Origin of the sequence: Bacillus sp. R45, assembly GCF_021729365.1 — a bacterium.
GTDB lineage: Bacteria > Bacillota > Bacilli > Bacillales > Bacillaceae > Bacillus > Bacillus velezensis.
In genome coordinates, this window is sequence record NZ_CP091421.1 from 3124667 (window position 1) to 3352406 (window position 227740).

General features: G+C 47.8%; 237 protein-coding genes, 1 tRNA gene, 1 other RNA gene, 2 pseudogenes, 2 riboswitches and 1 other annotated feature (2 of these 244 cut by a window edge). Of the genes and pseudogenes, 68 read left to right on the forward strand and 173 right to left on the reverse strand.

From position 1 onward, the window contains the following. The 15 genes from sufC to L3V45_RS15485 all read right to left on the reverse strand — a co-directional run. Positions 1-465 carry the 5' portion of a Fe-S cluster assembly ATPase SufC gene (sufC, locus tag L3V45_RS15415; protein WP_003151872.1) on the reverse strand. It extends 321 nt beyond the left edge of the window, so the window shows 465 of its 786 coding nt (coding positions 1-465); it begins with the start codon at positions 463-465; its stop codon lies off the left edge, out of view. A 176-nt stretch (positions 466-641) separates the two neighbouring features. Continuing rightward, on the reverse strand, positions 642-794 hold the full coding sequence (locus L3V45_RS15420; protein ID WP_003151857.1) for a YuzK family famiily protein: 153 nt from the start codon (positions 792-794) through the stop codon (positions 642-644). A 192-nt stretch (positions 795-986) separates the two neighbouring features. Next, positions 987-1364 carry a carboxymuconolactone decarboxylase family protein gene (locus tag L3V45_RS15425; RefSeq protein ID WP_031306536.1) on the reverse strand — a complete coding sequence of 126 codons (378 nt, stop codon included), beginning with the start codon at positions 1362-1364 and terminating at the stop codon, positions 987-989. A gap of 92 nt (positions 1365-1456) precedes the next feature. Beyond that, positions 1457-2272: a methionine ABC transporter substrate-binding lipoprotein MetQ gene (gene metQ, locus L3V45_RS15430; protein WP_003151853.1), complete on the reverse strand. Its 816-nt coding sequence runs from the start codon at positions 2270-2272 to the stop codon at positions 1457-1459. A gap of 13 nt (positions 2273-2285) precedes the next feature. Then, positions 2286-2954 (reverse strand): methionine ABC transporter permease, encoded by a 669-nt coding sequence (locus L3V45_RS15435; protein ID WP_003151851.1) that lies wholly within the window; start codon positions 2952-2954, stop codon positions 2286-2288. Beyond that, positions 2947-3972 carry a methionine ABC transporter ATP-binding protein MetN gene (metN, locus tag L3V45_RS15440; protein ID WP_003151850.1) on the reverse strand — a complete coding sequence of 342 codons (1026 nt, stop codon included), beginning with the start codon at positions 3970-3972 and terminating at the stop codon, positions 2947-2949. The genes L3V45_RS15435 and metN overlap by 8 nt, the downstream gene beginning before the upstream one ends. Positions 3973-4077: 105 nt before the next feature. Next, positions 4078-4184, reverse strand: a riboswitch (SAM riboswitch). A 110-nt stretch (positions 4185-4294) separates the two neighbouring features. Beyond that, complete coding sequence (locus L3V45_RS15445) at positions 4295-4645, reverse strand: SCP2 sterol-binding domain-containing protein (RefSeq protein ID WP_003151848.1); 351 nt, start codon at positions 4643-4645, stop codon at positions 4295-4297. A 96-nt stretch (positions 4646-4741) separates the two neighbouring features. Next, the gene (locus L3V45_RS15450; RefSeq protein WP_003151847.1) at positions 4742-5062 is read right to left on the reverse strand and encodes a thioredoxin family protein; all 321 of its coding nucleotides are present in this window, start codon (positions 5060-5062) and stop codon (positions 4742-4744) included. A gap of 2 nt (positions 5063-5064) precedes the next feature. Continuing rightward, positions 5065-5430 carry a toprim domain-containing protein gene (locus L3V45_RS15455; protein WP_088037299.1) on the reverse strand — a complete coding sequence of 122 codons (366 nt, stop codon included), beginning with the start codon at positions 5428-5430 and terminating at the stop codon, positions 5065-5067. Between the two features lie 69 nt (positions 5431-5499). Further along, a complete protein-coding gene (locus L3V45_RS15460; protein ID WP_003151845.1) occupies positions 5500-5736 on the reverse strand; it encodes a YusG family protein in 237 nt (78 codons plus the stop codon). A 54-nt stretch (positions 5737-5790) separates the two neighbouring features. Further along, on the reverse strand, positions 5791-6174 hold the full coding sequence (gene gcvH, locus L3V45_RS15465) for a glycine cleavage system protein GcvH (protein ID WP_003151844.1): 384 nt from the start codon (positions 6172-6174) through the stop codon (positions 5791-5793). A gap of 59 nt (positions 6175-6233) precedes the next feature. After that, complete coding sequence (locus L3V45_RS15470) at positions 6234-6590, reverse strand: arsenate reductase family protein (RefSeq protein WP_003151843.1); 357 nt, start codon at positions 6588-6590, stop codon at positions 6234-6236. 113 nt (positions 6591-6703) lie between these two features. After that, a complete protein-coding gene (locus L3V45_RS15475) occupies positions 6704-8488 on the reverse strand; it encodes an acyl-CoA dehydrogenase family protein (RefSeq protein WP_014305769.1) in 1785 nt (594 codons plus the stop codon). 18 nt (positions 8489-8506) lie between these two features. Then, complete coding sequence (locus L3V45_RS15480; protein ID WP_003151841.1) at positions 8507-9682, reverse strand: acetyl-CoA C-acetyltransferase; 1176 nt, start codon at positions 9680-9682, stop codon at positions 8507-8509. A 10-nt stretch (positions 9683-9692) separates the two neighbouring features. Then, on the reverse strand, positions 9693-12062 hold the full coding sequence (locus L3V45_RS15485; RefSeq protein ID WP_015387743.1) for a 3-hydroxyacyl-CoA dehydrogenase/enoyl-CoA hydratase family protein: 2370 nt from the start codon (positions 12060-12062) through the stop codon (positions 9693-9695). 190 nt (positions 12063-12252) lie between these two features. Between L3V45_RS15485 and L3V45_RS15490 the strand changes: the two genes are divergently transcribed. Beyond that, the gene (locus tag L3V45_RS15490; protein ID WP_003151836.1) at positions 12253-12393 is read left to right on the forward strand and encodes a YuzL family protein; all 141 of its coding nucleotides are present in this window, start codon (positions 12253-12255) and stop codon (positions 12391-12393) included. 29 nt (positions 12394-12422) lie between these two features. Here the strand turns inward: L3V45_RS15490 and L3V45_RS15495 are convergent, their stop codons facing one another. Continuing rightward, positions 12423-13331, reverse strand: a complete 909-nt coding sequence (locus L3V45_RS15495) for a proline dehydrogenase family protein (protein ID WP_236837061.1) — start codon at positions 13329-13331, stop codon at positions 12423-12425. 89 nt (positions 13332-13420) lie between these two features. On the opposite strand from L3V45_RS15495, the gene L3V45_RS15500 reads away from it, so the two are divergent. From L3V45_RS15500 to L3V45_RS15515, 4 genes are all read left to right on the forward strand, one after another. Next, positions 13421-13678 carry a hypothetical protein gene (locus L3V45_RS15500; RefSeq protein ID WP_003151832.1) on the forward strand — a complete coding sequence of 86 codons (258 nt, stop codon included), beginning with the start codon at positions 13421-13423 and terminating at the stop codon, positions 13676-13678. 11 nt (positions 13679-13689) lie between these two features. Beyond that, entirely contained in the window at positions 13690-14022 is a 333-nt protein-coding gene (locus tag L3V45_RS15505) for a spore coat protein (RefSeq protein WP_003151830.1), read from the forward strand. Positions 14023-14160: 138 nt separating this feature from the next. Beyond that, positions 14161-14622, forward strand: a complete 462-nt coding sequence (locus tag L3V45_RS15510) for a MarR family winged helix-turn-helix transcriptional regulator (protein ID WP_003151828.1) — start codon at positions 14161-14163, stop codon at positions 14620-14622. A 19-nt stretch (positions 14623-14641) separates the two neighbouring features. Further along, positions 14642-16237 (forward strand): MDR family MFS transporter, encoded by a 1596-nt coding sequence (locus L3V45_RS15515; RefSeq protein ID WP_003151827.1) that lies wholly within the window; start codon positions 14642-14644, stop codon positions 16235-16237. Positions 16238-16344: 107 nt separating this feature from the next. On the opposite strand, the gene L3V45_RS15520 is transcribed toward L3V45_RS15515, so the two are convergent. Beyond that, positions 16345-17232, reverse strand: a complete 888-nt coding sequence (locus L3V45_RS15520) for a LysR family transcriptional regulator (protein WP_236837063.1) — start codon at positions 17230-17232, stop codon at positions 16345-16347. Between the two features lie 121 nt (positions 17233-17353). On the opposite strand from L3V45_RS15520, the gene L3V45_RS15525 reads away from it, so the two are divergent. Together L3V45_RS15525 and L3V45_RS15530 are read left to right on the forward strand one after the other, a co-directional pair. Continuing rightward, positions 17354-18100 (forward strand): acetoacetate decarboxylase, encoded by a 747-nt coding sequence (locus tag L3V45_RS15525; RefSeq protein WP_057080199.1) that lies wholly within the window; start codon positions 17354-17356, stop codon positions 18098-18100. A gap of 13 nt (positions 18101-18113) precedes the next feature. Then, positions 18114-19154 carry a ketopantoate reductase family protein gene (locus tag L3V45_RS15530; RefSeq protein WP_043867407.1) on the forward strand — a complete coding sequence of 347 codons (1041 nt, stop codon included), beginning with the start codon at positions 18114-18116 and terminating at the stop codon, positions 19152-19154. 173 nt (positions 19155-19327) lie between these two features. On the opposite strand, the pseudogene L3V45_RS15535 reads toward L3V45_RS15530, so the two are convergent. The 4 genes and pseudogenes from L3V45_RS15535 to L3V45_RS15550 all read right to left on the reverse strand — a co-directional run bounded on the left by L3V45_RS15535 (position 19328) and on the right by L3V45_RS15550 (position 22916). Continuing rightward, positions 19328-19595 (reverse strand): annotated as a pseudogene (locus L3V45_RS15535) (YusU family protein). Between the two features lie 2 nt (positions 19596-19597). After that, positions 19598-20422, reverse strand: a complete 825-nt coding sequence (locus L3V45_RS15540; RefSeq protein ID WP_003151820.1) for an ABC transporter ATP-binding protein — start codon at positions 20420-20422, stop codon at positions 19598-19600. A gap of 155 nt (positions 20423-20577) precedes the next feature. Further along, the gene (locus tag L3V45_RS15545) at positions 20578-21015 is read right to left on the reverse strand and encodes a YusW family protein (protein WP_003151818.1); all 438 of its coding nucleotides are present in this window, start codon (positions 21013-21015) and stop codon (positions 20578-20580) included. Positions 21016-21134: 119 nt separating this feature from the next. Next, complete coding sequence (locus L3V45_RS15550; protein WP_057080201.1) at positions 21135-22916, reverse strand: M3 family oligoendopeptidase; 1782 nt, start codon at positions 22914-22916, stop codon at positions 21135-21137. Between the two features lie 132 nt (positions 22917-23048). Here L3V45_RS15550 and L3V45_RS15555 point away from each other — a divergent pair, with 132 nt between their 5' ends. Beyond that, entirely contained in the window at positions 23049-23891 is an 843-nt protein-coding gene (locus L3V45_RS15555; protein WP_015387738.1) for an oxidoreductase, read from the forward strand. Between the two features lie 88 nt (positions 23892-23979). Then, entirely contained in the window at positions 23980-24444 is a 465-nt protein-coding gene (locus L3V45_RS15560; RefSeq protein WP_014305778.1) for a Dps family protein, read from the forward strand. A 44-nt stretch (positions 24445-24488) separates the two neighbouring features. Here L3V45_RS15560 and L3V45_RS15565 read toward each other — a convergent pair whose 3' ends face one another. Further along, complete coding sequence (locus L3V45_RS15565; protein ID WP_236837070.1) at positions 24489-25850, reverse strand: S1C family serine protease; 1362 nt, start codon at positions 25848-25850, stop codon at positions 24489-24491. Positions 25851-26126: 276 nt separating this feature from the next. Between L3V45_RS15565 and L3V45_RS15570 the strand changes: the two genes are divergently transcribed. Together L3V45_RS15570 and L3V45_RS15575 are read left to right on the forward strand one after the other, a co-directional pair. Beyond that, a complete protein-coding gene (locus L3V45_RS15570; protein WP_007410069.1) occupies positions 26127-26804 on the forward strand; it encodes a two-component system response regulator CssR in 678 nt (225 codons plus the stop codon). Continuing rightward, on the forward strand, positions 26801-28156 hold the full coding sequence (locus tag L3V45_RS15575; protein ID WP_014305781.1) for a two-component system sensor histidine kinase CssS: 1356 nt from the start codon (positions 26801-26803) through the stop codon (positions 28154-28156). Before L3V45_RS15570 ends, L3V45_RS15575 begins: the two co-directional genes overlap by 4 nt. A gap of 27 nt (positions 28157-28183) precedes the next feature. On the opposite strand, the gene spxO is transcribed toward L3V45_RS15575, so the two are convergent. Next, positions 28184-28348: an anti-adapter protein SpxO gene (spxO, locus tag L3V45_RS15580; RefSeq protein WP_003151811.1), complete on the reverse strand. Its 165-nt coding sequence runs from the start codon at positions 28346-28348 to the stop codon at positions 28184-28186. A gap of 178 nt (positions 28349-28526) precedes the next feature. Between spxO and L3V45_RS15585 the strand changes: the two genes are divergently transcribed. Beyond that, entirely contained in the window at positions 28527-29402 is an 876-nt protein-coding gene (locus L3V45_RS15585) for a TetR/AcrR family transcriptional regulator (protein WP_014305782.1), read from the forward strand. Between the two features lie 36 nt (positions 29403-29438). On the opposite strand, the gene fumC is transcribed toward L3V45_RS15585, so the two are convergent. Both fumC and L3V45_RS15595 read right to left on the reverse strand, forming a co-directional pair. Continuing rightward, positions 29439-30827 (reverse strand): class II fumarate hydratase, encoded by a 1389-nt coding sequence (gene fumC, locus L3V45_RS15590; RefSeq protein WP_003151808.1) that lies wholly within the window; start codon positions 30825-30827, stop codon positions 29439-29441. 67 nt (positions 30828-30894) lie between these two features. Then, entirely contained in the window at positions 30895-31080 is a 186-nt protein-coding gene (locus L3V45_RS15595) for a YvzF family protein (protein WP_003151806.1), read from the reverse strand. Positions 31081-31196: 116 nt separating this feature from the next. Here L3V45_RS15595 and L3V45_RS15600 point away from each other — a divergent pair, with 116 nt between their 5' ends. From L3V45_RS15600 to L3V45_RS15610, 3 genes are read left to right on the forward strand one after another with little or no spacing between them, the layout of a single operon-like run. Then, the gene (locus L3V45_RS15600) at positions 31197-32639 is read left to right on the forward strand and encodes a spore germination receptor protein GerAA (protein WP_003151804.1); all 1443 of its coding nucleotides are present in this window, start codon (positions 31197-31199) and stop codon (positions 32637-32639) included. Then, positions 32614-33714 (forward strand): spore germination protein, encoded by a 1101-nt coding sequence (locus L3V45_RS15605; protein WP_003151802.1) that lies wholly within the window; start codon positions 32614-32616, stop codon positions 33712-33714. Before L3V45_RS15600 ends, L3V45_RS15605 begins: the two co-directional genes overlap by 26 nt. Next, on the forward strand, positions 33711-34823 hold the full coding sequence (locus L3V45_RS15610) for a Ger(x)C family spore germination protein (protein ID WP_003151800.1): 1113 nt from the start codon (positions 33711-33713) through the stop codon (positions 34821-34823). The genes L3V45_RS15605 and L3V45_RS15610 overlap by 4 nt, the downstream gene beginning before the upstream one ends. A 42-nt stretch (positions 34824-34865) precedes the next feature. On the opposite strand, the gene L3V45_RS15615 is transcribed toward L3V45_RS15610, so the two are convergent. The 11 genes from L3V45_RS15615 to L3V45_RS15665 all read right to left on the reverse strand — a co-directional run bounded on the left by L3V45_RS15615 (position 34866) and on the right by L3V45_RS15665 (position 44701). Continuing rightward, positions 34866-35498 carry a two-component system response regulator LiaR gene (locus L3V45_RS15615; RefSeq protein WP_003151798.1) on the reverse strand — a complete coding sequence of 211 codons (633 nt, stop codon included), beginning with the start codon at positions 35496-35498 and terminating at the stop codon, positions 34866-34868. After that, positions 35476-36558 (reverse strand): two-component system sensor histidine kinase LiaS, encoded by a 1083-nt coding sequence (liaS, locus tag L3V45_RS15620; RefSeq protein ID WP_003151796.1) that lies wholly within the window; start codon positions 36556-36558, stop codon positions 35476-35478. Before liaS ends, L3V45_RS15615 begins: the two co-directional genes overlap by 23 nt. Then, positions 36555-37286, reverse strand: coding sequence for a cell wall-active antibiotics response protein LiaF (gene liaF / locus L3V45_RS15625; RefSeq protein WP_003151794.1), 732 nt, complete (start codon positions 37284-37286; stop codon positions 36555-36557). Before liaF ends, liaS begins: the two co-directional genes overlap by 4 nt. 26 nt (positions 37287-37312) lie before the next feature. After that, positions 37313-38182, reverse strand: a complete 870-nt coding sequence (liaG, locus tag L3V45_RS15630; protein ID WP_236837071.1) for a LiaG family protein — start codon at positions 38180-38182, stop codon at positions 37313-37315. Positions 38183-38287: 105 nt separating this feature from the next. Further along, entirely contained in the window at positions 38288-38965 is a 678-nt protein-coding gene (gene liaH, locus L3V45_RS15635; RefSeq protein WP_003151791.1) for a stress responsive protein LiaH, read from the reverse strand. 13 nt (positions 38966-38978) lie between these two features. Next, positions 38979-39359 (reverse strand): protein liaI, encoded by a 381-nt coding sequence (locus L3V45_RS15640; protein WP_015387734.1) that lies wholly within the window; start codon positions 39357-39359, stop codon positions 38979-38981. A gap of 166 nt (positions 39360-39525) precedes the next feature. Beyond that, positions 39526-40794 (reverse strand): MFS transporter, encoded by a 1269-nt coding sequence (locus L3V45_RS15645; RefSeq protein ID WP_236837072.1) that lies wholly within the window; start codon positions 40792-40794, stop codon positions 39526-39528. A gap of 164 nt (positions 40795-40958) precedes the next feature. Then, complete coding sequence (locus L3V45_RS15650) at positions 40959-41528, reverse strand: cob(I)yrinic acid a,c-diamide adenosyltransferase (RefSeq protein WP_025853870.1); 570 nt, start codon at positions 41526-41528, stop codon at positions 40959-40961. Further along, positions 41525-42751, reverse strand: coding sequence for an ABC transporter ATP-binding protein (locus L3V45_RS15655; RefSeq protein ID WP_236837073.1), 1227 nt, complete (start codon positions 42749-42751; stop codon positions 41525-41527). Before L3V45_RS15655 ends, L3V45_RS15650 begins: the two co-directional genes overlap by 4 nt. Next, positions 42748-43794 (reverse strand): FecCD family ABC transporter permease, encoded by a 1047-nt coding sequence (locus L3V45_RS15660; RefSeq protein WP_003151785.1) that lies wholly within the window; start codon positions 43792-43794, stop codon positions 42748-42750. The genes L3V45_RS15655 and L3V45_RS15660 overlap by 4 nt, the downstream gene beginning before the upstream one ends. After that, positions 43757-44701, reverse strand: coding sequence for an ABC transporter substrate-binding protein (locus L3V45_RS15665; protein ID WP_044052914.1), 945 nt, complete (start codon positions 44699-44701; stop codon positions 43757-43759). The genes L3V45_RS15660 and L3V45_RS15665 overlap by 38 nt, the downstream gene beginning before the upstream one ends. Before the next feature lie 187 nt (positions 44702-44888). Between L3V45_RS15665 and L3V45_RS15670 the strand changes: the two genes are divergently transcribed. Beyond that, positions 44889-45680, forward strand: coding sequence for an SDR family NAD(P)-dependent oxidoreductase (locus tag L3V45_RS15670; RefSeq protein WP_003151783.1), 792 nt, complete (start codon positions 44889-44891; stop codon positions 45678-45680). A 51-nt stretch (positions 45681-45731) separates the two neighbouring features. Here the strand turns inward: L3V45_RS15670 and L3V45_RS15675 are convergent, their stop codons facing one another. The 5 genes from L3V45_RS15675 to L3V45_RS15695 form a co-directional block, all read right to left on the reverse strand. Then, positions 45732-46610, reverse strand: coding sequence for an SMP-30/gluconolactonase/LRE family protein (locus tag L3V45_RS15675; RefSeq protein WP_014305793.1), 879 nt, complete (start codon positions 46608-46610; stop codon positions 45732-45734). 63 nt (positions 46611-46673) lie between these two features. Beyond that, entirely contained in the window at positions 46674-48416 is a 1743-nt protein-coding gene (locus tag L3V45_RS15680; RefSeq protein ID WP_003151781.1) for a HAMP domain-containing sensor histidine kinase, read from the reverse strand. Next, complete coding sequence (locus L3V45_RS15685) at positions 48413-49132, reverse strand: response regulator transcription factor (RefSeq protein WP_024085784.1); 720 nt, start codon at positions 49130-49132, stop codon at positions 48413-48415. The genes L3V45_RS15680 and L3V45_RS15685 overlap by 4 nt, the downstream gene beginning before the upstream one ends. A gap of 172 nt (positions 49133-49304) precedes the next feature. Next, positions 49305-49541 carry a sigma-O factor regulator RsoA gene (gene rsoA, locus L3V45_RS15690; RefSeq protein ID WP_003151778.1) on the reverse strand — a complete coding sequence of 79 codons (237 nt, stop codon included), beginning with the start codon at positions 49539-49541 and terminating at the stop codon, positions 49305-49307. Then, positions 49538-50074 (reverse strand): sigma-70 family RNA polymerase sigma factor, encoded by a 537-nt coding sequence (locus L3V45_RS15695; protein WP_088005512.1) that lies wholly within the window; start codon positions 50072-50074, stop codon positions 49538-49540. The genes rsoA and L3V45_RS15695 overlap by 4 nt, the downstream gene beginning before the upstream one ends. Before the next feature lie 242 nt (positions 50075-50316). On the opposite strand from L3V45_RS15695, the gene L3V45_RS15700 reads away from it, so the two are divergent. From L3V45_RS15700 to L3V45_RS15710, 3 genes are all read left to right on the forward strand, one after another. Further along, positions 50317-50472 (forward strand): YvrJ family protein, encoded by a 156-nt coding sequence (locus L3V45_RS15700; protein WP_003151774.1) that lies wholly within the window; start codon positions 50317-50319, stop codon positions 50470-50472. 117 nt (positions 50473-50589) lie between these two features. Further along, the gene (locus tag L3V45_RS15705; RefSeq protein WP_003151773.1) at positions 50590-51750 is read left to right on the forward strand and encodes an oxalate decarboxylase family bicupin; all 1161 of its coding nucleotides are present in this window, start codon (positions 50590-50592) and stop codon (positions 51748-51750) included. 67 nt (positions 51751-51817) lie between these two features. Beyond that, complete coding sequence (locus L3V45_RS15710) at positions 51818-52240, forward strand: YrvL family regulatory protein (protein ID WP_014305794.1); 423 nt, start codon at positions 51818-51820, stop codon at positions 52238-52240. Positions 52241-52274: 34 nt separating this feature from the next. On the opposite strand, the gene L3V45_RS15715 is transcribed toward L3V45_RS15710, so the two are convergent. From L3V45_RS15715 to L3V45_RS15725, 3 genes are read right to left on the reverse strand one after another with little or no spacing between them, the layout of a single operon-like run. Next, the gene (locus tag L3V45_RS15715) at positions 52275-53081 is read right to left on the reverse strand and encodes an ABC transporter ATP-binding protein (RefSeq protein WP_003151771.1); all 807 of its coding nucleotides are present in this window, start codon (positions 53079-53081) and stop codon (positions 52275-52277) included. 18 nt (positions 53082-53099) lie between these two features. After that, the gene (locus L3V45_RS15720) at positions 53100-54110 is read right to left on the reverse strand and encodes a FecCD family ABC transporter permease (protein WP_003151770.1); all 1011 of its coding nucleotides are present in this window, start codon (positions 54108-54110) and stop codon (positions 53100-53102) included. After that, positions 54110-55147, reverse strand: coding sequence for a FecCD family ABC transporter permease (locus L3V45_RS15725; protein WP_236837446.1), 1038 nt, complete (start codon positions 55145-55147; stop codon positions 54110-54112). Before L3V45_RS15725 ends, L3V45_RS15720 begins: the two co-directional genes overlap by 1 nt. Before the next feature lie 247 nt (positions 55148-55394). Between L3V45_RS15725 and L3V45_RS15730 the strand changes: the two genes are divergently transcribed. Both L3V45_RS15730 and L3V45_RS15735 read left to right on the forward strand, forming a co-directional pair. Continuing rightward, entirely contained in the window at positions 55395-56333 is a 939-nt protein-coding gene (locus L3V45_RS15730) for an iron-hydroxamate ABC transporter substrate-binding protein (protein ID WP_088037293.1), read from the forward strand. A gap of 146 nt (positions 56334-56479) precedes the next feature. Beyond that, positions 56480-57394 carry a class I SAM-dependent methyltransferase gene (locus L3V45_RS15735; protein ID WP_044052909.1) on the forward strand — a complete coding sequence of 305 codons (915 nt, stop codon included), beginning with the start codon at positions 56480-56482 and terminating at the stop codon, positions 57392-57394. Between the two features lie 52 nt (positions 57395-57446). Here L3V45_RS15735 and L3V45_RS15740 read toward each other — a convergent pair whose 3' ends face one another. Further along, positions 57447-58859, reverse strand: coding sequence for an amino acid permease (locus L3V45_RS15740; protein ID WP_014305798.1), 1413 nt, complete (start codon positions 58857-58859; stop codon positions 57447-57449). Positions 58860-58969: 110 nt separating this feature from the next. Next, a riboswitch (Lysine riboswitch) is annotated at positions 58970-59151 on the reverse strand. A 122-nt stretch (positions 59152-59273) separates the two neighbouring features. Beyond that, entirely contained in the window at positions 59274-59414 is a 141-nt protein-coding gene (gene sspJ, locus L3V45_RS15745; RefSeq protein WP_003151760.1) for a small acid-soluble spore protein SspJ, read from the reverse strand. A gap of 183 nt (positions 59415-59597) precedes the next feature. Between sspJ and L3V45_RS15750 the strand changes: the two genes are divergently transcribed. Both L3V45_RS15750 and L3V45_RS15755 read left to right on the forward strand, forming a co-directional pair. Further along, the gene (locus L3V45_RS15750; RefSeq protein WP_014305800.1) at positions 59598-60080 is read left to right on the forward strand and encodes a metal-dependent hydrolase; all 483 of its coding nucleotides are present in this window, start codon (positions 59598-59600) and stop codon (positions 60078-60080) included. 42 nt (positions 60081-60122) lie between these two features. Further along, entirely contained in the window at positions 60123-61979 is a 1857-nt protein-coding gene (locus L3V45_RS15755) for an LTA synthase family protein (protein ID WP_236837074.1), read from the forward strand. 29 nt (positions 61980-62008) lie between these two features. Here the strand turns inward: L3V45_RS15755 and L3V45_RS15760 are convergent, their stop codons facing one another. Next, entirely contained in the window at positions 62009-62935 is a 927-nt protein-coding gene (locus L3V45_RS15760) for a substrate-binding domain-containing protein (protein ID WP_015387723.1), read from the reverse strand. Positions 62936-63052: 117 nt separating this feature from the next. Between L3V45_RS15760 and modA the strand changes: the two genes are divergently transcribed. The 7 genes from modA to L3V45_RS15795 all read left to right on the forward strand — a co-directional run bounded on the left by modA (position 63053) and on the right by L3V45_RS15795 (position 69684). Next, positions 63053-63850, forward strand: a complete 798-nt coding sequence (gene modA / locus L3V45_RS15765) for a molybdate ABC transporter substrate-binding protein (RefSeq protein ID WP_234949466.1) — start codon at positions 63053-63055, stop codon at positions 63848-63850. Then, positions 63831-64514 (forward strand): molybdate ABC transporter permease subunit, encoded by a 684-nt coding sequence (gene modB, locus L3V45_RS15770; protein ID WP_014305804.1) that lies wholly within the window; start codon positions 63831-63833, stop codon positions 64512-64514. Before modA ends, modB begins: the two co-directional genes overlap by 20 nt. 93 nt (positions 64515-64607) lie before the next feature. Further along, positions 64608-65255, forward strand: coding sequence for a response regulator transcription factor (locus L3V45_RS15775; protein WP_003151754.1), 648 nt, complete (start codon positions 64608-64610; stop codon positions 65253-65255). 5 nt (positions 65256-65260) lie between these two features. Continuing rightward, the gene (locus tag L3V45_RS15780; RefSeq protein ID WP_024085790.1) at positions 65261-66364 is read left to right on the forward strand and encodes a sensor histidine kinase; all 1104 of its coding nucleotides are present in this window, start codon (positions 65261-65263) and stop codon (positions 66362-66364) included. A gap of 119 nt (positions 66365-66483) precedes the next feature. Continuing rightward, positions 66484-67419, forward strand: a complete 936-nt coding sequence (locus L3V45_RS15785) for an ABC transporter ATP-binding protein (RefSeq protein ID WP_236837075.1) — start codon at positions 66484-66486, stop codon at positions 67417-67419. A 23-nt stretch (positions 67420-67442) separates the two neighbouring features. After that, entirely contained in the window at positions 67443-68537 is a 1095-nt protein-coding gene (locus L3V45_RS15790) for an ABC transporter permease (RefSeq protein WP_236837077.1), read from the forward strand. A gap of 1 nt (position 68538) precedes the next feature. Continuing rightward, positions 68539-69684 carry an ABC transporter permease gene (locus L3V45_RS15795; protein WP_236837079.1) on the forward strand — a complete coding sequence of 382 codons (1146 nt, stop codon included), beginning with the start codon at positions 68539-68541 and terminating at the stop codon, positions 69682-69684. A gap of 32 nt (positions 69685-69716) precedes the next feature. Here the strand turns inward: L3V45_RS15795 and L3V45_RS15800 are convergent, their stop codons facing one another. Further along, positions 69717-70547: an aldo/keto reductase gene (locus L3V45_RS15800; RefSeq protein WP_003151745.1), complete on the reverse strand. Its 831-nt coding sequence runs from the start codon at positions 70545-70547 to the stop codon at positions 69717-69719. Positions 70548-70768: 221 nt separating this feature from the next. Between L3V45_RS15800 and L3V45_RS15805 the strand changes: the two genes are divergently transcribed. Further along, positions 70769-71254, forward strand: a complete 486-nt coding sequence (locus L3V45_RS15805; RefSeq protein WP_105937315.1) for a stress protein — start codon at positions 70769-70771, stop codon at positions 71252-71254. A gap of 36 nt (positions 71255-71290) precedes the next feature. Here the strand turns inward: L3V45_RS15805 and L3V45_RS15810 are convergent, their stop codons facing one another. The 5 genes from L3V45_RS15810 to L3V45_RS15830 all read right to left on the reverse strand — a co-directional run bounded on the left by L3V45_RS15810 (position 71291) and on the right by L3V45_RS15830 (position 80476). Continuing rightward, positions 71291-73306 carry a Na+/H+ antiporter gene (locus tag L3V45_RS15810; RefSeq protein ID WP_003151737.1) on the reverse strand — a complete coding sequence of 672 codons (2016 nt, stop codon included), beginning with the start codon at positions 73304-73306 and terminating at the stop codon, positions 71291-71293. Between the two features lie 347 nt (positions 73307-73653). Beyond that, entirely contained in the window at positions 73654-75369 is a 1716-nt protein-coding gene (gene cysI, locus L3V45_RS15815; protein ID WP_003151735.1) for an assimilatory sulfite reductase (NADPH) hemoprotein subunit, read from the reverse strand. Positions 75370-75396: 27 nt separating this feature from the next. Beyond that, positions 75397-77205: an assimilatory sulfite reductase (NADPH) flavoprotein subunit gene (locus L3V45_RS15820; RefSeq protein ID WP_213390929.1), complete on the reverse strand. Its 1809-nt coding sequence runs from the start codon at positions 77203-77205 to the stop codon at positions 75397-75399. Positions 77206-77379: 174 nt separating this feature from the next. Next, on the reverse strand, positions 77380-79695 hold the full coding sequence (helD, locus tag L3V45_RS15825) for an RNA polymerase recycling motor HelD (RefSeq protein WP_003151733.1): 2316 nt from the start codon (positions 79693-79695) through the stop codon (positions 77380-77382). Between the two features lie 172 nt (positions 79696-79867). Next, positions 79868-80476 (reverse strand): trimeric intracellular cation channel family protein, encoded by a 609-nt coding sequence (locus tag L3V45_RS15830; protein WP_003151732.1) that lies wholly within the window; start codon positions 80474-80476, stop codon positions 79868-79870. Between the two features lie 222 nt (positions 80477-80698). Here L3V45_RS15830 and L3V45_RS15835 point away from each other — a divergent pair, with 222 nt between their 5' ends. Beyond that, positions 80699-81499 carry a zinc-dependent metalloprotease gene (locus L3V45_RS15835; protein ID WP_014305811.1) on the forward strand — a complete coding sequence of 267 codons (801 nt, stop codon included), beginning with the start codon at positions 80699-80701 and terminating at the stop codon, positions 81497-81499. A gap of 33 nt (positions 81500-81532) precedes the next feature. On the opposite strand, the gene L3V45_RS15840 is transcribed toward L3V45_RS15835, so the two are convergent. The 6 genes from L3V45_RS15840 to csoR all read right to left on the reverse strand — a co-directional run bounded on the left by L3V45_RS15840 (position 81533) and on the right by csoR (position 88092). Then, positions 81533-81952, reverse strand: coding sequence for a disulfide oxidoreductase (locus tag L3V45_RS15840; RefSeq protein ID WP_014305812.1), 420 nt, complete (start codon positions 81950-81952; stop codon positions 81533-81535). Beyond that, positions 81942-82613 carry a disulfide bond formation protein BdbD gene (locus L3V45_RS15845; RefSeq protein WP_043867421.1) on the reverse strand — a complete coding sequence of 224 codons (672 nt, stop codon included), beginning with the start codon at positions 82611-82613 and terminating at the stop codon, positions 81942-81944. The genes L3V45_RS15840 and L3V45_RS15845 overlap by 11 nt, the downstream gene beginning before the upstream one ends. Before the next feature lie 117 nt (positions 82614-82730). Then, positions 82731-84842 (reverse strand): heavy metal translocating P-type ATPase, encoded by a 2112-nt coding sequence (locus L3V45_RS15850; RefSeq protein WP_236837081.1) that lies wholly within the window; start codon positions 84840-84842, stop codon positions 82731-82733. Between the two features lie 149 nt (positions 84843-84991). After that, complete coding sequence (locus tag L3V45_RS15855; protein WP_236837083.1) at positions 84992-87421, reverse strand: heavy metal translocating P-type ATPase; 2430 nt, start codon at positions 87419-87421, stop codon at positions 84992-84994. A gap of 83 nt (positions 87422-87504) precedes the next feature. Then, the gene (gene copZ / locus L3V45_RS15860) at positions 87505-87711 is read right to left on the reverse strand and encodes a copper chaperone CopZ (RefSeq protein WP_015240581.1); all 207 of its coding nucleotides are present in this window, start codon (positions 87709-87711) and stop codon (positions 87505-87507) included. 75 nt (positions 87712-87786) lie between these two features. Beyond that, a complete protein-coding gene (gene csoR, locus L3V45_RS15865; RefSeq protein ID WP_003151723.1) occupies positions 87787-88092 on the reverse strand; it encodes a copper-sensing transcriptional repressor CsoR in 306 nt (101 codons plus the stop codon). A 138-nt stretch (positions 88093-88230) separates the two neighbouring features. Here csoR and L3V45_RS15870 point away from each other — a divergent pair, with 138 nt between their 5' ends. Then, positions 88231-89271, forward strand: a complete 1041-nt coding sequence (locus L3V45_RS15870; protein ID WP_014305817.1) for an oxidoreductase — start codon at positions 88231-88233, stop codon at positions 89269-89271. A 44-nt stretch (positions 89272-89315) separates the two neighbouring features. On the opposite strand, the gene azoRB is transcribed toward L3V45_RS15870, so the two are convergent. Then, positions 89316-89951 carry an FMN-dependent NADH-azoreductase AzoRB gene (gene azoRB / locus L3V45_RS15875; RefSeq protein ID WP_003151719.1) on the reverse strand — a complete coding sequence of 212 codons (636 nt, stop codon included), beginning with the start codon at positions 89949-89951 and terminating at the stop codon, positions 89316-89318. Positions 89952-90295: 344 nt separating this feature from the next. Continuing rightward, the gene (locus L3V45_RS15880) at positions 90296-91147 is read right to left on the reverse strand and encodes a helix-turn-helix transcriptional regulator (protein ID WP_014305818.1); all 852 of its coding nucleotides are present in this window, start codon (positions 91145-91147) and stop codon (positions 90296-90298) included. Between the two features lie 102 nt (positions 91148-91249). Here L3V45_RS15880 and L3V45_RS15885 point away from each other — a divergent pair, with 102 nt between their 5' ends. Genes L3V45_RS15885 through L3V45_RS15895 form a run of 3 tightly spaced genes read left to right on the forward strand, consistent with a single transcriptional unit; the run spans position 91250 to position 93672 of the window. After that, positions 91250-92467 carry an MFS transporter gene (locus tag L3V45_RS15885; protein ID WP_014305819.1) on the forward strand — a complete coding sequence of 406 codons (1218 nt, stop codon included), beginning with the start codon at positions 91250-91252 and terminating at the stop codon, positions 92465-92467. Next, complete coding sequence (locus tag L3V45_RS15890; protein WP_014305820.1) at positions 92467-92883, forward strand: carboxymuconolactone decarboxylase family protein; 417 nt, start codon at positions 92467-92469, stop codon at positions 92881-92883. The genes L3V45_RS15885 and L3V45_RS15890 overlap by 1 nt, the downstream gene beginning before the upstream one ends. Before the next feature lie 3 nt (positions 92884-92886). Then, on the forward strand, positions 92887-93672 hold the full coding sequence (locus L3V45_RS15895) for an amidohydrolase family protein (RefSeq protein WP_024085794.1): 786 nt from the start codon (positions 92887-92889) through the stop codon (positions 93670-93672). A 169-nt stretch (positions 93673-93841) separates the two neighbouring features. On the opposite strand, the gene L3V45_RS15900 is transcribed toward L3V45_RS15895, so the two are convergent. Genes L3V45_RS15900 through L3V45_RS15940 form a run of 9 tightly spaced genes read right to left on the reverse strand, consistent with a single transcriptional unit; the run spans position 93842 to position 100900 of the window. Continuing rightward, complete coding sequence (locus L3V45_RS15900) at positions 93842-95170, reverse strand: LLM class flavin-dependent oxidoreductase (protein ID WP_236837084.1); 1329 nt, start codon at positions 95168-95170, stop codon at positions 93842-93844. Further along, positions 95167-95454 (reverse strand): glutaredoxin family protein, encoded by a 288-nt coding sequence (locus L3V45_RS15905; protein WP_024085796.1) that lies wholly within the window; start codon positions 95452-95454, stop codon positions 95167-95169. Before L3V45_RS15905 ends, L3V45_RS15900 begins: the two co-directional genes overlap by 4 nt. Before the next feature lie 11 nt (positions 95455-95465). Next, positions 95466-96473, reverse strand: a complete 1008-nt coding sequence (locus L3V45_RS15910) for an LLM class flavin-dependent oxidoreductase (protein WP_007613783.1) — start codon at positions 96471-96473, stop codon at positions 95466-95468. After that, positions 96470-97249 carry an amino acid ABC transporter ATP-binding protein gene (locus L3V45_RS15915; RefSeq protein WP_003151711.1) on the reverse strand — a complete coding sequence of 260 codons (780 nt, stop codon included), beginning with the start codon at positions 97247-97249 and terminating at the stop codon, positions 96470-96472. Before L3V45_RS15915 ends, L3V45_RS15910 begins: the two co-directional genes overlap by 4 nt. Continuing rightward, positions 97246-97953: an amino acid ABC transporter permease gene (locus L3V45_RS15920; RefSeq protein ID WP_015387708.1), complete on the reverse strand. Its 708-nt coding sequence runs from the start codon at positions 97951-97953 to the stop codon at positions 97246-97248. Before L3V45_RS15920 ends, L3V45_RS15915 begins: the two co-directional genes overlap by 4 nt. 15 nt (positions 97954-97968) lie before the next feature. Next, positions 97969-98691, reverse strand: a complete 723-nt coding sequence (locus tag L3V45_RS15925) for an amino acid ABC transporter permease (RefSeq protein ID WP_032858843.1) — start codon at positions 98689-98691, stop codon at positions 97969-97971. A 22-nt stretch (positions 98692-98713) separates the two neighbouring features. Continuing rightward, complete coding sequence (locus L3V45_RS15930) at positions 98714-99526, reverse strand: amino acid ABC transporter substrate-binding protein (RefSeq protein ID WP_024085800.1); 813 nt, start codon at positions 99524-99526, stop codon at positions 98714-98716. A gap of 25 nt (positions 99527-99551) precedes the next feature. Next, entirely contained in the window at positions 99552-100364 is an 813-nt protein-coding gene (locus tag L3V45_RS15935) for an amino acid ABC transporter substrate-binding protein (protein WP_015387706.1), read from the reverse strand. Continuing rightward, positions 100361-100900 (reverse strand): GNAT family N-acetyltransferase, encoded by a 540-nt coding sequence (locus tag L3V45_RS15940; RefSeq protein WP_003151702.1) that lies wholly within the window; start codon positions 100898-100900, stop codon positions 100361-100363. The genes L3V45_RS15935 and L3V45_RS15940 overlap by 4 nt, the downstream gene beginning before the upstream one ends. Positions 100901-101051: 151 nt before the next feature. Here L3V45_RS15940 and L3V45_RS15945 point away from each other — a divergent pair, with 151 nt between their 5' ends. Next, a complete protein-coding gene (locus L3V45_RS15945; protein ID WP_024085802.1) occupies positions 101052-101942 on the forward strand; it encodes a LysR family transcriptional regulator in 891 nt (296 codons plus the stop codon). A gap of 42 nt (positions 101943-101984) precedes the next feature. Here the strand turns inward: L3V45_RS15945 and L3V45_RS15950 are convergent, their stop codons facing one another. From L3V45_RS15950 to L3V45_RS15985, 8 genes are all read right to left on the reverse strand, one after another. After that, entirely contained in the window at positions 101985-102779 is a 795-nt protein-coding gene (locus tag L3V45_RS15950; protein WP_060657540.1) for an SDR family NAD(P)-dependent oxidoreductase, read from the reverse strand. A 114-nt stretch (positions 102780-102893) separates the two neighbouring features. Then, entirely contained in the window at positions 102894-103199 is a 306-nt protein-coding gene (locus L3V45_RS15955) for a barstar family protein (protein ID WP_024085804.1), read from the reverse strand. A gap of 74 nt (positions 103200-103273) precedes the next feature. Beyond that, positions 103274-103636, reverse strand: a transfer-messenger RNA (tmRNA) gene (gene ssrA / locus L3V45_RS15960). A 168-nt stretch (positions 103637-103804) separates the two neighbouring features. Further along, positions 103805-104275: an SsrA-binding protein gene (smpB, locus tag L3V45_RS15965; protein WP_003151688.1), complete on the reverse strand. Its 471-nt coding sequence runs from the start codon at positions 104273-104275 to the stop codon at positions 103805-103807. 139 nt (positions 104276-104414) lie between these two features. Next, positions 104415-106748 carry a ribonuclease R gene (rnr, locus tag L3V45_RS15970; RefSeq protein ID WP_003151684.1) on the reverse strand — a complete coding sequence of 778 codons (2334 nt, stop codon included), beginning with the start codon at positions 106746-106748 and terminating at the stop codon, positions 104415-104417. Positions 106749-106766: 18 nt separating this feature from the next. Further along, the gene (locus tag L3V45_RS15975) at positions 106767-107507 is read right to left on the reverse strand and encodes an alpha/beta hydrolase (RefSeq protein WP_014305833.1); all 741 of its coding nucleotides are present in this window, start codon (positions 107505-107507) and stop codon (positions 106767-106769) included. Positions 107508-107625: 118 nt separating this feature from the next. Next, a complete protein-coding gene (gene secG, locus L3V45_RS15980; RefSeq protein WP_003151681.1) occupies positions 107626-107856 on the reverse strand; it encodes a preprotein translocase subunit SecG in 231 nt (76 codons plus the stop codon). 123 nt (positions 107857-107979) lie between these two features. Then, on the reverse strand, positions 107980-108165 hold the full coding sequence (locus L3V45_RS15985) for a helix-turn-helix domain-containing protein (protein ID WP_087920807.1): 186 nt from the start codon (positions 108163-108165) through the stop codon (positions 107980-107982). Between the two features lie 195 nt (positions 108166-108360). Between L3V45_RS15985 and L3V45_RS15990 the strand changes: the two genes are divergently transcribed. The 3 genes from L3V45_RS15990 (at position 108361) to L3V45_RS16000 (ending at position 109626) form a co-directional block, all read left to right on the forward strand. Further along, on the forward strand, positions 108361-108771 hold the full coding sequence (locus tag L3V45_RS15990; protein ID WP_014418895.1) for a transcriptional repressor RghR: 411 nt from the start codon (positions 108361-108363) through the stop codon (positions 108769-108771). 24 nt (positions 108772-108795) lie between these two features. Continuing rightward, entirely contained in the window at positions 108796-109227 is a 432-nt protein-coding gene (locus L3V45_RS15995) for a helix-turn-helix domain-containing protein (RefSeq protein ID WP_003151674.1), read from the forward strand. 81 nt (positions 109228-109308) lie between these two features. After that, complete coding sequence (locus L3V45_RS16000) at positions 109309-109626, forward strand: catDE operon transcriptional regulator CatR (protein WP_003151672.1); 318 nt, start codon at positions 109309-109311, stop codon at positions 109624-109626. Positions 109627-109710: 84 nt separating this feature from the next. Here the strand turns inward: L3V45_RS16000 and L3V45_RS16005 are convergent, their stop codons facing one another. From L3V45_RS16005 to L3V45_RS16045, 9 genes are all read right to left on the reverse strand, one after another. Further along, positions 109711-111114 (reverse strand): sensor histidine kinase, encoded by a 1404-nt coding sequence (locus tag L3V45_RS16005; protein WP_236837086.1) that lies wholly within the window; start codon positions 111112-111114, stop codon positions 109711-109713. Beyond that, the gene (locus L3V45_RS16010) at positions 111105-111767 is read right to left on the reverse strand and encodes a response regulator transcription factor (protein WP_209387589.1); all 663 of its coding nucleotides are present in this window, start codon (positions 111765-111767) and stop codon (positions 111105-111107) included. The genes L3V45_RS16005 and L3V45_RS16010 overlap by 10 nt, the downstream gene beginning before the upstream one ends. 21 nt (positions 111768-111788) lie before the next feature. Then, positions 111789-112559: a lantibiotic immunity ABC transporter MutG family permease subunit gene (locus tag L3V45_RS16015; protein ID WP_236837087.1), complete on the reverse strand. Its 771-nt coding sequence runs from the start codon at positions 112557-112559 to the stop codon at positions 111789-111791. Continuing rightward, on the reverse strand, positions 112556-113290 hold the full coding sequence (locus L3V45_RS16020; RefSeq protein WP_069448989.1) for a lantibiotic immunity ABC transporter MutE/EpiE family permease subunit: 735 nt from the start codon (positions 113288-113290) through the stop codon (positions 112556-112558). Before L3V45_RS16020 ends, L3V45_RS16015 begins: the two co-directional genes overlap by 4 nt. Beyond that, a complete protein-coding gene (locus L3V45_RS16025) occupies positions 113287-114000 on the reverse strand; it encodes a lantibiotic protection ABC transporter ATP-binding protein (RefSeq protein WP_003151665.1) in 714 nt (237 codons plus the stop codon). The genes L3V45_RS16020 and L3V45_RS16025 overlap by 4 nt, the downstream gene beginning before the upstream one ends. Positions 114001-114110: 110 nt before the next feature. Next, complete coding sequence (locus L3V45_RS16030) at positions 114111-114788, reverse strand: ABC transporter permease (protein WP_007613829.1); 678 nt, start codon at positions 114786-114788, stop codon at positions 114111-114113. 18 nt (positions 114789-114806) lie between these two features. Then, positions 114807-115724, reverse strand: coding sequence for an osmoprotectant ABC transporter substrate-binding protein (locus L3V45_RS16035; RefSeq protein WP_015387699.1), 918 nt, complete (start codon positions 115722-115724; stop codon positions 114807-114809). A 14-nt stretch (positions 115725-115738) separates the two neighbouring features. Next, the gene (locus L3V45_RS16040; protein WP_003151662.1) at positions 115739-116392 is read right to left on the reverse strand and encodes an ABC transporter permease; all 654 of its coding nucleotides are present in this window, start codon (positions 116390-116392) and stop codon (positions 115739-115741) included. A gap of 16 nt (positions 116393-116408) precedes the next feature. Beyond that, on the reverse strand, positions 116409-117554 hold the full coding sequence (locus L3V45_RS16045) for a betaine/proline/choline family ABC transporter ATP-binding protein (protein WP_003151661.1): 1146 nt from the start codon (positions 117552-117554) through the stop codon (positions 116409-116411). Between the two features lie 285 nt (positions 117555-117839). On the opposite strand from L3V45_RS16045, the gene L3V45_RS16050 reads away from it, so the two are divergent. After that, the gene (locus L3V45_RS16050; protein ID WP_003151660.1) at positions 117840-118373 is read left to right on the forward strand and encodes a GbsR/MarR family transcriptional regulator; all 534 of its coding nucleotides are present in this window, start codon (positions 117840-117842) and stop codon (positions 118371-118373) included. Between the two features lie 33 nt (positions 118374-118406). Here L3V45_RS16050 and opuCD read toward each other — a convergent pair whose 3' ends face one another. The 4 genes from opuCD to opuCA are packed head-to-tail and all read right to left on the reverse strand — an operon-like array spanning position 118407 to position 121843. After that, the gene (opuCD, locus tag L3V45_RS16055; protein WP_003151658.1) at positions 118407-119081 is read right to left on the reverse strand and encodes a glycine betaine/carnitine/choline/choline sulfate ABC transporter permease OpuCD; all 675 of its coding nucleotides are present in this window, start codon (positions 119079-119081) and stop codon (positions 118407-118409) included. A gap of 17 nt (positions 119082-119098) precedes the next feature. Continuing rightward, on the reverse strand, positions 119099-119992 hold the full coding sequence (opuCC, locus tag L3V45_RS16060; protein ID WP_088005516.1) for an osmoprotectant ABC transporter substrate-binding lipoprotein OpuCC: 894 nt from the start codon (positions 119990-119992) through the stop codon (positions 119099-119101). 37 nt (positions 119993-120029) lie between these two features. Then, the gene (locus tag L3V45_RS16065) at positions 120030-120683 is read right to left on the reverse strand and encodes an ABC transporter permease (RefSeq protein WP_003151654.1); all 654 of its coding nucleotides are present in this window, start codon (positions 120681-120683) and stop codon (positions 120030-120032) included. 20 nt (positions 120684-120703) lie between these two features. Next, on the reverse strand, positions 120704-121843 hold the full coding sequence (gene opuCA, locus L3V45_RS16070) for an osmoprotectant ABC transporter ATP-binding protein OpuCA (RefSeq protein WP_003151651.1): 1140 nt from the start codon (positions 121841-121843) through the stop codon (positions 120704-120706). Between the two features lie 260 nt (positions 121844-122103). Between opuCA and L3V45_RS16075 the strand changes: the two genes are divergently transcribed. After that, a complete protein-coding gene (locus L3V45_RS16075; RefSeq protein WP_003151649.1) occupies positions 122104-122661 on the forward strand; it encodes a GbsR/MarR family transcriptional regulator in 558 nt (185 codons plus the stop codon). Between the two features lie 20 nt (positions 122662-122681). Here L3V45_RS16075 and L3V45_RS16080 read toward each other — a convergent pair whose 3' ends face one another. After that, the gene (locus tag L3V45_RS16080; protein ID WP_003151647.1) at positions 122682-123314 is read right to left on the reverse strand and encodes an NAAT family transporter; all 633 of its coding nucleotides are present in this window, start codon (positions 123312-123314) and stop codon (positions 122682-122684) included. Between the two features lie 440 nt (positions 123315-123754). Between L3V45_RS16080 and L3V45_RS16085 the strand changes: the two genes are divergently transcribed. Further along, complete coding sequence (locus L3V45_RS16085) at positions 123755-124465, forward strand: hypothetical protein (protein WP_015387695.1); 711 nt, start codon at positions 123755-123757, stop codon at positions 124463-124465. Between the two features lie 40 nt (positions 124466-124505). Here L3V45_RS16085 and L3V45_RS16090 read toward each other — a convergent pair whose 3' ends face one another. Continuing rightward, positions 124506-126296: a zinc ribbon domain-containing protein gene (locus tag L3V45_RS16090; protein ID WP_236837089.1), complete on the reverse strand. Its 1791-nt coding sequence runs from the start codon at positions 126294-126296 to the stop codon at positions 124506-124508. 131 nt (positions 126297-126427) lie between these two features. On the opposite strand from L3V45_RS16090, the gene L3V45_RS16095 reads away from it, so the two are divergent. Next, positions 126428-126889 (forward strand): GNAT family N-acetyltransferase, encoded by a 462-nt coding sequence (locus L3V45_RS16095; RefSeq protein WP_003151638.1) that lies wholly within the window; start codon positions 126428-126430, stop codon positions 126887-126889. 43 nt (positions 126890-126932) lie between these two features. On the opposite strand, the gene L3V45_RS16100 is transcribed toward L3V45_RS16095, so the two are convergent. From L3V45_RS16100 to L3V45_RS16180, 17 genes are all read right to left on the reverse strand, one after another. Further along, positions 126933-128168 (reverse strand): MFS transporter, encoded by a 1236-nt coding sequence (locus L3V45_RS16100; protein ID WP_003151636.1) that lies wholly within the window; start codon positions 128166-128168, stop codon positions 126933-126935. After that, the gene (locus L3V45_RS16105) at positions 128143-129063 is read right to left on the reverse strand and encodes a TIM barrel protein (RefSeq protein ID WP_015387694.1); all 921 of its coding nucleotides are present in this window, start codon (positions 129061-129063) and stop codon (positions 128143-128145) included. Before L3V45_RS16105 ends, L3V45_RS16100 begins: the two co-directional genes overlap by 26 nt. 7 nt (positions 129064-129070) lie before the next feature. Continuing rightward, positions 129071-129748, reverse strand: coding sequence for a PIG-L deacetylase family protein (locus L3V45_RS16110; protein WP_003151634.1), 678 nt, complete (start codon positions 129746-129748; stop codon positions 129071-129073). Next, positions 129711-130469, reverse strand: coding sequence for a WbqC family protein (locus tag L3V45_RS16115; protein WP_003151633.1), 759 nt, complete (start codon positions 130467-130469; stop codon positions 129711-129713). The genes L3V45_RS16110 and L3V45_RS16115 overlap by 38 nt, the downstream gene beginning before the upstream one ends. After that, on the reverse strand, positions 130442-131323 hold the full coding sequence (locus tag L3V45_RS16120; RefSeq protein WP_015387692.1) for a GNAT family N-acetyltransferase: 882 nt from the start codon (positions 131321-131323) through the stop codon (positions 130442-130444). The genes L3V45_RS16115 and L3V45_RS16120 overlap by 28 nt, the downstream gene beginning before the upstream one ends. Positions 131324-131334: 11 nt before the next feature. Then, the gene (locus L3V45_RS16125) at positions 131335-132591 is read right to left on the reverse strand and encodes an aminotransferase class V-fold PLP-dependent enzyme (protein ID WP_003151631.1); all 1257 of its coding nucleotides are present in this window, start codon (positions 132589-132591) and stop codon (positions 131335-131337) included. Then, positions 132557-133486, reverse strand: coding sequence for an NAD-dependent epimerase/dehydratase family protein (locus L3V45_RS16130; protein ID WP_003151630.1), 930 nt, complete (start codon positions 133484-133486; stop codon positions 132557-132559). Before L3V45_RS16130 ends, L3V45_RS16125 begins: the two co-directional genes overlap by 35 nt. After that, positions 133483-134613 (reverse strand): DegT/DnrJ/EryC1/StrS family aminotransferase, encoded by a 1131-nt coding sequence (locus L3V45_RS16135; RefSeq protein WP_003151629.1) that lies wholly within the window; start codon positions 134611-134613, stop codon positions 133483-133485. The genes L3V45_RS16130 and L3V45_RS16135 overlap by 4 nt, the downstream gene beginning before the upstream one ends. 48 nt (positions 134614-134661) lie before the next feature. Further along, on the reverse strand, positions 134662-135996 hold the full coding sequence (locus L3V45_RS16140) for a nucleotide sugar dehydrogenase (protein ID WP_236837092.1): 1335 nt from the start codon (positions 135994-135996) through the stop codon (positions 134662-134664). A 265-nt stretch (positions 135997-136261) separates the two neighbouring features. Next, positions 136262-137542 carry a M28 family peptidase gene (locus tag L3V45_RS16145; protein ID WP_043867438.1) on the reverse strand — a complete coding sequence of 427 codons (1281 nt, stop codon included), beginning with the start codon at positions 137540-137542 and terminating at the stop codon, positions 136262-136264. Positions 137543-137710: 168 nt separating this feature from the next. Next, positions 137711-139003 carry a phosphopyruvate hydratase gene (gene eno / locus L3V45_RS16150; RefSeq protein WP_003151625.1) on the reverse strand — a complete coding sequence of 431 codons (1293 nt, stop codon included), beginning with the start codon at positions 139001-139003 and terminating at the stop codon, positions 137711-137713. A gap of 27 nt (positions 139004-139030) precedes the next feature. Then, positions 139031-140566 carry a 2,3-bisphosphoglycerate-independent phosphoglycerate mutase gene (gene gpmI / locus L3V45_RS16155; protein ID WP_003151620.1) on the reverse strand — a complete coding sequence of 512 codons (1536 nt, stop codon included), beginning with the start codon at positions 140564-140566 and terminating at the stop codon, positions 139031-139033. After that, positions 140559-141320, reverse strand: a complete 762-nt coding sequence (gene tpiA, locus L3V45_RS16160; RefSeq protein WP_003151618.1) for a triose-phosphate isomerase — start codon at positions 141318-141320, stop codon at positions 140559-140561. Before tpiA ends, gpmI begins: the two co-directional genes overlap by 8 nt. Before the next feature lie 25 nt (positions 141321-141345). Continuing rightward, positions 141346-142530 carry a phosphoglycerate kinase gene (locus L3V45_RS16165; RefSeq protein ID WP_236837098.1) on the reverse strand — a complete coding sequence of 395 codons (1185 nt, stop codon included), beginning with the start codon at positions 142528-142530 and terminating at the stop codon, positions 141346-141348. A gap of 321 nt (positions 142531-142851) precedes the next feature. Beyond that, the gene (gene gap, locus L3V45_RS16170) at positions 142852-143859 is read right to left on the reverse strand and encodes a type I glyceraldehyde-3-phosphate dehydrogenase (RefSeq protein WP_003151611.1); all 1008 of its coding nucleotides are present in this window, start codon (positions 143857-143859) and stop codon (positions 142852-142854) included. A 33-nt stretch (positions 143860-143892) separates the two neighbouring features. Then, the gene (gene cggR / locus L3V45_RS16175; RefSeq protein ID WP_003151607.1) at positions 143893-144927 is read right to left on the reverse strand and encodes a gapA transcriptional regulator CggR; all 1035 of its coding nucleotides are present in this window, start codon (positions 144925-144927) and stop codon (positions 143893-143895) included. A 264-nt stretch (positions 144928-145191) separates the two neighbouring features. Further along, on the reverse strand, positions 145192-146586 hold the full coding sequence (locus tag L3V45_RS16180) for an arabinose-proton symporter AraE (protein WP_003151605.1): 1395 nt from the start codon (positions 146584-146586) through the stop codon (positions 145192-145194). Positions 146587-146841: 255 nt separating this feature from the next. Here L3V45_RS16180 and L3V45_RS16185 point away from each other — a divergent pair, with 255 nt between their 5' ends. Next, positions 146842-147930 carry an arabinose utilization transcriptional regulator AraR gene (locus L3V45_RS16185; protein WP_003151603.1) on the forward strand — a complete coding sequence of 363 codons (1089 nt, stop codon included), beginning with the start codon at positions 146842-146844 and terminating at the stop codon, positions 147928-147930. A 34-nt stretch (positions 147931-147964) separates the two neighbouring features. On the opposite strand, the gene L3V45_RS16190 is transcribed toward L3V45_RS16185, so the two are convergent. Then, positions 147965-148972: an LLM class flavin-dependent oxidoreductase gene (locus L3V45_RS16190; protein WP_079004899.1), complete on the reverse strand. Its 1008-nt coding sequence runs from the start codon at positions 148970-148972 to the stop codon at positions 147965-147967. Positions 148973-149247: 275 nt separating this feature from the next. Between L3V45_RS16190 and L3V45_RS16195 the strand changes: the two genes are divergently transcribed. Then, complete coding sequence (locus tag L3V45_RS16195) at positions 149248-149655, forward strand: hypothetical protein (RefSeq protein WP_003151600.1); 408 nt, start codon at positions 149248-149250, stop codon at positions 149653-149655. A gap of 31 nt (positions 149656-149686) precedes the next feature. Here L3V45_RS16195 and L3V45_RS16200 read toward each other — a convergent pair whose 3' ends face one another. Then, positions 149687-150565: a LysR family transcriptional regulator gene (locus L3V45_RS16200; protein WP_003151597.1), complete on the reverse strand. Its 879-nt coding sequence runs from the start codon at positions 150563-150565 to the stop codon at positions 149687-149689. A gap of 97 nt (positions 150566-150662) precedes the next feature. On the opposite strand from L3V45_RS16200, the gene L3V45_RS16205 reads away from it, so the two are divergent. Beyond that, on the forward strand, positions 150663-151580 hold the full coding sequence (locus L3V45_RS16205; protein ID WP_003151595.1) for a DMT family transporter: 918 nt from the start codon (positions 150663-150665) through the stop codon (positions 151578-151580). A 34-nt stretch (positions 151581-151614) separates the two neighbouring features. Here the strand turns inward: L3V45_RS16205 and L3V45_RS16210 are convergent, their stop codons facing one another. Further along, complete coding sequence (locus tag L3V45_RS16210) at positions 151615-152955, reverse strand: amino acid permease (protein ID WP_022553812.1); 1341 nt, start codon at positions 152953-152955, stop codon at positions 151615-151617. A 61-nt stretch (positions 152956-153016) separates the two neighbouring features. Further along, positions 153017-153256, reverse strand: a binding site (T-box leader). Positions 153257-153376: 120 nt separating this feature from the next. Next, positions 153377-153505 (reverse strand): hypothetical protein, encoded by a 129-nt coding sequence (locus L3V45_RS19540; protein ID WP_254900093.1) that lies wholly within the window; start codon positions 153503-153505, stop codon positions 153377-153379. A 151-nt stretch (positions 153506-153656) separates the two neighbouring features. Here L3V45_RS19540 and L3V45_RS16215 point away from each other — a divergent pair, with 151 nt between their 5' ends. The 3 genes from L3V45_RS16215 to L3V45_RS16225 all read left to right on the forward strand — a co-directional run bounded on the left by L3V45_RS16215 (position 153657) and on the right by L3V45_RS16225 (position 157596). Beyond that, positions 153657-154514, forward strand: a complete 858-nt coding sequence (locus L3V45_RS16215; RefSeq protein ID WP_003151588.1) for a MurR/RpiR family transcriptional regulator — start codon at positions 153657-153659, stop codon at positions 154512-154514. A 182-nt stretch (positions 154515-154696) separates the two neighbouring features. Further along, positions 154697-156241, forward strand: coding sequence for a gluconokinase (gene gntK, locus L3V45_RS16220; protein ID WP_007407372.1), 1545 nt, complete (start codon positions 154697-154699; stop codon positions 156239-156241). A gap of 26 nt (positions 156242-156267) precedes the next feature. Next, positions 156268-157596 carry a GntP family permease gene (locus tag L3V45_RS16225; RefSeq protein ID WP_003151583.1) on the forward strand — a complete coding sequence of 443 codons (1329 nt, stop codon included), beginning with the start codon at positions 156268-156270 and terminating at the stop codon, positions 157594-157596. A gap of 34 nt (positions 157597-157630) precedes the next feature. Here the strand turns inward: L3V45_RS16225 and L3V45_RS16230 are convergent, their stop codons facing one another. The 5 genes from L3V45_RS16230 to L3V45_RS16250 all read right to left on the reverse strand — a co-directional run bounded on the left by L3V45_RS16230 (position 157631) and on the right by L3V45_RS16250 (position 162647). After that, positions 157631-158353, reverse strand: coding sequence for a LutC/YkgG family protein (locus L3V45_RS16230; RefSeq protein ID WP_115996715.1), 723 nt, complete (start codon positions 158351-158353; stop codon positions 157631-157633). Next, the gene (locus tag L3V45_RS16235; RefSeq protein ID WP_015387682.1) at positions 158353-159783 is read right to left on the reverse strand and encodes a LutB/LldF family L-lactate oxidation iron-sulfur protein; all 1431 of its coding nucleotides are present in this window, start codon (positions 159781-159783) and stop codon (positions 158353-158355) included. Before L3V45_RS16235 ends, L3V45_RS16230 begins: the two co-directional genes overlap by 1 nt. Positions 159784-159810: 27 nt before the next feature. Then, a complete protein-coding gene (locus L3V45_RS16240; protein WP_007613889.1) occupies positions 159811-160527 on the reverse strand; it encodes a (Fe-S)-binding protein in 717 nt (238 codons plus the stop codon). 179 nt (positions 160528-160706) lie between these two features. After that, the gene (locus tag L3V45_RS16245; RefSeq protein WP_046341431.1) at positions 160707-161897 is read right to left on the reverse strand and encodes an aminotransferase-like domain-containing protein; all 1191 of its coding nucleotides are present in this window, start codon (positions 161895-161897) and stop codon (positions 160707-160709) included. 30 nt (positions 161898-161927) lie between these two features. Then, entirely contained in the window at positions 161928-162647 is a 720-nt protein-coding gene (locus L3V45_RS16250) for an L-lactate utilization/bacilysin biosynthesis transcriptional regulator LutR (RefSeq protein ID WP_003151573.1), read from the reverse strand. Positions 162648-162852: 205 nt separating this feature from the next. Here L3V45_RS16250 and lutP point away from each other — a divergent pair, with 205 nt between their 5' ends. Then, positions 162853-164529 (forward strand): L-lactate permease LutP, encoded by a 1677-nt coding sequence (gene lutP / locus L3V45_RS16255; protein WP_003151572.1) that lies wholly within the window; start codon positions 162853-162855, stop codon positions 164527-164529. Positions 164530-164566: 37 nt separating this feature from the next. On the opposite strand, the gene rpoN is transcribed toward lutP, so the two are convergent. Further along, entirely contained in the window at positions 164567-165877 is a 1311-nt protein-coding gene (gene rpoN, locus L3V45_RS16260; protein ID WP_003151571.1) for an RNA polymerase factor sigma-54, read from the reverse strand. Between the two features lie 77 nt (positions 165878-165954). Here rpoN and yvfG point away from each other — a divergent pair, with 77 nt between their 5' ends. Further along, positions 165955-166173: a protein YvfG gene (gene yvfG / locus L3V45_RS16265; RefSeq protein WP_003151570.1), complete on the forward strand. Its 219-nt coding sequence runs from the start codon at positions 165955-165957 to the stop codon at positions 166171-166173. A gap of 13 nt (positions 166174-166186) precedes the next feature. Here yvfG and L3V45_RS16270 read toward each other — a convergent pair whose 3' ends face one another. From L3V45_RS16270 to L3V45_RS16340, 15 genes are all read right to left on the reverse strand, one after another. Then, positions 166187-167152: a polysaccharide pyruvyl transferase family protein gene (locus L3V45_RS16270; RefSeq protein ID WP_003151569.1), complete on the reverse strand. Its 966-nt coding sequence runs from the start codon at positions 167150-167152 to the stop codon at positions 166187-166189. Beyond that, entirely contained in the window at positions 167131-168303 is a 1173-nt protein-coding gene (locus tag L3V45_RS16275) for a DegT/DnrJ/EryC1/StrS family aminotransferase (protein WP_014305867.1), read from the reverse strand. The genes L3V45_RS16270 and L3V45_RS16275 overlap by 22 nt, the downstream gene beginning before the upstream one ends. 4 nt (positions 168304-168307) lie before the next feature. Further along, entirely contained in the window at positions 168308-168955 is a 648-nt protein-coding gene (locus tag L3V45_RS16280; protein ID WP_003151567.1) for an acetyltransferase, read from the reverse strand. Beyond that, complete coding sequence (locus L3V45_RS16285) at positions 168952-169560, reverse strand: sugar transferase (RefSeq protein WP_046560073.1); 609 nt, start codon at positions 169558-169560, stop codon at positions 168952-168954. Before L3V45_RS16285 ends, L3V45_RS16280 begins: the two co-directional genes overlap by 4 nt. Beyond that, a complete protein-coding gene (locus tag L3V45_RS16290) occupies positions 169557-171074 on the reverse strand; it encodes an MATE family efflux transporter (RefSeq protein ID WP_041481923.1) in 1518 nt (505 codons plus the stop codon). Before L3V45_RS16290 ends, L3V45_RS16285 begins: the two co-directional genes overlap by 4 nt. Then, positions 171071-172105: a glycosyltransferase gene (locus L3V45_RS16295; RefSeq protein ID WP_015387676.1), complete on the reverse strand. Its 1035-nt coding sequence runs from the start codon at positions 172103-172105 to the stop codon at positions 171071-171073. Before L3V45_RS16295 ends, L3V45_RS16290 begins: the two co-directional genes overlap by 4 nt. Continuing rightward, positions 172102-173178, reverse strand: coding sequence for a polysaccharide pyruvyl transferase family protein (locus L3V45_RS16300; RefSeq protein WP_070082416.1), 1077 nt, complete (start codon positions 173176-173178; stop codon positions 172102-172104). Before L3V45_RS16300 ends, L3V45_RS16295 begins: the two co-directional genes overlap by 4 nt. 4 nt (positions 173179-173182) lie before the next feature. Further along, entirely contained in the window at positions 173183-174220 is a 1038-nt protein-coding gene (locus tag L3V45_RS16305; RefSeq protein ID WP_048367079.1) for a glycosyltransferase family 2 protein, read from the reverse strand. Positions 174221-174238: 18 nt separating this feature from the next. Continuing rightward, positions 174239-175342, reverse strand: coding sequence for a biofilm exopolysaccharide biosynthesis protein EpsG (locus L3V45_RS16310; protein ID WP_014305874.1), 1104 nt, complete (start codon positions 175340-175342; stop codon positions 174239-174241). A 3-nt stretch (positions 175343-175345) separates the two neighbouring features. Further along, the gene (locus tag L3V45_RS16315) at positions 175346-176482 is read right to left on the reverse strand and encodes a glycosyltransferase family 1 protein (RefSeq protein WP_107994226.1); all 1137 of its coding nucleotides are present in this window, start codon (positions 176480-176482) and stop codon (positions 175346-175348) included. After that, positions 176475-177317 (reverse strand): glycosyltransferase EpsE, encoded by an 843-nt coding sequence (locus L3V45_RS16320; protein ID WP_024085831.1) that lies wholly within the window; start codon positions 177315-177317, stop codon positions 176475-176477. Before L3V45_RS16320 ends, L3V45_RS16315 begins: the two co-directional genes overlap by 8 nt. Beyond that, positions 177314-178453 (reverse strand): glycosyltransferase family 4 protein, encoded by a 1140-nt coding sequence (locus L3V45_RS16325; protein ID WP_095315471.1) that lies wholly within the window; start codon positions 178451-178453, stop codon positions 177314-177316. Before L3V45_RS16325 ends, L3V45_RS16320 begins: the two co-directional genes overlap by 4 nt. A 15-nt stretch (positions 178454-178468) precedes the next feature. Further along, positions 178469-180286: a polysaccharide biosynthesis protein gene (locus L3V45_RS16330; RefSeq protein ID WP_169539199.1), complete on the reverse strand. Its 1818-nt coding sequence runs from the start codon at positions 180284-180286 to the stop codon at positions 178469-178471. Between the two features lie 220 nt (positions 180287-180506). Beyond that, entirely contained in the window at positions 180507-181187 is a 681-nt protein-coding gene (locus L3V45_RS16335; RefSeq protein ID WP_003151543.1) for a protein tyrosine kinase EpsB, read from the reverse strand. Between the two features lie 5 nt (positions 181188-181192). Next, the gene (locus tag L3V45_RS16340) at positions 181193-181900 is read right to left on the reverse strand and encodes a YveK family protein (RefSeq protein WP_014305878.1); all 708 of its coding nucleotides are present in this window, start codon (positions 181898-181900) and stop codon (positions 181193-181195) included. A gap of 244 nt (positions 181901-182144) precedes the next feature. Between L3V45_RS16340 and slrR the strand changes: the two genes are divergently transcribed. The 3 genes from slrR (at position 182145) to L3V45_RS16355 (ending at position 184478) form a co-directional block, all read left to right on the forward strand. Beyond that, positions 182145-182600 (forward strand): HTH-type transcriptional regulator SlrR, encoded by a 456-nt coding sequence (gene slrR, locus L3V45_RS16345; protein WP_003151541.1) that lies wholly within the window; start codon positions 182145-182147, stop codon positions 182598-182600. Between the two features lie 80 nt (positions 182601-182680). Next, positions 182681-184129, forward strand: coding sequence for a carboxylesterase/lipase family protein (locus tag L3V45_RS16350; RefSeq protein WP_015387670.1), 1449 nt, complete (start codon positions 182681-182683; stop codon positions 184127-184129). A gap of 148 nt (positions 184130-184277) precedes the next feature. Then, on the forward strand, positions 184278-184478 hold the full coding sequence (locus tag L3V45_RS16355) for a hypothetical protein (RefSeq protein WP_003151539.1): 201 nt from the start codon (positions 184278-184280) through the stop codon (positions 184476-184478). Between the two features lie 31 nt (positions 184479-184509). Here L3V45_RS16355 and L3V45_RS16360 read toward each other — a convergent pair whose 3' ends face one another. Continuing rightward, positions 184510-185040, reverse strand: a complete 531-nt coding sequence (locus L3V45_RS16360; protein WP_003151538.1) for a dihydrofolate reductase family protein — start codon at positions 185038-185040, stop codon at positions 184510-184512. A gap of 79 nt (positions 185041-185119) precedes the next feature. Continuing rightward, positions 185120-185749, reverse strand: coding sequence for a YczE/YyaS/YitT family protein (locus L3V45_RS16365; RefSeq protein WP_015387669.1), 630 nt, complete (start codon positions 185747-185749; stop codon positions 185120-185122). 132 nt (positions 185750-185881) lie between these two features. Between L3V45_RS16365 and L3V45_RS16370 the strand changes: the two genes are divergently transcribed. Continuing rightward, on the forward strand, positions 185882-186400 hold the full coding sequence (locus L3V45_RS16370) for a spermidine/spermine N(1)-acetyltransferase (RefSeq protein ID WP_015387668.1): 519 nt from the start codon (positions 185882-185884) through the stop codon (positions 186398-186400). A gap of 41 nt (positions 186401-186441) precedes the next feature. Here L3V45_RS16370 and L3V45_RS16375 read toward each other — a convergent pair whose 3' ends face one another. The 4 genes from L3V45_RS16375 to L3V45_RS16390 form a co-directional block, all read right to left on the reverse strand. Continuing rightward, on the reverse strand, positions 186442-186930 hold the full coding sequence (locus tag L3V45_RS16375) for a phenolic acid decarboxylase (protein WP_014305882.1): 489 nt from the start codon (positions 186928-186930) through the stop codon (positions 186442-186444). A 21-nt stretch (positions 186931-186951) separates the two neighbouring features. After that, on the reverse strand, positions 186952-187110 hold the full coding sequence (locus L3V45_RS16380; protein WP_003151533.1) for a DUF3237 family protein: 159 nt from the start codon (positions 187108-187110) through the stop codon (positions 186952-186954). Positions 187111-187358: 248 nt separating this feature from the next. Beyond that, the gene (locus L3V45_RS16385) at positions 187359-187643 is read right to left on the reverse strand and encodes a DUF1433 domain-containing protein (RefSeq protein WP_003151531.1); all 285 of its coding nucleotides are present in this window, start codon (positions 187641-187643) and stop codon (positions 187359-187361) included. A 206-nt stretch (positions 187644-187849) separates the two neighbouring features. Then, on the reverse strand, positions 187850-188092 hold the full coding sequence (locus L3V45_RS16390) for a DUF1433 domain-containing protein (protein ID WP_223203804.1): 243 nt from the start codon (positions 188090-188092) through the stop codon (positions 187850-187852). A 247-nt stretch (positions 188093-188339) separates the two neighbouring features. On the opposite strand from L3V45_RS16390, the gene L3V45_RS16395 reads away from it, so the two are divergent. After that, the gene (locus L3V45_RS16395; protein ID WP_015387666.1) at positions 188340-188465 is read left to right on the forward strand and encodes a hypothetical protein; all 126 of its coding nucleotides are present in this window, start codon (positions 188340-188342) and stop codon (positions 188463-188465) included. A gap of 95 nt (positions 188466-188560) precedes the next feature. Here L3V45_RS16395 and L3V45_RS16400 read toward each other — a convergent pair whose 3' ends face one another. Continuing rightward, positions 188561-188905 carry a DUF1433 domain-containing protein gene (locus L3V45_RS16400; RefSeq protein WP_236837100.1) on the reverse strand — a complete coding sequence of 115 codons (345 nt, stop codon included), beginning with the start codon at positions 188903-188905 and terminating at the stop codon, positions 188561-188563. Positions 188906-188971: 66 nt separating this feature from the next. Here L3V45_RS16400 and L3V45_RS16405 point away from each other — a divergent pair. Then, positions 188972-189082 (forward strand): annotated as a pseudogene (locus tag L3V45_RS16405) (sporulation transcription factor Spo0A); the annotation flags it as partial. A gap of 187 nt (positions 189083-189269) precedes the next feature. Here the strand turns inward: L3V45_RS16405 and L3V45_RS16410 are convergent. Further along, positions 189270-189584 (reverse strand): DUF1433 domain-containing protein, encoded by a 315-nt coding sequence (locus tag L3V45_RS16410; RefSeq protein ID WP_014305887.1) that lies wholly within the window; start codon positions 189582-189584, stop codon positions 189270-189272. Positions 189585-189635: 51 nt separating this feature from the next. On the opposite strand from L3V45_RS16410, the gene L3V45_RS16415 reads away from it, so the two are divergent. Beyond that, complete coding sequence (locus tag L3V45_RS16415; RefSeq protein WP_236837102.1) at positions 189636-191063, forward strand: lipase family protein; 1428 nt, start codon at positions 189636-189638, stop codon at positions 191061-191063. A 19-nt stretch (positions 191064-191082) separates the two neighbouring features. Beyond that, positions 191083-191394: a hypothetical protein gene (locus L3V45_RS16420; protein ID WP_236837106.1), complete on the forward strand. Its 312-nt coding sequence runs from the start codon at positions 191083-191085 to the stop codon at positions 191392-191394. Positions 191395-191453: 59 nt separating this feature from the next. Here L3V45_RS16420 and L3V45_RS16425 read toward each other — a convergent pair. The 3 genes from L3V45_RS16425 to L3V45_RS16435 all read right to left on the reverse strand — a co-directional run bounded on the left by L3V45_RS16425 (position 191454) and on the right by L3V45_RS16435 (position 194460). Continuing rightward, positions 191454-191529 (reverse strand) — tRNA-Arg (locus L3V45_RS16425). Between the two features lie 214 nt (positions 191530-191743). Then, positions 191744-193213, reverse strand: coding sequence for a glycoside hydrolase family 32 protein (locus L3V45_RS16430; protein ID WP_171463609.1), 1470 nt, complete (start codon positions 193211-193213; stop codon positions 191744-191746). A 14-nt stretch (positions 193214-193227) separates the two neighbouring features. Beyond that, positions 193228-194460: an MFS transporter gene (locus tag L3V45_RS16435; RefSeq protein WP_003151517.1), complete on the reverse strand. Its 1233-nt coding sequence runs from the start codon at positions 194458-194460 to the stop codon at positions 193228-193230. A gap of 389 nt (positions 194461-194849) precedes the next feature. Between L3V45_RS16435 and L3V45_RS16440 the strand changes: the two genes are divergently transcribed. Beyond that, on the forward strand, positions 194850-195824 hold the full coding sequence (locus tag L3V45_RS16440; protein ID WP_236837107.1) for a LacI family DNA-binding transcriptional regulator: 975 nt from the start codon (positions 194850-194852) through the stop codon (positions 195822-195824). Between the two features lie 247 nt (positions 195825-196071). Continuing rightward, the gene (clpP, locus tag L3V45_RS16445) at positions 196072-196668 is read left to right on the forward strand and encodes an ATP-dependent Clp endopeptidase proteolytic subunit ClpP (RefSeq protein ID WP_003151513.1); all 597 of its coding nucleotides are present in this window, start codon (positions 196072-196074) and stop codon (positions 196666-196668) included. Positions 196669-196711: 43 nt separating this feature from the next. On the opposite strand, the gene L3V45_RS16450 is transcribed toward clpP, so the two are convergent. Further along, on the reverse strand, positions 196712-197572 hold the full coding sequence (locus L3V45_RS16450; RefSeq protein WP_024085839.1) for a LysR family transcriptional regulator: 861 nt from the start codon (positions 197570-197572) through the stop codon (positions 196712-196714). A gap of 173 nt (positions 197573-197745) precedes the next feature. Between L3V45_RS16450 and L3V45_RS16455 the strand changes: the two genes are divergently transcribed. Together L3V45_RS16455 and L3V45_RS16460 are read left to right on the forward strand one after the other, a co-directional pair. Next, positions 197746-198876, forward strand: a complete 1131-nt coding sequence (locus L3V45_RS16455) for a 2-methylaconitate cis-trans isomerase PrpF family protein (protein WP_014305893.1) — start codon at positions 197746-197748, stop codon at positions 198874-198876. Positions 198877-198918: 42 nt separating this feature from the next. Then, entirely contained in the window at positions 198919-200295 is a 1377-nt protein-coding gene (locus tag L3V45_RS16460; RefSeq protein WP_014305894.1) for an MFS transporter, read from the forward strand. Positions 200296-200503: 208 nt separating this feature from the next. On the opposite strand, the gene L3V45_RS16465 is transcribed toward L3V45_RS16460, so the two are convergent. Further along, a complete protein-coding gene (locus tag L3V45_RS16465; protein ID WP_058906379.1) occupies positions 200504-201079 on the reverse strand; it encodes an LOG family protein in 576 nt (191 codons plus the stop codon). Positions 201080-201194: 115 nt separating this feature from the next. Between L3V45_RS16465 and L3V45_RS16470 the strand changes: the two genes are divergently transcribed. Continuing rightward, on the forward strand, positions 201195-201515 hold the full coding sequence (locus L3V45_RS16470; RefSeq protein ID WP_003151506.1) for a MazG nucleotide pyrophosphohydrolase domain-containing protein: 321 nt from the start codon (positions 201195-201197) through the stop codon (positions 201513-201515). Between the two features lie 44 nt (positions 201516-201559). On the opposite strand, the gene L3V45_RS16475 is transcribed toward L3V45_RS16470, so the two are convergent. Continuing rightward, complete coding sequence (locus L3V45_RS16475) at positions 201560-203149, reverse strand: SulP family inorganic anion transporter (protein ID WP_015387657.1); 1590 nt, start codon at positions 203147-203149, stop codon at positions 201560-201562. Between the two features lie 2 nt (positions 203150-203151). Further along, positions 203152-203733: a beta-class carbonic anhydrase gene (locus tag L3V45_RS16480; protein WP_003151503.1), complete on the reverse strand. Its 582-nt coding sequence runs from the start codon at positions 203731-203733 to the stop codon at positions 203152-203154. Between the two features lie 400 nt (positions 203734-204133). On the opposite strand from L3V45_RS16480, the gene L3V45_RS16485 reads away from it, so the two are divergent. Both L3V45_RS16485 and L3V45_RS16490 read left to right on the forward strand, forming a co-directional pair. After that, a complete protein-coding gene (locus tag L3V45_RS16485) occupies positions 204134-205099 on the forward strand; it encodes a 2-hydroxyacid dehydrogenase (protein ID WP_272904715.1) in 966 nt (321 codons plus the stop codon). A 204-nt stretch (positions 205100-205303) separates the two neighbouring features. Then, on the forward strand, positions 205304-205693 hold the full coding sequence (locus L3V45_RS16490; RefSeq protein ID WP_223203805.1) for a ribonuclease: 390 nt from the start codon (positions 205304-205306) through the stop codon (positions 205691-205693). A gap of 59 nt (positions 205694-205752) precedes the next feature. Here the strand turns inward: L3V45_RS16490 and L3V45_RS16495 are convergent, their stop codons facing one another. The 21 genes from L3V45_RS16495 to L3V45_RS16595 form a co-directional block, all read right to left on the reverse strand. Then, positions 205753-206499 (reverse strand): arylamine N-acetyltransferase family protein, encoded by a 747-nt coding sequence (locus L3V45_RS16495; RefSeq protein WP_014305898.1) that lies wholly within the window; start codon positions 206497-206499, stop codon positions 205753-205755. Between the two features lie 24 nt (positions 206500-206523). Next, positions 206524-206781 (reverse strand): HPr family phosphocarrier protein, encoded by a 258-nt coding sequence (locus L3V45_RS16500; RefSeq protein ID WP_003151495.1) that lies wholly within the window; start codon positions 206779-206781, stop codon positions 206524-206526. A gap of 23 nt (positions 206782-206804) precedes the next feature. After that, entirely contained in the window at positions 206805-207755 is a 951-nt protein-coding gene (whiA, locus tag L3V45_RS16505) for a DNA-binding protein WhiA (RefSeq protein ID WP_003151494.1), read from the reverse strand. Between the two features lie 26 nt (positions 207756-207781). After that, positions 207782-208735, reverse strand: coding sequence for a gluconeogenesis factor YvcK family protein (locus L3V45_RS16510; protein WP_032858271.1), 954 nt, complete (start codon positions 208733-208735; stop codon positions 207782-207784). Beyond that, entirely contained in the window at positions 208732-209619 is an 888-nt protein-coding gene (gene rapZ / locus L3V45_RS16515) for an RNase adapter RapZ (RefSeq protein ID WP_012118535.1), read from the reverse strand. The genes L3V45_RS16510 and rapZ overlap by 4 nt, the downstream gene beginning before the upstream one ends. A gap of 25 nt (positions 209620-209644) precedes the next feature. Further along, on the reverse strand, positions 209645-210112 hold the full coding sequence (locus L3V45_RS16520) for an 8-oxo-dGTP diphosphatase (protein WP_003151491.1): 468 nt from the start codon (positions 210110-210112) through the stop codon (positions 209645-209647). Between the two features lie 273 nt (positions 210113-210385). Continuing rightward, complete coding sequence (trxB, locus tag L3V45_RS16525; RefSeq protein ID WP_007407423.1) at positions 210386-211336, reverse strand: thioredoxin-disulfide reductase; 951 nt, start codon at positions 211334-211336, stop codon at positions 210386-210388. Between the two features lie 206 nt (positions 211337-211542). Next, complete coding sequence (locus L3V45_RS16530) at positions 211543-212955, reverse strand: peptidoglycan DL-endopeptidase CwlO (protein WP_003151485.1); 1413 nt, start codon at positions 212953-212955, stop codon at positions 211543-211545. A gap of 397 nt (positions 212956-213352) precedes the next feature. Further along, complete coding sequence (locus tag L3V45_RS16535) at positions 213353-214807, reverse strand: tetratricopeptide repeat protein (protein WP_007407425.1); 1455 nt, start codon at positions 214805-214807, stop codon at positions 213353-213355. Between the two features lie 115 nt (positions 214808-214922). Continuing rightward, positions 214923-215984 (reverse strand): sensor histidine kinase, encoded by a 1062-nt coding sequence (locus tag L3V45_RS16540; protein ID WP_234949474.1) that lies wholly within the window; start codon positions 215982-215984, stop codon positions 214923-214925. Next, complete coding sequence (locus L3V45_RS16545; RefSeq protein WP_234949475.1) at positions 215981-216658, reverse strand: response regulator transcription factor; 678 nt, start codon at positions 216656-216658, stop codon at positions 215981-215983. The genes L3V45_RS16540 and L3V45_RS16545 overlap by 4 nt, the downstream gene beginning before the upstream one ends. Positions 216659-216694: 36 nt before the next feature. Then, positions 216695-217300, reverse strand: a complete 606-nt coding sequence (locus L3V45_RS16550) for a hypothetical protein (RefSeq protein ID WP_234949476.1) — start codon at positions 217298-217300, stop codon at positions 216695-216697. 88 nt (positions 217301-217388) lie between these two features. Beyond that, the gene (locus L3V45_RS16555) at positions 217389-219158 is read right to left on the reverse strand and encodes an ABC transporter ATP-binding protein (protein ID WP_024085844.1); all 1770 of its coding nucleotides are present in this window, start codon (positions 219156-219158) and stop codon (positions 217389-217391) included. 212 nt (positions 219159-219370) lie between these two features. Continuing rightward, positions 219371-219991, reverse strand: coding sequence for a bifunctional phosphoribosyl-AMP cyclohydrolase/phosphoribosyl-ATP diphosphatase HisIE (gene hisIE / locus L3V45_RS16560; protein ID WP_014305903.1), 621 nt, complete (start codon positions 219989-219991; stop codon positions 219371-219373). After that, positions 219988-220746, reverse strand: coding sequence for an imidazole glycerol phosphate synthase subunit HisF (gene hisF / locus L3V45_RS16565; protein ID WP_003151470.1), 759 nt, complete (start codon positions 220744-220746; stop codon positions 219988-219990). Before hisF ends, hisIE begins: the two co-directional genes overlap by 4 nt. Further along, a complete protein-coding gene (gene hisA, locus L3V45_RS16570) occupies positions 220743-221480 on the reverse strand; it encodes a 1-(5-phosphoribosyl)-5-[(5-phosphoribosylamino)methylideneamino]imidazole-4-carboxamide isomerase (RefSeq protein ID WP_003151468.1) in 738 nt (245 codons plus the stop codon). The genes hisF and hisA overlap by 4 nt, the downstream gene beginning before the upstream one ends. Beyond that, on the reverse strand, positions 221477-222115 hold the full coding sequence (gene hisH, locus L3V45_RS16575) for an imidazole glycerol phosphate synthase subunit HisH (RefSeq protein WP_029973526.1): 639 nt from the start codon (positions 222113-222115) through the stop codon (positions 221477-221479). The genes hisA and hisH overlap by 4 nt, the downstream gene beginning before the upstream one ends. Next, positions 222116-222700 (reverse strand): imidazoleglycerol-phosphate dehydratase HisB, encoded by a 585-nt coding sequence (hisB, locus tag L3V45_RS16580; protein WP_003151464.1) that lies wholly within the window; start codon positions 222698-222700, stop codon positions 222116-222118. It abuts the gene before it with no gap. Further along, positions 222666-223979 carry a histidinol dehydrogenase gene (gene hisD / locus L3V45_RS16585; protein WP_014305906.1) on the reverse strand — a complete coding sequence of 438 codons (1314 nt, stop codon included), beginning with the start codon at positions 223977-223979 and terminating at the stop codon, positions 222666-222668. The genes hisB and hisD overlap by 35 nt, the downstream gene beginning before the upstream one ends. Then, a complete protein-coding gene (hisG, locus tag L3V45_RS16590; protein WP_015387648.1) occupies positions 223976-224617 on the reverse strand; it encodes an ATP phosphoribosyltransferase in 642 nt (213 codons plus the stop codon). Before hisG ends, hisD begins: the two co-directional genes overlap by 4 nt. Continuing rightward, on the reverse strand, positions 224610-225782 hold the full coding sequence (locus L3V45_RS16595; protein ID WP_044052863.1) for an ATP phosphoribosyltransferase regulatory subunit: 1173 nt from the start codon (positions 225780-225782) through the stop codon (positions 224610-224612). Before L3V45_RS16595 ends, hisG begins: the two co-directional genes overlap by 8 nt. Before the next feature lie 241 nt (positions 225783-226023). On the opposite strand from L3V45_RS16595, the gene L3V45_RS16600 reads away from it, so the two are divergent. Next, the gene (locus tag L3V45_RS16600; RefSeq protein ID WP_003151460.1) at positions 226024-226749 is read left to right on the forward strand and encodes a C39 family peptidase; all 726 of its coding nucleotides are present in this window, start codon (positions 226024-226026) and stop codon (positions 226747-226749) included. 16 nt (positions 226750-226765) lie between these two features. Here the strand turns inward: L3V45_RS16600 and L3V45_RS16605 are convergent, their stop codons facing one another. After that, positions 226766-227284 (reverse strand): acyltransferase, encoded by a 519-nt coding sequence (locus L3V45_RS16605; protein ID WP_236837108.1) that lies wholly within the window; start codon positions 227282-227284, stop codon positions 226766-226768. 3 nt (positions 227285-227287) lie between these two features. Then, on the reverse strand, positions 227288-227740 hold the 3' portion of the coding sequence (gene ppaX / locus L3V45_RS16610; protein ID WP_015387645.1) for a pyrophosphatase PpaX. It continues 198 nt past the right edge of the window; only the last 453 of its 651 coding nucleotides appear in the window; the start codon falls outside the window, past its right edge; it ends in the stop codon at positions 227288-227290.

The window sequence follows — 227740 nt, forward strand, 5'->3', positions numbered from 1 at the left end:
GCGTTTTTTCTCCCCGCCTGAGAAACCTTCGTTCAGGTAACGCTGCGCCATTTCAGGGTCCATTTCAAGGAACTCCATGTTTTCATCCATTTTGCGGATGAATTTCATAAGAGAAATTTCATCGCCTTCTTCACGGCGTGCGTTAATCGCAGAGCGAAGGAAATCGGCATTTGTCACACCGCTGATTTCGCTTGGGTACTGCATCGCAAGGAAAAGACCCGCCTGAGCGCGCTCGTCCACTTCCATTTCCAGTACATCTTTGCCGTCAAGCGTGATGCTGCCTTTTGTAACTTCGTATTTCGGGTGTCCCATAATCGCTGCTGAGAGCGTGGATTTACCGGTACCGTTCGGCCCCATGACAGCGTGGAATTCGCCGCCTTTTATTTCAAGGTTTACACCTTTTAAGATCTCTTTTCCTTCGATTTCAACGTGAAGATCCTTGATCGTTAATGTTGAAGCAGCCATATCTATACCTCCAAAATATATAATCATTATTCTCAATTTATTCTCATTCTAATTTTATAACAAATGAAAAGTAAATACAACTTTTTATATTACCCGGAACATTCCTAAAGTTTATCAAAGATCAAGGCGTAATTAAAGCTGTTTGAAACAGAAAAAGGGCGGAAATCCACCCTTTTTTACTGACCGATTTTCTCATTAAGCTGCGCTGCGAGGAACTTGCTTTTTTGATATTCAAGCTCCCTCTGCCGTTCGACTTCCATCCTTTTTGAAAGACGCCGTCCGTATTCCTCGTAGCCGATGCCGTGTGACTTCTGCATCGCTTTTTCCATTTCAGGCGTATAGTCAAGGTCCAGTCTCTCTTGGCTGGTGCAGATAATGAATCAATCCCTTCATATATTTGTTTCTATTGTAACAATGATCCGCTGCTCCGGCCAAAGAGGGTGTGCCCCTGAATCCTTTCGAATGTGCCGGAAACCGGCGCTCGCTTTATCTGAAAAACGGTATTCACACGATTGCTCATTCTAATGCGTCGTATGTCCGAATTCCTGAATGCACTGCTGCACGAGGGTCACTCCCTGACTGAGAGCCGCGCCGCCCCCGAATGCCGCCGCGACGCTGATGACCTCAAGGATGTTTTCTTCTGTGGCCCCTTGGTCAAGGCAGCCCTTCGTATGATAAATCATGCAAAATTCATCTTGAGCGCTGATGCTGATGCCCAGAGCGATTAATTGTTTCTCTTTTTCAGTTAATGAATCCGCTGAGAAACACTGCTCAGTAAATTCATTAAACTTCCGCCCCATCATGGGCATTTTTTGCTCGAATATGCCTAAACCTTCTTTATATTGTTTCAATGCGTCATGCACGCTTTTTCCGTTATCCTGGTATTGAGCCACTGCCATTCCCTCCAATCGTTAACCTTCCTTTTTATTATGGACAGTTCTCCGATTAATACCCGAAAAAAACCCCGGATGATTCATCCGGGGTTTTCGCTTTATTCAGATACGGGAAGCACGGCTCCGTCGTATTTTTTCTCAATAAAGTCTTTGATTTTCTTAGAGTGAAGCACTTCCATAAGCGCTTTGATTTTCTCTGATTTTTCGTCACCTTTGCGTACGGCGATGATGTTTGCGTACGGGTTGTTTTTCGTTGATTCCACTTGAATCGCATCTTTTAACGGATTCAGTTTGTTTTGAATCGCATAGTTGACGTTAATGAAGACTGCATCGCCTTCTTCTTCATTATATGCTTTCGCCGTTAATTCAGGGGCGATTTTTTTGAATGTCAGGTTTTTCGGGTTTTTCGTAATGTTTTTCGTAGTCGCTTCAATCGTTTTTACCTTCGGATCAAGTGTGATCAGTCCGGCTTTTTCAAGCATCGCCAGCATACGGCCTTGTTCAGCGACATTGTTAGTCATGATGATGGTCGCGCCTTTAGGCAGGTCTTTCAGTGATTTGTATTTTTTCGTGTAAACTCCGAACGGCTCAAGGTGAACGGCTCCGGCATTCACGAGTTTGTAATCTTTATTTTCTTTCATTTCCTGTTCAAGGTAAGGAACGTGCTGGAAGTAGTTCGCATCCACTTCATTATCAGCTAACGCTTTGTTGTACATTTTGTAATCGTTCAGCACTTTTACTTTTAATGTGTAGCCTTTTTCCTTCAAGAGCGGTTCCGCTTCTTTTAAGATTTCAGCATGCGGTGTTTTTGTCGCGGCGACAACGATTTCCTTTTTATTCGAGCCGTTTGATCCGCAGGCGGCTAAAACTCCCGCGAACACAAGCAGCAGCGCACTTAATACAATCTTTTTCAATGTAAATCCTCCCTTATCTTTTGTCTATTATATTTGTAATTACATCACCGATAATCTGAATGATAAAGACGATGATGAGTATAAATACTGTCGCTACAAACGTTACATCCGTATTATTGGACTGGTAGCCTTCTACATATGCAAGGTTTCCGAGTCCGCCTGAACCGATGGCGCCGGCAATGGCGGTAGATCCGATCAGGGCGATGGCCGTCACGGTGATGCCTGAAATTAACGCAGGCATTGATTCAGGAATCAGCACTTTGAAGATAATCGTCGATGTCTTTGCTCCCATTGATCTGGCAGCTTCGATGACTCCTTTATCGACTTCCCGGAGCGCAATTTCCGCAAGACGGGCGTAAAACGGCGCGGAGCCGATAATCAGCGCCGGCAATGCGGCATTCGGTCCTAAAATCGATCCGACCAGAATCTTAGTAAAGCCGAGAAGCAGAATAATTAAAATAAGAAACGGAATAGACCTGAAAATATTAACGACCGCCGCAATCACGGTGTTAATGATTTTATTTTCCCATAAGCTTCCCTTGCCCGTTAAAAAGAGCAGAAGACCGAGAATCGCTCCGATGATAAATGAAAAAACTAAAGCGATGACCGTCATATAAAGGGTCTCATATGTGGCCGTCCACAGCTCGGTTATATCAACGTTCGGGAACCATTTTTCAAACATTTGTGATCACCTCTGCTTCTACCTGTTTGTCTTTGATGAACCGGATCACGTTTTCTACTTCTTTTTCCTGACCGTCAATATGAATGAATAATGAACCGTAAGCTCCGTCCTTCGTCTGTGAAATTTTCCCCTGCAGAATATTGACGTCCACATCAAAGTTTCGGATCATTTCCGTAATGAGGGGCTGCTCGGCGGCCTGCCCGACAAATGAAAGCTGAATCGTTTTCCCTGTCGCTGTTTCCTGCAGAAAATGCTGGATGGTTTCTTTCGTCTCCTCCGGTTCTGTCACCTGCTGAACGAAACGCTTGGTCATCGGTTCGCGCGGGTTTCTGAAAACTTGGAGTACTTCGCCTTCTTCAACGACTTTCCCGTTTTCCATGACGGCGACTCTGTTGCAGATTTTTCGGATGACGTGCATTTCATGGGTAATGAGCACGATCGTCAGACCGAGTCTGTCATTTATATCGGATAAAAGATCCAAAATTGAATCGGTCGTCTGCGGATCGAGCGCTGATGTCGCTTCATCGCACAGAAGGACTTTCGGATTATTAGCGAGCGCCCGGGCGATGCCGACACGCTGCTTTTGACCGCCGCTCAGCTGCGACGGATAAGATTTTTCTTTCCCCTCTAATCCGACCAGTTTAATCAATTCATCAGCGCGGCGGACCCGTTCGCTTTTTTTTACGCCGGCGATTTCCAGCGGGAACATAATGTTCTCCCGGACGGTGCGCGACCACAAAAGGTTAAAATGCTGGAAGATCATGCTGATTTCCTGGCGCGCTTTTCTCAGTCCGCGGCTGCTTACTTTATTTAATTCCGTCCCCGCGACTTCCACGGTTCCCGACGTCGGCTTTTCAAGGCCGTTCAGGAGACGGATTAGGGAACTTTTACCAGCTCCGCTATATCCTATAATTCCAAATATTTCGCCCTTTTTGATATCAAGAGTGACATCTTGGACAGCATTGACATCCCCATGCTTCGCTTTGTAAATTTTTGAAACATTTTGAAGATGGATCAAAGCAATCACCCGCCTTACACTATTCTAAGAAATCTTCCGGGTTTCTCCGCAAAAGAAAAGCCTTTCTGCAAAAATGAGCAGAAAGGCTTATTGAAAAAGGCCTTTCTCTCATCTTTCAAAGCAGACCGCTTCGAGTGAATTGGCACCATTTCAACATTGTTGATGGTTGCCGGGCTTCATAGGGCACTTCCCTCCACCTCTCTTGATAAGAGAAAACATATCGTATTTTCGTCCGGAAATTCTTACTGTAGAATAGCACGGCGAATGATAAAAAGTCAATAAAATAAATATTGGAAGCTATTGTCACATAGGAGATTGGCAGTTACGGCCGTTTACTGATCGCCTGAAAAAATCCGTTTGTCAGCCAGAGGATGGCCTCCAGCTTCAGCAGGGCTCTGAATGATCCTTTCACTTTGAGTTTTCCGCTTTGGATAAGCTTTTGCAAAGAGACATCACCATGCAGGAGATGGATGATTTCCGTCTGGTTTCCGTAAAAGGTCAAATTAGATTTCTCCTTTGAAGCCGACGTTTTTCTCATTTCTCCCTGTCCGTTAATTGAGACCGTTAAGGCTTCTGTTTCTCCTTGGAATGTAATCAGCAGCGTTGAGGCGTTTAATAGCGGTTTCAAAAACAGATGCTGTCCGTCATTCTCTGAAACTTCTATTTTCTCCACTCGTATAACCTCCCGTTTTAATGGCCATACATACACTTTCTCTTTTTAACGGACAGAACCCTTTATAAACCGCACGACATTTTCCTGTAAATATTGTCACATCGGGAACGTTTGCGATGTTTTTTGTTTAATCAGCTCATATAAATAGGAAACGGAGCGGAAGGCGTATCCTTTCTCAACAAGCTCTCCGCCTTTAAACAGCAAAAAGCACGGAACGCTTTCAATCTGATAGGCTTTGGCGAATGCGGGGGAATAATTCACGTTGTTTTTATAGAAGGCGGCGCCGGGCAGCATTTCTTCGACGACAGTAAGCATTTTGGACGCCAGCTGGCATGTGCCGCAAAACGGGGTGTACAAATACAGGAGATAAACGTCATCCTGAATCGATTCGAGTTCATTTTCTTGGAGTTCTTTCATGATTACCACCTCAGGTCGTTCTTTTTCAAAAATACAGTGTCAGCATCAAAGCCGGCTCTGATCAGCACAGATGCGAGATGATGGCCCGGGCACGACTCGACTTGCCTGTATGTTCTGTCTATATAAATATGGCGCGCTTCGGGAAGCTCCCGTTTCAGCTGTTTTCTTAATTTTTCTCCGGAGTCATCTGCGTCCGTTAAAATATAGACGTCTCTGTCAAACAGGCGGTCCGCCAACTCTTCCAGTTCGGTTTGGCCGATCGTCCCGTTTGTACAGACGATTTCCGCGGGTTCGATGAGCACTTCCCCGACTTTGATTTTATCAGATTTTCCTTCTACGATAATGACCTTTTCATCTCCGTTGTACATAAGCGCGTCACCTGCCGATTGTTTTAGCGTCAGATTGAAAAAGAAGGCAGTGAAATTCACCGCCAACTGTTAACACCAGCCATTCTCATAATCGCAATCGACATATTTCGGATCGCTGCCGTTTATGACATCGGCTGTTTTATAAAATTTTTGATTTTCAAATGAAAAGCCCTGTTTGAGCTCGTACTGGTCCATGCCTGTCATCTCGCCGATGGCTTCATTTTCATGAAACAAGGAAAACCGGCCGTTTTGAAAGCGGCCCGTGACGTTCTCCGTCACATCGACCTTTTGTTTATCAAAAGCCATTTTAGACACCTCCCGTTACAGATAGAGTGTCCAAATGGCCCCTTTGCTATCCGATCAGTCTTCCTGTGTCATTTCGTCATATTGCTCAGAAGTCATGAGGTTTTCGATTTCTTCAGCATCAGCCGGTTCAACGACGATCATCCACGCTTTTTCATACGGAGACTCGTTTACGAATTCAGGACTGTCATCAAGGTCTTCGTTCACTTCCGTCACCGTTCCGTTAATCGGTGCGTACAGTTCGGATACGGTTTTGACGGATTCCACGCTGCCGAATGGCTCGTCCGCTTTAATTTCGGCGCCGACTTCCGGAAGCTCGACAAATACGATGTCGCCAAGTTCGGCTTGCGCGAAATGTGTAATCCCGATACGGGCTTTTCCGTCCTCAACTTTGACCCATTCGTGCTCTTTGGAATAACGCATATCTTTCGGTGTGCTCATCTAAATCCCTCCATTTTTTTCTTATAATAAGAAGATACCATAATTCTTTGAACCTGGCATTACATCCAATATTTTTCGAATTGGTCTTCTTTAAAGCCGACAGTGACTTTTTCGCCGTCTGTCGTAATCGGGCGTTTCAGGAGCATACCGTCTGATGCCAGAAGTTCGAGCTGTTCATCCTCTGACATATGGTACAGTTTTTCCTTTAAGTTCAGCTCGCGGTATTTCATTCCGCTCGTGTTGAAAAACTTTTTGAGCTCAAGACCGCTCTTTTCATAGAGGTCTTTAATTTCTTCTTTCGACGGAGTTTCCTCCGCGATATGTATTTCGTTTATTTCCTTACCGCGGTCTTCCAGCCATTTTTTCGCATTACGGCACGTTCCGCATTTAGGGTACCAGTAAAAATTTAACGACATCTTCTTCACCCCTTGTAAATGATCGTCGTTATTTTAACACAATCACTTGTAAAAACCTATAACGTTGCTTCATGAAAAAGCGCCCCTGATGAAGGAGCGCTTTCAGCATGTGATCAGACTGTATATTTTTCTTCACGGAAGACGGCTGCTGCCGCTTCACGTTTTTTCTGAATGAGGTTTTTCGGCGTCAGGCGCGTCAGTTTGCGCAGCACGGAAAGCATCATGCGGAGGGAATCTCCTTCCTCCATGGCGATCAGTGATTCTTTGGCGTGCGCTTCAATGTTCTGAAGGGCTTCCTGGGCAAAGATTTCCGTATATAACAGCTTCTGCGCGGCTTTTTCGGCACCGTCCGCCGCAATTGCTTTTTCCGTTCTGAGGACGGCAGATTCCAAAGCATACAGCGCGCTGACAATATCGGCAATGTTCACCATGATTTCCTGCTCGCCTTCAATCTCTTTGCCGTATTTCTGCGCCGCGAGACCCGCTGTCAAGAGGGCGATCTTTTTCGCCTGTCTGACAATGTATTTTTCCTGTTCAAGAGGTTCTGAGCCCGGCTCTTCAGGCATCAGCATCATGAGTTCTTCTTGGAGCGCTTTTGCTTTTTCAAAGAGCGGCAGCTGACCTTTTACGGCTTTTTTCAGAAACGTGCTCGTTACGATCAGGCGGTTGATTTCATTTGTGCCTTCAAAAATCCTGTTGATTCTTGAGTCGCGATAGGCGCGCTCCACTTCATATTCCTGCATAAATCCGTAACCGCCGTGAATTTGAACCCCTTCGTCGGCAATGTAATCAAGCGTTTCAGAACCGCACATTTTGTTGAGCGAGCATTCAATCGCGTACTCGGCGATGGACTTTGCGACTTCGCGTCCGTCTTTTTGCTCCTCTTCCGTCAGTCTGCTCATATTATCTTCGAATAAGCCCACTGTTCTGTATACAGAGCTCTCCATGGCGTAAAGCCGCGCTGACATCGTCGCAAGCTTTTCCTGAGTGAGCGTGAAGCTTGAGATCGGCGTTTTAAATTGCCGGCGCTGGTTTGCATAAGCGGCAGACAGCTCAATCACCCGTTTTGAAGCGCCGATTGTACCGACGGCAAGCTTGTAGCGCCCGATATTCAGGATATTAAAGGCGATGACATGGCCTTTTCCGATTTCGCCGAGAAGATTTTCTTTCGGGACTTCCGCCTGATCTAAAATCAGCGTTCTTGTCGATGAACCCTTAATCCCCATTTTTTTCTCTTCCGGTCCCGTTGATACGCCCGGATAGTTCTTTTCTACGATAAATGCGGAAAACTTATCTCCGTCCACTTTAGCGTAGACGACAAAGACATCTGCAAAGGCGGAGTTTGTAATCCATTGCTTTTCTCCGTTAAGAATATAGTGTGTGCCCGCTTCATTCAAAACAGCCGTCGTTTTCGCGCCGAGGGCATCTGAACCTGAGCCGGGCTCAGTTAAGGCGTATGCCGCGATTCTTTGTCCTGAAGCCAAGTCCGGCAAATAGGTTTTTTTCTGTTCTTCCGTTCCGAAGAACACGATCGGCAATGAACCGATCCCGACGTGAGCGCCGTAAGATAGCGAAAAGCTGCCGGCACGTGAAAACTTTTCCGTGATGAAGGCTGAACTGATTTTATCCAGGCCGATACCGCCGTACTCTTCAGGCACGTCTGCTCCGAGGAGGCCGAGATCTCCGGCTTTTCTCAGCAGTCTGACCGAATGCTCAAACTGATGGTTTTCAATTTCATCGATATAAGGAAGCACATCGTTGACGACATAGTCTTCTGTCGTTTTGCCGATCATTTTATGTTCGTCTGTAAAGTCCTCCGGAGTGAATATTTGATCATATCCCGTCTCTTCAATCAGAAAGCTGCCGCCTTTTTTGACGTTGACCGTTTCCTGTTTCATGTTCATTTCCCCCTTTTTTTAAATGAGTTCAAATACGCCGGCAGCGCCCATGCCGCCTCCGATGCACATCGTCACAACGCCGAATTGCTCGTTTCTCCGTTTCATTTCATGAATGAGTGACAGGGTCAGCTTCGTCCCCGTGCAGCCGAGCGGATGTCCGAGCGCGATGGCGCCTCCGTTGACGTTCACCTTTTCTTCATCTATCCCGAGCGATCTGATGACTTGAATGGCCTGTGAAGCAAAGGCCTCATTCAATTCAAAAAGCCCGATATCCTGTAATTCGAGTCCGGCAAGCTTGAGCGCCCGCGGAATGGCTTCAATCGGACCGATCCCCATTACCTCAGGCGGAACGCCGCCTACGGCAAAGGAACGGAATTTGACAAGCGGGGCCAATCCGAGCGACGATGCTTTTTCGCGATCCATCAGCATGACAGCCGCCGCGCCGTCACTTGTTTGTGAAGAGTTCCCGGCCGTCACGGTTCCCGTTTTTGAAAAAGCCGGGCGGAGCTTCGCCAAGACGTCAGCCGACGTGCCGGGACGAACGCCTTCATCCTGAGAAAAGGTAAATTGTTTTTTCCGCGGCTTATGGTCATCACCGACTTCTGTCAGCGATACTTCAACCGGCACGATTTCGTCATTGAATTTCCCTTCCTTAAGGGCTTTTGCGGCATTCTGATGGCTGCGGACTGCAAATGCATCCTGGTCTTCTCTGGATACTCCGTACGTTTCGGCGACCTGCTCCGCCGTATGCCCCATGCTCATGTAATACTCAGGCGCATGCTCCGCCAAAGCGATATTCGGCCGTGTCACATGCCCCATCATCGGAACTTGCGACATGGATTCCGCACCGCCCGCAATGACGGTATCACCCGCGCCGATCATAATTTTTTCAGCACCGTAAGCGATGGATTGGAGCCCGGAAGAGCAGTAGCGGTTCACCGTAATGGCCGGCACCGTATGAGGAAGCCCCGCCAGCGCACCGATATTCCGAGCCATATTTAATCCTTGTTCGGCTTCAGGTGTTGCACATCCGATAATTAAGTCATCGATATTTCCTTCATAGCCGCCTGCCCGTTTCAGCGTTTCTTTTACACAAAGCGCGCCTAAATCATCAGGACGAACGGCTGCAAGCGATCCTTTTTTCGCTTTACCGACCGGGGTTCTCGCACCGGCCACAATGACTGCTTCTCTCATAAACACCCTCCTAGTTCCGTAAAGGTTTGCCTTTGACGAGCATATGCTGCATTCTCGCTTGAGATTTCGCCTCGCCAGCGAGGCTTAAAAAGGCTTCTCTTTCAATCTCGAGTAAATATTCTTCTGAAACCTCCGTGCCGAACGGGACTCTTCCGCCGGCAATGACATGGGCCAGCTTCTTCGCAATCTTCATATCGTGATCGGATAAATAACCCGACCGTCTCATTTGGTCTGCTCCGAGCAGTAATGCCGCACAGCCGGTTTCTCCGGTGACTTTCACTTTTTTGCGGGCAGGCGGACGGTATCCGCTGTCATATAAGGAAGCAGCCAGCTGTTTCGCATCGTGCAGCAGGTGATCCTGATTCATGCTGATACGGTCTGCCGCGGACAAAATCTTCATGTCACGGGCTTCGTGTGCCGAACCGGACACCTTGGCAAGCGCGATTGTTTCGAAGGTTTTAATCGCTGCGTCCATGAGTTCACTTCCGCCGTCCAAATAATTCATGTACAGCTCTTTGTTTCCTCCGCCGCCCGGAATAAGACCGACGCCGGTTTCAACGAGACCCATATACGATTCGCTCGCCGCCTGAACGCGTGCCGCCGGGAGACAGACTTCCGTGCCGCCGCCGAGTGTCATCCCGAATGGCGCCGCTACAACCGGTTTAGCGCTGTATTTGATGTTCAGCATCGTCTGCTGAAAACGGCGGATGACAAAATCGACTTCCATGAAGTTATCATCCTGGGCTTCCATTAAAATCATCGCAAGGTTTGCTCCCGCGCAGAAATGTCTGCCTTGGTTTCCGATGACAAGACCTTTATAATTCCGCTCCGTTTCCTCAAGCGCATTGTCAATCATCTGAATAATGTCTAAGCCGATCGCGTTGCTTTTCGTATGAAATTCCAGCAGCGCGACATCATCGCCGAGATCAATCAGACTTGCACCGCTGTTTTTAGTGATAACGCCTTTTGTTTCTTTTAACGTCTGCAGGCTGATCCGTTTCGGATTTTCTTTCACAGCCCTGTATTGGCCGTCTGAATAATAAAATTGTGTTCCGTTTTCCTTCATATAAAATGTTTCATGACCCTGATCAAGCATTTCTTTCACCCAGCCGGGGAGTGCTGCGCCTTCTTCTTCGAGCCGCTCCGCTGATTTTCTGACACCAATGGCATCCCACATCTCAAACGGTCCGAGCTCCCATCCGAAGCCCCATTTCATGGCGTCGTCAATCGCTTTTATATCATCAGCGATCTCACCTAAAAGCCGGGCTGAGTATAAGAGTGTTTGCGATGTGATATTCCAAAGCAGGCGTCCGGCGCGGTCATCGGAATATACAAGCGCTTTCATTTTTCCTTTGGCACCCTTTGCCTGTTTGGCGGCTTCTAAAGCGGGCGTCTTCATTTTCGAGCGCTCACCGTATGTCATGGTCAGCGGATCGAGTTCATATATTGTTTTACCTTCTTTTTTGTAAAAACCTTGGCCGGATTTGCTGCCCAGCCAATTGTTTTTCAGCATGTCATTCATAAATTCAGGAAGCTTAAACATGTCTTTTTCAGCGCCGTCGGCTTTATCATATACGTTTTTTGCCACATGAGCGAAAGTATCAAGCCCCACAACGTCAAGGGTTCTGAAGGTCGCGCTTTTCGGTCTGCCGATCAAAGGCCCGGTCACCGTGTCCACCTCGCCGATGCGGCAGCCGGAAGAAAGCATTTCTCTTACCGTGACCAGCAGGCCGTACGTACCGATGCGGTTGGCGATAAAGTTTGGCGTGTCTTTTGCGATGACGACACCTTTCCCAAGCGTGTTTTCTGCAAATGAAGTCATAAACTCCAGCACGTCAGGATCTGTTTCCTGAATCGGAATGATTTCCAGAAGCTTCAAGTAGCGGGCCGGATTAAAGAAATGGGTTCCTAAGAAATGAGCCTTAAAATCGGCAGATCGGCCTTCCGCCATTTTTGTGACGGAGATACCGGACGTATTGCTCGACACGATGCTTCCCGGTTTCCGGTATTCATCAACGAGTGAGAAAATCTGTTTTTTTACGTCAAGGTTTTCGACGACGACTTCAATAATCCAATCAGCATCCTTCAATTGAGCTGCGTCATCTTCCAAATTCCCCGCCGTTATATAGTCGAGATTGGCAGCCGAAGTCAGCGGCGCCGGTTTTTGCTTCAGCAGCTTTTGCATAGCCGATCGGCTCAGTCTGCTGCGGACCTCCGGGCTTTCTAATGTCAGCCCTTTTTTCATCTCATCCTTTGTCAGCTCGTTTGGCACAATATCAAGCAGCAGGACGGGAATTCCGATGTTAGCCAAGTGCGCGGCAATTCCGGACCCCATGACGCCTGATCCGAGAACGGCTGCTTTCTTTATAAACTTGTGCATGAGTCATCCCCCTTGAACTTTGAATGAATAGTCATTCATTTTTTCGGCAAAAAAAATGAAACCCTTTTCTTCTTTCATCTTAAAAGATTTTCAGGATGACTTCAATAGCAAATATGGAATTTTTTTAAATTTTTCGGCTTCCGCATGTTCCATGGCGCGGGCGGGCAACTTAAACCCGGAGGTGAAGGGAATGGTGCGAGGGAGAAAAGATCCGTCTTCTGCCGCAGTGAGCGCGGCCAGCATGAAAGGAAATGCGGGACCGAAGCAAAAATACGGCGGCGGCAAACGGACGAGCCAAAATCAGCAATATAAAAAAGACAACATGGAATAACATACTGCGGCTGCTTTTTGGAGCAGCCGTTATTTTTTGAAGATTCCTTTAAGCACAAACGCCGCATTTGCCGGGCGCTCGGCAATTCTTCTCATCAGGTACCCGTACCAATCGGTTCCGTACGGGACATACACCCTCATCCTGTATCCTTCTTCGGCAAGCTCCTTCTGGCGCTCCGTTCTGATGCCGTACAGCATTTGGAATTCAAACTGCTCCCGGGGAATCTGATGCTCGCTGATGAGTGTTTTCGTATACGAAATGATGTCATCATCATGTGTCGCCACCGCCGTTTCATAGCCGCTCAAAAGCTGCAGCTTAATCAGCTGCTGGAAATGAAGATCGGTTGCTTTTTTATCAGGGAACGCAACGGCCGCCGATTCTTTATAAGCGCCTTTTACAAGCCTGAGCCGCGGCTTATATGGCATCAGACCGCTGATGTCTTCAGCTGCGCGGTATAAATAAGCCTGAATGACGGTGCCGAGCATCGGAAAATCCGGCTTGCACCGCTTATACAGCTCAAGCGTACGGCCGCATCTTGAATAGTCCTCCATATCAATCGTTACAGGCACGCCGCGTTCTTTTGCCTCCGTCAATATGTCTCTGATATGCTGTTCCGCGAGTTCCTCGGAAATATCCAGACCGATGGATGTTAATTTCAGCGACAGCTCACAATCCAGTTGATTCTCGGCAATCGCCCTGATTGCTTTTTTACATTCTTCCGCCGTCCTTTTCGCATCCTTCTCTGAACCCGCATATTCACCTAGATAATCAATCGAAGCCGACAGCCCTTTTTGGTTCAGCCGCTTTACCGTTTTCACAGCTTCCGTGAGCGTTTCCCCTGCAACGAACCTTCCCGCGCCGAAGCGGATTCCGTAAGCCTGGGCGAATTTTGTAAGCATTTTATTTTTCGACAAAAATAAACATATGCTCCGCAGCAAAGATGAACTCCCTCCTTTTTCTTTTATTCGTGTATGAATTTCCGATCGCAGAGAAAGCTAAAAAGAACAGAATTGAAGGAGGCGTTTATATGAACAACCAAGAGCAGCACGGAAACTTGCCGCCTGCCGTCATCTCAACGAAAGACCATTTGTATCTTGAGGACATGCTGAACTGGAACCTGCTTGCCATGAAAAAAGCGCATTTTATGGCGGAACACTGCCAGAATCAGACGTTAAAACAAGAGCTTGATCAGATCGGCCGGATGCATGAGAAGCATTATCAGCACATATTGGGCCGCTTGAACCCCGATCAAGGCGGACAGACAACAACAGGCTACATGCAATAGGAGGACAATACATGGAACAGCAAAATCAAAAAATCACGAATCCGCAAACGCCCGTGCCCAATACGGCGCAAATGAATGACAGAGACTTGGTCAATGAGCTGCTGACGACGGAAAAATACATCACGGCTTCATATTGCACAGCCCTGCACGAGTTCAGCCACGAGTCTCTTTATCAAGATATTCAGGCGATTTTCGATGAGTCACAAAAAGCGCAAAGAAGATTATACGATGTGATGTTTCAAAATGGCTGGTATTCCATTGAAGCCGCCGATACCCAAAAGCTTCAGCAATCGTATCAGAAGTTCCGGCAGACCATTCAGCAGCAGTCTCCCTACCAGCAGTAAAATGAAAAAGGATTTGATGTTTTCGCCAAGCATCAGTCCTTTTTTTATTTTTGCACAAAAAGATTGACTTATCATTAATCCTTATTTATATTTAACTAATGTTAATTATTTTCTCGAGGAACAAGATGAGGAGGAGTTATGAAAAACGCGGATCAATATGTGTCTGACATCCAGAAATCTCTTCAGACGCTGCTGCAAAACATACAGCCTGAAATGGTGGAAAGCATGGCAAAACACGAGGTGACGCCTGCCCAATTATTTGTTTTAGCCAGCCTGAAAAAACACGGGAGCTGCAAAGTTTCCGAAATTGCGGAACGCATGGAGGTAAAGCCGAGCGCGGTTACGCTGATGGCCGACCGCCTCGAACAAAAAGGACTTATCGTCCGCAAACATAACCAGCAGGACAGACGCGTCATCGACATCAGCCTGACCAAAAAAGGCGAAACAAAATTCGAAGATGTTGTGGAAGGACGGAAAGCGATACTGGCGCGAAACCTGTCCGTTCTGACTGACGATGAACTGATTCAGTCCGTGAACATCATCCGCAAAGTAGCGGAAGCCGCCGAGAAATACGCGGCTGATCAAAAAGAAAACGAATAGAAAGAGGAGCTGCCGAAACATGAGCATTGAAAAGAAAGATCCAAAACGCACATTATTAATAACAGGCTTAATCATCGCCATGTTTTTCTCAGCCCTTGACGGCACCATCGTAGGAACGGCGATTCCTAAAATCGTGGGTGACCTCGGGGGATTAAGCATGATGACCTGGCTGACCACGGCATATCTTTTAACTTCGACGACGATCGTTCCGATTGCGGGGAAACTTGCAGATTTATTGGGGCGCCGCGTCGTCTATGTGTCAGGTTTATTGATTTTTATGGGGGCTTCCGCACTGTGCGGAATGGCCAGCAACATGACGGAACTGATTATTTTCCGCGGACTTCAGGGAATCGGCGGCGGTGTCATGATGCCGATGGCCATGATCGTCATCGGGGATTTGTTCACAGGGAAACAGCGTGCCAAGTTCCAAGGGCTTTTCGGGGCGATTTACGGGCTTGCTTCCGTTATCGGCCCGCAAATCGGGGGCTGGATTGTTGACTCATTAAATTGGAAATGGGTTTTCTATATCAACCTGCCTGTCGGAATCTTAGCCGTGATCTTTATCGCAAGAGGACTTCAGGGCAGAAAACAGACTGGGCCGATTAACTTTGACATTGCCGGCATTTTCACAATGATCGTCGGAATCGTCAGCCTCCTTCTCGCGCTCAGCTTCGGAGGAAAGGATTACGCATGGGGCTCTTGGCAGATTCTCGGTCTCTTTGCGCTTGCGCTTGCCGGGATTGTCGGATTCATTTTCGCTGAAATCAAAGCAAAAGAACCGATTCTGCCGATGTACCTGTTTAAAAACAGAACGTTTACCGTACTGAATCTGATCGGCTTTTTCATGAGTATCGGCATGTTCGGCGCCGTTACGTTCGTTCCTTTCTTTATGCAGGGAATTATCGGAGTCAGCGCCACCGCGTCCGGCACGATTATGACGCCGATGATGGTATCTATGATTATCACAAGTATTATCGGAGGCCAGCTGGTTTATAAGATCGGTATTAAACCGCAAATTATGATCGGCATGCTGATTATGGCCGTCGGCTTCTTCTTATTAACGACCTTACAGCTGGATACAAGCAAGCTCGCGGCTACGTGCTATATGGCCGTGATCGGTCTGGGAATGGGGCTCGTCATGCCGCTTCTCACACTCGCTCTGCAAGAAACGTTTTCAAAAGAAGAGCTGGGCGTTGTGACCTCTTCAAGCCAATTTTTCCGGATGATCGGGGGAACGTTCGGCATTACGGTGCTCGGCGCTGTCATGAATGCCAGATCAGGAAGCCTTTTAACCGACAGACTGGTGCCTTACTTAGACTCACTCCCGAAACAGGCAAGTGCCTTTGCCGCCCAGTTTAAAGGTATGATTGACAAAAATCCTGAAGGGCTGCTTCAATCCTTGTTCAGTCAGGAATCGATTAAGCAGATTCCGGCCGCATTTTCTTCCCATATCGTGCCGGTTTTGAAAACGTCACTGATGGATTCGCTTCACAGCGTGTTTTTCACAGGCCTGGCCTTTATCGCTGCCGGATTGATCCTCACGCTGTTTGTTAAATCAATTACGCTGACAAACAAAAAGACAGGCAAACAAGAAGAAAAGGCGAAAGCCGTTTAACAAAGAAAAATCCCGCGGATGCCGCGGGATTTTTTTATATCATCTGTGCCTCTCCGTTTCCGAATGACCAGTCTTCCGCCTCATTGGAAATCGGGGGTGAAAATTATTTAATAAACCTTAAACATTTCATCGTTATCTTTATAGTACGACATAATAAAGTCACGAAAATTTCTTACCGAAGAAGACAACAGCCTATGTCTCATCCAAGATAAGCCGACTGGATATGAAGCAGAGTGATCAGTCACTTTTATAAAATTCAGCCCCAATGTTCTGCAAACTGAAATAGGAAGCAACGCCACCCCCTGATCCAGCTTTATAATCTCGGCCAGTAAATGAGAATCCGCCTCAAATGCAATATTTGGGGTGAAACCGGCTTTTTCACAAAGCGAGGCTGTAAAACCGCTATACTCCTCATTATTAGCAAGGGTAATAAATGGTTCATCGGCGACAAGACGTAAAGAAATTTCGGTTTTACCCGTAAATCGGTGGTTTGAGGGCAAAGCCAGAACAATATCTTCATTTACCAGCACACAACTCTCTATCTCTTCATCTTGAATCGGATGACCTGTTATTCCTAAATCAATGTCCCCTTTTTTTAAACTTGTTAGGATCCCGCTTTTAACTCCGATGGCTTGGAGAATTTTTGATTGAGGGGAGCGGTTGATATATTCACTCATCAGTCCTGCAAGGAATCTTGGATTAGAAATAGATATTCTTATGGTGTCAGACATTTGATGTTCCTCCAATTGAATCTCCGTTTGTGCATTTTCAATCTCAGTAAAAATCCTGTTTACATGTTTTAAAAGAATCTTCCCTGATGAACTCAGCTTAATATTTCTGCCTTTTCTCTCAAACAAAGCTGTTCCCAGTTCATTCTCAAGTCTTTTTATAGTGAGACTTAAAGAAGGCTGGGCAATCTTTAATTGTTCTGCTGCTTTAGAAATATGCTCAGTATAGGCAACTGTCTGAAAGTATTTTAGCTGCAGCAATTCCATCTGTCTGCATCCTCCTCATTTATTTCAATAAATATATATATACCTTATTATGTATTAGATTAAATGTAAATGCGGATGTAAGATAATAGCATAGTTAAAGAAAAGGAAAGGGTGTCATGCAATGAAAATTGATGTGAAAGATATAGCAAAAAATTTAAATACACCGCTAACGGCTCCTGCTTATCCTATCCCAAATTATAAATTTGTTAACCGTGAATATTTAAATATTATTTACCGAACGGATGAAAAAGCTTTGCGTGCGGCAGTGCCGGAACCTCTTGAAATTACTGAACCTTTAGTGAAATTCGAAGTGATGCGGATGCCCGATGTTTCCGGACTTGGTGCCTATACAGAGGCGGGACAAGTCGTCCCTGTCAGCTTTAATGGTGAAGAAGGAGATTATGTACACTCTATGTATGTAGACAATTTCCCGGCTATTGCAAGCGGACGGGAACTTACTGCATATCCAAAGAAATTGGGCGCCCCTAAGCTGTATATTGACTCTGATACTCTTGTTGGCACATTAGATTATGGCAGTCTTCGTGTGGCAGCTGCGACTATGGGATATAAACATTTCGAAATGGACAAGGAAAAAGCGAAAAGGGAAATTTGCCGACCTAATTTTATGGTTAAGATTGCTACTGATTACAATGGTGATTTAAGAGTTTGTGATTTGGTGCGGACGCAAATAACGAATATAGAAGTTAAAGGTGCCTGGTCTGGACCGGCGCGGCTTCAATTATTTGAACATGCTCTGGCGCCTCTTGCAGATTTGCCTGTATTAGAAGTCGTTTCAGCATCTCATATTATTACGGATTTAACCTTAAATGCAGCACAGCCGGTTTATAACTACTTAGAGGAAAAATAAGGAGACGTTTACAATGAGAATTGCAATTTTAGGAGCAGGTTCTTTAGGAACCATAGTTGGCGCATATCTGTCTGCTGGCGGAATGGATGTCGAATTGATTGATTCATACAAAGAACATGTAGATACTTTAAATCAAATAGGTGCTAAAGTAGTTGGTACAACGGCATTTCAGGCAAAGGTAAAAGCCATTACCCCTGAAAACAAATCAGGCAAGTATGATTTCATATTGCTCCTGACGAAACAATTATATAATGACTCCATTCTTAAAGAGTTACTGCCTTTTTTAAAGGATGATAGTGTAGTATGTTCCTTGCAAAACGGTATACCTGAACAGAAAGTTGCTTCGATCGTTGGTGGTGAACGTGTTATTGCAGGTTCTGTTGAATTTGGTGCTACGTTTATTGAACCAGGCGTATCCAGACTTACAACTGAGTATACTCAATTTAAAGAGTACGCTTTTCAAATTGGAGAATTAAATGGTGAAACAACAGAAAGAATCCAGCGTATTAAATCGGTTTTAGACCTTATCGGCGGAACACATATTTCCGATAATTTAGTTGGAACGAAGTGGTCAAAATTACTTATCAATAATGCATTCAGTGGTTTATCGGCAGCATTAAACGGAGAATACGGTGATATTCTTGACCATGAAATCGGCATTGTCAGCGCAGTTCATATCGCAGATGAGACGATTAAGGTTGGACACGCCAATGGTGTCACATTTGCGAAAATGGGCGGCCTTGATTTAGAATCTTTGGAATTAAGAAGTGAAAATGAGATTCCTGAACGTATTCAAACATTTAGGGCAGCCATGGAACCATCCAGGCTTTTAAGAGCAAGTATGCTTCAGGATCTTGAGAAAAAACGAAAAACTGAAATTGATTATATTAATGGAGTTATTCCCAAAATGGCAGAAGGTACTGGAATTTCAACACCTTTTAATGATTTGGTTGTAGCACAAGTCAAATGTGCCGAGGAATCTCAAACAGTGCCCAATTTTGATACAAATATAAAAGCATTTGAAGAGTTATTACGTATCCGAAAGGAAATGTGACATATAGGAAAGAGTAAGGGATTGCTGCGGCGGTCCTTTTTTCTTGGTTCAGCAAGTAAACAAACGGGTGTGTTAGTTACATTAAAGTTCTTCGCTATGGATTGAACGGCGCCTTTATTGATTCCGTTTCAGCAAAAAAGCTTCCGGCACCTCTCTTTGATGCCGAAAGCTTTTTATTGTTTTTTTCTGTGAGCTTCATTGAGCTGTTTAATGTGCTGTATCGCAGCTTTGATGCCCTCTTTGGCGTCCGGGTAGGTTTGATTCCAATGTTTGACGAGCGGCGGCATGCTTTTTGCGATATGTGTATACAAAATCCACTGCCTGACTTCTTCCTTTACATCCGGGTTTGTTTCGCCAAGCAATAGTTCCGTGTATTTCTCAAGCAGGCCGTCCAGCTGCTGCTGCAGTTTTTCTTCCATACCGTTTCCTTCCCTTTTTCATGATTATGACAATCGGGCGGTGAGGGCCGCTTCCTGCACGATACATCTGCCGCGTCCGTGCGGAATGCAAAGCGGCGTGCCGAACAGCGGATCTTGCGTTACCTGACAGTTCATTGCAAAGACCTGCTGTACAAGCTCGCAAGTGATGACTTCTTCGGGACGGCCCTCTGCGTAAATCTGTTTATCCTTAATGGCGACCAGATAATGGGCATAACGGCATGCCAGATTGAGATCGTGCAGCACCATGACGATTGTGCGTTTTTCTTTTTCATTTAATTCAAACAGCAAATCAAGAATTTCAATTTGATGCGTCATGTCGAGATAAGTTGTCGGCTCGTCAAGCAGAATGATATCCGTATCCTGAGCGAGTGTCATCGCAATCCATGCACGCTGGCGCTGTCCGCCTGACAAGGAATCCACAGGACGGTCGGCCATTTCCTCAAGCTTCGTCGCTTTTAGCGCTTTTGTGACTGCGTCTTCGTCCTCTTTGGACCATTGCTTCAGCCAGCTTTGATAAGGGTATCTTCCCTGCTTCACAAGCTGATGCACCGTCAGGCCTTCGGGAGCTGACGGACTCTGCGGCAAAATAGCGAGCTCTCTTGCCACTTCCTTCGTCGGAAGCTTAGCGATGGCTTTTCCTTCTAAAAGCACAGAACCGCCCCTCGGTTTCATCAGCCGGGCCAATGAACGTAAAAGCGTCGATTTTCCGCAGCCGTTGCTTCCGATCAATACAGTGATTTCGCCTTTTGGAATCGCGACATCCAATTCGTCAATGATAACGGTCTCTCCGTACCCTAAGCTCAGCGTCTCTGTAGAAATTGCACTCATACCGCTAACCGCTCCTTTTTTGAGTTTCCCAACACTATGTATATAAACAAATTGCCTAAACATTCAACGTGAGATCATGATTATATTGTAACAGAAATTAATGACTCTGAATATCATTATCAATTAGTTTTGGGTAAAAAAGCAGCGGGCGGCGGTTATTTTTTTATTTCCGTCATTTCTCCATCGTTCTTTTTCAGTTTCAGATAAAAATGGTCATAGCGGTTGTCCAAATTAAAAGCCGAAAGCACCTGCCGGACGACCTCGCTTTCCTGCATCCGGCCGTTTACGGCAAGTTCTCCGAGGATCATCTTCATTTCGTCAAGCGCTTCCTCGCCCTCTCTGTGAACCCCTGAGAGCTTGTCCCGGATGTCCGCCTTTTCATGACCGCTTTTTCTTTCATACAAACCTTCATAGCGGTTATGCTCTCCGGCTCCGTAGCTGACGCGCAGGGAAAAGCTGCTGTAAGGAACCGGCTTCTCGGATGACACAGGTGTGCTGTCTTGTTCCGCTTCCCGTTTTTCTTCATTCAATCGGCAGCCGGCAATCAGCATCAGCGTAAGACATAAAACGCCCGCCGTTCTGATCCATTTCATGCGATTCACTCCCATTCCATTCCGATCGTTTTTAGGTATTTCCAAGGGAGGCGGCTGTCATTCACGGAACAAAAAAGAACCGGAGCGGTAACAGCTCCGGCCGGTTCATCTCCAGATTATCATTCAGTCAGCTCTAAAAATTCCTGCACATCCTGTACGGCAAGGCGGACCGCGTCTTCCCAAAACGACCGTTCCGTGAGATCCGCTCCAAGGTGCTTCATCGCCAAATCCTCAACGGTCATCGAAGCCGTGTCACACAATAGCGCGATATATTTTTCTTCAAAATCCGCTTTTTCCCGAAGAGCTCTTGCATATATTCCAAGCGAAAATAAATAACCGAACGTGTACGGAAAATTGTAGAACGGCACTCCCGTAAGATGAAAATGCAGTTTTGACGCCCAGAAATGAGGGTGGTATTCCCCTAATGAATCGCAAAATGCTTCTTTCTGCGCCGCTTCCATCAGTTCATTCAGTTTCTCAGCCGGAACGACGCCCTGCTTCCGCTCTTCATAAAAACGCGTTTCAAATAAAAATCTCGCATGTATATTCATAAACATGGCTACGCTTCTTTGAATTTTATCTTCAAGCAAGAACAGCTTTTCATCCTTTGTCTCCGCTTGTTTCAAAGCGGCGTCGGCGACGATCATTTCCGCAAAGGTCGAGGCTGTTTCAGCCACATTCATGGCGTAGGCTCTGTTCAGCTGCCGCACTTGGAGCATGGCCTCCTGATGAAACGCGTGACCGAGCTCATGCGCCAGCGTCGATACGTTCGAAGCGCTTCCGGAAAACGTCATAAAAATCCGGGATTCTCCGCTGTCGGGAAAGCTGGTGCAGAAACCGCCGACCCGTTTGCCGCTGCGGTCTTCCGCTTCTATCCACCGATCGCGGAACGCTTTTTCCGTGAATGCGGACAGCTTTTTGCCAAACGTCGAAAATTGGCTGACGATCAGATTAGCCGCTTCATCATATGTGTATTCTTTCGAAGCCTCGCCGATCGGCGCGCCCACATCATACCAGTTCAGCCGCTCAAGCCCTAAAAGAGACGCCTTTCGATTCAGGTATTCGGCAAAAGGCTTTTTATGATCGGTAATGACCTGCCACATGACATCCAGCGTTTCTTTTTTCATCCGATTGATCGCAAGCGGCTCTTCCAAAGCGCTTTTCCAGCCCCGCGCTTTATAGATTTCCGTGCGGAAGCCGGCCAGATGGTTCAGCGTGCTGCTGAAAAGCTCCTCTTCTCCTTTCCAGGCTTCATTAAGCTCTTTGAACACTTGACGTCTGATGCGGCGATCCGGGTGCGCCATCATATTTTCCGCTTGGCCGACCGACAGCTCTTTATCCTCAAACGGAATCTTCATTCTGCCGACAGCCGCATTATACAGGTCGCCCCATGCGTGATAGCCGTCAACGGCCAGGCCTTCAATCAGCCTTTCTTCTGAAGCGCTGAGCTTCTCTCTGACCCGGTCTCTTCTCTCATTTAAAACATATGTGAGATCCTGAAGTTCCGGTTTTTGCAGGAGCTCCTCCCAGACCCGCTCGTCAATCCGGGCAAGTGTATCGTCAAGGGTGACCAGAGCGGATTTAAAATCACTGCTCAGCTGATTGATCCGCGCTCTCCATTCATTCGCTTTCTGATCATGAGTGTTCTGAGCCTGAAGACAGCCGACGAACGCTCCCGCCTGCCTGATCATGATCGCTGACCGTTCAAACCTATCAATCAGATTGATCAGCTCCCGGCTTTCATCCGCGTGCGTCGGAACTGTAAATGCTTCAACCGCATGTTGAAAAGCGCTTAGATGCTTTTTGAGCTCTTGTATGTATTGCTGAAACTCTTCCGACCGGCTCCCGCCCTCAAAAATGGAGTTTAAATCCCATGTTTCCTTCAATCCCTCTAATGCCATCTTTTCTTTACCCCTTTCTATCCGAAGCTGACTCCATTATAAAACAATTCTGACATATTTCCGAACGATTTCTCCTTCTTTCCGCGAGATGTTATACACTATGAGATAAGAACAAACGGGGAGGATTATAAGATGAACAGAAAAGTTGCCATTGTAACCGGTGCGACGAGCGGATTCGGGATGCTGACAGCGCTGAAGCTCGCCCGGTCTTATCACGTCATCGCAACAGCCAGACAGCCGGAGAAAGCTGTAATACTGAAAGAGGCCGCCGCTCAAGCGGGTGCATCCGCATATATTACGGTCGTTTCTTTAGATGTGACAAATGAGCAGTCGGTGTCTGACTTCGGGAACACCATCAGCGGTTTCGGACCGATTGAGCTGCTTGTCAATAACGCCGGCACTGCGTACGGGGGGTTTATTGAAGATGTGCTGATGGAACATTACAGACAGCAGTATGAAACAAATGTATTCGGTCTGATTCACGTCACAAAAACCGTGCTGCCTTATATGCGGAAACATGGCGGGGCGAAAATCTTCAATATCAGCAGTATCAGCGGACTGACCGGTTTCCCGGCTCTATCTCCGTATGTCTCTTCCAAGTTCGCGGTTGAAGGGTTTACAGAGTGTCTGCGCCTCGAGCTTCTGCCTTTAGGAATTGATGCCGCTTTAATAGAACCGGGCTCCTATAAAACGTCTATTTGGGAGACGTCTCTCTCCAGCCATATTACGGCGCCCGGCAAAGACTCGCCTTATTATCGCTTTTATCAGCCCCTTGAAGCTTACTTCAAAGCCAACGCATCCAAAAGCGGCGATCCTGATGACGTAGCGGAGCTGATTTATCAATTGGCACAAAGGAAACGGCTGAAGAAACTACGGTATCCGATCGGCAGGGGCGTTAAGCTGACATTGGCTTTCCGCTCACTCTTTCCGTGGTCCGCTTGGGAATCGATTATAAAGAAAAAGCTGTTCACTTAAACTAAATTATAATAATTATAATTTAGTATTGATTTTTATTTGATACGTGATATAATTAAATTAACAGATCACAGGGAGGACGATGAATATGAATACACAAAACGCGAAAAAAACTGAAACTCTTGTTGAGAAATCAATGAACACACAATTATCAAACTGGTTTATCCTTTACTCTAAACTGCACCGCTTCCATTGGTATGTAAAAGGCCCTCACTTCTTTACGCTTCATGAAAAATTTGAAGAACTGTATAACGAAGCGGCGGAAACGGCGGACGCCATCGCAGAGCGTCTTCTGGCCATCGGCGGACAGCCTGCGGCGACTTTGCACACTTACCTTGAACAAGCTTCCATTACGGATGAAGGTCAGGAAAAAACGGCTTCTGAAATGGTGAAATCACTGGTTCAAGACTATAAACAAATCAGCCGCGAATCAAAATTTGTCATCGGCATCGCAGAGGAACAAAATGACCCGTCAACTGCCGACCTGTTTGTCGGATTAGTTGAAGAAGCGGACAAGCATGTGTGGATGCTGTCAGCCTACTTGGGAGAATGACGAAAAAAGCTGAACCTCAGTTGAAGGTTCAGCTTTTTTTGCGTTCAGCTTGCGCTTTCAGTTTGTTTCGTTAATGTGACGTTCAGCGTCTTTTTGCTTCCGCTTCTGAGCACTTGAACAGTCGTTTTATCGCCGATTTTCAGCTGGTTATATAAGATCTGTCTGATATCGGCGCTGCTGTCGACATCTTTGCCGTTCAGTTGTACAATGACGTCATTTGATTTGATGCCCGCTTTCGCAGCCGGTGAGCCGGATTGCACTTCTTTTACGTAAACACCCTTAGACAGCTGGTCGCCGAACAGTCCGAGCGTGTTTTCCTGATAGGTTTCCGGAACTTGCGCCATGTCAATCATCTGCACACCTAAAAACGGGCGCTCGACTTTTCCTTTTGCAAGCAGCTGGTCGACTATCGGTTCTACATCATTGCTCGGAATGGCAAAGCCGAGTGACTCCACGCCGTTTTCACTGACTTTCATGCTGTTGATCCCGATGACCTGGCCGCTTGAGTTGATTAACGGGCCGCCGCTGTTTCCGGGGTTAATCGCCGCATCCGTCTGAATCACGTTCATTTCCATCGTGCCTTGGGATGTATCGGCGTCCACCGTTCTGTTCAGCCCGCTGATGACACCTTGTGTGACGGTGCCGGAAAACTGCTGGCCGAGCGGGTTGCCGATGGCAATCACTTTATCGGCAATGCGGAGCTTGGAGGAATCCCCGAAGCTGGCCGCTTTTTTGACATTGGACGAGCTGATTTCCAATACAGCCAAGTCACTGATGGCATCCTTTCCGACAAGCTTTGCCGTTTCGGTTTTCCCATTGTAAAGAGTGACCGACAGTTTGTTCGCCCCTTCTACGACATGATTGTTTGTAATGATGTACGCTTTTTCGCCGTCTTTTTTGAAGATGACGCCTGACCCCGTGCCGCTTTCCGTTTCAGAGCTTGAACCGCCGTCAAGTCCGAACTGGCTGCTTTGCGAAGCTTGGTAGTTGGACACTCCGACAATCGCGGGCTCCAACTCTTCTACCATATCCGCTACGCTTGAGGTATTTTTCAAAGGCGTTGACGTAAAATTCGAAGACTGAACTTGTTTCGTATCAGAAACGGCTTCTGTCTTATGCTGCTCACCCGGCAGGTTCGGCACAATGCCAAGCACGAGGCCTCCGCCGATAATGCCGCCTAAAATCGGGCTCAGCCAAGCGGCTCTCCGTTTTTTTTCTTTTTTCACGGCAGCCGTTTTTGCAAATTCCGTACCGGCAGCCGTCTCGTTTTCCGGTTCTTTCGAGACGGGCCCTTCAAGCAGCTCGGGCTCCTGATGGCTGATCTGCTGCTGTTCATTTCTGTTTTGTTCCGTATGTGAAAGATCTGACTGATCGCGGCTTCTGCCGTCATCTCGATGATCGTTCATATTCACGCACACTCCTTCAGCATGTTTTCATTCTATCGATTACATATTCATCGCATGTACAAGTTCTATTGTCCCAATAATAAGGAGAAAAGCAAAGCTCCAAAACAAAATGTGTTTGAACATGTTATCTTCCCCGCTTTTTTTCTTCCTTTCTTCCCTTATACACATCATAAACAAACATTGTGGGATAAAAATGAAAAGAATATGTGAAATTATGAAAATGCGGCTTGAGTATGTTAAAACTAGTATAATGACGTTGAAAGGATGTGAAATGCCTTGTCATACACCATTTATCTAGTTGAAGATGAGGATAACCTGAATGAACTGCTCACAAAATATTTAGAGAATGAAGGCTGGAACATTACATCTTTCACAAAAGGCGAAGATGCCAGAAAGCAGATGCAGCCGTCTCCCCACTTGTGGATTCTTGACATCATGCTTCCGGATACGGACGGCTATACATTGATAAAAGAAATAAAAGAAAAAGATCCCGATGTGCCGGTCATTTTCATTTCCGCGCGGGATGCCGATATTGACAGAGTCCTCGGGTTAGAGCTTGGAAGCAATGATTATATCGCCAAGCCTTTTTTGCCGAGAGAGCTTATTATACGGGTCCAAAAACTGCTCGAGCTCGTGTATAAAGAACAGCCCGCCGCAAAGAAAACCGGCATCACCGTTTCTTCCTACAATGTGATCGAAGATGCCCGTGAGGTTTATGATGAAACCGGCAGCCTGGTCAATTTGACGTCTAAGGAATTTGATCTGCTGCTTTTATTTCTTCACCATAAAGGACACCCCTTTTCCAGAGAAGATATCCTGCTGAAAATATGGGGCCATGATTATTTCGGCACTGACCGGGTGGTCGATGACCTTGTGCGGAGGCTGAGAAAAAAAATGCCCGGGTTAAAGGTTGAGACCATTTACGGATTCGGCTACAGGATGATGACGTCATGAAAAATAAGCCGCTTGCTTTTCAAATATGGGTGGTCATCTCAGGCATCCTCTTAGCCATCTCGATTCTGCTTCTCGTGCTGTTCTCAAATACGCTGCGTAATTTTTTCACGGATGAAACGTATACGACCATTGAAAATGAACAGCATGTACTGACGGAGTACCGGCTGCCCGGATCGATCGAGCGGGGATATTACAGCGAGGATGCGACCGCTCCGACGACTTTCCGATCCGTTCAGCACGTTCTTCTGCCTGAACGGGAGGAATCGGCCAGTGACAAAGACTTGAACTATTTTTCTTCTTCCTTTATCCATAAGGTGTACAAGCTCGCGGGCCGCCAGCACAGCGTCACGAAACGATACAGCGCGGACATCAGCGGTGAAAAAGTATTTTTCGTCATTAAAAAAGGCCTCACCATTAACGGCCAGGATGCGATGATGCTGTCTTACGCCCTTGATTCTTATCGTGATGATCTGGCATTCACCCTGTTCAAGCAGCTGCTTTTTATCATTGCCGGCGTGATTTTGTTAAGCTGGATTCCGGCGATTTGGCTTGCCAAATATCTCTCGCGCCCGCTCGTTTCCTTAGAGAAGCATGTCAAACGGATTTCCGAACAGGACTGGGATGATCCGGTCATCGTCGACAGAAAAGACGAAATCGGAAAATTAGGCCATACCATTGAAGACATGCGGAGCAAGCTGGTGCAAAAGGATGAAACGGAAAGAACGCTCCTGCAAAATATCTCTCATGATTTAAAAACGCCTGTCATGGTGATAAGGGGCTATACTCAATCAATAAAGGACGGGATTTTTCCTAAGGGGGATCTGGAAACCACAATTGATGTCATTGAAGGCGAAGCAGAAAAACTTGAGAAGAAAATTAAGGATTTATTATATTTAACGAAGCTTGATTATTTAATGAAGCAGCGGGTGCACCATGAGACATTTGACATTGTGAAGGTCACGGAAGAAGTCATTGAACGGCTCAAATGGGCCCGGAAGGAATTATTGTGGAGCGTTGATACAGAAGATGCATTAATGATGCCCGGTGATCCGGAACAATGGAGCAAACTTCTTGAAAACATTCTTGAAAATCAAATCCGCTATGCAGAAACGGCGATTCACATTCGGATCAGCCAAAATCAGCAGCAGATTGTCATGACGGTTAAAAATGACGGGCCTCCGATTGAGGATGAGATGCTATCCAGCTTGTACGAGCCTTTTAATAAAGGGAAGAAAGGCGAGTTCGGCATAGGACTCAGCATCGTAAAACGGATTTTAACCCTGCATAAAGCATCAATTTCAATTGAAAATGACCAATCGGGTGTAATCTACCGAATTATCATACCAAAGTAGACTGTAGTGTTTCATTGCAGTCTTTTTTTATGTGAAGGAATAGCCGTTAAAATCTCTGTAGTTTGCTTTCAGCGGTTTTTGGCATTGATGAACCCATTTCTTTTCACAAATTGTCTTTTTCGGATATTTCACCTTTTCGACTTTAATTCCTCTGTTTCGCAAGCGGCTGATCATTTCATCTAATTCTTTCATTTTCAGATTCACCCTTTCGCCAGAACTTTGACCATTCGGTCAGCTCACTTTATAATATAAATAAAACAAAACAAAAAAACAAGTTACAATCAGGTTAAATTTACGGAATATCAATATGACCATATAGTCATACATGAGAAGCACAAGCCAGCCTCCTGGCTCCGAAAGGGTGGAACCATTGAAGGAAAAAGAAAAGCTGATCATTGAAGCAGCAATCAAACTGTTTGCCCGAAAAGGGTACAAATCTACATCGGTTCAGGAAATCGCCGATGAATGCAAAATCTCAAAAGGCGCTTTTTATCTTTACTTTCCTTCCAAAGAAGCACTGCTCCTATCCATGCTGAATTACTACTATGATAAAACGTTTACCCGAATCACGACGATCCAAACGGAGGGTGACAGTCCGAGAGCCGCTTATCAAAAACAGCTTGCGGTGTTTTACGAATCGATTCTCGCCCATCAGGATTTTATTACCATGCAGATGAAAGACGGTTCACTTCCTTATACCGAAGAAGCGGCGCAGTGCGGAAAGAGAATCCGCCGGTCGATCCTGCAGTTTCATATCGACAGTCTTCTTGCTATTTACGGAGAAAAAGCTGAACCATACACAGCCGAGCTTTGTTTTTTAATAGAAGGAATCAGTCAGATGTATCTTGAATATCTCATTCTGACCGGCCGGTCCGTACAGCCTTCGCTTTTGGCAAATACCGTGATTCACAGAATTGATGACATCGTAAACGGAATGGCGGACAGACATGATGAAGCGTTTATTTCTCTTGATGAGGCAAGCTCACTGTTTGGGCCCCTTCATAACGGGCAGCCCGATCCTTTAAGCCAATCGATCTTGCAGACCCTCCGCACGCGCATCGGCACGATGGACAAGGCGCAAGCATCCGAATTCACCGAGAGCTTGGATATTCTGGAAGCGGAAATGAAGAAAAAGTCGCCGAAACCGGCAATCATCAAAGGAATGATTTTGAATTTGAAGGAATCCGACCTGCTGGCTGAAGATGCAGAACAGCTCAGATTTTTACTGAAACAGCAGTTTATTTAGAAGAACGGCCGCAATGACTGCAGCCGTTCTTTCTTTTTATGCTTTCGGGTGCACCATATCTTCCGGACGCACCATTTCATTAAATTGTTCTTCTGTCAGAAGGTTCAGCTGTAATGCCGCTTCTTTCAGTGTCAGGCCTTCTTTGTGGGCAAGCTTGGCGATTTTCGCGGCGTTTTCATAACCGATGTGCGGGTTAAGCGCCGTAACAAGCATTAATGAGTTAGAGAGATTTTCCTGAATCGTCTCTTGGTTCGGCTCAATACCGACAGCGCATTTGTCATGGAAGGAATTCATTCCGTCACTGAGCAGCTGCACGGTCTGCAGGAAGTTATAAATAATAACCGGTTTGAAGACATTCAGCTCGAAGTTTCCTTGGCTGGCCGCAAATCCGATTGTCGCGTCATTTCCCATCACTTGCGCGGCGATCATTGTCAGCGCCTCACTTTGCGTCGGGTTGACTTTGCCCGGCATGATAGAGCTTCCCGGCTCATTTTCAGGAATAACGATTTCGCCGATTCCGCAGCGCGGGCCGCTAGCCAGCCATCTGACATCGTTGGCAATCTTCATCAGGTCGGCAGCCAATGCTTTTAACGCGCCGTGAACGTGAGTGATTTCATCATGGCTTGTGAGCGCGTGGAATTTGTTAGGCGAACTTTTGAATGTCTGCCCCGTTACTTTTGTGATTTCTTCCGCGACGTATTCACCGAACTGCGGATGGGCGTTGATTCCCGTGCCGACTGCCGTGCCTCCGATGGCAAGCGCGCGGATTTTTTCCGTTGACTCAAGAATCATTTCTTTCGAACGGTCAAGCATGTATACCCAGCCGCTGATTTCCTGTCCGAGCGTCAGCGGAGTGGCGTCCTGCAAATGCGTGCGTCCGATTTTCACAATATCCTGATAAGCTTTCGCTTTTTCATCAAGCGTCGCGCGCAGCTGATCAAGCGCCGGAACGAGCTGCTCATATACGGCAAGAACCGCCGCAACGTGCATCGCCGTCGGGAATGTATCGTTTGAGCTTTGGCTGCGGTTGACGTCGTCATTCGGATGAATCTTCAGCTCGGAATTTTTTTCTTTCAATAAAGCAGTCGCGCGGTTGGCCACCACTTCATTCATGTTCATGTTGCTTTGCGTGCCGCTTCCCGTCTGCCAGACAACGAGCGGAAAGTTATCGTCGTATTTGCCGTTTAAAACATCGTCACATACAGCGGCAATCGCCTGTGCTTTTTCAGACTCTAAGTTGCCGAGGCGTTCGTTGGCGATCGCTGTGCTTCTTTTCAATATTGCAAACGCCTTCACAACACGCTGAGGCATTTTTTCTGAACCGATTTTGAAGTTCTCCTTGCTGCGCTGTGTCTGAGCGCCCCAAAATTTATCTGCCGGAACTTTAACTTCTCCCATGGTGTCTTTTTCAATTCTGTAGTCCATTTATGTATCCCTCCATAACAGTTGCTTCACCCTGAGTATTATTCGCCAGTAACAGATGAAACCCTTTTTATTTTTCGGCCTTGGCCGTTTTTAATTTCAGCTCAAGATAGACGCGCGAATCCTTAGAGTATTTATACTTCGGATTTGTTTTACGGTATTCTTTTGACGTGTAAGCCACTTCGTAATGCGCTTCAAATGATTTGATGAGCTGTTCAATTTCTTCGGCATTCCCTGCCAGTCTGACTTGTGCCACATCTCTCCTCCGCTTTCATAAAAAAACTTGTACCATTAAATACTTTATCATAGTATATCATTTTTTTAACAGGAAAAGATAACCTCAATTAAGGATTGGAAGGCGGGTGACTGTCGATGGCGCAATCGGAATTCAAGGAATACATACACGTTAACCTGGCACTGGTGCTTCCCCACGTAGAGCAGAATGATGACCTGGTTCAAAATAAAAAGATGCTTCCGAACGGGCTTGTTTTTTATTATATGTATCTGAGTGAAATGAACGACGAAGACAAAATAAAAGAGGCGATTGAAACGCTGCTTCAGGAGGAAGACACTCTGACGCTGGATACGGTGGCGAAACGTCTTGATAAGATCAACGCCCGTCCCGTCTTTACGTCGAAGGAAGCCGTCATCTCCATTCTGCGGGGAAAATGCGCCGTGTTTATTAACGGACTTGACAGCGTATACATTTTGTCCACGGGAAAAAGAGAAAAAAGAAGCGTAAATGAACCCACATCCGAAAAGGTCGTAAGAGGTCCGAAAATCGCCTTCATAGAAGATTCTGATACAAACATCGCCATGATCAGGCAGCGCACGAACCATCCGAAGCTGAAAACGAAAAAGGTTCCGATCGGAGAAAACAAGTTAAAATACGCCACGGTCATGTACATAGATGATAAGGCGGACCCGTCTGTCGTCAGCGATGTTGTAAAGCGCCTCAGCAAAGTGAAGATGGATGACATCCAGGATTCCGGAACGCTTGAGGAGCTTATTGAGGATAATAAGTATTCGCCCTTTCCGCAAATACAAAATACGGAACGGCCTGATAAAGTGTCTTCCGCCTTGTTCAACGGCCGCGTCGCCATCCTTGTCGACAACTCGCCGTTTGCGCTGGTGGTTCCGGCTTCTTTAGGAATTTTAATGCAGTCTCCCGATGATTATTATGAACGGTGGATTTCCGCCTCGCTCATCCGGGCGCTCAGGTTTACGTCTATTTTTATCACGCTGTTTTTTTCGTCCATTTATATCGCCCTCGTTTCGTTTCACCAAGGGCTGCTGCCGACGTCGCTTGCAGTCACCATCGCGGCGAACAGAGAAAACGTCCCCTTCCCGCCTATCATTGAAGCGATGGTAATGGAAATTACAATCGAGCTGCTGAGGGAAGCGGGCTTGAGGCTTCCCAGCCCGCTCGGCCAGACGATCGGATTGGTGGGCGGAGTCGTCATCGGCCAGGCGGCCGTTGAAGCGAATATTGTCAGCTCCATCATGGTCATCGTGGTCAGCATTGTCGCGCTCGCTTCATTTACGGTGCCGCAGTACGGGATGGGTCTGTCGTTCCGTGTGCTCCGTTTTATTTCGATGTTTACCGCGGCAGCTTTCGGGCTGTACGGCATGATTTTATTTATGCTGGCGATCTACACTCATTTATCGAGACAGCGAAGCTTCGGTTCTCCGTATTTCTCGCCGAATGGATTTTTCAGCTTAAAAAACGCAAACGACTCTATTCTCCGTCTCCCTATTAAAAATCAACCAAAAGAGGCGAAAAACGTAAATGAGCCAGAAAACAACTCACAATAAGCTTACAAGCTATCAAGGGACAGCATTGATTGCAAACACGATGCTCGGCGCGGGGCTCCTCACCATGCCGCGGGCGCTGTCATCCAGGGCAAATTCGCCGGACGGCTGGATCGCGTTATGTCTGGAAGGCGTCATCTTTATCTTTTTGATTTATCTCAATACGCTCATTATGAAAAAGCATCAGTACGGATCATTATTTGATTATATGAATGAAGGACTCGGCAAATGGGCGGGAAATATTGTCAATCTGATGATCTGTCTCTATTTTATAGGAGTCGCCAGCTTCGAAGCCCGGGCGATGGCGGAAATGGTCAAGTTCTTTTTATTGGAAAGAACGCCCGTGCCGGTCACACTGTTTATCTTTATCGCCTGTTCCGTTTATTTAATTATCGGCGGCATGAGCGATATCGGCAGGCTCTTTCCTTTCTATTTAACGATTACGATCATTATTTTGCTGGTGGTGTTTTCTTTCAGCTTTAAAATATTTGATCTGGACAACCTGCGGCCGGTGCTCGGGCAGGGATTTTCTCCCGTTATGGCTTCCTTGACCGTCGTTTCTGTTTCCTTCTTGGGAATTGAGATTATGCTGTTTCTCCCCGAGTACCTCAAAAATAAAAAGCACACATTCCGCATGTCGGCCATAGGCTTTGGCATCCCGATTATTTTATACATCATTACCTACGTTCTCGTCGTCGGCGCCTTAACCACCCAGGATGTCAAAACAATGATCTGGCCAACGATCGCGCTCTTTCAATCATTTGAAATCAAAGGGCTTTTTATTGAAAGGTTCGAGTCCTTTTTGCTTGTTGTCTGGATCATCCAGTTTTTCGCCACCTATGTATCATACGGATATTTCGCGACATCAGCTCTTCATAAAATTTTCGGGCTGAAACAGAAAAAAGGCATCATCTTCGTAGGCATCGCGACATTCTTCGGATCATTGTTGCCAAAAGACGGAAACAAGCTGATGCTGTTCAGTGATATTCTCGGCTATATCTTCTTGGTTTTCTTTTTGCTGCCTTTACTGATGTTTGCAGTCGTCGCTGTGAAAAGGAAGGTGAAAAAAGCGCAATGAAGAAATACATCGTAATCATATTTTGCACATTGCTTTTGGCCGGGTGCTGGGACAGCCGCAATTTAGAAGATTTGAGCCTCGTTATCGGAGTCGGGCTCGATAAACCCGCGGAAGAAAATGTGGAAGTGACACAGCAGATTCTGGTCCCGCAAAAAGCAAGTGCCCAGCAGTCGTCGTCAGGTGACACGACAAAAGTGACTTCCACTCCGGGGGAAACCGTCCATCAAGCATTAAGAACGGCATCGTTAAAAAATCACCCCGCCTTCTCCCAGCACTTGCGTATCATGCTGTTTTCCGAAGCGCTGTTAAAGGATGACATTCCGCTTGACGCATTGATGAACCAATTTATCAGAGACAACGGTACGAGAAGAAGCTGCAATGTGATGACGGTGCCGGATAAAACGAAAGATATTTTCAATATCAGTGACCAGGGAGAACCTGCGTCAAATACGATCTATGACTTAACGGAGAATAATTCGGTCACCATCCGGATGATGGAGCCCGTGACATTGGGGGAAATATCAGAGAAAATCGCCAAGGGCGAAACCTTTGCCCTTCCTCAAGTGCGCAAAGTGGGCAGCAGACTGGAAATCTGGGGCGCTACCATTATTAAAAATAAATTCTGGTATGCGAATTTAACGCCTTTACAAGTCCAGAATATGAACCTGTTCACAGGCACGGTAAAGGGAGGCGTCACGTTTGCAAAGCATGACAATTATTATTTATCTTTCGAGGTATTTTCCAGCAAATATAATGTAAAAACACAATATAAAAACGGAAAATTCAAGTTTATCGTCACCCGGTTTGTTGAAGGCCGTCTGTCTGAGGATTGGAATCCGAAAGAAGATTCTTTCAAGGAGTCCTATATAAATGAAATCAAAAACGCGGTAAAACGCAGTATTCATTCAGATGTTATGGCATTCATTGATTACATGCAGCATGAGTTGAAAGTGGATATTACCGGGTTAGGCGATCAAGTCCGGATTCATTATCCTGATAAATGGAAAAAGATATCCTCTGACTGGGATCATCACTTCAGTGAATCGGATATTGAATACAAAGTCAAAGTCGCCATCAGGGATTTCGGAACAAAGGGAATGTCCCAATGACCCCGTCCCTCGGGAGAGTGTGCCGGCGCCGCTCTCCTTTTTTTATGTCACGAGATGATTGCGGTGGGCATATACGGCTGCCTGCGTGCGGTCACTGACATCAAGCTTTGACAATATATTCGTAATGTGGGTTTTCACCGTTTTAATCGTAATGAACAACTCTTCACCAATCTCTTTATTCGTCTTGCCTTCCGCGACGAGACAGAGGATTTCCAGTTCTCTTTTCGTCAGCGTTTCATGCGGAAGCTGATTCTCTGAATGGCGCAGCCTTGACAGCACTTTTCCCGCCACTTTCGACTCAAGCTTCGGTTCACCCTTGGCAGCCGCTCTGATGGCTTCTGCTATTTCTGCCGCCTTGGACGTTTTCAGCAAATAGCTGAGCGCTCCCGCTTCGATCACCGGATACACTTTGTCGTCATCAATAAAGCTCGTCAGCACGATGATTTTCGGGTCATTGAGTTTCGCGCAGATCTGTTTTGTCGCTTCGATGCCGTCCATGCCGTCCATGACAAGGTCCATTAAAATCACATCCGGCAAAAGCTCTGCGGCCAGATCGACGCCCTGCTGCCCGTCTGATGCTTCACCGGCGACTTCAATGTCCGGCTGTGCTTCTAAAAATGCGGCCAGACCCATCCTGACCATCTCATGATCATCAATCAGTAACACTCGAATCACTGTCGTTCTCTCCTTTTGTTTTCTGATAAATCGGGACTTTCACGTCGATCTGCGTGCCTTTTCCCTTCACGGAGATAATTTCCGCTATGCCGCCGATTTCACTCGCTCTTTCCTTGATGGAATGCAGCCCGTATGAGGATGCTTTCACTTGATCCATCGTAAAACCCGCCCCGTTATCAATGACTTTAAGCTGCAGCTTTTGATGTTTCGCGCCGAGTCTGACGGTGACCTTGGTCGCCTTTGAATGTCTGAAAACGTTGGAAAGCGCCTCCTGCACGATGCGGAACAGATGGTCTTCAACACCTTTTGACACACCCGTATCGCTGATGTCCCACTCAATATCCAGCGGCTGCTTCGCTTTGAACTCTTTTAACAGCTCAATCAGCCCTTCTTTTAAGCCTTTTCCTTCTAAAGTGACGGGCCGCAGATGCAATAGCAGCGCTCTCATCTCGTTTTGCGCTTCCCCCGCCATATGTTCAACCATGCGAATCCGTTTGACGATTTTGTCATCCGCATCTTTCACCTGCTCTAAGACGGCGGATGTCATCATAGAAATGGCAAAGAGCTGCTGGCTGACGGCATCGTGCAAATCGCGCGCCAGCCGCTGGCGTTCTTCAGTGATGACCGATTTTTTCATTTGATCCTGCCATTCCGCCCGCTCGTTGGAGAGCTTTTGCAGCGATGTGACCTGGAGCTCGACCCGCTTGGCCATTTCGTTAAGCTGATCTGCCGCCAGGCCGATTTCATCATCGCCGAGCGGCGGCACCCGATAAGCGAAATTGCCGTTTTCAAATTTCAAAACCGCTTCAATCAGTGTATCCATTCTTGTTTTCAGGCGGCCGCCGTATACATAACCGGAAATCAATCCGGCCGAAAGAGACGCCAGAAGCAGGATGACCACAAACGGAATACCGAACCAGCCGGAAGAAAACAGCAGCATCGGGTCAAGCCCGTAATACAGCAGCATCAGCGTAATAAACACCGCACAAAGGAGCAGACTGAGCCCCGCAGTCATCCGCATGGCGCGCCACTGAATATTGGCGAGTAATTTTTTCCTCATAAATACTTCACATCCACATCGCCGATGAATAAAGAAATTGAAATTTTAATCCGCCGCGGCGAGTCGCCGTACTCAGACGATACTTTATAAAGATTCGGGCTCATGCCGCTTTTCTTAGATCCGAGCAGGTTCATATCGCCGATAAAAGCCGATGAACTGACGGACACTTCGATATCCGGCGGGACGTACACATCGACATTGCCGATGACACCGCTGATGGTCATCGTGCTTTCTCCTTCGGGAATCATCGCTTTTGACAAATCAATTTTCACATCGCCGATGAATCCGGAAACATTTAAATCATTCAGCTCAAACGGGTCCTTCATCATCCGGAGCTCGCCGATAAAAAAGCTGCGGAGGTCCGGCTGTCTGCTTTCCGTCTGGGCGGAAGGCTTTGGCTGCTCTTCTTTTTCAAGATTGATTTTCTTCTCTTTATGTTCATACACGCGCTTTCCTTTCAGGAGCCTGTAGCCCGCGTATATGAGAAAGGCGGCGAAGGCATAGCCGAACAGGTTAAAGGTGGCGCTGAACAGGTTCCTCAAAAATAAAAAAGCGGCGAAGATATACAGGACGGAGCCGAGCCAGCCGCGGGAATATTTATTAAAAATATAGCCTGTGATCAGAAAAAAGAGCGGCCAAAACAAGAAGTCGCCGATGCCGATAATACGCAAAAACATGCTGACGCCTAATAAGGCGATGATAAGTCCGAGAATCTGTTTTTTTGCCATCAGCTGCCTGCCCCTCCTTTCCTTGACTATTGCAGTGCAATATTGCCGCTCGTCACTTTTATATCAATCGGCCTGGCGCCGCTGCCCTTCATACCGGTGAATGCCCCGCCGTCCTTACTCGTTTTCTCAAAGGAATAAGACGGCTGAATCCTTCCGCTTGCCGTCTCGGCGTTCACCGTAAAACTTCCGTCTTTCGGCAGGCTGATCGCTGCGCTGCCGCTCGCAAGCCTGACGGATACGGGAGCATCCGCCGTCTCAAGCGAGGCGTCGACACTGCCGGAAGCGACCCGCACGTCAAGGGCGCCCGCCGCATGTTGAAGCCCGACATGTCCGGAGGATAAGCGGATATCCCCCGTTTTCGCCGCAAGGCCTGATGCTGTGAGGTTGCCCGACAGCCCTTTCGCTTCAAACACATCCGTCTTCACGTGCTTCAGCGACATATTCCCGCTTACAGAACGGACGCCGAGGTGCGCAAGAGACAGCCCCTTGTTTCCGTCAACGGCAATGCTGCCGCTTGACGTATGGACGGTAATGTCCCGATGATAATCATACGGAATGCGGACAATCAGCAGGGGACGCTGAAAGAGATTCAGAAATTGGAACCCTTTCTCCTTCGCTTTGAGATTGAGGGTTTTTCCCCTGCTTTGGACAAACATTTTCCCCGCCGGTCCCGCCATGTTTGCCGCGATATCATTCCGCGCTTCCGCGATGATTTTTACATCCGTCTGTTCCGATGAAACCGACAGGCTGTTGACGGCACGCGGCGGTATGCTTGCCGATTCCGCTTCTGTTTCGTACAGCGGAAAAAAACGCCCGGCAAACACTTCTTTCACCAAAAACAGACAGCAGATCAGAACGGACGCCGCCATCAGTCCTTTGGCCATCTTACGCTTCATTACGTTCCATCCTTTTTCATTCATTTTATTATAAAGGAAAAGCCGGAGAATTGATACGTGCGTATAGGGAAGAGGCGTAAAAGCGCCGATCTTCCCTTGTGCACATTATTCATGAGCCGCTTTTTGATGCTCTGTTTTCTCCAGAGAAAGCGAGCGCATTTTTTCAATCTCAGCTTCCACCTCGTCTGAATATTGGGAGCGGCTGTATTCTGTGTTCGCCTCAGCTGAAGTGCCGTATTTGACGCGGACTTCCATTTCTTCAATGCGGCTTTCCATTCGAAGAAACTCTCTGTAGGCGCTTTCACTATCAATTTTGTCGAAAGAAGCGTTCATATGTTCCTTCGCTTTTGCCGCGTTGGCGCGGGCGATGAGCGCCTGTTTTTTATCCTTTACGTCGCGAAGGCGCGTTTCTAAAGTTTCCAGCTGCTCTTTCAGCTCTGCCAGCTGTGTTTTCGCCTGCTCATACGCTTTTTCATGTTCGGCCGCTTTTCCCTCAAGGTATTTCATTTCAGTCAGCGCCTTTTTTGCAAGCTCCTCTTCCCCGGCGTCAAAAGCAAGCTGAGCCTGGTTTTTCCGTTTTGCCGCCGTTTCGGAGGCGTCTTCCTGTTTTTTCTTAAACTGATGGACGATCGTGTGCTGTTTGACAATCGTTTGTTTCGCCTTAGCAATGTCACTTTCCATATCACGCACATATTGATTCAGCATGACTTTCGGATTTTCTAATTTATCAAGCCCTTCGTTAACAGATGCGACGAACATATTTCTTATTCTTTTTAAGACCATTTTGTCTTCCTCCTTATTTTTTCTTCAGAAATTCTTCCCATTCAGAGTCAAATCCGGATTGATAGCCCGGTGATGCCGCTTCCGGTTCATACTGGCGGGAAGCGGTGTCTGAGCCGCCCTGCTTCATCATCTTCCACCCGAAATACACCATGGCGCCGGCCAGTCCGATGGCAACGATAAATGGAAGAGAACCGACGAGAATCATAGCTCCGATGAAGCCCGCGATGATACCCGATACCGCCCGGCCTTTTGAAAAACGTTTGATTCCCCAGTAAAGCATCAGGCCTCCGATCGCCAGCGGGATGATAAATGCGAAATGGCCTCCTCCGAAAAAGACAGAAAGTCCGAACACAATCAGCAGAAAGCCGCCTGCCGTTTTTACATTTATATTCATGCAGATCCTCCTTTCGTTTTCCTTGTCTTTACTATAAACAAATCCCGCGGCCGGCAAAACGAGTCAGAGATTGATTTTCATATCAGACCGGAGTCGTATAACCCCCCGGACCTTCGCATAAAAAAACGCCGCTGCACCGGACGGCGCAGGGCGTTTCACGAAAAATCTATATTCTGATGCTCGCTTCTTTTTCCCTGATGAGATCTGAGCGTTCAGCTTTGGCCAGCTTCGTAAAGAGCAATATTCCGAGACCGGACAGGACTTCAACGAGACCGCCGGCGGCAATGACTTTTCCGGGACCGAAGGCGTTAGCCGCGTATCCGCAAAGAACCGCGCCGAGCGGAATGGATATGTTTGAGATCATATGGATGACGGCATAGACTTGCGGCTGATCATCATGGTCCACAGACGTCTGAATAATCGTATATTCCGGCACATTAATCGCGCTGACGGCAGATCCGAACGCAAACGCGGCGAGGAAGACGAGCGGCAGAAAAGTGTTGAGGCCGGTGATGAAAAATGCCGCCCCTTCTATGATTCCCGCTGACACAAACAGGAGACCGTATTTGTTCACCTTCACCTTAGCCAAAATAAAACCCATTAAAAAGGCTCCGCCCGTGCCTGTCGCTTTCAAAAGCGAGAAGATGATCGGCGGCATGTTTAAATCTTCGGCGACATAAACGGCAGAGAGCGCCTCCCACGGAGCGGCCGCAAAATTCATGAAGATACAATAGATGGCGAGCGGGTATAATATCTGGTGTTTCCTGACAAGAACGAAACCCCGTTTGAGCCTTCCGACATACGTCCCGCGCTGTCTGACGGCGACGGTATCCTCTTTGGCATGCTGGACTTGGTATGACATAAAGAGTACGAGAAAACCTGATAGAAGATAGAATATAAGAGCGATAAACAAAGAATAAGCGGGACTGATAAATGTTAAGAACACCCCGCTCAGCGTAATGGCGGCAAGTCTGACGATCTGGCCTGATGACTGGATGACCGCATTCGCTTTCTGCAGGCTGTTTTCTCCGACAATATTGGGGATCAATGAGATAGATGCAGGATTATAAGCGGCTCCCGTGGCTGAATGCAAAATCATGAGAAGCATGACAAACCATAAAGGAGAAAAACCGTTAAAGTAACAGACCGGAATGATCAACACGACCGCCGCGCGCGTGAGATCGGAGAAATACATCCAGAACTTCAGCGTATGCTGCTTCATAAAAGGCCCGGTAATCGGCGCCAGCATCGCCTCCGGAAGGAACGTGACCGCAATAAGCAGGGACGTGCCGATCGCGCCTTCCCCGTCAAAAATCAAAAACCACAGAATGGAATTAAAGGCAAAACCGTCGCCCGACAATTTAACAAGCCTCGAGATAAACAGAAGGGTGAAGTTTTTATTCCAGATGCTCTCGCTCTTATTATATGTATCCATCTATCAAATCCCCCATTATTTTACAATGTTTCTTATAATATCTCATTTTTTAATTTTTCAGTCAATAATACATAAGATACATTTTCCTTCTGTCAATAAAGGTTCAATTGATGGATATCTCTATAAAAAAACAGCCGGCTTGCTGCTGCCGGCTGAACAAAACGTTATTCATCATCACGGAATACCGCGGCGCTTCTTTCATACTCTATATCCTGAACGCCCTGTCTTGCGTTAACTGCTCTTGCCGCCGCGAAAAAATAATCAGACAGGCGGTTCAAGTAACGCATCACCGTATCGTTTATCTCTTCTGTTTTGCCCAGTTTCACGACGAGACGCTCAGCCCGTCTTGTGACGGTCCGCGCGATATGAAGCTGAGCAGCCGCCTTATGCCCGCCCGGAAGAATAAATTTCTCAAGCGGGGGCGCTTCAGCCGTGTAACGGTCTATGCAGTCTTCCAATGCGGAAATAGATGTCTCTCTTAATGTATAGCTTCTATGTTCAGTGACCGTCGCCAAGTCGCCGCCGCAGTCAAACAGCTCATGCTGAATGTTTCGGAGTTCGGCTTTCACATCACCGCAATTCTCACAATTATCTAGCTCCGCAAGCGCAAGCCCGATAAAGCTGTTCAGCTCATCGATCGTCCCGTAGCTTTCAACCCGCAGACTGTCTTTATCCGTTCTGCCGCCGATCAGGCTTGTCTGTCCTTTATCGCCGGTTTTCGTATACAGCTTCATTGTTGTATTCCTCCTTCTTCCGCCGCTTTTACACATACCGCGGTTCCTCTTCTGACGGCTCTTTCCGCGTGAGGGACGTCCATTGCCTCTCCTGTCTGCAAGGCACAAATGGCAATGTCGCCTTTTGCCTGTCTGCCGGAAAGAGCCTGCATTCTCGCTTCAGCCGCTGCCGTTAACAGCTGAACAAATCCCTGTTCCGATAAACGTCCGCTGATCAGCACCCAAACGGTATACTGCGCAGTCACGGCTATCGTAACCGAATCAAACGTACGGCAGATCAAACCAGCTGCCGCCGAGCCGGAAAGCCGGCGGCCCCACGAAAAGCCCGGGCCGTCAGATGCGGTTGACAGCATTCTGAACGGCCGTTCTGTATGAAGCGTTACGGTATTTCCGCTTTTGTTTATCAGAGAGGCGAACGGAACGCCGGCGGGCTCTCTTTCCTCCCGCGCTTCCGGCATGAAAGCGATCAGCGGTTTCGGCGACGATTGCCGGGCAACAGCGCTGACGGTAATGCCGTAAATGTCTTCAATCGTCTCTTTTTTCAAAGCCTGATCCGGCGGCTGCTTCGGAAAAGCGCGTCCGTCTTTCATCATCAGGAGCTGATCACAATATTGGCTTGCGGCGTTGAGGTCGTGAAAAATACTGATGACCGTCAGGCCTCTTTCTCTCGTCAGCCGCTTCACCGTATCAAGCAGGTCTTTTTGATATTTGAGATCAAGAAAGGTCGTCGGCTCATCCAGACACAGCACCTCAGGCTGCTGAGCCAGCGCCTGCGCCAGATAGACGCGCTGCCGCTCCCCTCCGCTCAGATTGCGGACGGATTGCTGTGCATATCGGTCGATGCCCGTCATTTCCATTGCTTCCCGGACAATGTCTTCGTCATGTTGATCCATCTGTCTGAAGAGTCCTTTTTGATACGGGTATCTGCCGAAGGACACCGTTTCCTTAACGGTAAATGTAAAAGCTTGCTCCGTATGCTGCGGCAAAACGGCCATAATTTTCGCAAGCTCCCGCGGCTTGTATCTGCCCGCGGGCCTGCCTGCGACGAGCACCTCGCCCTTTGACGGAGAGAGCATTCCCGTCAGCAATTTCATCAGCGTTGTTTTTCCCGAGCCGTTCGGACCGAGTATGCCGACAAATTCACCTTTTCCGGCGGTAAAACTGACATCTTCTACAATCATCCGGCCTCCGTACCCGCCGGACAGGCTGCTCACTCTGATCATAAGCGTTTCCCTCCATGATGCTGGCGAAGCAGAATCAAGGCAAACACAGGCGCTCCCGCCAAAGCCGTCATAATGCCGATCGGCAATTCGACAGGCTCAATAACGGTGCGGGAAAACAAATCCGCCAAAATGAGAAACCCGGCGCCCGTCAATGCTGACAGCGGCAGTAAATGGCGATGATCCGTCCCCCACAAAAGCCGTGTCACGTGGGGAATGACAAGGCCGACAAACCCGATCGTCCCCGAGACGGCAACCGCTCCTCCCGTCAGCAGAGATCCGGCGGCGATCATCAGCAGTTTTCTTTTTCCCGTACTGACGCCTAACAGCCTTGCCTTTTCTTCTCCATAAGTCATAATGTTTAATTCTCTGCCATTGATAAGCAGAAGCGCCGTCCCGGCCAGAAAAAAAGGCAGAAACAGCGCGACATAGCCCCAGCCCCTCATTGACACGCTTCCCAACAGCCAGCGGACAATCGGGAGCAGATCATTTCCCGTTAAAGCAATCACAAGCGAAATGAGAGCCCCGAGAAAAGAATTCATAATGATGCCTGTCAAAATGAGCGTCGAAACCGACATCGACGCATGAACGAGGCGGCTGAAAAACAGAACCGCCGCCATAACCGCAATGGCAGCGGCAATGCTGACAACCGGAAGTGTGAACCGGCCGATGACGGGAATCTGAATGCCGAAAAACAAGGTGATAACGGCTCCCGCCGAGGCTCCCGAAGATACCCCGAGTGTATAAGGGTCGGCGAGCGGATTTTTCAGAAGTCCCTGAAACGCCGCCCCCGCAATGGATAACGCGGCTCCGACAAGAGCGGCCAGAACGACTCTCGGCAGGCGGATATTGATCATAATATTTACATTCATGGGATCGACAGAGGATGTCCGGCCGATCCCGATCCAAAAAACGTCGGATAAAGGAATATGCAGACTGCCGATTGAAATGCCGAGTGCCGTACAAACGGCTAAAAACAGCAGGCTGACCGTGTAGGCCAGCGGGCGGTTACTTTTTAAACGTTTCAGGATAAACGCTTTCTGCAAGCTTCTCGACCCCTTTGACAAGGCGCGGGCCTGAGCGTGTGACAAGGTCAGGATCAACAGAATAGACATTGTGGTGTTTGACCGCATTGACGGCACCCCAGCCGGCGCGTTTTTCCACTTCAGCGGCCTTTACGCCGTCTGTCGTGATGATAACGTCCGGATTCATTTTGACAATCGCTTCATCCGTCAGCTGCACCCAGCCGGTCTGGCTGCCGGCGGCGTTTTTCGCATGTATATCTTCAAGCATTTCGTTCATAAACGTGTCTTTCCCCGTCGTGTAGCCGTCAGGAGACACTTCGACGAATACTTTCTTTTCGTCTTTTTCAGAAATGGCCGCCGCTTTCTTTTCTATGCCGGAAAGGTCGGATTTCATCGATTGGATCAGCTGATCCGCCTGCTTTTCTTTGCCGGCCGCTTTTCCGATCATGCTGATTGATTTGTACACATCTTGGAACGATTGCGCATCATTGACCGTTAAGACGGTGATGCCCGCATCTTTCAGCTGCTTCATCGCATCGGCGGAAGCGGACATAGAGGACGCGTGGGCAAGCACGAGATCCGGCTTCAGCGCGATGACTTTTTCAGCGTTCACATTCATATCTCCGACTTTCGGTTTTTTTACGGCTTCTTTCGGATATGTATCATTTGTCGTGACGCCTGCGACCTTATCTCCCAGTCCGAGCGCGTATGTAATTTCCGTATTGCTCGGCATGAGGGAAACGATTTTTTCCGGTGCCTGCTTTATGGTTACTTTTTCGTTCGCGGCATCCTTAATGGTTACCGGGAATGCTTCGGTTGAGACGGCTTTTTGTTTGGCCGCGCTTCCTTCTTCCTGTGCGCCGGAACAGCCGGCGATCACAAAGGCGGTGACCAAGAGCGCCGCCCAGACGGCAGTGATCTTCTTCATTCTTTTAACTCCCCCTGATTATGGTAAACGATTGTCTCTTTGACATTCGTATCCTTTTTTCGCAGTAATTATACTATAAGTCTTTAAGGCTTGTATATCCGGCCTTTTTGCATGAAAGCAAATTGTTCGTACACACTAAAATTCATCATGTATACTGTTACACAATGGTGTAATAAGGAGGATTATCATGGAATTACAGCTTGAACGGAAGCTCGTGTTGATTACAGGATCAACTTCAGGGATCGGAAAAGCCGCGGCAAAAAGCTTTTTAGCCGAAGGCGCCGAGGTGATTGTAAACGGAAGAAAAAAAGAAACCGTGGAACGGACGGTTGAGGAGCTTTCCGCTTACGGAACGGTTCACGGCATCGCCGCTGATTTATCGCGTCAGGATGAGGCGGATGACCTGATCAAGCGCGCCGGCGGAATCGGGGAAGTCGATATTCTCGTCAATAATCTCGGTTTTTTTGAAGTAAAGGACTTCGCTGAGGTGTCTGATGACGAATGGACTCGGTATTTTGAAGTGAATGTTATGAGCGCCGTACGCCTGTGCCGGCGTTTTCTGCCGCAAATGCTTGAAAGAAACAGCGGACGGATTTTGAACATCTCCAGTGAAGCCGGAGTCAAACCGCTTGCGCAAATGATTCCGTATTCAATGACGAAAACGGCGTTAATCAGCTTGTCCCGGGGAATGGCGGAAATGACGAAAGGCACGAATGTCACGGTCAACTCCGTGCTGCCGGGACCGACATGGACCGAAGGCGTCGCTTCTTACATGGAAGGAGCCGCAAAGGCTGCCGGAGAAGACACGGACAGCTTCGTCCGGGATTATTTTAAAGTGAATGAACCGACATCTTTGATTCAGCGCTATGCAACCCCGGAAGAAGTCGCCAATACGATTGTATTTCTCGCTTCATCAGCTGCTTCTGCCATTAACGGCACCGCACAGCGGGTTGAAGGCGGCATCATCCGCTCCATTTAACACAAAAAAGCCCGGCACAAGGGGAACTTCCCCATATGCCAGGGCTTTTTTTTACATCATGCCTGCAAACGGAACCGGCTCCCAGCCGCCCGTCTCAAGCTCTGCTGAAAACAGGCCGCCCGCATGCGGCTGCTCAAGTCTTTCGGCTTCCGTCAATTTTTCCGTCGCGGTCGTAATGTATAACGTGTTCAAATTGCTGCCTCCGAACGCGCAGCAGGTAACGTATTTCGCCGGAACTTCGATAGATGCAATTTCCTTATGCAAAAACGGATCAATCCGGACGGCGCGGCCGCCTCCGAACAAAGCCACCCACAGCATTCCGTCACGGTCAATGGTCATTCCGTCGGGAGATCCTTGCGACTCCGGAAAGCGGTAGACCGTTTTCGGATCTGATACGGCTCCGGTTTCAGGATCATATGCATAACAGACGATTTCCTGCGTCGGAGTATCAATATAGTACATCAGGTTTCGGTCCCGATCCCAATCCAAACCGTTCGAGGTGGAGACCTGGTCTTTTATTTTGGCAAGGCTGCCGTCCGTATTCAGACGGTACAGCGAAGCCTCCTCTTCTTTGCCTTCCATGCTCGTCGTTCCCGCCCATAATCTGCCGGACGGGTCGCATTTTGCGTCATTGAAACGGATATCTTCCCGCATGTCTTTCGGCTGCTTCATCTTCGTCAATGTGTCTTCCCGCAGATTGTACAGGTAAAACCCGTCTTTCATCGTCATCACCAGCTCTTCCTTTGAATACAAGGCCAGAGCCGTGACAAATGACTTGAATTTAACGGAACGGTTGATTCCGTCAGCCGGAGTGAAGATATGGAGCTGGCTGCCCAGTATATCCACCCAGTACAGGCATTCCTTATCCTTGTCCCATAAAGGGCCTTCTCCGATAACTGCTCTCGTATCTGCTCGTAATGCTGCTTCCATGTGTGAACACCTCTTTTGCTTGTCAGTCTTCTATTGTTATTCCCGACAAAGCGGCGTCCAAACTCAATCTTTTTTAAAAAGAATCGTAATCACCGTTCCGGCGCTGATTCTGCTGTTGACATGGATGGTTCCGTTATGAAGGTGAACCAGCTCTTTGGCAATGGCGAGCCCGAGTCCCGTTCCTTCTGACGGCCCCTTCGTATTCGTTCCCCGGTAATAACGGTTAAACAGCTGGTGAATCGTTTCATCGTCCATTCCTCTTCCGTTATCTTTCACCTTCAGAATGAGCTGTTCGGCTGATTCCTCAAGCACGACCCGAATGGCGGTCCCCTTCTTATTATGCTTAACCGCGTTTGCCAGCAGATTCTCCAGAATACGGCGGAACCACGCTTCATCAATGGCGAAAAGAATGTCTTCCTTTTTGGTTTCAAAGGCGATGTCATAGCCTTCCGAGAACGTGTTTTTCGTAAAATCGTTCGTGACGTTTCTGATAAACGGCACGACGTTGATCAGCCGCCGTTCGATCGGGAGAGCCGCGTTTTTGAGGCGGTATGTTAAGTTTAAGTCCTCAATCAGCTTCGACATATATTCTGATTTTTCCCGGACGATCTGCCCCATTTCTTTGACTTCTTCCGGTGTCCAGTCGTATTGCTTCGATTCAAGCATCATGCTGTAGCCGTAAATCGTGCTCAGCGGGGTTTTTAAGTCATGGCTCAGCCCGGCGATCCATTCTTCCCTTGTCGCCTGGATTTTTTCTCTGTTTTTCTTATCCCGCTTCAGCGTGTCGGTCAGCTGATCCATCGATTCGAAAATCTCGGCGAAAAAGCGGAACGGCTGTTTTGTTTTGCCTTTTTTGTTTTTGCTGACCGGCTGTCCTTTGCGGTTCTTCGGCTCTTCAAGCCGGCCCTTTGATAAATTGACAAGCCATTTGATGGTATGAAACAGCGGCCAGCCGAAACGGAAAGAGTACCAGATGGTCAGGATGCAGATCATAAATACTAAGATTCCGATCAAGAGGAAGAGGGTTTTCATCACATTTCTCAAAAATGATTTGTTAAACTCGTGATCGGGGATGTACACGGGGTTCGGCACCGACGCGACCATCCATTTCGTTTTATCGAGTCTTTTAAAAGAAATTTCCCGTTTGTAATTCCACGGCTTGGAACTGTATTTCAGCAATTCAAGCTCATTGACGGTGTTCCGTTCTTTTTTCGTGCTGTTGATATCCCCGAGCAGTCTGCCGCTGTTTTCGAGAAGGTAGACCGCCCCTTTTTCCCGTTTAATATAATCAACCGTGCTTTTTTTATATTGAGAAAGGGAAGCGAGGGATGGCTCCTGTGATTCGATGTAAGTGAGAAGCTGCTCACTGGCGGATTTCCAGCCGAACAGAATCAAATAGGTCTCATCATTTATCGTGACCGTCCAGTAATTCAGCTTGTAGTTGTCAAAATTCCGGTACTGGTAAATGGATAAGAGGTCTTTTCTGCTGTAATGGCTCGGGACGTCTTTCGGCACTCTGTATGCGTAGTCCGTTTTTTCTTTGTCATTAATGATCTGCAGCCAGCCCTTCTGCTTTCTGACCGACATCTTTAAAAATTCATCGACATCCCATGTGCCGTCTTCGTTTTTATCAAGCCACGCTTCAAACGAGTCTGCCGTCGCTTTGGTCAGTCCCGCATTGGCTTCCGCTTCGCTGAAACGCCAATCCAAATAGAAGAAAGAAGCGACGGCCAAAACGGACATCAGCAGGATGACAAGCAGAAGCTGTCCGAAAAAGTGGAGCAGAAATTTTCCGCGCATTCTCATGAGCGGGTTCCTTTTTCTCCTTGATCGGGAATAAACCGATAGCCGAGGCCGCGCACCGTTACAATATAAGACGGATTGCTGGGGTCTTTTTCAATCTTTTCTCTGAGCTTGCGGATATGCACCATGACGGTGTTGTTATCGCCGTAAGACGGATATCCCCACACTTTTTCATAGATCTGATCTTTTGAGAGCACCACATCAGGGTGTTCACAGAAATATTGAAGCAATTGCAGAAGCTGTGCGGAGCAGCTGACGGGCTCGCCCCCGACGATCAGCTCGGCGTTTTGCGGCGAATAGGAAAAATGGCTGTATGAATACGTTTTTACCGCCGCTTTCTCTTCGCGCTTATAGGTTCTTTTTAACGTCGCTCTGATCCGCGCCGCCAATTCGAGCGGATTAAACGGCTTTGTTATATAATCGTCAGCTCCCAATGCAAATCCTGACAGCTTATCCGCATCAGAAGAACGGGCAGTCAGAAAAAAGATCGGAGCGTCGGTATAATTCCGGATTTCGGTGCATGCTTCAAAACCGGACATGCCTTCCATCATCACATCCAGCACGAGCAGATCCGCGGTTTCATGTTTAACAAACTCAATCGCTTCCTCAGCGCTTCCGGCTGTCTTAATGTTGTGATAGCCTTCTTTGACGAGAACGCGTTTGACCATATCAACGATCGCCTTCTCATCGTCTACAATTAAAATTGACGCATTTTCCACCTTGGACGTTCCTTTCTCTTTGTTTTTTTCATCATATCATTATATGGATAAGATTTGGTACCTTTTTAGTGCGGAGGTCTTGCGGGGAAACAGAAAAGAAAAACGAGACGGACATCTCTTCTCGTTTTTCTCACGTTGTCAGAGCGGAATATCCATCATTCCGCCGTTTTTGTCAGGAGCTTTCATTTATAAGATGAAGAATAAATTCCCAAAAACCCGGCACTTCCTGGCATAACAGCATGTCCGCTTTTTCAACTATTTTAATCTTCAATTCTTGTTCAAGGTCTTCTCTTTCCTGGTATGATGTATTGCTCAGTTTTTTTTTTATCATTGGCGAAAAACGTGAAATCAAAAGTTCCATTTCGTCGGTATCTGTGTTCTCTTTGTTGAAGTCAAATGGCCCGTTCACTGCTTATTTTCCCCCTTTTTTTGCTTGTCCAGCTGCTTTCTGAGATTGTCGAGCCCTTTTTTATGAATATTGGAAATGTTCTGCCGTGATTCACCCAGCGACTCGGCAATCTCCTTCATCGTCGCTCCGTGAAGATAAATATTCGTCAGCACGCTTTTTTGTTTATCGGTTAACGTCTGAAGCGCTTCGTATAAATCACGGTTTTGGACATGCTGGCTCAAATCTCCCTGCTTCCGCAGAAACTCTTCATACGCGTCTTTTCCCATTTCATAGGGAAGCGCTTCACCTCCCTCCGGCTGATCCACCGTCAGCGGATAGCGATTCTGATTTTTACGGATGCGCTTGTCAAAATCGATGGAGAAAATCCGGATCATAGAGTTCATATATTTGATGATCCGGATTTCCTTATAAAACTGTTTAAAATGGTCGTCCAATGATTTTGCATCCTTCTCGTCTGAATGTTCCAGCACATTTTTAAATTTCTCGTAATGCTTTGGGTCACTTAAAAAATGTTTAACGATCGGATGTTTCATAATTTCCTTGCATTTTGACCGTAAAAGAACTTGATAGTCCATAAAACCGCCCCCTATTTAAATTAAATGAAAGAAAGCAAAAAAAAGTAAACTACTCCTTTCCGACTAAGATTCCGCATTCCTTATGTCCCGGATTTGCCGGAACAAAAAAAAGACCCTCAACCGGGATATCAGGTTTACAGGAGCCGCTCTTTCTTTCACTTATATACATGACTGCAGGTCAAGTCAGGAGGTGGCTGACAATGGATCAGGTTTTTATAGAAGAAGCGGTCAGACAGATCGGCAATCTCGGCTTTCCGGCTCTGATTGCCATGTATCTTCTCACACGGTTTGAGAAGAAGTTTGACGCCCTGATCGAACTGATGACGGAACTGAAAGAGCAGAAAATGAAAAATTAATTTTCACACGAAGTTGACTTTTCATCGGAACGCATCACTTAACAAAGCAGAAGGGAAAACGAAAGGCCTTTCACATTCTCTTTCTGAAAAAACAAAGCTTGAGAGGAGACGATTTACATGTCAAAAGAAAACAACTGCAATATCCCGCAGCCGATCAGAGGAGACAAAGGAGCGACCGTCACGATTCCGCGCAATCTTGAAAGAGACCGCCAAAATCCGGATATGCTGACGCCGCCGGAAACGGATCACGGCACAGTGGATAATATGAAATTCTCTTTCTCAGATGTGCATAACCGGCTGGAAAAGGGCGGGTACGCGCGTGAGGTGACCGTTCGCGAGCTGCCGATTTCTGAAAATCTGGCATCTGTCAACATGCGTTTAAAACCGGGCGCCATCCGTGAACTGCACTGGCATAAAGAAGCCGAATGGGCATATATGCTGACGGGCAAAGCGCGGGTCACGATCGTTGATGAACAGGGACGCAGTTTTATCGATGACGTGAAGGAAGGAGATCTGTGGTACTTCCCGTCAGGCCTGCCGCACTCCATTCAGGCGCTGAAAGAAGGCTGTGAATTCCTCTTGGTTTTTGATGACGGTTCCTTCTCAGAAAACAGCACATTCCAAGTGACTGACTGGCTTGCCCACACGCCGCTTGATGTCATCGCCAACAATTTCGGGGTTTCAGAAAAAGACCTCGCCGGCCTGCCTCGGAAAGAAAAATACATCTTTGAAGAGCCGGTTCCCGGGAAGCTGAAAGACGACATTGTGGAAGGCCCGAACGGCGAAGTGCCTTATCCGTTCACTTACCGCCTGCTGGATGAAGGTCCGACTGCTGAGACGGACGGCGGCAAAGTATATATCGCGGATTCCACAAACTTCAAAGTGTCCAAAACGATCGCTTCAGCGCTTGTTGTGGTCGAACCGGGCGCAATGAGAGAGCTGCACTGGCATCCGAATACGCATGAATGGCAGTATTATATTTCCGGTAAAGGGCGGATGACGGTTTTTGCATCGGACGGCCATGCAAGAACATTTAACTATCAGGCCGGGGATGTCGGTTACGTCCCGTTCGCAATGGGCCACTATGTGGAGAATTTGGGGGATGAGCCGCTCGTCTTCCTGGAAATCTTCAAAGATGACCACTATGCCGATGTGTCCCTGAACCAATGGCTTGCCATGCTTCCTGAGAAATTCGTCCAGCAGCATCTGGATCTGGGCAAAGACTTTACGGATATTCTTTCGAAAGAGAAACACCCTGTCGTCAAAAAGAAATGCTGAAGATACACACCCGACTTGCAGAGTTCCGTCTCTGCAAGTCTCCTCTGTGTGAAAAGGAGCTGAACAGATGATCAATCAAAACGGGACGAAAATGTTTTTTCTTCAGGTGCTCCGGTATGCCCTGGCAGCCGCTGCCGTATTATTCGGGTATTTCATCGTGATGATGGCCGTATTTTCATTAGCCGGGACGAGCTACGGATCGATGGCGTACGTCCTGCTTTTTTCCGTGCTTTTTATTCTTCTCGGTTTATGTTTTGAACCGCTTGAGCGGCTGATGATACATAGCTTTACCTTTTTTGGGACGGGCAGGCTGCCTTTTCTCCTTTTAGCCGGCACCGTTCAGCTGCTGTTCCTCTGGATGACCGCGTATACGACGGATAAACTGATTGAAAAGATTTGGCTGTCAACGACGGAGGAGCTGATTGTGGCGGGGGTTTTTTTCGTTTTGGATAAATGCGTCTCCGGACAAAAGCAGACCCGGGCGCAATAAAAAAACGCAGGCCGGAATGGCTCTGCGTTTTTTTTCATCTTACCGTTGCGTTTTCATGCCGGATTAAATCGTAGGTTAAGCAGACCGGTTTGTTCGTGCGCGGATCTTTTACAATCTGTGCGTCAATTTGAAACACGTCTTCCAATATACCGGGAGTCATGACTTCCTCCGCCGTTCCTTCCTTGATGACGCGCCCTTTTTTCAGCGCGATCATGTAATGGGAAAAACGGGCGGCATGGTTCAGATCATGAATGACCATTAAAATGGTGCGGCCCTGCTCCTTGTTTAATTTGTCCAGCAGCTGCAAAATTTCAAGCTGATGGGCGAGATCTAAATAAGTGGTCGGTTCATCAAGAAGCAGCAGCTCCGTTTCTTGAGCGAGCGCCATGGCGATCCACACACGCTGCCGCTGCCCCCCGGAAAGCGCTTCGATCGGCCGGTCGTAAAATTCGGCCATCCCCGTCTCTTCAAGCGCCCATTTGATCATGTCACGGTCTTTATCACTCAAGCGGCCCATTCCGGACTGATGCGGAAACCTGCCGTAAGAAACAAGTTCGTACACCGTCAGCCCGCTCGGCGCTTCAGGCGTCTGCGGAAGAATTGCCATTTCCTTGGCGATGTCCTTCGTGGATTTTTGCATGATCGCCTGTCCGTTTAAATAGACGGCGCCGGATTTCGGTTTCATGATTCTTGACATCGTTTTGAGAACCGTCGATTTTCCGCAGCCGTTCGGACCGATCAGCGTTGTAATTTTTCCTTTCGGGATGGCGATATCCAATTCTTTCGCTATCAAACGGTCGCCATAACCGACAGTAAGCTGTTCCGCCGATAATGAGTTCATCGCGGCAGTCTCCTTCCTCTATTTCGTTTTCATCAGCAAATATACAAAATACGGCGCTCCGAGCACGGAAATCACCAGGCCGACGGGAACTTCGGACGGTGCAAGCACATTTCTCGCCAGCGTATCGGCAAGCAGAAATAAAAATGCTCCGATCAAAGCTGAAACCGGGATAAGCGTCTGGTGGCGCGGCCCGGTAAGCCTTCTGGCCAAATGCGGCGCAATGAGTCCGAGAAAAGCGATTCCGCCGGCTGCCGCAACACATGACGCGGTCAGGGCAACGGCGGACATCAGCAGAACGCGCCGCTCCTTTTCAACCTTGGTGCCAAGCCCCGCCGCCAGCTGATCACCGAGCTGGAGCACATTTAAATACCTGGCTTTATAGAGGCTGAACGGTAAAAGGACCAGCAGCCACGGCAAAATGGACAGCACCATTTTCCAATTGGCGTTCCAAATCGAACCGGAAATCCATACAAGCGCCTGCATGAAATCCCGCGGGTCCATTTTCAGCTGAAAAATCAAGAGAAGCGCATTAAACCCCGCATTGACGCCGATCCCGACCAAAACGAGCCGGACAGGTGAAACGCCTTTTTTCCAAGCCAGCACATAGATGAGCAGCGCAGCCAGAAAAGCCCCCGCCAAAGCGCTCACCGGAAGCAGCCATGTACTGGCCATGCTTAGATCAACAGCTGACCCTTGGAAAAAGAAGATAAACAGAACGACCGCCAAAGACGCCCCGGCGTTAATACCGAGAATGCCCGGCTCGGCCAAGTCATTTTGAGACACGCTTTGAAAAATCGCGCCTGAAACCGCGATTCCTGCGCCGACAAGCAATGACAGCACCATGCGCGGCAGTCTGAATTCAAATAAAACGAGCTGATCCCGGGCATCCCCCTGTCCGAAAAAGACACGCATCGTATCAAGTGGCGCAATCCGGATCACACCCATGTTTAAGCTGATAAAAAAGACGATGCATATGAGCACAAACGTAACGGCCATGACCGCCAGCGGTTTTTTCGATTTTACATTCATTACAGCCCTCTCCTTTCCCTGCGCGCCAAATAAAAGAAAAAGGGAACGCCGATAAGGGCGGTTAAAGCGCCGACCGGTGTTTCAAACGGCGCATTGACGAGTCTTGCGGCAATATCACTGAAGACTAACAGAATGGCGCCGAATACCGCCGAACAGGGAATGATCCACCTGTAATCTACCCCGACTAAAAATCGGGTGATATGCGGAATCACCAAGCCGATAAAAGAAATGGCTCCGGCGACTGAGACTGAAGCCCCCGTCAAGAGGACAACGACAAACATTCCGATTACTTTCACAAGCGATGTGTACTGCCCGAGCCCTTTGGCCAGTTCCTCACCCAAGCTCAGCACCGTCACTGAGCGCGCAATCAGAAATGCCAGCAATAGTCCGATAACACCGGCCGCCAACAGCAGCTGCACGCCTTCCCATTTCACAGAAGCAACTCCTCCGGCATACCAGAACTTCACATCCTGGGCGACATCAAAACGTATCGCAATCGCGCTTGAAAGCCCCGTTAAGAAATAGCCGACTGCCGTACCGGCCAGCGCGAGCTTCACCGGTGTCAGCCCGCCTTTTGAAAACAGGCCGATGCCAAACACAATAAGCGCTCCGATTCCCGCTCCCGCAAAGGACCACAAAACAAGTCCCGCCGCAGACAGACCCGGAAAAAAAGCAAATGCCAATGCGATCGCAAATCCTGACCCCGACGTCACGCCCATAATGGAAGGCTCAGCAAGCGGGTTCCGCGTCAGCCCCTGCATAATCGCTCCGGACACAGCTAAAAAAGCCCCGACGAGCGCGGCGGCGGCGGTTCTCGGCAGCCTCAGATCGCGTATGATTTGATGAGATGTATTTTGCGGCTGAAAGTGAAAGAGAGCATCCCACACCGTCCGCAGATGAATATCGGCAGCTCCGATGGAAACAGACAGAGCGGCGCCGATCAATAAAACCGCAATACCGGCACACAGCAGCACAGCCGCTCTGAATGAACGCGCCGTCCACTGGATTTCACTCCCTGATGCCCCTTGAGCCGTCATTGTCTGTTTCTTTTTCAATAGACCCAACACTCGTTCTTCCTTTCTCAAAACAAGAATGGTAATGATAATGATTATCAATGACTTGTTTCAGTATAGCACTTTTATCTTCTCTTTTAATAGACCTAATTTCATATAAAAAAAGAAAGTTTTTCTTAAAAAAGAGCGTGCTTCTCTATGAAAGCAGTGATATAATCACACTGATAATGATTCTCTTTATCACTAATTTTTATGAAAGAAGGAATGTCAGATGTTCCATACATACAAGAAAATCGGCGCAGCGCTGATTGCCATGCTGCTCATCGCCGCTTTGGCCGCATGCGGCAATTCTTCAGACACAAAAGGTTCTTCTGAAAAAGAAGAAACCATCACGTATAAAGCCGAAAACGGCAATATTAAAATTCCGAAGCACCCGAAACGGGTCGTCGTCGTGGCTGACGGCTACTACGGCGACTTTAAACAGCTCGGCATCAATGTTGTCGGCGCGCCGCAAAACGTATTTAAAAACCCTTATTACAAAGGGAAAACAAAAGGTGTCACAAACATCGGCGACGGCACGTCCGTTGAAAAAATCATTGACTTAAAGCCGGATTTAATCGTTGTCTGGACGACACAAGGCGCCGATATTGAAAAACTGGAAAAAATCGCGCCGACAATCGCCATTAAATATGACAAGCTCAGCAACATTGATCAATTCAAAGAGTTTGCGAAAATGACAGGCACTGAAGATAAAGCAGACAAATGGCTGGCTGAATGGGATAAAAAAACCGCTGCCGCTAAAACAAAGATTCAAAAAGCGGTCGGCTCAAAAACCATCTCCATCATGCAGACAAACGGAAAAGACATCTATGTATTCGGTAAAGACTTCGGCCGCGGCGGAAGCATCATTTATGACAAACTCGGGCTGAAGGCCACAAAACTGACGCAGGAAAAAGCCATTAATCAAGGGCCGGGCTACGCCAGCATTTCACTCGAGAAACTGCCTGACTTCGCGGGAGACTACATCTTTATGGGGCCATGGCAGGCCGGCGGTGACGACAAAGGCGTGCTTGACAGCTCAATCTGGAAGAACCTCGATGCCGTCAAACAAAACCATGTCTACCGCATTGATCCGATCGGCTTCTATTTCTCAGACCCGATCTCACTTGAAGGCCAGCTCGACTACATCACAAAAAGCTTAACGAAGTAACCCTGAAGCCGCTGTCACAGCGGCTTTTTATTACGCTTAAAACTTGACAAAAAAATTCATTTATGCTATAATTTACATTTTTAGATTAACATGTATAATAAGATTCTCCCGGCCGGAGATTGATGTAAATAACGGAGGATCTTTATATGAAAGAAAACAAGGCGAGTATGACTTCCCTGCTGTGCGCTTTCGGAAGGGCGTACCACAGTAAATACGACACCCCGGTGATATTTGATGATTTTTTAGCACAAGATCTGATTTCTGAAAAAGAGTATTCGGACATCCGCGATCATCTCATTCAAGGTATATCATTTTTCAATAAAGACATGGCACAGAGGCTTCAAGGCCAACCGGATGACATCTTAAAATGGGTGACTCAAGTACAGCTGTCTCCTACACCGTTAGCCCGTGCCGCATATTGTGAAGAAGTGCTTTTGAATGAAGTGAAGCTCGGGGCCAAACAGTATGTCATCCTTGGCGCGGGACTGGATACTTTCTGTTTCAGACATCCTGAGGTGACAAACGCGTTAGACATATTTGAAATCGATCATCCCGCTTCACAGGAAGACAAAATAAAGAGATTGAAACATCTGAATCTCGACATTTCCCATCATCTTCATTTTGTACCGATGGACTTCGCCGCTTCGCTTTCTTTCAGCCGTCTGTATCAGGAAGGTTTTTCACGCCAAAAAACCTTTTTCAGCCTGCTCGGTGTGTCATACTACCTTACGAAAGAGCATCTCGCCCGCCTGCTCACACAATTATTTGCCGAAGTCCCGCCGGGAAGCTCTATCGTGTTTGATTATGCAGATGAGTCGCTCTTTGAAGAAAGAGGACTGTCAAACAGAGTGGAAAACATGGTGAAAATGGCTGCAGCAGGCGGAGAACCGATGTTATCGTGTTTCAGTTATAAAGAAATCGAAAAAATATTAGAATCATCAGGTCTGCTTATTTATGAACATGTATCTCCGGCGGACGTCAATGACCGTTTTTTCAGCGGACGCACTGACCATTTAACCGCATTTGAGACCATTCATTATATACACGCCGTCAAAAAGTAATCCGCTGCCGCAAACAAAAAAAGACATCTCACAGACGTGAGATGTCTTTTTGTCATACCGATGGTCTGTTGTTTGCAAATTTCTTTGAGACGAAAGGATATAACAGCAAACCGACGAAAAACAGCCCGATACCGAGAATAAAGGTCGTTAAATCGGCCGTTCCGGTAATAATGACGTAAAAAGAATAAATGCAGGCAAGGATGGCGATGATACCGTCTCTTACTCTTGAACCCTTTATCTCGTCATACGTTTCACCCGTAAAAATGAGCTTCAGGCTGTAAAACGCTGACACGAGATACGGAATCAGATAAGCGAGCGTCGCCGCCGTCGTTAAAAACGTAAACGCGTCACTGATCGTCCGGGAAATAACCGAAAAGATAAAGATCTGTGACATTACGTTCGTTACGATTAACGACACAACCGGGCTTCCCTGTTTATTCGTTTTTGCAAAAGCAGCGGGAAAGTCTCCTGATTTCGCCGCTTGATACGGAACTTCAGAACCGAGAAGAATCCAGCCGAGCATCGTTCCGAACAGACACAAAATCGCCAGAATCGCCATGATGACGCTTCCCGCGCTGCCGACGATCGCGTACAATACGTCAACAAACGGTTTTTCCGAGCCGACAAGCTTACCATGCGGAAGCACGCCCATCGTAATCAATGTCACGATGATATAGATGCCAAGCGCGATCAATAATCCGGTAATGGTGGCGCGTTTCACGTCGCGCTGCGAACGGGCGCGCCCGGATAAAATGACTGCCGATTCAATTCCGACGAACGCCCATAATGTTGAAATCGCCGCATTGTGGATCTGTCCGCCGATTCCCTCAACCGTGTGAGGACCTGTTTGAACAGGAAAATAAAAATGATCGAAAAACGACGTTTGAAATACAAACAAACCTGCAATGATAAAGAAGATAAATCCTAATACTTTTGAAAACGTCGTGACGAAATTTAATTTACTCGCACCGTTAATGCTGGTGACGAGGATTGTGTGAGTGCCCCATAATAAAACCGTACATACGGCAAACGTCAGCAGCTGGCCGAGCGTAACCGCCTGACCGCCGATCGAAAACATTTCACGCTTATCCGTTAAAATCGGGAAAAATGATGTTAAATATCCGGCAAGGCTCGTGATGATCGCCACGTTGCTGATCCAGCTCGCCACCCAGTAGCCCCACACCATCGTGAAGCCCGCAGCATTCCCTTTTTTCCGATCGCTGAACAGCGCACGCGCATAGCTTTGCGGCCCCGCCGTCAGCTCAGGCTTGCGGATGGATAAGTGGCCGAAGACCAGCGCGATCATTAACACACCGGCTCCCGTTAAAAGCCATGCCGATGTGGCGCCGAACGGGCTCGCGATTTTTGCGAGCGTACTCGGGAGCGAAAAGATGCCCGAGCCTACCATATTTCCTACGACAAACGCCGTTAATAACCAAAAACCCCATTTTTTCGTCTGTTCCATTCCTGTACCTCCTGGTTGTTCATTCGTACGGACCAGACCCCGAGACCATATTTACACGCAAAAAAAGCCTGAACAAAAGTCCATGCTTAAAGAAACACACACACCCTTGATCTCCGGATAGCCCTCCGCGAAAAAGCACGCGGCAGTCCTGCACTTATTCAGATACAGTCCCAGCATAAAGAAGGATCGGCTTTCTTTACACTTCGGCGCTGATGCCTTTAACACATGTTTTGCGGCCCCTTATCAGCCTGGCATGTGCGACTCATCATCAAGCGCAACCTCTACCTCACCGAGAAAGAGTGAGGATTTTTATCATTCAATTCTACTCAGAGGTTATCAGAGATAAAAAGATCTGTCAAAGGGAAATATTAGATGGAAAACGGATAGAGCGTTCGCCCTACCCGTCTTATATGGTCAGCGGTTGTTTTTTTTCTTTTGAACAGCTTCTTGAAGCGGATCGTCTTTCAGAGCTGCACTGGCGTCGTCAAGCGCGCCTTGAATGACGTTTTTGTTTTTATCGCTGTTTTTTCCTTTTTCTTTGTTAAAGAAAGCCATCTGTATCACCTCTTTATCAAATATAGGTACACCTATAATGTGTCTTTTTCCGCGGCAGAATATGCGGAATCCGCGTCTCCTTCCTTTTGGCGGAACAGGTAAAGTTTGTTGATCAAACATGCATTCTCTTGATATATTTGTAATTCAGGGGATTTTGGCAAAAATAAAAAGGAGAAGCGAAAAATGACAGGAAAAACACACATCATGGGAGGCATCGCTTCTTGTTCCGCAATTGCGTATTATTACGGGTATGATCCGGTCCTTATGACCTCAGCGGGTGCCCTCGGGGCGCTGATTCCCGACATATGCCATACGAAAAGCAAAATCGGCAGGACGCTGCCCGTTCTGTCCAAAGTCGTAAGCACGGTGTTCGGGCACAGAACGTTTACACACAGCCTGCTGTTTATGCTTATTATGTTTTTCATTACGGCCTCGTATATTCCGAATCCGAGCATTTCCGCCGGACTGATGATCGGAATGGCAAGCCATCTTGTACTTGACGCATGGACCGTCAACGGCATTAAACTGCTGTTTCCGTCCGCCATCCGCTTCCGTCTTCCCCTTTATATGAGAACGGGGAGCTTTTCGGAGCAGCTTGTGCTGGCCGGCTTAACGATTGTATCCTGCTATTATTTATACGAACTGGTTCACGGCCGCATCTCTTAAACAAAAAGCGTCTTTTCGCTTTTAGGGTGAGGAGTCATACATATGAAGAAAACCTTTTTCAGCAATCATCGGTTTTTATGCCTGTCCATCCTGTTCATGTGGATGAAAACCTATGCCGTGTATAAGCTCGGTTTCGGTCTGCAGAACAATTCGGTTCTTGAGGAATGTCTGCTCCTTATTAATCCGCTGAGCTTCATTGTGCCGCTGTTCGGCATCGCCCTCTTGCTGACGGAAAAAAAACAGCGGATCTTTCTGCTTTCGGCAAATATGATGCTGACGGGAATTTTAATCGCGAATACGGTGTTTTACGGGTTTTATATTGATTTTATCACCATACCGGTTTTGTTTCAGGCAAGCAATATGGGTGATATGGGAAGCAGCGTCCAAGAGCTGTTTCACCCGCTTTATATCGCTTTATTTTTGGATATTGCGATTTTGTTTTATCTTGGAAAAAGGCATAAAGCCGATAAAGGAAAAGCGGGCGCCCGTACCGTTAAAGCGTATGCGTGGGCATCAGCCGGCCTCATGCTGTGCAACCTTGCGCTGTCTGAGGCCGAGCAGCCGAAGCTGTTCAAGCACCCTTTTGATCGTGAAGCGCTCGTAAAAGGAATCGGCCTGTTCCACTTTCATTTGTATGACACCATTTCGCAGACGCTGAATGCAGGGGCTAAAGCGTTTGCCGATGAAGACAGCCTTGCGGCGGTCGCGAATTACACTCAAGCCGGCTACAGCAGGCCGTCCGATTCAAAATTCGGGCTTGCAAAGGGGCGCAATGTGATTTTTGTTACGCTCGAATCAACACAGCGTTTTGTAATGGATGAGCGGGTCAGCGGACGGGAGATTACCCCGTTTTTAAACAAACTGCGAAAAAAAAGTTATGACTTCACTCATTTTTATCAGCAGACTGAACAGGGAAAAACATCAGATTCAGAATTCATTACTGCGAATTCGCTGTATCCGTCTTCAAGCGGCGCCGTTTTTTTCACAAAAAGCGGCCACCGGTTCAATACGATGTACCATATGTTAAAAGATCATCAATACTACTCAGCCGTTCTGCATGCCAATCATAAAGCCTTTTGGAACCGGGATGAGATGTACGGGGCATTCGGAATCGACCGTTTTTTCGACGCGGATGAATTTAAGGTGACACAGGAAAATTCAACAGGCTGGGGCCTGAAGGATAAGGAGTTTCTCGAACAGTCAGCGGAAAAATTAAAGAAGCTTCCGCAGCCGTTTTACGCAAGTCTGCTGACTTTGACCAACCATTTCCCTTTTGAAATTGATCAACAGGATCAGCTCATTGAGGAACCGGACACAAGCAGCGAGTTATTAAACCGCTATGTGACGACGGTCCGCTATGAAGATGAGGCTCTGAAACACTTTTTCAAGAAGCTGAAAAAAGAAGGGCTGTATGACAACGCGATTATCGTCCTGATGGGAGATCATTACGGTATATCCGAAGCCCATAATCAAGGACTTGCCGAATTCTTAGGGAAAGAGGAAATCACTCCGTTTGATACGGTTCAGCTTCAGCGCGTGCCGTTTATCATTCATATTCCCGGGGTGACCGACCGTGCGCCGGAAACGATTGCTTCGGCCGCGGGACAGGTTGATGTAAGGCCGACGCTGCTTCACCTGCTCGGCATTGAAACGAAAGGCAGCATTCAGTTCGGCAATGATCTGTTTTCCGGAGAGCGGACACCGTTTGCGGTGCTGAGAAACGGCAGCTTTATCACGGATGACCATATTTATACGAAAAATACGTGTTACAGCCGTAAAACGGGTGAACCGCTTTCTGACATGAGCGCGTGCAGCGATGAGAAAGAAAAAGCGGAACAAGAGCTGATGCTTTCCGATAAAATATTAAACGGCGACCTGCTGCGGTTTTATAAGCAATAAAAAATCCCTCCGTTATATGGAGGGATTTTTCATGTTTCATATATGAGCCGTCCTGTCATTTTCGTATCATATCCGGATAATTGAGAAAGCTGAGACTTGAATTCCTCAGAATTAAGAATGTCCCGCACGCTTTGAACAAGCTCCCGGTTTTGTTTTAAGACGACCACATCGTACTGCTCACTGATCACCGGGATAAAGTCCGTGCCTGCCATATGCGCCGCATGCAGCGACCCGACTCCGATATCCGCCTTTCCGCTTGATACTTGTGAAGCCGCTGACAGATGATCCGTGACAATGTCATGATATCCGGCGACATCAGACGGCGTGATGCCGAATGATCTGAGCTGTTCATCCAGCAGCACCCTCGCGCCTGATCCTTTTTCGCGATTGACGATGCGGACATCCTTTCGGCTCATGTCCTGAAAGCCCTGAATGTTCAGCGGATTGCCCTTTTTCACATATAATCCGGCCTGCCGCAGCACGACATGAAAAAGCGCAAACGGCTCCCCTGAAAGAATGCGCTTCACATACGGGATGTTATACTGCCCCGTCTCCCCATCGTATAAATGCAGACTGACGATGTCACAAGCCCCGCGGTACATCTCGATCAGGCTGTTCAAACTGCCGCTGTACTTGCGGAGCGGAGCCGCCTGTATTGTTTGTTCCAGCTGTTTGCTGAGGAGGTCCATCGACACATCCTGCCCGCTGATGATAACAGACTGCCTTTTTTCCGGCTCCCGCCCGCGTGACGGGTCAGGCGCTTCTGCTGCGGATGGCTTTTTTGACATTCTCATGTTTGCTTTATATTGTTTTAAGTCCTCTTCATCGACCCTCATCTGTCTTCCGACCCTGTACGCCGGAATGAGTCCTTTTTTTATCAAATCATATACTGTCAGTTTGGAGACCTTCAAAAGGCCCGCAACTTCTTCTATTGTATAGGAAGTGGCTTCTGTCATATTATCACGCTCCGTTTTTATTATAACTGTTCAGATGTTGAAAAAAAACCGCACCATCACGTACAATTGCGTTATAATTAGTTTGATCTAATGATATTTAGCTATAAGGGGTGCACAATGTTGAAAAAGAAAGCGACACTACTCATAACTGCGGCTATGGCCGTTTTCCTCGCAACTGCGGGCTGCTCATCCGGACAATCGTCCAAAGGCGGACAAAACGAAAACGTCACGCTGACCGTTTCTGCAGCAGCCAGCGCTCAGGATGCACTTGAAGAAATCCAGACCAACTACGAAAAATCACATTCAAACGTAACCATTCAAGACAACTTCGGATCATCAGGCACATTGCAAAAACAAATTTCACAAGGCGCGGGAGCTGATTTATTCTTCTCGGCAGCCGAAGATAAATTCGAAAAGCTCGTTCATGACGGAGATATCGACAAAAAGGACAGCACGGATCTTTTGAAAAATGATCTCGTCATGATCGTGCCTGAGAAAAACAGCGCACACCTGACACATCTGAATGACCTGAAAAAAGACAGCACGGAAAAAATCGCGCTCGGCACGCCTGAATCCGTTCCGGCCGGACAATACGCCAAACAGTCACTGACGGCATTATCCCTGTGGGACAAGGTAAAAGATAAAGCCGTCTATGCAAAAGACGTCCGCCAGGTGCTTTCTTATGTTGAAACCGGAAATGTCGATGCCGGGCTTGTCTATAAAACAGACGCGCTGATTTCGAAAAAGGTGAAAATCACCGATGAAGCACCGGCGAAAACGCACGATCCGATCGTGTATCCTGTCGGCATCGTCAAGGATACAAAGCACCGTAAAGAAGCAGAAGCGTTTTATCAGTATCTGCAGTCAGATGAAGCGATGAAAGTGTTTAAGAAATATGGATTTACTGCCAAGTAACATTACGGCTTCGGAGTTTTTCACTCCCGTCGTACTGTCATTTGAGGTGGCTTTGGCGTCGGGCATCGCCGTCATCATTCTCGGAACGCTTGCCGGCGCCTGGATGGCGAAAGCGCGATTTCCCGGAAAAACGGCTGTGGAGACCCTGTTTATGCTCCCGCTCGTTCTTCCGCCTACCGTTGTCGGCTTCATTCTCATTATCATTTTCGGGAAACACAGCTTTATCGGCCGGGCGATTGAGCGGATTTTTCACCAGCCCGTCATTTTCACGTGGTCGGCCGCGGTGATCGCTTCGGCCATTGTCGCCTTCCCGCTTATGTATCAGTCCGCTAAAACCGGCTTCGCCGCGGTTGATGCTGACATCGAGGGAGCGGCGAAAGTAGACGGAGCCGGCAGGTGGCAGGTGTTCACCCGTATTTCCGTCCCGCTTGCCTTTCCCTCCCTCTTGACCGGAAGCATTCTCAGTATTGCAAGGGCGCTAGGTGAATTCGGGGCGACTTTAATGTTTGCGGGAAATATTCCCGGCGTCACCCAAACGCTGCCGACGGCGATTTACGTCGCGATGGACTCCGGCAATGAAACACTCGCCTGGGTGTGGGTGATCTGTATTGTGATCATTTCTTTTCTGATGCTGTTTTTCATCCAATTGAAAAAGCCCGCTTGACCGATCTGCCTTCCGCGCACCTTTCGCCGGGAGGCTTTTTGATTTAAAATCGGATGGTATATAATGAAACAAAAACACACAAAGGGTGCGGCTATGAAGATTAATGTCATTATCGCGGATGATAATTCTTTCATCAGAGAAGGAATGAAAATCATTTTGCATACATATGAGGAATTTACTGTATCAGCAACGTTGGAAAACGGACTCGAGGCGGCAGAGTATTGTAAGCACAACCCCGTCGATATCGCCTTGCTGGACGTCCGCATGCCGGTGATGAACGGCGTCGAAGCCGCAAAACGGATCGCTGAGGAAACGGATACGAAGCCGATGATCCTGACGACATTTGACGACGATGAGTATATTTTAGAAGCAATTAAAAACGGCGCGAAAGGATATTTATTAAAAAACACCGAACCGGAACGGATCCGCGATGCGATCAAAAGCGTTTTCAACGGGCACAGCATTCTTCAGGACACCGTGCTGGACAAAATAAAAGACAGCCTTTTCCGGCCGGCGGAAGCCGCGCATCAGATTGATGAAAGCCAGTTTACTGAAAGAGAGCTCAGCATCATGTCGCTTATTGCGAAAGGACTGTCGAACAGGGAAATTTCAAAACAGCTTTTCATTTCTGAAGGGACGACGGCCAATTATATTTCATCTATTTTAGGGAAAACGGGGCTTGAGCACAGAACGCAGATTGCCATTTTTTATATCACCGGGAAGGTGGATAACGGGCGTTGAACGGTATGGATTTTTGGATGCTGATGAGCAGACTGATCGCCATTTTTTATACGGCTTTTTTGTTCGTATCGGCAGACCGCCCTTACACGCCGTACGCCGTCTTGTTTCTGCTGCTTTATCTGTCTTTGGGCATCGCGGTCTGCATGATCAGGCCGCCCGCTTGGAGGCGCGGGATCACCCTCATGACGCTGGCATTGACCGCTTGGCTTTCCGCCTTAGGCCATCCGGCGTTTCTGTTTCTTTTGCCGCCCGCCATTTTTGCGGTTCTTGCCGAATATCCGGTTCACCGCTATGTGTTCTGCCTGCTCGTGTTTTTGCCGTTTTTATTTATCCCGTACGGCGACCTTCCGACTTATATCGTCATAACCTTGTTCTGTCTGGCGATTTTCGTTTTGGCCGCCCGGTCCGGCAATCGGCTGAAGAAATATGAAGAACAGTCGGACAGCATGCGCTCAAGCATTGAAAAACTGACGAAACAGCTGCACAGCAGCACAGAATATATCAAACAATCGGAGTACACCGGCAAACTCGAGGAAAGAAACAGATTGTCCCAAGCCATCCATGACAAAATCGGCCATTCCATGACCGGCGCGCTCATTCAGATGGAAGCGGCGAAGCGGATGCTCGGCTCCCATCCGGACAAAGCGGCTGAACTGCTCCAAAACGCCATTACCATTTCCAAAGAGGGCATAGAGGATATCCGCATAACGCTGAAAAATATGAAACCGCCCGCTGAACAAATGGGCATTCACAGATTAAGAACGTTTATTGATGAATTTTCGGCCAAAAACGGGATGCCGGTTCCGTTTACGCATCAAGGCGATTTGGACAGGCTGACGCAAATGCATTGGAGAGTCATTCAGGAAAACGTAACCGAAGCCTTGACCAATGCGATGAAATACGCCGATGCCACGCAGATTTTCATTGATATCCATGTGCTGAATAAAGCCGTGAAAGCGGAAGTGAAAGATAACGGAAACGGCGCCGTCCGCTTTAAAAAAGGCCTCGGCATGCTCGGTATGGAAGAACGGGCGGCCGTCCTGCACGGAACCGTTATTTTTGACGGCACGGCCGGTTTTTCCGTCACGACATTGCTTCCGGTTGAATAAGTGAATGTTTTCATGTGAAAAATATGAAGATTCTCATGTCAAAGGAATGAACAGCTGCACTAACGGCCGTTCATTCTTTTTTTTATAATAAGAGCATCATAAGACATAGAGGTGGAAACATGAACATTTTGGAGCTCAAACAGCTGAGTAAGAAATTCGGTGATTATGCCGCCGTTGACCAGATGTCGCTTGCCGTAAAAGAAGGTGAGATTTTCGGGTTTCTCGGCGCAAACGGAGCCGGAAAAAGCACGACGATCAATATGATCTCAGGTCTTTTAAAACCTTCAGGCGGTGACATTCTGTTTCTCGGAAAAGATATTTTCAAATATAGCAAAGCAACGAAAATGAATATCGGCATCGTCCCTCAGGACCTCGCGATTTACGAAGAATTAAACGCCTATGAAAATGTGAAGTTCTTCGCAGGTCTGTACGGCCTGAGAGGGGCGGCTCTGAAAGAACGGGTCGAGGAAGCCCTGACATTCGTCGGCTTGAGCGATAAACACAAATATTTGCCGAAGCATTTTTCCGGCGGAATGAAACGCCGGCTTAATATCGCCTGCGCCCTTGCCCACCGGCCGAAACTGATCATCATGGATGAACCGACGGTCGGCATTGATCCGCAATCAAGAAATTATATTCTGCAATCAGTGAAAAAGCTCAATGAAATGGGCTGCACGATCATTTACACGAGCCACTACATGGAGGAAGTGGAAGAAATATGCACACGCATCGCCATCATCGACCACGGAAAAGTCATCGCCGAAGGCACAAAAGAACAGCTGACCTCCACCATTACCGACACGAAGGACGTCGTGATTGAGCTGTCATCCGGAAACGGCATCAGCCTCGGCGATATTCAGGAGCTGCCCGGCGTCAGAGCCGCCGCACTGGAAGAAAACAGCGTGAAAATCAGCTCTGACACAGGGGTCAACAATTTAAACCGCCTGATCCGGTACTTCATGGACAAAGGCATTGAAATCCGCTCCTTGCAGGAACAGGCACCTGACTTAGAAACGGTATTTCTCACGCTGACAGGCAGAAGTCTGCGCGACTGACCCTATTGAAAGGAGGATTGCAAATGAATATTCTGCACATCGCCGGGAAAGAAATCAAAATCAGTTTCCGCGACAGACGGACTTTTATTTTCATGCTTGCTTTTCCGATCGTCTTCATGCTGATTTTTACCGCGGCATTATCAAACGCCTTTGATTCAGAGGTGACGGTCGGGAACATCAAGGTCGTATATACGGACCAATCAAACGGGACACTTTCTCATTACTTTACTGAGTTTATGAAAAACGCCAAAAAAGAGCATGTCTATTTTCAAAAAGCGGACACGGAGGCAAAAGGCAAAAACGAGGTTCGTGAAAATCAGGCGGATGCTTTCGTCACTGTAAAAAACACCGGTTTTCAAGTCTATACAAATGACCGGAGCGGCATCAACGGCACGATCGTCCAAGGCATGCTGACCGCTTTTACCAATCAATACAAAGCAGGCGCCGCCGCTTACAAGGCGCATAAGCCACCTTCCGCCGGACAAATCAAAAGCGATTATATGAAGCAGACGTCTTTACACAAAGCGAAAGAACCGAAGGCGAAAGATTTTTACGCGATATCCATGACGACGATGATCGGGCTGTACGCCTCGATTTTTGCCAGCTCCTTATTCCGCGGGGAAAGAATACGGCACACCGCGGATCGCCTGATCGCCGCCCCGCTCCGGAAAAGCGATATCTTTCTCGGAAAGATGCTCGGCATTTTGGCTGTGAATGTTCTGACGATTCTTGCCGTTGTCGCCTTCAGCAAATTTATCTTGAAAGCGAACTGGGGCAGCCACATGGGACTTGTGCTGTTGATTCTCGTTTCTGAAATTCTTTTGGCCGTCAACTTCGGGCTCAGCCTGAGCTATTTGACCAGAAAACCCGAAAGCGCCAGATTAATCACCGTCATCATCGTGCAGGTGATGTCCATTATCGGCGGCGCCTATTACAAATATGAAGGAGGGGGGATTTCCGCCCTGTCGCCCTTATCCTGGATCAATAAGGCGATTAACAACATCATTTACGCAAATGATGTATCAGCGGCATGGCCTGCACTCGGTTTAAATACAGCATTGGCGGCACTCTTTTTGCTGATCGCCGCATTTACGTTTCAAAGACGGGAGGGACTGTAATATGAAAAACTTCTGGTGGCTGTTTGCACACACTCTCAAAGGAATTACAAAAAGCAAAAAACAGCTCATTCTTTATATCGGGGCTCCGCTGATCGGCGTCTTCCTCTCCTTCATGACCAATGCCAACGGCGGAGCCGAAACGCTCAATATCGGCATTCTCGATCAGGACGGCGGAGAAGTGGCACAGGATACGGTCACGTTTTTAAAAGGACTGGATCATGTGAAGATTTCGGAGGAAACGGAGGCGTCCGCCTCATCAAAGATCGCTTCAGGAAAAATGGAGGCGCTCATTACGTTTGAAAAAGGCTTCTCCCAAAGCGTAAAAGACGGGAAACCGTCTCACATCGGCATGACCTCGCTGAAGGGCGCCCAGGTCACCGGATATGTCAGCTCTTATTTGTACAATTATATGAACAGCGCCGCCTCAATCGGCAAATCTTCCGGCGGAGACGAGAAAGCCTTTCAGGCGATGTACGCCGATTTCAAGCATTCTCCGATTCAAACGGAGTCCGCTGTTTTGAAAGATACTTCGAACCATAAAGAAATGACTTACTCAGTCATCGGGTATCTCATTATCATTATGCTCTATTCCGCCGGCAACCTGACGGAACTGATGATTAAAGAGAGAGAAAACAGGACGTACTACAGGCTTCTGTCAACGCCGATCACGTCAAAGCAGTATGTATTGGCGAATGCGGCAGTGAATATAATTATCATGGCCGTCCAAATTATATTCGCCGTTCTCTTTATGGGCGCCGCTTTTCATATTCATCCGTCATTCCCGCTGTGGCAGCTGTTCGTCCTGATGATGCTGTTTGCATTAAGCGCAATCGGGATCGCCTTTATTGCCGTCGGTTTTTCCAGCAGCAGCTCTTCGGCATCGGCGCTTTTGAACTTGATCGTTGTACCGACATGCTTGCTCGCCGGCTGCTTTTTTCCGGGCAATATTATGCCGAAAACAGTGCAGACAATCGCCGAATTTCTGCCTCAGCGCTGGGTGCTTGATACGGTCGATCAATTGCAGCACGGCCGCACGCTCCAAAGCCTGACGCTGAACATCATCATTTTGGGAGCCTTCGCCGCCGCCCTGTTATTAATAGCCGCATACAGGTTCAGCGTAAAACGTCAGACACAGACATTTATGTAAAGAAAAACAGCCCCGTAAAGGGCTGTTTTTTCTTAGAACAGAAGCTCGTCCGGATTCGGGCCGACACGCTCGTCTTTGTTCAATGCGCTGATCTTTTCCATTTCTTCCTGTGACAGTTCGAAATCAAAAATATCGGCATTTTCTATGATGCGGTGCTCTTTAATCGATTTCGGAATGGTAACGACTTCGTTCTGAAGATCCCAGCGCAAAATCACTTGAGCAACCGATTTGTTATGTTTTTCCGCAATTTGTGCCAGCACTTCGTTATCGAGGAGCTGTCCCTGCATCAATGGAGACCACGCTTCCACTTGAATGCCCTGCGCTTTGCAGAAATCTCTTACTTCTTTTTGAGTCAGGCGCGGGTGGAATTCAATCTGGTTGACCATCGGCTTGATTTCAGCATCTTTCAGCAGTTCTTCTAAATGATGCACTTGGAAGTTGCTGACGCCGATGGCGCGGATTTTTCCGTCTTTGTACAGCTTTTCAAGAGCGCGCCATGTGTCTTTATATTTATCCTTGCCCGGCCAGTGAATCAGGTAAAGGTCGAGGTAATCGAGGCCGAGGCGCTCAAGGCTTTTCTCAAACGCGTCAAGTGTCGTTTCGTATCCTTGATCTTCATTCCACACTTTTGACGTGATGAACAGCTCTTCTCTGGCAACGCCCGCAGCTCTGATGCCTTCGCCGACACCCTCTTCATTTTTATAAATAGCCGCCGTATCAATGCTGCGGTAGCCGTTTCTGATTGCCGCTTCGACGGAGTCCGCCGCTACGCTTCCGTTTTCCACCTTGAAGACGCCAAGGCCGAACCACGGCATTTCAACGCCATTATGAAGCTTTACAGTATCTTTTAAGCTTTTTGCCACGTTGAACCATCCTTTCTAGTCATTATGTAAACGGTTATTATTATCTCACATTTCCGCCGTAAGAAACCAATTATACGCTCATCGTTATCACAAAAACCATCTTTAGTGCCCAAGCACCACTGACGTTATTATTTTCCTATTTTTCAAAAATTACGGTTAATTGGGTAACTGTCCGGGTAAATCGCTACTGTAGCCACCACACAATTGAAGGAGGAAATCATATGAAACGTATGCGTATCCCGATGTCCGTTGCCCTTGGCGCCGCTTTGTCTCTGACTCCTCTGTCCTTTGTATCCGCAAAAGAAAACCCGGCCCCTCAAAACATGGCTCAGCAAACATCAGATGTCTCAGCAAAAGATGTCGGATTAAACATTGACGTTGACCTGCTCGGCATCGGCAATTCGATTGCTGACGCGATTAAGTCGGCGCAAAACCGTGACGGCTTCGTCAAAAACTTAATGGAATCTTCATTCTACGCTTCCGGACAAAAATATAATGTCATGGTGTTTAATTTAAGCCAGGAATATGAAGACCATTTTAACGGCGTTCAGTTTTACGGTTCCGCCGTTTATGACGGCATCACGTACGGCATTTGGGTGTTTGAAGACGGAAGCTTCACCAACAAAGGAGATGGCGGCTGGATCAACTGGGCCTTCAGAGGCTGGTTTGACCGCGACGGCGATTACGTCGAATTCCATCGTCCGTAATCTAAAAAAGTCCGGCGAACAGATGCCGGACTTTTTTTATTCATCTCCGTCAAGCATGGCCGCTTCCACATCATTGATGTATTGGCGAAGCTCATGCGACATGTCGCGGGAAATTTCCCGCTCTTCGAATAATGTTTGGATTTCGTTGCGGATGGCCTGCACGGCCCGCAGTTTGATTTCGAGTTTTTGATTTTCAAAACGGCGGCTCGGACTCTGTTCATGATACGAGTGCCCCAGCCTGAAAATCAAGTGATTGTAAAAGGAAATGACGGCAAGCGTCACATCTTTATTTTCTTCAGTCATGTGTTTTTTCAGGCTTTCAATGGCCGCTTTTGCCGTTTTAACCCTTGTGGAGCGAATGAGGCCTTCTTCATTTAAAATCGACATTTCCGGCTTTTTATGTTCGCCGAAAAAGATCCAGTACATCAGGCGTTTCAGCTTTTTCTTAGATAAGCCGACTTTAAACGGGTTCGTATAAAGCACTTCCAGTTCATCAAACCGTTCCTGAAGGCTGTCAGCCGTTTCTTCCGGTATGTCGCCCCGCTCAATCAGCCGCAGCAATTCTTCCTGTTCTGCCTGAATCCCTTGGGCGCGGACTTTCCGCTCATCTTTTTTCGTGCGGTTTTTGACGGTGAACTGCTGAAACCTGAGATTTTTCATTTTCTCATTGTATTCGGCAATGACCGCAAAAGAAGCCGTTTTGTTTGACTCATTCATATTTTCTTTAATGGCGGTTAAGGCAGCCTTTATCAGCTTCCGTCTCGCTGTCAGCAATTTGACTTTCTTCTCTTTCACATTGTCTTCCGGCTTATCTGTCAAAATCGGCAGAACGATTGTCGCCAGCACCAATGTGCACAAAATAACGCCCGCGGCTAAAAAGAGAATCAAATTCCGTTCAGGAAACGGTGAGCCGTCAGAGAGCACGTAAGGAATGGAAAAGGAACCCGCAAGCGTGACCGCTCCCCTGACGCCTGAAACCGAAATCAGCAGGGTCGAGCGCAGGCCGGGTTTATAAATGCTCTGATCCTTGTTAAAAAACCACTTGCCGTTCCAAAAAAACAGCACCCACAAAAACCTGAGAATCATTAACGTCAGCGTAATGACGATAATGTACCCGATGACCATCATATTGTTAAACGCGGTATCATTAAAGATGACGGAAACCACATCCGGTATTTGCGCACCTAAAATAACGAAAACAAGACCGTTCAGAATGAACAAAATAATATTCCACGTACTTGAAGAGACGATTTGCAGTTTGACCATCGTTGATTCAAGACGGTCCTGCTCCACCGCATGCGTGATGCCGCCGGCCACAACCGCTAAAATGCCGGAAACGCCGATTTCTTCAGCCGCGAGATAGATGACGAACGGCGTCAGAATTTGAATCAGCATATGCATCGTGACATCCTGCATGCCGAGGCGCCGCATAAACAGCCGGAAACGGATAATCAAAAAAGAAATGACGACACCGCTGAGTAAACCGCCGGCTGAAATCAGAACGAAACTGAACGCGGCTTGCGCCAGCGAAAATGCGCCCGTCACGGCAGCCGCAATCGCAAATTTAAAAGCGACCAGGCCGGATGCGTCATTCATCAGCCCTTCTCCTTCAAGGAGACGCAGAATGCCTTTTGGCATCTTCACACGCCCTGACAGCGCGCTGACCGCGACAACATCAGTCGGTGACAGAATCGCCGCCAGCCCGAACGCGGCGGCCAGCGGAATGCTCGGAATCATCCAATGAATCGTGTAACCGCCGACAATCACCGTGGCAAACACAAGCCCGAGCGCAAGCAGCAGAATCGGCGCTCTTAAATTCCAAAGTTCCGCACGCGGCGTCCGTTTTCCATCATTAAAAAGCAGCGGCGCGATAAACAAAACAAAAAACAATTCAGTATTCAGTTCAAAATGAAGCCCCTGCGGAAATGACGCCGCAATGATACCGAGCGCCACCTGAATCAGAGGCACCGGGATAAAGGGGACAAACCGATTTACGATATTTGAGATCGCGATAATGGTTAAAAGTACGAGTACGACTAAAAATATGTCCAAAGCTGACCTCCTTCATCTGCTGCATCATATCATTATTGCCTGTTCTCTGCCCTTGTCAAAGGCCGGAGCCGATGATCGGGCAGATTCAATATATTTTCCGCACGCAACCATTCTCCTTTTATTTTACCCGTTTTTATTTAAAATTTCTCATAACGCGCTCACGGCGAACTTTTTTTGCCTTCAGCTACATTTTTTCCGGAAAAAGAAAAAGCCTGTTTTCTCTGAAAACAGGCTTTTTCGCAAGCTGCGTCATCTGTTTCATGACGCGGGGCAGCGTTTATGCTGCTTAGTAAAGGATAGAGAACGCACCGCCAGTGTGTCTCTATCCTTGGTTTTAAGAGCTCATCTTATTCGTGAAAATTCGTGCCGTCTGTCGTCGCTTTAATGATGCCGGCGCGGATGACGAAATCGCCGAAGTGTTCCCCTTCCTCACGCTCTTTCGCGTAGCGCGGGAGAATGGTGCGAAGCTCATTCAGAATTTCCTCTTCACCGATATTTTCCCGGTACATTTTGCTCAAACGGCTGCCGTCAAACGCCGCTCCTAAATACATATTATATTTTCCGGGCGCCTTTCCGATAAATCCGATTTCGCCGAGCGCATGGCGGGCGCAGCCATTCGGGCACCCGGTCATACGGATGGTGATTTCTTCATCCCGCAGCCCGTTTTCGTCAACAATGTCTTCAATCTTATCAATCAGCTTCGGCAGATACCGCTCTGCTTCGGCCATGGCGAGCCCGCATGTCGGAAGCGCGACGCAAGCCATTGAACTGCGGCGGAGGGCGGAATGCTGCCGGCCGTCTGTCAGACCGTATTGTTCGATTAATGCGCTGATTTGTTTCTTTTTCTGGCTCGAGACATTGCCGATAATCAGGTTTTGATTAGAGGTGAGACGGAAATCTCCCGTATGGACTTTGGCGATTTCACGCAATCCCGTCATCAGCTTATAATTCTCATAGTCCGTGACGCGGCCGCCTTCGATGAACATCGTAAAGTGCCATTTCCCTTTTACGCCCTTCACCCATCCGTAACGGTCGCCGTTATGGTCAAAATGATAAGGTTTTGCTTCATCCAGCTGCCAGCCGAGGCGGTTTTCCAGCTCGGCTTTTACGTTTTCCAGCCCGAGACGGTCAACGGTGTACTTGAATCTGGCATTCTTTCTGACGGAACGGTTTCCGTAATCGCGCTGAATCGTAATGGTTTTTTCCGCTACATCATACAGCTGCTCCGGTTTGCAGAAGCCGATGACTTTTGAAAGCTGCGGATAAGTGGCCGTATCGCCGTGCGTCATTCCCATACCGCCGCCGATTGCCACGTTGAACCCGATAAGACGGCCTTCCTCCACGATGGCAATGAAGCCGAGATCTTGAGAAAAGACATCGATATCATTGGACGGAGGCACGGCGATTCCGATTTTGAATTTCCTCGGCAAATACAGCGGCCCGTACATCGGTTCCGTTTCCGTGTCAGGAGTGCCCGCCACACGTTCCTCATCAAGCCAGATTTCATGATAGGCTCTCGTGCGCGGAAGAAGGTCATCGCTCAATTTCTTCGACCATTCGTATACTTCCGCATGAATTTCAGACTGGTGCGGATTTGAAGCGCACATGACGTTTCGGTTGACATCTCCGCAGGCCGCAATGGTATCAAGCAGCGCCGCATTGATTTTCTGAATCGTTTTTTTCATGTTCCATTTTAAAATTCCGTGCATTTGGAACGTTTCACGCGTTGTCAGCTTCAATGTATTGTTTCCGTATTTTTGCGCCAGCTCATCCATGACAAGCCATTGTTCCGGAGTTGACACGCCGCCTGGCATCCGGACGCGCAGCATGAACTGATAAGCCGGTTCAAGCTTTTGTTTTTGACGTTCATTACGGAGATCGCGGTCATCCTGCAAGTAGCTTCCGTGATGCTTCATCAGCCGGTTGTCATCGTCCGGGATGCCGGCTGAAATCCGGTCGAGCATGACTTCTTTCAATGTGCCGCGCAAATAATCGCTTTTTTCTTTAATTTCCTCAACATCACTTGGAGGGCCTTCCGGCGCTTTTAAAATGTTGTTCACCATGCTGAATAAGCTCCTTTCAAACCAAAATCAATATACGTCACGCTGATAGCGTTTTTTCTGCTGCATGTCTGCCAGGAAGCTTTCCGCTTTTTCACGGCTCATGCCGCCTTCTTCCTGAATGATATCGAGAAGCGCCTGGTGCACGTCATGCGCCATATGCTGTTCATCACCGCAGATGTATATGGCGGCTCCCTGCTGCAGCCATTCATACAGCTCTTTGCTTTGTTCTTTCATGCGGTGCTGCACATATACTTTTTCCTCCGAATCCCGGGAAAAAGCGACGTCCATTTTTGTAAGAACACCGTTTTGCAGCCATTTTTGCCATTCCGTCTGGTACAGAAAATCAGTGACAAAGTGCTGATCCCCGAAAAACAGCCATGTTTTCCCTTCAGCTCCGGTTTCTTCACGCTCCTGCATAAAGGAACGGAACGGTGCGATGCCTGTCCCCGGCCCGACCATAATGATCGGTGTATCCGGGTTTTCCGGCAGCTTGAAGTTTTGGTTGTGCTGAATGTAAATCGGAAGCGTATCTCCCGGCTGGAGTCTTTCCGCACACAAAATGCTGCAGACGCCTTTGCGTTCTCTGCCGTGCGCGTCATATCTGACCGCTCCGATTGTCAGATGCACCTCTTCCGGATTCGCTTCTAAACTGCTTGCGATCGAATAGAGCCGGGCCGGCATTTTACGCAGGATCGAAAGAAAGTCTTCCGCGGAAGCTTCCCACGGACCGAAATCCCGGACGAGATCAAGCAGATCACGGCCGTTGGTGTATGCTTTCAGCTGCTCTTCGTTTCCTTCGGCCAGAAGTTCACTCAGCTTTTGATCAGCCGTAAACTGTGCGGCCTTTTGCAAAAGCGGCTTTGTTAAGACGGTAATTTCAAAATGAGAAGTAAGCGCGTCTTTCAGCGGACGGCGCTCTCCTTGTTTATTCACCGCCACTTCCTGTTCCGGATTCCATTTCAGCTCATTGATCAGCTCATCAACGAGCGCCGGATCATTTTCCGGATAGATGCCGAGGCTGTCTCCGGGCTGATACGCGAGGCCCGATCCTTCAAGCGAAAGCTCGAGATGACGTGTTTCTTTATTTGAACCGCGTCCGTTCAGATTGATGTTCTCAAGAACCTCCGCCCGAAACGGGTTCGTTCTGGAATAAACGGATTCACCGAGAGCGGGCGTCTCGGCAGGCGCTTCGGCTGTTTGATTTCCCGCTCCTTCGTTCAAACCGCCGATGACCGCGTCAAGCCATTCCGAAAACGGCTCATCATAATCAAGATCGCAATCAACCCGCGGCGCAAGCTGGGTGCCGCCGAGCTCTTGAAGACGCTCGTCAAACTCTTTGCCGGTCTGGCAGAAAAATTCATACGAGCTGTCCCCGAGCGCCAAAACGGAGTAACGGAGCGCTTCAAGCTTCGGCGCGCGTCTGCCGTGAAGAAATTCATGAAAGGCCAGCGCGTTATCCGGCGGATCGCCTTCTCCGTGTGTGCTCACCACGATCAGTAAATTGTTTACTTTTTTCAGATTATTCGGCTTAAAATCGTTCATCGACGCGACGGTGACCTGGAATCCCCGTTCCTCAAGCGTCTTTACCGTCTGTTTCGCAAGACCTTCCGCATTTCCCGTTTGCGATCCGTATAATACGGTCACTTCTTTCGAGACTGCCGGGCTTTCTGCAGGAGCCGGAGCAGCGGGCGCGGCTGTTTCACCGGATTCGGACCGGGCCGCAGCCAAATAGCCGCTCAGCCAGATTTTCTGTGATTCTGTCAAGGTCGGCAGAAGGCGGTTAAGGAGCTCTGCCTGCTCCTGATTAAACGGACTGTTCATGACCTGAAGTTGCAACGATATCCACCTCACAAGGAATTAAACGTAACGTACGTTATTTCTATAGGAATTGTCAAAATAATATTCTAATTGAAACTTTACCGAAAGTTTGTATGTAAGTAAAATATATAATCATGATGACAACGATTAAGATTACTAATGATAAAAAGCCCTTTGCACTCAGCAAAGGGCTTATACGAATAAGCCGGCGGGCACTTCTTTTATAAAAGGAGAGGGTTCTCCCGGAGACAATACGGTCAAATGATGCATCGCCCGCGTACAGGCCGTATATAACAGCTTACGGTCATGTTCGCTATTGTACTGGGCAGCAGAGGCATCAGCGGCAATGACGGCGTCAAACTCAATGCCTTTTGCCAAATAAACGGGAATGACGCATACCCCTTTTTGAAAAGGCTGGTTTTCTTTATTGATTAAACGGACACCGCTCTCGGCGCTGACCGCCTGAAACACTTTTTTGGCTTCCGCGGCCGTTTTGCAGATGACAGCGACCGTCTCCCAGCCTTTTTGTCTGAGCTCCCGGATTGTATCCGCCAATTGTTCCCGCCGCGCATTTTCTGTATCCGTCCGCAAAACACGCGGTTTTTCCCCGTTCCGGTTAAAAGGCTCAATGTCATCGCCGTCAACCAGCAGCGCTTTCGTAAATTCAACAATCTGCCGCGTCGATCTGTAAGTCCGCTTCAGGCTGACATACTTTTCTGCACCATTGCGAAAGCAGCCGGCGAGGGAAGAAGGGCCCGTAATGGTATGGGCATAAATCGACTGGCTGACATCACCGAGCACCGTCATCTTTGCCGCCGGGAAGATGGTTTGAATATACGTGAGCTGAAATGGGGAATAATCCTGCGCTTCATCAATGAAGACGTGCTTCATTTGTGTGTTTTTTCTTTTTCCTTCTAACAGATCCTGCAAATACAGATACGGAGCGGCATCTTCATACGGAAGCGACCGTTCTGCAAATGCGTTTCCGGTCAAAGCGCCGATGCTCTCCCAATGATCGGGCTTTTCATCAGCTCCCCAGTCTGAAAACAGCCGGAGATACATCCGTTTTATATCGAGAAAGCCGAGCCGTCTGACGGCCTGCTTAATCGGTTTAAAGGCTTTGCCGACAATAATGGCGCCAAGCAGGCGCTGTTCGCGCTGATGGTCGTCAAATGCAGGTTCATCATCTGCCGCCTGCTTCTTGAGTGTTTGATAAACCTCAGCATAGTCTTCCTTATCAAGCAGCTCGCTCTCCTGCAAGACCCATTCCTTCTTACGCTCCTTTTTTTCGAGAGCGCTGATTTCCGCGAGAAGCCATTCCGCCGTCAGCTCCGCTCTGTTCGGAATCGGCAGCTGCTGATCAAGCGAATAAAAATAGGCTTCAATCCGCTCTTTTGAAATCAGGATGTCTCCCCGAAAGCTGATCTGTTTACATTTCAGGCCGGAGACCGAAAGCGACCCGGCATAGCGGTCAATCAGGGCCTGGAAAGCTGGTGACGCTTTGTAAGCAATGGCTGCGAGCCTTACGGAAAGTGCGTCCTGATTTTGTTCAGTCAGGCAATATTCAAGCTGCTCGTACGGGCTTTCACAATCAAACTTTCGTCCGAGACGGCGGATGATATATTCCTGAAAGGTGGCCTGCTCCATATTCTCTTCTCCCAATTCCGGCAATACGGCGGAAACATAACTGTTAAACAAAATGTTCGGGGAAAACAATACAATCTGACGGGCATCAAGCACCCCGCGCCCGCGGTACAGCAAGTAAGCGGCCCGCTGAAGCGCCGCGGATGTTTTCCCGCTTCCGGCAGCTCCCTGAACGATGAGATGTTTGCTTTTTTCATCACGGATGATTTCGTTCTGTTCTTTTTGGATGGTTGACACGATATTTTTCATATGCTGTCCGGAATGGCCGCTCAGCACCTCTTGCAGCATTTCGTCACCAATCGTCATATCCGTGTTAAACATCGCTTTAAGCGTCCCGTTTTTAATGATGAACTGCCGCTTCAGTGTGATATCTCCCTCTATCGTTTCTTCCGGAACTTCATAGCGGGCTTTTCCCGGGGAGTATTGATAGTAAAGAGATGAGATGGGCGCGCGCCAATCATAAATGAGAAATTGCTCGTTGTTTTCATCCATCAAAGAAGTCAGCCCGATATAAATCCGCTCGGAAGAGGACTCCCCTTTTTCCATAAAGTCGACACGGCCGAAGTAAGGAGAGGTTTTCAGCTTTTGGATTTTTTGAAGCTGCCGGTATTGAAGCCGATGCGTCCGTTCACGTTCTGAAAGCATTTCCGCCTGCTGTTTAATGCTTGAAAATGTCTCAGCCGCTTCATGGGCGTCATCCATATTCACGGTGACATCATCCCAAAACGTTTTTCTCAGGCCGACAATATCCTGCTTTAATCCGCCCGATGAGGCTTCAAGATGAGTTTGTTTCTGTTCCAGTTCCTTCATGACAAAATTGATTCTTTCCTGCTCTTCTTTCCATTCTTTATCACGTTTTGCCATCAGCGGCACCTCCGACATCAAGCTGACAAATCCGGCTTTCATCATACAAACATATATGCAACATATTATTCAGCATTATGGTCAAATACCCTTTTTCTTATCATATCGGGCGTCTTTTTTTATCAGAAGTCGTTATGCAAAAAAACCGATTTCGTTTGTGAAATCGGTTTTTTTACTGTTCTATATGATAGGAACGAATCGGCAGGCGCCACCTGAACACATAACTGCAGATGCGGCATGCCACAAGCACAAGAAACAGCACATACAAACCGGCGGCATCCCCGGCCCAGCCGAGGCCCACGATTAACCCTCCGAGCGCGGCCCAGACTGCATAAATTTCCGCCTTGAGCACAAGCGGCTTTCTGCCCGCGAGCAGATCCCGTATGATGCCGCCCCCGCTGCCGGTCAGGACCGCTGCCGCAATCACCGCACTGAGCGGGTGGCCCATTTTCACGGCATATAAAGCGCCTTGGATGGCAAACGCCGAAAGCCCGATGGCATCGGATAGGTTGCCCCATTTACTCCAATGCCTTAACAGCAGCTTCGGAAACAAAAAGACAATCGTAACTGATGCGAGAGCGATTTGAAAAAACGCGCCTTGCTCCCACAAGGCGGAGACCGGAACACCGATCAGCAGGTTTCGGATGGCTCCGCCGCCGAACGCCGTTACAATCCCCAAGATATACACGCCTAAAATATCATACTCCTCTTCCATCGCAACAATCGCTCCGCTGACCGCAAACGCAATGATGCCGATTACACTAAGCAGCTCCCAGGCCATTCCATATGCTCCTTTTTATTTGTTAAATTTTCTGACGACCATTAGATTTTATAATCGCTTTCTCTTAAAATCAACCTTATTTTTGAAAGATTCTGATTCCTGATCCGGGACAACCTCACCCGCAACGGCTGAGAGCGAGATTATTTTCCTATTTTATACTTTAATGGAAGGTTTATTAGAAGTTTCATTGAATACTTTCTCTAACAAAAAGGGGGTTATGAGATGAAAATCAGTTCACTTGTTTTTCCTGTTTTATTGGCCGCCGGATTAATTCCCGGCCTGCCGTCAGCTGAAAGCCATACGCATTCGCACACTCATGCGGAGCCGGCGAAAACGGTGTATACGGACCCGCTTCCGAAAGCCGATCATTTTAAAGATCTGAAGGGCCCGGTCCAAGTTGAACAGACGGTTGACACAAAAATTCTGGATGAAAACGGCAAGCAGGTCGGCACGAAACGATTTAATGCCAATGTCAGTCAGGATAAAGCCTCAACTAAAGCCAGTACGGGCAGCCAGAAGGTCAGAGTGCTGGCGGTGGCGGACGCTGAATACCGCGCCAAATACAGCGACTGGCAAACGCGAATCGTCCAGATCGTGGAGCAGGCGGATGTCGCTTTTAACCGTGATCACAACATTGATTTCGTCGTACAGGCCGTGCAGGCTTGGAATTCCTCCGGCTCAAACAGTTCTCAGATTTTATCGAATCTCCAAAGCAGCTTCAGAAATCAAAATTATCATTTTGTCGTCGGTTTTACCGCAAAATCGAGTTTTGACGCCGGCGGTATCGCGTATGTATATAACGGCAAACCGAGCGGCCCGGCTTTCAGCGTGAACCTTGATCAAGGAACGGCCAACACGGCGAAAGCGGCACAGCACGAGTTTTCCCATAACTTCGGACTTCAGCATGACGCCCAAGGCAGCGGCATCCGCTGCGTCATGAATTATGATTATGCCTATTCCGTGGATATTTGGGACAGCTCCCATAACAGACAGATTGCGACAAACAAAGCTTGGTACAGATAATAGAAAAAGAGCCGCTCCCATGGAGCAGGCTCTTTATTTTGCCGTGCGTTCCGTTTTGACAAAACACATGCAGATCATAATGAGAATAAATGCCGTCAATGCCAAGAAAGGAATGGTAATGAAACCGAACCAGTTAATATATTCAGATGAGCAAGGCACGCCGTACACACACGGCTTGATGCCGCTGAAACCGGGCACCTTCTGCTCAAGGTAATGCATGATCGATATAAACGCGCCGATGACGGCCATCGGCAGCACATATTTTTTCACGCGCGTGTCACCCTGGAAGGTGGCGATTCCTAAAATCAGGACAAGCGGGTACATGAGAATTCTTTGATACCAGCACAGCTCGCACGGTATGAATTTTCTGATCTCGCTGAAATAAAGGCTGCCGAGCATGGCAGCAAGAGCTATCACCCAAGAAGCATATAAAAATACGATTCTATTTTTCATTTTTCAGCTCTTTCTTAATCGTTTTTGAAATCTCCTCATAATCAGAGAAGTCTTTAATCACTTTGTCATTTACGTAAATCGTCGGTGTCGCCGTGATATTTAATTTATCATTCAGGTCAGTGTCAGCTTTCAGCTCTTTTGCGAAGGTTTCTTTATCAAGGTTTTCCTTCAGCTTGTCAGGATCAACCTTTTTCGCGGTGCTTTTGACCGTTTTTTCAAGCAATGCAGGCGTGACCCATTCCTGTTCGCTTGACGGCTGCTCTTCAAACAGCTTCTCATGGAAAGTCCAGAATGATGCCGGGTCTTCCTTCCACACCTCTTCTGAAGCAAGAGCCGCCAGACGCGAGCCGCTTCCGTGGTACATGACGTTCACAAATGAAAATTTCACGTCGCCTTTATCGATAAAATCTTTTTTGATTTTCGGAAAGATATCGCTGTTAAATACTTTGCATGACGGACATTTGTAATCTCCGAATTCAACTACCGTAACAGGCGCGCTGTCTTTGCCGAGCACGGGCTGTCCTTTAATGGAAGGCTGTTCGGCGACTGTTTCGCCCGCTTTTTCCGTTTGGTTGTTAATAATTACGATGGCCGCAAATAAAACGACAACGATTAACGTCAGAATCACCGCAAATTTCGCAGACGATTGTTTCTTTTTCACTCAGACACCTCATTGTTTTTAAAATAAAAAAGAAGCGGATGCCGGATGGCCCGCTTCTCTATTTTACCAAGACAACCTTGTTTAAGAAAACCCTGAAAAACGAATTATCTTTGACAATTATTCCGCTTTCACTCTCATGACGCGCATCGCGTTGGCAACGGCGATCAGCGTGACGCCTACATCTGAAAAGACCGCTTCCCACATGGTGGCGAATCCGAATGCGCCAAGCAAGAGAAAAATGATTTTTACGCCTAAAGCAAATCCGATGTTCTGCCAGACGATCCGGCGTGTGCGGCGTGCAATCCGGATGGCTTCGGCTGCTTTTGACGGCTGGTCTGTCATCAGGACGACATCGGCCGCTTCGACGGCGGCATCAGAACCGAGAGCCCCCATGGCAGCTCCGATGTCAGCTCTGGCAAGCACAGGCGTATCATTAATCCCGTCGCCGACGAACATCAGTTTTTCATTCGGTGAAAGCGCCGCTTCAAGTTCTTCGACGCGGTCTACCTTGTCACCCGGCAAAAGCTCTGTGTACACGTCATCAATACCGAGCTCTCGGCCGACAGCTTCTCCGGTCTGCTTTGAATCACCCGTCAGCATCACTGTCCGCTTCACGCCGAGCGCTTTTAAATTGGCAATGGCCTGTTTGGCGTCCTCTTTGATTTCATCGGCGATCACGATCGCCCCCGCATACTGCTGATCCACGGCGACATAGACGACGGTTCCGTTGTTTTCAGCTGTGCCGGAAGCGATTTGTTCTTTTGCCAGCAGTTTTTGATTTCCGGCCAAAATCGTTGACCCGCCGGTTTTCACCCGAATGCCGTGTCCGGGTATTTCTTCATATTCTTCAATCTCCTCAGCCGCGAGCGGTTGATTGTAAGCTTCGCGGATGGAAGAAGCAATCGGATGATTGGAATGGACTTCTGCAAGCGCGGCTGCATGAAGCAGGCTGTCATTCGTAAATCCTGCCGCCGGTTTGATATCAGTAACGGCGAAATTGCCTTTCGTTAAGGTTCCCGTTTTATCAAACACGGCGTATGCCACCTGATTGAGCGCTTCTAAATAGTTGCTGCCTTTCACGAGCACCCCTGCTTTAGACGCAGCCCCGATACCGCCGAAAAACCCGAGCGGAATGGAGACGACGAGTGCGCACGGACAAGAAATCACAAGGAAAATCAGCGCGCGGTACACCCAGTCGGATAGCGCGGCTGAAGGCACGAGAAGCGGCGGTAAAAAGGCGAGAAGCACCGCAACAATGACAACGGCCGGTGTATAGTACTTGGCAAACTTCGTAATAAAGTTTTCCGTTTTCGCTTTGCGTCCGGCCGCATTTTCGACCAGATCCAATATTTTTGACACGGCAGAGTCTTCATACCCTTTAGAGGTTTCAATATGAAGCACGCCGTTCTGATTCATAAATCCGGCCATCACATCTTGCCCCGGCTCCGCTTTTCTCGGCACGGATTCGCCCGTTAAAGCGGATGTATCAACCATTGAGGAACCGCTCAGCACCTTTCCGTCCAGCGGAATCCGTTCTCCGGGATTCACGATGATGACCTGTCCGACTTTGACGTCCTGCGGGGGAACGGCAGCCATGCCGTTTTCCGTTTTCACATTGGCGTACTCAGGACGGATGTCCAATAACGCGCTGATCGATTTTCTGGATCGGCTGACGGCCGCTCCCTGAAACAATTCACCGATCTGGTAGAACAGCATGACCGCGACGCCTTCCGGATATTGATGAATGATAAATGCGCCGATTGTGGCAAGCGCCATCAGAAAATGCTCATCAAATACCTGGCCGCGGACAATATTTTTTCCCGCTCTGGCTACGATATCGCCGCCGATGATCAAATATGAAGCAAAAAAGAGCAGAAACTCAAGGACGGCGCCCGTGTGCGCGAAGTAAGCGATGACGGCCAAAACGGCGCCCGCCGCCAATCTCACTAACATCAGCTGCAGCTTTTTGCGGTATTCATCCTCACCGGGTTTGTCTTCGTGCTTCGAACGAACGGTCACATGAGGATCAATGGACTTTACTTTTTTCGCGACTTCGTCTTTCATCCATTGCTCGTTTTTCCCGCCGGCTGAGACCGTGATGGTGCTTGCCGCAAAATTGACAGCACAGCCGTCTATGCCGTCAATGGCTTTTACGCCGTTTTCTATTTTTTTTGCACAGTTGCTGCAATCAAGTCCGTCTAATACAAATTCACCTTTGGCTGCTTTCATTTTCGACTCACCCTACTTTCCGTAATAGGATTCCCATAACATCAATACAGGTAAACGAATTTATATATATGAACATATACTCATATATGTGTTTTCTCTATTATATGCAGGCTTTGAATAAAGTGTCAATAAAAAAGACAAAACCGGCATCAGCCGATTTTGTCTTTTTTCACCTTCTGTAAACGCAAAGCATTAAGCACGACCGATACCGAGCTGAACGCCATGGCGGCGCCTGCCACCCACGGAGCCAGAAAGCCGGCTGCCGCAATCGGAATGCCGATGCTGTTGTAGCCCAATGCCCATCCTAAATTCTGCTTGATGTTTCTCATGGTCAGCCTGCTCATGCCGATGGCGTCGGCAATGCCGTTCAGGTCTCCGCGGATCAGCGTAATGTCCGCTGCTTCCATTGCGATATCGGTGCCGGTGCCGATGGCCATTCCGATATCGGCCACAGCCAGCGCCGGAGCATCATTGATGCCGTCACCGACCATCGCCACGCGCCGGCCTTCTTTTTGCAGCCGGGAAATTTCCGCCGCCTTTTGTTCGGGAAGCACTTCGGCGATCACGCTGCCGATGCCCGCGGCTTTTGCAATGGCTTCCGCGGTCTTTTTGTTGTCACCGGTCATCATGATGACGTCAAGCCCCATATCATTCAGACGTTTCACCGCGGCCGGAGATGTTTCTTTAATGGTATCGGCGACTGCGATAAGCCCCGCCGCTTTGCCGTCTGCCGCAATAAGCATCACCGTTTTTCCTTCCGCCTCCAAGCGGGCCATTTGCGGAAGCAGCGCTTCATGTTCAATATGCTCTGATTCCATCAGCCGTCTTGATCCGGCTAGAATCGTTCTGCCGTCAGCCTCTGCATAGATTCCGGAACCGATCCGGGCTTGAAACCGGGTGAGTTTCGGGATGGAAATCCCCCGTTTTTCGGCTCCTGACACGATGGCTTCTCCGAGCGGGTGCTCTGATCCCGTTTCGGCGGCCGCCGCCAGCCGCAGGAGTTCCTCTTCGTTCATTCCCTCTGCCGGTACGGCATCTGTCAGAACCGGTCTGCCGTTTGTCACCGTTCCTGTTTTATCCAGTACGATGGTCGTCAGACGCTGGGTCTTTTCTAAATGCTCACCGCCTTTAAAGAGAATGCCGAATTCAGCTGCACGGCCGGAGCCCGCCATAATGCTCGTCGGAGTGGCGAGCCCCAGTGCGCACGGACAGGCAATGACAAGCACGGCGATGAATTTGCCGATCGCTTCAGAAAACTGTCCCGGCGCCGCCCATACATACCAAATGAGAAAAGTCAGCACGGCCAGCCCCAGCACAATCGGGACGAAAATGCCTGAAATGTGATCCGCGAGCCGCTGAATGGGGGCTTTTGATCCTTGGGCTTCTTCCACGATTTTAATAATGTGTGCAAGCGCGGTATCTTTCCCGACATTCACCGCTCTGATTTTGAGAAAGCCGTTTGCATTGATCGTCGCCCCTGTGACGGTGCTTCCGGGAGACTTATCGACAGGCATGCTCTCTCCCGTAATCATCGATTCATCAATCGCGGAATGGCCCTCAATCACTTCGCCATCGACAGGGACGCGTTCTCCCGGTTTCACGTATACGATGTCCCCCGTCCGAACCTCGTCAATCGGAATCACCTGTACTTTGCCGTCCCGCTCAACCGCCGCCGTCTTCGCCTGAAGCTTCATTAACTTTTTAATCGCTTCTGATGAGCGGCCTTTTGCTTTCATCTCTAAAAGCTTTCCAAGCAAAATTAAAGTCAGCAAAATGGCGCTCGTTTCATAATAAAGCCCCTCAGCATGTCCGTCTCGCCCGAGAGACGCAATCGTCATGTACAGGCTGTATGCGTAAGCGGCCGTCGTTCCGAGCGCAACGAGAACATCCATATTGGCGCTTTTGTTTCTCAGCGCCTTGTACGCTCCCGTATAAAAAGGCCAGCCGATGACGAGCTGCACCGGGGTGGCAAGCGCGAATTGCAGCCACGGATTCATCAGGATATCCGGCATCCAGATAAAAGAAGTAAAAGAAAAATGGCTGACCATCGACCATAGAAGCGGAAAGGAGAGAACGGCAGAAAATATGAGCCTGATCAGCTGCTTTCGCTGCTCTTTCTCCTTTTGGGATAATCCGCCGTCTCCATCAACCGCTTTCTTCCCGTCTAATCGGTAGCCGAGTTTTGCCACGGTCTCTTTCAGCTCTTTCGGTGTCACCTCTTTCGGATTGTATTCAACGGTGACTGTTTCCAGGGCGAAATTCACCGGTGCGCTCACAACGCCCTCTGTTTTGTTCAGGCGCTTTTCAATCCGGTTGGCGCAAGCGGCGCACGTCATGCCTTCAATCTGAAAATCGGCTTTTTCCGTCACGACGTGATAGCCGAGTTTTTCAATTTTATCCTTTATGGCGCCAGCTTCGATTTTGTCAGGCTGATAGGAAATATTTGAGGTCTCAAGCGCAAGATTGACGGAAGCGTCATTGACGCCGTCCATCCGTTTCAGCCCTTTTTCAATTCTTGAAGCGCAGGCGGCGCATGTCATGCCCCCCACTTGAATGGTCATTTCTTTCGGTTCACTCAATGTCCTCATCTCTCTTCATAAACCCCACGGGGGTATAATTATGATAAAAGAAAACCGCGCCCGTTCCCGCAGCGCGATAAACCTTATACGACGTCATACCCTTGATCTTCAATCGCGTCTTTTATATCTGATACGGAGACTTTGTTCTCATCAAACGTCACATCCACCTGTCCGGCTTCCAATTTCACCTGAACCGCCGTCACTCCGTTCAGTTCTCCCACTCCGGTCTCTACTGCTTTTACGCAGTGCTGACAGGACATGCCTTCCACTTGCAGTGTTTTTTGTTCCATGATGATTCCCTCCACGTCTTGTTTTTTCTTCTTCATGTTACCATACCCCTGTAGGGTATTTCAAAACATTTTATTTTACGATTTTGCGATTTTTTTCACAACGTCAAGCAGCTCGGCAATCGCCTGCTCCCCGTTTCCGCTCTCAATGGCGCCGGCTACGCAGTGATGGGCGTGATCTTCCAGCAGATGAAACGCGACTTTCTGCATGGCCGCCTGCACGGCTGAAATCTGCACGAGAATATCCACGCAGTATCGTTCGTTATCCACCATATTCTGAATGCCCCTGACTTGGCCTTCAATCCGTTTCAGCCGGTTCAGGATCTGGTCTTTTTCTTTGGCGCTTTTATGATTTAACGATTGATGCTCGGTATGTTTGTCCATTTTCCACCTCGGTTTTTTTCTTCGTTATCTTCATTATACAGACTTGAAAATCCGGTGTAAAAAATTTTCAACACACAAGTTTTACCAGTACACCCGCGGGGTATATAATGTTATCACATATCAAGAGGGGGAAATTCATTGAAAACGATACAGGTTGGCATATTGGGATATGGTTTGTCGGGTAAAGTCTTTCATGCGCCGCTTTTGGACGTCCTTGATGATTATCAGATCAAAAAAGTCATGACGTCCAGAACGGAGGAGGTCAAACGTGATCTGCCGGGGGCTGAAGCCGTGCGCGCGATTGAAGACATTACCGGTGATCCTGACATTGACCTCGTCATCGTCACGACACCGAGCGGAATGCATTATGAATCAGCGATGAAATGTCTCCTGGCGGGAAAACACACCGTCGTGGAAAAACCGATGACGGCGACTTCAGCAGAAGCGGAGGAACTGAGAAGAACGGCTGAAAATAAAGGCGTCTTACTGAGCGTGTACCACAACCGGCGCTGGGACAATGACTTTTTAACGATACAAAAGCTGATTCGGGACGGGGCGCTTCAAGACATTCATACATATCAAGTCAACTACGATCTGTACAATCCGGTTGTCCAAGAAAGATGGCGCGAAAAAAGCGGACCCGCCACGGGAACGCTGTATGATCTCGGTTCACATATTATTGACCAGACACTCCTGCTTTTCGGAATGCCGGAATCCGTCACAGCACATGTGATGAAACAGCGGGACAACAGTGAAACCGTCGATTATTTTCTGGCCGCGCTCCATTACGGCAAACTTCAGGTCATTCTTCAATCCGGCTCTATGAATGCGGCAAACGGCCCGCGCTATCAGATTCACGGACGGAATGCAAGCTTTATCAAATACGGAAAGGACGGACAGGAAGAGGCGCTTTCAGCCGGCCAAAAGCCGATTGACGACAGCTGGGGCGCCGATGACCCTGACAACTTCGGAGAGCTGACAATCGCAGCGGATGAAAAAAGGCATACAGAAACAATCCCCTCTGAGAACGGCTCTTACCTTACGTACTACAAACTGCTGGCGGACAGCATCTTAAACGGAAAACCGCTTCCCGTTACGGCAAAAGAAGGCATCGATGTCATCCGTGTCATTGAAGCGGCGATGAAAAGCAGCGAGCAAAAACGGACGATTGCCCTTTAATATAAAAAAACTCCCTGCCGACGGCGGGGAGGTTTTTTTTAAGATCAGAATGATTTTCCGGCTTCTTTCGCGCGGGCAATCGCATCTTCTTTAATTTGCTGTGCTTTATTCGGTTCAGCATTATGGCCTTCAACGATTAAACCGTCAAAAGAAGGAACGCCGAAGAAGTTCATCATGATGCCGATGTAACGGTGGCCCATTTCCATGTCAGCCGCCGGGCCTTCAGAGTAATAGCCTCCGCGCGCCTGAATGTGGAGCGCTTTTTTGTCAGTCAACAGGCCGATCGGGCCTTGCTCTGTATATTTGAATGATTTTCCGGCTACAGCCACAGAATCAAGGTACGCTTTCATAACAGGCGGGAATGAGAAGTTCCAAAGCGGTGTGACGAATACGTATTTGTCAGCTGACGCGAATTGATCGCTCAGCTCGTTCAGACGGCCGACTTTCGCTTTTTCGTTTTCAGAAAGCTCTTCAAATCCTGTGCCGGATTGAAGTTTTCCCCAGCCGCTGAATACATCCGCGTCGATATGAGGAATGTTCTCTTTGTAAAGGTCGATATGTACAACCTCATCATTCGGGTTTGATTCTTTATAAGAATCGATAAACGCTTTTCCTGTCGCCATGCTGTAAGATGTCTTTTCATCATGAGGATGAGCAGTGATATAAAGTACTTTTGCCATTGTAAACAGCCCTTTCGTTTTCAAATTACACACACATTTATTATGAAATATGAATGTTTTTTTATACTGATCAGTTCTGTAATAATTATAGTTACAAAAAATTCTTTTCGCAACAATAATATCTCGAAATCAGTATATTTTTTAAAAAAGGCTGTAAGAAGTGCCTCCAGCAAATCGAAAAAAACCCGAGTTAAGCAAATTTCGACAAAGAAAAGACCGATCTTGACCACCTTAAGGCTAAATCGGCTGTTTCATTTCAGATAATGTATTCGTGCAAAATGTTCCTGCTCTTATATTAGAGACAAACGATTTCCGCTTAATACGTTCGTATTTATCACACTCTTTTATTGCAGGTCTGCTTGCCAGTTTAACAAACGCTTCATTTTCTGTTCTGTTTCACCTTCTTGGCGAGGTTGGTAAATGGTTAATTTTAGTTCAGGCGCATCGTACACCTGAAGAGTAATATGGTCCATAATCATTTCTCCAACTAAAGGGTGCAGAAGTGTTTTTTTGCCGCAAGGAGTCCCTAGAACTTCATGCTTAGGCCACCAATTACGAAACTCAGGGCTCTTATTGGTAAGTTCTTTAATGATATCTTTAAACCACTCATCACCGACAAAACGTGTATAGGCTAAACGAAATTGAGCAATCAAGCGTTGCGCATGATCTTCCCAATTAAGAAAGAGCTCTCGGTATTCTTTAGACGTAAAGCAACGCCGGACTGCATTACGATCTCGATCATTCATTTTATCAAAATCACCAAAAACCACCGCAGCAGCTTTATTCCAGCTTACTATGTTCAATTTTTCGTCGGTTACATAGGTAGGGCAGTATTCTAATTGACTCAATACATTTTTCAGGACGCTATTTACACTTTCAACGAGCGGTCTTCCCGCCTTAGATAGCAATGGCTGATTCGCTAATAAAAATAGATGCTCTTTTTCCTCTTCATTTAACCTGAATACACGCGAAATAGCCTCCAATACGTCTGAAGATACCTGTATATCACGCCCTTGCTCTAACCATGTATACCAAGTTATTCCTATCCCTGCCAGCTGAGCTGCTTCTTCTCGGCGCAGTCCTTCTGTTTTTCTGCGCGGCCCAATCGGTAAACCAAAGTCTTGAGGAGATAATCGCGCCCGTCGTGTTTTTAAGAAATCCCCTAGTTCTTTCCTTCTTTCTTTGTCACTTAACATGAACTTCTCCCCTTATAAGTAGTAGTTTTAATAATAGGATAAACACACTCCTATTCCCATTATAAACCTTCATCTATTCTAATAAATGAAGGAGGTGAGTTTATGGTTTTCAAAAATAGGGCTGAACCTTTTCCGAAAGGATTAGTTCTTCTCATGGCTGCAGCATGCGGTTTTACAGTAGCTAATGTCTATTTAAATCAAACGCTCTTAGTCAGTATGGCAAATACTTTTCACGTTTCTGAAAACTATATAGGAATTGTAGCAACTTTAACTCAAGTGGGATATGCATTGGGAAATCTTCTATTGGTACCATTAGGTGACATTTTTGAACGAAGAAAATTGATCCTAAGTTTATTATCAATTGTATGTATGATTTTAGCCGCAACAGCTTTATCAATGAATGTAACGTGGCTGATTGCAGCAAACTTAATTCTTGGATTTGTTACCATAGTCCCTCAAATTATTGTTCCTCTTGCTGCTAATTTAGCTTCAGAAGAGAACAGAGGAAAAGTGTTAGGGAATGTTGCCATTGGCTTAGTGTGCGGGATTTTAGGCGCTCGATTTATCAGCGGCTTTGCAGATTCCCATTTTGGATGGAGATCAATGTATTGGGCTTCTTTTGCCGGCACAATGATAATGATCATTTTAATGGCAATGTATCTCCCAAAAAGCAAAGGAAATCATGCAATGCAGTATAAAACATTACTTGCATCTTTAGGCACGTTATTTAAAAAGGAAAAAGTGTTGCAAAAAGCTTGTCTTAGTCAAGGAATGATGTTTGGTTCCTTTAGTGCCTTCTGGACAACTCTTATTTTTTTATTAAATACTTCTCCGTATTCTTATGGGAGCACCGCGGCAGGTTTAATAGGTTTAGTGGGAATAGCTGGAGCCTTTGCAACTCCCATGATTGGCCGGGTGATCGATAAAAAAGGATCAAAATTTGCTAATACCTTATGTATGTTTATTTCTTTAATCGCTTTTCTAATCTTCATATTCTTAGGATTTTGGTTACCAGGATTAATTCTTGGCGCACTATTAGTAACAGTTGGCACGCAAGCAAATCAAGTTGCTTGTCAAGCTGCTATCTTTCAACTATCTCCTGAAAAGAGAAGCAGATTAAATGGTTTATACATGGTATCTACATTCTTAGGCGGATCTTTAGGGTCATATCTAGGTGTACTTGCTTGGAGCAAATGGCATTGGTATGGAGTATGTACAGTTGGGATACTCATGATAGGTATTGCTTTTAGTTCCTTATTTAGCTTGCCTAAAAAAAGAACAGTAAAAAATAGAGAGTTCGAGAAAGGAAGTCATATCTAATGTCTGAAAATAAAGAAAACTTTAAAAAAGGATTGGAAGTATTATCAAAAATAGATCCGGACAACTACCTGAATATCGTGAACAGTTTTAAAGATTCAGCAGCACCTGACTTGGGAACTTTGGCTGTGGAATTTAATTACGGTCAAATTTTTTCCAGACCGGGATTAGATTTAAAATCCCGCCTTCTTGCAGCAGTTGCTGGTCTGACTGCTTTAGGAAATACGGAACAATTAAAGTTTTATATTAACGGAGCTTTAAATGTCGGATGGACCGAAGAAGAAATTATGGAAGCTATGATGCAAATGTTAATTTATGCAGGCTTTCCTGTCGCATTAAATACCATTTTAACAATAGCTAACGAAGTATTTTCTAAAAGACGAAATCAGCTGTCAGCCAATTTATTGGAAGGAGAGTAAAAAATGATTATTGATAGTCATGCCCACGTAGTTCTACCTGTAGAAAAACACATTGAAATGATGGATTCAAGCGGGATAGATAAAACTATTTTATTCTCTACGCTTGTTCATCCAGAAAAAAGTGAAAGCTACGATGAATTTATTCAGGAAATGGATGTACTGAATCAGATTTTAAATAACGAGATAAATCCCCTAGAAGCACGATCAAAAGCTCTAGAAGAATTAAGGGATGCTATCGCAAAATATCCTGACCGTTTTATTGGATTTGGATCAGTTCCCCTTTTAAGTTCCTACGGGGAACTGCGCGATTGGATGGATAATATTGTAAAAGATTACAAAATGAAGGGACTTGGAGAATTCACTCTGGGTTCAGGCCAAATTAAAATGCTTGAGCCTGTATTCCAGGCAGCTAGTGATTATAATTCCTTTCCGATTTGGGTGCATACATTCCATCCACTCAATTTAAATGATATTCGGGAATTGTTCGCTTTAACTCGAAAATATCCTACTGTCCCTGTAATCTTTGGCCATTTGGGAGGGATACATTGGCTGCAAGTTATTGCATTAACAAAAGAAACAAAAAACGCCTACCTGGATATCTCTGCATTTTATACAACCTATGCATTATCTTTGGCCATAAAAGAACTCCCAGAGAAAACTTTATTTAGTTCTGATTTTCCATATGGTGATCCATTCCTAAATAAGCTGGCAGTTGAACGCCATGCTTCAAGTGAAGAAGTCGTACAACGAGTACTGGGCGGGAACATTGCTAATCTCTTAAATATTTAACTTATTTTTATAACAATTTCAGAGGGAATATAAGTTTGAAGGATTGCATTCAACAGGTTTTCATTCCTTCTTTTAAATAGTAAAGAGCCGATTTACTCTAAACGGGGTAAATTTCGGCTCTTTTCTTATTAATGACGGGAATGGCAAGCAGCAGAAAAAGCAGAAACATTTAGTTTCTGCTCAAAATCGGATTTGGTTTGCAGATCGGAATATCCAACCCGAGATTCCCCCGCAGTGTTTCCGCCGGATAGCTTTTTCGGTACAGCCCCTTTTTCTGAAGGATCGGTATGACTTGATCCACAAAGGCTTCAAGCATGCCCGGGATGTCAGAGTGAATGATAAACCCGTCCGCCGCTTCCCGCTGAAACCATGTTTCAATTAATGATGCCACACGTTCCGGTGTCCCGATAAAGTTGGTTCGCGGAAACGCGGCTTCGCGCGCCACTTGACGCAGCGTAAGATTCCTGGCTTTGGCCTCTCTTTTGATACGGTCTGTCGTGCTTTGAAACGCGTTTTTCCCGACGTCACCCAAATCAGGAAACGGCTCATCCAGCGTAAAACGGCTCAAATCATAATCGTCAAAAAATCTGGCCACATATTTAACGGCGTTCTCTATCGGTATCAGCTCGGCGAATTCCTGATATTTCGCTTCCGCTTCTTCTAGTGAACCGGCTATAATCGGACTGATTCCCGGAAAGATCCGCAGCTTGGAAGCGTCGCGGCCGTAATCCGCCGTCCGCTTCTTCACATCATCATAAAAAGCCTTCGTTTCCTCAAGTGAATTGGAGTGCGTAAAGACTGCATCGGCATTACGCGCGGCAAACGACCGGCCGGTCTCTGAAGACCCCGCTTGGAAAACGACCGGCTCTCCCTGTTTGGACCGGCCGATATTCAGCGGGCCCTCCACTTGAAAATACTCGCCTTTATGATACAGGCGATGCAGTTTGTCAGGATCAAAAAACTGCCCGGTTTCTTTGTTGCGGACGAAGGCATCTTCTTCCCAGGAATTCCACAGACCGCGCACCACGTCCACATGTTCCTGAGCGATGTCGTAGCGCCGGCTGTGGTCGGGAAGGCTTTCTTTGCTGTGATTGCGCGCGGCTCCCGCCTGCGGAGAGGTGACGAGATTCCAGCCCGCCCGGCCGCCGCTGATATGGTCAAGAGACATCAGCTGTCTTGCGATGGTAAACGGCTCAGTGAACGAGGTGGAAAATGTGCCGATTAAACCAAGATGGGTTGTAGAGGCGGCAAGCGCCGATAAAATAGTGATCGGCTCAAACCGATTTAAGAAATGCGGGATGGACTTTTCAGAAATGAACAAGCCGTCCGCAATAAAAGCAAAGCTGAACAGCCCTCTTTCAGCAGTCTGCGCTTTTTGCCTGTAAAACGCCGCATTCGTGCTTGCTGTCGGATCGGCGTCGGGATGACGCCAGCCGTCCGTTGTGCCGCCGACACCGTGAATCATGGCTCCGAATTGAATTAGATCCGTCCGGCTCATTTTCTCTCCCCCTTTTTCCCCTCGTAATCGGCAAGCGCCCGTTCTACATGATCAATGCCGACTTGAGTAACGGCCTGATACACACGGCTGTCACCGCTGCCGATTTCAACGACGGGGACATGACGGATGCCGTACTTCGTCTGCAGCACGTCACGCAATTCGTCCCGCTCTGTCACATCAATTGTTTCGTATGCAACGGCTTTTTCCCGCAAAAATCCTTTCACTTCATCGCAATAGGAGCAGCCCTGTTTGCTCCAGACCACTACGTTTACTTCATGACTCATGTTCATCCCTCCTATAATTGTGGAGCCGGCTGCACCGCTTCGCTTAACAGCCGGTAAGACAATCGTTTTTCCTCAGCGTTTTTGATAGGCGACAAAATCACAAAATCGGTAATGCTGTATTGAACGGATAATCGTCTCAGCTCGGCGGCGGTCTCTTCTTTTGTCCCGGCAATCACACCCGTCTTTTGTGTGATCAGCTTATATGGCTGCGTGACTTGTTCCAGAAACGCTTCCGCTTGTTCCCGGGAACCGACATTCACCTTTTTGCCGTCTTCGAGAATGATTTTGACCGACTCACGCGATACGACGTGTTTTTCCGCTTCTGCTTTTGTATGCGCGGTAAATACCATCGGCGCAAGGTGAAATTCCGCCTTCGATCCTTTCGGCAGATGCTCGTCAAAGGCGTGGCGCGCTTTTTCTAACGCAGCCTCTTCACCGTTTATGAAATAGGCGAAAACGAAGGAAATGCCGAGTTTGGCCGCGGATATCGCGCTTTCCGCGCTGCCGCCGAGCAAAAAGATGTCAGGCGCATACTCAGTATGCGGCATCGGCCGCAATGACGCGTAGCGGTGCGAGTCCGGAAAATCATTTCGGATGAAATGAGTCAGCTCCTCAAGTTTTTCTTCAAACAAACGGGCGGGCTGGATAAGCTCCCGCTGCAGCGCATCGGTTGACAGCTGAAATCCGCCGGGCGCTTTGCCGACACCGAGCGCCACACGGCCGGGAGCAAGGGCGGACAGAACCCGGAACTGCTCCGCCACTTTATAAGGACTGTAATGCTGCAGCATCACCCCGCCGGATGCGAGACGGATTTTTTTCGTGCTTGCGGCAAGATACCCCAGAACAATTTCCGGCGCTGATCCCGCTATCTCTTCATTGTTATGATGCTCCGCCGCCCAGAAACGGTCATATCCGTATTGTTCGGCCTCCTGAGCCAATTTCACCGTTTGCCGCAAGGCTTCTTCTGCGGTTTGGTTTTCCGCGGTGACACTTTGATCTAAAATGCTTAAACGAATCATACGACAGGCTCCTTTATGCGCTCTTTTATGTCATAACCGTAATCAGGCAGCACGCGGCGGAGGAACTTCTTCGTTCTTTCTTTTTTCGTCTTGTGAAAAACTTCCTCAGGCGTTCCTTGTTCCACGATTGCTCCTTCATCCATAAACACAATTCGGTCGGACACTCTTCTGGCGAATTCCATCTCATGTGTGACAATGATCATGGTGGCGCCGGTCCGCACAATGTTAAGCATCACCTCGAGCACCTCGCCGACAAGCTCCGGATCGAGGGCTGCGGTCGGTTCATCAAACAGCATCACATCAGGATGAATGGCAAGCGCCCTGGCAATTCCGACCCGCTGCTTTTGTCCTCCCGACAGTTGATTCGGATAGGCGTGTAATTTATCCTGAAGCCCCACCTTGGCCAGTTCCCGCTCGGCAATGGCGTACGCATCTGATTTTTTCATTTTCCTTGCGACCGTCAGGCCTTCCATGACATTTTGAATCGCCGTTTTATGCGAAAACAAATGATATTGCTGAAAAACCATCGCCGTCTGTTTCCTCAGTCTGAGAATGTCTTTTTTGGCAGGCTTTTTGCAGTTAATGACTTCACCGTGCAGTGAAATGGCCCCCTCATCCGGCCGCTCAAGCAAATTAAGGCAGCGCAGAAAAGTGGTTTTCCCGGAACCGCTCGGACCGATGATGGTCACGACTTCTCCTTTCCGGACACTTAAATTGATCCCCTTTAGCACGTGATGACTGCCAAAATATTTCTGAATGTTTCGGATTTCGATCATAATGCGCCTCCTTGATATCTGGCCGCTCTTTTTTCCGCCAGACTGTTTACAGCTTCGAGAATCAGCGTTAATCCCCAATAAATCACGGCCGCCCCGATAAATGCTTCCAGAAACGCATAGTTATCGGATGCCGCAATCGTCGCCGTTCCTGTAATTTCAGGCACTGCAACAATTGCCGCGATGGAAGTGGTATGCAAAAAGCCGATGCCTATATTGGTGAAGTTCGGCAGCGATATCATGAACGCCTGCGGCAGAATTACGCGCCGAATCATCTGGCCCCGCGTCAGACCGATTGAATATGCCGCCTCCGCCTGCCCCGTATCGACGGCCATGATCCCGGATCGGAGAATTTCCGTCATATAAGCGCCTGCCGTTAATGACAGTGCCATGATGACAAACACGGCGACCGGAATCTGATTGGCTGACCAGCCGAGATGAAACGCGCGGCTGAATTGATCGGCAATCAGCGGAACCCCTAAATAAATCAGCATAATATGGAGAATCGCCGGGGTGCTGCGGAAAAAAGACACGTAAAACGCTGAGCAGGCCAGCAGCCATTTGATGCGGAATATACGCACCGTGATATTGCCGAGAGCTATGAAAAATCCGGCAATAATCGGAATGATCGTCATCGCCAATGTAAGCGGAACGGTTTTCAACATTTGTTTTATCGCAGTGCCGATAAACGGAATGTCCAGCTCCACTGTTCTCCCTCCTTTTCAGCCGTGCGCACTCATGTCAAAAACCGTCACAAGGCGCGTCTCATCTTTCTTGATTCGTTTTTCGGCCCATCTGAAGACACATTCAAATAAAAGGGCGGCCGCGTAATACAGAACAGACAGCGAGATATACACTTCAAGAGAATGATTGCTCGATGTAATTAAGGTCTGTCCTCTGCCCGACATATCCATCACGCCGATCGAAAAAGCGAGTGATGTATCTTTTAAGAAACCGATCACCATATTCCCGATGTTGGGAAAGGCCTGCACGAGCGCCTGCGGCAGAATGATGCGCCGGAATGTCTGCCCCCCGTTCAGCCCGATGCTGAACGCCGCCTCCGCCTGCCCGCGGCCGACGCTGTTCACACCTCCCCTGATGATTTCGGCCGCTCTTGCTGCGCTGCTCAGCGCGTACGTGGCGATGGCCGCATACAAAGGGTCCATTTTAGAGGTATCAATTCCGGCGAGCGCCGTGAGCGCCGGAATGCCGTAAAATACAATGAACAGCTGCACCATGATAGGCGTTCCTCTGAAAAAAGAGATATACAGCTTCGCAAACTGATTCAAAACGGGAATGCGATAGATGCGGGGCAGCGCCAAAAGCAGCCCCAATAGAAAGCCGAACAGCAAAGACACCGCCAATATATACAGCGTGACGGGCAAATACCCGAGCAATGTCGGCACAAAGGACACGATCATACTGATATCAAACGCTTTTTCCATTGCCGGTCCCTCTCTTTTTCACTTAATATTGCTCCTTTGAATAATCCGCGCCGAGCCACTTTTCACTCAGCTTTTTAAGCGTGCCGTCATCAATGATTTCCTTGAGCGCTTTATCAATGTCATCGCTCAGCGTTTGTTCATTTTTGTTAAACATAAAGAACACTTTGGCATTTGACAGCACCCCGCCGACCGTTTTTTCTTTGATCGCGCTCGTTTTGTTTTGAAAATCGACAGCAAACGGCGTTGAAATCGTTGCATCGGCGCGGCCGGATTTCAGCTGATTGGCCGCATCGTTTGAACCTTGGCCGGCATAGGCGATTTCAAACGGACTGCCGTGTTTTTCATTCCATTTTTTCAGCACAAGCGCGCCGTTTGACGTCGGACTTGTAATGACCCGCTTTCCTTTCAAGTCATTAATGCCGTGAATGTCCCCATTATCTTGGAGCACCGTGATTTTCAGCGGGAAGTTGTTATACGCGACTTGATTGAACAGAAATTTTTTCTCCCGTTCGGCGCTTTTCTCCATTTGATGAGCCACGATATCGACTTTATGCTGGCCGAGGCTGACAAGCAGGTTGGAGAAATCCATCGTTTTAAAGGTGAATCGATAGTCCGGCAGGCGCCTGTCAAGCTCTTTCACCAGTTCAACGTCGTAGCCCGTCAATTTGCCTTTATCATCAATAAAGCAAATATTCGGAAACTGAGTCCCCGTGCCGACCGTAATGTTCTTCACGTTTTTCTGATTGCCTGATGCCGCCTCCCCTCCCGCGCCGCAGGCTGATAACGCCGCCGTTGCCGCAATTGTTAATGACATGACCGCCAGTCTTATTTTCATGTGATCGCCCCGTTTTCTGCTTCAATTATTTCGTGAAACTTGATTTTGAATAATCCGCGCCGAGCCATTTTTCACTCAGCCTTTTCAATGTGCCGTCCTTCTCAAGCTTTTGAATCGCCCGGTCCGTATCGTCCGCCAGGGTTTGGCTGTTTTTATTGAACATAAAATACACCTCGGTATCGAGCAGCACATCACCGACCGTCTTTTGTTTGAACGCGTGCGTCTTATTTTGAAAATCGACGGCAAACGGCGTGGATACGGTGGCGTCAGCGCGTCCTGTCTCAATTTGGTTCGCTGTATCATTGCCGCCCTGCCCGGCGTATTTCAAATGTATCGGGCTGCCGTGGGTTTTGTTGTATGCCGTCATATAATCCGCCGCGTTTGACGTCGCGCCGACGATGACGGTTTTCCCTTTTAAATCCCGGAGCGTGCGTACCGCGTCATTATCCGCCTTCACCGTGATGTACATCGGCGAGTAGTTATACGGGATTTTGTGATACAAAAAGCGTTTCTCCCGTTCCTTGTTTTTCGCCATATTGTGCGCGATCACGTCAATTTTCCGGTTTCCGAGACTTGTAAGCAGATTCGAAAAATCCATCGTCTTAAAGACAAATTTGTATTGCGGCAGCTGTTCATCAATGGCTTTCATCACTTCAATGTCATAGCCGGTCAGCTCGCCTTTTTCATCCATAAAAGCAATGTTCGGAAAATCAGTTCCCGTGCCGACGATGACGGTCTGCACGCCGCTCCCCGCTTTCGTGCTTGCTCCTTGCCCGCACCCGGCCAGCACGCCGAGCAGCAGAAGCAGACAGCCGGCTCTGATCCGTTTTTTGATCATTGCGCCCAGCTCGGTGTGCCTAACAGCGACGCGTCAAACCGCTCCGGTATGAGCACCTTTCTCATCATGACTCCGATGTCTCCGTCTTTCTCCTGCTCAAAATACACTTCATATCCCCTCCGTCTGTACATATCTACAAGCCAGGGATGCTTGCGCGCCGAAGTGCCGAGCGTGATGGCAGGGGCCTTCAGCGTATCCCGCAGCACATGTTCCTCCACATAAGTCAAAAGTTTGCTGCCGATGCCCTGCCCCTTCAGCTCAGGAAGCGTCGCAAACCACCAGACAAACGGATATTTTGACGGAGGCGTGTCACTCTCCCACGGAAAACGGATCGTAATGGTTGAAAGAAGCCGTCCGTCCCGTTCGAGCACGACGGCTGAATGATTTTCAATATTTTCCGTTACCATATCGATGTCGGCCCGCGCCGACGGCCAGTCAATCTCCAAATTGCGGATCGGCTGAAACGCGCTGTACAGCAGCTCTAAAAACTCCGGCGCATCCTTTTTCTCAGCCAATCGAAATATGTCTTCACTCATTCCGGTCACTCTCCCCGCAAAAATATATAATTCCAATTTGTTTACTAAGCTTTGATTGTTTATACTATAAAGCAAACTGATTTGTTTGACTAATCAAAAAAAGTAAAGGAAAGGTTCAAGAAAATTAATGAACAGCCGGGAGGGGATTTCGTTGGAACTACGAACCATTAAAACGTTTCATACCATCGTACAGTCAGGCAGCTTTTATAAGGCCGCAGAAATTCTGAACTACTCACAGCCGACGATTTCAATGCGGATTAAACAGCTGGAACAGGATGTAGGCGCGCAGCTGTTTGAACGGGGAAAGAAGCTGAAGCTGACAAGGGCGGGGCGGCTGTTTCATGAGCGGGCCGGGCAGCTTCTCGCGCAATACGAGGTGCTTGACCATACTCTGGCCGATATCAGACAGGGCCAGGCCGGCCTTATTCAGATCGGCATATCCGAACCGACGGCAAGTCTGATCTTCCCTGCCGTGCTGCGGGGTTTCTTAAATGATTATCCGGACATGTCGGTCAATGTCAGCGTGGATGATGCCAATACATGCAGCCGCAAACTGCTGGAGGGCGCCATTGATTTTGCGGTATGCGGCGAGCCGGAGCTGATTCTGGAAAATTATTTCGATCCGTTTTTCCATGACTCGCTCAATGTCATCGTGTCAGACAGACATCCCCTTGCCGCCAAAGCAAGCGTTAATCTCGAAGATTTAGAAAATGAATGCCTGATTTTTACGCCCGCCAATTGCCCGATCCGGATTCAAATTGAACAGCACCTGCAGCGGGCCATCGGGAGCCGCTATCGAAAAATGGAGCTGACCAGCAGCATGGCTCATCAATACTATGTCAGGGAAAATATCGGCGTCTCAATCTTTACGGCGACGGCGCATTCAGAGCCGATCGAGGGCACGAAGGTCATTCCGATCCATAACTTAACAATTTCACCGCCTGTCGGGCTTTTGACAAACCAAAAAGAAGAGCACTTTGACTGTGCAACAAAAGATTTAATCAGCAGGATCATCGGCCGGTTTCAGCGTGATCCGCATTAAAAAAACCCCCGCCACTTTGCGGGGGGGTTTTTTATGTTCATCTTATATAATACTCCGCACCAAGCCGCCGTCGACCCGCAATGCAGATCCGTTAATGGCAGACGACAGCGGGCTGCTTAAAAAGGCGACAAAGTGGGCGATCTCTTCCGGACGGATCAAACGCTGAATGATCGACGTCGGACGATTCTCCTTCATAAATCGTCTCTCCGCCTCCGCCGCGGTCAGGTTTTCACCGGGATAAAGCGACTCAAGCATTGTTTCGACGCCCTCTGTTTTCGTGGAGCCGGGCATGACCGTATTCACCGTCACATTCGTCCCTTCCGTGAGCTCGGCCAGGCTGCGTGACAGCGACAGCTGCGTTGTTTTCGTAGCGCTGTAATGAGCCATTTCCTGAGAAGGCATGACGGCCGCTTCACTCGCGATAAAAATCACCCGTCCTTCCTTCCGCTCAATCATCCGCTTTGCATACCGGCGTGTCAGCCGCACGCCACTCATGATGTTCACCTCGAAAAACCGGAGCCACTCTTCGTCAGGAATATCAAAGTATTCCGCAGGTTCAAAGATTCCTAAATTGTTGACGAGAATATCCACATCCGGATATTGCTGAAAAATCGCGCCGCACCCTTCCGCCGTGCCTAAATCAAATGCGGCCGGATAGAGACGGGCATCCGGCGTCTGTTTCTCTAGTTCCCGGATCGTTTCGTTTACCTTTTCTTCACGGCGGCCGTTAATGATCACGGCCGCACCTTCTGCAATCAGCGAAGCCGCAATCGCTTTCCCGATGCCTGACGTAGATCCCGTCACAAGCGCCGTCTTCCCTTTCAACTGCAAGTCCATCATCCATTCCTCCCTATCATAAGTCTCTTCTTATATATGGACAGAAATCGAAAGCCTGAAACCTTCCGTCCCTATTATCGGATAGAAAAATGGATGAGGGGAAGTACGCACTTTTTAGTGCCTGTCCGTTGTCCCGGCTGACGGCTGATCAATTTGAATGAAAAATTCACCATCTAATTCTGCCTGAGCCTCTTGAAACAGCTCCAAGACATCATCAGCATCCGAACCCAATTCCTTCTGACTGATCTCAAAATTCTTCCACACCAAAGTCAGCGGAAGTTCGATCCAGCCTGTCAGACAATCCCATAAGGCGTTCAGATTTTCACCATAAAAGTCCGGGAAATCTAATTGATCTTTTAAGATTCGGTGTAAAGCTTCTGTGCTTGTAACATCTTTTCCGTCTATGATGACGATTTCCATTTACATTCACTCCTTTTTTTCGGCATGAAAAAACCGCAGTGCGTCATGTGACGGCACTGCGGTTCCTCTGTTATGTATGGAGACGGTGGGAGTCGAACCCACGTCCAGAAACATCGATTACTTAAGCGTCTACGAGCGTAGCCTGCATATTTCGTGTTTCACTCGTCTTCATGCCTGCGGGCGGGCCTTCCGAGAGCTAGTCTGTCAGTCTCTTCTTACGTTCTCAGACGGGAACGCAAGCGTAGCCTACTTGGATGTGCTCTTCACGGACACATAGGCAATGTCAGGAAGAGCTCGCTGCGTTTATTAGGCAGCTAGTGCTAAGTTTTGGTTAAAACTTTTAGTTTTGCCAGTTATATTTAGGTGCGTGTTAACGAGATCGCCTCTCGGCTCGCAGCTCAAGCTCGATCCATCCCTGTCGAATCCGTAACGTCCCCTTGTTAAGGGTATACGGGAGATCTATCAAGCTCTAGCTCAACTGGCTGTACTGTTATTATACCATGATCACAGGCAAATTCAATTGGGAATATCTTCAACAAACAGCCTGTGAATCTGATGTGTGAACAGTATAGCACAGGGTATATCATCACATCAAGGCTCAGGCATCAGAAGCCTTTTTGTCTGTCTCTGAACGCTCTTTCGATTTCTCTTTTGGCGTCTTTTCGTTTTAAATCTTCACGTTTATCGTATGTTTTCTTCCCTTTTCCGAGGCCGATTAACACTTTGGCGAAGCCGTTTTTCAAGTACAGCTTCAGCGGCACGAGGGAATAGCCTTTCTCTTTCGTCAGGCCGATCAGCTTATTGATTTCTTTCCGGTGCATCAAAAGCTTTCTCGTCCGGAGCGGGTCGTGGTTATAGCGGTTTCCCTGCTCGTACGGGCTGATGTGCATGTTGTGGAGGAACACTTCGCCGCGCTCGATTTTCGCAAAGGAATCCTTCATGTTTACGCGGCCGGCGCGGATGGACTTAATCTCCGTTCCCTGCAGCACGATGCCTGTTTCATAGGTTTCTTCTATAAAGTAATCATGGTTTGCTTTTTTGTTTTGCGATAATACTTTGCCTGATCCTTTTGGCATGCCTTATCCTCCTCTCTCCGCAAAAACCGTTCATGTGTGCGATACGCTTTATTTTAGCAAATGGAGCGTTCCGCGACAATGAAAATGCGGCTTGCGAAAGAAAGCAAACAGAGCATTATGCCCTATTTGCTTTTCGCATTTACTTCTTCTTTTTGCGTTTTTGTTTCGGCGCGTTTTGGAAGCCGCGTTTTTTCTTTTTCTTCTTCGGTTTTGTAAACCATTCCCCTTTTTCCTCCGATTTCGGCGGTGAAGCCGGGGTATTGCTGTTTAACACGCGTTTCCGCGCCGGTCTGCCTCGTTTTCTGCGGTCGCCTGTTGTTTCTCTCGGACGGCGGGTGCCTTTCATGCCGACAATTTCAAAGTCGATGTTTCTCTCATCTTTATTGACGTCGACGACTTTGACCGTGATTTCGTCTCCGATGCGGTAAACGTTGCCCGTGCGTTCACCGATCATGGCGAAATGCTGCTCGTCAAAACGGTAATAATCATCCGTCATAAAGCTGACGTGCACAAGCCCTTCAATCGTATTCGGCAGCTCGACGAACATTCCGAAATTCGTGACGGAACTGATCATGCCGTCAAATTCCTCGCCGATTTTATCAAGCATATATTCCGCTTTTTTCAGATCGTCCGTTTCCCGCTCGGCATCAACGGCGCGCCGTTCCATCGTTGACGTATGGTCAGCGATTTCCGGAAGGCGTTCGGCCCACTTTTCCTGAGTTGCTTCGTCCGATTGTCCGTTGATCAAATACGTTCTGATCAGCCTGTGAACGATTAAGTCAGGATATCGGCGGATCGGCGATGTGAAGTGCGTATAAAATTCAGTCGCCAGCCCGAAATGGCCCAGGCTTTGCGGGTCGTATTTCGCCTGCTTCATGGAACGGAGCATGACGGTTGAAATCACCGTTTCTTCTGGACGGTCCCGCACTTCATCAAGAATGCTTTGCAGCGCGCGCGGATGAATGTCTCCGGCTTTCCCCTTGACGATATAACCGAATGTCGTCACGAACTCCAGGAACTTTTGCAGTTTTTCGGCGTTCGGCTCTTCGTGAATCCGGTAAATAAACGGCACGTTCATCCAATGGAAGTGCTCGGCCACCGTTTCGTTTGCGACAAGCATGAATTCTTCGATCAGCTTTTCCGCTACTGAGCGCTCTCTGATGACGACGTCTTTTACGGCGCCTTCCTCATCGACGAGCACCTTCGCCTCTTTGAAATCAAAATCCACGGCGCCGCGGTCCATCCGTTTCGCCCGGAGAATTTCCGCCAGACGTTCCATGTCTTTAAACATCGGGACGAGCGGCTCATATCTTTCTTTCAGCTCGGCGTCGTCTTCTGTGAGGATCCGGTTGACATCTGAATAGGTCATTCTTTCCGTCGTTTTGATGACGCTTTGGAAGATCTCGTGCTCCGTCACCTGTCCCTGCTGGTTGATTGTCATTTCACAGGAAAGCGTCAGCCGGTCGACCTTCGGATTTAACGAACAGATTCCGTTAGACAGTCTGTGCGGGATCATCGGAATGACCCGGTCAACCAAGTACACGCTTGTCCCTCTTTCCAGCGCTTCTTTGTCAATCGGGGAATTCTCCGTAACGTAATGGCTGACGTCGGCAATATGAACGCCGAGCTTGTAGCTGCCGTTATCAAGCTTTGTCACGGTGACGGCGTCATCCAGATCCTTCGCATCGGCGCCGTCAATGGTGACAATGACCTGATCGCGGAGATCACGGCGGTCTTTGATGTCTTTTTCATCGATGGTATCGGGCGTGCTTGTTGCCTGCTCCATCGCTTCAGCCGGAAAATCTCCCGGCAGGCCGTGCTTATGGATGATGGATAAAATATCGATGCCCGGATCATTTTTATGGCCGAGTATTTCAACGATTTCCCCTTCGGCGTTCATTCTGCCTTCAGGATAGCTTGTCAGTTTGACGACGACTTTATGGCCTTCCGCAGCGCCGTTATTGGCATGTTTCGGAATAAAAATATCACTCGTGATTTTCTTATCATCCGGGATGACAAAGCCGAAGCTTTTCGTTTCTGTGTATGTGCCCACGACGCGGTCGATGCTTCTTTCCAGGATGCGGATGACCGTGCCTTCCTGTCTCGATCCGCTTGACTGGGAATTGAGCCGCACCATGACGATATCGCCGTTCATGGCCGTATTCAGCTCGTTCGGCGGAATAAACACGTCGCTTAAAGAGGTATCCTCCGGCAGCAGAAACGCGAAGCCCTTCGCATGCGCGGAAATTTTTCCTTTTACTAAATTCATTTTTTCCGGAAGCCCGTAGCGGTTGCTTCTGGTGCGGACGATCTGTCCCGTCTCCTCGAGCGCCACCAGCGCTTTTACCAGCTCTTTAAATTCATCGGCTTCCTTGATGTTCAGCATCTCCTCGAGTTCCTGAATGGTAAGGGGCTTGTACGCCTCTTCCTTCATAAACGCGAGAAGACGGTCCATAAACGCTTCTTTTTCCATTATTCGACCTCCTGTTTGTTACCAATCGAGTTTCTCTAAAAATTCGTACACATCCTGATGAACGAGGTCCCGTTCTTTATCGAGTGTAATGACATGTCCTGATTCTTCATACCATTTCAGCTGTTTGTCGTCCGTTTCCACCTCGTTGAAAATGATGTTCGCACTTTCTGTATTAATCATATGGTCATGCCGTGCCTGAACCACAAATGTCGGGGAATAGATCATGTCGACGTTTTTGCGCACATCGGCAATCAGCTCCTGGAGCGATTTGAGCGTATTCATCGGCGTTTTTTCAAACTCCTTCATTTCCTTTTCAATCTGCTCCGGCTGTTTTCCTTCGAATTTTTTATAATTGCGCGCGTAGGAGAGAACTCCTTCGTACATAACCTCTTCACTTTTAATGTGCATCGGCGCACACATAGGAACAATTCCCTTTATGGGTACAGTGTAACCCAATTTCAATGAAAAAACCCCGCCAAGCGACAGTCCGCACGCCGCAATGTTTTCATAGCCTTCAGACCGTAAATACTCATAACCGTCCATGACGTCTTTCCACCAATCTTCAGGTCCCGTATGTACCAGCTCTTCCGGCGGAACGCCGTGCCCTTTATATTGAGGCGCGTGACAAGTGTAGCCGCGCTCATTCAAGTAGCGGCCGAGCATTCTGACGTCTGCCGTATTTCCCGTAAATCCGTGCAGCAGAAGCACCGCTTTGTCTCCGCCTTTAAATGTAAATGGTTTTGGTGTCACAATTTTCATGCTCATAACCCCTTTTTTGCACATTCAATTTAGTTTTCCACAGTTTTGCGAGAAACAAACGCCGTCTCTCAACAAGAAAAAGGCCTGATATTAAATCAGACCTTATACAAACATTGCCTTATACGATATACGCTAGCGAAATCGTCAACACGAAAAACAAGACTGCCAGCACAACGGTTGTGCGGTGAAGAATCAGATCAAGGCCCCTTGCTTTCTGTTTTCCGAAAAGCTGCTCCGCCCCGCCTGAAATTGCACCCGATAAACCGGCGCTTTTGCTGGTTTGAAGCAATACGACAATAATAAGTGCAATACTGACGATAACCAATAAGGTAATCAATAATGTGTGCATCCCATACACCTCCAGACTGACTGGCCTACATTGCTTCTATTTTACATGAAAAACAAAGGCATGTCACGCCGTATCGGTGCACATCATGTCAGAAAAACGGAAATGCGTTTGAATCTTCCATCATCATTGACTTTTGTCAACAAAGTCGTAGTAAAAAAGATCTTCAAATTTCATGTCAAAGTAATAGAGCATTTTTCCGATGACCAGCTGGCCCGGCCTTCGCTCTCCATTCAGTACACGGCTCAGTGTGGCGGGAGATATTCCGATCTCCAGGGCGAGCTGGTTTAACGAGTAGTCATTATTGACCATATACTGCAGCACATAATCTCTTCTGATCTGTATCTTTTCGACCACTTTCTTCACCTTCCGTTCTGTCAAATACTTTCTTTCTTATACATAAGATACGGCTTTTGTTAACTTTTGTCAATACTTTTCCAGCCTGGCTATTCCCTTTAGTCAATAAACATACTAGAATATAAATAGACCGCGGGAGGGGGAGAGACTGTGGAAAGCTTCGGGAAACAATTGCGGACATTACGGGAAAAAAGGCATCTGACAGTGAATCAGCTGGCAACGTATTCAGGCGTCAGCGCCGCGGGAATCTCGCGGATTGAAAACGGCAAACGCGGAGTGCCGAAACCTGCAACCATTAAAAAGCTCGCAGATGCGTTAAAAATCCCGTATGAGGAACTGATGCAGACGGCGGGATACATAGAGACCGTCCAGGAAACGAGAGCCCCGTACGACACGGGCTGCACCTTGCTGGAAAAAGCCGAAACGTATGAGCTGCATGATTTATCCCTTTTGGAGCGGGAGAACTGGCGGCACCTGTCGAAAGAAGACTTGGTTCTGCTTGATAAATACTTTGCGTTCTTAGCGGCGGAAGCCAAAAAAAGAACAAATGAAGACTCATGACTTTGCACATGTGAGGCGATCTTATTGAACACATTCGGAAAGCAATTAAGAGAGCTGCGCCGCGCCCGGAAGCTTACCGTCAATCAGCTTGCCGTCTATTCCGGCGTCAGCTCGGCGACCATTTCCAGAATTGAAAACGGGCACCGCGGCATTCCTAAACCCGCGACCATCAGAAAATTGGCGGACACATTAAAAATCCCGTACGAGGAGTTAATGGCGCGGGCCGGACACATCAAGGCATTTCAGGAGGAAATCCGTGAAACCTCCGAAAGCTATCAATCCATCTGCGCCATCTATCAGACCGCCGTTGACAGAGGCGCGGAGCATCTGCCGCTGTTTGACAGCAAAAAGTGGCAGCACTTCACAAAAGAAGATATTGAAAGCGTCAGCAAATACTTTGATTTTATTGCGGCTGAAGCGAAAAAACGCTCCCCGGATTCCTCATCCTCTTTTTGATCCTCTCCTCAACTTAACAAGCGCCAGACGTACGTTCCCTCCGATTTTGCGGTATAATAGCAGAAGACGAGGTGAAAAAGCATGAACCAATCAGAAATGTGCCCCAGATTCGAAAAAGCGGTCGACATCCTAAGTAAACGCTGGGTGGCTCTAATCGTCTTTCAGTTATTGAACGGACAGCAGCGATTTAGCGAAATTGAAGCGGCGCTTCCGAATTTAAGCGGAAGAGTCTTGTCAGAACGTCTGAAAGAACTTGAAACAGAAGGTGTCATCAAACGGGATGTTATCCCCGAAACGCCTGTCCGCATTGAGTATTCTTTAACGGAAAAAGGCTGCGCATTAGCCCCTATTTTAGAGGAAATTTCCAAGTGGTCTTCAACATGGATTGATCCTTCCTGATAAACTCTTTTCCGCATAAGCGGCTGATCTCTCAAACGGACAGCCGTTTTTATTTTTGCTTTTCTTATACAGAAAAACAAGCCCTCAGGCGTGCAGGGCTTGTTTTTGTCTGACGCCTTCCAGCGGAATTCGAATCTCCGCCCGGGCTCCTCCAGACTCCTGATTTTCAAGTATTAATTCGCCGTGATGAAGATGTACGACGTGATGGGCGAATGTAAGCCCCATGCCGTGATGCCCCGCCGAATGTCTGCTTTTATCCTCCGTGTAAAAAAGCTGTGTCGCTCTTTTCAGCGCCTCCGGCGAGAACCCGCTTCCGCTGTCGGATACGGCAAGCTGGAGGGCGGAATCGGTGCACAGGACGTCCACACGGATTTCCCCTCCTTCCGGCGTATAGTCGACGGCATTTGCCGCGATATTCATGACCGCCCTGTGGAGCAGCTCATGATCGATCGGCGCTTCTATTCGGTCAATTCCCCGCTCGCTGAGGACGAGATCAATCTGCTTCGGCCCCGCAAGCGCCGCCGCGTCACGATATATGTTTTGAATCCACTCTTTGAGGTCGGTATATTCGACATGAACGGCAACTGCCTCCTCTGCTTTGGAAAGCTGGATCAGCTGTCCGACATAATGCTCGATTTTGTTTCCGGCATCCAGGATATACTGCGCATATTCCGCCTGCTCCTCATCAGGCTCTGTTAACTGAAGCAGCTCGGCATTTCCTTTAATGATCGTTGCCGGAATTTTAATATCATGCGCAAGCGCGCCGATCTGTTCTTTCTTTATCCGCTCCGCCTCCCACTGCGCCGCCAGAGATGCCTGAAGCGCGTCTTTCATTTTCAGCAGAGAGTCAATGACATCGTCAAATTCTTTTATACGCGACCTTTTTGGATTGATATTTAAATTCTGTTTTTGAATGCTTGCCGTAATGGAGCTGAGTGTGCTGAAATGCCGTCTCAGCTGATTGGCGAAACGCGTCGTCACGATAAAAACGGTCAAAAGAAGCAAAGTGATCAGAACCGTAAGACCCGTCCATTCATAATTCGGCAGATAGCGCCTTAACAGCGGCGACTGAAATTCCGACCTGAGTGAATATTGGAGAACGCCGTATTCATCTTTCCGATTTATCACCATGAATCCTTTTTGAGCATAATTAAAATACGGCTGATGCTGAATCTTTTTTCTGGCGTTGGCCGCATCTTGTTCCGTCATCGTTCCTTTTGTCATCCGCTTTGTTTTTTTATCAAAAACGGCGTATGTCATACCTGCGGGGATCATGTCTTCTGTTATCTTTTCCGCTGATTTCAGGCGGGGTTTGATCTGTTCCGCCTCATGCTCGCTGTAGTTTGCGGGCAGGATCGCTCCGGCATTCATGGCAATGGCATTTAAGGCGATGCATAATGCCGCCACCCCCATCGTGCTCAGACACAAAGTGATGGTAAATTTGACAAGCTCTTTGCGGATGCTGGATTTTCCTTTTGCTATTCCCATTTGTATCCGACACCCCACACCGTTTTGATCGGATCAGCCCCGTGTTCTTTACATTTTTTCCGGATGGTTCTGATAAACTCCGTAATGGTTGAATAGAGCGCATCGCCGTCCAAGCCGTACACTTCCTCGTAAATCTGCTCCCGTGAGAATGTTCTGTTTTTATGCTGTGCCAGAAATTCAACGATTTTATATTCGTTTTTCGTAAGAGGCAGTTTCCGGTCATCCATCCATACTTCTTTATTGTCAAAATCAAACATGAAGCCTGATATCAGCCGTTTCGTCTGATGCTTTTCCCGCCGTTCCCTTCTGACATGCGCGTTTACCCTTGCCATCAATTCCTGTACGCCGAACGGCTTTGTGATGTAATCATCAGCGCCTGTCATGAGGCCTTTCACAATGGATTCTTCGTCAGACTTTGCCGTTAAAAACAGGATCGGGCTGTCCACCAGCGGCCGAATCTGCCGGCAGAGTTCAATCCCGTCCGTTCCGGGCATCATGACATCAAGAAGAATCAAATCATAGCCTTGAAAAAAATCCAATGACTGATCTTCCGCTTTTTCGAGAATCGTTACTGTATGCTGATCACGCTGTAAAATGTTTCTGATCAGAACGAGAATATCTTTTTCATCATCAATTGCTAAAATGTTTGCCACCGGCCGAATCGCTCCTTGCCTTTATTCATATGAACGCCGCCCTTCCCATCTTCTGCACCAATAGAGGCCGGCCAGACATAATATCACTATAGAAAAATATAACATTATTTCTCCGAATCTCATATCGTATCTTACATAAGGGAGGAACTCTTTTTTGACTTTGTCAAAATGCAGCAGTCCTGCAAGGCCTGAAAGCCTCACGCTCCATGCCCACGGAAAAAAACGCCAGATGATATCGCCAAGTCCCGTATTCATGAGCGCCGCCATTAATAATCCCGCACCCCCTAAAAGCCCGGACGGTCCCATGCCGTACTTTATGCCGACAAAAAAAGACATCATATAAAGCGGAATACTGCCGGCAATCAGCCACGCCCCTCCTTTTAAAAAGAGAAGATACGGGAGATCATTGATGTGAAGAACAAATTTCAACCCCGCCAAATAAAGACAGATGGCGAGACCAACCGATAACACATTCAATAGGAGCAGCAGAAGCAGCTTGCCCGCAAAACTGACGATTTTAGAATACGGAACCGTCAGCATCATCTGAAAATGGCCCGCCTGTTCCTCGACAGAGGCAGACATGCCGCAGACAATACTGATGATCAGAGGGTATAAAACGGCAATCGCGCTGAAAAAGACGCTGTACAGCATATAAGACTCCTGAACCCTTCCATACATATATAACAGGAAAAATCCCGCGCATAAAACCGGCGCCGCAGCATGCATCCATATGAGCGGCGTGCGCTTCATTTTTAATACATCGGCCCACATATATCGTAAAAGCACGGTCATGACCGGTTTCCTCCTTTTGAAAATGACACTGCGGAAACAAAACTTATTGCGATAAAAGAAAGAATAGAAAGAATAATAGCCGGAATGATCACGTTTCCGTTTAATAAGCCGCTGTTTGCGGGAAGCGGAATTCCGTTCGGGTGGATTCCGAGAATCGGTGACATCAGCCGGACTGACCAGCTCCACGGACTCAGCCACCACAATGAACCGGACGCCGGCACAATGCCTAAAACAAAGGCGGCGATCATATTGATGAGAATGACTGCCGTAAATCCGAACTGTCTGGCAATCCATAAGCACAATGGGATTTCCCAAAGCGTCGTCAGCCACAAAAGGGAGCTTGCTTCAATACCTTTCAGCTGAACCGCAGCAATTGCCGGAAACACAAGGCCAAGCAAAAACACGATGACTAAAAAGACGATTTGCGACAGGAGTGAATACAGCGCGATCAAACTTATTTTTGAGAACCATATGCTTTTTAAATCTGCCGGCAATGAGTACACCGCGCGGTCATTCGCTGATTTTTTCTCTTTTTTAACAGATAAACCGCACATTAGAGCAATCATGAGCGGCATGAAAATAACCGCCCACCAATTGAACGTGCCCGTCATAAAATAAGCCGTATTCAGCAGAAAAGAAAAAGCCGTGTTCAGAAGCGGGATAAGAATGATCAGCTTTCTGATAAATGTTCTTTTAGATGTAAGGTGTTCCGCCTGCATGTACTGAATCATTTTCCTGTCCCCGCTTTCTCCCGTGTTGATTTGACAACCTCCAGAAACAGCCGCTCCAGATCGTCTTCCCGGCTGATTTCTCCCTGATATCCTAAAACGCCGTCACTGATGATTCCGATATGGTCTGCGATCTGCTCGACTTCTGATAACAGGTGGCTTGATAAAATAACCGTCATTCCCTGTCCGGGCAGGGAGCGGATAAATTCCCGCAAATCCTGAATCCCCATCGGGTCCAATCCGTTTGTCGGCTCATCAAGAATTAAGAGCGACGGACGGTTTAATAATGCTAACGCAATGCCGAGACGCTGTTTCATTCCCATGGAAAATTGTCCGGCGCGCTTTTTTCCGGTTCCCGTTAATCCCGTGATTTCCAGCACTTCCGCAATTCTTGAATCAGGCAGTCCGAGCATCACGCAGCGGACTTTCAGATTTTCAGCGGCTGTCAGGTTGCTGTAAAGCGGCGGCGCTTCAATCAGGGAACCGATGCTTTTCAAATCTTCGCGCTTCCATGTATGTCCGTCGAACAGAACCTCGCCGGATGTTTGCTGCAGCATGCCGGTCAATATTTTGAGAGTCGTCGATTTTCCCGCGCCGTTCGGACCGAGCAGGCCGTATATACTGTTGCGTTTAACCGATAGAGACACATCAGCCACTGCCTGTTGTCTGCCGAATGATTTTTGCAGCTGTCTCGTTTCTATGATGTTGCTCATATGATTACCCCTCTGCTTTGTTATTTGATATGTAAGACTTTACAGCGCAGTTATCAAAATTTAATCAAGAAATCAAAAAAAGCATCCTTCACGCGGAAGAATGCTTTTTTTCATGAGGCTGAGCGTACGATCAGCTTTCTTTTTTGTTTTTTCACAGGGCTGAGGGCTCGTTCCAGCCACGCCATCAGCAGGTCTGCGGCCACCGCCATCAGCGCGGTCGGAATGGCGCCCGCCAGAATAATGGCGGTTCCGTTTGTCGCGTTCGAGCCTCTGACGATCATATCCCCGAGACCGCCTGCGCCGACGAAAGTGCCGATCGCCGTGATGCCGATGGCAATGACGAGCGCCGTTCGGAGACCCGCCATAATGACGGAAAGCGCAAGCGGCAGCTCCACCATACGAAGGATTTGATATTTCGTCATGCCCATCGCTTTTCCCGACTCGAGATAAGCGTGCTCGATATTGATAATGCCCGTGTGCGTATTTCTGAGAATCGGCAGCAGTGAATACAAAAACAAAGCCGTGATGACCGTATTGGCGCCGAGCCCCATGACAAGCATCAGGACGGCGAGCATCGCAAGCGCCGGAACGGTTTGAATCACGTTCGCCACAGCAAACACCCAGCCGGCGAGACGCCCGTGCCTGGCTGTCACAATTCCGGCCGGAATGGCGAAAACGGCGGCGAAAACGACGCCGTACGCCGACATGAGAAAGTGCCGCCAGCACTCATACAGAACATAGCTGCCGTTTTGAGCGTAATACGTAAACAGCTCTTTCATCGTGTCCATCCGCACATCTCCTTTCCGTTATTCAAAGTAATGATGTTTTTCTAAATATTCCTTGGCCACGACGGACGGCTCTTTTAATCGGCCGTCAACTTCGTAATTCATTTTCTGCATCATCTTTGTATCAATCGCGCCGATCATTTTATTGATCACGCCCTCCAGTTCGGGATGCTCTTTTAATACATGATCCGGAACGACGGGTGAACAGTCATACGGAGGAAAGAACCGCTTATCATCCTTCAGCGTTTTCAGTCCGTAAGCGATGATTCTTCCGTCGGTGGAATAAGCGAGCGCGATATCCATCTTTCTGCTTTTCAGCGCGTCGTATACGAGGCCGATCTGCATTGGATACGTGCCTTCAAATGACATTCCGTATGTTTTCATAAAATCCTGATATCCGTTGCCTCTCAGCTTCATCCAATAGTTATCTACGCCGAATTTCAGATGGGATGCTTCTTTTTTGACATCGGATACCGTTTCTAAATGGTACTTGCTGGCAAGCTGTCCGGAAACGGTAAAGACGTATGTATTATCAAAGCCGTAAGAATCAAACCATTTCATGTCATATCTGTTTTGAAATTCACGCTGAACGAGCCGCAGCGCTTTGTCCGGGTCTTTTTCCGGCTCCATGCGAAGCGTCCCGGTCAGCGCGTCTCCTGTATAGCGCGTCGCGGCGATATCAATATCACCGTTGATCAAGGATTGCTGCTGTACGGCGTTGGAGCCGAGATTTTTAATAACGGATGTTTTCAACCCGCTGTGATGTTCGATCATCTGTCCGAGCATGCTTGCGATGATTTCCGATTCGGTCATGCTTTGCGCGCCGATTTTAATGGTGTCCTCCGATGCGGCGCTCAATCCCGGGAGCGAGCATCCGCCAAGGAGCAGCATGCCGAGACAGGCGATTGCGAGCAGCCGTTTTTTGCATCTATTCCCCATGTGAGACCTCCTCCTTATAAAGCGTCCTTTATGCTTTTCAGCCCGTCAGGCGTGACTTTCCGTTCTGTCACCCCCAGCATGTAATCGACGGCGGCCGCCAGCATCGTGACCGGAACGGCGCCTGCGATAATATACTCCGGCTGATAAAGGTTCAAGCCGATAAAAATGTAATCTCCCAGCCCGCCTCCGCCGATAAAGGAGGCGAGCGTCGCCCAGCCGATTAAATAAATCGAAGACGTCCTGATGCCCGCCATGATGACCGGGGCGGCAAGCGGGAGCTCTACAAGCCTGATCTGCTCCCATGCCGTCATGCCTATTCCTTTTCCCGATTCCAGAAGGTGCCGATTGACGCCGAGAATCCCCGTATACGTGTTTCTGAGAATCGGCAGCATGGAATAGAAAAACAGCGCCGCAACGGCCGGGACCTTTCCTACGCCTAAAAGCGGAATAAAAAACGCAAGAATGGCAAGGCTCGGCAAGGTTTGAATGATGTTGACGATGCCGATGACGGCGCCGGCTCCTCTTTTCATCCTCGTCAGCAGGACGCCGAGCGGAACGGCGGCGAGAATGCCCGCCATGACGGCGATTAATGAGATGTACAGATGCTCCCATGTTTTATAAAGCATCTCTCCTCCATTTGCCTGTAAAAATTGTACGGTCTGATTCATATCAATTGAAGCCTCCTCATGACATCACCGCGAGCTGATTCTCTTCTCCCCAGATGGAGTCATAGACGATGTCAACGAGGCTTGCCCTTGTCACGATTCCCGTTAGCCGGCCGTCCTCATCAAGGACCGGCACAAATTTCACGCCTCTTTTTAAAATTTTATGGACGGCGTCGCGAAGCAGAGTGCCGCTTCTGACCGTGTACAGATCCCGTTCAAGCACTTCCGCGACGGTTACCGCTTGTCTTCGTTTGCGGTCAATCATCTCCACATCGACATAACCTTGGAGAACGTTCTTTTCATCAATGACGAGCAGCGAATCCACCCGCTCGGCACGCATCAGATGAATGGCGGCTGACAGTGTTTTCTCAGGTGTTACCGTCACGGGATCGGGATTCATGATCTGCTCCACCCGTTCAATATCAGGGCTGGATGATTGAATCAGCCGTTCCTTGCCGATAAACTCCTCAACAAATTCATTCGCCGGAAATCTGAGAATCTCATCAGGCGTTCCGGCCTGGACGATTTCTCCCGCTTTCAGAATGACGATTCTGTCCGCAAGCTTGATGGCTTCGTCCATATCATGGGTAACAAATACGATGGTTTTATGTAAGGTTTTTTGCAGTTTTTTAAATTCTTCCTGAAGGGAATCTCTCGTAATCGGGTCAAGCGCCCCGAACGGTTCATCCATTAAGATAAGCGGCGGCTCTGCGGCAAGTGCCCGTAATACACCTATTCGCTGCTGCTGTCCTCCGCTCAGTTCATGAGGGTAACGGTCTAAATATTCAGGCCCCATATCAACGAGCTTTAAAAGCTCCCGCGCCCGTTCCTTCCGTTTTTCGGCAGAATGCTTTAAAAGCTTCGGAACGAGCGTAATGTTCTGCTGAATGGTCATATGCGGAAACAGCCCGATCTGCTGGATGACATAGCCGATGCTTCTTCTGAGTTCCACCGGGTCTTGTTCCATAATGTTTCGGCCCTCTATCAGGATTCTGCCTTCTGTCGGTTCAATTAAGCGGTTGATCATTTTCATCGTCGTCGTTTTGCCGCAGCCGCTCGGTCCGATAAAACAAATAAATTCGCCTTTGTCGATATTCAGGTTGATGCTGTTGACGGCTTTTTTCCCGCCTTTATACGTTTTCGAGACATTTTCTAATGTCAGCAAACACTCACACCTCCGATATTAAATTTGTTCAAATCGTTAAATTCAAATTTAACTTTTCAGACAATTGAACGTTTCCCATTATAAATTAAACTTTGTAAATTAAAAAGTTTACAATTTGTCCATATTATATATAAAGGTTGTGTAAGCACTGATTTACCCGTATTGACCGGCAAAGTTCTTCTTATTGCTCCGAATTACTGCCAAATTCTCTCGGAAGAGCATTTCCGCCGGTTTAAAAATGTGGTATATTGACATCGGAATTGCTGACTGAAAGGATTGAAACTGTTGGAGAAAGATCCGTTACACGTAATCGAACAAGCTGAAGATCATTTGATAGAACGAATCGCTGAAAATATGCATACATTCGGAATGCCCGCGACGGTGGGGCGCATTTTAGGCATTATTTATATGAACCGCAAGCCGATGACCTTAACTGAATTATCAGAAGCGACCGGCATGAGCAAAACGAGAATGAGCCAGGCGGTCCGTGAAATGCTTGACGTCAATCTGGCGGAAAAAGTGTTTGAAAAAGGCGTCCGCAAAGATTTATACGACGTCGAGCAGGATTATTACCAAACCTTTATTACGCTGTTTACGGCCACATGGAGCAAGGTCGTCAGCAAAAATAAGATGATGCATAAAAAACTGAACCGCGAACTGACGGCCGTCCTTGAAAACGGCGTGCCGGAAGAAGCTGAGGAAAAAATCAACGAACTGCTGAAAGAATTAAAGGATTGGCTTGATTACTACAACTGGATCAGCCGTCTGATCGAGTTTTTTGAAAGCGAAGAAATATTCAAGCATGTTCCGAAGCCATAAGAAAAAAACGCCCTGACCCGCAAGGCGTTTTTTTCATGCCGCATTCGGCGCTTTGGTTCGTTTTTTCTTTCTCACCGGACTCAGCGCCCGCTCCAGCCATGCCATCACAAGATCTGCGATAACGGCCATCAGCGCTGTCGGAATGGCGCCGGCTAAAATAATCGCTGTTCCGTTCGTGGCATTTGAGCCCCTGACAATGATGTCACCGAGTCCGCCCGCGCCGACAAACGTTCCGATTGCCGTAATGCCGATCGCGATGACAAGGGCCGTCCGCAGCCCCGCCATGATGACGGAAAGCGCAAGCGGCAGTTCCACCATGCGGAGCACCTGAAATTTGGTCATGCCCATCGCTTTTCCCGATTCAAGATAAGCGTGTTCAATGCTGGCGATTCCTGTGTACGTATTCCGGATGATCGGAAGAAGCGAATATAAAAACAGCGACAAAATCACCGTATTGGCGCCGAGCCCCATGACGAGCATCAGCACCGCAAGCATCGCGAGCGCCGGCACGGTCTGAATCACGTTTGTCACCGCGAATACCCAGCCGCTTAAAGTTCTGTACCTGGCAATGAAGATGCCGAGCGGGACCCCTACGATCGCCGCAAATAAAACGCCGTATACCGACATGAGAAAATGGCGGTAAAACTCCTGAAGCACATAGGCGCCGTTTTGAGAATAATAAGTGCCGAGCTGCTGCAGCACTTCCATTTGCCCCACCTCATTTCTTATTCAAAATAATGATGTTTCTCCAAAAATTCTTTAGCGACGACGGACGGTTCTTTCAGCTTGCCGTCCACCTCGTAATTCAATTCCTGCATCGTTTCCGTATCGATTTTGCCGATCAGTTTATTCACAATGCCCTTCAGTTCAGGATGCTGCTTCAGCACGCTGTCGGGAATGACCGGCGAACAGTCATACGGCGGGAAAAACTGCTTGTCGTCTTTTAAAATTTTCAGATCGTACGCTTTAATCCTTCCGTCCGTTGAATAAGCGAGGACGGCGTCCATTTTCCCGTTTTTCACGGCATCGTATACAAGTCCGATCTGCATCGGATAGGTTGTGCCGAATTCAAAACCGTACGTGTCGGTGAAGCCCTTATAGCCGTCGCCTTTTCTTTTCAGCCACGCATTGTCTACACCTAGCTTAAATTGATCCGCATGCTTCTTAATATCGGACACTTTGTCTAAATGATCTTTTTCCGCAAGCTCTTTCGTGACGGTAAAAGCGTATGTGTTCTCAAATCCGTAAGAATCAAACCATTTGTAATGGAAGCGCTTCTCAAATTCCTTCTGGACGATAGATAATGCTTTTTTCGGGTCTTTTTCCGCTTCCATGCCGAGGGTGCTCGTTAAATCCGTTCCCGAGTAGCGCGTCGCGGCGATATCGATTTCACCGCCGAGCATCGCCTGCTGCTGGACATAGTTCGATCCGAGGTTTTTAATTAATGCCGTATTCAAGTCTGTATTGTGCTCAATCATCTGTGCGAGCATATTGGCGATAATTTCTGATTCCGTCATGCTTTGCGCCCCGATTTTAATCGTATCATCGGAAGCCCCGCTCAGGCCGGGAAGGGAACAGCCGCCCAGAAGCAGAGCAGCTGACAGCGCCAGTGCGCACATCCATCTCTTTTGGTTTCTTTTCAAAACAGCCAACTCCTTATGATACTTCCTTCAGTCCTTTCAGCCCTTTCGGCGTCACCTTCCGTTCCGTCGCCGCCAGCAGATAATCAATGATAATGGCTAAAATGGTGACGGGCACGGCACCGCCGATAATATATTCAGGCTGATAGAGATTCAGGCCGATAAAAATATAGTCTCCGAGCCCGCCGCCCCCGATAAAGGAAGCAAGCGTCGCCCAGCCGATCAGATAAATGGTGGATGTGCGGATGCCCGCCATGATCACCGGAACCGCAAGCGGCAGTTCCACAAGCCTGATCTGCTCCCAGACCGTCATCCCGATGCCTTTTCCCGATTCCAACAGATTTTTGTTTACGCCTTGAATGCCGGTATACGTGTTTCGGAGAATCGGCAGCACCGAATAGAAAAACAGCGCGACGATCGCGGGCACCTTTCCCACGCCTAACAGCGGGATAAAAAACGCCAGTATCGCGAGACTCGGCAAGGTCTGCACAATGTTGACGGCGCCGATGACGGCGCCTGCGCCCTTTTTCATTCTCGTCAGCGCCACTCCGAGCGGAACGGCGACGACAATGCCTAATATGACGGCGATGATCGAAATGTATAAATGCTCCCACGTTTTATATAACAGTTCTCCGCCGTTCGTCTGCAAAAACTTGATCATTTCATTCATTGTAAGCGTTCCTCCCCTTGTCAGCCTGTCACCAGCTGGTCTTCCTCGCCCCAGATTGAATCGTAAACGATGTCGACAAGGCTCGCCCGCGTGACAATTCCGACTAAATGCCTTTGTTCATCAACGACGGGTACATATTTCATTCCGCGCTTTAAAATTTTGCGTACGGTATCACGCAGCAGTGTACCCTGCTCGACCGTATACAGATCAGAGCGGAGCACGTCGCCGACGAGGCTCGCTTTTTTCCGGTTCTGATCAATGATCTCGACATCGACATACCCTTGCAGCACATTCAGGTCATCAACGACAAGCAGGGAATCGACACGGTGCTCCCGCATCACTTGGATCGCCTGCGAAAGCGTTTTGTCCGCCGTAACGGTGACAGGCTTTTTGTTCATCATCTGCTCGACGCGCTCAATGTCCGGTCTTGATTGCAATAACCGTTCTTTGCCGATAAATTCTTCGACAAACTCATTAGCCGGATTCCGGAGAATGTCATCAGGAGTGCCGGCCTGAACGATCTCTCCCGCTTTTAAAATGACGATCCGGTCAGCCAGCTTAATCGCTTCATCCATATCGTGGGTTACAAACACAATCGTTTTATTCAATGTTCTTTGCAGTTTTTTGAATTCTTCCTGAAGGGAATCCCGTGTAATCGGGTCAAGCGCTCCGAACGGTTCATCCATAAGAATAAGAGGCGGTTCCGCCGCAAGGGCGCGCAGCACGCCGATTCTCTGCTGCTGTCCCCCGCTCAGCTCGTGAGGATAGCGGTCTAAATATTCCGGGCCCATATCGACGAGCTTCAAAAGCTCCCGCGCCCGTTCCTTCCGCTTTTGTTCCGGCCATTTCAGCAGTTTCGGCACGAGAGAAATGTTCTGCTGAATGGTCATATGAGGGAAAAGTCCGATCTGCTGAATGACGTAGCCGATTTTCCGTCTCAGCTCCACCGGGTCCTGCTCCATAATGTTTTCGCCATCGATAAAAATCTTTCCGGATGACGGCTCAATCAGTCTGTTAATCATTTTCATCGTCGTCGTTTTTCCGCAGCCGCTCGGCCCGATAAAACAAATAAACTCGCCTTTTTCGATATTTAAATCAATGCTGTTGACAGCTTTTTTTCCGCCTTTATAGACTTTCGATACATTTTCTAATCTCAGCAATCCGTGCACCTCCGAAGGGTTCCGTTATTTTTCTGAAAAGTATAATCTTTATTATAAGATGAAATTTGTAAAATAAAAAGTTTACAATGTGTTGAAATTATATACAATATACGTATTTTTTCATGTTATCCCGCTGACAATGCGGATGTTCTTACAATCGCTCCCGATAGCTCGCATATCCTGCCGCATCATCTTTTTCATCAACTGTAAAAAATATGATATATTGTCAGCATGAAAAGCCAGTGAAGGGATGATCAGCCGTGGAAAAAAACGCTCTTGATATCATCGGGCATGCTGAAGAGCATCTCATTGAGAGAATCGCCGAGAATATGCATACATTCGGAATGCCGGCCACACTTGGTCGTGTGCTCGGTATTATTTATATGAACCGCAAGCCGATGACGTTAAATGAGCTGTCAGAGGCAACCGGGATGAGCAAAACGAGGATGAGCCAGGTGGTCCGTGAAATGACTGATGCCAATCTGGCGGAAAAAGTGTTTGAAAAAGGCGTTCGCAAAGACCTTTACGACGTGGAGCGTGATTATTACCAGACGTTTATCTCCCTGTTTACGGCAAATTGGACAAAGGCGGTCAGCAAAAACAAAATGCTCTATAAAAAGCTGAACCGCGAGCTGACTGAGCTTCTGGAATCGGAAAATCTCAGTCCCGATATTGAAGAAAAAGCCCGTCAGCTTTTGGATGAACTGACGGATTGGCTCCATTATTATGACTGGCTGAGCCGTTTGATAGAATTTTTTGAGAGTGAAGAAGTGTTTCAGCATGTGCCGAAAATAGAAAAAAGCAGCCCCCGAAGATAACCGGGCGCTGCTTTTTTAAGTCAGGAAACCAATATCGGGAACATGCCTTTCAGACCGGCGCCGATCATGCCGATCGCCACCACCGCCAAAATCAGCCCCATCAGTCGGGTAATGACGTTCATTTCGGTTTTCCCGAGCTTATTGCTGATGAAAGAAGAATAGTGAAAGAAGATGAACGTCATCGCGATGACGGCCGCAATGCCGATAAGCACGCTGATGTAATGGATGATGCCGCCATGGCCGGCCGACAGACTCATCACCGTCGCGATCGTACCGGGTCCGGCGATAATCGGAATCGACAAAGGCGTCACGGATATATCGGCTTTCTCCTTGCTCTCCCCTTTCTCTTCATGATGGAGAGACTGTACATGAGATTTCTTCGCGTTCAGAAGATTATAAGCGATGCCGAAAATAAAAATGCCGCCCGCGATACGCAAGGCATGAATGTTAATGTCGAACAGTTTAAAGATCAGATGGCCGAAAATTAAAAAAGCAGCCAAGATGATAAACGACAGCACGGAAGCCTTGCGTGCGATCGCTGTCCGTTCTTTCTCCGGGTATCCTTCCGTCAGTGAAAGAAAAATCGGCACGTTTCCGATGGGATTGGAGACTGCAAACAGTGAAATGAAGACATGAATGATGAATGAAAACATGCGTACCTCCTTATGACTTGCCGTTATTGAGTTATGTTTTGTTCTCCGCTGTTTCTTATGCATGATTTTTACCCCGGGGTCTGCTTTTTATAACCTCAGCCGGACGATCCGGAAAACAGAAAAAAACCGTCCTTGTAAGGACGGTTTTTTTCTGTTTGCTATCTCCATAAGCCTTTTCCGAATTTCAACAGCCGATAAAGCATTTTCAATTTTTTTAGCATGCGTTAATTTCCTTTTTCACTCTGAATCAATGCGCCGAGAGACATGATATCTATCAGCTCCAATAAAATTCTACCATAATGGGTACTTTTTCTCTATTATCAATTCATAGAGAAGGTGATTTATATATCTTTAGAAAACTCCGTTACATCCGTCCTATTTTCTTTTATAATGTAAATATTGAACAAAATCCCTATATTACTTGTAAAAGGAGTTTTAGAATGTATTGTTCTCAATGCGGCCATCATACTGATGGCGGAAAATTTTGTGAAAAATGCGGTGCGCCCCAGCCCGGGCAGGGAGGCGCAGGCCAAACACAGGGTCAGGCCGCTCAGGCCGGCGCCGCGGCTAAGCAGGCTTCAAAGCAATTTGCCTTATTCGTGCTTGATGTGTTAAAGAGACCGTATCAAACATGTAAAACGACAGGCGGGGAACAGCTTGTCAGCAGCATCATCAACATGGTGCTTTTCTGCCTGGTGACGCCGATTATGTTTTATATTCTCTTATCAGACGGCTTTCGTGACGTCAGTTTTACCGCGGTTGTGATCAAACCGGCGCTTACCTTTGCATTATGCGTTTTCTGCCTGTATCTCTTGATTTTTATCGCTTTGAAGGCCGGCGGCGCGCAGGTGTCATTTAAAGATTCGCTGTCCAGATTCGGAGCATTTTTGATTCCGTTTACAGCTATTTTGCTTCTTGCCCTCATTTTTATGCTGCTTCATACAACCGTTTGCTTTACCATTCTGGCTGTCGGTCTTTTAGGAGCGGCGTTTGCCGTGCCTCCGCTCATGCTGGCGAGCTATCAGCATCAGCTCACTGCTAAGGCGGATATCATTTATTCTGTTATCGTCATCTATTTGATCATTTGCGTAACGTTTCAATTCACGATCAAGCATTATATGAAAGAACTCATGAATTATTTCTTCTTTTAAAAACGGAAACCCCCGCCGCCTGATTGGCGCGGGGGTTTTTTTATTGAATGGATGTTAAATAAATTCTTCCGTCTTTGACAACGCCGCCATACGTCCAATTGTATGTTCTGAGCTTCGGACTGCCGCCGGCTTTCGTAATATAAAACTCCTCGTACGTATGAATCGTCAGATGAGAGCCTTTCTGTGAAAAGCTTTTGACATTCACTTTATTAAATACTTCAGTCGTCCCCTCGCTGTACAGTTTTTTGACCAGTTTCTGCTGATCAGCATACAAAGGGCTTCCCTCTTCTAAATTGCCCGCCATGATGGCAAAATTGTTAAGGCTGACGGCGCTTGATTGATTTGTCAGGTAATCAGTCATAAACGATGTGACTTGCTCGTTTGTCACGCTGCCTGAAGCTGTATTTCCTTTGGAAGATGCCCATGCGGATGTATAGGTTTTCGGCTGGTCGTTTTTTATTTTTTTTACATTTGTCCCAGAAGAATCTGAGGCTGGATCAGCTTTTTCAAAAACCCATTTTTTATGTTTTGTATCATATGAGAGTACATAATGAAAGCTCGGCTCAGCCTCTTCCATATCAGGCTTCGTATTCCCGTCGAAATAAGCAGACTCATGAAGCTCTTTACCCGTAACAGTTACTTGCCAGCGGCCGTTCTCTTGAGAAATCGCAAATGAATCCAGATCAAAGCTTGTCTCTTTATACTGATCTTTCAAAAAGGTGCCGGAACTCTTCATGCCGGATACCACTTCTTTCGTCTGCTCTTTCCAGGCGGAACCAGCCTCGGTCATCTGATCGGTATTTCCGTCTGCCATCGCTTTTGTATACTGCTTCGTTGTTTTGACAATCGTGTCCATGATTGTTTGTTGTGTATCTTGATCCGGGATAAGCGTTAATTCCATATCAGTACCGTTGATCGGAACATCGGCAGTTTTCATTTTTCCCCAAGGAAAATCAGCCTCCACGGCGGCTGTCATGGAACCGTCAGTTAAGAGCGGACCGTATGTAACGGATGTAAACGGATCTTTATGGACGGACTTGCCGTTTATCAGCAGATCGCCTTTCGCGCTTTTGAAGCTGTCTGCCGGAGTGAACGTCACATCCTCGGCGTCTAACGGCAGATCAAAATCAACATTCCGGCTGCCGGCCGCCTCTGCCTCTTGCTTTTTGACAACGTCAACCGTGTCATTTTTAAGCTTGGCTTCCGCCGTGTAGACACCGGGTGCATACGGGCCGAAGATTTGGGTTTCATCGGCTTTTTTGACCGTCCCTGTTTTCTCGCTGTTGATATAAAGATCGGCGCCTTTATAATTGCTGGTGACGCGGAAATAAACCGGATCGACTTTCAGTTCGTAATGGTCAAACAAAAGAAGGGTTTTACCCTCTTTTTTGACGTATACCGCATCTTTTTCTGATGAATTGCCGCGAAGCGTTTCCAGCAGTTCATCGTGTTTCTTTGCGTATGCAAGGAGCGGTTTGACATTGGTCTCATTCAGCTTCAGTTTTTTGTCTGAAGGAGTGAGCAGGGCTGAGAGCTTTTTCGTGTCCCCGTCATGAACCGCCTGTTCGAATTGATCCGTGAGCCTTTTTTCAGATGTCAGCCAGGCTCCGGTTTTATATGCGGCAATCAATAAGATCAGCGCTGCGGCTATGCCGCCCCATATGAAGAGCGTTTTTTTAGGGATCGGCTTTCTCATTTGTGAAGCAGGTTCAGCCGCTCTTACAGCCGCCTGCCGTTCAAGCCGGCTTCCTTTCCCGATCGGTTTTCCGCATTCTTTACAGAAATGCGCCTCTTCGTTGTTCTGTCGGCCGCAATACTTACAAAAAAACATGACTTTCCTCCTATTCAATCTGCAAAACTTGTATAACTTTTCCTATGTTTCATATTTTATAATAAAGTAGAATGATTTTGGAGTTATTTTGAAAAATAGCTGTCGATCATAACGGAGGAGGAGAAACGGACATGCAAAAACTGAGCATCCGAAAAGCCGCGGAGCCGGATGAAGCGCTGTATGAACTATTGCTGCTGGCCGATCCGTCGAAAGAGATTGTCGATGATTATCTTGTAAGAGGAGAATGCTATACGGCTTGGACGTCAGACGAGCTTGCAGGGGTTTACGTTTTATTGCAAACAAGGCCTAAAACGATAGAAATCGTAAACATCGCGGTAAAAGAATCGCTGCAGAACAGGGGATTCGGAAAACAGCTGGTGCAAGATGCCATTGAAAAAGCGAGACAATCGGGAGCTGACACGATTGAAATCGGCACCGGAAATTCCAGTATTCATCAGCTGTCACTCTATCAAAAATGCGGATTCCGCATTCAGGCTGTCGACCATGATTTTTTTATCAGACATTATGATGAAGACATTTTTGAAAACGGCATTCAATGCCGGGATATGATACGGCTTTATTTGGATTTATGATAAAAAGGGCGCCGGCTGATACCGGCGCCCCTTCGTTTACCATTCAGACGGATTGATCCGCTTGTTTCTCTGTATTTCTTTGACTCCCTTGTCTGACTGAAAAAACAGCAAAAACGATCGTAAGGGTCAGTCCGACCGCCGCAAAAATATAATCCGCATTCATCAACAGCAGAAGCCCTGTGTAGACAGCGGCAGACAGCGGTTCACCCATTTTGACAATGGAAAAAATCAGTGCAAAAACCCTTCCGAAATATGCGGCCGGAACCGTCTTTTGGAAATACAGCACCGTTTGCACATCAATATACGAGATGATGATGCCAAGCACCAGGAAAATGATGCACTCAAACCCGTGAAGCGGAAAAAACAGCACCAAAATGAGCAGTCCCGCTGCCGTTAACGTCCGCGGATACAGCCGGTTCAAGCGTTTTGTATTCCATTTGAAAAATACGGCCAGATTGCCCAAAAGCATCCCCGCCTGAAACATTGAATACATGACGGCAAACCATACAGAATAGTTCTGCTGAAAACGTTCCACAGCAAGAATCGGCCCCATTACTGAAATAAGACCGGCAATGACGAGATTTACGACGAAAAAGTATCCGACCGATGTCAGCCATGCCGCATTTCCTTTCAGCATTCTGTAGCCGGCTTTTACATCTTCAGCCCCGTTGCTTTTTTCATTGGGCTGTTCTGAAATACGAATGAACGCGATAAATGCCGCGGAGATAAAAAAAGCAGTTCCGTTTATGGCAAACAGCAGCCCGAACGGAATAGCCGCAATCATGATTCCGCTGATCAGTTTTCCGACGATGAGTCCGATCAAGTCACTCGTATTGATCAGAGATGTCGCCTGATCAAGATGCTGTTTGCGGACGAGCAGCGGAATGATCGCGACTTTCGCCGGCGCAAACAGCATCGATTGCAGAGATAGACAAAAGGCGCACACCCCTGCTATCCACACGGTTAATAAATCGTTCGCGCTGAGCACCGCCAAGAGGATCATGATGACGGCCCGGCCCGTATTGCACAAATACAAGATCGACTTTTTTCGGAATAAATCAATCAGCGGTCCCGCCAGCACGCCAAATGTCAACGGCACGAGTTCGATAAAAGAAATAACGCCGACAAGAATTTTACTGCCGGTCAATTCCAGCACTAACAGCGGCAGTGCAATAAGCCAAATACCGTCCGCCGCTGAAGAAAACACCTGCGCACACCAAAGCTTTGCATAGTTCGGTGTTCGATATGTCATATCAGGCCCTTTTTTGATCCTCGGCATCAGAAACACCGCCGAACCATTCCAGCGTTCTCCATGATTCCCGTCTTTCGGTATAATCCTCTTCCATCACCTCAAATACAATGCCGGTATCTTGATTCCGATAAAGCTCCTGCAAAGTATCGGCAGCCCGTCTCAGCAGCTCCTCAGCGATCGTCCCTTCACTCGGATGGCGGCCCTCAAAACAGCGGACGCCGCCATGCGGGAACGCAAGCTGGCGAAATGAGCTGAAGTGATAATGTTTAATGCTCTCTTTTATCGAGAGAAACTGAAAGAAATCCGGGTATCTCAGCTGGTCATTTCTGAACATAAGCGCGGAAGACAAGTGAGTCTGATAGGTAATCGCCCAATGGCACAGATCCCACGTAATACCGACATGCTTCAGATCCAGCTGAACCAGCTCTGTAAAATCCTCAGGATAAATGAAAATCGGATCAAAATCCTCTCCCAGATTCCCGATGATCGGAAGGTTTTCCACACCGATCCAAATGTCCGTCCCTTTCAGCTGCTCATCAAACTCTGCGAAAAACTCAATGATTTTTTTACGGTTTCCTTCCAGGTCATACACTTGAAATTCCTCAACCGTCATAAATTGATTCGCATGAACGGTTATGCCTTTGGCGCCGTATTTCACAGCGAGCTCCGCAAAGTGATAAAGCTGTTTTTTGATGTGATCTTCATGCACATAATCGGCATGATCTGTCGGGAAATGCAGCGTCAATAATGAAGGATCAAGCTGTTTTGCATATTCCAGCGTCTGATTGAATGTTTTGAGATAATCCGCTTCACTAAAGGAGCGGCCGTCAAAAATATTCGCTTCCAGACCGTATCCCGCTTCCACCCATTTCTCATCGATTTGCTTCGGATCAAGTCCGAAAAACGGAATTTGAGCAATCATAGGACAGTCACCATGTTCCTCTCACAAGCATAAACGCTTCCGCAGCGGAAAAACCCGATTTTGCTCCCCATACACGGGCATTATGTTCAATCGCCTGCAAAGAACGGGGATGAGGGAAGTCCCTGAGCTCGGAGCCGTAACACGCCATCGATTTCAATTTTGTTTCAAGCTCGTCTTCAATATTAACGAAGAAATTGGCATGAAACTGATCCTTCTGACAATAATTCCATTCCGTCGAAGACAATGTTTCATAGGCAAAAACCCGTTTTACCGTATGGCCGGGAAGCGGACGGGTTGCGGTCATGACCGCTCTGAATACGACGGAGTGGTCAATATTAATGTCACCGCCGTACTGGGTATATACAATGTCAGGCTGAAAACGATTGATTTGTTTCTCCGCTTCCTTCACGACATCCAGCAAATCCATTGAATCCATTCTGTTATCAGGAAGGTTCAGCCTGACAAAATCATGGATGCCCAAAGTGCTGAGCGCTTGTTCCGTTTCTTGAGCAGAATGCTGCATAACAGACTCTTCAGGCTTCTCATAATCCGTTTTTCTTGATGACTTGCCTTCCGCCATAATGACTGCCGACACGCTGTCACCTTGGCGGACATGTTTGGCGAGCGTGCCGCCGACGCCGATAATTTCATCGTCGGGATGCGCTGCAAATACCATTACTTTCATCATATTGCCCTCCTTTAACTAACATTTCAGCTGTATCCGCTCCGCAGTTCATCAGCATATCAAGCATGGAGAGGTGAGGGATATGCTCCCCGAATAATTGAGGATAGTCAAAATGCCGGATCTGCTGATACTCAATGACAATTCCGTTTCTTTCAAAATCGCTTTCTATTAAATAGTCGGAACCCTGACTGCCTGAATAATAACGATCCGCCCCCAGCTCCTGACAAAGCGCTAAAACAAAATCGCTTTTTTTCTCCTTCCGGCATTCAAGCTCAGAGACATAACAGAGCGGCGTTTCGATTCGGAGCTCTTTTCGGAAAAATTCAATGATGTGCATATTCAAATCATGGAGATATTCCCACTCCCTCTGATAGACATCTTGAAAAAAATGCTGGTACCGCTCAAAATAGGGAGCTTTCGCATAGTTCATCTTAATCGCCATCCAATGTTTTTTCCGCCAATCCTGTGTCTGGTCGATTTTCATATGCCGAAGCTCTATGTCTTTATATTGTTTCATCTGCAAAGGCACCGTCAGCCATCTGGGGCCCTGCGGCGTTTTGATTCTGTTGCGGTTCAGAAACCCTTTTTTCTCAAATTGAGCCGTGTCATGAATGGCAAACAGATCCGACTTATACATTTTTTCAAAAAAACCGTACCACGGCAGATAACTGGATTGATGGCCGCTTATTGTTTTCATTCCGGTTTCGTAAAAAGTCGGCATTGTTTTTCTTCAGCTCCCCAATATCGTTTCGGTCTTGCGATTTCTTTACTGTGTGAATAGCCAAAATCAGCCCATTGAAGCTTGCGGCAAATGGCGAATTGCAAAGCGTCACGCATCAACAAGTAAGAGGCCTGCGCTTTTTTTCCCGCAAGGCTGTTTACATTCTGCCAATAATAGAAATGAGAGCGGTCATAGAGAAAAATACTGCTGCTGATCAGCGTCTCATCCTGATATGCTCCGACCCAAAACATCCGGTCAGCAAACGTGTCAAGCAGTTTTTGGAAAAATCCTTGGCTCAGCACATAAGCAGCGCCGATTGCCGCCGTATGCTCCTTGTAGAGTTCGTAAAATGATTCAAGTTCTTGTCGCCCGATCAGCCTGGTGACAATATTCTCTTTTTCAGCGTATCTGACTGCCGTCCGGGCTTTTCCGGAAATGCCCGTCCAAAGTTCGTCAAACGTGTCCGGAAGCGTAAGAATCCGTGTCGCCTTTTCCGTCCACCCTTCCCCGATTTCTTCTGTAAAAGAAGTCTGACCGTACGGCAGCAGCATCCGGGATATGTTCCGGCCGAATATGGCCTCGATTTCACTTTGAAGCCATTCAAATGAGATGGGGCGATCTGAAATAACGCCGCCGTATCCGATCATATTGCCGGATAATACGCCCTTCTGTTCAAAAAGCGGAAGATAGATGACCTGTCCTCCGTCCGTTGTCAGTCTGACAGGGTGAAATGACGTGCCGGGAAGCTCTTCCATGAGAATTCCCCAATCATAGCTTTGAAACAACCCCGCCTGATACATGTCAGCGGCCCGATCCCATGCCTGGCGGCTCGTGCATACTGCTGTTTTTTGCATTGTTATCACCACTATTCAGTCTTATTCTTTTGCTCACAATATGATAAAACGGATTCGGCTATATATCTGACTTGCTCCTTTTGAAGAGGAGGTTTAAACGGCAGAGAAAGAACTCTTTTCCAAAGCGGATCTTCCCCTTCTTCCGCCGCATATGTTTCATAAATCGGAATACGTCCGAGGGGAAGATAGTTCCAGCATGTTTGGATGCCTCTTTCAGCTAAATAAACGGAACACCCGTACCGCTCTTCATCCCGGGGGAATACAATCGTTAAATAATTCAGATGTTCTCCTTCTTGGGGCTGGATCATCTTTATGCCGTACGTCTCTTCCGCCTTTATAAAGATTTCTCCCGCCGCTTGTAAGTTTCGGAGCGAAGCTGTTACAAGCTGATCCATACGTGAAAGCTGATCTTCAATAATGGCTTCCCTTGCCGGATGCATGCGAAGCACCGGTACAACAGCCGGTTTATCCGGCAGAGCTTCGAGCTTAGTGGCTTTCATGGAAGGCATGACGCCCGCTTTCCTATAAATATATGAAACGGGATGATGCCGTTTCCGTTTCATAACAGCCTGTATTCTTTGATTTCTGATATAAATTCGATAGTCAGCTGCCACTTGGCTGCGCTGTTCCATCGGGAAATTTGCTTTTTGCCGAAGCCATTCTTTCGGCGCGATTAACGCGCCGCCTCCGATACTCGCAAGCGGTTTTGACGGGCCGAAGCTTAAAACACCGAAATCGCCCAGACCGCCGGCATATGTATCCGCTTGTTTTGTAAACATGGCTTGAGCGGCATCATCAATGACAAAAATACCGTGTTCCTTCGCCCAGTCAATGATGGCGGTATTTTCTCTCCGGCCGTATACGTGCGTGAGGATAACCGCACACGTCTGCCGCGTCGCTCTTTTTTTGACATCCTCAAACGATAAAGAAAGATGCTCATCCAGCTGCGCAAAAACAGGCGTTGCACCGGATTGCAATACGGCATCAATGACATTCGGGCAGCTGAAGGATGAGAAAATCACTTCTTTCCCCGGCCCGGCTCCCGAATAAGTTAAGGCGAGCACCAGTGCCGCACTGCCGCTGGAGGTCAGCACAACCCCTTTTCCGTACCGTTTTTCCAGTTTTTCAGTCAGTCCGCTTTGTCCGCCAGTAAGCAAGTGCTTCACCGCGCGCAGACGGCCCCTGACGGAAAGCTGTCCGGGATAAACGGGATATTTGACTACTTCCGGGTTTTCAGGAAAGTGAAAGTTTGTGCTTTTGTCTTTCATCTTTTATGATCTCCAGGCCTTCATTCAGACTTACTTTTGGAGCGTAACCGAGTAAACGTTTCGCCTTCTCGATTGACGGCGCCCGTTTAAAAATCTCGATGTCTTTTCCCCTCACGCCGTCTTCGCCCAGCTTTTTAAACAGATAGTTATCCTTCTCTCTGCCAGAGAGCACATTGACTTTTTCAGCCAGTTCTTTTATCGTGATCGGCTGGTCGTTTCCGATATTGAAGTCTTCAAAGACTGCTCCTTCATGAATGAGCGCGAGATAAGTTCCGGTGACGATATCACTGATGTAGCTGAAGCAGCGTATTTGTCCGCCGTCCCCGTAAAGAGGCAGCTCAGAGCCATTCTCGGCCAGGCTGAAAAACTTGTTGATGACAAAATCCTCGCGCTGTTTCGGCCCGTATACATTAAAGTACCGGACGACCCGAATATGAAGCTTGTCGGAAGCCTGTTCTCTCAAATATTCCTCTGATTGCAGTTTGGCTTTTCCGTAAGCCGATTTCGGAAGCTTTCTGCTTGTCTCGGTATAAGGAAAATCAGGTGAATCTCCGAATACTTCTGAGCTCGATGAGAAAAGAAGTGTTCTGATTCCCAATTCACCGCATACCTCGGTGACATTTTTCGTTCCTTCAAAATTAACCCGTATGACGTCTTCTTCATTGCTTCGGCAGCTGTCTACACCGACCATTGCCGCCAAATGGACAACCGCATCCGCTCCCTGCAGTGATTCGCGGAGAGACGTCCGGTCAAGGATATCCGTTTGGCGGTATTCAGTGTCAAAAGCCGGCTCTTTTTGGTCTGCAATAATGGTGTGATAACCTTTAGTCTGTAATAATGCCGCCAATTCGCTTCCGATAAAACCGGCTCCTCCGATAATCGCAATATGTTTCATGATCCTACCTCCTGGCTGATAGTCAAAACTTCTTTTATAGACTTGACAATATAGCTGCAATCCTCATCTGATAACTGGCTGTAAAGAGGCAGTGACACGATCTCCCGGAAAACACGTTCAGTAACCGGCAGCTCGGCCGGAAAATGTTTTTGATAGTAAGGATGCATATGCACGGGAATAAAGTGCACGCTCAGCCCGATCTGTTTTTCTTTCATTTTCTCAATAAACAGATCTCTGTCCATGCCGCCGTTCTCTCGGATCCGCAAAATAAATAAATGCCATGAGTGCGTTATGCCGTGCGGAATGTCAGAAAGCGGAAGCGCTGCTTTATCAGCTTGGCCCGACAGTTCACGTACATAAAATTGAGCGATCTGTGCCCGTTTTTCTTGAATTTCGTTTGCGCGCTTCAATTGAACCAGACCGAGCGCGGCCTGAATATCCGTCATATTATATTTAAAGCCCGGCAGTAACACGTCGTATCTCCAGCTGCCTTTTTCACCGTACCGGTTCCAGGCATTTTTTGTGATGCCGTGCCAGCCGTACAGCCTCGCTCTTTCTGCGGCCTGTTCGTCTTTCATGACGAGGGCTCCGCCTTCCCCCGTTGTAATATTTTTGGTGGCATAAAAGCTGAAGCACACGGCATCACCGTGAGTGCCGATCATGCTTCCGTTATATTTTGTACCGAGCGCATGAGCGGCGTCTTCAATCAGATACAATCCGTTTTCTTTACAAATGGACTGCAAGTTTTCCAGATCAGCCGGATAGCCGGCAAAATGAACCGCGATTACCGCTTTTGTGCGCGGCGTTATTTTCTTCCTGACATCTTCAGGATCGGCACATAGACTTTTCTCGCATATATCCGCAAACACAGGAACGGCTCCGGCGTGCAGGATGACATTGACGCTGGAACAGAACGTGAAGCTCGGCACGATGACTTCATCGCCTTCTCCCACACCGAGCGCCAATAAAGCCATATGTAAGGCAGCGGTTCCTGAATTACAGCTGATGACGTGTTCGGCTCCAATACATTCTCCCAGCTTTTTTTCAAAATCGATTACCTTCGGGCCTTTCGAAATCCAGCCCGACTGAATCGTTTCGGTTACGCTTGCGATTTCTTCGTTTGTCATATCAGGTCTGTGAAAAGAGATAAATCGATTACTAATGACCGTTCCCTCCTATAAAGTGACAACTCTGCAATTGTCGGCTGATTTTTCCCTGCATACATTTCTTGTGTCAAAGATAATCGGTGAGGCATCCTTCAAAATACTGTAGTCGATTACATCGTGATCTGTATGAATGATGATGACGTCGTACTGATTGATTTGTTCTTTTGTGAAAGGGACAGATTGTTTGCGGCTTCCGTCATTCAAGCGAATCTCGCTGATAAACGGATCATGATAATCAATCGCGCATCCCTTGTCCATCAATTCTTCCATTATCGTAAACACTGAGGATTCACGCGGGTCATTTGTATTTTTTTTATAAGCGGCCCCTATTATTAAGATGCTGCATTTGTCTTTGCCCGCCAGTTTCAAAGCATAGTCAGAGACAGAAATCGGCATGTTAGAATTGATTTCGTCCGCCAGATCAATTAATTTTGTCTGCAGCCCTTTTTCATTCGCGATCCATTTGAAGTAAAAAGGATCAATCGGGATACAATGGCCTCCGACTCCGGGGCCAGGGATAAATTTTTGAAAGCCGAACGGCTTCGTGTCCGCCGCGCAGATGACTTCCCATATATCAATATCAAGTTCACGGCAATTAAGCGCCATTTCATTGATAAGAGCTATATTGACATAACGATAAGTATTCTCTAGGAGTTTAGCTGTTTCAGCTACTTCGGGTGAGGTGACCGGGTGAATGCTTGTAACAATGGTGTTGTAAAACGCTGAGGCAAGTTCTGTGCAAGTCTGTGTGGTTCCGCCGACTACTTTAGGAATATCTGAAACTTCATATTGCCTGTTGCCCGGATCGATTCTTTCCGGAGAATAAGCCGTAAAAAAGTCTGTTCCTATTTTCATGCCGCGGCTTGATGCCATTCTGTCGGCAATCTTTTTTTTCGTTGTTCCGGGATAGGTGGTGCTTTCTAAAATTAAAAGCTGATGCTGCCTTCCATAAGCGATCATGCTGTCAACTGCACTGTCGATGTAGGTTAAATCGGGGATCTTGTCTTTTTTGTTCAGGGGTGTCGGCACACATATCACAATGATGTCGCATTTTTGGATGAGCGACATGTCGGCGCTGATTTGAAAGCATTTTGTTTGTAAAGCCGAGTTCAGTCTGCCGTCCTCTATATCTTGAATATGGCTGCTTCCGGCGGCTAACAAGGAAACCTTTTCACTGTTTTTGTCAAATCCGATAACATTGTATCCTTTATCGACACATTCCAGCGCAAGAGGAAATCCCACATATCCCATGCCTAACACGCCTACTATCGCCTGCTTCGTTTCAATCAGATGTAACAGCCGTTTTTGACCAAGGTTGCTGGCTTCTTTTGTGACAGTATTCATTTTTCGCCCCCTAATAGATAGAAAAGAGTATTGTTTTTTACAATTTAAAACAAATATCGATCGATATCGCAATTATAACAAAAGTTAAAATTTGATAAATGAGTTTTACATCCTTTTGTGAATTAGGTATTATCTATTTATTTTTCTTTTATTTGTAAAATAAAATCCTGTTAAATGGTATATATCTGGTAACGAGTGAGAAAATCTCCCTTAATTGATAGAATATACAGAAAATAATATAAAAAAACAGGCCGCAGCCTGTTTTTTATTCCTTCATTGCCTCAGTTACTGCCGCGGAAACGAGTGCTCCAGCTTTCTCTAGCCGTTCTTTGCTGATGTGTTTCATATTATCATTTTCGGTGTGGTACCAGGGCCCCGGCTCCTGTGTATCGGGGCTGAGCCAAATCCAGTTAGCCGACGGAATCCCCGCTTCATAAAAAGAGACATGGTCTGAGTAACCGAGCTGAATCAGGTTTGGCTTGACCAACCGGGATTTTTCAGCGGCTTTTTCAGCATACCGGACACTCGGGTTTTCCCTGCCGTCAGGAGTCGTGACACACATTTGACTCGCTTCTTCCCAGTCAGTCGCAATCATATCGGCATTAAAATTGGCCCGGCTGTGCTTTCTTTCATTGTTCGTGAGTGTACTGACGTAATAAGATGAACCCGCAGACCATAATTCTTCTGCACCGAACAGGATAAAGCGGATCTCTTTGTCTTTCGGTATATGTTTGAGTTGCTTGCTGATTTCCAGAACGGCAGATGTGCCTGAGGCATTATCATCCGCTCCGGGCGCGCCTTTTACGCTGTCATAATGCGCTGTGACATAAATAATATCAGCATCAGAAGAGTTGGCCTGTGCCGCTTTGCGCGTTCCTATAATATTTTGTGAGGTGCGGTTTTTATAGTTTTTAAATTGAATGACTGCCTTCTTTTCCTGAAGCAATGCTTCACCGTCTTCTTTTTTCATACCCGCCGCCGGTATCGTGATTCCTTTATCGGTATGCGGACGGACGGCGAGCGGTTTTGTTGTCTGATTATAAATAATGACTGCTTTGGCTCCCGCTTGTTCGGCATGTTTGATCTTTTGAGAAACGGGGATCTTTCCTTCGCGTATCACTGCAATCTTTCCTTTGGCTCCTGTTACGTCATTGCGTGATCCGCAGCCGCCGTCAAAAATCCCGCCTTCTATTTTGAGCTCTTTTTCAACAGCGGATTGATCAGCGGAGCGGAGCGGGAATTCATGATCTCCCGCTGTGACTGAACCTGAAAAGTACTTTTTCAATGGAAATGACTGTACTTTGACACTGGCGCCCTGAGCCCGCAGACGATTCGATATGTATTCAGCCGCTTCCTTTTCTTTCGCAGTTCCGGTTTCCCGCGGACCGATGGTTTCACTCAGATCATGCATAGTGTCCAATGCCTCATCAGCATCAAAAACCGGCGCGGTCACAGTTGAATAAGCATGAGTTTCGGACAGCGGCCCGGCAGACGCGCCCCATATGACGCTTGCTGCCACCGCGGCTGACATAAATGAAAATTTCATCATAATCCCTCCTCTTATTAACACCTCTTCCCTTTCGATTGAAGAACACTGATTCCTTTAAAAAGGGGAAAAATGAATATTATTGACCAAATGAAGATGATGAAAAAGGAGGGAAAAGCCCGGGACCATAAAAAAACGCCGGGAGATATTCTCCCGGCGTCCATTACATTACTTATTTAAGTTATAGAAAGAGTTGATACCGTGGTATTGAGCAGTTTCAGCCAACTGATCTTCGATGCGAAGAAGCTGGTTGTATTTCGCAACACGGTCCGTACGGGACGGAGCACCTGTTTTGATTTGTCCTGCATTAGTTGCCACAGCGATGTCAGCGATTGTGCTGTCTTCAGTTTCACCGGAACGGTGAGAGATAACGGCAGTGTAGCCTGCGCGTTTCGCCATTTCGATCGCATCGAATGTTTCAGTCAATGTACCGATTTGGTTTACTTTGATCAGGATAGAGTTGCCTACGCCGTTTTTGATACCTTCAGCAAGCTTTTTCGTGTTTGTAACGAAAAGGTCGTCACCGACAAGCTGAACTTTTTTGCCAAGACGCTCTGTAAGAAGTTTGTGGCCTTCCCAGTCGTTCTCGTCAAGTCCGTCTTCGATAGAGATGATTGGGTATTTAGAAACCATTTCTTCGTACCAGTCAACCATTTCAGCAGATGTTTTCACAACGCCTTCGCCAGACAGATGGTATTTGCCGTCTTCTTTGTTGTAGAACTCAGAAGATGCAGCATCCATAGCAAGCTTCACTTCTTCGCCAGGTTTGAAGCCGGCTTTTTCGATTGCTTCAACGATTGTTTGAAGCGCTTCTTCGTTAGAACCAAGGTTCGGAGCGAATCCGCCTTCGTCACCTACAGCTGTGTTCATTCCTTTAGCAGAAAGAACTGATTTCAGGCTGTGGAAGATTTGAGCGCCCATGCGAAGCGCTTCACGGAAGTTAGGCGCGCCTACAGGCATAATCATGAATTCTTGAATGTCTACGTTGTTGTCAGCATGCTCTCCGCCGTTTACGATGTTCATCATCGGTACAGGAAGCGTTTTTGAGTTGAATCCTCCAAGGTATTGGTAAAGAGGAATCTGTAAGAAATCAGCAGCTGCGCGCGCACAAGCCATAGATACGCCAAGGATTGCGTTCGCACCGAGTTTGCCTTTGTTTTCAGTACCGTCAAGCTCGATTAAAAGCTGATCGATTGCGTTTTGTTCAGTTACGTCAAAGCCGAGAAGCTCTGGAGCAATGATTTCGTTTACGTTGTTAACAGCAGTTAACACGCCTTTTCCAAGGTAACGGTCTTTGTCGCCGTCACGAAGCTCAACCGCTTCGTATTCACCTGTAGAAGCTCCGCTTGGCACTAATGCGCGGCCGAAAGCTCCTGTTTCTGTATATACTTCAACTTCAACTGTCGGGTTGCCGCGGGAGTCAAGGACTTCGCGTGCATAAACATCAACAATGTATGGCATGAGTTTGTCTCTCCTTTTGATTTACGCTTATTTTTGAATTAAAGATGTTCCGGTCATTTCTTTCGGTTTTTCAACACCGAGAAGGTCTAATAACGTTGGTGCGAGGTCGCCTAGGATTCCGCCTTCGCGCAGCGTCACGCCTTCTTTCGTCACAATGACAGGGACTGGGTTTGTCGTATGGGCAGTGTGCGGTTCGCCTGTTTCTGTAATCAGAATGTCCGCATTACCGTGATCAGCGGTAATGATGGCATGTCCGCCTTTAGCGATAATGGCGTCAACCACTTCGCCTAAGCATTCGTCCACTGCTTCAATTGCTTTAATCGTCGGTTCGACCATTCCGGAGTGGCCGACCATGTCAGGGTTTGCAAAGTTCAGGATGATCGCGTCGTGCTTGTCAGCCGCGATTTCTTTTACAAGAGCATCCTTCACTTCATACGCGCTCATTTCAGGCTTCAGGTCATATGTCGCGACCTTCGGCGAGTTAATGAGGATGCGCTCTTCGCCCGGGAATTCTTCTTCGCGGCCGCCGCTCATAAAGAACGTAACGTGCGGATACTTTTCAGTTTCTGCAATGCGAAGCTGTTTTAACCCGTGCTGTGCTAATACTTCACCGACCGTATTGTCAAGGTTTACCGGTTTAAAAGCCACATATCCGTCAACAGATTCACTGAAGTGAGTCAGGCAGACGAAATACAGGTTTTTCGGATGATTTTCACCGCGGTCGAAATCGCGGAAATCTTTGTTGGTAAACGTGTTTGAAATCTGGATGGCGCGGTCTGGTCTGAAATTATAGAAAATCACAGAATCGCCGTCATGAATTTTCGCAACGGGTTCACCGTTTTCTTTTGTGATGACGGACGGAATGACGAATTCATCATGAATGCCGTTCGCATAAGAATCGTCGACTACATCCATCGCGCTGCGGTAAGACGGGCCTTCGCCGTAAGCCATTGCGCGGTACGCTTTTTCCACACGGTCCCAGCGTTTGTCGCGGTCCATGGAGTAGTAGCGTCCGGAAATGCTGGCGATTTCGCCGACACCGATTTCTTCGATCTGCTCATTCAGCTGCTGAATGTAAGTTTTCGCCGTTTGCGGACCTACATCGCGGCCGTCGAGGAAACCGTGAATATACACCTTCGTCAGTCCTTCACTTTTCGCAAGTTTCAGCAGTGCGAATAAATGATTGATGTGACTGTGTACGCCTCCGTCAGAAAGAAGGCCGAACAGGTGCAGCGCTTTGTCGTTGTCTTTCGCGTTTTTGATGGCGTCAAGGAACGTTTGATTGCGTTCGAATTCGCCTTCGCGGATGGCAACGTTCACGCGTGTTAAGCTTTGGTACACAATACGTCCGGCGCCGATATTTAAATGACCGACCTCAGAGTTCCCCATCTGTCCTTCAGGCAGTCCGACTGCTTCGCCTGATGCCGTCAGCGTCTGATGAGGGTATTGGTTCCAATAACGGTCGAAATTCGGTTTTTTCGCTTGTGCGACTGCGTTTCCGACTGTTTCATTGCGTAATCCGAACCCATCAAGAATGATGAGTGCAGCTGGTTTTTTACTCATATTGACCTTCCTCCAATAATTGAACGAATGACTGCGGTTCAAGGCTTGCGCCGCCGACCAAAGCACCGTCAATATCGGACTCTGCCATATATTCTTTAATATTTGCAGGTTTTACGCTGCCGCCGTATTGAATGCGGAGCTTGTCAGCAGTTTCCTGACTGAAGCTTTCAGCAACGACTTTACGGATATGCGCGCAGACGTCGTTTGCATCTTTCGCTGTAGAAGATTTGCCTGTTCCGATTGCCCAGATTGGCTCGTACGCAATAACGGAAGCAGCAACTTGCTCTTCAGAAAGACCCGCAAGCCCTTTTTTCACTTGATCGGCAACAAGATCATTTGTTTTTCCGGCTTCGCGCTCTTCAAGCGTTTCACCTACGCAAATGATCGGCACAATGCCGTGTTTAAAAGCGGCATGCGCTTTTTTGTTAACTGTTTCATCAGTTTCAGCGAACATTTCACGGCGCTCAGAGTGGCCGATGACGCAGTAATCCACGCCAAGGTCTTTCAGAGCGACCGGGCTGATTTCACCTGTGAACGCACCGTTTTCTTCAAAATGCATGTTTTGGGCGCCGACTTTCAGGTCAGTTCCTTTAACAGCAGAAGTCAGCTTTTCTAAGAAAAGAGCTGGTGCGCAAACAACGGCTTCCGCTTTGTCTGCTGCTGGAATGGAAGATTTCACTTCTTCAACGAAGCTGACAGCTTCGCCGAGTGTTTTGTTCATTTTCCAGTTACCGGCTATAATTGGTTTTCTCATCTGTTCCACTTCCTTATAGCAGTTTTTATTTATCGTTCAGCGCAGCTACACCCGGAAGCTCTTTGCCTTCCATGAATTCAAGGGATGCGCCGCCGCCTGTTGAGATATGGCTCATTTTGTCAGCAAGGCCGAATTTTTCAACGGCTGCCGCAGAGTCTCCTCCGCCGATGACAGAGTATGTATCGTTTGCCTCTGCCAATGCTTCAGCCACTGCTTTTGTGCCTTGAGCGAACAAGTCGATTTCGAATACGCCCATAGGTCCGTTCCATACGACAAGTTTGCTGTTTTTGATAACTTCAGCGTACGTTTCGCGGGTTTTCGTTCCGATGTCGATCGCTTCTAAATCACTTGGGATCTCAGAGATCGGCACGATTTGAACGTTTGCATTGTTAGAGAAATCATCAGCAACGAGAACGTCTTCCGGCATATAGAATTTAACGCCTTTTTCTTTCGCGCGGTCCATGAATGATTTTGCAAGTTCGATTTTATCTTCTTCAAGAAGAGATTTACCGACTTCATAGCCAAGCGCTTTTACGAATGTGTAAGCAAGACCTCCGCCGATGATCAGGTTGTCCACTTTATCAAGCAGACTTTCGATTACGCCGATTTTGTCTTTTACTTTCGCGCCGCCGATGATTGCCGTAAACGGGCGCTCAGGATTTGTCACGGCTTTGCCGAGAACGTCAAGCTCTTTTTCCATCAGGAATCCTGCAACCGCCGGCAGATGCTCGGCAATTCCGGCTGTAGATGCGTGAGCACGGTGGGCAGCACCGAATGCGTCATTGACATATACATCCGCAAGCTCAGCAAATGCTTTAGCAAGCTCAGGATCGTTTTTCTCTTCACCAGGGTAGAAACGTACGTTTTCCAATACAAGAACGTCTCCGTCCTTCATATCAGAAATTTGTGCTTTTACAGCATCGCCGTAAGCTTCATCCGCTTTTTTCACTTCTTTTCCGAGCAGTTCGCCTAAGCGTGCAGCGACAGGAGTTAAACGAAGCTCCTCAACCACTTCGCCTTTCGGGCGGCCTAAGTGGCTCGCAAGAAGGACTTTCGCGCCTTGGTCTGCAAGGTGTTTGATTGTTGGAAGCGCAGCTCGGATACGAGTATCGTCTGTTACTTCCCCGTCTTTCATTGGAACGTTAAAGTCAACGCGGCAGAATACGACTTTGCCTTTTACGTCGATGTCTTTTACTGTTTTTTTATTCATGCCTTAGGAGATCCTCCTTCAAAATGGTTTGCATAGCACGAAAAACGTGAAACGTGAAACCGCCTCATGATGCTTCCGCCGCGGGGCAGATTGCAGCTTCCGGGCACGGGGCAGATCGTCTTCTGAGCCAGGGCAGGCGGCTCAGAAAACGAAAGTGCCGCGGAAACTTCAAAACGCGGACGTTCTGCAGCAATCCGGCGCTTTCTGAAAGCCGGTTCTCATGGAAAAAGGGAAAGGGAGTCCGTCCCCTTCCCTTGTCCGCTTTCATTATAGCGTTTCTGTCCGAAAGAACCAAGTCCGGCCCTTTCCGGGAGCTATGAATTAAAGACCTTGTTTTGCGATGTAAGCTGCAAGGTCAACAACGCGGTTAGAGTAGCCGCTTTCGTTATCGTACCAAGAGATTACTTTTACCATGCTGCCTTCCATAACCATTGTAGAAAGAGCATCGATTGTAGAAGAGTTAGCATTGCCGTTGTAGTCTCCGGATACTAATGGCTCTTCGCTGTAGCCGAGAATTCCTTTAAGATCGCCTTCAGCCGCTTCTTTAAGAGCTGCGTTTACGTCTTCAGCCGTTACGTCTTTGTTAAGTTCAGCAACTAGGTCAACAAGAGAAACGTTTGGAGTCGGCACACGCATAGCTCCGCCGTTCAGTTTGCCTTTCAGTTCAGGAAGAACAAGGGAAACTGCTTTAGCAGCACCAGTTGATGTAGGAATGATGTTTTCAGCTGCTGCACGCGCACGACGGTAGTCTTTGTGCGGAAGATCAAGAATTTGCTGATCGTTTGTGTAAGAGTGAACAGTTGTCATCATACCGCGTTTGATGCCGAATTTGTCGTTAAGTACTTTTGCAAACGGCGCAAGGCAGTTTGTTGTGCAAGATGCGTTAGAGATAACATGGTGGTTAGCCGCATCGTATTTGTCTTCGTTAACACCCATAACGATTGTGATATCTTCTTCGTTAGCAGGTGCAGAGATGATAACTTTTTTCGCGCCTGCTTCTAAGTGTTTCGCAGCGTCTGCGCGTTTTGTGAAGAAACCAGTAGATTCAACTACGATTTCAACGCCTTGTTTGCCCCAGCTGAGTTTCGCAGGATCGCGCTCAGCAGAAACTTCGATTGTTTTGCCGTTAACAACAAGGTTGCTGCCGTCAACTTTAACTTCTGCATCTAATTTTCCGTGTACGGAATCATATTGTAAAAGATGAGCAAGCATGTTAGCGTCTGTTAAATCGTTAACTGCTACTACCTCAACTTCAGGATTGTTTAATGCTGCGCGGAATACGTTACGTCCAATACGACCAAAACCGTTAATACCGACTTTTACTGCCATGATTATTTCCTCCTTTAAATAAGTGAGAGATATTTATATTGAGGGACTGTTATCCCTTAATAACTTCTTTGCGGCTCCTTCGTCCGTGACGAGAACCGTGTTTCGCTGCTTTTTAAAATAAGCTTCGATTGCTTCTGCTTTTGATGATCCGCCCGCTACCGCGATAATGTCGGGAATGGCATCGAGGTCATCGAGCTGCATTCCGACTGAATGCACCTTGTGAACGACTTCTCCGTCCGCATTAAAGTAGTAGCCGAATGCCTCTGTCACCGCATGATTGTCATCTATTTTCTTCAAATCTTCCAAAGGCGTGTTTCTTCGCTCCGCCATTGTTCTAGCTTCGCCGATTCCGTGAACGAGCATACTCGCTGATTTAATCGTGTGAAGCACCTCTTTTACGGAAGGCTCTTCAATAATAGATGAGTAGGCGCCTTGTGACAGCTGGCCGGGAACGAACAAAAGCCGGTAAGTGCCTGAAGCCTTTTCCGCCATATGCGCGCATATGGTGTTCGCCTGGTTTTTCACATCTTCGCCTAAACCGCCTCTTGCGGGCACAAACAGGAGCTCGCGGTTTTTTGAATCCGGCGTCATCATATCGGCGACGGCTTCAATTGTCGTACCGCCGGTTACAGCGACGATATTTTTGCCTGAAAATCTCTTTTTCATACATGCAACGGCCGCTCTCCCTAATTCTTTTTTGACCCAAGGAGATTGGTCGCTGTCTCCGGAAACGATAATGGCGTCTTTCAGATTGAGCCGCTCTTTTAATGTCTTTTCCAAAAGCGTCAATCCTAAAACATCCTTCATCGTATCTTCCAGAATCGAAAGCAGTGAATAGCCCTCTTCCGTCATTGTCATGCCGTTTGTTTTAATATCGATGAGATTTTGTTCTTTTAAGAACTGAACCTCGCTTCTGAGAACGCGCTCGGTCAATCCGAGACTGGCTGCAAGACTTCTGCGGCCGATCGGTTCTGTAAGCCTGATATACTGCAAGATTTCAAATCTTTTCTGCATCACAAGCAAAAGATCAGGCAATAATTTTTTTTGAGCTTGTATTAACTGGTTCATGACTCAAACGTTCCTTCCTATTCATACTGGACAGAAAATGTCCCGCTATGACAAAAAACGTCCCATCATAGCCAAAAAAAATTATGTCTGCTTTCTTTAATTATTTTAACAGGATGACATTGTTAATTCAACTGTTAAAGGTCAATTCCTCGACATTCTTCGCAGGATTTACCAGTATCTCCTTGATACAGTCATTATATACAGAAACGGAATGAAGGTGACAGACAAAAGCCCGCCGGAGCGGACTTTTGTCGTAAAACGCTTTCATTTTATCCAGAGTTTTTCTATTTCTTCTAATGATTTATTTTTCGTCTCAGGGCAGATCGTCACGACAAACAAGAAACAGAGAATATTAATGACGGCGAATATCCAGAAGGTGTACGCGAGCCCCAACCCGCTGATCATCATCGGCACGAACTGGCCGATCGCCCAGTTGGCCCCCCATAAGAATATCGTCGCAATACCGGCGGCGCGTGCGCGGAGGTGGTTCGGAAAGATTTCCGAAATCATGATCCACGTAATCGGCCCGACTGATACACAGAAAGCGGCGACGAATCCCAATATGATGACGACTAAAGCCGGACCGCTCGCCAGCTGAAAATAAAAGGATGCCCCGATTAAGATCATGAACAGCGCCATAAAGGCTGATCCGACCCCCATCAGCTTTTTCCGGCCTACCTTATCGACTAAAAGAACCGCGATAATGGTGAAAATCACTTCAACGACACCGACGATGCATGTCGTGATAAACCCCGCATTCTGTCCGAAGCCCATCATTTTGAAAATTTCCGGCCCGTAATACGTAATTGCGTTCATGCCGATGACCTGATTGAATAAAGCCAGCAGAATCCCGATCACAAGCGCTTTTCTCAGCCCCGGTTTAAACAGCTGAGACAATGAACCCATTTTTTCTAATTGTAAAGACGTTTCGATTTGTTTGATTTCTTCTTTCGCGGTCTGCTCGCCGTTAATGCGCGTCAGCACGGCGAGGGCTTCATTCCGGCGCCCCGCTTTCGCAAGCCAGCGCGGACTTTCCGGCACGATAAGCAGCACGATAAAAAAGATGACGGACGGAATCATGCCGTAAGCGAGCATCCACCGCCAGCCGGTGTGCACCCCCCATTCATACGAGCCGGACTGCTGGACGGCAAGGTTAATAAAATAAGTGCCGGAGATCCCTAATATCGTAAACAGCTGATACAGTGAGGAAAGACTGCCGCGTATGGCCGGCGGAGCGGCTTCTGTAATATACGTGACAGAAAGCGAGGAGCCCATGCCGATTCCCAGACCGCCGATGACTCTGGCGATCACTAAGGAAGACACACTTTGAGAAAGCGCAGAGACAACCGCTGACACCGCAAACAACAGCGCCGCTGCCATCAAAATCTTTCTCCGTCCGAACCGGTCACTCAAAAATCCGGAAATTCCGACGCCGAAAACACCGCCGATCATAATGCTTGAAATCACGAGCCCTTCCATAAAAGGACTTAAGCGGTACAAATCTTTCAGGAAACCGATGGCGCCGGAAATCACCGCCGTGTCATAACCGTACAAAAGCCCTCCCAGTCCGGCCGCGCATGAGATGAGAATGACAAACCACTTCGAATGCTGCCGAGTGACAGGTACATTTGAGCCAATTGGTGCCGGGTGATTCTTCATGAATTTTACCCTCCCGCGAATAATAGAATAAAAACGCTTACAAAACAGAGTGCGGCGCTTGAGTTGCTTTGTTTTCTTCAGAACCGCCACATTTGTACGTACTTATAAAGAATTTTATCTAAAAATAAGGGAAATTAGTACGTACAAATAAAGAATAAGCAGTTTTTCATAATCTGTCAATTATTTTTACAGCTTGATGAAAGGGCTTACTATGTTATACTGGAATTTGTCCGTATACATTTTGGAGGAATTGATATGCTACCGAAATATGCTCAAGTAAAAGAAGAAATTTGTTCATGGCTGAATCAGGGAAAAATACAGCCGGACGAAAAGCTGCCTACGGAAAATGAGCTGATGCAGCAGTTCGGGGTCAGCCGCCATACCATCAGAAAGGCGATCGGAGATTTGGTCTCGCAGGGGCTGCTGTACAGCGTTCAGGGCGGAGGCACCTTTGTCGCTTCACGCACGGCGAAATCAGCCATGCATTCAAACAAAACGATCGGTGTCATTACAACGTACATATCAGACTATATTTTCCCGAGCATCATCAGGGGAATTGAATCTTATTTAAGCGAACAGGGCTATTCCATGCTGCTGACGAGCACCAACAACAATACAGAAAGTGAGCGGCGCGGCCTTGAAAACCTGCTGTCCAAAAATATAGACGGGCTGATTGTCGAGCCTACGAAAAGCGCGCTGCAGACGCCCAACATCGGCTACTATCTCAACCTGGAGAAAAACGGCATTCCGTTTGCCATGATTAACGCCTCTTATGCGGAGCTGGCCGCACCGAGCTTTTCCGTCAATGATGTCAAAGGCGGCATGATGGCTTGCGAATACGTCATGTCCCTCGGCCACACGCACATTATGGGAATCTTTAAAGCGGATGACACGCAGGGCGTCAAACGGATGAACGGCTATCTTCAGGCGCACCGGGAGCGCGGGATTTTTCCGTCTCCGGACATGATCGTGACTTACACGACTGAAGAAAAAGAAACCGTGCTTCTTCAAAAAATTAAGCATACCCTTGAGCAAAACAGCGGATCATACCCGACGGCCATTCTTTGTTATAATGATGAAATTGCGCTGAAGACGATTAATCTTCTCAGAGAATTCGGCTTAAAGGTGCCTGATGACGTGTCAATCATGGGCTATGATGATTCACATTTCGCCCAGATTTCCGAGGTGAAGCTCACCTCTGTCAAGCATCCGAAATCCATTATGGGGAAAGCGGCGGCAAAATACGTCATCGACTGCTTAGAGCATAAAAAACCGAAGAAGGATGACGTCGTGTATGAACCGGAACTCGTCATCCGAAATTCCGTCAGGCGGATCGGCGAATAAAAAAAGCAATGTGCGCGGCACATTGCTTTTTTGCTCAGCTGTTTTTTAATTCGGCGATGATCTCAAATGATCTCATTCTGTCGGCATGCTCAAAGCTTTCTGAATTCACCATGATTTCATCCGCCTGTGTTGTCCGGATGAAGCTTTCCAGCTTTTCCTTCACACGCTCCGGTCCGCCGACGATCGTTGAACTGAGCTGTTCATTGACCATCGCTTTTTCATACGGCGACCAGATTTGATCCATGTCTTCAACAGGAGGCTTCAGCTGGTTCGGCGTGCCGCGGACGAGGTCTAAAAATCTTTGATAATGCGATGTCGCCAGATGCTCCGCCTTTTCATCCGTATCGGCGGCAATGACGGTGACGCCGACCATCGCGTACGGTTGATCCAGTACGTCTGACGGACGGAAGGAGCTTCGGTACAGCTCAAGGGCGGGCACGGTGTTTTTCGGTGAGAAGTGAGCCGCAAAGGCGAACGGAAGCCCGAGCTCTCCCGCAAGACGCGCGCTGAAGCCGCTCGATCCCAAAAGCCAGATCGGCACGTCCAGCCCTTCGCCCGGAATGGCGCGGACTTGATTGCGCACATTGCCTGACGGTTTGAAGTAATTTCTCAATTCTTCAAGCTGCTCCGGGAAATCTTCCCCGCTGTTTATGTTTCTTCTTAAGGCTCTCGCCGTTAATTGGTCGGTTCCCGGCGCACGCCCGAGCCCCAGGTCAATCCGCCCCGGATATAACGTTTCAAGGGTTCCGAATTGCTCCGCGATTATAAGTGACGAATGATTCGGCAGCATAATACCCCCAGAACCGACGCGGATTTTTTTCGTGCCGCCGGCGATGTGGCCGATCAGCACCGCCGTTGCCGAGCTGGCGACACCTTCTATATTATGATGCTCCGCCAGCCAATAGCGGTTATAGCCCCACTCCTCGGCGCGGTGCGCTAAATCCATGCTGTTGCGGAACGATTCAGCAACCGTTCCCCCCTGTACGACCGGCGATAAATTCAATACGGAAAACGCAGTATCTTTCAATGTATGTTCAGCCATCGTTTTCTCCTTTATGGTTTAGTGTAAGCAGATCTTAAACAAGGTCTCTACCACACACCTTACCACAGCTTTTCCCGTGAGTTAAACAATTTGATTCGATGATCTTCGAACAATCAGTCAGCGGTCGTCACTAGTGAACTCTGTATGAATGAATCTATTACATTCAGATATGAAGAGCCTAGAATGATATAAAAATGAAAAGATATCATTGAAAGAACAGAACCAATAATGTTAACATATGTCATATATTGAATAGGAAGGAAGTCATAGTCTATATGCGTAAAAAAATCTTAATGGCACTCACAACAGCTTTACTGGCAGCAATCTTCTTTACCGGAAACACCGATAAGGCATATGCCGCAGACTTTTATTCCGGCACTCAGCAGCATTTAAATGTAAGCGGATTTACCGATGCCTCCTACTACACGAAAAAAGCGAAAAGTGTCGATTTTACTCTCAGTACAGCGTATCCGTCAGATCGAACCTTTAAAGGAAACCTATACTTACAGCGAAAGTCCGGAAAGAAATGGACGACTTGCAAAAAAACAACCTTTTCTTTCTCAGTAAGGGTGACTAAGTCATTCTCTTTAAAAGGATGCAAGACAGGTTATTATCGTGTCAAAGCTACGTTCAGCGGTTCAAAACTTGTCAATACGACAAACTCTTTTAAAATTAACCGATAAGATTCAGGGCCCTAAGATCATTAGGGTCTTTTTATTCATTCTTTGTGAGCTCCTGCGCGATTTGAATAAAAAGTTTTGCCGCCAATGAAGCCTCTTTTACAGAAGGAACGGCAAGCAGAACATCACGGTACACCGCCTGATTGAGTTCCCTTGTCACGACATTTTCCGGCAGCGATATTCCGGACATAGACATTTGTGATAATATCGCTATTCCCAGCCCCTCTTTGATCATGCTGATGGACGTATTGACGTTGTAAACAGTGAATGCGGCAGTCAGCACAGACCCTGCCTCCTTAAACATATCAATAAACGGTGATTCGTATCCTCCGTCACAGATGATCATCGGCTGGCGGTCAAGATCTTTCAGAGTAATTGACTCACAGCTGCAAAGCGGATGATCATTTCTAAGCACGACGGCCATTTTATCTTTTTTCAGCGGCAGATATTCCATGTCTTCCGTAGGAAAAAGAGTGATCCCCACATCTATTACCCGGGAGCGGAGCCATTCCTTTACTTCGTTAACCGTTCCTTCATGAAGCACCAACTCAAGTTTCGGATACCGTTTTTTAAACACGCTGATCAGTTTTGGAATGAAATAAGCGGAAGCGGCCGGAAATGTGCCGATGTGAATCGTTCCCTGTTCAAGCCCTCTTTCCGCGGCCGCCAGCTGCTCGGCTTTTTCTATGCCTTTGAGCACCTCTCTGATATGAACGAGAATTTTTCCGCCCGTGTCCGTGAGCCTTACGCCGTTGCGGCGCTCGCGGATGATCAGCTTGATGCCGAGCTCTGACTCAAGCGCCGAGATGGCATGGCTTACGGCGGGCTGTGTCATATTCAGCGCCTGCCCCGCTTTTGTAAAGCTTCCCGTTTCAGCGATTTGAACAAAAACCCGCAGTTGTGTAATCGTCATAACGTTTTACTTATGCTCCTTATAAAAAAGATTCATTTTATTTATCTTACTGATTACCGTATCATATGATGGAATTGTTCTACAAGGAGTGAACGACGTGAAACAGCTTTCGAAAATACAGACGGCTCTTATGCTGGCGTTTCTAGTCACGGTATGGGGAATTAACTGGCCGCTGACAAAAGCCGCGCTCGCCTATTCGCCGCCTCTTCTGTTTGCCGGAATCCGCACGCTGATCGGCGGACTTCTATTATTAATGGTGGCGCTGCCCCGTTTTAAAAAGCTGCGTTTTAAAGAAACGTGGCCGATCTATCTTATTTCTGCCATTTTAAATATTACTTTATTTTACGGCCTGCAAACGGTCGGCTTGAATTACCTGCCTGCCGGCTTATTTTCAGCCATCGTGTTTTTCCAGCCGGTGTTAATGGGCGTTTTTTCTTGGCTGTGGCTCGGGGAATCGATGTATCCTTTGAAAATAGCCGGTCTTATTCTGGGCTTTGCCGGTGTCGCCGTCATCAGCGCAGCCGGTTTCGGTGGCCATATTTCCATCGCCGGCATTCTTTTGGCCTTAGGCTCCGCGGTCAGCTGGGCGCTCGGCACGGTATATGTGAAAAGAACGGGCGGACGCGCGGACTCTATCTGGATGGTCGCTCTTCAGCTTCTGATCGGCGGCGTGCTGCTTGTCAGCTCAGGCCATTTTTCAGAAAGCTTTTCAGCGATTCAATGGAAAGCTCCGTTCATTCTCAGCCTTCTGTTCATTTCGGTATTTGTCATCGCGCTCGGCTGGCTCGCCTTTTTTACGCTTGTCGGTTCAGGGGAAGCAAGCAAGGTTGCCTCTTACACCTTCCTGATCCCGCTCATATCCATTGTCGTCAGCTCGATATTTCTGCATGAGCCGCTGACCGTCAGCCTTTTAGCCGGACTGCTTCTGATCGTCACAAGCATTTGTTTTGTGAATATAACACCGAAGAAACTGAAAACACCTGCTCTGGCCGCAGAAAAAAAGGCCGTTCATTAAAAAAACTCTTGCCGCGCGGCAAGAGTTTTTTTATTTATTGACGTCTCCCTTTTACGAGATACGCAGCCGTAATGAGGAGATAGATGGCCGCAGTGATGCATGTGATGACGATGGATGTCGTCGCAATTACGCCGATCAGGATGGCCAAAAGCGCAAGCACCGCGAACCATGTCGTGTACGGGAACCATTTGACGTAATAAGCCGGCTGTTCTGTTGAATGTTTTCTTGATTTCAAATGGGCAAATCCGATAATCAGCCAGATGAACAGCACGGTATAGCCGAGGGAACCCATCAAATAATTAAACGTCTGGCTTCCCGCAAATAAAGAAATCAGGACGCCTACATATAAAAATGACGTACAAGTCAGAATCGCATAGACGGGAACCTTTTTCTTCGATAGTTTTGAAAAGATTTTCGGCACCCGGCCGTCAGAAGCCTGCGTAAATAAGACGCGGGATGATCCGTACAGTCCCGAGTTCATAGACGAGATAATCGCAAGAAGAATGACGGCATTCATAATATGGTCGGCACCCGGAATTCCGATCATCTTAAATACTATGACAAACGGGCTTTCGGGAACGCTGTTGACTTGATTCCAAGGAATCAGGCTGACGATGATGAAAAACGGCAGCAAGTAAAAAGCGACAATCCGCGTTAACGTGCTTCGGACAGCTTTCGGAATCACCTTTTCGGGGTTTTTTGTCTCCGCCAGCGTGACGCCGATGATTTCCGTTCCGCCGTATGAGTAGATCACGACGAGCATCGCCGTAATGACGCCCCCCGCTCCATGCGGGAAAAACCCTCCGTGATCCGTTAAATGAGACAGCCCCGGCGCCGTGTGATTGCCGAATGAGAAAAATAATAGCAGAATTCCGCATAAAATAAAGATGACAATCACTGTAATTTTAATGAGCGCGAGCCAGTACTCCGTCTCGGCAAACAGTTTCACAGAAAGCATGTTTACGACCGTCACCACGATGGAAATGATCAAAGCCAGTATCCATATCGGACATTCCGGCAGCCAATATTGAATGAAAATAGCGGCTACGACCGCCTCCGCGGCAATATTGAGCACCCACATTTTCCAATAGATCCAGTCTAAAAAGTATGCAGCGTACGAACCGAGAGACTGCTGAACCAAATCACGGAACGTCCTTGCATGTTTGTTTCTGACGGCCATTTCGGCCAGCCCCTGCATAATAAACAGCAGAATGATTCCGCCGAGGAGGTAGGCCAACAGCACGGACGGCCCCGCTTCATCAATCGCCGTGCTGCTGCCTTTAAAGAGCCCGGCCCCGATTGCGCCTCCAAGCGCCATCATCATAATGTGTCTGGACGACATCGTCCGTTTTAACGTTTGCTTGTCCTTTTCCATCTATCACACGCCCTCTCGCAAAAAGTGTTCATCACATAAAAAAGCACGCCGCCTCTTTAGGAAAAGAGACGGCGTGCCTCAGGCAGCCGCGGTACCACTCTTGTTGATCCCGAATATCCGGAATCCAGCTTAAAAACCTTTTAACGAAGGTCAGCCGTTAGGACATAGGGAATATTCCGACAATTCCGTTCCGCCCTGCCACTTCCGGGCGAGTTCAAAGAACAATCAGTCCGCGTTTCACCAACCCGCGGCTCTCTTTTTCTGACTGGATTCTTTTACTGCTCCCGTTCACAGTGTTTTATGTTAAATGAATCTCTTGAGTTTTTATTTTCTGAATATAGTAACATAATATACAGTCTTCTATTTTCAAAGTCAATACTAATTTTTTCCGTCTATTGTCCTTCCCGGTGATTCGGAAATTTCAGCTGAAATCCGGACACAAGGCTTTGCTTTCCGGCGCCATGCTTTCCGCTTTCACCTTTGTGTTTGCGTATAAAAACAGCGCAAGCGCAATGCCGAATGATATGACGAGAATCCATGCTTTTTTCATTCAGATGCCTCCTCACTTTCTATCATCGGCGGCTTTTTCTCTTTTTTTATACACAAAATTGAAAAAACAATTTTAAAATTCTGTTTTCCTTATATTGAAACTTGCTTTATCATAAAAGTATGCGTTTACATTCGAGTAGGGAGGTTATAGTATGACCCCTGTGAATTCAAGCAGCATCGGGAAAATTCAGGCGGCCAGCAAAGGTTTGTCGCCAAAATTGAGAGCGATTGCAGACCATATCGTGAAGGAACCGAAAGACGTGGTTCACCTTTCCATCATTCAGCTGGCCGAAAAAACGAAAAGCTCTGAAGCGACGATTTTCAGGCTGTGCAAGCGGCTCGGTTTTTCCGGCTATCAGGATTTAAAAATCGCGCTGGCTCAGGAGATCGTTCAGGAGCCGGTGCAGCACATTCATGAAGAAATGAGCCCCGACGACGATATCGAAGTCATCATCCGGAAAGTTTTCCGCACAAACATTTCCGGTCTGACCGATACCTTTCAATTATTAGATCCGGCCGACGTTGAAAAAGCGGTAGAAATGATCCACCGCGCAGACAGAATCGAATTTTACGGAAACGGCGGTTCCGGGCTGATCGCCACTGACGCGTATCATAAATTTATGCGTACGGGTATAAATTGCATCGCGCATACGGATTCTCACTTTCAGGCGATGTCAGCGGGTCTTCTCGGTCCTGAAAGCGCAGTCATCGGTATTTCTCATTCGGGGAGCAACAAGGACGTGCTCGACGCGGTCAAAACGGCCAAATCGCTCGGCGCCGGCACGATCGGCATTACAAGCTACCAAAAGTCGCCGCTCACCCAGATTTCCGACGTTGTGCTGTATACATCAACAAGGGAGACGGCTTTCAGAACGGAGGCGATGTCCGCAAGGCTTGCCCAGCTGTCGGTCATTGATACACTGTATTTCGCCACGGCCCGGCTGCGGCAGGAGAAAACGCTCGCCAACTTGCAGCAAATCAGAAAAATGATCGCGCACAAACGTTTGTAATCGTTTTCTAAATATTTTTTTCAAAAGAGAGAAAGCCGATACAGCGGGAATTGAGGCAATTTTATGAAAAAATTTTTCTTCTTCATCGTTGATTTATAAAAAAATTATTCCTATAATTGACTTTGTAAGGGCATACATTATAAATCTATCTTATTATTCAATCAGATTAGGCGGGATATATTATGAAGGAAACCCAAGCTGTTATCGGTCTGGATATCGGCACGACCAGTACGAAAGCCGTTCTGTTCGGACCAAGAGGCAAAGTGTTAGCCAAGCATTCGGTTCACTATGATTTAATACAGCCAAAGCCGGCATGGGCCGAGCAGGATCCTGAGCACATTTTGGAAGCGGTGATCGGAAGCATCAGGGGCGCCGTCACAAAGGCCGGACTGAGTCCTGACAATCTGCTTGCAATCGGCATCAGCACCGCCATGCACTCATTGATAGCTGTCGATCAAAACGGCGGCCTGCTGACCAAAAGCATCATTTGGGCGGACAACCGCAGCGCCGAGCAATCAAAACGGATTTTAAAAGAGATGAACGGTTTTGATATTTATAAAAGAACGGGTACGCCGATTCATCCGATGTCTCCGCTTTCCAAAATTGTGTGGATGAAAGAACAGGACAAGGAGACATTCGCGAAAACCGCCAAATTCATCAGTATTAAAGAATATATTCTGCACGAGTTTTTCGGAACTTATGTCGTCGATTATTCGATCGCTTCGGCAACGGGACTGTTCCGATTAGATACGCTTTCCTGGGATGAAGAAGCGCTCAGGATTGCCGGAATCCGGGAAGATCAGCTGTCGGACATTGTGCCGACCACTCATCAGCTGCGCGGCCTTGCGCCGGAAATCGCTGCACGGATGGGCATTCATGCGGATACACCGTTTATTATCGGCGCAAATGACGGCGTGCTCGCCAACCTGGGAGTCGGCGCGATCGGCAAAGGCGAAGTGGCCGTTACGATCGGAACAAGCGGAGCCGTGCGTTCGGTGACGGATGCGCCGATTACGGATGAAAAAGCGCGGACATTCTGTTACGCGCTGACTGACAAGCATTGGGTCATCGGAGGCCCGACGAATAACGGAGGCATTATGCTGCGCTGGCTTCGAGACGAATTCGCTTCTCCGGAAGTTGAAACGGCGAAGCGGCTCGGCATTGATCCGTACGATTTAATGATTGATATTGCTGATAAAGTGCCCGCAGGCTCTGAGGGATTGCTGTTTCTGCCGTTTTTATCAGGGGAGCGCGCGCCGTTTTGGAACCCGAATGCCCGCGGAACGTTTTTCGGCATCAGCCTCCGCCATAAACGGGAGCATTTTATCAGAGCGGTGCTGGAAGGCGTCATCATGAGCGTCTTTTCAATCGGTGTCGCATTGAGAGATTTGGCGGGCCCCGCAAAAGACGTGCGGGCTTCGGGAGGATTTGCGAGATCGCCGCTGTGGAGGCAGATTTTGTCCGATACGATGGGACGGGAAGTCCTCGTTCCGGAAAGTTACGAAGCCTCTGCGCTCGGAGCGGCCGTTCTCGCTTTGCACAGCCTTGGCGAAATGGAACGGATCGAGGATGTTCAGGACTGGATCAGAATTTCGCACCGCCATGAACCGAACGTCAAAAACAGCGAAACATATATTGAGCTGTTTTACTTATACGAGCGGCTGTATGACAAGCTCAAAGATGAATTTGACGTCATCAGTGAATTTCAGCTCAAACAAAGCCGTTAATTCTTCTTTGAAAGGGTGAAAAGGTCATGTTACTGTTTATTGTCATTGCCGCTATTATCGTTTTACTCTTATTGATTACGGTCGCTAAATTAAATCCGTTTATCAGTCTTTTGATTACATCCATCCTTGTCGGTTTCGCAACGGGCATGAATCTGCCGGACATTATCACTTCAATGAAAACCGGGCTCGGCAATACGCTGTCTCTGCTTGCGATCGTGCTGGCCCTCGGTACGATGCTCGGAAAAATGATGGCTGAATCAGGCGGTGCGGAGCGGATCGCCCACACCCTGATCGGCCGCTTCGGCAAAAAGAAAGTGCATTGGGCGATGATGGCCGTCGCTTTTATTGTCGGCATCCCGGTCTTTTTCCAGGTCGGCTTCGTCCTGCTCGTGCCGCTTTTGTTTACGATTGCGATTGAAACCGGGGTTTCATTAGTGACGATCGGGATTCCGCTCCTTGCGGGACTTTCCGTCGTGCACGGATTGGTTCCGCCCCACCCGGCGGCGATGGCGGCTGTCGGCATTTATCACGCCAATGTCGGAAAAACGATTTTGTATTCTTTAATCGTCGGTATTCCGACTGCCATCATCGCGGGGCCGCTTTACGGAAAATGGATTGGTAAGCGCATTCATAAACCCGTTCCCGAACTGTTGAAAAAACAATTTATTGAACGGAATGAAAAACGCAAGCTTCCGGGATTCGCAAATACATTGTTTACGATATTGGTACCGGTGATCCTGATGCTTATGGCAACGCTTGCCGAAATTGCGCTTCCGGAAAAAAGCACGCTCTATGAAACTTTTAAATTTATCGGCGACCCTGTCACGGCGCTTTTGATCGCCACGGTTTACTCCTTTTTCAGCCTTGGTTTTTATCAGGGCTTCGACAGGGAAAGCATTTTAAAATTCAGCAATGACTGTCTGGGACCGATCGCTTCCATTCTGCTTGTGATCGGAGCCGGCGGCGCTTTTAACAACGTCCTGATTGATTCAGGCGTCGGCACGTATATCGCTGACATGGCGAAGCACTCAAGCTTCTCTCCCGTTCTTTTAAGCTGGACGATCGCGGCGGTCATCCGTGTCGCCACAGGTTCAGCGACTGTCGCCATGATGACGGCGGCCGGCATTGTTGCTCCGATTGCATCTGTCATGCCGGGCGTCAGCAGCGAGCTTCTCGTTTTGGCAACGGGAGCGGGCTCTTTGATTCTGTCACATGTCAATGACTCCGGTTTCTGGCTCATTAAAGAGTATTTCGGAATGACGGTAAAAGAAACGTTCCTGACATGGACGGCGATGGAAACGATTATTTCTGTCAGTGCGATCTGTTTTATCATGATCATTAACGCGTTTATATAAAAACAAACCCCGGCCGCAAACCGGGGTTTGTTTTTTATCGGTCATTCACAAGGATATAAGCGGCTTTAACGGGTCCGTGGACGCCGACAACCAAATCCATTTCGATATCGGCCGAGTTGCTCGGTCCGGTAATATAGTTGATGCAGGAAGGAACGGTGACGCCGTCTCTGATCTGCTGTTTCAGTATATCGCTGGCCTGTGTCATTCTCGGCACAATGGAAGATTTCGGGATGATTGCGATATAGGTGGTCGGAAGCAGGCTGACGGAACGGCCGGCATGCTCTGACGCATACAAAACGACGGTGGCTGATTCCGCAAGCGTGATCTCGCTGAATGTGATGCCCACATTCGCTTGTTCCGCTTTTTCAATATTTTTCGCTCCTTGTTCCGCGTCCCATTCCCAAACGGGAATCCCTTCGTCCGGCCACTCTTCTGTCATAAGGGTCTGCAAGCCGTACATTTCAAACCGGCTGTCCTTCGGAATGATGACAGGCCCTCCTTCAAAGCGGTTCACCTGCGTGCGCAAAGCGTCGTAAAGCCCGGCTGCATCCGTTTCGATCAGTTCGGTATGAATGTTGACGCAGTGGTCTTTCAGCATCGTGACAAGATCGTCTTCCGTACAGTCCGCATGCGTTTGATATTGAGGCTGATACTTCCATTCAGGCAGGGACACGCCTGATTTCCTGCGCTCTCTGCCCAGACTTCCGGCGATCCGGTTTAGAAAGGATTCCTGATGTGTAATCGTCCCTTTCATCATCATTCTTCCCCCTTTTGTTTTTCCCGGTCTTTAAACCAATCTCTGAATCTCGATTTATGCGGCGCCGGGAAGTCCCGTATTGCCGTCCATTCTTTTAACGGCCCCGGCCCTTTTGATATTTTGTCATCCTCCGTAAACGGCGTCATGGCGGCAGGCGCCCATTTCGATCCCAGTTTATAAAGGGACGGGGATGACGAGCCGAGCCCGAAGGCTTTCATCGCCAGTTTTTCGCTGATCGGCGCTTTGCCCTCTTTTTCCACAATGTTCTGCCGATGCTTGAGCAGCAGCTCGTGCAGCGGAATTTTAACGGGACACGCTTCCGTACAGGCCGCGCATAAGGAAGATGCGTACGGGAGCTCCTTGTATTCGTCATATCCGCCGAGAAGAGGCGATAAGACGGCGCCGATCGGACCCGAATAGATGGACCCGTACGAGTGTCCGCCGACATGCCGGTACACGGGACAGACGTTGATGCAGGCGGCGCAGCGGATACATTGCAGCACCGATTGGAATTCCGTGCCGAGTATGCGGGAACGCCCGTTATCCACAACCACGAGATGAAATTCCTCAGGCCCGTCAGCTTCTCCTTGCTGCCGGGGGCCCGTCAGCGCCGTAATGTAACTTGTAAGCCGCTGGCCGACCGCGCTTCTCGTCAGCATGCTGACAAGCACTTCAAACTCAGAAAATGAAGGAACGATCCGCTCCATTCCCATCACGGTGATCTGCGTCTTCGGCAGCGCGGACACAAGGCGGCCGTTTCCTTCGTTTGTCACGAGACTGACCGATCCGGTATCCGCGATTGCAAAGTTGCAGCCCGTGATGCCGACATCCGCTTCGAGAAATTTTTTCCGGAGAACGCTGCGCGCGTGCATGACGAGCTCTTCCGGTTTTTCCGTCTGTTTGTATTCGAGTCTCTCTTTAAACACGTCACGGATCTGCTCTTTGTTTTTGTGAAGAGCGGGAGCAACGATATGTGACGGCGGATCGTGATCGTCAATCTGGAGAATGTATTCGCCGAGATCCGTTTCTGTGACTTCACAGCCCTCTTCCTCAAGCACTTCGTTCATATTGATTTCTTCTGTCACCATGGATTTGGATTTTACGATTTTTTTGGCGTTTTTCTGACGGATGACATCGCGGATATAGGAGGACGCTTCTTCCGCCGTTTCGGCGAAAAAGACATGCCCGCCTCTGTTGGCGACATTTTCGGCGAGCTGTTCCAAATAGAAATCAAGATTGTCCAGCACATGCTGTCTGATTTCTTCCGCATGGGAACGCCAATCCTCCCAGTTTCCCAATTCCTCGGCCGCCTGGAGCCTCCTTGTCCTGAGCCGTTCCTGCGCTCCGGAGACGGCTCCTCTCATAAACTCATTATCTATTCCTTCTGATACCCGCTCTTTAAAAGCGGCGGTACCGATTTTCATCGCCATGATTTTACCCCCTTGTTGTTTCTCGTCTTATCTGCTGTTCAGCACTTCTGCGATGTGCATGACTCTGACGTTTTTATCCTTACGGTCAAGACGACCGCCGATATTCATCAGACATCCGCAATCCGCCCCGATCAGCACCTCGGCTTCCGTGTCTTCCACGCAGGCGACCTTTTCATCCACCATTTGTTCAGAGATTTGCGCCATTTTCACAGAAAATGTTCCTCCGAATCCGCAGCATTGGTGCTTTCCGGGTAGCGCGGTCAGCTCGAGCCCCTTGACATGGCGCAAAAGCTTCATCGGCTCCTCCGACACGCCGAGCAGCCTCGTCATGTGGCACGATGTATGGACTGTCGCTTTTTTATGCAGCACCGCCCCGACATCCTCCACCCCGAGAACGTTGACGATAAAATCCGTTAACTCATATGTTTTGTCCGCAAGCTGCTGCGCTTTTGCGGCCCACTTCGGATCGTCCTGAAACAGATGCGGATATTCACGGAACATCGTCGTACAGGAACCTGACGGGCTGACGACGTACTCCGCTTCTTCAAACGCGGCAATCATCCGCTTCATTGCTTTTTTCGCATCCGTCACATACCCGCTGTTGTATGCGGGCTGCCCGCAGCAAATCTGCCCCTCGGGAAAATCCACCTCACACCCGAGCCGTTCCAGCACCTCAACCGTCGCCTTTCCGACATTGGTCTGAAACATATCCACAAGGCACGTGACAAATAATGAGACTTTCATGATGAACCCCTCTTTCATCCTCAGTATGTGATCCGGTCATCTGATGACCTGTTTTTGGAAAGCTCTATAAATATCCTACACTATTCTGAATATGGATTGGAAGGTTTTTCTGAAAAATCCTTTCGCCCGATGCGCTGAAGGGTAAAAAAAAGAGAAGCCTTAAAGCTTCCCATGCTCCTCTAGATCCCGTTTTTCAGCAGGTGTCCCAGTTTTTGCACACCCTCTTTTATCGCGGCTTTACCGGGAAAACTGAACGACAGGCGGAGATATTCGGCACCGTCTTCCTGATGCGGAAAAAAATATTTTCCGGGTACATAGGAAACGCCGTGAGACAGAGCCCTCGCCAGCAGTGCGGACGTATCAGCCCCCGGCGCTTTCACCCATACAAAGTAACCGCCTTCAGGCACGTGCCAGGATGCGGATTCCGGAAGATATCGCGCTGATGCGGCGAGCAAAACATCACGTTTGCTTCGATATGCTTCCCGCAAGGCGGCGAGCCGTTCTTCAATATTCGTTTGTTCCAGATAGACGGCGGTCACCGCTTGGGAAAACGGATGGCCTAAGTCTTTTTTTAACCATGACAATGCCGTGATGAATGCGGCGTCCCCTGCAATCCAGCCGATCCTCATACCCGGCGCGATGACTTTTGATAATGAACCGGCGTACAGCACCCGGCCGTTTTGATCCATGGCTTTCAAGGGCGGCGGAATATCGGTGAATCCGAGCTCGCCGTATGCATCATCCTCCAAGATGAGAAAATCATACGTTTCGGCAAGCTGAAGCAGGCGGGTTCTCCGCTTCGCTGACATTACGGTTCCCGCAGGATTCTGAAAAGCGGGTATCGTGTAGAGAAGACGGGGAAGCAGAAGCCCTTTTCGTTTTCTTTCCTCAAGCATGAAGGCTAATGTTTCTGTTTGCAGGCCCTCTTGATCTGTCGGAATGCTCATGATATGCGGTGTATAATTTTTGAAAATCTCGAGCGCTTCCATATAGACCGGAGCTTCAACGGCAGCGGCGGTTTGTTCATCGAGGAAAACCCGCGCAGCCAGATCTATCGCCTGACAGGCGCCTGACGTCACGATCAGCTCATCGTCCCGGCAGTGAATGCCGCGGATGGCTAACCGTTCTTGAATCTGCTTTTTTAAAACGGCCGTCCTCGGGCTTCCCATATAATGCAGCGGCAGATCGCGCTCCTCATCCAGAAGGCGGGAGGCGGCTTCTTTCAGCTCCTTATCAGGAACGAGTGCGGGATCGGGATAGCCGGAATGCAGGGGGATGCACGCTTTCGGAACTGCCGGCATCCATTCCCCGGGAGGATCATTTGTCAGAGCTTTCTTTACATGGTCAGAAAAAAAAGATTCGGCCTGCATGTGATGTTATCCCCTTTCACAAGTCAGCTTCTATACATTTTCTTCAAAATAAGCCCCCAGCACTTCTTCCACATTCGTCAGGTGCGCCGTCATCGCTGCTTCCGCTTCATCCGTGTCTCCGGCGGCGACGGCGCTGTAAATGCGTTCATGCTCTTCATACAATCGCTGCACGCTCGTTCGTTTAGAAAACAGCCAAATTTTTCTCGTTTCTCTCATTGTTTCCAAAAGGAGCGCGGAGACATGATTCATGAGATGCTTAAGCAGCCCGTTTTGTGATGCTTCCGCCAGCGCCATGTGAAAGGAGAAATCTGCTTTTTCGCCCAATTCTTCGTCTCCGTCAATGTCTTTCATCTCCATGAGAGCTTGGCGGATTTTTTGTAAATCGTCTTCGGTGCGTTTTTCAGCGGCCATGGCGGCGACGCCGAGTTCAAGCAGCTTTCTGACTTCGAGCAGCTGTTTGACGTCCTCTTTTTTCATCAAGAGGGCGGAAGAAAGCGGCTGGGAAACATGAGACGGCTCAAATTCTCTTATGTATGTGCCTTCTCCCTGCTTCATGTCGACGAGCCCCATCGCTTTCAAAGCCGACAGCGCTTCTCTGACCGCCGAGCGGCTGACCTGAAAACTCTCGGAAAGCGCCTGAACGGAATCAAGCTTTTCACCCGGCTTAAGCTCGCCCGCTTTTATCTTCTCCAGCAATGCGTCAGCGACTTCTTCGTAGATTTTTTTCGTTTTAATTTGTTTATATTTCAACGCGATCACCCCGTCACTTGTGAATCTTGATGTTTATCGTCTATTATACTTCTTTTTTTGTGTTGCCGACAGGTTCAGACAATTTGTTCAAGAAAAGTATTGTACTTTCAAAACTTTCAAAATATAATGCTAATTAACCCGGTCATCAGATGACCTTATCATAAAAAGTAATCGTTTACATGACATAAGGAGGGGTTTTTTAGGGATGCAATGGACACAGGGGTACGCTCCTTTAGGGGAAAATTTGCTTTTATCGGCAGCTTGCGCGCTCGTGCCGATTATCTTCTTTTTTTGGGCGCTTGCGGTGAAACGGATGAAGGGGTACATAGCGGGGCTTTTAACGTTAGCCGTTTCACTTTTAATCGCTGTATTTGTTTACGGCATGCCGGCGGAAAAAGCGGTGATGTCCGCTTCTCAGGGAGCGGTGTACGGGCTGCTTCCGATCGGCTGGATTATCGTCACATCGGTCTTTCTGTATAAAATCACCGTGAAAACGGGACAGTTTGAGATTATCCGGAGTTCGGTGCTCTCAATTACAGATGACCGACGTTTGCAGGCGCTGCTCATCGCCTTTTCATTCGGGGCATTTTTAGAAGGCGCCGCCGGTTTCGGCGCTCCCGTCGCGATCTCGGCCGCTTTGCTCGTCGGACTTGGTTTTCAGCCGCTGTATGCGGCGGGAATTTGCCTGATTGCCAATACGGCGCCCGTTGCCTTCGGCGCGATCGGCATTCCGATTACCGCCGTCGAAGGTCCGACCGGGATACCGGCAATGGAAATTTCCCAAATGGTCGGCCGGCAGCTTCCTTTTTTATCCGTCTTTATTCCGCTTTACTTAATCATTTTGATGAGCGGGTTTAAAAAGGCTTTTGAAGTATGGCCGGCCATTCTTGTTTCCGGCGTCTCCTTTGCGGCCGTGCAGTACGCAAGCTCGAATTTTTTAGGGCCTGAGCTTCCGGATGTGCTGTCGGCGCTTGTTTCCATGGCCGCGCTCGCTGTATTTTTGAAATTTTGGAAACCGAAAACGGCCTTTCGTTTCGCGGCAGAACGGGAATCAGCAGCGGCCGCTGACCGGGCGCCGATCAAGTACGGGGGCGCCGCGGTGTTTAAAGCGTGGTCTCCTTTCCTTCTTCTGACGGCCATGATATCCGTTTGGGGGATTCCCGGCGTGAAGGCTGCTTTAACCGGTCATTATGAAGGAACGTCAATGTGGCTTTCCTGGCTGAATGCAGCCGGGAAAGCATTGACCTTCACGCCTCCCGTCCCATTTGTAAATCAGCAGATTCTTCAGGCGGACGGCACGCCGATTGAAGCCGTGTACAAACTTGAGCTTTTCGGTTCAGCGGGAACGGCGATTCTGATTGCCGCCGTCATCTCCAAGTTCGCCCTCGGCATGTCGTGGAAGACGTGGGGCGAAGCGTTTATAGAAACGGTGAAAGAGTTAACGCTTCCGGTCGTGACCATTGTTTCTGTTGTCGGCTTTGCATATGTGACGAATGCTTCCGGCATGAGCACGACACTCGGTCTTGCGCTTGCCATGACGGGCGCGATGTTTACCTTTTTTTCGCCGGTGCTCGGCTGGCTCGGCGTATTTATTACCGGCTCTGATACATCGGCCAACCTATTGTTCGGCGGATTGCAAAAGGTGACGGCGCTATCTGTCGGGATGGACCCGGTTCTCTCCGTTGCCGCCAATTCATCAGGCGGTGTCACCGGAAAAATGATTTCTCCGCAATCCATTGCGGTTGCCTGTGCCGCTGTCGGTCTGGCGGGCAAGGAAGCCGACCTTTTCCGCTTTACGATTAAGCACAGTCTGTTTTTGCTTCTGCTCGTCTGTCTCATTACATTTTTACAGCATCATCTGTTTTCATGGATGATCCCGTAACACGGAGAACCTCCCCGGGGTTTGGCTCGGGGAGGTTTCAGCTGTACCGTTTTCTCGCCGATGACGGCGGAATATTTAATTGGTCACGGTATTTGGCGACGGTGCGCCTTGAGATTCGGATGTCATATTGTTCATGCAGCAGATCGGCAAGCTTTTGGTCTGAAAAAGGTTTCTTTTTATCTTCTTTACGGACCAATGCTTCCAGATGCGCTTTTACGGCATAATTGGAGGCGCCGCCGTCCCCCGATGATTCAGCTTTCGCCGAGAAAAATGTTTTCATTTCATACAGTCCGTACGGCGTCTGAACGTACTTCCCTTTGATGGCCCGGCTGATCGTTGATTCGTGGAGCTCCAGCGTTTCCGCCACCTCTCTTAAGGTCAGCGGCTGCATTCCGCTTTTTCCTGTGAGAAAAAAGGATTCCTGCCGTTCAGTCAGGACGCCGATAATTCTCGTGATCGTTTGTTTTCTTTGCGACAAAGCCCGGTTCAGCCAGCGCCATTCCTGATATTTTGCCGACAGATAATTTTTCGTGTCACGGCACCCGGCGGCTGACAAGAGCGGCTGATAATGGGCATGAAGCTGGATGTCAGGAAACGAACGGCTGTTGAGCCGCGCTTGAATGATGCCGTTTTTCACCGTGATGAAAATATCCGGTTCTACGTAAAAACCCGGCTCCTCATGCGCATAACGGAGCCCCGGCCTCGGATCAAGCGCGCTGATCATGTCAGCGATGTCCTGAATGTCTTTAAGCGGAATGCCCGTTTTAAGTGTAAGCGCTTTCCAATTCTTTCTTGCAAATAGCTCAAAATAGGCTTCGGCAATCCATTCCGCCTGTTCGTTCCGCTCGGGCAGACGGCGGAGCTGAAGAAGGATGCATTCCTGCAAAGACCGGGCGCCGATTCCCGCGGGCTCAAGGGATTGAAGCTTTTTCAGAACCGCTTCCGTCTCCTCTTGTGAAGCGGATACATGGTCGGCGGCGGCTGGTATGTCCTCTTTTAAATAACCGTTTGAATCCAATGAATGTATCAGATAATTGAAAATTTTTTTCTCATCATCGGACAGCTTCATGTCTAAGGCTTGCTGTTTGAGCGAATCCTGCAGCGTTTTGCGGGTAAGTCTGATCTGCTGGCTTCCGTCCCGTTCTTTCATCCTGTTTTTATTTGTTTTATGGTAAGATAGTGGCGGCGTGTCTGTTTCCTTTCGTTCAATCAGAGGGTTTTCCAGTGAGAGCTCATCAATATATCCGGCCAGCTCCGCGGAATTGTATCCGAGTAATGTGATGGCCTGTTTAAGCTCTTGCGTTAATTGAGGCTTTAACATTTGTGTTTGCTGAAGTTTGATATCCATCATGCTCACTCCCCTTTTTTCATTGTACATGATTGGTTTCATACCGTATATACTTATTAAAAGGAGTTGCTTTATAGATGTCAGAACTTTTTTCTGTTCCCTATTTTATTGAAAACTTTACACAGCACATTGAAATGAATCCGAATGAAGACCGAATTCATGCGATGAACAGCTATTACCGCTCCGTCGTCTCAACCCTTGTACAGGATCAGCTGACGAAAAACTCGGTTGTGCTCAAAAGAATTCAGCATTTGGATGAGGCGTACAACAAAGTAAAACGCGGAGAAACAAAATAAACCTTCCGCTCATTCAAAGCGGAAGGTTTTCCTTCGTGCCGGCGGTTTCACCGATCAGCCGGACGTCCGGCGCTTCGTGCGTCCAGGTGTAATAATAGTTCGCGTTTTTCCCGTATGAATTATCAATGACGGTATTCGGTTTCCCGAGAAGCGAGGACAGGATGTGGCCGTGGAGCCTTGACGTTTCCACCGATTCGTACCTGCTGAAAAACAGGACCGCTTTTTTCGTTAAGAAATCGGAATAGCGTTTCCAAAACCGCGCAATCGGCAGCGGGTTTCCCGCTTTTTTATTCAAAACATTCAGCGTTTGGAAAAAAGCGATTCCCCTGCGGTCGCTTGCTGACAGAACATCCTGCCAGTCACAGTTTTTAACGGAAGAATTGTTTTGCAGCTTCGGGTTGATTTCCCCATCCGTGCGGATAAAATAAAGCCTGCCGCGTGACGGAACCGCTGACGCCGCGATCGGATACAGCTGATGGGCCATATCAGGCATAAGCCCGATATGATTCGCCGAAAAAAAGCGTTTCGCAGTCTCGTATGACACATGATCTCTCGTAAACAGGTGGAGATCCTTGTGCTCCGCAAAAAGCGCCGATGTCTTTTGCAGCCGTGTCTCATCCTGATAATAAATCGATTGCGGCAGGATGACGATCCTGTTTTCCGGAAAGGATTTGACGATTTTTTCCCTGAACGTCTGATAGTACGGATAGAGATCCCCGAAATTTCCGCCACCCTGACAGACGATGATCGTCTTTTTGTACGCCCGGCGCCCGAATGGAAAATTGTCGGGATTCCAGCGCTGTTTCACGCGGATGCCGTGCGCTTTAAAAAACGCCTCCGTCCCTTTCATAATCAATAAATCCCCTACATTTCCGTAGAGGGGATAGTCGGCATATATGATGTCGGATTGCGGCGGTATAACGCTGAGCAGACCCGTCAGCGTCTCTTTTAATCGGCTCATAACATGGCGGCTGTCCATGTTTTCTCCCCTTTCGTTTTAAACAGTTGCGCAAGTGCGTCAATGACACGCTGCTGCTCCTCAGAAGACAGGTCAGACCCGGACGGCAGACAAATCCCCCGGCTGAAAAGGTTCTCAGAGACACGCTCATGGTCGCTGTGAGGATAAAAGACGGAAGATGAGAAAAGCGGCTGCGTATGCAGCGGTTTCCACAGCGGCCGGGCCTCAATATTCTGTTCCGCAAGACAGGCGACGGCTTCTTCCGGCGTCACGCCGTTATCAAGCGTCAGAGCCGTCAGCCAGCGGTTTGAAACCGTTCCTTCAAGCTCCGGCATCATGCGGATGCCCGGATATGTTTCGAGCGCTTCCCGATACCGGTGAAAGATTTCTCTCCTCGCCCGGACGCGATCTTCAAGCACTTCCAGCTGCGATATCCCCACGCCTGCGAGAATGTTGCTGAGCCTGTAGTTGTAACCGAGCTCGCTGTGCTGGTAATGAACGGCGGCATCTCTCGCCTGTGACGCAAGAAACCTCGCTTTTTCAATCGCGGCTTCATCGTCAGACACGAGCATGCCGCCTCCCGATGTTGTAATGATTTTGTTGCCGTTAAAGGAATAAATGCCGAAACGGCCGAACGTGCCGCTCTGCCTGCCTTTATATGTTGATCCTAAGGACTCGGCAGCGTCTTCAATCAGACAGACGCCGTATGCGTCACAAAGGCTCATTAATTCATCCATTTTCGCGCTTTGGCCGTAAAGATTGACGGCGATCACCGCTTTCGGGAGTCTGCCGCGCCGCTTTGCATCCCGGAGCGCCCGCTCAAGCGCAGCGGGCGACATATTCCACGTCTCCCATTCCGAATCAATAAAAACGGGCTCAGCCTGCTCATACACAATCGGATTCGCCGTGGCGACAAACGTAAAGGAAGGACAAAATACAACGTCTCCTTTTTTCACACCCGCAAGCCGCAGGGCAAGATGGATGGCGGCCGTTCCCGAGCTTACGGCCGCCGCGCTTTTCACTCCCGCATATTCCGCGAGCCGCGCTTCAAACGAATTGACGAGCGGACCGAGCGGGGCAATCCAATTGGTTCGGAAGGCTTCTGCGATGTATTCCTGTTCTTTTCCGCTCATATGAGGCGGAGACAAATAAATCCGTTTGTTTGTTTGCATGAAATCATCCTTTTTCATTATGGATAGGGGAGATGACGCGGGCCGGAACGCCGACCGCCGTCACATGGCCGGGAATTCTGCTGATGACCGCAGCCCCCGCGCCGATAACGGACCAAGGGCCGATGTCCATCTGCGGTATGACGGACGCGCCGATTCCGATGTGCGTTCCTTCCCCGACTTTCACTCCGCCGGCAAGCGCCGCGCGCGGTGAAAGATGGACGTAATCTCCGATTGCATTGTCGTGATCGGCAACCGCCCCCGTATTGATGATGCAATGGGCGCCGATGTCAGCGCCCGCCTGAATGACGGCGCCCGCCATCACAACCGTTCCGTGTCCGACGGAAGCCGTTTCACTGACGATCGCCCCGGGGTGAATGAGTGAAGCATAATCGGCATCTTCAATCCCAAGCGTTTCAGCGAACTGCTTTCTGACGCCGTTGCGGCCGATGCATATCGTGAACACGGCCTCGGGGACGAGTTTCCGAAGCATGTGCACGTCTTCCGTCCGGCCCGTATATAAACCGTTCCGAGCGGTAAAACCGCTGAATCCGTCGTCCAATATGCCCGCAAGCTCCATATCGGAACGGGCCTGCACGATTTCCTTCACGACTTTTCCGTGTCCGCCGTTTCCGATCAGCACGACCTTTTTCACGATGACATATCTCCGCTGCCTGTGAAGCGCTTTGCCGTCACATGGCCAGCTTGGTGTATGCCTTCTGACACGAGAACTTTTTTCACTGTTAAAAGCAGAATCTTTAAGTCGAGAAGAAAGGTGCGGTTGTCGACGTACCACACGTCGAGCTTGAATTTCTCCTCCCATGAAATCGCGTTTCTCCCATTGATCTGCGCCCAGCCCGTAATCCCCGGCTTCACCTCGTGCCGCCTCGCCTGCTCCGCCGTGTAAAGCGGCAGATAATCCATCAGCAAAGGGCGGGGGCCGACCAGACTGATATCGCCTTTGAGCACATTAAAAAGCTGGGGAAGCTCATCGATGCTCAGTTTTCTGATCAGCCTCCCCATTTTGGTCAGGCGCAGATGATCCGGAAGCAGCACACCGTTTTCATCACGCGCATCCGTCATCGTTCTGAGTTTATACAACGTAAACGGACGCCCGTTATGCCCCGGTCTCGTCTGTTTGAACAATACCGGAGACCCGATGGCGCATCTGACGGCTGCCATGGCGAAGAGAAGAATGACACTCGCGCCGCACAATAACAGCGTCGCGGCCGCTATATCAAATACACGTTTCACCTTCAAATCTGAACAGCTCCTTTCACTTTTCGGCATTTCTGTAAAGCAAGCCGCCTTTCTTCTTTCGTACAAATGAAGAAAAAAGCGAATGCGGCATAGCTTATGCATACGGCAAGCCCCGCGGCGATCAGACCGGCCCAGCTGTCAAGCGGTGAAAACAGCCGGATACCCCGGCAGACGGCCCAGGCAAATACGGCCGCCGCCAACGGGCCGAACATGCCTTTGTAAAACGCGGTTTTCTGAAAGCCGGTAATATGCGAAACATACAGCGGCGTGAAGACGGCATTTTTCAAAATGAGGGAGACAGCCCCGGCAATGGTGATGCCGTACAGCCCGAGATGTGCCGGTCCGCTGAGAACCACGGCCAATATGACATTCAGTCCGCCTAAACATAAAGTAACGACGGCGGGCGTTTTTTGTTTATTAAAAGCCGTCCATACGTAAAAAAGCGGCATGACAGAGAGACTGACCGCCAAATACGCGGCGTGAATATATAAAAGCGGCGCCGTCTGCACAAACGACGGGCCCAGCCAAATCGCCAGAAACGGTTCGGCAAGCCCTCCTAATAACGCGGCGGGAAGCGCGAGGAGAAGCCCGTTCATCCGCACGGCCTTATTGGCGTAAGACAGGAGACCTTCCATATCGCCTTTTGAATAATAGGAAGTCAAAACCGGCGCAAACAGTGAAGCAAGCGTCCCGGCAAGACTTCTGAGCAGAAGCGGGAATTGAATAATCGCCGCATAGACACCCGCTTCAGACGGCCCCAGCACAAGGTTGGCCGTCATGAGGTCAATCTGCAGAAACAGCAGCACGCCGATCTGGTTGACAGAACTCCAGGCACCGGCCGAAAACAGCACTTTGCTTGTCTGTAATGACAAAGTTTTACGGCTGAAAGAAAACCACGGAATCAATTTCTTAAAGAAGAAAAAAGTCAGCACAGCTGCACAGACGGCTCCCGCTAATGCCGAAAGCTGGATCTGCCAGATCTTCGGCGGCAGGCACGTAAACAGAGCGAGCACACACAGCACCCTGACCAGCATTTGCACGGCCTGAATGGAACTTGTGATATAAAGCTTGTTGGCAAAAAACGGCCCCGTCGCGAACCCCGCCATAAAAAACGTCAGCATAAACAGCACGCTGCCGATTACGATAGACAGCCTCACATCCGTTAAGAGCCCGGCCGGTACATTCATAATCCTGTCAATAAAAAAAGCAGTCCCGGCGAGCGGCACAGCGAGTAATAGAGATATCACGACAGACGCGGCTAAATAATTGCTTACATACGCATTGGCCTCGTCCCTGTTCCCCCTGTGGGCGGCGACGGAGAAAAACCTCACAACGACTGAGCTCAGCGCAACGGTAATAATAGAGAAATAGTTAATGATATTCTGTGTCAGATGGACAAACCCAAAAGCCTCAACACCTAATGTTTTCACAATAAAGGGCGTCATCCACACTGATAAAAACACCGATAGTAAAAACGCCGTCACATTGGCGCCGAAATTAATGGCAAATTTCATGCTCCTTCCGCACTGCCTTTCTCTTTCGATTTCCGTTCGAAAAACGCATGCAGAAGAAGAGGAAGGCGCATTTTGCACAGACCGAGCACCACGCGCTCCCCGGCCAGCAGCTGTTTATGGCGGCACGGCGTCCTGCGCACGGCCGTTTTTACCATGTCATACGTTAAGATTCTGCCGATATGCGCCGTAATCTGGTGTGACGGCTGCGGGGCGGCGCATGCGTTGGCGATCAGCATCGGAATCTGATGCTTGCACAAATAAGTATCAATATCGCTCCGGCAGGCGTCCGTCAGCCCGTTTGCCTCATAAAAAGCCATTTTCGCTGCATATTGCTTTTGCAGTTCGTGATCTAAGCGGGGCTTAAACGGTGTTTCTGTAAGACTTTGCGGATTTTCCCGGTAGATATACAGCCCTTCGTCTATCACTTTGACACGCGCGGCTTGGCGGAACGCTGCCAAGTTAAACGGAGAGTCCTCGGCAAACCGGATATCTTCATGGAACAACAGCCCTTGCAATGCTTCTCGCCGGTATATATAGCGCCACACATACCAAATAAACCGATGTTCGTGCGCGCGGGTCAGCAATGCGGTCATTTCATCCGCTGTGAAGACGCGGCCCGGCGGAAGGGACGGCGGCATATACGTTCTTTCTTTAGACGGCGTTTCTTTGTAATAACCGCAGCCGGCGATATCCAGCCGGTTCTTCTCCGCTTCTTCATAAAGCCGCTCGAACATTGTTTCCGTCACATAATCATCGCCGTCCGCAAAACCGATATAACGGCCGCGGGCGGCTTTTATTCCGGCATTGCGGGCCGAGCTGAGGCCGCCGTTTTCTTTATGAATCACCCGGATTCTCGCATCTTCTGCGGCGAATTGTTCAGCCATCCGGCCTGACTGATCCGGTGAACCGTCATTGACGAAAATGATTTCGATGTTCCTCAGCGTCTGTTTTGTTAAAGAAACCGCGCATTCTTTAATAAAAGGCTCTGTCTTATACATCGGCACGATCACGCTCACAAGCGGCGCGGTCATTGGGCATCACCGCTGATTTTCGAGCGCAGCCCGGCAAAATAAACACTTCGCAAAGAACCGCCTTCCTCATGCTTGCCGCTGAGCAGCCGATTTACGGCGGATGTTACGGCTTCAGGGTCGGGACGTTCAAGCAATGTCATGTTCGGTATGTTTTTCAGCCATTGATAGCCTTCCATCACCTTATGATCAAACGAACGAATGACGACACAAGGCGTTTTCGTCAGCGCACAAAAAATCATCCCGTGAAGCCTGTCAGTGACGACGGCTTCCGCACCTTTCAGCGTATTCCAAAGCGCTTCCAGCTCCTTTTCGCGTGTATGGCGGCTGACCCTCCGGCCGACCGTCGTGGTAAAGGAATACAGCTCTCCGTACTCTTTGGCCAAAGCTTCTTTTACCATCGTTCTGTCCTCAGCCGTCAGCGCGCTCTCCTTATCCTCCCGTAAACAGAGGTAGATCCCTTCCCGCGCTATGCCCCGCTCGCTTTTATCCAAATATAAGACCATGTCAGGCTGTTTGAGCACTGTTTTTCCGGGAAAATGACGCTTCATCCATTGATACGTCGTCTCATCTCTCGCCATCAACAAAAGGTCGGGATGCGCATTGTACACTTTTCGGGCGCGCTTCAGTTCCTTCCGTCCCTTTTTTGATTCAGAAAAGTGAGCCGTCGCCGGAAGCTGAACGATCCGATATTGCCGGAATGTTTTTATGATAAAGCGGCGCGTCCATTCCTCATACCGGTACAAATCCCCCATATTCCCGCCGCCGATGATGAATACCATATCATCAGGGTGGCGCTTTTTGATCAGCACTTTTGCCGATCTGTATATATCCTTCATATCCACCTCGACAATGTCAAAATCGGGATACTCCCGTTCAAGAAACGTTTTGCTTGCGTAGGCGATGGCGTGATCGCCGAGATTATCATGGGACGGGAGCAGCGTCAGAATGATCTTTTTTCTTGCCGCTGTAAGCCCCGCCCCATCCGCTCCCGTTCCGAAATGAAATTGGGACGGGTATTTGACCTTAAGCAAAAGCCATTCCGCGAGATTGATTTTTAAAGATTGTATCGACATGTCTTCACCCTCTGATTTTCATTTTGTACTCGATTGCCCGCTGATACGCGGCTGATGCCAGCGACACGAACGGAATCAGCTTCAGCTTCGCCAAAAGCAGAAGGCATGAGCGTTTGGCGTCAAACGGCGCCGTTCCCGTTTTGGAAAGGCTCATGCGGAATACGGGATCAGCGCATATCCGGCTGATATTCTTCCACTTCTCAGAAAACCGGCCTCCGTTATTCCGCTTCCATTCATTCAGCAGGCAGACTGTTCCGTGCTGAACGATGAAAAAATCCAGCTCCTGCCGGTATTCCTGTAAGCAGCCGTTTTCACGCAAAAAAGCCTCGTTCAGCCGATAGAGAACGAGACCTGAGTCAAACAGCTTTTTCTGATAGCTTTGCACAATGGAAGTCAAGTGAATCCGATAATGATAGAGCGGCTGATCCACGTACGAGACCGCACCTGCGAAAACATGCGCCCGGAGGCTGAAATACTGATCCTCCACGTGCTCCAGCTCATCACGAAGCGGAAAGCGCAGCTGATGATGCTCGATCATGGATCTTTTGTACAGCTTGTTCCATGAAAAACCGCTGACTCTTCCTTCAAATAAATCTTTCAGGTACCGTTGTTTCGGGCGGCCCTCGTACGCTGAAGCGATCGTTGAAACAGCGGTCTTCCCCGTATCCGCAAATTCAGCCGCATATTCGCAAATCACGAGATCAGCCTGGTCAGCCTTCGCTTTTTCATACATGCGCAGGCAATAATCAGGTTCAACCCAGTCGTCCGCATCAATAAAAGCGATAAATTCGCCGCGCGCCGCCTCGATGCCCTTGTTGCGGACCGCGCCGAGCCCCCGGTTTTGCTGATGAACGACCCTGATTCTCTCATCCCGCTTCTGATAGGTTTCAAGAATCGCCGGGCTTTGATCCGTTGACCCGTCATTAACGGCCACGATTTCGATATTGGCGAGCGACTGATTGAGCAATGAATCTAAGCACCTTTCTAAATAAGTTTCCGTATTATACACAGCAATTAATAAACTGACCGCGGGTGTTTCCATATAAACCTCCAGTGTCCATTACCGGGAAAAAATCGTTCTGTACGGAAGCACAGACGAATCGACCGGCATAAGCAAGTAACTGTAAAGAAAATAACAGACAATAATGGCGATATAAATCAGCGCATTTGATTTTTCATCAAAAATTCTCACAAAATAAGGGATCAGGATCATTTGGTACAGGCCGAAATATATATTAAACCGGGCGAAAATAACATCCTTTGTCGCCAAAAGACCGAAAAGCAGGCCGAGCAGACAGAAATTCACGATGACATCAATGTCAGGCCAGAGCTTCCGCAGCCGCTCCCGGTAGCAGAAAGCCAAAAACAGCGGCAGCAGCAGCACCGCGATTTTTACGACGTTCATCCCGTTCGTATTCGTCATCAGCCATTTCTCATAATGGCCGTACGAGCTGTTTTCCAGCACGACGACAAACAGCGAAATGAACTTCTGATACAGAAACGTCATAAGAAGAAACAATGCCGACAGTCCGAAAATCGCGGGCGACCAGGCTCTTTTTCTGACGAGAAAATAAACCGGAATCATAATCAGCGCTGAGGAATGAAAAAGCGAACACAGCAGCACGATTGACATATAACGCTTCCAGCTTCCGCTGATTACGTAGCGGACGGCCCAAAACAAAACGGCCGCCACCATATACTGCCTGATCCCGTTAAAGGAAGCGTAATAGTGATACGTGCCCAAAAACAAAAATACACTCAGCTCAAACGGACGGCCGAACTCAACGAGCCCCTTTAAAATAAAGCTGCATGTCACGACCGCCACGGTGAAATACATGATTTGCGGATCTTTCGTGATAAAATTCATGAGCCAGATGAGAGCCGTAAACCCCGGATCAACGGCTGCTTTTTTCGCTCCGAACCCGAAGATCTCCCAAATGCTGCCGTAATTTCCCGCCAGCTTGTACATTAGCGCGTACGTCTGAAAATCCGTCCCGACTCTGTAGCGCAAACCGGAGACCAATACCAGCGATAGCAGCGGAACGAGCATGACGAGCTGATTCGGCCGGTATCCGGTCGAAAGCGATTGATCACGCCCGCCGCACATTTTCGCGAACCATGACCAAATATAAACAATTCCCATATTGACTACATATACAATCATTCGTTACTGTTCCTTTTTCCAATTCATATTGTAAAGCTTCATAACAGCCCCCGTATTTTCTCTCGCGTCATATCCCAGCCGCCTGAGGGTTTCTTTAATGCGCGCCCCGTCAGGCTTTGCCGCCTCTGCTGCCCGTAAAACCGCGGATGCCCATTGTCCCGGCGGTTCTTTGAGGCTGAGCCTTTTGACCAGCCCGAGCCCGGCATCGGCTTCTTCCGTTATGCCGTCTGATATCACGCACGGCACCCCGGAGGCCTGCGCTTCAACGAGCGTGACGGGCAGCCCTTCATAAAGAGACGGCATGACAAATACATCCAGCGTTTTCAGCAGATCATGAACGCGGTCTTCTATACCGATAAAACGCACATCATCATCAAGCCCCAGCTTCGCCGCCAGATTTTCCATATCGGTGCGAAGCGGACCGTCTCCGGCGAGAATCAGCTGTAAGCCGATGCCCCGCTCTTTCATATCAGCGGCCAGCCGGAGCAGAAATTCGTGGTTTTTTTCTTCTGTAAAGCGGCCGATATGGCCGATCACCAAACGGCCGTCTGCAATGCCCCGCTTCCTTTTTTCAGCTTCTGTGTCCGCGCACCCGCCGGCAAATAAGTCGAGATCAATGCCGTTCGGCAAAAGATGCACGTCTTTTTCTTTCCCGAATAAGAAACGGCCCGCCTCTTTTCCGCAGGCGCACAGTGCCGTGGCGTTTGCCGTGATCAGCCGTCTGAAAACAAACAGCTGCATCCCGGCAAGCCGCGATGCCCGCCCCCGCCACGACGTACTGTGCGAATGGCAGATCCGCACCGGGACGCCGGCTAAACGAGCGGCAAGCGCGATAAATCCAGACTGAAAATCGGTATGGGCGTGCACGGCGGCAAACGGGCCTTTTTCCTGAATCATCCGCTTGACCTGTTTTACAAATGTAATCGGGTTTGTGCTGCCGATGCTCGGCACATAAAAAAGCCGTCCGCCGAGAGCGAGAATTTCCTCGTCATAAGCGCACGGATCGTTCCTATGGGTTAAAAAATCAAACTGCACCTTCGTTCTGTCCATCTTCCGGTACAAATTCATCATCATCGTTTCTGCGCCGCCCCTGTTCATCCCGCTGAAGATGTGCAGCACCCGCATCGGTTTGTCAGTCATGTTCGGCAAGCCCTTCTTTTTGGCGGATGTCCTTGTTTTTATGATAACGGTTCATGACCGCGGGCGGCGTAATGGCGCGGATGAGCGGTTTTGCGATATACGCGTAATGGGAAATCGGCAGCTTCAGCCGTCTGCATGCCTGAAAAACGAGCACCGCATTATCAATGGAATACGTAAACGATCTCCTTTTGAACGCATCACTGTCCTCTCTTACTTTATACAGCGTTTCCTGGAGATTGTACCCTCGGAAACCCGCTTCAAAAAAGCGCAGCCACAAATCGATATCCTCCATCCGCCGCGTCCGCCTGACTGACCGGTAGCCTCCAAGCGCTTTGTACGCTTCAGCCCGCATCATAATGGTGCCGTGACAGAACGGTGTGCCTTTCGCCATAATTCCCGGTTTCGGCACGGGCGGCAAAAGCCGGGCGCCCCTGACGCCGAATTCATCAAATACGAGCATCCCCGTGCCCACGACTTGATAGTGGGCGTGCTTGTTTAAGAAAGCGGCCTGTTTTTCCAGTCTCCTCGGGTTGGAGATGTCATCACCGTCCTGCCTGGCGATATAATCCCCCGTTGCGTATGTCAGACAGCGGTTCAGCGAAGCGGCAAGCCGTTGATTCGTCTTATTTTGAATCAGCGTGATCCGGTCGCTGTAATGATCCGCGTAACGGCGCGCAATCTGATACGTTCCGTCAGTTGACGCGTCATCACACATAATCAGTTCCCAATTCTTATACGATTGGCTCAGGATGGATTCAATACTCTCCGCTAAAGTCTCTTCGCAATTATAAATTCCCATGATGACGGAAATTTTCGGTTGTGCTCCTGCATTCATACGCTTTTCTCCTTTTTATCCATATAACCGGCGTAAATGTGCGCCATTTCCTTTACCGTACGTGTTTCTGAAAAACATTCCGCCGTCCTGCGCCCTTCTTGTCCCATTGCTTTTCGCAGACCCGGGGATCGGTACAGCTTTTCAATCCGATCGGCAAATGCCGCGCTGTCCCCTGCCGGCACGAGAAAACCGTTCACACCGTCTTCGATGATCTCACGGTGCCCCCTGTTGTCTGCGGCAACGGCGGGCTTTTCGGCAGCCATCCCCTCAAGCAGATTCATACCGAGCCCTTCGCGGATGCTTGAGGCGACGGACAGATCAGCAAGCTGAATCAGCTCATGAATGTCACGGCAAAAACCGTAAAACCGCACAATGTCGGATACCCCGAGTGATTCAGCCTTTTTTCTGTACGGCTCTTCCATCACGCCTTCTCCGGCAAATACGAGTTTCAGCTCTGGAATGCGGTTCTTCAGCAGTGCCGCAGCCTCAATGAGAAGTCCCTGGTTTTTATTGCCGTTTAATTCAGCGGGGTATATGAGGATAAATTCCCCGGCGCCGAAGCCGTGTTTTTCTCTCAGACGTTCACTCTCTGCCCGGCTCACAGGGCGAAACCTGTCTGTATTCACGCCGATGCCGTGTATTTTCTTCGCGCCGCAAGCTGTTTTTTTCATTTGCTTGGCCCGTTCGTAATCCTCTTCATTAATCGTAATCAAACAATCCGTGTAAGAAGAGAGAAATTTTTCGATCGGGTAATAAAGAAGCCAGTTTTTCAGGGGCGCTCCGTCGCAGAAGTGAAAGCCGTGCGCGGTGTACAGCACCTTTGTCCCTTTTTGGCGCGCTTGTCTCGCCGCAAGGCGTGCAAGCACGCCGCCGACCGGCGTATGACAGTGAATCATGTCGTAGCCGTTAACCTGAATGAGCCGTTTCAGCCGCCTGTAAACAGAAAGATTTTCGGGATGAAACGGCGAGCGCCGGATCGGAATGGAAAACTTTTCATCAACGAACGGAAGATTCATATTGCCGCCTGCCGCGACGTGCACCTCCCAGCCCATATCCTGAAACCATTGAAAATACGGAAGATGAAAGGCTTTAAAATGATAATCGACAGTGGCGCAGAATAATACTTTTTTCGTCATCTTTCTGTCCTCCCATCACACACCTGCGGCCGCTTCTTCATGTACTGATTCGATCGCCTCAAACAGCCGTTTTCTCAGCTCATCTTCAGGCAGGCGGCTGAATTCTTCCATAAAACGGATGAGCACCGCCCAATCCCCGTCGATCGCTTTCCCGATATGGATTTTCGGAAAAATCTGTTCCGTATGTACTTCATTATGATTCAGCAGTTCTTCATACATCTTTTCTCCCGGGCGGATGCCGGAGAATTCAATAGGAATCTGTTCTGTCGTATAGCCTGATAAATGAATCAGGTTTTTTGCCAAGTCGACGATTTTGACGGGTTCTCCCATATCCAGAACGAAAATCTGCCGCCCTTTTGCAAGCGCCCCCGCCTGAATGACGAGTCTTGACGCTTCGGGGATCGTCATAAAATATCTTGTCATCGCCGGATGCGTGACGGTGACGGGTCCGCCTTTTTCAATCTGCTTTTTGAAAATCGGAATGACGCTGCCGCGGCTTCCGAGCACATTGCCGAAACGGACGGCGGCGAATTTGGTGTTGCTGACCTTTCCGAGGTTCATGATGACCATTTCCGCAAACCGCTTCGTCGCGCCCATGACATTGGCCGGATTGACCGCTTTGTCAGAAGAAATCAGCACGAATGTTTCCGTTCCGCACATATCGGCGGCTTCGGCGACATTTTTCGTGCCGATAATATTATTTTTGACGGCTTCTTCCGGATTATGTTCCATTAACGGCACATGTTTATGGGCGGCCGCATGATAGACGACGTGCGGCTCGTATTTTTTCATCAACGTAAAGATTTTATCTCTGTCCTGAATATCGGCGATCTCCGCGTGAAAAAGCACCTCTTTGCCGAAGCGTGCGGACAGTTCGTTATGCACCGAATAAATGCTGTTCTCCCCGTGGCCGAGAAGGACGATTTCATGCGGAAGAAACGAGCTGATCTGGCGGCAGATTTCAGAACCGATAGAGCCGCCGGCGCCCGTGACCAGAATCGTTTTCCCTTTGATGCTGTCAGAAATTTTGCTCGTATCAAGGGTGACCGGCTTTCTGCCGAGGAGATCTTCGGCTTTCACATCCCTGATGTGTCCGGCAGCCTGCGTTCCGAGCAGGATCTCATCAAATTGCGGCATGATTTTAATATGGGCGCCCGTCTGTACACATTCTTTGTACAGCGTCTGGAGCTCATGGGTGCAAAGAGACGGAATGGCAATGATGATGTGGTGAATTCTCAGCCTCTGCACCGCCGGCATAATGCTTTCTTTTCCGCCGATGACGGGCAGGCCCATGATTTTGAGCTTATGCTTCGTCTGATCATCATCAATAAAAGCCACAGGCATGATTCCGAGATCATTTTTCTGCGTAAGCTGACGGACGAGCAGCGTTCCTCCCGCGCCCGCGCCGATGATCAGCGCCCGGGAAGAGTCATTTTGCTTCCTGCCGATCGTTTCTTTCAGCACGCGCGAAATCATCCGGCTTCCTCCGATGAACAATAGCTGAACCATCCAGCTGACGGCTAACAGCCGGAACAAAATCGTGTGGAACACCCCGTATTGGACGGCGGCTGTGACAGCTGCGGACAGCGTGATCCCCTTCAGCAGATCAAGCAGCTCGCCAATTCCCGTATACGTCCATACCTGCTTATACTGGTGAAACATAAAAGCGCATACATGATGGCTGATCAGCATGGTCACGGCGGTCAGCAGCAACGCTCCGGAGTCATAAAAGTGATAAGAATCCTCAAAAAATTGATATCCTATAACAACGGAAAGTAAAACGAGATACGTATCCAATGCAAAAATCATTGAAAGTCTTCTCCGGTAAGTCAATCTTTCCCCTCCTCATTTATCGGTTTAGCTGATACGGTTTTCGTAAAAACAGACATAACAGCTAAGCCGATAACAATGCATCATCTTAAGATAAATTGGGCATTTAACCCGTCCTCACACCCCGCCACCGACGACCAGCATCTAAGGCGGCGGAAAACGCCGCCCACAGCAGAGCCGAGTGCCTCCGTTGATAAAGGTAAGGAGACATCACCTGCACCGCTCAATACGAGTAGTGCTCTGTTTTTTTGATTTTCTTTTTATTCAGCAGCGCCCCCAAAAGCTTTGCCTTTGACTGCTGGAGCGCGTCTTTCGCCTTTTGGACGGTATCCATTTTCGTTTTTCCGCTCAAGACGACGAGAACGCTTCCATCTGTCTGGTTCGCTAAAATCTGGCCGTCCGCCACCGCCAAAAGCGGAGGTGAATCGAAAATAACCAGACTGTACCGGCTGTACATCTCCTGAATCAGCTCTCCCATCGCCTTTGAAGATAAAAGCTCGGCCGGATTCGGCGGCGTCGGCCCGCTCGTTAAGACGTAAAGGTTATCAATCAGCGTTTTTTGCACCGTTTCGCCGAGGGAAGCGTTTCCGACTAACACATTCGTAAGGCCTTGTACATTTTCAAGCTGATAGGTCTCGTGTATCGTCGGTTTTCGTAAATCGGCATCGACAAGCAGCACCTTTTTTTCCTGCTGCGCAAATACCGCGGCAAGGTTGGCGGCGCTGAATGACTTTCCTTCTCCCGGAACGGAGGAAGTGACGAGAATAGAGCGCAAATGGGTCTGAACAGAGGAGAACTCAATATTTGTCCGAATGGTGCGGTATTGTTCAGCCACCAATGATTTGTGATGTAAAACGGATATTTGAGCCAGTCCCCTTCTTGATTTCTTTTTTCTGAATCCCAAACGCCTCACTCCCCGAAATGTTTTTCATCAGACCGTGTCTGCTGATTTTTGATGTCATACACAACCCCTAAAACAGGCAAGTCTGTTTTTTCGCTGAGCTGCCGCTCGCTTTTAACGGTTTCATCAAGAAAGTGGAGAAAAAACGCAAGCGTCACACCCGCCATGAGAGCCGCACCGAACGCCATCATGATATTCCTGATGCGCGAAGGCTTGACCATCGGGCTTTCCGATGCTTTTGCCTCGGACAAAACAATGACGCCTTTTATATTCATCCTGTCACGGACTTCTTTTTTAAATGTCTTCATCAGCGTGTTCGCTATAGCGGCGGCCTGTTTCGGGTTCTCGTCCTGCACCGCTGCGTTAATGATCTCTGAATCGGTTTCGCTGCTTGTCGTGATCTTTGCTTTTAAAGCGGATGCCGTCTCAGAAAGATGCAGCTTCTGTTTCACTTTCTCAAGCACAACCGGGCTTTTCATTATCGTTTGAAACGTATTGTTGTAATGAAGATTCAGCTGAACGTCGCTGAGATTCGAATTTTTTTCACCGCTTGTTTCATGAATGAGCACTTGGGTCGATGCCTGATAAACGGGCGAAATCACCCGGAATTGGATGTATCCCGTCACCAGCGTTACAACTGCTGTCATGATAAAAATCAGTAAAAATCTGTGTTTAATAATGTCAAATAACTCTTTAAAACTCATATTCTCATTCATGTAATTACAGCCTCATCCTTATTGCATCAGGCTTAAACGCCCCCTTCTGTTAATGATTGGATTATAAAAGAAAAGGTCGAAATTTGAAAATTTCAAATTAAGCCATTTAGTTCTTTTTAGAGAACATTATCATGATTTTCCTCTTATTTACTGCACTTCCCTTATAATTTTAAATTTTATAAAGAACGAAAAATTTCTTATAATGAACAAAAAAATGCCAGTATACAGGGGAGAATTCAGCACAATGATTGGAAGAATAATTCGTTTATACCGCAGAAGAAAAGGCTACTCTATTAATCAGCTAGCAGTTGAAGCAGGTGTCTCTAAATCTTATTTAAGCAAGATAGAACGGGGGGTTCACTCAAATCCGTCCATCCAATTTCTGAAAAAAGTATCCGCCACCCTGCAGGTCGATCTGACGGAGCTTTTTGATGCCGAAACGATGCTGCATCACATGGGAGGCACGGAAGATGAGTGGCGCATCCACCTTGTGCAGGCCGTGCAGTCGGGCATGCCGAAAGAAGAACTGTTCACCTTTACGAACAAACTGACTGAAAAGCGCCCGGAGCCCGCACCCTACCGCAACAGAAAACTGACTGAATCCAACATTGAAGAATGGAAAGCGCTGATGCAGGAAGCAAAAGAACTCGGCTTGTCCGTTCAGGAAGTCAGATCATTTTTAGAACGGAAGCGTTACTGATGATATGCTGATGAAAGGGCTTTTATTCGCTTCATGCCTTCATCTCTGTTTATAATGAAAAGAAAAAAGGGGATGAAATCATGACAAAACTTACCGTTCAAACCCGCTGCGGCGCACTGAAAGGAACTGCCGGCCGCGGTGCCCGCACATGGAAGGGCATACCGTACGCGAAGCCGCCCGTCGGAGAGCTGAGATTTAAAGCGCCGGAGCCGCCCGCACCTTGGGACGGCATAAAACATGCCGATTCGTTCGGGCCGATTTGTCCGCAGCCGGATGATATGCTGTCCATATCGTTTTCCGGAGATATACCGCCTCAATCTGAAGATTGCCTTTACCTCAACGTTTTCGCCCCCGATTCAGAGGGCGAAAAAAAGCCTGTCATGGTATGGATACACGGCGGGGCATTTTATTTAGGTGCCGGAAGCGAACCGCTTTACGACGGATCTGCCCTTGCCGCTGACGGAGATGTCATTGTCGTGACACTCAATTACAGGCTCGGACCGTTAGGCTTTTTACATTTGTCTTCTATTCATGACGCGTATTCCGCCAATATCGGGCTGCTCGATCAGATCGCCGCGCTGCGCTGGGTGAGGGACAATATCTCCGAATTTGGAGGAGACCCGGATAACGTTACGATATTTGGTGAATCGGCAGGCGGTATGAGCATCGCTGCGCTTATGGCAATGCCTGACGCAAAAGGCCTGTTTCATAAAGCCATTTTAGAAAGCGGCGCCTCTCATACGATGCCGGCGGATATGGCAAAAGACATCGCGGCGGCATTTATTCATGAAGCCGGCACTGATCAATTGCAGGAGCTTTCCGTTAATGACCTGCTTAAGACTGCGGATAAAGTGCGGCGCTCACTGGATCAAAACATTTTTCAGCTTTTGTTTCAGCCCGCCATCGATCCGGCCACATTGCCTGCGGAACCGGTGAAAGCCATAGCAGACGGGGCCGCAGAAGGCATACCTATGATCATCGGAACCAATCGTGATGAAGCATATTTGTTTTTCACCCCTGATACAGACATTCACTCCGAGAAAAAGCAGCAAGATTATTTGCATTATCACCTCGGAGAAAACTGCACCGAACAAGCGGCAGATTTATATCCGCATTCATTAAAGGGACAAATCGATATGATGACGGATCTGATTTTCTGGCGGCCGGCTGTCGCTTTCGCACAAGGACAGTCGCAACACGCACCGGTCTGGATGTACCGCTTTGATTGGCATGGCGAAACACCGCCGTTTCATAAAGCCGTTCACGCTCTGGAATTGCCGTTTGTGTTCGGAAACTTTGATTCTTTGAGAAAGACGCTGCAAGAGCCGCTCGGTGATGACGCAGAACAGCTTTCCAAACAAATTCAATCCGCATGGCTCGCTTTTGCAAAAACCGGAAACCCGAACACCTCTCACTTCAATTGGCCTGAATATGAAACCGATTCACGCGAAACTTTGCTTTTCAACACGGATACCGCTGTCGAAAGTGATCCCGATTCAGCAAAACGCCGCATCCTGTTTCAAGCATAACAAACGCCAAGGGAGCCGGCTCCCTTGGCGTTTCATTTTCATCTTACAGACATCAGTCAGCTTCGCAGCATATCCATTTCCGCATTACCCCTGATATGTTATATTCCAACCCAATACGTTAACCAAACATTCATAAAGGAGTTTCTATATGGAGAAATCAAGTATTATCGGTACAGCTGCCGTTATAATCGGGGCGCTTATTATCTTAGTTTCATTTATCTTCCTGCGCGACACTGATTTCTATGCCGTGAGGTGGATAGGGGTTGTTATCATGGTTGCAGGGTTTTCATTCGGTCCGGCCCACACCATTTCAAAACATAAAAACAAACATGAAAAAGAAACCCGGTAACCTTTACTGGGTTTCGTTCATACATTTCATTTCATCTCACTTCATAATGCAACTCCGCAAATTGTTTGTAACGCCTGACATCAGTCAGCTTCAGTCCTGTCTCCCGGTCTCCGGGTTTAAACAAAGAAATTCCGCGGCCGAGCAGAACGGGGGCGATCTGAATGATAAACTCATCGACAAGTTTTTCCTCCAAAACCGGGTGCAGCAGATCACTCCCGCCGACAATCCAAATCCGCTTGCCTTCTTGGCGTTTCAATGCATTTATAAAATCGGCAGGCTCTTCATGAATAAACCGCACATGTTCAGTACGCCCGGTCAATGTCCGCGAAAACACATAGCATTCTTTACCTTTGTACGGAAATTCCTCAGGCAATAAAACCAATATTTCCTCGTATGTTTTTCTGCCCATAATGATCGTATCGACAGATTCATAGAAAGCTTCATAATCGGTGCTGTCTTCACCTTCAGTTCCGATTAACCAATCTAAAGAATGATTTTCCCGCGCAAGATAGCCATCTGCGCTGACAGCTCCGTAAAAAACGAGCTTTCTTTGACCGCTCATAAAAATCCCTCCCCCTTTTTTATTATACCTTAAACATGCGGGTGAAATGAAAAATGATAGAATCGGGTAAAAACCGCCGTTACCGGGTTTTCGTTTCTTCCTGCTTTGGAGATGCTGTTAATATGCCGTCTATCCATCTTCCGGTAATCGGCATAAAGAAATGAAGGATGATCCCGCCTAAACAAACGGTTAATAACGTTCCGATGCCTACCGGACCTTTTAGCATCAAGGCCAGTATGAAAAATATGAAGTAAATGACCGTTCTTGAAAAAAAGATGCTTCTCCCGGTTAAATCACGGACAATTAGCGTTAACCGATCAACCGGGATCGGTGCGAAATTTGTGTGCAGATAGGTTGCGGTTCCTATCCCTATCACAACTAAACCGATTGCAAAACAGCCCGCCTTTCCGTACCATAGTTCAGGCGTTATGACTCGATGCAGAAAAAAAAGCCACATATCAATCCCGATTCCCGTTATGAACGCCGTAATCATCCCTGAAAATTCCGGTCTTTGCCTTTTTAACATTGAATTACAGCAAATTAACAGGAAAGCGATGATGATTTCCCAGCTTCCCACGGTAAGCCCTGCATGGACGGACAATCCCACAATAAGCGCATCAAAAGGCGATGTTCCAAGATCTGATTGAATCGTGACAGAAATACCAAAGGTCAAGATCATGATTCCTAAAACATAAAAAACATATTTCACTTTATCGTCCTCATTTTCTTATTTTATGTTGCAAATACAACAAAATTACGGTATGTTTACTATACGGTATTTTCATTGCAAATACAACAAAATTCAGCTGATATGATAAATGAAGAAAGGAGCTGTATGACCATGAGTATTCAATTAAAAAAGTGCAGCCTTAACGATATAACAGAGCTCCGGGAGATAAGCATTGAAACATTCAATGATACATTTAAAGATCAAAATTCACCTGAAAATATGAAAGCTTATTTGGAAAATGCATTCCGCTCTGAACAGCTGAAAAAGGAATTATCCAATCCGTCTTCTCAATTCTATTTTGTTTATTATCATCATGACCTTGCGGGGTATGTAAAAGTCAACATGAACGAAGCACAGTCAGAAAAAATGGGGGAAGATTCTCTTGAGATTGAGAGAATTTATATAAGAAAAAGCCATCAGAAACACGGGCTTGGCAAATATCTGCTGAATGAAGCTGTGAAAATCGCAACAGCACACAATAAAAAGAACATCTGGCTGGGCGTATGGGAAAAAAACGAAAATGCAATCGCCTTTTATCAAAAAATGGGGTTTGTCCAAACCGGAGAACACTCTTTTTATATGGGGGATGATAAACAAGTCGACTTTATCATGACCAAAACCCTCTCGTAAAAGGATACAAAAAACCCGGCCAAGCTGCCGGGTTTTTTCTCTTATTTTAATTTTCCCGCACGGATATCATCGGTCATTCCTTCGTACGGCGCTTCTGAAATCAATGTTTCGTTATTGATTCCCGCATTGTTAAGATACGTAATATCCGCAAACTCGGGAACGACATATTTCGGGTACGTTTCATATTTCTCACGTGACTCTTTCATCACGTCAATGTAATCATTTTGGTAGCACACCGTGATTTCCGGATGCTCATGCACCCATTTCGGGAAGAAAATAATTCCGTGCATCCGTTTTTCATTCGGCATAAAGTTTAAGGAAACGTCTGTGCCTGTCGGTTCAGTCCATGACACTTTGTATACGCCTTCTGTCAGCTTGACGATATTCACTTCCTGGTCGCGCACCCAACGGCCGCCTACCATTCCGCTATGAATCCGATAGTCGATCGTATGATCATTTTTAATATAGATTTCATACTCCCAGCCGTTTTCATACGTGTAAATCATATGGCTTCCGATAAAGTTTTCCATGTTGACTCACTCTCCATCTTATTATTGAATTTCATAAATATCTAACCGAATGTCATCCGGCAATCTGACCGCAGCCCCGATAAACAGCCGGTCCTGCAGATGCTGATATGCCTCACTGCTTGTTTCAAACACAGGCACAGTGCGGAAATACACGTGCTCGGGATCAATGATGCGTTTCACTGACTCATAAATGACTTTTTTAAAGAAGGTTCATTCAAGGACGTATCACCTCCCGAGACATTATGTTTGTTTAAACATGTAACTATTTACATGATTAATTGTAACGCTGTTAAAATGGACTGTCAAATAATGAGCTGTTTCCGGTTATGTTTTACAGTGTTCAATAAAAAAAGACAAGGGCGGCACATGCCGAAACCCTTGTCTTTTTCATTAAGCTCATCTATAAAAAAACGCAGACGAGCGTCTTCTTAGTAATCACAATCTTTATCTCTGCATTCTTTCTTACTTACAGCGTCTATTGAGTGCCCCATGATCTTGTCATTGGCCTTATCGTAAATACCATCGAATTTATTCGATGTATCACCGTTGTAATAGCCAAATACCTCTATCCCGCCCATTGGATCTATCTCGTATTTATCTTTAAATGTAACGTTATGTATGCCTTCATAATTCGCTTTGATAAATTTCTCCATTCGTTCTTGAGCAATCTTTATCTCTTCAGCCTGAACATTTTTATCATTCATACTCTTCATTATAAAACCTCCGGCTGCTATTAAGATAATGAAGATAATAATATATTTTTTCACAGAATCATCCGTCCCATCAGTTATGATGAAGCTCGCGGAATGGAAAAATGGTGGTGACATCCGATGCATTTAGGGTCTTAAGATTTTTCTTCAATGTCCGCAGAGGATCATATAAGCGGCAATCCAGAGTACTTCTTTATTCCAGCGTCTTTTTAGTATTCACATTCTTTTTCCTGACATTCGGGTTTCTCTTCTGCATCGACTGACGAAACTCCTATTTCATCATTCGTTTTGTCATAAAGTCCGAAAAATTCTTTTTCCTTATTACCATTCAAGTACCCCTTCAAGGAAATACCACCCATAGGATTTATTTTATAATTGTTAATGTATGTAATCCGCTTTATATTTTTGTAATTAGCTTTTATATAACTTTCCATTTTATTTTTCGCTTGGATAAAAAGTTCTTGTTCTGCTTCTTTTTAATCATGGTGGTACTTCATGTAGATACTTCCTGACGCTATAGTTATCACAAATATTAGGGCAATTTTGCATCTCTTCACAAACTCATCCTTTCTTAGATTAAATTTATATCAACCTCGGGGTGTTGTACATGTCTAAAAAACATCAACGTATCAAGTATCAGTGATCGAGAATACTTTTTTATAAGCGTTAGTTATAGTTAGATCTAGGTTAAATGAAGTGATGAAGGAGAAAGGAATTCAAATCCAGAAGGAATTGGCTGATTTAGTTGGTTCTACTGAGGCTGCGATAAGCAGATTTAAAACAAATACAAGATATGATATCACAACACTATTCATTATTAACTGAGGATTAAATGTACCTATGGAAGATTTGTTTTATGTCGAGGAGATAGAGTAAGAGCAATAAAACAAAATTAGCTCAGCTCGATTGAGCTGGCTAATTTATCTTGTACAAAGCTTATCTTTACATTCTTCTTTGGGTTCGGCATCAACCGTATATGATAATATTTCTTTATTGCCTGGATCATATCGACCTTCAAACTCTTTTTTTCCATTCGTATAACCCTTAATACTAATACCACCCATTGGATTAATATGGTAATCCTCGGAAAAATGGATATTATCCACATTTTTATAGTTCATTGTTAAAAACTTTTCCATATGATTCTGGGCTTCTTCGAATAACGCAATCTCTTTTTCCTTCTGATCATACTGATGCTTCATAAAAAGTCCCCCAACTGCTATAATTATTAAAATAAGGATAATTATGTACTTTTTCTTTTTCATTTGGAAATCAATCCCTTCCTATAAATAACTGTCGTTCTTAAGTAAACGAAATGAGCGAAAACTTGATATGAATATACTTTCAGCATGTCAAAAGCAAAGCTAACCAATTCAGAATTCATCGCGATTGTTGCTGACAAGTTAAGATTGGAACTTAAAGCGAGTAAAATGCTGATCTGACGTTTTCCTGTCGTTGAGTTGTCATGATATTTGTACGCGTTTACCGTTAATATCGGGGATACCTCGACAAATGAGACGGTAGAGGCGATTGATCTCAGGAATAGGTTTGAACTGTATGAGAAACATATCACGAATTTTGTAAGATAATTAAACAAAATAAATACCCACTCATCCTGAGGTGGGTATTTTACCTTTCTTCGGCATTGACCACTGAAATACCTATCTCCTTGTTCGTTGGATCATATATACCGGAAAATTCTTTTTCTTTATTATTATTTATGTAGCCTGAAACTTCAACTCCGCCTGTCGGATCGATATTGTAGTCTTTTGAAAAGTGAACTTCCTGTACATTTTTATAGTCTTTTTTTAAGTAATTCCTCATATGATCTTGCGCCTCAATCACAAGTTTTTCTTCGTTTTTATGTTTATCATATTGATGCTTCACGAAAAAACCTCCCACTGCTATAATTATAACAATTAGGATAATAATGTATTTTCTCATGCGTATCATCCTTTCGGAACTATTTTACAATATAAGAAAGGTGATGTATATATGCCAAAAGGAAAAGAAATAACCGTCTCTGATGTCACAGATAAAGAATATTACCGTTTGAGTCAAGCAGCTTACAATTATAAAATGTTAGCCCTGCATATGAAATATAAAACTCCTTATAAAATAAGTAAGACGTCATATTGGTACGTTGAGAAAGTGAAGCAGGATTCTGATACGGGTCTTGATGCCTTTGTATTCTCAAAAGGCATCAAGTCCAAAAACGGAAAATGGATAAAATCAAAAAACCCCGAAAATGTGGTCGTCGCTTTTGCGGGAACCGATATCGGAAAAGACCCGATCAATGACGGCGTAAAAGCGGACGGCGGGAATATTGTTTTCGGAAATGATCCGCAAAAAGAAGTGTATTATATTGTAAAAAAAGGCGCGGAGGATACCTCGAAAACACTCGGAAAATATAATGGAACGCCCTCTCAAGACGCCATGCTCACAACCGGAAAGTATAAGCTGATAACGAAAACATCGCAAATCGATCAAGCCGATCAGCAGGTACGCAGCGTAAAGAAAAAGTATGCCGGAACATCAACGATTATTTCAACAACCGGCCATTCACTCGGCGGCGCTGAGGCCGAATACAGCGCGGTGAATAATGATGTGTACGCCGTCGCGTTTAACAGCCCTTCCGTCGTGAAACTGCACGATGAGGAAACACAGAAAGACATCAACAGCGGCATATACGATCCTTACATCCGGTCAATTATCAATCCGGACGACATGGTCGGGGCGGGTTATTGGAACGAATATGACCGCCACAACGGGACAACGATTTATACGAAAAACCCCTCACTCTCACAGTTCAGCCGGAAGCAGCGGCTTGATGGGAACTTAAACGAGCAGATCAGCAAGAATCTCGCTTATTTCTTTACTACCGTCATTCTGAGAAATCCGGATACACACGGCTTAAACGAAGCGAATTTTATATTTGACCGAAACGGAAACATCACAAATCCGAACGGAGATGAGTTAGTCTTCGAGAAAAATCTCGGCGCTCTTCTGCCGGCCGGTGCGATCGGAAGCGGAGACGCGATAAAAGTAACGCCGAAAAACGCAAAGAAGCTGGCTGAAAAGGTGCAGGCCATGACTGAGGATTTGCGGACGATGAAAAAAGAAGCGCAGAACGCCTATCAAGAGCACGATGAAAAAATCGCCGAGCTGAAAACAGAATTTTACGGCCAAGTCGGACACGGCTTGTTTGATCAGCTTCAAGCACAGGACGTGACCAATACAATTGAAGATATTGCGCACTCCTACGATAAAGGCCCGATTTTTTACGACACACAGGCTGAGCAGGCGTTTATTGATTCTTTGCAGGCGGCGATCACGGACCTTGAAGAGATCGGCGGATTCTTACATAAAATAGCGGACGAATTTCAGGAAAAAGACCAGATGCTCGCAAACTGGTTAAGATGATGATAGAGGTGGATACATAATGCCGACATTAGACGAACTTTTAGAACACAAGGACGACCCGATGAAGAAAAGGCTGCAGCGGCAGATGCTGAAAACCGCCATGACGCAGGCAGCGGGGACAAAACTGGAAACAGTGCGCCAAACGCTGAAACCGACATTCGAAATGGACACATTGAAAGATGAATTATATGAAGTGTATTCAGCACTATTGAACAGCTTTGAAGGCAAGGCGCAAAAAGCTCTTGCGCAGCGGATCAGTGAAAGTGCGCGGCTGATTGCCCGCACCGAACATAACAGAGACACATTCATTAACAGTTTCAAAACAAGATAAAATAAAAAAACCTCGCAGATTTATCATCTGCGAGGTTTTTCCTATCGTCTTAACCGAGACGCGCTCGGAGGGATTCGAACCCCCGACAGACGTGGTACCGGAAACCACCGCTCTATCCAACTGAGCTACGAGCGCACGTTTTTTCAATCAGATACCTTTATATTATAATAAAGAAACGCACAGAAAGCAACTCTTTTTTGATTATACACAACAGGATTATGCAGCGTCCTCGTGCAGCATAATCCTGCATCGTTTAACGGCATTGATTTTCACAAAAACTTATTTCAGGCGGACTGCCCCCGGCTCGGTACATTTTCAGCCACTTCAGAAAAAGCGGCAATCACCCGTTTCAGCTTTTTTTCCAAATGTCTTTTAACGTCCAATAGGTGAATTCCTCAACCTTTACGGCGCCTTTCTCAGAAAACAGCTCAATCCCCAATCTGCCTTCATTCGGATAGATACGGCTTGTCATCGTTGTTTCTCCATGATTGGCGAATACTTCAATCGAGGATCTGTCAATAAAGATACGCAGCGCCAGCTTGCCGTCTGCATCCAGCCCCACCCTTCTCACACCGTCTTTCTCTTTCCCCATCTTGGTGCAATCAAGTGTCAGCTTTTTATCCGTTAGATTGTATGTCAGCACAAGTTCTTCTTCGTCAAGGCCGCGAATCTTAAAACCTGCCGTTTCGGCATCAGAATCGTTTACATCAAACACGGCTCGGACTTCAAGCAGGTCTTCGGACGTCTTTGCCAAGTAACTCCCTGAAACCGATCGTCCGGCACATTCCCGATATTCCATTTTCCGCAGCTGCTTGGTTTCTTCCACGGGATTCATCAAAAGTTTATGATCATCACGCAAAGTCAGTTCCCGCGGCAAAGTCAATGCACCGCACCATCCGTCCGCTTTTGTCGGCATCTCAGATTCCCACATATCCATCCAGCCGATGGCAATTCTGCGTCCTTTATCATCTAATAGTGTTTGCACGGCGTAAAAGTCATGGCCGTGATCCAGTTCTTTAAAAGCGCCGTGTGTAAATTTGTTTGTTTCATTATTATAGTCACCGATTAAATAGCCGGTTTGATGTAAATTGTTATATGAATCGCCGTCCGCCTCGATACCCTGGGGCGAAATCAGCAGGACATGTTTGCCGCCTAATTCAAAGAAATCAGGACATTCCCACATATAACCGAGATTACCGTCACTTTGGGCGAGAACCCCCGCGTATTCCCAATCACGCAAATCAGGTGAACGGTATAAAACGACCCGTCCGACGTTTTCTTTTGAAGAGTTGCCGATGACCATATACCAAACATCGCGATGCTTCCATACTTTCGGATCGCGGAAATGACGGGCGCTGTCTTCCGGCGGTTCTGTAATAACAGGGTTTTCCTGAAGCTTTTCAAACACGGTTCCATCTTGGCTGACAGCGATATTTTGAGTTTGATAGAATAGGTCTTTCTCTTGATCAATTATATTATGTCCTGTATAGATAAGGGCTAATCTTCCATGATCATCGACCGCGCTTCCCGAAAAACAGCCGCTTTGATCGAATTCGTCCCCCGGAGCTAAAGCAACCGGCAGGTGCTCCCAATGAATGAGATCTTTACTTTTTACATGTCCCCAATGCATCGGCCCCCAATGCTCATCATACGGATGATGCTGAAAAAAGACGTGGTATTCTCCTTTAAACTGAATAAGCCCGTTCGGATCATTGATCCAATTCGCCCGCGGCATAATATGATACCCCAATCGATATCTTTGTTTCACTTTACCCTCGGCTTCCTTCAAAGCTTCTTCCGCCTGCTGAATTCTGTCCATTTGTAACATCCTCTCTATCCGATTTTTTGCAGACGCTGGACACGCCTGCTGTTTTGTTTCGGGCCCAATAAAGTAAATATGGAGATGACGGTAAAACCAAAGACGACGAATCCCATGATGAGATAGGTTTGACGGAACCCCGCACTGTCATATAATCCTCCCGCAAGCGGCGACAGAATCGACGCGCCTGCCTGAGATGCGAATTGAAAACCGACGAGATAAAGGACGGACGACAGACGCGTATCAAAATTGGCAGCCAAATATTTAAAAACGGCGATCAGCATAATCGGCAATTCCAGTGCGTGGATGAGTTTCATTGATGAAATGCCTACAGGCTCAACTGCAATTCCGGACCCGACGATGCGGAAAGCCATTAAAAACCCCGCTAAAATCAAACTGTTTTTCGCCCCGAACTTATTGACGATAAAAGGCGCAAGAAACATCATGCCGGCCTCCAAAAACACCTGGAATGAATTCAGATAGCCGAATACTTGGTTACCCATCGACACTGAAGGAAACAAAGACGCATAGTAGATCGGGAACTGCTGATCATAAACGCCGTAAATGCAAGTCACCCCGATAATGTACGTCATAAAAAACCAGAAATCTTTTAATAAAAAGAGCCGCCCCACATCTTTTAACCGGACCGAATCCGCTCTGTTTTTCTCATGATCGGTCATTTCTATTTTCACGGACATGATAATGGCCGTTAATATGACGGCTGAAACAGACGCGATCCAGAAGTTGATATTGGGATTGATATTGAAAAGCTGCCCTGCAAAAAATGCAGCCGCCGCCCAGCCCAGCGAGCCCCACATTCTTGATTTTCCATACTCGAAATCATACTTACGGCTGACCTTTTCAATGTACGTTTCAATCGCGCCTATTCCCGCCAAAAAAGCGGCTCCCAAATATAAGCCTCCGACAACGGCGCCAAGAAAGACGTTGTATTGTAAAAGCGGCCCATAGACGTAGATATAAAACGGACCCGTGAATATGAGAAGACAGCTGATCATAAACAATATCTTTTTCTTCAGCCCCAATTTGTCAGAGATAAAACCGTAAAGAGGCTGCATGCACAGGGCAAATACGGCGTTTACAGAAAAGATAATGCCTGTCGCTGATCCGTTTAAATTGATTTCCTGCCCTAACCAAATCGCAAATAAAGAATAGCTGGAAGACCAAGTAAAAAAGAAAAAGAAGAAATAAGCACTCAGTTTCCAATACAGACTTTTTGAGCTTTTCATTTGCACCGCTCCTTTAATAGGACCTTTTAATAGTCATTTTGAGCCGCATACTTCCTTCTTCATATTCATCACATACATGCGAGCTCCAAGTAAGCGCTTACTTTCCGCCGCTGCTTGATTCTTTCACTTTATTGCCGCCAGCCATCTCTCCATACCCGTCACTTCCCTTCACTCCGTAAATAAAGCGCTTTCAAAAAGAATTGTATGTCAACCGGTTTCATATGTCAATCGGTTGACATATGATTTTCTGATTATTCCAATCAAACAAAACGCAGCCTCTTTATATGAAAACAGAAACATGGAATGTCCTTGCACATGTCAGCCTGATTCTCTAAAATAAGTGCGTGACGGAAATTGTAAGCCATTTCAGTAAGCAGGAGGGCACGGGAATGAAGCCTAACATTCATGATGTTGCGAAAATAGCGGGAGTTTCATCTACAACCGTTTCGCGGGTATTAAATAACCGCGGCTATATCAGCGAAAAAACAAAAGAAAAAGTGTACAAGGCGATGGAAGAAATCAATTACTTTCCAAACGATCTGGCCCGCTCTTTATTCCGAAAACGAACCAATTTAATAGGACTTATCATCCCAAACTCCAGCAACCCGTTTTTCGGCGAACTCGCCTTTCATATTGAAAGCATTTGTACGTCCATGGGCTACAAACTGCTGCTTTGCAACAGTTTACATCGAAAGGATAAGGAAGAAAAATATTTGGAGATGCTGATAAGAAACCAAGTGGACGGCGTGATCGCCGTGACTTATAACCGGGGAATTCTCAATTATCACAAGCAGAATCTGCCGATTGTCGCCATTGATCATTACTTATCGGACACGATTCCCGTCGTCGGCTCAGACAACTATGACGGCGGAAAAAAGGCGGCTGAACTGCTGATTGAAAAAGGGTGCCGGCACATCGTCCATCTCAACGGCCCGATTGAACTCGAAACACCGGCAAACCTCAGAAGAAAAGCATACGAAGACGTCATGCATGAACACGGACGGAAGCCTATTACATATGAAGTACCCTTTTATCAGCATTACCATGATATTATTTCAACATTATTCGATGAACAGCCTGACACCGACGGAATTTTTGCCAGCGATGATATCATGGCGGCTGCCGTGATGACCGAGGCTAAAAAACGGGGGAAAGACATCCCGAATCAATTAAAAGTGATCGGTTATGACGGCACTGAAACCGTTCAATCGGTTCTGCCGGACTTGACAACCATCCAGCAGCCGATCGAATTGATTTCCAAAACAGCCATCGAGATTTTAGTAAAAGAAATTGAAGGCGAATTTGATGATTTGCCGCTGGAAACGTATTTGCCGGTACGGCTTTTGGAAGGACGGACAACGTAGTCAGACCGTTCAGCCGTATGTACCGACGCGACTGCGGTCTATTTTGAGCGCTCCGGCCATATCATTTTCTCAAGGCTCCGGCGCTGATCATCATCATTTTCACTTTGCTGTTTGAACTTTTTGTTTTATGGGAAAAATGGTGTTAGAAGAAAAGGTTGGCATTTTGGTCAGCGTTTTGTTTGACCTTTATTGACCAAAAATGTATCATGTAAATACATACTTACCTAAAAGGTGAAGGAGGAGCATTATGAATTTAATACCTACAGTCATTGAACAAACGAACCGCGGAGAAAGAGCTTATGACATTTACTCCCGTCTTTTGAAGGACCGTATTATCATGCTTGGATCTGCGATTGATGACAACGTTGCGAACTCCATCGTGTCACAGCTTTTATTCCTTGAAGCGGAAGACCCTGAAAAAGATATTTCCATTTACATTAACAGCCCTGGCGGATCAATCACTGCCGGTATGGCAATCTATGATACAATGCAGTTCATTAAACCGAAAGTATCCACGATCTGCATCGGTATGGCCGCTTCTATGGGAGCATTTTTACTTGCAGCCGGAGAAAAAGGCAAACGTTACGCGCTTCCTAACAGTGAAGTTATGATTCACCAGCCGCTTGGCGGAGCGCAAGGACAGGCGACAGAAATTGAAATCGCCGCAAAACGCATTCTCTTGCTTCGCGACAAATTAAACAAAGTGCTTGCTGAACGTACCGGCCAGCCGCTTGAAGTCATTGAGCGCGATACAGACCGCGACAACTTCAAATCAGCTGATGAAGCTTTAGAATACGGCTTAATCGATAAAGTGCTGACACGCAATACGGAAGACCAGAAGTAATGCCCAAAAAACCTGCAAGAGATGATGTCTCTTGCAGGTTTTTTTATGCTTTATTCCCATTCAAAAAAGTAATGAATGCTTTGACGACAGATAATTCTAACGCTGAAGAATCATACATGAGCCAAGTATCGCGTATCACAGGCTCATTATTTTTATAGGATAGCGCCAATGTGTATAATTCATCAGAAGGCTGAAGACAGATTTCCGGCACAACAGAATAACCGAGGCCGTTTTTCACCATCTCTTTACAGGTTTCCTGCCTGTCTACCTCCATTGCAATGAAAGGCGGTTCAGTAAATTGGTTATTCCACCATTTTTGAATCAAACTTTTCAAAGAAGCATCAGTTTGATAATAAATCATCGGCAATTTGGGAAGGTCCTCACTGTTGATTTCAGTTTTTGAAATAAGGTACAGCCTCTCTTCATTCAGCAGTTGTTTTTCCCCTTGCCAATCATAATTCCCCCTCATAATCCCAAGGTGTACCGCCGAATGATGAAGCAGATCCATCACCTTCGCACTCCATCCCGTATTGACGTGGAATTGTACAGACGGATACTGATCAGAAAACCGTTTTAGAATCGCCGGGAGCTTATACTGAGCAAAATTGCTTGAGACTCCTAATCTGAGAACCCCGCTGACTTCATGGCTCATATTGAGCATATCATCCTTCACTCTTCTGAACTCCTGCAGCATCTCTTTCGAATAATCAACCAGATGTTCACCTTCTGAAGTGAACTCCATCCCTTTTTTTCTTTTATAAAAAAGGCGCACTCCGAATTGTGCTTCCAGGTTTTTGAGCCGATAACTTAACGCCGGCTGTGTCATATATAATCGCTCTGCCGCCTTCGTCATATTTTTTTCTTCGAATAATGTAATGAGCACAATCCAATCCTTTTCATCCATATGAAATCCCCCAAAATATTTTTCTGCTATAAAATTTTCTCCTGTTATAAAATTTTTTTATTCAACTTTATAAAAATTATATGTTTTACTTATAATCCTTATTTATCATACGATATCTTCCAAAGGGACCGGTACCTTTTTATCCACACAAAATGATGTAAGGATGAGACAGCATGGAAAAAGTTCCTGTAACCGTCATGAGAGGCGGCACCAGCAAAGGCGTTTTTATTCTTCAAAAAGACATGCCAGACGATACAAACCTATGGAGCGATTTTCTTTTAGACATTATGGGGAGCCCTGACGAGAGACAAATTGACGGTCTCGGCGGCGGCCATTCTCTCACAAGCAAGGCAGCCATTATTAAGAAATCCGCCAGAAAGGATGCAGATGTTGAGTATACGTTTGCTCAGGTCAGTTTGACTGACAAATTTACCGACTTCAAAGGAAATTGCGGAAATATCTCTTCTGCCGTAGGCCCTTATGCTATTGAGAAAGGGCTCGTTCAAGCTGAAGAGCCGGTTACAAAAGTCAGAATTTTAAATACAAACACTCAAAAAGTGATCGCAGCAGAAGTCGAAGTCAGAAATGGAACATTTCATTACCAGGGGGACTGCTCTATTCCGGGGGTTCCAGGTACAGCTTCTCCTATTTATCTTTCATTTCACCAGGCTGAAGGAGCGGTGACCGGTAAGCTGTTTCCCACCGGTCAGCCTATTGATGTTCTCGATACACCGTATGGAAATATCTCGGTATCGATTATTGATTACGCCAATCCGCTTGTCTTTGTAAAAGCAGAGGACACGGGGCTTACCGGCTTAGAACTTCCGGATGAATATACCCCGGATATATTGGAAAAGCTCGAAATGATCCGATCGATTGCAGCCGAGAAATGCAGATTCGCTCCGAGACATGAGGCTGCTGCAAAATCACCGGCCGTACCAAAACTGACATTAATCTCATCTCCAGCGGATTATATCGATACAAAAGGGATAAAGAGACACGCAGAAGAGATGGATCTTGTCATTCGTATGATGTCCATGCAAAAACCGCATCAAGCTTTAGCCATTACAGGGGCGGTATGTACGACTGCCGGCATGCTATTGCAAGATACAATATTATCTGAATTTTCATTCTCCGGGAGAACGATCCGATTGGGGCATCCAAGCGGTATTTTAAAAACCGAGGCAGATGTTGATCCGGACGGAACAACGATTAAAGTAGTACGCACAGCAAGAAAAATCTCTGAAGGCTATGTGTTTACTAAACAAAGTTACAGCATGAATACGCTCAATCACATTGGTTAATACCGTCTTCAGACAAGTCAAAGATAAACGGAGGAATACGAGATGATCAATGTAAATGCGTCTAATCGATTAAACAGACTGCCTTTTTCAAGGGCCCATCAAGCAGTGCTCGTTATCCTTTCATTCGCTTACTTTTTTGATTTTATCGATTTAAATACGTTTTCATATGCGGCGCCTTCACTTTTAAAGGAATGGAACATATCCACTCATACTATCGCTTTTATTACATCTGTCTCCTATTTCGGAATGTTTATCGGCGCCTCTGCCGGAGGATGGTTTTCAGACCGTTTCGGAAGGAAAAAAGGTTTAATTCTGGTTGTCACCTTTTTCTCTTCCTTCTCCCTCCTCTCTTCTCTGGCTTGGAACCCAGAAATACTCGGTGTTTTTAGATTTTTTACGAGTTTAGGTATCGGCGCCACAACGATTGTGGCGAGTACGTATATCAGCGAATTTTTCCCATCCGCAACTAAAGGCAAATACCAGGCAATCTGTATTACAATCGGCATATGCGGAATTCCTGCGGCCGGCTGGGTGGCTAAATTGGTCGTGCCGTCCGCCTCTTACGGCTGGCGGTTTGTCTTTCTATTCGGCGCGGTCGGTATTTTTTTTCCGCTGATCGCCAGAAAACTGGAAGAATCACCGAAATGGCTGGACACGAAAGGAAAAAGCGAACAAGCACACCGCATTCTGCTTGAACTGGAGGCAAAAGCAGAAAATGAAAAGGGTGAACTGCCTGAACCAGCTCCGGCTCTGCAAAGCAGACAAACCGCTGTAAAATCCGTTCCATATCGGACGCTGTTTCAAAAGCCTTTAGCAGGAAGAACTTTTGTTTTAATGACGATGTGGGCAGCTTCCACCATTGCAATTCAAGGCTTTGGCACGTGGGTTCCCACCCTTCTGGTGAAAGAAGGCGTATCAATGGATGAGTCTATCGTATACGTCACTCTGGGAACGATCGGTGCCCCGCTGGGCGCTCTCATTGCGGCGCAAATCTCTGACCGTGTGGATCGAAAGTGGGCCATTTCTGTTTTATCGTTAATTATTATGGCGCTTGGATTCTTTTACGGCATCAATCCTTTGCCGATGGTCATTATCGTATGCGGATTTCTCATGCATATGTTTGAGCGTACTTTCAGTTCGATCGCATATGCTTATACGCCGGAATTATATCCGGTTGAAGCCAGGGCATCTGGAAATGGCCTCACTTACGGCGTAGGACGCCTTGCAAATGTAGCCGGTCCCTTTGTCGTCAGTTTCCTGTATTCAGGCTACGGATTTTTAAGTGTTTTCTTATTCTTTACAGGCTGCTGGTTTCTTTGTGCACTGACAGTCGGTATATTTGGAATCGGTTCAAAAAAACAAAAGATGCAGCAGGATGATTTCATATCGGAAGAAACTTTCGTGCAACAAAAGTTGTAAACGCATACAGTCTGGAAACCGCAAAACATCCATCTCCTTTGAGGAAATGGATGTTCTTCTTTCAACCCCAACAGCATTCTCATTCGCCTCTTATTCTCAGACATATCTCTTATTACGAAGAAAGGCGTGGTACGCATGAGAAGGAGAAAAGAACTTTCCGTCAGAATGAATTAGATGCAGCCGCCGAAACATATTTCAGACCGCTGCCTTACAATTCACGCCATTTCTTATCTAAAATCGGGTATGTATACCGATTCATCTGCTCAATCAGCTCATCCGGCCGGGAGGAACTATGTATCAGCTTTAAATGAGACTCATTCGAAAATCCTTCCTGGATGCTGTACTTGACCATCTTCATCATCGGCTCAAAATACCCGTTCACATTGTACAGCCCGATCGGTTTTTGATGAATGCCGATTTGCGCCCAGCACAGCACTTCAAATAACTCTTCATATGTTCCGAAACCGCCGGGCATGGCAATGTACCCGTCGGAAAGTTCACTCATTTTCGCTTTCCGCTCATGCATGCCGCTGACTTCAATCAGCTCCGTCAGATTCTGATGAACAATCTCTCCGCTGAAAAGCCCGCTCGGCATGACGCCGACAGCTTTTCCGCCGCCTGCCATTAACGCATCAGCGACGGTTCCCATCAGACCGACCCGTGAACCGCCGTAAACAAGGCCGATTCCCTGCTCCGCCATATATTCACCCAGTTCGGCCGCTTTGCGTTTGTACTCTTCATTTACCCCCGGGTTTGACCCCGCAAATACACAAATGGTTTTCATTTTTTCATCTCCGCATCTATATATGTACATCAATAAATCAAAATACACTATATATTGTCCCATCTCTATATGATAATATCAATAAGAATCATACAGGACATAAGGAGTGTTTCACATGCAGATGGCTGAAGCAGAACAATGGACGAAAGATTTTTACGAAAAACGAGGATGGACGGCGTACGGGCCATTTATCAGAATCGGCTTTTTAATGGAAGAGGCGGGTGAGCTCGCCCGGGCGGTAAGAGCATATGAAATCGGCAGAGACCGGCCGGATGAAAAGGACGCGACCCAGGCTGAACGCAGGCAGGAGCTGATTGAAGAAATGGGTGACGTCCTCGGAAATCTGGCTATCCTTGCCGATAAGTACGGAATCACGTTAGAAGATGCGATGAAAGCCCATCAGGAAAAACTGATCAAGCGCTTTGAAACCGAATAAAAACACGGCCCGTCCGCTTTTTCATGGACAGGCCGTATCTGAATTTATCCCGTTATCTCGTCCTGATGCTCAAAGAAATGCTGTTTCCCGATTTTATGAAACAGCCCCGTCTTCCGGATCAGCTCTCTCGGCTGTGACTGCAATCCGACGATCATCAATCTCCCGTTATGCCGTTTGATCCGGTTCATTACATTCCCCAGCACCGCTTCTGCGGAGGTATCCATGTAATGCACATTATTCATCAGCAGAATAAGCGTCTTCGGCTTTTCCTGAAGCCTCTCCAGCAGCGATGATTCCAGTGAATCAATTGAACCGAAAAACAGCGGTCCTTCAATGGAATATGTGCTGACGGACGAATCATTTTTAACCGATTTGACTGCGGCATGCGGTGTTTTAATGCTTGTTGATTCGCTCATTTTTCTGATAAAGAAAATAAAAGCGAGCACAAGACCGGCAGAAACGCCGATAATTAAATCAAACAGAACCGTCAGCAAAAAGGTTGCCGCCAGTACGAATGAATCAGTGTTTTTCAGCCGCATCATATTGGCGACTTCTCTCCGCTCACTCATGTTCCAAGCCACAACCATCAATACCGGCGCCATGCTTGCCAGCGGTACGTGAACGGCAAGCGGGGCGAAGACGAGCAGGACGAGGAGGACGGTGACTCCGTGGACAACACCGGAAATCGGAGAAACTGCGCCGTTTTTAATATTTGTTGCGGTCCGCGCAATCGCTCCCGTTGCCGGTATGCCGCCGAAAAGCGGCGCTGCCATATTGGCGATGCCCTGCCCGACAAGCTCCCTATTGCTGTCATGCCGTGATCCTTTCATATTGTCCGCGACCATCGCCGATAATATGGATTCAAGTCCGCCGAGAAGCGCAATGATCAGAGCCGACGGAAACATCATCACCATGTTATCAATTGAGAAATCCGGAAGCTGGAAAGCCGGAAGCTGCCGCGGAATTTCTCCGTAAGCAGAACCGATTGTCGCCATTTTGTCAGGAAAAAACACGACCGCCGCGGCTGTAGAGACAAGCAGCGCCACAAGCGCGCCCGGGATCTTCGGCATCAGCCTGGCTGATAACAGCAAAATGGCCAAAGCAATTCCCGCGATGAGGATGCTGTACAAATTAAAGGTTCCGATCTTCTTGCCTATTTCCGCAATGTTGAGGATAAAGCTTTCATGCTTTTGGATATCGCGCAGACCGAGAAAATGGGCAATCTGCTCCGAGAAAATCAGCACCGCGATCCCGGCCGTAAATCCGACGATCACCGGCTTCGGCACGAATTTCATAATCTTTCCGAGCTTAAATACGCCAAACAGGACGAGCATGACGCCTGCCATAAAACCGGCTACAAGTAAATTCTCAAAACCATACTGCATCACAATGGCAAATAAAATGGGAACAAACGCCCCTGTAGGCCCGCCGATCTGATATTTAGAGCCGCCCAACAGCGAAATCAGAATTCCGGCCACAATAACGGTGTAAAGCCCGTATTCCGGACCGACCCCCGAGGCGATGGCAAAGGCCATCCCCAGTGGAATCGCTACAATTCCGACCACAATTCCCGCGATTAGGTCTTTCTGAAATTTCTGCAAATTGTATCCCTGATATCTGCCGGTAAATTGCATCGTCAGCTGCATCCTCCTTTGACTGTTTCATAACCGTCAACGACTACATCCAGCGTCCCCGTTCCCGGATCGATCACCAGCCCGTGCACCGGCACCTCTTCAGGCAAGAGCGGATGATGCCTGACCATATTCACGCTGTGGGCCACGCTTTCTTCGACGCTGTGAAAACCGGTCAGCCATGTTTCCAAATCGACTCCCGCATGCTGCAGAAGGCTGAGACATTTGTCCTCCACCCCGCGCTCTTTTGCTTTATTTAATATGGAAGCCGCATTTAATCCCGACATTCCGCACTCGCGGTGACCTATGATGCAGACTTCCTCTGCCTGCAGTTCATAAACGGCAACCAAAATGCTCCGCATGACACTTCCAAATGGGTGAGAAACAATGGCTCCCGCGTTTTTTATGATTTTGGCATCGCCGTTTCTGAGTCCCATCGCCTGCGGCAGAAGCTCCGTCAGCCTTGTATCCATACAGGATACGATGACAAGCTTTTTTTTCGGGAATTTTGTCGTTTGGTAAGGTTCATATTTCCTTTCTTGGACAAACTGCTGGTTGTGCTCCAAAATGCTTGATAAAGAAACCATTTTTCTATTCATCTCCCATCCGATTGTATTGCAAGCCTTCTTACCCAGCTTACAGTAAGGAATTATAGCACAGAAAAAGGCCTCAAAAGCGCTTTCAAAAAAAGACACGATAATTTAACTGTAAATTCAGATTATATTCATTTATATCTTTCAAAAATAATAAAATTTATCTTTACACCAACCTATAAAGCTTTTGAAAACAGCGGTTCCGCTCATTTTGCCTTCAGAAATATAGGCGGATTCTGTTATTGTTTGGAGAAATCAAGCATGTACATTTCTTTTTCTTTCATTTTAAGTTCAAAAGAACCAGAAATTTATCGTAATGCGTTTGATTATTTCTCACGTTACCGCTTCTCTTATATAATAAAATAGAGAAGAAAGACAAAGGAGGAGAAGCCCGTTGAAACCCTATGTATTCATCGCGAAACCGATACCGCCCGAAGTCGAACAAATGATAGGCGAGCATTGCCGCTATGACATCTGGAAAGAAGATACCATTCCAAAAGAGAAACTGTACGAAAAAATGAAAGATGCTGAAGGGCTGCTGACATCCGGAACGGCAATTGACAGTGATTTGCTGGATCACGCGCCGAAGCTGAAGGTCGTCAGCAATAATTCAGTCGGCTATGATAATTTTAATATTAAAGAAATGAAAAGGCGCGGGGTTGTCGGCACGCATACACCGTACACCTTAGATGACACTGTCGCTGATCTGGCTTTTTCATTAATTCTGTCTTCCGCCAGACGGGTTGCCGAATTGGATCGATTCGTCCGCGCCGGCAAATGGGGAACCGTTGAGGAGGAATCTCTTTTCGGTATGGATGTCCACCATCAGACATTAGGAATTATCGGCATGGGCAGAATCGGTGAACAAGCTGCCAAACGGGCAAAATTCGGCTTCGATATGGACGTGCTGTATTATAACCGCAGCAGAAAACCGGATGCCGAGAAGGAACTCGGGGTTACATATACCGACTTAGATACACTGCTGAAAACATCAGACTTTGTGCTTTTAATTACCCCGCTTACTGACGAAACATATCATATGATGGGAGAGAGGGAATTTAAATTGATGAAAGATACGGCATGTTTCGTCAATATTTCCCGGGGAAAGACAGTTGATGAGAAAGCGCTCATCCGCGCATTGCAAGAGGGCTGGATAAAAGGCGCCGGTTTAGATGTGTTTGAAAAAGAGCCGATCGCCGAAGATAATCCGCTCCTGCAGCTGGAAAACGTCACATTGCTTCCGCATATCGGGTCAGCAACCGCAAAAATCCGCTTGAATATGTTCAAGCAAGCCGCACAGAACATGATTGACGCCGTATACGGAAAAACACCGAAAAACCTCACGAAGGAATTTCAATGAGATGAAAAATCCCGGCCGTTTCAGCCGGGGTTTATTTTTCACTAGATCAAAAGTACTATTTTAAAATTCTTTCTATTCCTTTCTCTTGATGCTGATACAATGAAAAGGAATCAGCTTCACATGATAAAAATGGGAGGTATTGCTTTGAAAAAACGATTATCGTGGATTTCCGTTTGTTTGCTGGTGCTGTTCTCCGCGGCGGGGATGCTGTTTTCAACGGCTGCCAAGACGGATACATCTTCTCACAAGGCGCACACTGAAGCACAGGTTATCAACACGTTTGACGGGGTTGCAGATTATCTTCAGACCTATCACAAGCTTCCTGATAACTACATTACAAAATCAGAAGCACAGGCCCTCGGCTGGGTGGCATCAAAGGGGAATCTGGCGGACGTCGCCCCGGGGAAAAGCATCGGCGGGGACATCTTCTCAAACAGGGAAGGCAAACTCCCTGTAAAAAGCGGACGGACGTGGCGTGAAGCGGATATTAACTATACATCAGGCTTCAGAAATTCAGACCGGATTCTTTACTCAAGCGACTGGCTGATTTATAAGACGACAGACCACTATCAAACCTTTACAAAAATGAGATAAACACATACAAAAAACGGCTTCCCTGCGGAGGCCGTTTTTTTGCAGAGAATCTGCAAGCTTCATATAAAATGAGCAGTAAATTTTTCTTCAAACTCTGAGCGGTCTATTCTGCTGTTTTCCGCCGTGCCATCGTGTTTTTTTATTGTTATATTGCGTTCAGACAGAACCATGTGCCCTTCCGGTGTCCGCTTAGAAGCAAGCAGGCGTTTGTTGAAAGGAGAGCGTTCATGTTCAAAGATTGTTTGTTTCATAGACTTGAGGTCCTTTTCATCGATTTCTTCAAGCGAAAATGCGTAGCCTGTCTGCCAGCCGTCCCCTTTGTTCATTTCAAGCACGTATGTCCCGAATTCCGTCTCTTCTATCCTCACGCGGAACGCTCCGGCCGCTGATACCGTCTCGTCTCCCGACATCGGCACAGGCTGCATGGCGAGATTGAGGCCGAAGCCTGCATCAGCGATGTACTCATTTCCCCCGGCGGAAAGAAGTACGGCCGCATGTGTGCCGGGCAGCGCCCAGCCGTTTTTCCAGACCGTTCCGCGGATCAATTTGACATCAAATCCGGCATCTTTCAGGATGAAATAAAGCAGTCCGTTCAAGTCATAACAAAGACCGCCGTGAGGTTCCTTCACCATGTGCCGCCACAGTCCTTCTTTCGTGACGTCATATTCTTTTTTGGACAAAACGGCGCGGTTTTCAAACGGAAACCGATACGCGAGCGCCTTTAAAAACTCCGGCAGGTTGCTGAAATCGAGGGAATCCTTTTCCCAGCCTATCGTTTGATAACAATCTTTCAGAAACTCATTCATCGTTCCGTCCCCCTTACAAAGTGTTTACACTTCTTCCTGCACATAAGCGGACAACTTTTCCAGCGCTTCCTTTTCATCGTCGCCTTCAGCGATCAGAGTGACTTCCGTCCCCGTACTGACCGCCAGACTCATTAATCCCATAATGCTTTTGGCATTCACTTTCTTGCCGTTTTTCTCAAGAAACACATCTGATGCAAAACGATTTGCCTCCTGTACAAACAATGCAGCGGGGCGCGCCTGCAATCCCGTCTTTAAACGCACTTCCACTTTCCCCTGAACCATAAGATCTCCCCTTTTCTGTACGGTTATTTCAAAGTGATGCTTTGTCCTGTACGCAGCTGTTCTGCGATTTCATCGAGCTTTCTCAGCCTGTGATTGATGCCGGATTTGCTGATTTTCCCGCTTGCAACCATTTCCCCCAGTTCTTTCAGCGTGACCTCCTGATAATCAATCCGCAGCTGCGCAATTTCGCGAAGCTTTTCCGGCAGCGCTTCAAGACCGATCCGTTCATCAATGTATTTAATATTTTCCACCTGTCTGAGAGAAGCCCCGATGGTTTTGTTTAAGTTTGCTGTTTCACAATTGACGAGGCGGTTCACTGAGTTTCTCATATCTCTGACAATCCGCACATCTTCAAAGCGCAGCAGTGAATTGTGAGCGCCGATGACATTCAGAAATTCAGTGATTTTTTCCGCCTCTTTTAAATACGTAATATAGCCTTTTTTCCGTTCAAGCGTTTTGCTGTTCAGATGAAAATCATTCAGCAGGGCGCATAATGAATCGTTATGTTCCTTATAAAGCGAGAAGATTTCCAAGTGGTACGACGATGTTTCGGGATTATTCACAGATCCTCCCGCCAAAAACGCCCCTCTCATATAAGAACGTTTGCAGCACCGTTTCGCCACCAGTTCCTCAGAAATATTCCGTTCAAATACAAAGTTCTCCCCCAGGATTTTCAATTCCTCTAAAATCAGCTTTGCATTTTCAGAAAAGCGCACAATATAAACATTGTTTTTTTTCAGCCGCATTTTTTTTCTGACTAACAGTTCGACCGATACATCATATTGTTTCTTCAGCAATGTATAAATGCGGCGGGCAATCGCCGCATTTTCGGTTTGAACGTCAAGCACGAGATGGCGGTTTGAAAATGACAGGGAACCGTTCATCCGAATCAGCGCGGACAGCTCCGCCTTGGCGCAGCAGTCCTTCACTTCCAGATTCGTCAGTTCTTTTTTTGTTTCCGATGCAAATGACATATTAGCCACCTCATTTCAAAAGGCCTCTAGTCTCTTAATAAATCGACAAGAAGAGAAGCCACTTTATGTGTATCGTGACGGATTACGTCATTTTTATACGTGATAATCTGATCCCTGATGACCTCAAGCCCCATGGATTTCAGCTTTTCAACATTGAAGTCGACGGGCCGGGCCAGCTCTTTCGCATATTTGCTTTTGATTTCGTCAGGGATCTCCTCATTGTTGATTAAGATCGTGTCGATAAACGGCTGCTCCATATGATCGTTCAGCGCCTTGACATGGTCGGCCGCGCTGTATTGAAGCGTCTCGCCGGGCTGTGTCATGACGTTGCATATATATACTTTTTTGGCCGCGGCCTTGACGACTTCCTCTCCGATTTTCGGCACGAGCAGATTCGGAAGAATGCTTGTGTACAGGCTTCCCGGACCGATAATGATCAAATCGGCCTGACGGATGACGTCAATCGTTTCCGGGAGCGGATCAATTTTTTCAGGCGTAAGAAACACCCGTTTAATCCGCTGTCCGTAAGAAGGGATTGTCGATTCTCCGGAGACGACCTGCCCGTCCTCCATTTCAGCGTGAAGAACGACACTGGTGTTGGCAGCCGGCAGCACTCTGCCGCGGACATTCAGCACCTTGCTCATTTCGGTGACAGCGTGAAAGAAATCACCGGTTATATTTGTCATCGCTGCCAAAATCAAATTGCCGAGCGAATGTCCGGTTAAGTCGCTTCCTTTGTTGAAACGGTGCTGAAACAGATTTTCAACGAGCGGCTCAACATCTGACAAAGCAGCCAGTACGTTACGAATGTCACCCGGCGGCGGAATTTGAAGTTCATCCCGCAGACGGCCTGAACTTCCGCCGTCATCAGCAACTGTCACAATCGCCGTAATATCAACGGGCTTATGCTTTAACCCCCGAAGCAGCACGGACAGACCCGTTCCGCCGCCGAAGATTGCGATTTTCGGCTTCTTATTCATTTCCGGCTTCTCTTTTCAATGTCCCGGTGAGTGACATGAGTATAGAAATCTTTTTTAAAATAGTCAGCCAAATACTCAGCGAGCGTGACGGAGCGGTGCTGGCCGCCCGTACAGCCGATCGCGATGACAAGCTGGCTTTTACCTTCCCGCTTATAAGACGGAAGCATAAAGCCGAGCAGATCAACAAGCTTTTCAATAAACTTTTGTGTTTCGTTCCACTTCATCACATAGGATGACACTTCCTCATCTTTCCCCGTAAGCGGCCTCATGCTTTCAATGTAGAACGGATTCGGCAGAAACCTTACATCAAACACGAGGTCGGCATCTATCGGAAGCCCGTATTTGAAACCGAATGACATCACGTTCACTGTAAATGTTTCACCTTGGTTCGTGGCGAAATGCGCCACGATTTTTTCACGCAGATCACGTGGTTTCATATCCGATGTGTCATAGATCAGCTGAGAGCGCCCTTTCAATTCTTCAAGCAGCTGGCGTTCCAGCGCGATTCCTTCAAGAGGAAGCCCGGTAGCGGCCAGCGGGTGAGAACGCCTCGTTTCTTTGTATCTCGTCACAAGGATGGAATCCTTAGCGTCTAAAAAGAGAATGCGCGGTGTAATCCACGGATTTTCCGCCATTTCATCCAGCGCCTCAATCAGCCTGTCAAAAAATTCACGTCCCCGCAGATCCATGACAAGCGCGACCTTGCTCATTTTTGAACTTGATTCTTTCATCAGCTCCAAAAATTTCGGCAGCAAGGAAGGCGGCAGATTGTCGACGCAAAAATAGCCGAGATCCTCAAAGCTTTGAATGGCGACGGTTTTCCCCGCTCCAGACATTCCCGTAATGATGACGAGCTGAATATCATGGTTTTCATTCATACTCATCTTTCTCCCCCCTGCGGTCTTTCTTTTATTTGATAAGCTGCGGATCTAAACGATAGCTGAGCAGCTCGAAGTCCGGCGTATACGTAAAGGTGCCGTGCAAAAGCCCTTGGCCCTTGATCATAAAATCAAGGATATGCCCGTCTCCTGGGGCCATCGGAAGGCTGTGGATATCTTTTACGTCATGCCACTTCAGAACGCCTTCCTCTGATTCAGCGACATTCCGCCCCGTGTAGGAGTCGGCGACGAAAGTAAACATCATCCACTCTGACACGATTTGTTCCTGTTCCTTAATAATAAAGGTAAACACGCCTTTTAACTGCGGATTTAGTATATAAATGCCCGTCTCTTCTCTGTACTCTCTGATGACGGAATCTCTGACGGATTCGCCGCTTTCCATCTTCCCGCCGGGCGCGACCCACCAGCCCCGTCTCGGCTTTTGGAGAAGGAGAACCTGATCATCTGTCTGCAGCACACAATTTGTCACTCTTTGCACAAGTACGTCACCTAACCTTCTCAACAAATCATCGTCTCTTCATTATACCGTTTCGGCATGTCTCTCACAATGCAGAGACACCGACATCCTTTTCTTTTATTTGACAGAAAACAAAAAATCGCAAAAAAAGGGCACGGATACTGGAATCCGTGCCAAAGTGTATTCATTAAAAAGGGGGTCAATTACTACATTCATCTTAAAACATCAGTATTTCACCCGTGTTACAGCGTAATTAAAACACAGTAACGATTCAAAAACTGAACATTACAGTGATTATTTAACGGTTTTGAGCGTTTCCTCAAGCTCTTCCACATAATGCTGAACGCTTTGAGCCGCAATACTTCCGTCGCCTGTCGCCGTTACGATCTGGCGGAGCGTTTTTTCACGGATGTCTCCCGCGGCGAAAATGCCTGGGACTTTTGTCTCCATTTGGGCATTTGTTTCAATGTAGCCTTCTTCATTTGTGATGCCCAAGTTTTCGAACGGTTTAGAAAGCGGAAGCATACCGATATAAATAAAGACGCCGTCAGCTTTGAATTCTTCCTCTTCTCCCGTCACGGTATCCACAAGAGTAAGTCTGCCGACTTTTCCGTTTTCCTCATGGATTTCTTTTACGGTTTTGTTCCATTTGAAGTCAATTTTCTCATTGTCAAAGGCACGCGCCTGAAGAATGCTTTGCGCACGCAATTTGTCACGTCTGTGAACGATGGTGACTTTTGAAGCGAAGCGTGTCAGATAGACGCCTTCTTCAACGGCGGAGTCTCCGCCGCCGACAACGACAAGCTCTTTATTTTTAAAGAACGCGCCGTCACAAACCGCGCAGTACGATACGCCGCGGCCGCCCAGTTCTTTTTCGCCGGGAACGCCGATCTTTTTGTATTCCGCTCCGGCAGAAATGACGATGGCGCGCGCTTTATATTCTTTTGAACCGGCTTTGACCGTTTTATATTCTTTACCGTCCACGATTTCTTTAATATCGCCGTACGCATATTCCGCACCGAATTTTTTCGCATGTTCAAACATTTTATTAGAAAGTTCAGGGCCGAGAATACTTTCAAAACCCGGATAGTTTTCAACATCCTCCGTGTTGGCCATCTGGCCGCCCGGAATTCCTCTTTCGATCATTAATGTGGATAAGTTCGCTCGTGATGTGTAAACAGCAGCGGTCATCCCCGCCGGACCCGCGCCGATAATGATCACATCATAAATTTTTTCTTCTGACACCATGATTCACTCCTTTTCGAAATGGGGCGCACCCTATATGACTAAGAATCCCCATCAATCGTATTCCTTACCCATATCCTATTAAATCTGAGGGCAATTCGCTATTTTTTTGCTCATTTTTCTGAGAAACCGTGATTAGGGAGCTCCTGAGCGGGTATACAAATAAAGAAAGAGCCTTCCGGGATAGAAGGCCCTTGTCTTATTCATTATTGCACGACACGTCTTACATTGCCGTTGAATGCTTTCTTCCAGTAAGGGTTGCTCATAGAATCAATGGATACACCGTGTGATGTATTATCGTTCAGGAACGTTCCGTTACCTAAGTAGATGCCGACGTGGCCGTTTGTTTTATACGTGTTGAAGAATACTAAGTCTCCGCGTTTCATGTCAGACGCGCTTACTGCTTTACCTCTTCCGATTAATGTATCTGTGTTTGTGCCGCTTGCAGGTCCGAGATTAACGCCTGCGTTAGCATAAGCCCAGCGTACGAATGAAGAGCAGTCAAAGATACGGTTGTCAATATCGGATTGAGTGCGTCCGCCGCCGAATTTATACGGAGATTGACCCACAAGGCTTGATCCTACGCTGATCGCGCCTTCAATACCGCCTGAATTTGAAATAACAGATCCGCCGTCAGAATCATCTGAACCGCCGCTGTTATGAGATGATCCGCCTGAAGTGCTCTTCGGTTTGCTTGAGCTGTCAGATGAATCAGATGATGTTGAAACAGCCGCTTTTTTCACAGTTTTAACCGCCGGTGCCGGCTGGCTGTCATCTTTTTGGTTTTGGTCTTCAGAAGCTTTTTGCGCTTCTTCCTGTTTTTTGATCAGGGCAGCCGCAGCAGCCTGCTCAGCTTTAATGCGCTTCTGCTCTTTTTCAGTGTCAGCTTTTTGGTTTGCAAGCTGTGATGCTTCTTTTTTCAGATCAGAGATAGCGGAAGCCGCTTTTTTCTGACCGTTTTTCGCTTCGTCGAAAAGCTTGTCTTTCTGATCAAGCTGTTTGTTCAGGTCTTTTTGCATAGACTCGAGTTTCGCAAGATCATCTTGAACTTTTTTCAGCTTCACGTTAAGTTCAGCCTCTGCGTCTTCGAGTTTCGCTTTATCCTGCTCCTGCTGTTTGATCAGGTCTTTATCCGCATCAACGATAGAAGATACTGCAGTCGCACGGGAAATGAAGTCTCCGAAGCTTGTCGCCCCTAAAAGTACATCTATGTATCCTTGAGAACCGCCGTTTTCCTGTAAAGAACGAACGCGTTTTTTCAGGATTTCATTGCGTTTTTCAATACGCGCTTCTGTTTCTTTGATTTCTTTTTTCAAATCAGCGATCTGCTTTTTCGTTTTTTCGTTTTCAGCTTTTTTATCTTCGATTTTATTGCTTGTATCCAACGCTTTAGCGTTAATGTCTTTCAGTTCTTTTTCAATCTTAGCCTGTTTGTCCTGAAGCTTGGACAATTCTCTTTCTTTTGCTTCAAGGCTTGAAGCCACCTCAGATTGCTTGCTTTCAATTTTCGCTTTTTTGCTGTCTAATGTTTCCGCCGATGCAGTTTTTGTAAACGGGATCAAAAAACTGCTTGTCCCGATGACGGAAGCCAAACCAAGTGTTAATAAACTCTTTTTCACTTTTTCTTTCCTCCCTTTTACTTTAAACCTGTTCTCATTTGGAATTCTATTATGAACATCAAAGTTACGCTCCCTCACATGCCCGTGAGGCTGATGATTTTTATGTACGATTCTTTGAAACTGGTTAATTGGTATAGATTATACAGCACATGTAAAATAAACTAATCTCTTATGTACGAGACTCATTATACCATCATGTTTCGACAATTTTTATTACAGTTATATTTCAATGTGATTGCAAATCTCATATTTTGCAAAATAAACGGTGATTACGGCCTGATTTCGATTCAAAAAGCAAAAAAATACGCATGAATACCTCTTTTTTCGGCGGTAAAGTTCTGTTTTGCCCCTTTATGATAAAAAAAAGAACCGACTCTTTATATAGAAAGAATCGGTTTTATTCTAATATATCATCTATTTGTCTGATGTATTTCGAAAGGGTTGCCGGGGTTATACCGTAAACGGCGGCCGTTTCTTTTTTCGTCGTTTTTTCGCCGTTTGCTTCTTTCCATACGTATGCGATGGCTGCGGCCCATGCCCGCTCATTCTGTACGGCAGCGGCGGCGCGGATATGCTGAATGACGTGAAAAACCCAGCAGCTCATGACGTCAGTTTTTAAACTGTCGGCTTCCGCTTTCTCCAGAAGCTTGACCGTCCGATACGTGAACAGCGCGTCACCGGAGACGCCTGAAGCGCCTTTTTCACCGGAAAGCAGCAGTCTGACGAAATCTTGTTCAAACGGTGAAACGGCGCGTTTTGCCGTCAGAACTTTTTCAAGTTGGTTCCGCTCTCCTTCAGCGCTGCTGATATAATAGGCGGCAAGCCGCTGTTCCAGTGAAGCAGGCAGCGGTTCCTGCCGCTCCGCCCAAGGCGCGGGCCGGTCTGATTCGGGAAATTCGGCTTCGGCCTTTTTCCAAATGGTTTCCGCAAATTCTGTGCGGCCTGTCCCGTAGGCTGAGGCGGCAAGCCAGTAATAAAACGTTTCGTCGCCTTCGAACCCGCTTTTGTAAAGAGAACGGAGCCATTTATAACCGAGATCATGTCTGCCGACAAGCGCAAGCGTCGCCCCCAGCTTATAGCGCTGTTCGAATAAAATCGGATACACGTTGGCGAGTTTTCCGCTCAATTCTCCGACTTTTTCATCTTCCCTCTCGTAATAGCAGAATACAAGGAGGTTGCACAGGGCATGGAGATTGCCTTCATTTTTCTCAAGCACTTCGAATACCGTCTGTTTCGCTTTTGTAACATTGCCTGAGTAAAAGTAAGCGAGCGCCAGGTTGTTGTATGCAGACCAAAGCTCGGGGTAATCGGCCGTAATCTCTTCAAGCATGACAACCGCTTCATGAAGCTGGCCGCTCTCAAGAAGCGTTTTTGCCCGGTCCTGCCTGATCAGCAGCTCATCCTGGTCATAGAGTGATTCGTTTTCACCCGCTTCGCCGAAATCCAAAAGCTCCATCAGATTTTCAATCTCTTCGCTGAATTCCCCGTCCGGATCGGCATCTGAATAAGCCGCCGCTTCTTTGTATGCTTCCTGAAAGAGCCCCAAATGCGCGAAATTATTCGCTTTAAAATAATGACACTCGGGCATTTCTTCTTTCAGGTTCACCAAAATAAAGTCGAACAGCTCATTTGACTGCTGGTAGTGGCCCATTTCAGAATAAATGACGGCCAGCCGTGACAGCATTTCGGAATCATTCGGCTCGAGATGGACGGCCCGCTGAATCAGTTTGCTGGCCCGTTTTAAATTCCGCTCTTTATATGCTTTTAAGCCTTTATGAAAAAAATATTGTCCATCCTGAAGCAGCTGGACAATTTGCGCGTGCTTTTTCTGTTCAGAAGTGTGTTTTCCCACAAATATCCTCCGTTTTATACGTATTACCGTCAGTAGTATACCATAAAACGGTTTCGCCTCAATAGTTCAAAAGACAGGATCGGCTTCGTTTTTTACTGGCTGGTTCGACCAGATTTTAGCTGTTTTTTTCACGAGGCTCGGCTGGAAGAATGACGCGGAAAAGGGTTCCTTCGCCGCGCTTGCTCTCAACCTCTATCGAACCGCCGTGCAGCTCTGCGATTTTTTGGGCGATGGACAGACCGAGCCCGCTTCCCCCTGCGTTTCTCGCCTTATCCGCTTTATAAAACCGTTCAAATACCCGCTCCGCCTGTTCAGGCTCCATTCCGATTCCGTCGTCGGCGATTTCGACAGCCGCCGCTCCCGGCAGATCAACAATTTTAACGGAAATGCTGCCGCCTTCACCGGTAAATTTTACGGCATTGTGAATCAGATTCATCCATACTTGGCTGAGCAGCGCTTCATCTCCGTACACATACGACTCCTGTAAATCAATGAGAAACTCAATCTGTTTGGCGGACCATTCAGGCTCACAGGTCAATATGGTGCGCCGCAGCTGTTTGTCAATGCGGAACGGTTTTTTTTGTATCGGTTCGGTTTGGCGTTCAAGCGCAGTGAGCTTCAGCAGATTTTCACTGATTTTTGATAATCGTTCTGTTTCTGTCTCGATGATGTGTAAATAGCGCCCCCGCTCCTCATATGATAAATCCGGTTTTTTCAGGAGGTGCGCGTAGCCCTTTAATGAAGTAAGCGGGGTTTGGATTTCATGGGAAACGTTCGAAATAAATTCTTGTTTCAGCTTTTCCATTTCACTCAGTTCCGCGGCGAGTGTCGACAGTTCATCAGCCAATTTCGTCACGGGGTGGTCCCGTTCAATCTTCTCCATTTTCCTGGAGGCGGCCGCTGTGAAGTTACCGCTCGACATTTGCTTGATCGTGGCGGTCAGCGAATCCCAGATCGCATGATGTCTTTCACGTGCTGACTTTGAAAAGATAAACATCGTTATAAACAGCAGGCCGAAAACAAGCCAGAGCGTCAGAATCTGCTCGACGTACGGCACAAGCAAAATCGGCCATATGAGACCGAATCCCTGAACGATCAGATGAGCCGCCAGCCATAAGAATGCGGTAACGGTGAGAAGGATGATGATTTTTCCAGCCGTTCTGAAGATCCGTTTCATTCTGTCACCACAAACCGATACCCGAGCCCCCGCACCGTATGGATGGCAAACGGATAGTCCTTTTCCGGAAACCGTTCCCTCAGCCTTTTAACATGCACATCAACCGTCCGCTCGTCACCTTCATAATCAAAGCCCCAAATATCTTCTATTAATTGTTCTCTTGAAAACGTCTTATTCGGATAACCGGCGAGCTTAAATAAAAGCTCAAATTCACGCCGGGGCAGCGTCAATCCCGCTCCGCCGCCGCGCGTTACGGTGCGGGATTGCTTATCTAATGTGACATTTCCGATGGTCAGCAGTTTTTCAGCGGTGATCCGGTACCGTTTCAGCAATGCTTTGACCCTTGCTTCCAGCTCAAGCGGCTCAAACGGTTTGACGAGATAATCATCCGCTCCGGAAGTAAAACCTTGCACTTTGTCCAGCGTTTCGCCTTTTGCCGTCAGCATCAAAATCGGAATGTCCGTAAAGCTGCGGACGGCTCCACTGACTTCAAACCCGTCCATTTTCGGCATCATCACATCCAGTATGATGAGATCAATAGGTGCTGATTCGATCAGCCGCACCGCCGCTTCCCCGTCTTCCGCTTCTGCGACGTCAAAGCCGCTCTGCTCCATCATGAGTCGGACAAGCTCACGGATATGGCGGTCGTCATCCGCAACCAATATGACAGCCATAAAAATCCCTCCTTCTGCTTTTTTGCCTGTCTTCTTTTAATGAATCGACATGATGTCTATTAACCGTCTTATTTTTTCATTGTCTCCTGTATCGACAGACACTTTTTTTGTATGGCGGATCATTTCCTCCGTCACTTCTTTCATTACGCCTTGATCAGTATCTTCACGAGACTCCCAGCGCAAAGGAACATTGTATATCTGAATGGTGCCGTCACCATTGCTGCTGTAAGTGACTGACCCATCGACTAACCGGGAGCCTGCTAACTGCGTAACATCTTCGGGATAGCGGGCGCTCGTATGATCGTCAGGGTTGACGAGTGCTCCGGCCGGAATGCGGCGAACGTTCAATTCATCTATCTGCTGATTTTCCCCAAGCTGCAGCCAGATGCGGGCATATTCAATTTGCAGAGGAGAATAATCTGCCGACAGGCTTTTGTCCGCAGAAATGTGATGTGAATCTTTGTTTACTGGTTCTTTTTTTTCTGCCGCTGATGCTGTTTCAGCCTTGTTGATGCCGCTGCTTTCTCCGGCCGGACTTGAAGAATGGCTCGGCTCTTCATCGTTACCGTCCGTACACCCGGCAGTCATGAATACGAGCAGTAAGGCCGCGTGCCAATAAAAAATCTTTGTGCGTTTTTTCATAATTTAACCCCCGCTTTCTATGAAGAGAACTCCGGCTGCAAAATAAAAAGCAGCTTTTTCAGCTGCTTTCTATTCATAAAGTCTTGCTTTACACAGCTTTGTTTTCTAAGTCGGCATTCAGCTTCAGCTGCTGCTCCGCAAAATCGCGGTACAGCGAATGGGATGCCATTAATTCATGGTGTGTGCCCCGTCCGGTGATTTCACCCTGTTCGACAAAGAGAAGCTGATCTGCATCCACAACCGTGGATAAACGATGGGCGATCACGATCGTGGTGCGGCCTTCCATTAGAACTTCCAGCGCCTGCTGCACCCATTTTTCAGATTGGCTGTCCAGACTTGATGTCGCTTCATCAAGCATCAGAATGCTCGGGTTGCGAAGGAGCGCTCTGGCAATGGCGATGCGCTGGCGCTGTCCGCCTGACAGCATAATTCCCCGCTCACCGACCTCTGTTTCAAATTTCTTCGGTAAGTCTTCAATAAATTGCAGGGCGTAGGCCATGTCAGCCGCTTGCCTCAGTTCCTCATCAGTCACCTCGCGTTTTAATCCGTAGCAGATATTGTCGCGGATGGTGCCTGACATTAACGGGCTTTCTTGCGACACGTAGCCGATATGCTCCCGCCATGACTCAAGGGAATACGCATCAATCGGTTCATTTCCGAGCAGGATGCTGCCCGCAGTCGGGTTGTAGAATCGTTCAAGCAGCTTAAATAACGTTGTTTTCCCGCCGCCGCTCGGTCCGACGATCGCGGTGACTTTGCCGGCCTCAATCGTAGCCGTAATGTCTTTTAAGATGGTTTGATCTGTTTTGTAGCCGAATGAGACTTGTTCGAGCTTAATCGGCTGATCTGCGTTTTCAATGGCTTTTCCGGTTTGGATATCTTCTTCTTTTTCTGCAAGAATATGAATCATCCGTTCCGTTGCGCCGACGGATTTTTGAAGCTGTGTAAAAAATGAAGTGATCTGGCCCATCGGCATAATGATCTGAAACAAATACAGGATAAAGGCAACGAGTGCGCCGGCTGTCAATTCACCGGATGACACCTGCATCCCGCCGTACCCGATGACAGCGACCAGCGCCGCCATTAATACAAGTGTAATAAGCGGGCCTACGAGCGACTGCACCTTCGCTTCACGCAGCCCGAGTTTAAAGAGCGCCATGATGCCTGCTTTTCCGCGTCCGTATTCCGCTTCTTCAGCGTTTGACGCTTTTACAAGCCTGATTTCCGGGAGGATGTGGTTTAATAATCCGGTGAATCTCGCCGTTTCATCCTGTGTTTCCCGAGAAATTTTAAACATTTTCCGGCCGATCGGCACTAAAATCACCGCAGCCAGCGGCACGACGATCAGCACGAGCAATGTGAGCTTCCAGTTCATGAAAAATAAGATCGTCAGTGACCCGATAACGGAAATGATTCCGGTAATAAATCCGCTGATATTGTTTGTGATCAGCTCTTTTACCACCATTGTGTCATTGGTGACACGGCTGATCGTTTCTCCCGTGGCGTTTTTGTCAAAATAAGAGACGGGCAGTTTAATTAATTTCTGCCACAACAAATCACGCAGTCCCGAGATGATTTTCTGGCCGCTGTAGTTCAGGGCGTAGGTGGCGTAGGCGCTTAATGCGGCCTGTACGATAAACACGGCTGCGATGATTCCGATTTGCACGCCTGACAGCGACGACACGGAAAAGCCGTCAACGAGCTGCTTTGTCAACAGCGGAATCAGCAGGCTGACGAGCGTTGTCACAATACTGAGAGACAGCGCGAAGGCCAGCATACCGTATGATGGTTTTGTTTTTTTGACTAATGAAAAGAATGAGTTGAATTTCCCTTTTGGTTTTGGTTGTTTATTCGGCATATGTTTTCCTCCTATATCACTGTTTATACTATAACGGATGTGCATGAACGGAATATGAACAAAACGTATATTTTTGATAAAAACCAAAATAAACTCTATTAGTCAATATTATCAAATTCATCTGCCTTCGGTTGCGGAAATAAGGAATATTTTATTGAATGTTTAAGTTTGACAGAATAAAAACCTCACGGATCTCTCCGTGAGGTTTGTTTTTACTCAGATGCTGAATGGCGTTTCGCAAGGACGTCAAGCACGTCATCCAAAGGAAGCGACTGCTCACGCAGAAGAACGAGCAAATGATACAGCAAATCCGCCGCTTCCCATTTTAATTCTTCATGGTCGCGGTTTTTTGCGGCGATAATAACCTCTGCGGCTTCCTCGCCGACTTTTTTGAGGATTTTATCGACGCCTTCCCGAAACAGGTACGTTGTGTAGGCTCCGTCAGGCATCTCCGCCTGCCGTTTGGCGATCACGCTTTCCAGTTCATTTAAGATGCCGAAACGATCCTGCGCGTCTGCTTTTTCCGTGGAAAAACAGCTGTAGCTTCCCTTATGGCATGCGGGTCCTGAGGGCTCCGCAAGCACGACAAGGGCATCTTGATCGCAATCATAACGGATGGCTTTCACCTTTTGGGTATTCCCCGATGTCGCTCCTTTATGCCACAGCTCCCCGCGTGAACGGCTGTAAAACCAGGTTTCTTTCGTTTCTATCGTTTTTTCATAGGATTCTCGGTTCATATAAGCCAGTGTCAGCACTTCTTTGCTTGCCGCATCCTGTATGATGGCGGGTATCAGTCCGGCCTCGTCAAACCGCAGTTCATCTGCCTGTTTCATCTCACATTCACCCCGTGTTTCTTCATATAATCTTTCACTTCTTTTATAGATGTCTCTTTGTAATGGAAAATAGAAGCTGCAAGCGCGGCGTCCGCTTCACCGACTGTGAAGGCTTCAAGCATATGGCGCGCGCTGCCGGCTCCCCCTGACGCAATGACGGGCACCGGGACGGCACGTGAGACAAGCTGTGTGAGCGTATGATTAAAGCCTGTTTTTTCACCGTCTGCGTCCATGCTTGTCAGCAGGATTTCACCCGCTCCCCGGCTGACGGCTTCTTTTGCCCAAGCCGTGACTTCCCGCTCGGTTTTCTGTCTGCCGCCGTGTGTGTACACTTTATAGCATTCCGAATCTTCGTCATACTTTGCGTCAATCGCCGCTACGATGCATTGCGAGCCGAAAAACTCAGCTCCTTCCGTAATCAGCTCGGGACGGAGAACGGCCGCTGTATTAACGGATACCTTGTCAGCGCCGGCGCGCAGCATTCGTTTCATATCGCTTAATTGATTGATTCCGCCGCCGACCGTAAACGGAATCGCCAGTTTTGCCGCAACTTGTTCTACGACGTCTGTCATCGTCTTGCGGCCTTCGTGAGAGGCGGAAATGTCGAGAAAAACAAGTTCGTCTGCGCCCTCCCTGTCGTAGGCTTCGGCCAGCTCGACAGGATCGCCCGCATCTTTCAGCCCGAGAAATTGAATGCCCTTGACGACGCGTCCTTCTTTCACATCGAGACATGGAATGATTCGTTTCGTGATCATGCGTCCTTCACCCTTCTGAGCGCTTCAGCCAATGAAAATTGTTTGGTATACAGCGCTTTTCCGATAATCGCTCCCGATACGCCGGCGTCTTTGAAGCGGGCCAGTGCTTTGAGGTCGGCGACTGAGCTGACTCCGCCTGAAGCGATGACGTCTTTTCCCGTTGCTTTTGCGAGCTGAACGGTACTTTCGATGTTCGGTCCTGACAGCATGCCGTCAGTTGCAATATCCGTGAAAATGAAGGTTTCCGCTCCTTCGGCCGCCAATTCACGGCCCAGATCGGCCGCCCTTACCGAGGATGTTTCCAGCCAGCCTTCCGTCGAGACATATCCGTTTCTTGCATCAAGGCCGATCGCGATTTTGCCGCCGTATTGTTTCAGCATGCTCTTCACAAATGCCGGATCGGAAACGGCCGAGCTGCCGAGAATGACGCGATCAACGCCTTGTGATAAATAACCGTACACATCCGCTTCAGAACGGATACCGCCGCCGATCTCGACTTTGACATCAAGCTGCCGCGCAATGTCAAGAACATGCCTGTCGTTTACTTTCCTGCCTGCTTTCGCGCCGTCAAGGTCCACGAGATGAATCCATTCGGCGCCTTCTTGTGCAAATTGCGCCGCCATGTCTAAAGGAGAGTCACCGTATATCGTTTCCTTGCCGTAATCGCCTTGGATGAGGCGGACGCATTTGCCGTTTCTCATATCGATTGCCGGATATAATGTAAAAGCGTTCATTTCTTCACCTTCTGTTCCGCTGCCATTTTTGTAAATTGTGTTAAGATCGCCATTCCGGCTGTACCGCTTTTTTCCGGGTGAAACTGTGCACCGAAAACATTGCGTTTCCCGACGACAGCCGGAACACGAACGCCGTACTCAGCGCTTGCCAGAAGATCGCCGTCTTCCATCCCGTCTATATAATAGGAATGGACAAAGTAAACGAAGCCTTCTTCCGCTTCCGAAAGCAAAGGAGACGTTTGGTGAAACGTCAGCCGGTTCCAGCCCATATGCGGCACCTTCAGCTTGTTTCCTTCGGCATCTCTGTCTTTGAGTCTCACAGCTTTTCCGGCTAATAAACCAAGTCCTTTTGCAGAGCCGTTTTCGGTGCTTTCTTCGAAAATGAGCTGCATGCCGAGGCAGATGCCGAGGAGCAGCTTACCCTCGTCAACCATACGGTGTATGAATTGATCAAGCTTCGTGCTGCGTAAATTGTCCATGGCGTCACTGAATGATCCGACACCTGGAAGAATAAAAGCATCCGCTTTTTCAAGCTCTTCCGGCCGGTCTGATACGACATACGGGACGCCGACGCGTTCCAGCGCTTTCGACACGCTGAATAAATTGCCCATACCGTAATCAATTACACCGATCATTTACAGCATTCCTTTCGTAGACGGCACACCCTTGACGCGCGGATCAATGGATGACGCTTCATCAAGCGCTCTGCCAAGCGCCTTAAATACGGCTTCTATCATATGATGGGTATTCGTGCCGTAATGAACGATGACGTGCAGATTCATTCTCGCTTCGAGCGCCAGTTTCCATAGGAATTCATGTACCAGCTCGGTATCAAACGTTCCGACTTTCGCTTGCGGAAATGCAGCGCGCATCTCAAGGTGCGGCCGGTTGCTCAGGTCTACGGCGACTTGGGCGAGCGCTTCGTCCATGGGCACAAGCGCTGATCCGTACCGTTTGATCCCTTTTTTATCACCGAGCGCCTCCAAAAAAGCCTGCCCTAAACAGATGCCGATATCTTCAGTCGTATGGTGATCATCTATCTCCGTATCGCCTTTTGCGTCAACCGTTAAATTGAATTGCCCGTGCTTTGTGAACAAATCAAGCATATGAGTCATAAACGGCACATCCGTGCTGATGTCGGCTTTTCCTTCTCCGTCTATTTCGAAAGCCAGCCTTATATCCGTCTCATTTGTTGTTCTGGCGCGTTCCGCTTTTCTCATCGGTCATTCCTCCGTTTCTCGCTTCAATCGATCTTGCGTGCGCTTCCAGCCCTTCCAGTCTCGCGAAGGCGGAAATGCTGTCCGCGTGCGTTTCAAATGCCTTCCGGCTGTAAGAGATGATGCTCGATTTCTTTTGAAAATCTGTTACATTCAGCGGGCTTGAAAACCGCGCCGTTCCGTTTGTCGGCAAAACGTGATTCGGTCCGGCAAAATAATCGCCGACCGGTTCAGCGCTGTATCGTCCTAAGAAAATCGCCCCCGCGTGTCTGATGCTTCCAAGCAAAGCCTCCGGCGAATGCGTCATGATTTCTAAATGCTCGGGCGCCAGCTCATTCACCGTGTCCACCGCATCTTCCATCGATTCCGTAATATAAATGCGGCCGTGATCCCTGATCGACGCTTCGGCTATTTCTTTGCGCGGCAGGGTCTGAAGCTGTTTATTCACCTCATCTGATACCGCTTCGGCAAGCTTCTGTGAATCGGTGACAAGCACGCTTGAACTGAGCATATCGTGTTCGGCCTGTGAAAGCAGGTCAGCGGCGACTTCTTTGGGCACCGCCGTATCGTCTGCCAGGACCACGATTTCACTTGGCCCGGCAATCATGTCAATATCCACAACGCCGAAGACTTCGCGCTTCGCGAGTGCTACAAATATATTTCCGGGGCCCGTGATCTTATCAACAGGCTGTATCGTTTCCGTTCCGTAAGCGAGCGCGGCAATCGCCTGCGCGCCTCCCGCTTTGTAAATTTCTTTTATGCCGAGCTCAGAGGCCGCCGCCAGAACGCCCGGCGAAAGGCGGCCGTCTTTTCCCGGAGGACTGACGAGAACGATCCGTTCCACTCCCGCAGCGAGCGCGGGGATGACATTCATTAAAACGGAAGACGGATAAGCGGCCGTCCCGCCCGGCACGTATACGCCCGCGGAATCGAGCGCCGTTATTTTCTGTCCGAGCATCGAGCCGTCTTTGCGATGGTAAAACCAAGAGGATTGCAGCTGGCGCTCGTGATATTCTTTAATATTGGCAATCGCCTGTCTGATCACTTCCAGCAGCTGATCATCAAGCAGACGGTATGCCTCGGTGATTTCCTCTGCGCTCACGGCCATTTGGTTCAGGCTGATGCCGTCAAATGTTTTTGTATAGGCCAAAACGGCTTTGTCACCGTTTTGTCTGACGTCTTCAATAATCCCCCTGACGGTTTTCCGCTGCTCTTCGGTTCCGCTGTCGATGGAACGCTTCAGTGAAAACCGCTCGCTTCTTTTTACTGCGGTTATGTTCATTTTGCCGTTTCTCCTTCCACAACCCGTGCCAGCCTGGCCGCCATTTCGTCGATTACATCATCCTTCATGCGGTAGCTGACCGGATTGACGATAAAACGCGATGTGATGTCACAAATATGTTCTGATTCAACGAGACCGTTTTCCTTTAATGTCCGCCCGGTTGATACGATATCTACGATTCTGTCAGCAAGCCCGATTAAAGGCGCCAGCTCAATGGAGCCGTTCAGCTTAATGATTTCCACCTGCTCGCCCTGCTCTCTGAAATAACTTGACGCAACATTCGGATATTTCGTCGCAATCCTCGGTGCGACTCCGTTCCAATCCGCTCCGGGAAGCCCCGCAACGGCGAGATGGCATTTGCTGATTTTCAGATCGAGCACCTCATACACGTCACGCTCTTCCTCAAGCATGACATCCTTTCCGGCAATACCGGCATCAGCGACGCCATGCTCGACATAAGTCGTAACATCCATCGGCTTTGCCAGAATAAAGCGGAGATTTTCTTCTGGAACGTCAATGATCAGTTTTCTCGATTCTTCAAACTCCTCGGGCAGCCTGTATCCGGCCTGCCTCAGCAACCCGGCCGCTTCTTCGAATATCCGTCCTTTTGGCATTGCCATTGTGAGTACCTTACCCATTCCTCTCTTCCTTTCTGGCACCGATAAAGTATGTGACGTTTGCGAATGATTTTGTCATATGATCGATATTTTCAATGCCCGCCAGATCCTGCAAGACGACTTTTCTGCCTCTCGCCCTTTCTTCCTCCGCGAATAAAATGGCCTGGGCCCGCTGCTCCTTGCTGAAAATCACGGCGTCCGCTTCACTTGTTTCTTCCTGAATGCCGAGCGCTTCAATCAGCCTGTCGATACGGAGCCCGAAGCCCGTGGCAGGAGCGGGACTGCCGAAATGGCCGAGGAGATTGTTATAGCGTCCGCCGCTTCCGATGACGAAACCGACATTTGCCGCGTACACTTCGAATAAAATTCCCGTGTAATAACTCATATGGCTTACCATATTCAGATCAAGGCGAATATGCTCGGCACATCCGTAATCCTCAAGAATGTCCCACAGGTCTTCCAGCTCCTGAATTAAGCTTTGTCCGGAGATTCCGATGATCTCCTCCGCTTTGGCGCAAATCTCTTTCCCGCCTCGCAATTCCAAAAGTGCGAGCAGCCGGCTTTTGTCTATTGAAGAAAGCGGAAGCGATTTGACATGTTCCCTGTATCCCACGTAATTCTTTTCAAAGAGAAAGCGCCGCAGAACATCCGCCCGCTCGGCATTACCCAAAACCTCGACAAACAGCTCATCAGCGAGTCCGGCATGGCCGATCGCGATTTTAAACCGTTGCAATCCCGCGTTTTTCAAAGCGCCGGCCGCTAGCGCAATCACCTCGGCGTCCGCGCTTGTTGATCCGTCGCCGATCAGCTCCGCGCCGACCTGTTCGAATTCGGCCGGACGTCCGCCTTCCCGCTCCTGAGCGCGATAGACGCTTGCCGCGTACCCCGCTCTGAGCGGATGGTTGTGTTTGTGCAGCTTAGATGCCGCCACCCTGGCAATCGGTCCGGTCATGTCAGGCCGAAGCACAAGCGTTTTTCCGTCCTGATCGAGAAGCTTAAACAGCTGCTGTTCTTCAATGGCTGACTGGACGCCTACTGTTTCATAGAATTCAAGGGTCGGCGTCTCCATAAACTGATAACCCCATTTATCAATTAAATCCGTCAGTGTGGAACGGACTTTTTTCTTTGCTTCGTATAAACCGGGCAGCGTATCTCTCATGCCATGCGGTTTCTCAAACATAAACATTTGCCTTTTACACCTCCGCTTTGTCTGAAGGAAAATTCCGAATCCTTTAGTTCGCTAATATGATAATATGTTAGCAGATAAAAGAATGGATTGCAACGCCCAATGTCCGCCTATTCTTTTCCATAAACATGGCTAAAGAATGAACAAACCTGTAAACATATCGGAACGATCGAATCATATTGAGCAGAAGTGCTATAATACATAGAACAGCTTCATCAGAAACAAGGGAGAATAATTGATAATGAAGACGCTTGGAACATTATGTGTGCTGATCCTGACAGCCATCCTTGTCTATCTGGGATATAACATCTATACAAACGATATTCATTTAAATTTTTTCAATCAGCAGTCCGACGAGCCTGATGAGAAAACACCGTTAAAAGGGAGCGCGTCACCGCTGAATGTCGTTCTGTACAGACAGATGGATTCTCCCAGACTGTACAATGGCTGTGAGGTGACCAGCCTTGCCATGATTTTGAACAATGCCGGATATCATGTGTCAAAAAATACATTGGCGGATAAAATCAATAAAGTTCCGCTCACATACAGTAGCGGGCTGAAGGGAGATCCGAATGAAGGATTTGCCGGAGATATGGAAAACGGCCCGGGTTTAGGCGTTTATCATGAGCCGATTGATAAACTTGCCAAAGAATATGCGGGAAACAAAGTATACGATCTTACGGGAAAAGACATTTCTTCAGTGTACCGCCAGCTTGAAAAAGGGCGGCCGGTCTGGGTGATTACCACCACATCCTTTAAGCCGGTTGATCATATGCAGACTTGGGATACGCCGAACGGAAAGATCGACATTACGTTCAGCATGCATAGCGTAGCCGTAACCGGTTATGATCACGATTATGTTTACGTTAATGATCCTTACGGCTATAAAAACAGAAAAACAGACCGGTCTGACTTTGAAAAAGCCTGGAAGCAGATGGGCAGCCAGGCCATTGTGATCAAGTCATAAAAAAACCCCGCTGACGTTAATCTGCGGGGTTTTCCATTCGTTTTTTCATTTCTTCGCGCGTATAAATCACCTGCATCGGATTTCCTCCGACAAACGCCCCGGCCGGGACATCTTTGTGCACCAGCGTGCCGGCTGATACAACGGCTCCGCTCCCGATGGTGACGCCGGGCAGAATGGTTGTGTTTGCCCCGATCATCACCTCGTCACCGATTGTGACAAAACCGGTCCGGTACTCATGTATTAAATATTCATGAGCCAAAATCGTCGTATTGTAGCCGATAATGCTGTTTTTTCCGACAGTGATTTTTTCGGGAAACATGATATCCGGCATCACCATCAGCGCGAATGACGTCTGTTTTCCGACATTCATTTTCAAAAAGGTTCGGTACAGCCAGTTTTTCACGCTTAAAAACGGCGTATACCTTGCAATCTGAATGATGATGAAATTTTTCATCACCTTCAGGAAGGGAACCGTCTGATAAACATGCCACAATGAATTTGCACCTGCAACCGGATGGCGGTCTGTTTTTCTCACGGGTTACTTCACTCCGGTGATGTGCAATAAATCACTCATTTTCTCGAGCATATAATCGGGTTCATAGGCGGAAAGCGTCTGTGCGCCTTTAATCGTCCACGCGACGCCGGCTGTTTTCGTGCCGGCGTTTTTTCCCGCCATGACATCGTGATAATTGTCACCGACCATGATGGCTTCCGACGGATCGCACCCAAGCCGGCTGAGCGCAAGCCGCACAGGCTCGGGGTCAGGCTTCGGGTGCTTTACATCATCAAGCGTGACGACAGTATCGAAAAACGCCCCGATGCCTGTCAGCTTCAATCCCATATTGACTGTATCCCTCAGCTTAGTAGTGACAATACCAAGCTGATAGCCCGCTTTTTTCAATTCATCCAGCGTTTCATAAACCGTTTCGTACTCCGTGACGAGCTCATCGTGCTTTTTATGGTTGAATGCTCTGTACATGCTGATCATGTC

What these genes read in the sequence shown, in the direction of transcription:
- L3V45_RS15420 (WP_003151857.1), bottom strand. Translation starts at nt 794, where the DNA reads ATGGAAAAAGCGATGCAGAAGTCACACGGCATCGGCTACGAGGAATAC.
- L3V45_RS15425 (WP_031306536.1), bottom strand. Translation starts at nt 1,364, where the DNA reads ATGGCAGTGGCTCAATACCAGGATAACGGAAAAAGCGTGCATGACGCA.
- L3V45_RS15435 (WP_003151851.1), bottom strand. Translation starts at nt 2,954, where the DNA reads ATGTTTGAAAAATGGTTCCCGAACGTTGATATAACCGAGCTGTGGACG.
- L3V45_RS15450 (WP_003151847.1), bottom strand. Translation starts at nt 5,062, where the DNA reads ATGAAAGAACTCCAAGAAAATGAACTCGAATCGATTCAGGATGACGTT.
- L3V45_RS15455 (WP_088037299.1), bottom strand. Translation starts at nt 5,430, where the DNA reads ATGTACAACGGAGATGAAAAGGTCATTATCGTAGAAGGAAAATCTGAT.
- L3V45_RS15460 (WP_003151845.1), bottom strand. Translation starts at nt 5,736, where the DNA reads ATGGCTTTTGATAAACAAAAGGTCGATGTGACGGAGAACGTCACGGGC.
- gcvH (WP_003151844.1), bottom strand. Translation starts at nt 6,174, where the DNA reads ATGAGCACACCGAAAGATATGCGTTATTCCAAAGAGCACGAATGGGTC.
- L3V45_RS15470 (WP_003151843.1), bottom strand. Translation starts at nt 6,590, where the DNA reads ATGTCGTTAAATTTTTACTGGTACCCTAAATGCGGAACGTGCCGTAAT.
- L3V45_RS15475 (WP_014305769.1), bottom strand. Translation starts at nt 8,488, where the DNA reads ATGAAACAGGAAACGGTCAACGTCAAAAAAGGCGGCAGCTTTCTGATT.
- L3V45_RS15480 (WP_003151841.1), bottom strand. Translation starts at nt 9,682, where the DNA reads ATGAGAGAAGCAGTCATTGTGGCCGGTGCGAGAACCCCGGTCGGTAAA.
- L3V45_RS15485 (WP_015387743.1), bottom strand. Translation starts at nt 12,062, where the DNA reads ATGCACAAGTTTATAAAGAAAGCAGCCGTTCTCGGATCAGGCGTCATG.
- L3V45_RS15490 (WP_003151836.1), top strand. Translation starts at nt 12,253, where the DNA reads ATGGTGCGAGGGAGAAAAGATCCGTCTTCTGCCGCAGTGAGCGCGGCC.
- L3V45_RS15500 (WP_003151832.1), top strand. Translation starts at nt 13,421, where the DNA reads ATGAACAACCAAGAGCAGCACGGAAACTTGCCGCCTGCCGTCATCTCA.
- L3V45_RS15505 (WP_003151830.1), top strand. Translation starts at nt 13,690, where the DNA reads ATGGAACAGCAAAATCAAAAAATCACGAATCCGCAAACGCCCGTGCCC.
- L3V45_RS15510 (WP_003151828.1), top strand. Translation starts at nt 14,161, where the DNA reads ATGAAAAACGCGGATCAATATGTGTCTGACATCCAGAAATCTCTTCAG.
- L3V45_RS15515 (WP_003151827.1), top strand. Translation starts at nt 14,642, where the DNA reads ATGAGCATTGAAAAGAAAGATCCAAAACGCACATTATTAATAACAGGC.
- L3V45_RS15520 (WP_236837063.1), bottom strand. Translation starts at nt 17,232, where the DNA reads ATGGAATTGCTGCAGCTAAAATACTTTCAGACAGTTGCCTATACTGAG.
- L3V45_RS15525 (WP_057080199.1), top strand. Translation starts at nt 17,354, where the DNA reads ATGAAAATTGATGTGAAAGATATAGCAAAAAATTTAAATACACCGCTA.
- L3V45_RS15530 (WP_043867407.1), top strand. Translation starts at nt 18,114, where the DNA reads ATGAGAATTGCAATTTTAGGAGCAGGTTCTTTAGGAACCATAGTTGGC.
- L3V45_RS15540 (WP_003151820.1), bottom strand. Translation starts at nt 20,422, where the DNA reads ATGAGTGCAATTTCTACAGAGACGCTGAGCTTAGGGTACGGAGAGACC.
- L3V45_RS15545 (WP_003151818.1), bottom strand. Translation starts at nt 21,015, where the DNA reads ATGAAATGGATCAGAACGGCGGGCGTTTTATGTCTTACGCTGATGCTG.
- L3V45_RS15550 (WP_057080201.1), bottom strand. Translation starts at nt 22,916, where the DNA reads ATGGCATTAGAGGGATTGAAGGAAACATGGGATTTAAACTCCATTTTT.
- L3V45_RS15555 (WP_015387738.1), top strand. Translation starts at nt 23,049, where the DNA reads ATGAACAGAAAAGTTGCCATTGTAACCGGTGCGACGAGCGGATTCGGG.
- L3V45_RS15560 (WP_014305778.1), top strand. Translation starts at nt 23,980, where the DNA reads ATGAATACACAAAACGCGAAAAAAACTGAAACTCTTGTTGAGAAATCA.
- L3V45_RS15565 (WP_236837070.1), bottom strand. Translation starts at nt 25,850, where the DNA reads ATGAACGATCATCGAGATGACGGCAGAAGCCGCGATCAGTCAGATCTT.
- L3V45_RS15575 (WP_014305781.1), top strand. Translation starts at nt 26,801, where the DNA reads ATGAAAAATAAGCCGCTTGCTTTTCAAATATGGGTGGTCATCTCAGGC.
- spxO (WP_003151811.1), bottom strand. Translation starts at nt 28,348, where the DNA reads ATGAAAGAATTAGATGAAATGATCAGCCGCTTGCGAAACAGAGGAATT.
- fumC (WP_003151808.1), bottom strand. Translation starts at nt 30,827, where the DNA reads ATGGACTACAGAATTGAAAAAGACACCATGGGAGAAGTTAAAGTTCCG.
- L3V45_RS15600 (WP_003151804.1), top strand. Translation starts at nt 31,197, where the DNA reads ATGGCGCAATCGGAATTCAAGGAATACATACACGTTAACCTGGCACTG.
- L3V45_RS15605 (WP_003151802.1), top strand. Translation starts at nt 32,614, where the DNA reads ATGAGCCAGAAAACAACTCACAATAAGCTTACAAGCTATCAAGGGACA.
- L3V45_RS15610 (WP_003151800.1), top strand. Translation starts at nt 33,711, where the DNA reads ATGAAGAAATACATCGTAATCATATTTTGCACATTGCTTTTGGCCGGG.
- liaS (WP_003151796.1), bottom strand. Translation starts at nt 36,558, where the DNA reads ATGAGGAAAAAATTACTCGCCAATATTCAGTGGCGCGCCATGCGGATG.
- liaF (WP_003151794.1), bottom strand. Translation starts at nt 37,286, where the DNA reads ATGGCAAAAAAACAGATTCTCGGACTTATCATCGCCTTATTAGGCGTC.
- liaG (WP_236837071.1), bottom strand. Translation starts at nt 38,182, where the DNA reads ATGAAGCGTAAGATGGCCAAAGGACTGATGGCGGCGTCCGTTCTGATC.
- liaH (WP_003151791.1), bottom strand. Translation starts at nt 38,965, where the DNA reads ATGGTCTTAAAAAGAATAAGAAATATGTTCGTCGCATCTGTTAACGAA.
- L3V45_RS15640 (WP_015387734.1), bottom strand. Translation starts at nt 39,359, where the DNA reads ATGAATATAAATGTAAAAACGGCAGGCGGCTTTCTGCTGATTGTGTTC.
- L3V45_RS15645 (WP_236837072.1), bottom strand. Translation starts at nt 40,794, where the DNA reads ATGGATACATATAATAAGAGCGAGAGCATCTGGAATAAAAACTTCACC.
- L3V45_RS15650 (WP_025853870.1), bottom strand. Translation starts at nt 41,528, where the DNA reads ATGAAGCTGTATACGAAAACCGGCGATAAAGGACAGACAAGCCTGATC.
- L3V45_RS15655 (WP_236837073.1), bottom strand. Translation starts at nt 42,751, where the DNA reads ATGATCAGAGTGAGCAGCCTGTCCGGCGGGTACGGAGGCCGGATGATT.
- L3V45_RS15665 (WP_044052914.1), bottom strand. Translation starts at nt 44,701, where the DNA reads ATGAAGAAGATCACTGCCGTCTGGGCGGCGCTCTTGGTCACCGCCTTT.
- L3V45_RS15670 (WP_003151783.1), top strand. Translation starts at nt 44,889, where the DNA reads ATGGAATTACAGCTTGAACGGAAGCTCGTGTTGATTACAGGATCAACT.
- L3V45_RS15675 (WP_014305793.1), bottom strand. Translation starts at nt 46,610, where the DNA reads ATGGAAGCAGCATTACGAGCAGATACGAGAGCAGTTATCGGAGAAGGC.
- L3V45_RS15680 (WP_003151781.1), bottom strand. Translation starts at nt 48,416, where the DNA reads ATGAGAATGCGCGGAAAATTTCTGCTCCACTTTTTCGGACAGCTTCTG.
- L3V45_RS15695 (WP_088005512.1), bottom strand. Translation starts at nt 50,074, where the DNA reads ATGAAACATCCGATCGTTAAACATTTTTTAAGTGACCCAAAGCATTAC.
- L3V45_RS15700 (WP_003151774.1), top strand. Translation starts at nt 50,317, where the DNA reads ATGGATCAGGTTTTTATAGAAGAAGCGGTCAGACAGATCGGCAATCTC.
- L3V45_RS15705 (WP_003151773.1), top strand. Translation starts at nt 50,590, where the DNA reads ATGTCAAAAGAAAACAACTGCAATATCCCGCAGCCGATCAGAGGAGAC.
- L3V45_RS15710 (WP_014305794.1), top strand. Translation starts at nt 51,818, where the DNA reads ATGATCAATCAAAACGGGACGAAAATGTTTTTTCTTCAGGTGCTCCGG.
- L3V45_RS15715 (WP_003151771.1), bottom strand. Translation starts at nt 53,081, where the DNA reads ATGAACTCATTATCGGCGGAACAGCTTACTGTCGGTTATGGCGACCGT.
- L3V45_RS15720 (WP_003151770.1), bottom strand. Translation starts at nt 54,110, where the DNA reads ATGAATGTAAAATCGAAAAAACCGCTGGCGGTCATGGCCGTTACGTTT.
- L3V45_RS15725 (WP_236837446.1), bottom strand. Translation starts at nt 55,147, where the DNA reads ATGACGGCTCAAGGGGCATCAGGGAGTGAAATCCAGTGGACGGCGCGT.
- L3V45_RS15730 (WP_088037293.1), top strand. Translation starts at nt 55,395, where the DNA reads ATGTTCCATACATACAAGAAAATCGGCGCAGCGCTGATTGCCATGCTG.
- L3V45_RS15735 (WP_044052909.1), top strand. Translation starts at nt 56,480, where the DNA reads ATGAAAGAAAACAAGGCGAGTATGACTTCCCTGCTGTGCGCTTTCGGA.
- L3V45_RS15740 (WP_014305798.1), bottom strand. Translation starts at nt 58,859, where the DNA reads ATGGAACAGACGAAAAAATGGGGTTTTTGGTTATTAACGGCGTTTGTC.
- sspJ (WP_003151760.1), bottom strand. Translation starts at nt 59,414, where the DNA reads ATGGCTTTCTTTAACAAAGAAAAAGGAAAAAACAGCGATAAAAACAAA.
- L3V45_RS15750 (WP_014305800.1), top strand. Translation starts at nt 59,598, where the DNA reads ATGACAGGAAAAACACACATCATGGGAGGCATCGCTTCTTGTTCCGCA.
- L3V45_RS15755 (WP_236837074.1), top strand. Translation starts at nt 60,123, where the DNA reads ATGAAGAAAACCTTTTTCAGCAATCATCGGTTTTTATGCCTGTCCATC.
- L3V45_RS15760 (WP_015387723.1), bottom strand. Translation starts at nt 62,935, where the DNA reads ATGACAGAAGCCACTTCCTATACAATAGAAGAAGTTGCGGGCCTTTTG.
- modA (WP_234949466.1), top strand. Translation starts at nt 63,053, where the DNA reads ATGTTGAAAAAGAAAGCGACACTACTCATAACTGCGGCTATGGCCGTT.
- modB (WP_014305804.1), top strand. Translation starts at nt 63,831, where the DNA reads ATGGATTTACTGCCAAGTAACATTACGGCTTCGGAGTTTTTCACTCCC.
- L3V45_RS15775 (WP_003151754.1), top strand. Translation starts at nt 64,608, where the DNA reads ATGAAGATTAATGTCATTATCGCGGATGATAATTCTTTCATCAGAGAA.
- L3V45_RS15780 (WP_024085790.1), top strand. Translation starts at nt 65,261, where the DNA reads ATGGATTTTTGGATGCTGATGAGCAGACTGATCGCCATTTTTTATACG.
- L3V45_RS15785 (WP_236837075.1), top strand. Translation starts at nt 66,484, where the DNA reads ATGAACATTTTGGAGCTCAAACAGCTGAGTAAGAAATTCGGTGATTAT.
- L3V45_RS15790 (WP_236837077.1), top strand. Translation starts at nt 67,443, where the DNA reads ATGAATATTCTGCACATCGCCGGGAAAGAAATCAAAATCAGTTTCCGC.
- L3V45_RS15795 (WP_236837079.1), top strand. Translation starts at nt 68,539, where the DNA reads ATGAAAAACTTCTGGTGGCTGTTTGCACACACTCTCAAAGGAATTACA.
- L3V45_RS15805 (WP_105937315.1), top strand. Translation starts at nt 70,769, where the DNA reads ATGAAACGTATGCGTATCCCGATGTCCGTTGCCCTTGGCGCCGCTTTG.
- cysI (WP_003151735.1), bottom strand. Translation starts at nt 75,369, where the DNA reads ATGGTGAACAACATTTTAAAAGCGCCGGAAGGCCCTCCAAGTGATGTT.
- helD (WP_003151733.1), bottom strand. Translation starts at nt 79,695, where the DNA reads ATGGCAAAACGTGATAAAGAATGGAAAGAAGAGCAGGAAAGAATCAAT.
- L3V45_RS15830 (WP_003151732.1), bottom strand. Translation starts at nt 80,476, where the DNA reads ATGGCCTGGGAGCTGCTTAGTGTAATCGGCATCATTGCGTTTGCGGTC.
- L3V45_RS15835 (WP_014305811.1), top strand. Translation starts at nt 80,699, where the DNA reads ATGAAAATCAGTTCACTTGTTTTTCCTGTTTTATTGGCCGCCGGATTA.
- L3V45_RS15840 (WP_014305812.1), bottom strand. Translation starts at nt 81,952, where the DNA reads ATGAAAAATAGAATCGTATTTTTATATGCTTCTTGGGTGATAGCTCTT.
- L3V45_RS15850 (WP_236837081.1), bottom strand. Translation starts at nt 84,842, where the DNA reads ATGAAAGCAGCCAAAGGTGAATTTGTATTAGACGGACTTGATTGCAGC.
- copZ (WP_015240581.1), bottom strand. Translation starts at nt 87,711, where the DNA reads ATGGAACAAAAAACACTGCAAGTGGAAGGCATGTCCTGTCAGCACTGC.
- csoR (WP_003151723.1), bottom strand. Translation starts at nt 88,092, where the DNA reads ATGGACAAACATACCGAGCATCAATCGTTAAATCATAAAAGCGCCAAA.
- azoRB (WP_003151719.1), bottom strand. Translation starts at nt 89,951, where the DNA reads ATGGCAAAAGTACTTTATATCACTGCTCATCCTCATGATGAAAAGACA.
- L3V45_RS15880 (WP_014305818.1), bottom strand. Translation starts at nt 91,147, where the DNA reads ATGTTAAGTGACAAAGAAAGAAGGAAAGAACTAGGGGATTTCTTAAAA.
- L3V45_RS15885 (WP_014305819.1), top strand. Translation starts at nt 91,250, where the DNA reads ATGGTTTTCAAAAATAGGGCTGAACCTTTTCCGAAAGGATTAGTTCTT.
- L3V45_RS15890 (WP_014305820.1), top strand. Translation starts at nt 92,467, where the DNA reads ATGTCTGAAAATAAAGAAAACTTTAAAAAAGGATTGGAAGTATTATCA.
- L3V45_RS15895 (WP_024085794.1), top strand. Translation starts at nt 92,887, where the DNA reads ATGATTATTGATAGTCATGCCCACGTAGTTCTACCTGTAGAAAAACAC.
- L3V45_RS15900 (WP_236837084.1), bottom strand. Translation starts at nt 95,170, where the DNA reads ATGAGCCGGACGGATCTAATTCAATTCGGAGCCATGATTCACGGTGTC.
- L3V45_RS15905 (WP_024085796.1), bottom strand. Translation starts at nt 95,454, where the DNA reads ATGAGTCATGAAGTAAACGTAGTGGTCTGGAGCAAACAGGGCTGCTCC.
- L3V45_RS15910 (WP_007613783.1), bottom strand. Translation starts at nt 96,473, where the DNA reads ATGATTCGTTTAAGCATTTTAGATCAAAGTGTCACCGCGGAAAACCAA.
- L3V45_RS15915 (WP_003151711.1), bottom strand. Translation starts at nt 97,249, where the DNA reads ATGATCGAAATCCGAAACATTCAGAAATATTTTGGCAGTCATCACGTG.
- L3V45_RS15925 (WP_032858843.1), bottom strand. Translation starts at nt 98,691, where the DNA reads ATGGAAAAAGCGTTTGATATCAGTATGATCGTGTCCTTTGTGCCGACA.
- L3V45_RS15930 (WP_024085800.1), bottom strand. Translation starts at nt 99,526, where the DNA reads ATGAAAATAAGACTGGCGGTCATGTCATTAACAATTGCGGCAACGGCG.
- L3V45_RS15935 (WP_015387706.1), bottom strand. Translation starts at nt 100,364, where the DNA reads ATGATCAAAAAACGGATCAGAGCCGGCTGTCTGCTTCTGCTGCTCGGC.
- L3V45_RS15940 (WP_003151702.1), bottom strand. Translation starts at nt 100,900, where the DNA reads ATGAGTGAAGACATATTTCGATTGGCTGAGAAAAAGGATGCGCCGGAG.
- L3V45_RS15950 (WP_060657540.1), bottom strand. Translation starts at nt 102,779, where the DNA reads ATGGACTTGCAGTTGAAAGGGAAGACGGCGCTTGTGACGGGATCTACG.
- L3V45_RS15955 (WP_024085804.1), bottom strand. Translation starts at nt 103,199, where the DNA reads ATGGAAATCGTCATCATAGACGGAAAAGATGTTACAAGCACAGAAGCT.
- smpB (WP_003151688.1), bottom strand. Translation starts at nt 104,275, where the DNA reads ATGCCAAAAGGATCAGGCAAAGTATTATCGCAAAACAAAAAAGCAAAC.
- rnr (WP_003151684.1), bottom strand. Translation starts at nt 106,748, where the DNA reads ATGGAAAAAGAAGCGTTTATGGACCGTCTTCTCGCGTTTATGAAGGAA.
- L3V45_RS15975 (WP_014305833.1), bottom strand. Translation starts at nt 107,507, where the DNA reads ATGAAAATTGTGACACCAAAACCATTTACATTTAAAGGCGGAGACAAA.
- secG (WP_003151681.1), bottom strand. Translation starts at nt 107,856, where the DNA reads ATGCACACATTATTGATTACCTTATTGGTTATCGTCAGTATTGCACTT.
- L3V45_RS15985 (WP_087920807.1), bottom strand. Translation starts at nt 108,165, where the DNA reads ATGGTCAATAATGACTACTCGTTAAACCAGCTCGCCCTGGAGATCGGA.
- L3V45_RS16000 (WP_003151672.1), top strand. Translation starts at nt 109,309, where the DNA reads ATGAACCAATCAGAAATGTGCCCCAGATTCGAAAAAGCGGTCGACATC.
- L3V45_RS16005 (WP_236837086.1), bottom strand. Translation starts at nt 111,114, where the DNA reads ATGGGAATAGCAAAAGGAAAATCCAGCATCCGCAAAGAGCTTGTCAAA.
- L3V45_RS16015 (WP_236837087.1), bottom strand. Translation starts at nt 112,559, where the DNA reads ATGACCGTGCTTTTACGATATATGTGGGCCGATGTATTAAAAATGAAG.
- L3V45_RS16020 (WP_069448989.1), bottom strand. Translation starts at nt 113,290, where the DNA reads ATGATTCAGTACATGCAGGCGGAACACCTTACATCTAAAAGAACATTT.
- L3V45_RS16025 (WP_003151665.1), bottom strand. Translation starts at nt 114,000, where the DNA reads ATGAGCAACATCATAGAAACGAGACAGCTGCAAAAATCATTCGGCAGA.
- L3V45_RS16030 (WP_007613829.1), bottom strand. Translation starts at nt 114,788, where the DNA reads ATGGACACGATGAAAGAGCTGTTTACGTATTACGCTCAAAACGGCAGC.
- L3V45_RS16035 (WP_015387699.1), bottom strand. Translation starts at nt 115,724, where the DNA reads ATGGGGAATAGATGCAAAAAACGGCTGCTCGCAATCGCCTGTCTCGGC.
- L3V45_RS16040 (WP_003151662.1), bottom strand. Translation starts at nt 116,392, where the DNA reads ATGAATCAGACCGTACAATTTTTACAGGCAAATGGAGGAGAGATGCTT.
- opuCD (WP_003151658.1), bottom strand. Translation starts at nt 119,081, where the DNA reads ATGGAAGTGCTGCAGCAGCTCGGCACTTATTATTCTCAAAACGGCGCC.
- opuCC (WP_088005516.1), bottom strand. Translation starts at nt 119,992, where the DNA reads ATGTGCGCACTGGCGCTGTCAGCTGCTCTGCTTCTGGGCGGCTGTTCC.
- L3V45_RS16065 (WP_003151654.1), bottom strand. Translation starts at nt 120,683, where the DNA reads ATGAATGAAATGATCAAGTTTTTGCAGACGAACGGCGGAGAACTGTTA.
- L3V45_RS16080 (WP_003151647.1), bottom strand. Translation starts at nt 123,314, where the DNA reads ATGTTTTCATTCATCATTCATGTCTTCATTTCACTGTTTGCAGTCTCC.
- L3V45_RS16085 (WP_015387695.1), top strand. Translation starts at nt 123,755, where the DNA reads ATGTATTGTTCTCAATGCGGCCATCATACTGATGGCGGAAAATTTTGT.
- L3V45_RS16090 (WP_236837089.1), bottom strand. Translation starts at nt 126,296, where the DNA reads ATGTTTTTTTGTAAGTATTGCGGCCGACAGAACAACGAAGAGGCGCAT.
- L3V45_RS16095 (WP_003151638.1), top strand. Translation starts at nt 126,428, where the DNA reads ATGCAAAAACTGAGCATCCGAAAAGCCGCGGAGCCGGATGAAGCGCTG.
- L3V45_RS16100 (WP_003151636.1), bottom strand. Translation starts at nt 128,168, where the DNA reads ATGCCGAGGATCAAAAAAGGGCCTGATATGACATATCGAACACCGAAC.
- L3V45_RS16105 (WP_015387694.1), bottom strand. Translation starts at nt 129,063, where the DNA reads ATGATTGCTCAAATTCCGTTTTTCGGACTTGATCCGAAGCAAATCGAT.
- L3V45_RS16110 (WP_003151634.1), bottom strand. Translation starts at nt 129,748, where the DNA reads ATGAAAGTAATGGTATTTGCAGCGCATCCCGACGATGAAATTATCGGC.
- L3V45_RS16115 (WP_003151633.1), bottom strand. Translation starts at nt 130,469, where the DNA reads ATGCCGACTTTTTACGAAACCGGAATGAAAACAATAAGCGGCCATCAA.
- L3V45_RS16120 (WP_015387692.1), bottom strand. Translation starts at nt 131,323, where the DNA reads ATGCAAAAAACAGCAGTATGCACGAGCCGCCAGGCATGGGATCGGGCC.
- L3V45_RS16125 (WP_003151631.1), bottom strand. Translation starts at nt 132,591, where the DNA reads ATGAAAGACAAAAGCACAAACTTTCACTTTCCTGAAAACCCGGAAGTA.
- L3V45_RS16130 (WP_003151630.1), bottom strand. Translation starts at nt 133,486, where the DNA reads ATGAAACATATTGCGATTATCGGAGGAGCCGGTTTTATCGGAAGCGAA.
- L3V45_RS16135 (WP_003151629.1), bottom strand. Translation starts at nt 134,613, where the DNA reads ATGACAAACGAAGAAATCGCAAGCGTAACCGAAACGATTCAGTCGGGC.
- L3V45_RS16140 (WP_236837092.1), bottom strand. Translation starts at nt 135,996, where the DNA reads ATGAATACTGTCACAAAAGAAGCCAGCAACCTTGGTCAAAAACGGCTG.
- L3V45_RS16145 (WP_043867438.1), bottom strand. Translation starts at nt 137,542, where the DNA reads ATGAAATTTTCATTTATGTCAGCCGCGGTGGCAGCAAGCGTCATATGG.
- eno (WP_003151625.1), bottom strand. Translation starts at nt 139,003, where the DNA reads ATGCCATACATTGTTGATGTTTATGCACGCGAAGTCCTTGACTCCCGC.
- gpmI (WP_003151620.1), bottom strand. Translation starts at nt 140,566, where the DNA reads ATGAGTAAAAAACCAGCTGCACTCATCATTCTTGATGGGTTCGGATTA.
- tpiA (WP_003151618.1), bottom strand. Translation starts at nt 141,320, where the DNA reads ATGAGAAAACCAATTATAGCCGGTAACTGGAAAATGAACAAAACACTC.
- L3V45_RS16165 (WP_236837098.1), bottom strand. Translation starts at nt 142,530, where the DNA reads ATGAATAAAAAAACAGTAAAAGACATCGACGTAAAAGGCAAAGTCGTA.
- gap (WP_003151611.1), bottom strand. Translation starts at nt 143,859, where the DNA reads ATGGCAGTAAAAGTCGGTATTAACGGTTTTGGTCGTATTGGACGTAAC.
- cggR (WP_003151607.1), bottom strand. Translation starts at nt 144,927, where the DNA reads ATGAACCAGTTAATACAAGCTCAAAAAAAATTATTGCCTGATCTTTTG.
- L3V45_RS16180 (WP_003151605.1), bottom strand. Translation starts at nt 146,586, where the DNA reads ATGAAGAATCACCCGGCACCAATTGGCTCAAATGTACCTGTCACTCGG.
- L3V45_RS16185 (WP_003151603.1), top strand. Translation starts at nt 146,842, where the DNA reads ATGCTACCGAAATATGCTCAAGTAAAAGAAGAAATTTGTTCATGGCTG.
- L3V45_RS16190 (WP_079004899.1), bottom strand. Translation starts at nt 148,972, where the DNA reads ATGGCTGAACATACATTGAAAGATACTGCGTTTTCCGTATTGAATTTA.
- L3V45_RS16195 (WP_003151600.1), top strand. Translation starts at nt 149,248, where the DNA reads ATGCGTAAAAAAATCTTAATGGCACTCACAACAGCTTTACTGGCAGCA.
- L3V45_RS16200 (WP_003151597.1), bottom strand. Translation starts at nt 150,565, where the DNA reads ATGACGATTACACAACTGCGGGTTTTTGTTCAAATCGCTGAAACGGGA.
- L3V45_RS16210 (WP_022553812.1), bottom strand. Translation starts at nt 152,955, where the DNA reads ATGGAAAAGGACAAGCAAACGTTAAAACGGACGATGTCGTCCAGACAC.
- L3V45_RS19540 (WP_254900093.1), bottom strand. Translation starts at nt 153,505, where the DNA reads ATGAAAAAAGCATGGATTCTCGTCATATCATTCGGCATTGCGCTTGCG.
- L3V45_RS16215 (WP_003151588.1), top strand. Translation starts at nt 153,657, where the DNA reads ATGACCCCTGTGAATTCAAGCAGCATCGGGAAAATTCAGGCGGCCAGC.
- gntK (WP_007407372.1), top strand. Translation starts at nt 154,697, where the DNA reads ATGAAGGAAACCCAAGCTGTTATCGGTCTGGATATCGGCACGACCAGT.
- L3V45_RS16225 (WP_003151583.1), top strand. Translation starts at nt 156,268, where the DNA reads ATGTTACTGTTTATTGTCATTGCCGCTATTATCGTTTTACTCTTATTG.
- L3V45_RS16230 (WP_115996715.1), bottom strand. Translation starts at nt 158,353, where the DNA reads ATGATGAAAGGGACGATTACACATCAGGAATCCTTTCTAAACCGGATC.
- L3V45_RS16235 (WP_015387682.1), bottom strand. Translation starts at nt 159,783, where the DNA reads ATGGCGATGAAAATCGGTACCGCCGCTTTTAAAGAGCGGGTATCAGAA.
- L3V45_RS16240 (WP_007613889.1), bottom strand. Translation starts at nt 160,527, where the DNA reads ATGAAAGTCTCATTATTTGTCACGTGCCTTGTGGATATGTTTCAGACC.
- L3V45_RS16245 (WP_046341431.1), bottom strand. Translation starts at nt 161,897, where the DNA reads ATGCAGGCCGAATCTTTTTTTTCTGACCATGTAAAGAAAGCTCTGACA.
- lutP (WP_003151572.1), top strand. Translation starts at nt 162,853, where the DNA reads ATGCAATGGACACAGGGGTACGCTCCTTTAGGGGAAAATTTGCTTTTA.
- rpoN (WP_003151571.1), bottom strand. Translation starts at nt 165,877, where the DNA reads ATGGATATCAAACTTCAGCAAACACAAATGTTAAAGCCTCAATTAACG.
- yvfG (WP_003151570.1), top strand. Translation starts at nt 165,955, where the DNA reads ATGTCAGAACTTTTTTCTGTTCCCTATTTTATTGAAAACTTTACACAG.
- L3V45_RS16270 (WP_003151569.1), bottom strand. Translation starts at nt 167,152, where the DNA reads ATGGACAGCCGCCATGTTATGAGCCGATTAAAAGAGACGCTGACGGGT.
- L3V45_RS16275 (WP_014305867.1), bottom strand. Translation starts at nt 168,303, where the DNA reads ATGCAAACAAACAAACGGATTTATTTGTCTCCGCCTCATATGAGCGGA.
- L3V45_RS16290 (WP_041481923.1), bottom strand. Translation starts at nt 171,074, where the DNA reads ATGAAATTTGCCATTAATTTCGGCGCCAATGTGACGGCGTTTTTACTA.
- L3V45_RS16295 (WP_015387676.1), bottom strand. Translation starts at nt 172,105, where the DNA reads ATGACCGCGCCGCTTGTGAGCGTGATCGTGCCGATGTATAAGACAGAG.
- L3V45_RS16300 (WP_070082416.1), bottom strand. Translation starts at nt 173,178, where the DNA reads ATGTCGATACAATCTTTAAAAATCAATCTCGCGGAATGGCTTTTGCTT.
- L3V45_RS16305 (WP_048367079.1), bottom strand. Translation starts at nt 174,220, where the DNA reads ATGGAAACACCCGCGGTCAGTTTATTAATTGCTGTGTATAATACGGAA.
- L3V45_RS16310 (WP_014305874.1), bottom strand. Translation starts at nt 175,342, where the DNA reads ATGATTGTATATGTAGTCAATATGGGAATTGTTTATATTTGGTCATGG.
- L3V45_RS16315 (WP_107994226.1), bottom strand. Translation starts at nt 176,482, where the DNA reads ATGACTGACAAACCGATGCGGGTGCTGCACATCTTCAGCGGGATGAAC.
- L3V45_RS16320 (WP_024085831.1), bottom strand. Translation starts at nt 177,317, where the DNA reads ATGAATGCAGGAGCACAACCGAAAATTTCCGTCATCATGGGAATTTAT.
- L3V45_RS16325 (WP_095315471.1), bottom strand. Translation starts at nt 178,453, where the DNA reads ATGACGAAAAAAGTATTATTCTGCGCCACTGTCGATTATCATTTTAAA.
- L3V45_RS16340 (WP_014305878.1), bottom strand. Translation starts at nt 181,900, where the DNA reads ATGAATGAGAATATGAGTTTTAAAGAGTTATTTGACATTATTAAACAC.
- slrR (WP_003151541.1), top strand. Translation starts at nt 182,145, where the DNA reads ATGATTGGAAGAATAATTCGTTTATACCGCAGAAGAAAAGGCTACTCT.
- L3V45_RS16350 (WP_015387670.1), top strand. Translation starts at nt 182,681, where the DNA reads ATGACAAAACTTACCGTTCAAACCCGCTGCGGCGCACTGAAAGGAACT.
- L3V45_RS16355 (WP_003151539.1), top strand. Translation starts at nt 184,278, where the DNA reads ATGGAGAAATCAAGTATTATCGGTACAGCTGCCGTTATAATCGGGGCG.
- L3V45_RS16360 (WP_003151538.1), bottom strand. Translation starts at nt 185,040, where the DNA reads ATGAGCGGTCAAAGAAAGCTCGTTTTTTACGGAGCTGTCAGCGCAGAT.
- L3V45_RS16370 (WP_015387668.1), top strand. Translation starts at nt 185,882, where the DNA reads ATGAGTATTCAATTAAAAAAGTGCAGCCTTAACGATATAACAGAGCTC.
- L3V45_RS16375 (WP_014305882.1), bottom strand. Translation starts at nt 186,930, where the DNA reads ATGGAAAACTTTATCGGAAGCCATATGATTTACACGTATGAAAACGGC.
- L3V45_RS16385 (WP_003151531.1), bottom strand. Translation starts at nt 187,643, where the DNA reads ATGAAGAGTATGAATGATAAAAATGTTCAGGCTGAAGAGATAAAGATT.
- L3V45_RS16395 (WP_015387666.1), top strand. Translation starts at nt 188,340, where the DNA reads ATGAAGGAGAAAGGAATTCAAATCCAGAAGGAATTGGCTGATTTAGTT.
- L3V45_RS16400 (WP_236837100.1), bottom strand. Translation starts at nt 188,905, where the DNA reads ATGAAAAAGAAAAAGTACATAATTATCCTTATTTTAATAATTATAGCA.
- L3V45_RS16410 (WP_014305887.1), bottom strand. Translation starts at nt 189,584, where the DNA reads ATGAGAAAATACATTATTATCCTAATTGTTATAATTATAGCAGTGGGA.
- L3V45_RS16415 (WP_236837102.1), top strand. Translation starts at nt 189,636, where the DNA reads ATGCCAAAAGGAAAAGAAATAACCGTCTCTGATGTCACAGATAAAGAA.
- L3V45_RS16420 (WP_236837106.1), top strand. Translation starts at nt 191,083, where the DNA reads ATGCCGACATTAGACGAACTTTTAGAACACAAGGACGACCCGATGAAG.
- L3V45_RS16430 (WP_171463609.1), bottom strand. Translation starts at nt 193,213, where the DNA reads ATGGACAGAATTCAGCAGGCGGAAGAAGCTTTGAAGGAAGCCGAGGGT.
- L3V45_RS16435 (WP_003151517.1), bottom strand. Translation starts at nt 194,460, where the DNA reads ATGAAAAGCTCAAAAAGTCTGTATTGGAAACTGAGTGCTTATTTCTTC.
- L3V45_RS16440 (WP_236837107.1), top strand. Translation starts at nt 194,850, where the DNA reads ATGAAGCCTAACATTCATGATGTTGCGAAAATAGCGGGAGTTTCATCT.
- clpP (WP_003151513.1), top strand. Translation starts at nt 196,072, where the DNA reads ATGAATTTAATACCTACAGTCATTGAACAAACGAACCGCGGAGAAAGA.
- L3V45_RS16450 (WP_024085839.1), bottom strand. Translation starts at nt 197,572, where the DNA reads ATGGATGAAAAGGATTGGATTGTGCTCATTACATTATTCGAAGAAAAA.
- L3V45_RS16455 (WP_014305893.1), top strand. Translation starts at nt 197,746, where the DNA reads ATGGAAAAAGTTCCTGTAACCGTCATGAGAGGCGGCACCAGCAAAGGC.
- L3V45_RS16460 (WP_014305894.1), top strand. Translation starts at nt 198,919, where the DNA reads ATGATCAATGTAAATGCGTCTAATCGATTAAACAGACTGCCTTTTTCA.
- L3V45_RS16465 (WP_058906379.1), bottom strand. Translation starts at nt 201,079, where the DNA reads ATGAAAACCATTTGTGTATTTGCGGGGTCAAACCCGGGGGTAAATGAA.
- L3V45_RS16470 (WP_003151506.1), top strand. Translation starts at nt 201,195, where the DNA reads ATGCAGATGGCTGAAGCAGAACAATGGACGAAAGATTTTTACGAAAAA.
- L3V45_RS16475 (WP_015387657.1), bottom strand. Translation starts at nt 203,149, where the DNA reads ATGCAATTTACCGGCAGATATCAGGGATACAATTTGCAGAAATTTCAG.
- L3V45_RS16480 (WP_003151503.1), bottom strand. Translation starts at nt 203,733, where the DNA reads ATGGTTTCTTTATCAAGCATTTTGGAGCACAACCAGCAGTTTGTCCAA.
- L3V45_RS16490 (WP_223203805.1), top strand. Translation starts at nt 205,304, where the DNA reads ATGCTGTTTTCAACGGCTGCCAAGACGGATACATCTTCTCACAAGGCG.
- L3V45_RS16495 (WP_014305898.1), bottom strand. Translation starts at nt 206,499, where the DNA reads ATGAATGAGTTTCTGAAAGATTGTTATCAAACGATAGGCTGGGAAAAG.
- L3V45_RS16500 (WP_003151495.1), bottom strand. Translation starts at nt 206,781, where the DNA reads ATGGTTCAGGGGAAAGTGGAAGTGCGTTTAAAGACGGGATTGCAGGCG.
- whiA (WP_003151494.1), bottom strand. Translation starts at nt 207,755, where the DNA reads ATGTCATTTGCATCGGAAACAAAAAAAGAACTGACGAATCTGGAAGTG.
- L3V45_RS16510 (WP_032858271.1), bottom strand. Translation starts at nt 208,735, where the DNA reads ATGAATAAGAAGCCGAAAATCGCAATCTTCGGCGGCGGAACGGGTCTG.
- rapZ (WP_012118535.1), bottom strand. Translation starts at nt 209,619, where the DNA reads ATGAGTATGAATGAAAACCATGATATTCAGCTCGTCATCATTACGGGA.
- L3V45_RS16540 (WP_234949474.1), bottom strand. Translation starts at nt 215,984, where the DNA reads ATGAAACGGATCTTCAGAACGGCTGGAAAAATCATCATCCTTCTCACC.
- L3V45_RS16545 (WP_234949475.1), bottom strand. Translation starts at nt 216,658, where the DNA reads ATGGCTGTCATATTGGTTGCGGATGACGACCGCCATATCCGTGAGCTT.
- L3V45_RS16550 (WP_234949476.1), bottom strand. Translation starts at nt 217,300, where the DNA reads ATGAAAAAACGCACAAAGATTTTTTATTGGCACGCGGCCTTACTGCTC.
- L3V45_RS16555 (WP_024085844.1), bottom strand. Translation starts at nt 219,158, where the DNA reads ATGCCGAATAAACAACCAAAACCAAAAGGGAAATTCAACTCATTCTTT.
- hisIE (WP_014305903.1), bottom strand. Translation starts at nt 219,991, where the DNA reads ATGAAACAGGCAGATGAACTGCGGTTTGACGAGGCCGGACTGATACCC.
- hisF (WP_003151470.1), bottom strand. Translation starts at nt 220,746, where the DNA reads ATGATCACGAAACGAATCATTCCATGTCTCGATGTGAAAGAAGGACGC.
- hisA (WP_003151468.1), bottom strand. Translation starts at nt 221,480, where the DNA reads ATGAACGCTTTTACATTATATCCGGCAATCGATATGAGAAACGGCAAA.
- hisH (WP_029973526.1), bottom strand. Translation starts at nt 222,115, where the DNA reads ATGATCGGTGTAATTGATTACGGTATGGGCAATTTATTCAGCGTGTCG.
- hisB (WP_003151464.1), bottom strand. Translation starts at nt 222,700, where the DNA reads ATGAGAAAAGCGGAACGCGCCAGAACAACAAATGAGACGGATATAAGG.
- hisD (WP_014305906.1), bottom strand. Translation starts at nt 223,979, where the DNA reads ATGAACATAACCGCAGTAAAAAGAAGCGAGCGGTTTTCACTGAAGCGT.
- hisG (WP_015387648.1), bottom strand. Translation starts at nt 224,617, where the DNA reads ATGGGTAAGGTACTCACAATGGCAATGCCAAAAGGACGGATATTCGAA.
- L3V45_RS16595 (WP_044052863.1), bottom strand. Translation starts at nt 225,782, where the DNA reads ATGTTTATGTTTGAGAAACCGCATGGCATGAGAGATACGCTGCCCGGT.
- L3V45_RS16600 (WP_003151460.1), top strand. Translation starts at nt 226,024, where the DNA reads ATGAAGACGCTTGGAACATTATGTGTGCTGATCCTGACAGCCATCCTT.